Source organism: Actinoplanes sp. NPDC051475 (assembly GCF_040689425.1).
Lineage (GTDB): Bacteria > Actinomycetota > Actinomycetes > Mycobacteriales > Micromonosporaceae > Actinoplanes.
On the sequence record NZ_JBFAZZ010000006.1, the window covers coordinates 110,908 to 337,435 of the forward strand.

210 protein-coding genes and 5 pseudogenes (2 of these 215 running past the window's edge) are annotated in these 226,528 nt (G+C 72.2%); 99 read left to right on the plus strand and 116 right to left on the minus strand.

Annotated features, from left to right (window positions below; translation table 11 throughout):
- Both AB0368_RS14355 and AB0368_RS14360 read right to left on the minus strand, forming a co-directional pair.
- On the minus strand, positions 1-572 hold the 5' portion of the coding sequence (locus AB0368_RS14355; RefSeq protein WP_366154298.1) for a hypothetical protein. Its footprint begins 412 nt before the window's first position; 572 of the gene's 984 nt are visible here — the first part of the coding sequence; the start codon lies at positions 570-572; its stop codon lies beyond the left edge, outside the window.
- Positions 569-1,417 carry a hypothetical protein gene (locus AB0368_RS14360; protein ID WP_366154299.1) on the minus strand — a complete coding sequence of 283 codons (849 nt, stop codon included), beginning with the start codon at positions 1,415-1,417 and terminating at the stop codon, positions 569-571. Before AB0368_RS14360 ends, AB0368_RS14355 begins: the two co-directional genes overlap by 4 nt.
- A gap of 146 nt (positions 1,418-1,563) precedes the next feature.
- Between AB0368_RS14360 and AB0368_RS14365 the strand changes: the two genes are divergently transcribed.
- Complete coding sequence (locus AB0368_RS14365) at positions 1,564-2,103, plus strand: tetratricopeptide repeat protein (RefSeq protein WP_366154300.1); 540 nt, start codon at positions 1,564-1,566, stop codon at positions 2,101-2,103.
- 54 nt (positions 2,104-2,157) lie between these two features.
- Here the strand turns inward: AB0368_RS14365 and AB0368_RS14370 are convergent, their stop codons facing one another.
- The 6 genes from AB0368_RS14370 to AB0368_RS14395 form a co-directional block, all read right to left on the minus strand.
- Positions 2,158-2,661, minus strand: coding sequence for a GNAT family N-acetyltransferase (locus AB0368_RS14370; RefSeq protein ID WP_366154301.1), 504 nt, complete (start codon positions 2,659-2,661; stop codon positions 2,158-2,160).
- 63 nt (positions 2,662-2,724) lie between these two features.
- Entirely contained in the window at positions 2,725-3,546 is an 822-nt protein-coding gene (locus tag AB0368_RS14375) for a hypothetical protein (protein WP_366154302.1), read from the minus strand.
- A gap of 131 nt (positions 3,547-3,677) precedes the next feature.
- Entirely contained in the window at positions 3,678-5,084 is a 1,407-nt protein-coding gene (locus AB0368_RS14380) for a beta-N-acetylhexosaminidase (protein WP_366154303.1), read from the minus strand.
- On the minus strand, positions 5,081-5,902 hold the full coding sequence (locus AB0368_RS14385) for a carbohydrate ABC transporter permease (protein WP_366154304.1): 822 nt from the start codon (positions 5,900-5,902) through the stop codon (positions 5,081-5,083). Before AB0368_RS14385 ends, AB0368_RS14380 begins: the two co-directional genes overlap by 4 nt.
- Positions 5,899-6,837, minus strand: coding sequence for a sugar ABC transporter permease (locus AB0368_RS14390; RefSeq protein ID WP_366154305.1), 939 nt, complete (start codon positions 6,835-6,837; stop codon positions 5,899-5,901). Before AB0368_RS14390 ends, AB0368_RS14385 begins: the two co-directional genes overlap by 4 nt.
- Entirely contained in the window at positions 6,834-8,099 is a 1,266-nt protein-coding gene (locus tag AB0368_RS14395) for an extracellular solute-binding protein (RefSeq protein WP_366154306.1), read from the minus strand. Before AB0368_RS14395 ends, AB0368_RS14390 begins: the two co-directional genes overlap by 4 nt.
- Before the next feature lie 136 nt (positions 8,100-8,235).
- On the opposite strand from AB0368_RS14395, the gene AB0368_RS14400 reads away from it, so the two are divergent.
- A complete protein-coding gene (locus AB0368_RS14400; protein WP_366154307.1) occupies positions 8,236-9,927 on the plus strand; it encodes a DEAD/DEAH box helicase in 1,692 nt (563 codons plus the stop codon).
- 8 nt (positions 9,928-9,935) lie between these two features.
- Here the strand turns inward: AB0368_RS14400 and AB0368_RS14405 are convergent, their stop codons facing one another.
- Complete coding sequence (locus tag AB0368_RS14405; protein ID WP_366154308.1) at positions 9,936-11,102, minus strand: alanine racemase; 1,167 nt, start codon at positions 11,100-11,102, stop codon at positions 9,936-9,938.
- A 95-nt stretch (positions 11,103-11,197) separates the two neighbouring features.
- On the opposite strand from AB0368_RS14405, the gene AB0368_RS14410 reads away from it, so the two are divergent.
- The 4 genes from AB0368_RS14410 (at position 11,198) to AB0368_RS14425 (ending at position 14,661) form a co-directional block, all read left to right on the plus strand.
- A complete protein-coding gene (locus tag AB0368_RS14410) occupies positions 11,198-12,508 on the plus strand; it encodes a helix-turn-helix domain-containing protein (RefSeq protein WP_366154309.1) in 1,311 nt (436 codons plus the stop codon).
- Positions 12,505-13,728, plus strand: coding sequence for an amidohydrolase/deacetylase family metallohydrolase (locus tag AB0368_RS14415; protein ID WP_366154310.1), 1,224 nt, complete (start codon positions 12,505-12,507; stop codon positions 13,726-13,728). Before AB0368_RS14410 ends, AB0368_RS14415 begins: the two co-directional genes overlap by 4 nt.
- A 1-nt stretch (position 13,729) precedes the next feature.
- Positions 13,730-14,110, plus strand: coding sequence for a RidA family protein (locus tag AB0368_RS14420; protein ID WP_366154311.1), 381 nt, complete (start codon positions 13,730-13,732; stop codon positions 14,108-14,110).
- A gap of 125 nt (positions 14,111-14,235) precedes the next feature.
- Positions 14,236-14,661, plus strand: coding sequence for a hypothetical protein (locus AB0368_RS14425; protein ID WP_366154312.1), 426 nt, complete (start codon positions 14,236-14,238; stop codon positions 14,659-14,661).
- Here AB0368_RS14425 and AB0368_RS14430 read toward each other — a convergent pair.
- From AB0368_RS14430 to AB0368_RS14460, 7 genes and pseudogenes are all read right to left on the minus strand, one after another.
- On the minus strand, positions 14,633-15,409 hold the full coding sequence (locus AB0368_RS14430) for an urease accessory protein UreD (RefSeq protein WP_366154313.1): 777 nt from the start codon (positions 15,407-15,409) through the stop codon (positions 14,633-14,635). The genes AB0368_RS14425 and AB0368_RS14430 overlap by 29 nt on opposite strands.
- A gap of 4 nt (positions 15,410-15,413) precedes the next feature.
- Entirely contained in the window at positions 15,414-16,112 is a 699-nt protein-coding gene (gene ureG, locus AB0368_RS14435; protein WP_366154314.1) for an urease accessory protein UreG, read from the minus strand.
- Complete coding sequence (locus AB0368_RS14440; protein ID WP_366154315.1) at positions 16,078-16,722, minus strand: urease accessory UreF family protein; 645 nt, start codon at positions 16,720-16,722, stop codon at positions 16,078-16,080. The genes ureG and AB0368_RS14440 overlap by 35 nt, the downstream gene beginning before the upstream one ends.
- A pseudogene (locus AB0368_RS14445) lies at positions 16,722-18,439 on the minus strand (urease subunit alpha). The gene AB0368_RS14440 and the pseudogene AB0368_RS14445 overlap by 1 nt, the downstream one beginning before the upstream one ends.
- A complete protein-coding gene (locus AB0368_RS14450) occupies positions 18,436-18,816 on the minus strand; it encodes an urease subunit beta (RefSeq protein WP_366154316.1) in 381 nt (126 codons plus the stop codon). The pseudogene AB0368_RS14445 and the gene AB0368_RS14450 overlap by 4 nt, the downstream one beginning before the upstream one ends.
- Complete coding sequence (locus tag AB0368_RS14455; protein WP_366154317.1) at positions 18,813-19,115, minus strand: urease subunit gamma; 303 nt, start codon at positions 19,113-19,115, stop codon at positions 18,813-18,815. Before AB0368_RS14455 ends, AB0368_RS14450 begins: the two co-directional genes overlap by 4 nt.
- A gap of 40 nt (positions 19,116-19,155) precedes the next feature.
- Positions 19,156-19,674: a TetR family transcriptional regulator gene (locus AB0368_RS14460; protein ID WP_366154318.1), complete on the minus strand. Its 519-nt coding sequence runs from the start codon at positions 19,672-19,674 to the stop codon at positions 19,156-19,158.
- A 100-nt stretch (positions 19,675-19,774) separates the two neighbouring features.
- Between AB0368_RS14460 and AB0368_RS14465 the strand changes: the two genes are divergently transcribed.
- Positions 19,775-22,939, plus strand: coding sequence for a cytochrome P450 (locus tag AB0368_RS14465; RefSeq protein ID WP_366154319.1), 3,165 nt, complete (start codon positions 19,775-19,777; stop codon positions 22,937-22,939).
- Positions 22,940-22,987: 48 nt separating this feature from the next.
- Here AB0368_RS14465 and AB0368_RS14470 read toward each other — a convergent pair whose 3' ends face one another.
- The 7 genes and pseudogenes from AB0368_RS14470 to AB0368_RS14500 form a co-directional block, all read right to left on the minus strand.
- Positions 22,988-23,890, minus strand: coding sequence for a sigma-70 family RNA polymerase sigma factor (locus AB0368_RS14470; RefSeq protein WP_366154320.1), 903 nt, complete (start codon positions 23,888-23,890; stop codon positions 22,988-22,990).
- Positions 23,891-24,531: 641 nt separating this feature from the next.
- Positions 24,532-24,789, minus strand: coding sequence for a hypothetical protein (locus AB0368_RS14475; RefSeq protein WP_366154321.1), 258 nt, complete (start codon positions 24,787-24,789; stop codon positions 24,532-24,534).
- A gap of 381 nt (positions 24,790-25,170) precedes the next feature.
- Positions 25,171-25,974, minus strand: a complete 804-nt coding sequence (locus AB0368_RS14480) for a cellulose binding domain-containing protein (RefSeq protein WP_366154583.1) — start codon at positions 25,972-25,974, stop codon at positions 25,171-25,173.
- An 843-nt stretch (positions 25,975-26,817) separates the two neighbouring features.
- Positions 26,818-27,762 (minus strand): annotated as a pseudogene (locus AB0368_RS14485) (serine/threonine-protein kinase); the annotation flags it as partial.
- A gap of 563 nt (positions 27,763-28,325) precedes the next feature.
- A complete protein-coding gene (cphA, locus tag AB0368_RS14490; protein WP_366154322.1) occupies positions 28,326-31,064 on the minus strand; it encodes a cyanophycin synthetase in 2,739 nt (912 codons plus the stop codon).
- Positions 31,061-31,879 (minus strand): cyanophycinase, encoded by an 819-nt coding sequence (locus AB0368_RS14495; protein WP_366154323.1) that lies wholly within the window; start codon positions 31,877-31,879, stop codon positions 31,061-31,063. The genes cphA and AB0368_RS14495 overlap by 4 nt, the downstream gene beginning before the upstream one ends.
- A 218-nt stretch (positions 31,880-32,097) precedes the next feature.
- Positions 32,098-32,583 carry a helix-turn-helix domain-containing protein gene (locus AB0368_RS14500; protein ID WP_366154324.1) on the minus strand — a complete coding sequence of 162 codons (486 nt, stop codon included), beginning with the start codon at positions 32,581-32,583 and terminating at the stop codon, positions 32,098-32,100.
- Between the two features lie 57 nt (positions 32,584-32,640).
- Between AB0368_RS14500 and AB0368_RS14505 the strand changes: the two genes are divergently transcribed.
- Entirely contained in the window at positions 32,641-33,153 is a 513-nt protein-coding gene (locus AB0368_RS14505) for a PaaI family thioesterase (protein WP_366154325.1), read from the plus strand.
- A gap of 7 nt (positions 33,154-33,160) precedes the next feature.
- Here AB0368_RS14505 and hisS read toward each other — a convergent pair whose 3' ends face one another.
- Together hisS and AB0368_RS14515 are read right to left on the minus strand one after the other, a co-directional pair.
- A complete protein-coding gene (gene hisS / locus AB0368_RS14510; protein ID WP_366154326.1) occupies positions 33,161-34,495 on the minus strand; it encodes a histidine--tRNA ligase in 1,335 nt (444 codons plus the stop codon).
- 23 nt (positions 34,496-34,518) lie between these two features.
- Positions 34,519-35,217 carry an MBL fold metallo-hydrolase gene (locus AB0368_RS14515; RefSeq protein WP_366154327.1) on the minus strand — a complete coding sequence of 233 codons (699 nt, stop codon included), beginning with the start codon at positions 35,215-35,217 and terminating at the stop codon, positions 34,519-34,521.
- A gap of 164 nt (positions 35,218-35,381) precedes the next feature.
- On the opposite strand from AB0368_RS14515, the gene AB0368_RS14520 reads away from it, so the two are divergent.
- Both AB0368_RS14520 and AB0368_RS14525 read left to right on the plus strand, forming a co-directional pair.
- On the plus strand, positions 35,382-36,290 hold the full coding sequence (locus tag AB0368_RS14520; protein WP_366154328.1) for a peptidylprolyl isomerase: 909 nt from the start codon (positions 35,382-35,384) through the stop codon (positions 36,288-36,290).
- A 69-nt stretch (positions 36,291-36,359) separates the two neighbouring features.
- Positions 36,360-37,193, plus strand: coding sequence for a peptidylprolyl isomerase (locus tag AB0368_RS14525; RefSeq protein ID WP_366154329.1), 834 nt, complete (start codon positions 36,360-36,362; stop codon positions 37,191-37,193).
- A 57-nt stretch (positions 37,194-37,250) separates the two neighbouring features.
- Here AB0368_RS14525 and AB0368_RS14530 read toward each other — a convergent pair whose 3' ends face one another.
- The 8 genes from AB0368_RS14530 to ruvC all read right to left on the minus strand — a co-directional run bounded on the left by AB0368_RS14530 (position 37,251) and on the right by ruvC (position 46,631).
- Positions 37,251-39,818, minus strand: a complete 2,568-nt coding sequence (locus tag AB0368_RS14530; RefSeq protein ID WP_366154330.1) for a RelA/SpoT family protein — start codon at positions 39,816-39,818, stop codon at positions 37,251-37,253.
- A 117-nt stretch (positions 39,819-39,935) separates the two neighbouring features.
- The gene (locus tag AB0368_RS14535; protein ID WP_366154331.1) at positions 39,936-40,499 is read right to left on the minus strand and encodes an adenine phosphoribosyltransferase; all 564 of its coding nucleotides are present in this window, start codon (positions 40,497-40,499) and stop codon (positions 39,936-39,938) included.
- Between the two features lie 72 nt (positions 40,500-40,571).
- Positions 40,572-41,753, minus strand: coding sequence for a protein translocase subunit SecF (gene secF, locus AB0368_RS14540; protein WP_366154332.1), 1,182 nt, complete (start codon positions 41,751-41,753; stop codon positions 40,572-40,574).
- Position 41,754: 1 nt separating this feature from the next.
- Positions 41,755-43,662, minus strand: coding sequence for a protein translocase subunit SecD (gene secD / locus AB0368_RS14545; RefSeq protein ID WP_366154333.1), 1,908 nt, complete (start codon positions 43,660-43,662; stop codon positions 41,755-41,757).
- A gap of 213 nt (positions 43,663-43,875) precedes the next feature.
- A complete protein-coding gene (gene yajC / locus AB0368_RS14550) occupies positions 43,876-44,220 on the minus strand; it encodes a preprotein translocase subunit YajC (protein ID WP_366154334.1) in 345 nt (114 codons plus the stop codon).
- Between the two features lie 172 nt (positions 44,221-44,392).
- Entirely contained in the window at positions 44,393-45,451 is a 1,059-nt protein-coding gene (gene ruvB / locus AB0368_RS14555; RefSeq protein WP_366154335.1) for a Holliday junction branch migration DNA helicase RuvB, read from the minus strand.
- Positions 45,448-46,050, minus strand: coding sequence for a Holliday junction branch migration protein RuvA (gene ruvA / locus AB0368_RS14560; RefSeq protein WP_366154336.1), 603 nt, complete (start codon positions 46,048-46,050; stop codon positions 45,448-45,450). Before ruvA ends, ruvB begins: the two co-directional genes overlap by 4 nt.
- Positions 46,050-46,631 carry a crossover junction endodeoxyribonuclease RuvC gene (ruvC, locus tag AB0368_RS14565; protein WP_366154337.1) on the minus strand — a complete coding sequence of 194 codons (582 nt, stop codon included), beginning with the start codon at positions 46,629-46,631 and terminating at the stop codon, positions 46,050-46,052. The genes ruvA and ruvC overlap by 1 nt, the downstream gene beginning before the upstream one ends.
- Before the next feature lie 121 nt (positions 46,632-46,752).
- On the opposite strand from ruvC, the gene AB0368_RS14570 reads away from it, so the two are divergent.
- Positions 46,753-47,283 carry a hypothetical protein gene (locus AB0368_RS14570; protein ID WP_366154338.1) on the plus strand — a complete coding sequence of 177 codons (531 nt, stop codon included), beginning with the start codon at positions 46,753-46,755 and terminating at the stop codon, positions 47,281-47,283.
- 39 nt (positions 47,284-47,322) lie between these two features.
- Here the strand turns inward: AB0368_RS14570 and AB0368_RS14575 are convergent, their stop codons facing one another.
- The 7 genes from AB0368_RS14575 to pgsA all read right to left on the minus strand — a co-directional run bounded on the left by AB0368_RS14575 (position 47,323) and on the right by pgsA (position 53,033).
- Positions 47,323-48,075, minus strand: a complete 753-nt coding sequence (locus AB0368_RS14575) for a YebC/PmpR family DNA-binding transcriptional regulator (protein ID WP_366154339.1) — start codon at positions 48,073-48,075, stop codon at positions 47,323-47,325.
- Positions 48,076-48,094: 19 nt separating this feature from the next.
- Positions 48,095-48,700, minus strand: coding sequence for a pyridoxal 5'-phosphate synthase glutaminase subunit PdxT (pdxT, locus tag AB0368_RS14580; RefSeq protein WP_366154340.1), 606 nt, complete (start codon positions 48,698-48,700; stop codon positions 48,095-48,097).
- A gap of 58 nt (positions 48,701-48,758) precedes the next feature.
- Positions 48,759-49,667: a pyridoxal 5'-phosphate synthase lyase subunit PdxS gene (gene pdxS, locus AB0368_RS14585; RefSeq protein WP_366154342.1), complete on the minus strand. Its 909-nt coding sequence runs from the start codon at positions 49,665-49,667 to the stop codon at positions 48,759-48,761.
- Positions 49,668-49,771: 104 nt separating this feature from the next.
- Positions 49,772-50,302 carry a hypothetical protein gene (locus tag AB0368_RS14590; RefSeq protein ID WP_366154343.1) on the minus strand — a complete coding sequence of 177 codons (531 nt, stop codon included), beginning with the start codon at positions 50,300-50,302 and terminating at the stop codon, positions 49,772-49,774.
- A gap of 25 nt (positions 50,303-50,327) precedes the next feature.
- The gene (locus tag AB0368_RS14595; RefSeq protein WP_366154344.1) at positions 50,328-51,482 is read right to left on the minus strand and encodes a glycosyltransferase family 4 protein; all 1,155 of its coding nucleotides are present in this window, start codon (positions 51,480-51,482) and stop codon (positions 50,328-50,330) included.
- Between the two features lie 10 nt (positions 51,483-51,492).
- The gene (locus tag AB0368_RS14600) at positions 51,493-52,383 is read right to left on the minus strand and encodes a phosphatidylinositol mannoside acyltransferase (RefSeq protein WP_366154345.1); all 891 of its coding nucleotides are present in this window, start codon (positions 52,381-52,383) and stop codon (positions 51,493-51,495) included.
- Positions 52,380-53,033, minus strand: coding sequence for a phosphatidylinositol phosphate synthase (gene pgsA, locus AB0368_RS14605; RefSeq protein WP_366154346.1), 654 nt, complete (start codon positions 53,031-53,033; stop codon positions 52,380-52,382). Before pgsA ends, AB0368_RS14600 begins: the two co-directional genes overlap by 4 nt.
- Before the next feature lie 276 nt (positions 53,034-53,309).
- Between pgsA and AB0368_RS14610 the strand changes: the two genes are divergently transcribed.
- Positions 53,310-55,460 carry an elongation factor G-like protein EF-G2 gene (locus AB0368_RS14610; protein ID WP_366154347.1) on the plus strand — a complete coding sequence of 717 codons (2,151 nt, stop codon included), beginning with the start codon at positions 53,310-53,312 and terminating at the stop codon, positions 55,458-55,460.
- Between the two features lie 3 nt (positions 55,461-55,463).
- On the opposite strand, the gene AB0368_RS14615 is transcribed toward AB0368_RS14610, so the two are convergent.
- The gene (locus AB0368_RS14615; RefSeq protein WP_366154348.1) at positions 55,464-56,657 is read right to left on the minus strand and encodes an FAD-dependent monooxygenase; all 1,194 of its coding nucleotides are present in this window, start codon (positions 56,655-56,657) and stop codon (positions 55,464-55,466) included.
- Positions 56,658-56,710: 53 nt separating this feature from the next.
- Here AB0368_RS14615 and AB0368_RS14620 point away from each other — a divergent pair, with 53 nt between their 5' ends.
- Positions 56,711-57,283 (plus strand): TetR/AcrR family transcriptional regulator, encoded by a 573-nt coding sequence (locus AB0368_RS14620; protein ID WP_366154349.1) that lies wholly within the window; start codon positions 56,711-56,713, stop codon positions 57,281-57,283.
- On the opposite strand, the gene AB0368_RS14625 is transcribed toward AB0368_RS14620, so the two are convergent.
- Positions 57,280-57,762 carry an HIT domain-containing protein gene (locus tag AB0368_RS14625; RefSeq protein WP_366154584.1) on the minus strand — a complete coding sequence of 161 codons (483 nt, stop codon included), beginning with the start codon at positions 57,760-57,762 and terminating at the stop codon, positions 57,280-57,282. The two genes, AB0368_RS14620 and AB0368_RS14625, sit on opposite strands and share 4 nt — an antisense overlap.
- A gap of 135 nt (positions 57,763-57,897) precedes the next feature.
- On the opposite strand from AB0368_RS14625, the gene AB0368_RS14630 reads away from it, so the two are divergent.
- Together AB0368_RS14630 and AB0368_RS14635 are read left to right on the plus strand one after the other, a co-directional pair.
- Positions 57,898-58,521 carry a hypothetical protein gene (locus tag AB0368_RS14630; RefSeq protein ID WP_366154350.1) on the plus strand — a complete coding sequence of 208 codons (624 nt, stop codon included), beginning with the start codon at positions 57,898-57,900 and terminating at the stop codon, positions 58,519-58,521.
- Entirely contained in the window at positions 58,518-58,697 is a 180-nt protein-coding gene (locus tag AB0368_RS14635) for a hypothetical protein (protein WP_366154351.1), read from the plus strand. Before AB0368_RS14630 ends, AB0368_RS14635 begins: the two co-directional genes overlap by 4 nt.
- Here the strand turns inward: AB0368_RS14635 and thrS are convergent.
- Complete coding sequence (gene thrS / locus AB0368_RS14640) at positions 58,694-60,670, minus strand: threonine--tRNA ligase (RefSeq protein ID WP_366154352.1); 1,977 nt, start codon at positions 60,668-60,670, stop codon at positions 58,694-58,696. The genes AB0368_RS14635 and thrS overlap by 4 nt on opposite strands.
- A gap of 58 nt (positions 60,671-60,728) precedes the next feature.
- Entirely contained in the window at positions 60,729-61,628 is a 900-nt protein-coding gene (locus AB0368_RS14645) for an ADP-ribosylglycohydrolase family protein (protein ID WP_366154353.1), read from the minus strand.
- Positions 61,629-61,730: 102 nt separating this feature from the next.
- On the opposite strand from AB0368_RS14645, the gene AB0368_RS14650 reads away from it, so the two are divergent.
- The 4 genes from AB0368_RS14650 to AB0368_RS14665 all read left to right on the plus strand — a co-directional run bounded on the left by AB0368_RS14650 (position 61,731) and on the right by AB0368_RS14665 (position 66,592).
- Complete coding sequence (locus AB0368_RS14650; RefSeq protein ID WP_199513587.1) at positions 61,731-62,420, plus strand: response regulator transcription factor; 690 nt, start codon at positions 61,731-61,733, stop codon at positions 62,418-62,420.
- 104 nt (positions 62,421-62,524) lie between these two features.
- Positions 62,525-63,841 carry a HAMP domain-containing sensor histidine kinase gene (locus tag AB0368_RS14655; protein ID WP_366154585.1) on the plus strand — a complete coding sequence of 439 codons (1,317 nt, stop codon included), beginning with the start codon at positions 62,525-62,527 and terminating at the stop codon, positions 63,839-63,841.
- Between the two features lie 242 nt (positions 63,842-64,083).
- Positions 64,084-66,408: an RICIN domain-containing protein gene (locus AB0368_RS14660; RefSeq protein ID WP_366154354.1), complete on the plus strand. Its 2,325-nt coding sequence runs from the start codon at positions 64,084-64,086 to the stop codon at positions 66,406-66,408.
- A 22-nt stretch (positions 66,409-66,430) separates the two neighbouring features.
- Complete coding sequence (locus tag AB0368_RS14665) at positions 66,431-66,592, plus strand: hypothetical protein (protein ID WP_366154355.1); 162 nt, start codon at positions 66,431-66,433, stop codon at positions 66,590-66,592.
- On the opposite strand, the gene AB0368_RS14670 is transcribed toward AB0368_RS14665, so the two are convergent.
- On the minus strand, positions 66,589-67,605 hold the full coding sequence (locus tag AB0368_RS14670) for an adenosine deaminase (RefSeq protein ID WP_366154356.1): 1,017 nt from the start codon (positions 67,603-67,605) through the stop codon (positions 66,589-66,591). The two genes, AB0368_RS14665 and AB0368_RS14670, sit on opposite strands and share 4 nt — an antisense overlap.
- Complete coding sequence (locus AB0368_RS14675; RefSeq protein WP_366154357.1) at positions 67,602-68,378, minus strand: trans-aconitate 2-methyltransferase; 777 nt, start codon at positions 68,376-68,378, stop codon at positions 67,602-67,604. The genes AB0368_RS14670 and AB0368_RS14675 overlap by 4 nt, the downstream gene beginning before the upstream one ends.
- Before the next feature lie 54 nt (positions 68,379-68,432).
- Between AB0368_RS14675 and AB0368_RS14680 the strand changes: the two genes are divergently transcribed.
- Positions 68,433-69,410 (plus strand): aldo/keto reductase, encoded by a 978-nt coding sequence (locus AB0368_RS14680; RefSeq protein WP_366154358.1) that lies wholly within the window; start codon positions 68,433-68,435, stop codon positions 69,408-69,410.
- Complete coding sequence (locus AB0368_RS14685; protein WP_366154359.1) at positions 69,397-69,675, plus strand: hypothetical protein; 279 nt, start codon at positions 69,397-69,399, stop codon at positions 69,673-69,675. Before AB0368_RS14680 ends, AB0368_RS14685 begins: the two co-directional genes overlap by 14 nt.
- Positions 69,676-69,780: 105 nt before the next feature.
- Here AB0368_RS14685 and AB0368_RS14690 read toward each other — a convergent pair whose 3' ends face one another.
- The 8 genes and pseudogenes from AB0368_RS14690 to AB0368_RS14725 form a co-directional block, all read right to left on the minus strand.
- Positions 69,781-69,984 (minus strand): cold-shock protein, encoded by a 204-nt coding sequence (locus AB0368_RS14690; RefSeq protein ID WP_013732668.1) that lies wholly within the window; start codon positions 69,982-69,984, stop codon positions 69,781-69,783.
- Positions 69,985-70,270: 286 nt separating this feature from the next.
- Positions 70,271-70,543: a DUF4235 domain-containing protein gene (locus AB0368_RS14695; RefSeq protein WP_366154360.1), complete on the minus strand. Its 273-nt coding sequence runs from the start codon at positions 70,541-70,543 to the stop codon at positions 70,271-70,273.
- A 269-nt stretch (positions 70,544-70,812) separates the two neighbouring features.
- Positions 70,813-70,977: pseudogene (locus tag AB0368_RS14700) on the minus strand (DUF3618 domain-containing protein); the annotation flags it as partial.
- Positions 70,974-71,411, minus strand: coding sequence for a phage holin family protein (locus tag AB0368_RS14705; protein ID WP_366154361.1), 438 nt, complete (start codon positions 71,409-71,411; stop codon positions 70,974-70,976). The pseudogene AB0368_RS14700 and the gene AB0368_RS14705, both read right to left, overlap by 4 nt.
- 72 nt (positions 71,412-71,483) lie before the next feature.
- The gene (locus tag AB0368_RS14710) at positions 71,484-72,728 is read right to left on the minus strand and encodes a mechanosensitive ion channel domain-containing protein (protein WP_366154362.1); all 1,245 of its coding nucleotides are present in this window, start codon (positions 72,726-72,728) and stop codon (positions 71,484-71,486) included.
- 93 nt (positions 72,729-72,821) lie between these two features.
- Positions 72,822-73,643 (minus strand): DUF1206 domain-containing protein, encoded by an 822-nt coding sequence (locus AB0368_RS14715; protein WP_366154363.1) that lies wholly within the window; start codon positions 73,641-73,643, stop codon positions 72,822-72,824.
- A gap of 59 nt (positions 73,644-73,702) precedes the next feature.
- Positions 73,703-74,029: a hypothetical protein gene (locus AB0368_RS14720; protein WP_366154364.1), complete on the minus strand. Its 327-nt coding sequence runs from the start codon at positions 74,027-74,029 to the stop codon at positions 73,703-73,705.
- A gap of 45 nt (positions 74,030-74,074) precedes the next feature.
- A complete protein-coding gene (locus tag AB0368_RS14725; RefSeq protein WP_366154365.1) occupies positions 74,075-75,652 on the minus strand; it encodes a glycoside hydrolase family 3 N-terminal domain-containing protein in 1,578 nt (525 codons plus the stop codon).
- A gap of 174 nt (positions 75,653-75,826) precedes the next feature.
- Between AB0368_RS14725 and AB0368_RS14730 the strand changes: the two genes are divergently transcribed.
- From AB0368_RS14730 to AB0368_RS14755, 6 genes are read left to right on the plus strand one after another with little or no spacing between them, the layout of a single operon-like run.
- Positions 75,827-75,955 carry a hypothetical protein gene (locus AB0368_RS14730; RefSeq protein ID WP_366154366.1) on the plus strand — a complete coding sequence of 43 codons (129 nt, stop codon included), beginning with the start codon at positions 75,827-75,829 and terminating at the stop codon, positions 75,953-75,955.
- Between the two features lie 18 nt (positions 75,956-75,973).
- A complete protein-coding gene (locus AB0368_RS14735; protein WP_366154367.1) occupies positions 75,974-76,924 on the plus strand; it encodes a TIGR03557 family F420-dependent LLM class oxidoreductase in 951 nt (316 codons plus the stop codon).
- Positions 76,925-76,964: 40 nt separating this feature from the next.
- Positions 76,965-78,611 carry a RecQ family ATP-dependent DNA helicase gene (locus AB0368_RS14740; protein WP_366154368.1) on the plus strand — a complete coding sequence of 549 codons (1,647 nt, stop codon included), beginning with the start codon at positions 76,965-76,967 and terminating at the stop codon, positions 78,609-78,611.
- Positions 78,612-78,624: 13 nt separating this feature from the next.
- Entirely contained in the window at positions 78,625-79,128 is a 504-nt protein-coding gene (locus AB0368_RS14745; protein ID WP_366154369.1) for a hypothetical protein, read from the plus strand.
- A gap of 25 nt (positions 79,129-79,153) precedes the next feature.
- Positions 79,154-79,999: a helix-turn-helix domain-containing protein gene (locus tag AB0368_RS14750; RefSeq protein ID WP_366154370.1), complete on the plus strand. Its 846-nt coding sequence runs from the start codon at positions 79,154-79,156 to the stop codon at positions 79,997-79,999.
- A complete protein-coding gene (locus AB0368_RS14755) occupies positions 79,992-80,396 on the plus strand; it encodes a VOC family protein (RefSeq protein WP_366154371.1) in 405 nt (134 codons plus the stop codon). The genes AB0368_RS14750 and AB0368_RS14755 overlap by 8 nt, the downstream gene beginning before the upstream one ends.
- Here AB0368_RS14755 and AB0368_RS14760 read toward each other — a convergent pair.
- From AB0368_RS14760 to AB0368_RS14770, 3 genes are all read right to left on the minus strand, one after another.
- Entirely contained in the window at positions 80,393-81,019 is a 627-nt protein-coding gene (locus tag AB0368_RS14760) for a response regulator transcription factor (protein ID WP_366154372.1), read from the minus strand. The genes AB0368_RS14755 and AB0368_RS14760 overlap by 4 nt on opposite strands.
- Positions 81,016-82,104: a sensor histidine kinase gene (locus tag AB0368_RS14765; RefSeq protein WP_366154373.1), complete on the minus strand. Its 1,089-nt coding sequence runs from the start codon at positions 82,102-82,104 to the stop codon at positions 81,016-81,018. The genes AB0368_RS14760 and AB0368_RS14765 overlap by 4 nt, the downstream gene beginning before the upstream one ends.
- A 93-nt stretch (positions 82,105-82,197) precedes the next feature.
- A complete protein-coding gene (locus AB0368_RS14770) occupies positions 82,198-83,397 on the minus strand; it encodes a glycosyltransferase (RefSeq protein ID WP_366154374.1) in 1,200 nt (399 codons plus the stop codon).
- A gap of 121 nt (positions 83,398-83,518) precedes the next feature.
- Between AB0368_RS14770 and AB0368_RS14775 the strand changes: the two genes are divergently transcribed.
- Positions 83,519-83,965: an SRPBCC family protein gene (locus tag AB0368_RS14775; RefSeq protein ID WP_366154375.1), complete on the plus strand. Its 447-nt coding sequence runs from the start codon at positions 83,519-83,521 to the stop codon at positions 83,963-83,965.
- The gene (locus AB0368_RS14780; protein ID WP_366154376.1) at positions 83,962-84,975 is read left to right on the plus strand and encodes an SDR family oxidoreductase; all 1,014 of its coding nucleotides are present in this window, start codon (positions 83,962-83,964) and stop codon (positions 84,973-84,975) included. The genes AB0368_RS14775 and AB0368_RS14780 overlap by 4 nt, the downstream gene beginning before the upstream one ends.
- Here the strand turns inward: AB0368_RS14780 and AB0368_RS14785 are convergent.
- On the minus strand, positions 84,966-86,555 hold the full coding sequence (locus AB0368_RS14785) for an NAD(P)/FAD-dependent oxidoreductase (protein ID WP_366154377.1): 1,590 nt from the start codon (positions 86,553-86,555) through the stop codon (positions 84,966-84,968). The genes AB0368_RS14780 and AB0368_RS14785 overlap by 10 nt on opposite strands.
- Before the next feature lie 89 nt (positions 86,556-86,644).
- On the opposite strand from AB0368_RS14785, the gene AB0368_RS14790 reads away from it, so the two are divergent.
- The 3 genes from AB0368_RS14790 (at position 86,645) to AB0368_RS14800 (ending at position 88,498) form a co-directional block, all read left to right on the plus strand.
- Positions 86,645-87,628 carry a YihY/virulence factor BrkB family protein gene (locus tag AB0368_RS14790; protein ID WP_366154378.1) on the plus strand — a complete coding sequence of 328 codons (984 nt, stop codon included), beginning with the start codon at positions 86,645-86,647 and terminating at the stop codon, positions 87,626-87,628.
- A gap of 109 nt (positions 87,629-87,737) precedes the next feature.
- Entirely contained in the window at positions 87,738-88,202 is a 465-nt protein-coding gene (locus AB0368_RS14795) for an SRPBCC family protein (protein ID WP_366154379.1), read from the plus strand.
- 62 nt (positions 88,203-88,264) lie between these two features.
- Complete coding sequence (locus AB0368_RS14800; RefSeq protein ID WP_366154380.1) at positions 88,265-88,498, plus strand: hypothetical protein; 234 nt, start codon at positions 88,265-88,267, stop codon at positions 88,496-88,498.
- Positions 88,499-88,508: 10 nt separating this feature from the next.
- Here AB0368_RS14800 and AB0368_RS14805 read toward each other — a convergent pair whose 3' ends face one another.
- Positions 88,509-89,201: a hypothetical protein gene (locus AB0368_RS14805; RefSeq protein WP_366154381.1), complete on the minus strand. Its 693-nt coding sequence runs from the start codon at positions 89,199-89,201 to the stop codon at positions 88,509-88,511.
- A gap of 331 nt (positions 89,202-89,532) precedes the next feature.
- Here AB0368_RS14805 and AB0368_RS14810 point away from each other — a divergent pair, with 331 nt between their 5' ends.
- Positions 89,533-89,736, plus strand: coding sequence for a hypothetical protein (locus tag AB0368_RS14810; protein ID WP_366154382.1), 204 nt, complete (start codon positions 89,533-89,535; stop codon positions 89,734-89,736).
- A gap of 16 nt (positions 89,737-89,752) precedes the next feature.
- Here the strand turns inward: AB0368_RS14810 and AB0368_RS14815 are convergent, their stop codons facing one another.
- A complete protein-coding gene (locus AB0368_RS14815) occupies positions 89,753-90,181 on the minus strand; it encodes a hypothetical protein (protein ID WP_366154383.1) in 429 nt (142 codons plus the stop codon).
- A gap of 93 nt (positions 90,182-90,274) precedes the next feature.
- Between AB0368_RS14815 and AB0368_RS14820 the strand changes: the two genes are divergently transcribed.
- Complete coding sequence (locus tag AB0368_RS14820; RefSeq protein WP_366154384.1) at positions 90,275-90,631, plus strand: DUF6401 family natural product biosynthesis protein; 357 nt, start codon at positions 90,275-90,277, stop codon at positions 90,629-90,631.
- 900 nt (positions 90,632-91,531) lie between these two features.
- Here the strand turns inward: AB0368_RS14820 and AB0368_RS14825 are convergent.
- Both AB0368_RS14825 and AB0368_RS14830 read right to left on the minus strand, forming a co-directional pair.
- Positions 91,532-92,173: pseudogene (locus tag AB0368_RS14825) on the minus strand (hypothetical protein); the annotation flags it as partial.
- Positions 92,174-92,289: 116 nt separating this feature from the next.
- On the minus strand, positions 92,290-93,246 hold the full coding sequence (locus AB0368_RS14830) for a cellulose binding domain-containing protein (RefSeq protein WP_366154385.1): 957 nt from the start codon (positions 93,244-93,246) through the stop codon (positions 92,290-92,292).
- Positions 93,247-93,426: 180 nt separating this feature from the next.
- On the opposite strand from AB0368_RS14830, the gene AB0368_RS14835 reads away from it, so the two are divergent.
- Together AB0368_RS14835 and AB0368_RS14840 are read left to right on the plus strand one after the other, a co-directional pair.
- Positions 93,427-95,559, plus strand: a complete 2,133-nt coding sequence (locus AB0368_RS14835) for a SpoIIE family protein phosphatase (protein ID WP_366154386.1) — start codon at positions 93,427-93,429, stop codon at positions 95,557-95,559.
- A gap of 9 nt (positions 95,560-95,568) precedes the next feature.
- Positions 95,569-96,243, plus strand: a complete 675-nt coding sequence (locus AB0368_RS14840; protein ID WP_366154387.1) for an HAD family hydrolase — start codon at positions 95,569-95,571, stop codon at positions 96,241-96,243.
- Positions 96,244-96,246: 3 nt separating this feature from the next.
- Here the strand turns inward: AB0368_RS14840 and AB0368_RS14845 are convergent, their stop codons facing one another.
- Positions 96,247-97,044: an SDR family oxidoreductase gene (locus AB0368_RS14845; protein WP_366154388.1), complete on the minus strand. Its 798-nt coding sequence runs from the start codon at positions 97,042-97,044 to the stop codon at positions 96,247-96,249.
- An 80-nt stretch (positions 97,045-97,124) separates the two neighbouring features.
- Here AB0368_RS14845 and AB0368_RS14850 point away from each other — a divergent pair, with 80 nt between their 5' ends.
- From AB0368_RS14850 to AB0368_RS14895, 10 genes are all read left to right on the plus strand, one after another.
- Entirely contained in the window at positions 97,125-98,393 is a 1,269-nt protein-coding gene (locus AB0368_RS14850; protein ID WP_366154389.1) for a cation:proton antiporter, read from the plus strand.
- Between the two features lie 154 nt (positions 98,394-98,547).
- Complete coding sequence (locus AB0368_RS14855; RefSeq protein WP_366154390.1) at positions 98,548-99,330, plus strand: VOC family protein; 783 nt, start codon at positions 98,548-98,550, stop codon at positions 99,328-99,330.
- Positions 99,331-99,373: 43 nt separating this feature from the next.
- A complete protein-coding gene (locus tag AB0368_RS14860) occupies positions 99,374-99,583 on the plus strand; it encodes a DUF3072 domain-containing protein (protein ID WP_366154391.1) in 210 nt (69 codons plus the stop codon).
- Between the two features lie 106 nt (positions 99,584-99,689).
- Positions 99,690-99,926, plus strand: coding sequence for a helix-turn-helix domain-containing protein (locus AB0368_RS14865; protein WP_366154392.1), 237 nt, complete (start codon positions 99,690-99,692; stop codon positions 99,924-99,926).
- A gap of 1 nt (position 99,927) precedes the next feature.
- Complete coding sequence (locus tag AB0368_RS14870) at positions 99,928-100,545, plus strand: Clp protease N-terminal domain-containing protein (protein ID WP_366154393.1); 618 nt, start codon at positions 99,928-99,930, stop codon at positions 100,543-100,545.
- A gap of 30 nt (positions 100,546-100,575) precedes the next feature.
- Positions 100,576-100,998, plus strand: coding sequence for a hypothetical protein (locus tag AB0368_RS14875; protein WP_366154394.1), 423 nt, complete (start codon positions 100,576-100,578; stop codon positions 100,996-100,998).
- Positions 100,979-101,596 carry an HAD-IA family hydrolase gene (locus tag AB0368_RS14880; protein WP_366154395.1) on the plus strand — a complete coding sequence of 206 codons (618 nt, stop codon included), beginning with the start codon at positions 100,979-100,981 and terminating at the stop codon, positions 101,594-101,596. Before AB0368_RS14875 ends, AB0368_RS14880 begins: the two co-directional genes overlap by 20 nt.
- 63 nt (positions 101,597-101,659) lie before the next feature.
- Positions 101,660-102,118 (plus strand): MarR family transcriptional regulator, encoded by a 459-nt coding sequence (locus tag AB0368_RS14885; protein WP_366154396.1) that lies wholly within the window; start codon positions 101,660-101,662, stop codon positions 102,116-102,118.
- 10 nt (positions 102,119-102,128) lie between these two features.
- Positions 102,129-103,100 carry a pirin family protein gene (locus AB0368_RS14890; protein ID WP_366154397.1) on the plus strand — a complete coding sequence of 324 codons (972 nt, stop codon included), beginning with the start codon at positions 102,129-102,131 and terminating at the stop codon, positions 103,098-103,100.
- A 57-nt stretch (positions 103,101-103,157) separates the two neighbouring features.
- A complete protein-coding gene (locus AB0368_RS14895) occupies positions 103,158-103,946 on the plus strand; it encodes a DUF4241 domain-containing protein (RefSeq protein WP_366154398.1) in 789 nt (262 codons plus the stop codon).
- Between the two features lie 191 nt (positions 103,947-104,137).
- Here the strand turns inward: AB0368_RS14895 and AB0368_RS14900 are convergent, their stop codons facing one another.
- Both AB0368_RS14900 and AB0368_RS14905 read right to left on the minus strand, forming a co-directional pair.
- On the minus strand, positions 104,138-105,355 hold the full coding sequence (locus AB0368_RS14900) for a hypothetical protein (protein WP_366154399.1): 1,218 nt from the start codon (positions 105,353-105,355) through the stop codon (positions 104,138-104,140).
- A 543-nt stretch (positions 105,356-105,898) separates the two neighbouring features.
- Positions 105,899-106,027, minus strand: coding sequence for a hypothetical protein (locus AB0368_RS14905; RefSeq protein ID WP_366154400.1), 129 nt, complete (start codon positions 106,025-106,027; stop codon positions 105,899-105,901).
- Between the two features lie 96 nt (positions 106,028-106,123).
- Between AB0368_RS14905 and AB0368_RS14910 the strand changes: the two genes are divergently transcribed.
- On the plus strand, positions 106,124-107,701 hold the full coding sequence (locus AB0368_RS14910; protein ID WP_366154586.1) for a phospholipase D-like domain-containing protein: 1,578 nt from the start codon (positions 106,124-106,126) through the stop codon (positions 107,699-107,701).
- Positions 107,702-107,771: 70 nt separating this feature from the next.
- A complete protein-coding gene (locus AB0368_RS14915; RefSeq protein ID WP_366154401.1) occupies positions 107,772-108,425 on the plus strand; it encodes a sensor domain-containing protein in 654 nt (217 codons plus the stop codon).
- Here AB0368_RS14915 and AB0368_RS14920 read toward each other — a convergent pair.
- The 10 genes from AB0368_RS14920 to uraD all read right to left on the minus strand — a co-directional run bounded on the left by AB0368_RS14920 (position 108,413) and on the right by uraD (position 118,312).
- Positions 108,413-109,522: a methyltransferase domain-containing protein gene (locus AB0368_RS14920; RefSeq protein ID WP_366154402.1), complete on the minus strand. Its 1,110-nt coding sequence runs from the start codon at positions 109,520-109,522 to the stop codon at positions 108,413-108,415. The genes AB0368_RS14915 and AB0368_RS14920 overlap by 13 nt on opposite strands.
- Positions 109,523-109,550: 28 nt before the next feature.
- Positions 109,551-110,723 (minus strand): aminoglycoside phosphotransferase family protein, encoded by a 1,173-nt coding sequence (locus AB0368_RS14925; RefSeq protein WP_366154403.1) that lies wholly within the window; start codon positions 110,721-110,723, stop codon positions 109,551-109,553.
- Between the two features lie 24 nt (positions 110,724-110,747).
- Positions 110,748-111,338 (minus strand): dihydrofolate reductase family protein, encoded by a 591-nt coding sequence (locus AB0368_RS14930; RefSeq protein ID WP_366154404.1) that lies wholly within the window; start codon positions 111,336-111,338, stop codon positions 110,748-110,750.
- Between the two features lie 90 nt (positions 111,339-111,428).
- Positions 111,429-112,430 carry an allantoicase gene (gene alc, locus AB0368_RS14935; protein ID WP_366154405.1) on the minus strand — a complete coding sequence of 334 codons (1,002 nt, stop codon included), beginning with the start codon at positions 112,428-112,430 and terminating at the stop codon, positions 111,429-111,431.
- Entirely contained in the window at positions 112,430-113,746 is a 1,317-nt protein-coding gene (gene allB / locus AB0368_RS14940; protein ID WP_366154406.1) for an allantoinase AllB, read from the minus strand. The genes alc and allB overlap by 1 nt, the downstream gene beginning before the upstream one ends.
- A 62-nt stretch (positions 113,747-113,808) precedes the next feature.
- Positions 113,809-114,963 (minus strand): aldolase/citrate lyase family protein, encoded by a 1,155-nt coding sequence (locus AB0368_RS14945; protein WP_366154407.1) that lies wholly within the window; start codon positions 114,961-114,963, stop codon positions 113,809-113,811.
- Positions 114,964-114,965: 2 nt separating this feature from the next.
- The gene (aceB, locus tag AB0368_RS14950) at positions 114,966-116,513 is read right to left on the minus strand and encodes a malate synthase A (protein ID WP_366154408.1); all 1,548 of its coding nucleotides are present in this window, start codon (positions 116,511-116,513) and stop codon (positions 114,966-114,968) included.
- A 91-nt stretch (positions 116,514-116,604) separates the two neighbouring features.
- Entirely contained in the window at positions 116,605-117,465 is an 861-nt protein-coding gene (gene pucL / locus AB0368_RS14955) for a factor-independent urate hydroxylase (RefSeq protein WP_366154409.1), read from the minus strand.
- A 3-nt stretch (positions 117,466-117,468) separates the two neighbouring features.
- The gene (gene uraH, locus AB0368_RS14960; protein WP_366154410.1) at positions 117,469-117,825 is read right to left on the minus strand and encodes a hydroxyisourate hydrolase; all 357 of its coding nucleotides are present in this window, start codon (positions 117,823-117,825) and stop codon (positions 117,469-117,471) included.
- Positions 117,812-118,312 carry a 2-oxo-4-hydroxy-4-carboxy-5-ureidoimidazoline decarboxylase gene (gene uraD, locus AB0368_RS14965; protein WP_366154411.1) on the minus strand — a complete coding sequence of 167 codons (501 nt, stop codon included), beginning with the start codon at positions 118,310-118,312 and terminating at the stop codon, positions 117,812-117,814. Before uraD ends, uraH begins: the two co-directional genes overlap by 14 nt.
- A 77-nt stretch (positions 118,313-118,389) precedes the next feature.
- On the opposite strand from uraD, the gene hrpB reads away from it, so the two are divergent.
- Positions 118,390-120,858: an ATP-dependent helicase HrpB gene (hrpB, locus tag AB0368_RS14970; protein ID WP_366154587.1), complete on the plus strand. Its 2,469-nt coding sequence runs from the start codon at positions 118,390-118,392 to the stop codon at positions 120,856-120,858.
- Here hrpB and AB0368_RS14975 read toward each other — a convergent pair.
- The 5 genes from AB0368_RS14975 to yidD form a co-directional block, all read right to left on the minus strand.
- On the minus strand, positions 120,855-123,182 hold the full coding sequence (locus AB0368_RS14975) for an EAL domain-containing protein (RefSeq protein ID WP_366154588.1): 2,328 nt from the start codon (positions 123,180-123,182) through the stop codon (positions 120,855-120,857). The genes hrpB and AB0368_RS14975 overlap by 4 nt on opposite strands.
- A gap of 125 nt (positions 123,183-123,307) precedes the next feature.
- Entirely contained in the window at positions 123,308-124,030 is a 723-nt protein-coding gene (locus AB0368_RS14980) for a protein phosphatase 2C domain-containing protein (protein WP_366154412.1), read from the minus strand.
- A gap of 94 nt (positions 124,031-124,124) precedes the next feature.
- Positions 124,125-125,138, minus strand: coding sequence for a hypothetical protein (locus tag AB0368_RS14985; RefSeq protein WP_366154589.1), 1,014 nt, complete (start codon positions 125,136-125,138; stop codon positions 124,125-124,127).
- Between the two features lie 5 nt (positions 125,139-125,143).
- Positions 125,144-126,262 (minus strand): transporter substrate-binding domain-containing protein, encoded by a 1,119-nt coding sequence (locus AB0368_RS14990; RefSeq protein WP_366154413.1) that lies wholly within the window; start codon positions 126,260-126,262, stop codon positions 125,144-125,146.
- 54 nt (positions 126,263-126,316) lie between these two features.
- Positions 126,317-126,691, minus strand: coding sequence for a membrane protein insertion efficiency factor YidD (gene yidD, locus AB0368_RS14995; protein ID WP_366154414.1), 375 nt, complete (start codon positions 126,689-126,691; stop codon positions 126,317-126,319).
- Between the two features lie 50 nt (positions 126,692-126,741).
- On the opposite strand from yidD, the gene AB0368_RS15000 reads away from it, so the two are divergent.
- Complete coding sequence (locus tag AB0368_RS15000) at positions 126,742-127,491, plus strand: hypothetical protein (RefSeq protein WP_366154415.1); 750 nt, start codon at positions 126,742-126,744, stop codon at positions 127,489-127,491.
- Here AB0368_RS15000 and treZ read toward each other — a convergent pair whose 3' ends face one another.
- The 3 genes from treZ to glgX are packed head-to-tail and all read right to left on the minus strand — an operon-like array spanning position 127,492 to position 133,618.
- Complete coding sequence (gene treZ / locus AB0368_RS15005; RefSeq protein WP_366154417.1) at positions 127,492-129,225, minus strand: malto-oligosyltrehalose trehalohydrolase; 1,734 nt, start codon at positions 129,223-129,225, stop codon at positions 127,492-127,494.
- Positions 129,226-129,227: 2 nt separating this feature from the next.
- Complete coding sequence (treY, locus tag AB0368_RS15010) at positions 129,228-131,507, minus strand: malto-oligosyltrehalose synthase (RefSeq protein WP_366154418.1); 2,280 nt, start codon at positions 131,505-131,507, stop codon at positions 129,228-129,230.
- Positions 131,507-133,618 (minus strand): glycogen debranching protein GlgX, encoded by a 2,112-nt coding sequence (glgX, locus tag AB0368_RS15015; RefSeq protein ID WP_366154419.1) that lies wholly within the window; start codon positions 133,616-133,618, stop codon positions 131,507-131,509. The genes treY and glgX overlap by 1 nt, the downstream gene beginning before the upstream one ends.
- A 267-nt stretch (positions 133,619-133,885) precedes the next feature.
- Here glgX and AB0368_RS15020 point away from each other — a divergent pair, with 267 nt between their 5' ends.
- The 3 genes from AB0368_RS15020 to AB0368_RS15030 are packed head-to-tail and all read left to right on the plus strand — an operon-like array spanning position 133,886 to position 137,876.
- A complete protein-coding gene (locus AB0368_RS15020; protein WP_366154420.1) occupies positions 133,886-135,835 on the plus strand; it encodes an amylo-alpha-1,6-glucosidase in 1,950 nt (649 codons plus the stop codon).
- Positions 135,832-137,058, plus strand: a complete 1,227-nt coding sequence (locus AB0368_RS15025) for a glycosyltransferase family 4 protein (RefSeq protein WP_366154421.1) — start codon at positions 135,832-135,834, stop codon at positions 137,056-137,058. The genes AB0368_RS15020 and AB0368_RS15025 overlap by 4 nt, the downstream gene beginning before the upstream one ends.
- Positions 137,055-137,876 (plus strand): patatin-like phospholipase family protein, encoded by an 822-nt coding sequence (locus AB0368_RS15030; RefSeq protein ID WP_366154422.1) that lies wholly within the window; start codon positions 137,055-137,057, stop codon positions 137,874-137,876. Before AB0368_RS15025 ends, AB0368_RS15030 begins: the two co-directional genes overlap by 4 nt.
- Before the next feature lie 15 nt (positions 137,877-137,891).
- On the opposite strand, the gene AB0368_RS15035 is transcribed toward AB0368_RS15030, so the two are convergent.
- Complete coding sequence (locus AB0368_RS15035) at positions 137,892-139,037, minus strand: ISL3 family transposase (protein ID WP_366154423.1); 1,146 nt, start codon at positions 139,035-139,037, stop codon at positions 137,892-137,894.
- A gap of 221 nt (positions 139,038-139,258) precedes the next feature.
- On the opposite strand from AB0368_RS15035, the gene AB0368_RS15040 reads away from it, so the two are divergent.
- From AB0368_RS15040 to AB0368_RS15055, 4 genes are all read left to right on the plus strand, one after another.
- Positions 139,259-140,059, plus strand: coding sequence for a hypothetical protein (locus AB0368_RS15040; protein ID WP_366154424.1), 801 nt, complete (start codon positions 139,259-139,261; stop codon positions 140,057-140,059).
- A 314-nt stretch (positions 140,060-140,373) separates the two neighbouring features.
- Complete coding sequence (locus tag AB0368_RS15045; protein ID WP_366154425.1) at positions 140,374-141,339, plus strand: SDR family NAD(P)-dependent oxidoreductase; 966 nt, start codon at positions 140,374-140,376, stop codon at positions 141,337-141,339.
- Positions 141,336-141,905 (plus strand): TetR/AcrR family transcriptional regulator, encoded by a 570-nt coding sequence (locus AB0368_RS15050; protein ID WP_366154426.1) that lies wholly within the window; start codon positions 141,336-141,338, stop codon positions 141,903-141,905. The genes AB0368_RS15045 and AB0368_RS15050 overlap by 4 nt, the downstream gene beginning before the upstream one ends.
- 22 nt (positions 141,906-141,927) lie before the next feature.
- Complete coding sequence (locus tag AB0368_RS15055; protein ID WP_366154427.1) at positions 141,928-143,199, plus strand: M24 family peptidase; 1,272 nt, start codon at positions 141,928-141,930, stop codon at positions 143,197-143,199.
- On the opposite strand, the pseudogene AB0368_RS15060 reads toward AB0368_RS15055, so the two are convergent.
- Positions 143,196-143,321, minus strand: a pseudogene (locus tag AB0368_RS15060) (GNAT family N-acetyltransferase); the annotation flags it as partial. The gene AB0368_RS15055 and the pseudogene AB0368_RS15060 overlap by 4 nt on opposite strands.
- A gap of 371 nt (positions 143,322-143,692) precedes the next feature.
- Between AB0368_RS15060 and AB0368_RS15065 the strand changes: the two are divergent.
- Positions 143,693-143,962: a hypothetical protein gene (locus tag AB0368_RS15065; protein ID WP_366154428.1), complete on the plus strand. Its 270-nt coding sequence runs from the start codon at positions 143,693-143,695 to the stop codon at positions 143,960-143,962.
- 45 nt (positions 143,963-144,007) lie between these two features.
- On the opposite strand, the gene AB0368_RS15070 is transcribed toward AB0368_RS15065, so the two are convergent.
- Genes AB0368_RS15070 through AB0368_RS15080 form a run of 3 tightly spaced genes read right to left on the minus strand, consistent with a single transcriptional unit; the run spans position 144,008 to position 146,746 of the window.
- Positions 144,008-144,928, minus strand: a complete 921-nt coding sequence (locus AB0368_RS15070) for a ketopantoate reductase family protein (RefSeq protein ID WP_366154429.1) — start codon at positions 144,926-144,928, stop codon at positions 144,008-144,010.
- 1 nt (position 144,929) lies between these two features.
- A complete protein-coding gene (locus AB0368_RS15075) occupies positions 144,930-145,196 on the minus strand; it encodes a UBP-type zinc finger domain-containing protein (RefSeq protein WP_366154430.1) in 267 nt (88 codons plus the stop codon).
- Complete coding sequence (locus AB0368_RS15080) at positions 145,193-146,746, minus strand: Na+/H+ antiporter (protein WP_366154431.1); 1,554 nt, start codon at positions 146,744-146,746, stop codon at positions 145,193-145,195. The genes AB0368_RS15075 and AB0368_RS15080 overlap by 4 nt, the downstream gene beginning before the upstream one ends.
- 142 nt (positions 146,747-146,888) lie before the next feature.
- Between AB0368_RS15080 and AB0368_RS15085 the strand changes: the two genes are divergently transcribed.
- Genes AB0368_RS15085 through AB0368_RS15110 form a run of 6 tightly spaced genes read left to right on the plus strand, consistent with a single transcriptional unit; the run spans position 146,889 to position 152,718 of the window.
- On the plus strand, positions 146,889-147,902 hold the full coding sequence (locus AB0368_RS15085) for a 3-oxoacyl-[acyl-carrier-protein] synthase III C-terminal domain-containing protein (RefSeq protein WP_366154432.1): 1,014 nt from the start codon (positions 146,889-146,891) through the stop codon (positions 147,900-147,902).
- Positions 147,899-148,630, plus strand: coding sequence for a glycosyltransferase family A protein (locus AB0368_RS15090; protein WP_366154433.1), 732 nt, complete (start codon positions 147,899-147,901; stop codon positions 148,628-148,630). Before AB0368_RS15085 ends, AB0368_RS15090 begins: the two co-directional genes overlap by 4 nt.
- Positions 148,630-150,081, plus strand: coding sequence for a class I adenylate-forming enzyme family protein (locus AB0368_RS15095; RefSeq protein ID WP_366154434.1), 1,452 nt, complete (start codon positions 148,630-148,632; stop codon positions 150,079-150,081). The genes AB0368_RS15090 and AB0368_RS15095 overlap by 1 nt, the downstream gene beginning before the upstream one ends.
- The gene (locus tag AB0368_RS15100) at positions 150,078-150,812 is read left to right on the plus strand and encodes a glycosyltransferase family 2 protein (protein WP_366154435.1); all 735 of its coding nucleotides are present in this window, start codon (positions 150,078-150,080) and stop codon (positions 150,810-150,812) included. The genes AB0368_RS15095 and AB0368_RS15100 overlap by 4 nt, the downstream gene beginning before the upstream one ends.
- The gene (locus AB0368_RS15105) at positions 150,809-151,882 is read left to right on the plus strand and encodes a cytochrome P450 (RefSeq protein ID WP_366154436.1); all 1,074 of its coding nucleotides are present in this window, start codon (positions 150,809-150,811) and stop codon (positions 151,880-151,882) included. The genes AB0368_RS15100 and AB0368_RS15105 overlap by 4 nt, the downstream gene beginning before the upstream one ends.
- Positions 151,879-152,718: an NAD(P)-dependent oxidoreductase gene (locus AB0368_RS15110; protein WP_366154437.1), complete on the plus strand. Its 840-nt coding sequence runs from the start codon at positions 151,879-151,881 to the stop codon at positions 152,716-152,718. The genes AB0368_RS15105 and AB0368_RS15110 overlap by 4 nt, the downstream gene beginning before the upstream one ends.
- Here AB0368_RS15110 and AB0368_RS15115 read toward each other — a convergent pair.
- Both AB0368_RS15115 and AB0368_RS15120 read right to left on the minus strand, forming a co-directional pair.
- The gene (locus AB0368_RS15115) at positions 152,706-153,305 is read right to left on the minus strand and encodes a hypothetical protein (RefSeq protein ID WP_366154438.1); all 600 of its coding nucleotides are present in this window, start codon (positions 153,303-153,305) and stop codon (positions 152,706-152,708) included. The genes AB0368_RS15110 and AB0368_RS15115 overlap by 13 nt on opposite strands.
- Before the next feature lie 68 nt (positions 153,306-153,373).
- Positions 153,374-154,054, minus strand: coding sequence for an EcsC family protein (locus tag AB0368_RS15120; protein WP_366154439.1), 681 nt, complete (start codon positions 154,052-154,054; stop codon positions 153,374-153,376).
- Positions 154,055-154,253: 199 nt separating this feature from the next.
- Between AB0368_RS15120 and AB0368_RS15125 the strand changes: the two genes are divergently transcribed.
- The 4 genes from AB0368_RS15125 (at position 154,254) to AB0368_RS15140 (ending at position 160,988) form a co-directional block, all read left to right on the plus strand.
- Positions 154,254-156,599: an EAL domain-containing protein gene (locus AB0368_RS15125; protein ID WP_366154440.1), complete on the plus strand. Its 2,346-nt coding sequence runs from the start codon at positions 154,254-154,256 to the stop codon at positions 156,597-156,599.
- Positions 156,600-156,699: 100 nt separating this feature from the next.
- Entirely contained in the window at positions 156,700-158,322 is a 1,623-nt protein-coding gene (locus AB0368_RS15130; protein ID WP_366154441.1) for a methyl-accepting chemotaxis protein, read from the plus strand.
- A gap of 84 nt (positions 158,323-158,406) precedes the next feature.
- The gene (locus AB0368_RS15135) at positions 158,407-159,312 is read left to right on the plus strand and encodes a PAC2 family protein (RefSeq protein WP_366154442.1); all 906 of its coding nucleotides are present in this window, start codon (positions 158,407-158,409) and stop codon (positions 159,310-159,312) included.
- A gap of 134 nt (positions 159,313-159,446) precedes the next feature.
- A complete protein-coding gene (locus tag AB0368_RS15140) occupies positions 159,447-160,988 on the plus strand; it encodes a methyl-accepting chemotaxis protein (protein WP_366154443.1) in 1,542 nt (513 codons plus the stop codon).
- A 17-nt stretch (positions 160,989-161,005) separates the two neighbouring features.
- Here the strand turns inward: AB0368_RS15140 and AB0368_RS15145 are convergent, their stop codons facing one another.
- Both AB0368_RS15145 and AB0368_RS15150 read right to left on the minus strand, forming a co-directional pair.
- The gene (locus tag AB0368_RS15145; RefSeq protein WP_366154444.1) at positions 161,006-161,788 is read right to left on the minus strand and encodes an alpha/beta hydrolase family protein; all 783 of its coding nucleotides are present in this window, start codon (positions 161,786-161,788) and stop codon (positions 161,006-161,008) included.
- A 111-nt stretch (positions 161,789-161,899) separates the two neighbouring features.
- Positions 161,900-162,619, minus strand: a complete 720-nt coding sequence (locus AB0368_RS15150) for a DUF402 domain-containing protein (RefSeq protein WP_366154445.1) — start codon at positions 162,617-162,619, stop codon at positions 161,900-161,902.
- 100 nt (positions 162,620-162,719) lie between these two features.
- Between AB0368_RS15150 and AB0368_RS15155 the strand changes: the two genes are divergently transcribed.
- From AB0368_RS15155 to AB0368_RS15180, 6 genes are all read left to right on the plus strand, one after another.
- Positions 162,720-163,325, plus strand: a complete 606-nt coding sequence (locus AB0368_RS15155) for a hypothetical protein (RefSeq protein ID WP_366154590.1) — start codon at positions 162,720-162,722, stop codon at positions 163,323-163,325.
- Between the two features lie 459 nt (positions 163,326-163,784).
- Positions 163,785-164,729, plus strand: a complete 945-nt coding sequence (locus tag AB0368_RS15160; protein ID WP_366154446.1) for a hypothetical protein — start codon at positions 163,785-163,787, stop codon at positions 164,727-164,729.
- A 92-nt stretch (positions 164,730-164,821) separates the two neighbouring features.
- Positions 164,822-165,505, plus strand: coding sequence for a tRNA (guanosine(46)-N7)-methyltransferase TrmB (trmB, locus tag AB0368_RS15165; protein ID WP_366154447.1), 684 nt, complete (start codon positions 164,822-164,824; stop codon positions 165,503-165,505).
- Positions 165,506-165,707: 202 nt separating this feature from the next.
- Positions 165,708-167,792, plus strand: a complete 2,085-nt coding sequence (locus AB0368_RS15170) for an ATP-binding protein (RefSeq protein WP_366154448.1) — start codon at positions 165,708-165,710, stop codon at positions 167,790-167,792.
- 58 nt (positions 167,793-167,850) lie between these two features.
- Entirely contained in the window at positions 167,851-169,254 is a 1,404-nt protein-coding gene (locus tag AB0368_RS15175) for a selenium-binding protein SBP56-related protein (RefSeq protein WP_366154449.1), read from the plus strand.
- Positions 169,251-169,889, plus strand: coding sequence for a hypothetical protein (locus tag AB0368_RS15180; RefSeq protein WP_366154450.1), 639 nt, complete (start codon positions 169,251-169,253; stop codon positions 169,887-169,889). Before AB0368_RS15175 ends, AB0368_RS15180 begins: the two co-directional genes overlap by 4 nt.
- Before the next feature lie 11 nt (positions 169,890-169,900).
- On the opposite strand, the gene AB0368_RS15185 is transcribed toward AB0368_RS15180, so the two are convergent.
- Complete coding sequence (locus AB0368_RS15185; RefSeq protein WP_366154452.1) at positions 169,901-170,110, minus strand: hypothetical protein; 210 nt, start codon at positions 170,108-170,110, stop codon at positions 169,901-169,903.
- A gap of 75 nt (positions 170,111-170,185) precedes the next feature.
- On the opposite strand from AB0368_RS15185, the gene AB0368_RS15190 reads away from it, so the two are divergent.
- Positions 170,186-171,421 (plus strand): helix-turn-helix transcriptional regulator, encoded by a 1,236-nt coding sequence (locus AB0368_RS15190; protein ID WP_366154453.1) that lies wholly within the window; start codon positions 170,186-170,188, stop codon positions 171,419-171,421.
- Positions 171,422-171,467: 46 nt separating this feature from the next.
- On the opposite strand, the gene ggt is transcribed toward AB0368_RS15190, so the two are convergent.
- The 5 genes from ggt to AB0368_RS15215 all read right to left on the minus strand — a co-directional run bounded on the left by ggt (position 171,468) and on the right by AB0368_RS15215 (position 181,762).
- Positions 171,468-173,261 carry a gamma-glutamyltransferase gene (ggt, locus tag AB0368_RS15195; protein WP_366154454.1) on the minus strand — a complete coding sequence of 598 codons (1,794 nt, stop codon included), beginning with the start codon at positions 173,259-173,261 and terminating at the stop codon, positions 171,468-171,470.
- An 86-nt stretch (positions 173,262-173,347) separates the two neighbouring features.
- On the minus strand, positions 173,348-175,285 hold the full coding sequence (locus tag AB0368_RS15200; RefSeq protein WP_366154455.1) for an ABC transporter ATP-binding protein: 1,938 nt from the start codon (positions 175,283-175,285) through the stop codon (positions 173,348-173,350).
- Positions 175,282-177,054: an ABC transporter ATP-binding protein gene (locus AB0368_RS15205; protein WP_366154456.1), complete on the minus strand. Its 1,773-nt coding sequence runs from the start codon at positions 177,052-177,054 to the stop codon at positions 175,282-175,284. The genes AB0368_RS15200 and AB0368_RS15205 overlap by 4 nt, the downstream gene beginning before the upstream one ends.
- A 38-nt stretch (positions 177,055-177,092) precedes the next feature.
- The gene (locus tag AB0368_RS15210; RefSeq protein WP_366154457.1) at positions 177,093-178,601 is read right to left on the minus strand and encodes an alpha/beta hydrolase; all 1,509 of its coding nucleotides are present in this window, start codon (positions 178,599-178,601) and stop codon (positions 177,093-177,095) included.
- A gap of 101 nt (positions 178,602-178,702) precedes the next feature.
- Entirely contained in the window at positions 178,703-181,762 is a 3,060-nt protein-coding gene (locus AB0368_RS15215) for a M14 family zinc carboxypeptidase (protein ID WP_366154458.1), read from the minus strand.
- Between the two features lie 283 nt (positions 181,763-182,045).
- Between AB0368_RS15215 and AB0368_RS15220 the strand changes: the two genes are divergently transcribed.
- Positions 182,046-182,978, plus strand: coding sequence for a PQQ-dependent sugar dehydrogenase (locus AB0368_RS15220; protein ID WP_366154459.1), 933 nt, complete (start codon positions 182,046-182,048; stop codon positions 182,976-182,978).
- A gap of 27 nt (positions 182,979-183,005) precedes the next feature.
- Here the strand turns inward: AB0368_RS15220 and AB0368_RS15225 are convergent, their stop codons facing one another.
- The 3 genes from AB0368_RS15225 to AB0368_RS15235 form a co-directional block, all read right to left on the minus strand.
- A complete protein-coding gene (locus AB0368_RS15225) occupies positions 183,006-183,257 on the minus strand; it encodes a hypothetical protein (protein WP_366154460.1) in 252 nt (83 codons plus the stop codon).
- Positions 183,258-183,375: 118 nt separating this feature from the next.
- On the minus strand, positions 183,376-183,687 hold the full coding sequence (locus AB0368_RS15230) for a hypothetical protein (RefSeq protein ID WP_366154461.1): 312 nt from the start codon (positions 183,685-183,687) through the stop codon (positions 183,376-183,378).
- Positions 183,688-183,696: 9 nt separating this feature from the next.
- Positions 183,697-185,373, minus strand: coding sequence for a sodium:solute symporter family protein (locus AB0368_RS15235; protein ID WP_366154462.1), 1,677 nt, complete (start codon positions 185,371-185,373; stop codon positions 183,697-183,699).
- 85 nt (positions 185,374-185,458) lie between these two features.
- Between AB0368_RS15235 and AB0368_RS15240 the strand changes: the two genes are divergently transcribed.
- Both AB0368_RS15240 and AB0368_RS15245 read left to right on the plus strand, forming a co-directional pair.
- A complete protein-coding gene (locus tag AB0368_RS15240; RefSeq protein ID WP_366154463.1) occupies positions 185,459-187,324 on the plus strand; it encodes a Xaa-Pro dipeptidyl-peptidase in 1,866 nt (621 codons plus the stop codon).
- Positions 187,325-187,349: 25 nt separating this feature from the next.
- On the plus strand, positions 187,350-189,986 hold the full coding sequence (locus AB0368_RS15245; protein ID WP_366154465.1) for a glycoside hydrolase family 97 catalytic domain-containing protein: 2,637 nt from the start codon (positions 187,350-187,352) through the stop codon (positions 189,984-189,986).
- Here the strand turns inward: AB0368_RS15245 and AB0368_RS15250 are convergent.
- A complete protein-coding gene (locus AB0368_RS15250; protein ID WP_366154466.1) occupies positions 189,970-190,644 on the minus strand; it encodes a TetR/AcrR family transcriptional regulator in 675 nt (224 codons plus the stop codon). The genes AB0368_RS15245 and AB0368_RS15250 overlap by 17 nt on opposite strands.
- An 84-nt stretch (positions 190,645-190,728) precedes the next feature.
- Between AB0368_RS15250 and AB0368_RS15255 the strand changes: the two genes are divergently transcribed.
- On the plus strand, positions 190,729-191,913 hold the full coding sequence (locus AB0368_RS15255) for an FAD-dependent monooxygenase (protein WP_366154467.1): 1,185 nt from the start codon (positions 190,729-190,731) through the stop codon (positions 191,911-191,913).
- Here AB0368_RS15255 and AB0368_RS15260 read toward each other — a convergent pair.
- Together AB0368_RS15260 and AB0368_RS15265 are read right to left on the minus strand one after the other, a co-directional pair.
- Complete coding sequence (locus tag AB0368_RS15260) at positions 191,882-192,538, minus strand: HAD family phosphatase (protein ID WP_366154468.1); 657 nt, start codon at positions 192,536-192,538, stop codon at positions 191,882-191,884. The genes AB0368_RS15255 and AB0368_RS15260 overlap by 32 nt on opposite strands.
- Positions 192,535-193,407 carry an LLM class F420-dependent oxidoreductase gene (locus AB0368_RS15265; RefSeq protein ID WP_366154469.1) on the minus strand — a complete coding sequence of 291 codons (873 nt, stop codon included), beginning with the start codon at positions 193,405-193,407 and terminating at the stop codon, positions 192,535-192,537. The genes AB0368_RS15260 and AB0368_RS15265 overlap by 4 nt, the downstream gene beginning before the upstream one ends.
- 129 nt (positions 193,408-193,536) lie before the next feature.
- Between AB0368_RS15265 and AB0368_RS15270 the strand changes: the two genes are divergently transcribed.
- Positions 193,537-194,472, plus strand: a complete 936-nt coding sequence (locus AB0368_RS15270; RefSeq protein ID WP_366154470.1) for a glycosyltransferase family 2 protein — start codon at positions 193,537-193,539, stop codon at positions 194,470-194,472.
- Here the strand turns inward: AB0368_RS15270 and fgd are convergent.
- Together fgd and AB0368_RS15280 are read right to left on the minus strand one after the other, a co-directional pair.
- Positions 194,469-195,473 carry a glucose-6-phosphate dehydrogenase (coenzyme-F420) gene (gene fgd, locus AB0368_RS15275; RefSeq protein WP_366154471.1) on the minus strand — a complete coding sequence of 335 codons (1,005 nt, stop codon included), beginning with the start codon at positions 195,471-195,473 and terminating at the stop codon, positions 194,469-194,471. The two genes, AB0368_RS15270 and fgd, sit on opposite strands and share 4 nt — an antisense overlap.
- 9 nt (positions 195,474-195,482) lie before the next feature.
- Positions 195,483-197,300: a sigma-70 family RNA polymerase sigma factor gene (locus AB0368_RS15280; RefSeq protein WP_366154472.1), complete on the minus strand. Its 1,818-nt coding sequence runs from the start codon at positions 197,298-197,300 to the stop codon at positions 195,483-195,485.
- A gap of 232 nt (positions 197,301-197,532) precedes the next feature.
- Between AB0368_RS15280 and AB0368_RS15285 the strand changes: the two genes are divergently transcribed.
- The 4 genes from AB0368_RS15285 (at position 197,533) to AB0368_RS15300 (ending at position 200,630) form a co-directional block, all read left to right on the plus strand.
- Complete coding sequence (locus AB0368_RS15285) at positions 197,533-197,934, plus strand: ATP-binding protein (RefSeq protein ID WP_366154473.1); 402 nt, start codon at positions 197,533-197,535, stop codon at positions 197,932-197,934.
- A gap of 122 nt (positions 197,935-198,056) precedes the next feature.
- Entirely contained in the window at positions 198,057-199,196 is a 1,140-nt protein-coding gene (locus AB0368_RS15290) for a PP2C family protein-serine/threonine phosphatase (RefSeq protein WP_366154474.1), read from the plus strand.
- Positions 199,197-199,265: 69 nt separating this feature from the next.
- Complete coding sequence (locus AB0368_RS15295; protein ID WP_366154475.1) at positions 199,266-199,730, plus strand: MarR family transcriptional regulator; 465 nt, start codon at positions 199,266-199,268, stop codon at positions 199,728-199,730.
- Between the two features lie 24 nt (positions 199,731-199,754).
- The gene (locus AB0368_RS15300) at positions 199,755-200,630 is read left to right on the plus strand and encodes an LLM class flavin-dependent oxidoreductase (protein WP_366154476.1); all 876 of its coding nucleotides are present in this window, start codon (positions 199,755-199,757) and stop codon (positions 200,628-200,630) included.
- Between the two features lie 315 nt (positions 200,631-200,945).
- Here AB0368_RS15300 and AB0368_RS15305 read toward each other — a convergent pair whose 3' ends face one another.
- The gene (locus AB0368_RS15305; RefSeq protein WP_366154477.1) at positions 200,946-201,293 is read right to left on the minus strand and encodes an Lsr2 family protein; all 348 of its coding nucleotides are present in this window, start codon (positions 201,291-201,293) and stop codon (positions 200,946-200,948) included.
- A 240-nt stretch (positions 201,294-201,533) separates the two neighbouring features.
- On the opposite strand from AB0368_RS15305, the gene AB0368_RS15310 reads away from it, so the two are divergent.
- A complete protein-coding gene (locus AB0368_RS15310; protein WP_366154478.1) occupies positions 201,534-201,983 on the plus strand; it encodes a hypothetical protein in 450 nt (149 codons plus the stop codon).
- 80 nt (positions 201,984-202,063) lie between these two features.
- On the plus strand, positions 202,064-203,290 hold the full coding sequence (locus tag AB0368_RS15315) for a serine hydrolase (RefSeq protein WP_366154591.1): 1,227 nt from the start codon (positions 202,064-202,066) through the stop codon (positions 203,288-203,290).
- A gap of 12 nt (positions 203,291-203,302) precedes the next feature.
- Here the strand turns inward: AB0368_RS15315 and AB0368_RS15320 are convergent, their stop codons facing one another.
- Positions 203,303-203,800: a DUF456 domain-containing protein gene (locus AB0368_RS15320; protein WP_366154479.1), complete on the minus strand. Its 498-nt coding sequence runs from the start codon at positions 203,798-203,800 to the stop codon at positions 203,303-203,305.
- 114 nt (positions 203,801-203,914) lie between these two features.
- Here AB0368_RS15320 and AB0368_RS15325 point away from each other — a divergent pair, with 114 nt between their 5' ends.
- On the plus strand, positions 203,915-204,550 hold the full coding sequence (locus AB0368_RS15325; protein WP_366154480.1) for a PIG-L family deacetylase: 636 nt from the start codon (positions 203,915-203,917) through the stop codon (positions 204,548-204,550).
- Between the two features lie 133 nt (positions 204,551-204,683).
- The gene (locus tag AB0368_RS15330) at positions 204,684-205,592 is read left to right on the plus strand and encodes a FliA/WhiG family RNA polymerase sigma factor (RefSeq protein ID WP_366154481.1); all 909 of its coding nucleotides are present in this window, start codon (positions 204,684-204,686) and stop codon (positions 205,590-205,592) included.
- A gap of 52 nt (positions 205,593-205,644) precedes the next feature.
- Here the strand turns inward: AB0368_RS15330 and AB0368_RS15335 are convergent, their stop codons facing one another.
- On the minus strand, positions 205,645-207,984 hold the full coding sequence (locus AB0368_RS15335; RefSeq protein ID WP_366154482.1) for an ATP-binding domain-containing protein: 2,340 nt from the start codon (positions 207,982-207,984) through the stop codon (positions 205,645-205,647).
- A gap of 178 nt (positions 207,985-208,162) precedes the next feature.
- On the opposite strand from AB0368_RS15335, the gene AB0368_RS15340 reads away from it, so the two are divergent.
- Positions 208,163-208,681 carry a hypothetical protein gene (locus tag AB0368_RS15340; RefSeq protein WP_366154483.1) on the plus strand — a complete coding sequence of 173 codons (519 nt, stop codon included), beginning with the start codon at positions 208,163-208,165 and terminating at the stop codon, positions 208,679-208,681.
- Between the two features lie 67 nt (positions 208,682-208,748).
- Here the strand turns inward: AB0368_RS15340 and AB0368_RS15345 are convergent, their stop codons facing one another.
- A complete protein-coding gene (locus AB0368_RS15345) occupies positions 208,749-209,591 on the minus strand; it encodes a sigma-70 family RNA polymerase sigma factor (protein ID WP_366154484.1) in 843 nt (280 codons plus the stop codon).
- A 253-nt stretch (positions 209,592-209,844) separates the two neighbouring features.
- Here AB0368_RS15345 and AB0368_RS15350 point away from each other — a divergent pair, with 253 nt between their 5' ends.
- Complete coding sequence (locus tag AB0368_RS15350; RefSeq protein WP_366154485.1) at positions 209,845-211,338, plus strand: DEAD/DEAH box helicase; 1,494 nt, start codon at positions 209,845-209,847, stop codon at positions 211,336-211,338.
- Between the two features lie 65 nt (positions 211,339-211,403).
- Here the strand turns inward: AB0368_RS15350 and AB0368_RS15355 are convergent, their stop codons facing one another.
- The 3 genes from AB0368_RS15355 to AB0368_RS15365 are packed head-to-tail and all read right to left on the minus strand — an operon-like array spanning position 211,404 to position 215,302.
- On the minus strand, positions 211,404-211,928 hold the full coding sequence (locus AB0368_RS15355; RefSeq protein WP_366154486.1) for a YceI family protein: 525 nt from the start codon (positions 211,926-211,928) through the stop codon (positions 211,404-211,406).
- Between the two features lie 35 nt (positions 211,929-211,963).
- Positions 211,964-214,636: an AAA family ATPase gene (locus tag AB0368_RS15360; protein ID WP_366154487.1), complete on the minus strand. Its 2,673-nt coding sequence runs from the start codon at positions 214,634-214,636 to the stop codon at positions 211,964-211,966.
- 21 nt (positions 214,637-214,657) lie between these two features.
- Complete coding sequence (locus tag AB0368_RS15365) at positions 214,658-215,302, minus strand: hypothetical protein (protein WP_366154488.1); 645 nt, start codon at positions 215,300-215,302, stop codon at positions 214,658-214,660.
- A 17-nt stretch (positions 215,303-215,319) separates the two neighbouring features.
- On the opposite strand from AB0368_RS15365, the gene AB0368_RS15370 reads away from it, so the two are divergent.
- The gene (locus AB0368_RS15370; RefSeq protein ID WP_366154489.1) at positions 215,320-215,499 is read left to right on the plus strand and encodes a hypothetical protein; all 180 of its coding nucleotides are present in this window, start codon (positions 215,320-215,322) and stop codon (positions 215,497-215,499) included.
- A 3-nt stretch (positions 215,500-215,502) separates the two neighbouring features.
- Here the strand turns inward: AB0368_RS15370 and AB0368_RS15375 are convergent, their stop codons facing one another.
- The 3 genes from AB0368_RS15375 to AB0368_RS15385 form a co-directional block, all read right to left on the minus strand.
- Positions 215,503-216,543 (minus strand): phosphatase domain-containing protein, encoded by a 1,041-nt coding sequence (locus AB0368_RS15375; protein WP_366154490.1) that lies wholly within the window; start codon positions 216,541-216,543, stop codon positions 215,503-215,505.
- 105 nt (positions 216,544-216,648) lie between these two features.
- Positions 216,649-217,329 carry a hypothetical protein gene (locus tag AB0368_RS15380; protein WP_366154491.1) on the minus strand — a complete coding sequence of 227 codons (681 nt, stop codon included), beginning with the start codon at positions 217,327-217,329 and terminating at the stop codon, positions 216,649-216,651.
- Between the two features lie 184 nt (positions 217,330-217,513).
- Entirely contained in the window at positions 217,514-217,861 is a 348-nt protein-coding gene (locus AB0368_RS15385; RefSeq protein WP_366154493.1) for a hypothetical protein, read from the minus strand.
- Positions 217,862-217,961: 100 nt separating this feature from the next.
- Here AB0368_RS15385 and AB0368_RS15390 point away from each other — a divergent pair, with 100 nt between their 5' ends.
- The 8 genes from AB0368_RS15390 to AB0368_RS15425 all read left to right on the plus strand — a co-directional run.
- The gene (locus AB0368_RS15390; protein WP_366154494.1) at positions 217,962-218,798 is read left to right on the plus strand and encodes an NAD-dependent protein deacetylase; all 837 of its coding nucleotides are present in this window, start codon (positions 217,962-217,964) and stop codon (positions 218,796-218,798) included.
- Positions 218,799-218,992: 194 nt separating this feature from the next.
- Positions 218,993-220,009 (plus strand): LacI family DNA-binding transcriptional regulator, encoded by a 1,017-nt coding sequence (locus AB0368_RS15395; RefSeq protein WP_366154495.1) that lies wholly within the window; start codon positions 218,993-218,995, stop codon positions 220,007-220,009.
- 101 nt (positions 220,010-220,110) lie between these two features.
- Positions 220,111-221,793, plus strand: a complete 1,683-nt coding sequence (locus AB0368_RS15400) for an ABC transporter substrate-binding protein (protein ID WP_366154496.1) — start codon at positions 220,111-220,113, stop codon at positions 221,791-221,793.
- 76 nt (positions 221,794-221,869) lie between these two features.
- The gene (locus tag AB0368_RS15405; RefSeq protein WP_366154497.1) at positions 221,870-222,976 is read left to right on the plus strand and encodes an ABC transporter ATP-binding protein; all 1,107 of its coding nucleotides are present in this window, start codon (positions 221,870-221,872) and stop codon (positions 222,974-222,976) included.
- Positions 222,973-223,953 (plus strand): ABC transporter permease, encoded by a 981-nt coding sequence (locus AB0368_RS15410; RefSeq protein WP_366154498.1) that lies wholly within the window; start codon positions 222,973-222,975, stop codon positions 223,951-223,953. Before AB0368_RS15405 ends, AB0368_RS15410 begins: the two co-directional genes overlap by 4 nt.
- 3 nt (positions 223,954-223,956) lie before the next feature.
- Positions 223,957-225,048, plus strand: coding sequence for an ABC transporter permease (locus tag AB0368_RS15415; RefSeq protein ID WP_366154499.1), 1,092 nt, complete (start codon positions 223,957-223,959; stop codon positions 225,046-225,048).
- Positions 225,045-226,055: an ABC transporter ATP-binding protein gene (locus AB0368_RS15420; RefSeq protein WP_366154500.1), complete on the plus strand. Its 1,011-nt coding sequence runs from the start codon at positions 225,045-225,047 to the stop codon at positions 226,053-226,055. Before AB0368_RS15415 ends, AB0368_RS15420 begins: the two co-directional genes overlap by 4 nt.
- Before the next feature lie 70 nt (positions 226,056-226,125).
- A protein-coding gene (locus AB0368_RS15425; RefSeq protein ID WP_366154501.1) for a GH1 family beta-glucosidase crosses the window boundary here: on the plus strand, positions 226,126-226,528 show its beginning. Its footprint extends 1,001 nt past the window's final position; the window shows 403 of its 1,404 coding nt (coding positions 1-403); the start codon lies at positions 226,126-226,128; its stop codon lies off the right edge, out of view.

The window sequence follows — 226,528 nt, forward strand, 5'->3', positions numbered from 1 at the left end:
CGGTAGGTGGCCGCGGCCTTGCGGAAGTCCCGGCCGCCGACCTTCGCGCGAGCCAGGATCGCGCTGGCGTCGAGGGCGCGCGAACGGCTCTCCGCGGAGAGACGTCGCAGCTCCGCGTACGCGTCCAGCACGGCATGATGATCGTTGCGCGTACGGTCGTCGAGCATGCCGGACCGGATGTCCTCCGCCTCCCGCACCTCGGCGACCAACCCGGCCAGCTCGGGCGGCACGGCGTCGAGGTCGACCGGGCGTACGCCGTGCTCCAGCCGCAGCCGGCCCTCGATGAGCTGGATCTCCCCGGTGAGCCGCGCATTCGCCTGCCGCGCCGCCCGCAGCTCGATCTCGGTCTGCCGCCGCAGCTCGTCGTGCGCCCGGGCCAGGCCGGTGACCCGGTCACCGGTCTCGTCGAGACGCAGGGTCAGGTGCCGGCTGCGCTCCTCGGCGACCCGGGCGACCTCGCGAAGATCCTCACTGAGCTGCAGGCGGAGAGTGTTGATCTTGCGCCGGAACTCGGTACGCAGAGCCTCGGCGACGCGGGCGAGATCGGTGGGGATCTCGGTGCTGCTGCTCATGCGCCCGCCTCGGAGTCGTCCTGCCACGTCACGGTTCTTCGCGTCCTGGGTCGATCCGGGGCGACGAGCTCGCCCTGGAGGGGGGCCGGCGGAGGTCCGTCCGGGGTGGACGTTCCGGGGGGTACGGGGTCGGGCCGGGGGTTGCGGGGTGGGGCCGGCGGATCGAAGCGGTTGGCGGTGTCCGCGGAACGCGGGCGGGTCGCTGGGCGCGACGGGCTTGGGCGGGTTGCAGCGTCGGACGGGACCGGACGGGGCACGGCGTCGGACGGGCTCGGCCGGGGCACGGCGTCCGGCGGGCTCGGCCGGGGCACGGCGTCCCGGACATTCGAGCTGGCTTCGGCGCGGGACGGATGCAAACCGGGCTCCGCGCGGGCCGGATGCGTGCCGGGCTCGGCGCGGGGTGGATTCGGGGCGGGTTCGGCGCGGGGTGGATTCGGGGCGGGTTCGGCGTCCGCCGGGTCCGGGCGGGCTTCGGCGTTCGAAGTGGTCGGGCGGGCCGGGGCGTCAGGCGTGACGACGCGTGCCGTGAGCCACAGGATGAAGCCCGCGGCGAGCATCACGGCGGTGACGATCAGGCCGTGAGTGGGGAGGCGACCCGTGGCGACCAACGTGGCCGGGACCAGCGCAGCCGCCAGCAGGATGCCCGCCACCAGGAGGCGACGGCGGGCGGACCGGGCGCGCATTCTGTCGAGGTCGCGGACGAGGTCGTTGGTGGCGTCGAAGACACGCAGCAGCAGGTCCTCGTAGCGGCTGGGATCCCGCCCGGCGCGCCCGAGTACGTCGTGGCGGGTGGCCAGCTCCCGTTGCCGGGCGACGACCACGTCCCGAAGGTCAGCAGCACCCACGCGAACTCCTCAAAGCCACGCAGAGCAAAAGATGTATGGGGCAAAAGCTACTGAAAGCCTACGGGGTCCTCGAGTCCGGTCAATCCCACGGAAGTGTCCGGGCGCGAGACAGCAGCGGACTCGCCGGCTGTGGGAGGCTTCCGGACATGATCACGCCTGAGTGGGAGCAGCGGCTGGCCGAAGCATGGGCGTCGCTCGACGGCAGTCCCGAGGACGAGTTCCTCGGCCGCATCGAGCGCCTCGTTGCCGAGCTGCCGCCCGGGGATCCGGCCGGGCTCTTCGAGCGAGCCTGCTCCTTGGACTCGACCGGCCACAGTGACCTCGCCGTGCCTCTTTACGAGCGGGCGCTGCGGGCCGGCCTCACCGGGATCCGGCGCCGCCGGGCGGTGATCCAGATGGCGAGCTCGCTGCGGAACCTCGGCGACTCGCCGCGTAGCGTGCGACTGCTGACGGAGGAGTTGGCGGCACCTTCCGACGAGCTCGACGACGCGGTGAAGACGGTGCTCGCCCTGGCGCTGACCGATGTCGGCCGCGAACGGGAGGCGGTCTCGATCGCGATCGGCGCGCTGGCCGCGCACCTGCCCCGCTACCAGCGCTCGATGGCGGCCTACGCCCGCCTCCTCGTGGAACCGCGCCAGGACCGTCGCGAAGTCGTCGGCCCCGCTCCCGAGGCACCCCAGGCCTGAACCCGGGCACCAGCCGCCGCCCGATCACGTCGAGCCCGGGCACGACGAGCCCGGTCACGACGACCCGGCGCGCAGGTCGTAGCGCCAGTCGTTGCAGCGGATCGGGTTTCCCGGTGGGTATTCGAACGGTTCCTCCCCCAGCAGCACAAAGCCCGCCTTCCAGCACACCGCGTTCGACGCCGTATTGGTCACGTTCGGATAGGCATGCACCCATCGGTGCCGGCCCGTCGCCGCGGCCTCGGCGAGGGCGGCGGTCGTCGCCGCGGCGGCCAGGCCTCGGCCCTGGAAGCCCGGCAGGATCTGCCAGCCCATCTCCCAGACTGTCTCTCCCTGCCACTCGCGCTCCCAGAAGCCCACGCTGCCGGCCGGATCGGGCGCGTCGGGGACGATGACCAGGAAGTTGCGGCCCTGGCCGGAATTCCCGTACGCCAGGATGCGCTCGTGCCGGGACACCACCCGCTCGTCCGGCTCGACGCCGCCGAGGTGGCGTTTCATCTCCGGGATGTTGGCCCGGCGCTCCAGGTCGAGACCCCGCTCATCCCACGGTTCGAGGTGCATGCGGTCATGCTCCACCCGGGGTACGACAGTTTCCCCGAAGCGGGAAAGAGAAGCGGGAATCGCTCAGCAGGAGACCCGTACGGCGGAGCCACCCAGCCGCGCGCCGCGGATGTCCGACTCCCCGCGACTCATCAGCCGCACCGACAACCGCCCGCTCGTCGCCGGAAAACTTCCCGCCGCGACCCATCGACCCTGGTCCCGTACCTGATCGACGGTGAACCGGCCGATCCGCGACCCGCTCCCGTCTGTCGTGCCGTACACCTGATAGGTCGCCGGCTCCCCGGCAGCATCCCGGCCGTTCCCGGTCCGGGGTATGTACACCTCGACGCCGCACTTCGCGCGGGCCGGCATCCGGAACCACCACAGCATCACGTTCCGGAGGTCGTCGGATCTGCCGGACATCGGCATGGCGACCATGTGTCCCCGGCAGCCGTCGCCGGCCCAGCCGCCGCCGGTGACCAGGTACCACCCGTCGCTGCCGACGCGCTCGACGTATCCGCTGCTCGGGGTCTCCGGGCAGCGGAATCCCGCCAGCGCCGAGAAGGCCGCGGGTGCGGAGGTCGCCGGCTTCGACGTCGGAGGAACTTTCGTCCGCCGAGCCGGAGCGGCAGCCGTGACCGTGGCGGGCGCGGACGCACGTCGAGAGGGCGCCCGGCTCGACGCCACGAGCTCGGGACCGGTGTAGGCGATGGTCGGCGCCGGCTGGTAGTGCGCGAGCGGAGGTGTCGAGGCGCCGGGGCCCCACCGGGAGACAGCCCCGATCATCAGCACGGCGAGGGTGCCGACCCCGGCCACGATCATCGTGACCACCCGCGGCTTGGTGGACGCGGCCCGCGGCGGGAGGGCCGGGCGGCTGCCGTGCTCGACGTCTCCCTGGGGAAGCAATTCGGTCCAATGCGCCCGTCGTTCCGGCCTCGACTGTTCCATCCTTGCCCGCGACTGCCCTTCTGCGCATGATGTCCGGACCGGCGATCTCCGTACCGGCACTTGATCAAGCGCCGGCGTCGCTGTTTGCGTTACACCCTGCGCAGGTCGGCCGTCATCTCGTGCAGTTCGGCGAGCCGGTCCTCGAGATTTCGCGGATGGCCCGGGGCTCCCGGGCGCGCGTCGCCCGGCCGCGGTCCGGACAGCGGCCGGTAGTTCACGCCCAGGGCGTCGAGCCGCGCCAGGTGCGGCCTCAGGCGGTCGCTGAACTCCGCGAAGTCCCGGCGGCCCGCGCTCCACACCACCTCGGCGAACGCGCACAACCTCGGGTACGCCATGTAGTCGACTCGCCGGGCCGACTCCATGTGCTCCGTCCAGACGTTCGCCTGGGCACCCAGGAGGCGGTCGGCGGGTGGCGGCTCGAACGCGTACACGTCGGCGAGGGTGAGCAGCGTGCCCACCGGGGTCGGTTCGCCAGGGTCGTCCGACTGGCGGTAGTCGAGGTAGACCGAGGTGTCGGGGCAGGCCACCACGTCGTGCCCCGCGGCTGCCGCGACGGCGATCGGCGCGACGCCGCGCCAGGCGGCGATGACCGCGTCCGGCGGTGCGCCGCCCGCCAGAATCTCGTCCCAGCCGAGCACGCGGCGGCCGTGGGTGGCGAGGTGGGCGGCCATCTCGGCGGTGAAGCGCCGCTGGATCGTGTGCGGCTCGTCCGACCATGACGCCCACTCGCCGACCGGGCACTCGTCGCCGCCGATGCCGATCAGCGGGGATGGGAACAGCGCGCAGACGTGGTCCAGGACCTGGCGGCAGAAGTCGAGCGTCGCCGGCTGCATGTTGAGCACGTGCGGCGAGATGCCCCACGAGGTGCGGACCCCTCCGGTGAATCCGTTGCCGAGTTCCGGGTACGCGGCGATCGCCGCCTGCATGTGGCCCGGCATGTCGATCTCCGGCACCACGGTGACGTGCCGCTCGGCCGCGTACGCGACGATCCGGCGCAGGTCGTCGTCGGTGTAGTGGCCGCCGTGCGGGCGGTCGTCGAAGAGCCCGTGCTGCCGGGCGCCGAGCATCGTCCGCGGCCGCCGGGAGCCGATCGATGTCAGGCGCGGCCGGCCCGGGATCTCGATGCGCCAGCCCTGGTCGTCGGTCAGGTGCAGGTGCAGCACGTTGAGCTTGTGGAAGGCCGCGAGGTCGATGAAGCGCAGGACATCGGGTACAGGCATGAAGTGCCGGGCCACGTCCAGCAGCACCCCGCGCCAGCCGAAGCGGGGCGCGTCCTCGATGTGCACGCCCGGCACGGTTCCGGAGTCGCGCAGCTGCCGCAGCGTCTGGGTCCCGTAGAAGATGCCGGCGGGAGAGCCGCCGCGAACGGAGACACCGTCGGCGCCCACGTCCAGCACGTAACCCTCGGCCGGCAGCCCGGGGTCGAGCGACACCGCGGGCTCGGTCAGAACGAAGGATCCGCCGGTCTCGCGGACCAGGTTCGGACGGGGGATCAATCCTTCACCGCCCCGCCGAGTCCGGCCACGAGCCGCCGGCGTACGAGCAGGAAGAAGATCAGCACCGGGCTCGTCATCAGGGTGGACGCGGCCATGATGGCCCCCCAGTCGTTCTCGTCGGGCTTGAAGAAGACCAGCAGTGCCATCGGCAGGGTCTGCCGGTCGGTCGCGCTGATGATGAAGGTACGGGCGAAGAGGAAGTCGTTCCAGGCCGTGATGAACGAGAACACGCTGGTGGCGGCCAGCCCGGGCGCGACCAGCGGGAAGAGGATGCGCCACAGGACGGTGAGGCGGCCCGCGCCGTCGAGTTGCGCCGCCTCGTCCAGTTCGTCGGGGACCGCCGCCACGAACCCGCGCAGCATCCAGATCGCGAACGGCAGGGTGAAGGCCGTGTGCACCAGCATCAGCGAGCCGAGGGTGTTGAGCGCGCCGATGTCCCGTACGAGAAAGAAGAGCGGAATGGTCAACGCCTCGATCGGGACCATCTGGGCGACGAGGAACAGCACCAGGATCGTGGTCCGGAACCGGAACCGGAAGCGGGTCAGCGCGACCGCCGCGAGGAAGGCGATCAGCCCCGAGGCCACCACCACGACGAGCGCCACCAGCACGCTGTTGAGGAAGTAGCGCCCGAAGTCCTGGACGGCGATGACGCGCCGGAACGCGTCCATCGACGGTGCCAGGGTCCACGGCCGCTGGTGCAGCGACTGGATCTCCCCCGGTGGCTTCACCGCGGCGAGCACCATCCAGTAGATGGGGAAGACCGTCACGCCGGCGACGAGGACGGCCAAGGCGTCGAGCAGGCGGCGGGTGGTTCTCACAGCGGCTCCCCGGATCGGCGCAGGCTTCTGAGGTAGAGCAGCGTGACCAGGAGCAGGATCAGCATCATGACCACGCCGATCGCGGCGCCCAAGCCGTACTCGCTGGCGGCGAACGCCTGCTGGTACGCCCACACGTTGAGGGTCAGGTTCTGTCCCGCGATGCCGCCGCCGCGGGTCATCACGTAGATCTGGGTGAAGACCTTGAAGTCCCAGATGATCGACTGGATCACCACGATGGCCAGCAGCGGCCGCAGCATCGGCACCATGATCCGCCAGAAGGTGCGCCAGGTGCTCGAGCCGTCGATCGCGGCCGCCTCCAGGACGGACTTCGGGATCGCCTCGATGCCGGCGTACAGGGTGACCATGACGAACGGGAACGAGTGCCACACGACGACCGCGCCGACCAGGGCGAAGGCGGTGTAGCGGTCGTACGTCCAGTTGAAGCCGTCGAGGCCGAGGGTCTGGTTGACGAGGCCGAGATCGGTGTCGAACAGGAACATCCAGACCGTGGACCCGGACACTGCCGGCACCGCCCACGCCGCCATCGCCGCGAGGGACAGCAGCAGCCGCGGCACCCGGCTGATCCGCGTGAGCAGCACGGCGAGGCCGGCGCCGACCGCCAGGGTCACCGCGACGCACGCCGCCGCGAAGCCGACCGTCGCGTTCAGCACCGACCAGAACTGCGGGTCGCCGAGGAGCCGCGCGTAGTTCTCCGTACCGATGAATCGGGTCGGCTCTCCGCCGCTGACCTGCGCCTGCCGGAAGTCGAGCACGGAGAGCAACCCGAGTTGCCACATCGGATAGACGAACAGCGTGCCGAGCACGACGGTGGCCGGCAGCAGCAACCACAGTGGAGTGCGGCCGCGCCGCCGCCGGGGCGGCGCGGCCGTGTCGGCGGGCGGCGCGAGGGCCACCCCGGCGGGCGCGGCGGTCACTTGGTGAGGGCCGCGTCGATCTGCTTCGCCGCCTCCGCGGTGGCCTGGTCGACGCTCGCCTTGCCGGTCGCCACCTTCTCGATCATGGTGGGCAGCACGGCGGACGCGTCGATCTTGCCCCAGCCCGGGTCGAGCGGCACGAACCTCGTCCCGGCGGCGATGGTGGCGACGAACGGCTTGAGGAACGGGTCCTTCGCCGCCACCTCGGCGCTCGCGGACTTGAGCGTCGGAAGGTTGCCCATCGCCTCGTACATCCGGGTCTGGTACTTCTTGCTCGCCAGCAGGGTGAGGAAGTCCGCGGCCAGGGCGGGACGCTTGCTGTTCTTCATGATGCCGAGGTTGTTGCCGCCGGCGAACGCGGGCGCGACGGAGCCGGGCTTGCTGCCCGGCAGCGGCACGACGGCGTATTTGCCCTTGGCAACGCCCGCGTCGACGGCCGCGCGGTTGAAGTTGCCGAGAATGCCCATGGCCGCCTTGCCGCCGGCGAAGAGATCGACCGTCTTCCCGCCGGTCAGGTCCGCGCACTGCTGCGGCGGGCAGTTGTCCGGCGCGATGAGATTCGTGTACGCCGTGAGCCCCGCCCGCGACTGCGCGGAATCGATCGCCGCGATGTCCCCACCGGCGTCCCAGACGAACGGCATGGCCGCGTACGTGTACTTGCCGCCGACGGCGACACCGAACATGTCCGGCTTCCTGGCGCGGATGGTGCGCGCTGTGGTCGTGAGCTCCGCGATGCTCGTCGGCGCCTTGAGGCCGAGCTCCTGGAAGACGTCGGTGCGGTAGTACAGGGCGCGGACGCCGAGGTACCACGGCACGCCCAGCAGGGTGCCCTCGTAGGTGGCGCCGGCCTTCGCGTCGGGGCTGAGGTCGGCGCCCTCGGCCCAGCGGCTCACCGCCGGACCCAGGTCGGCCAGGCCGCCGGCCGCCGCGTACTCGGGCAGGTCGGTGTTGCCGTACTCGACCACGTCGGGCGCGCTGCCCGGATCGTTGAAGGCGCCCTTGAACCGCTCGCTACGGGTGTCCACGGCGATGTACGCCACGTCGACCTTCGTATCCGGGTGGGACCCGGTGAACTCGGCGACCGCGTCCTTGACGACGGCCTCCTTCGGGGCGCGATTGGGCTCGTCGAAGAGCCAGACCTTGACGGTGCCGGTCCGCGCGCCACCGTCCGACGGGGAGCCGGACGACGACGTGGACGGGGCACAAGCGGTCAGCGAGAGGGTCAGGGCAAGGGCAGGGACCACCACCGGGCGCAGGTTCATGGACACTCCTGACGAACCATGTTCGTAAATAGTTCGTTGATTGGGTGCCCCTCAGGGTGCGGCGCGCGACCCCGCCCGTCAACCCCTGTCCCCACCCCTTCCGGCCGGGGAACGGCCTCGTCATATCCTTGTCGCCATGGACGAGAACCCGTTGGCACCCGAGGCGGGTTTCGCCGGACTGGGGCTCCGGGCGGAGCTGCTCCGCGCGCTGACCAATCTGGGCTACGAAGAACCCACACCTATCCAGCAGGAGTCGATCCCGCCGCTGGTGGCCGGCAAGGACCTGGTCGGGCAGGCGGCGACCGGCACCGGCAAGACGGCCGCCTTCGCGTTGCCCGTGCTGCAGCGGATGGTCGCCCGCGAGCGGGATGCCGGGCCGGCGGCGCTCGTCCTCGTGCCGACTCGCGAGCTGGCCGAACAGGTGTCGCAGGCGGTCCACCGCTACGGCCGTGACCTGGGCGTCCGCGTCCTGCCCGTGTACGGCGGCCAGCCGATCGGCCGCCAGCTCCAGGCGTTGCAGCGCGGCGTGGACGTCGTCGTCGGTACGCCCGGGCGAGTGCTCGACCACATCGAGCGGGAGACGCTGCGGCTCGGTGACGTGCGTACCGTCGTGCTCGACGAGGCCGACGAGATGCTCGACATGGGCTTCGCGGAGGACATCGAGGCGATTCTCGACGAGACTCCCGAGGACCGGCAGACGGTGCTCTTCTCCGCGACGATGCCGCCCCGGATCGACAGCATCGCGCGCCGTCACCTGCGGGAACCGGTCCGGATCAAGATGGGCCGGGAGACCACTGCGCCGGGCGATCTTCCGCTGGTGCGGCAGAGTGCCTACGTCGTGGCCCGGGCGCACAAGGCGGCCGCTCTGGGGCGGATCCTCGACGTGGAGGCGCCCACGTCGGCGATCGTCTTCTGCCGTACCCGGCAGGAGGTCGACGAGGTCACCGAGACCTTGAACGGGCGCGGGTACCGCGCGGAGGCGTTGCACGGCGGGATGAGCCAGGACCAGCGAGACCGGGTCATGGGGCGCCTGCGCGGAGGGAGCACCGAGCTGCTCGTCGCGACGGACGTGGCGGCCCGTGGCCTCGACGTCGAGCAGTTGACGCACGTCATCAACTTCAACGTGCCGGCGGCGCCCGAGGCGTACGTGCACCGCATCGGCCGGGTGGGGCGGGCCGGGCGCGAGGGTTCCGCGATCACCTTGGCGGAGCCGCGCGAACAACGGATGCTCAAGGCCATCGAACGGCTGACCGGGCGGCGCGTCACCGTGGAGCAGCTTCCCACCGTGACCGATCTGCGGGCCCGGCGTCTCGAACTGACGCGCGCGTCACTGCAGGCCGCCCTGGAAGCCGGGGACCTGGACCGGTTCCGGGTCGTCGTCGACTCGCTCGCCGACGAGTTCGACGTCGAGAACGTCGCGCTCGCCGCGGTGAAGCTCCTGCACGAGGCGGCCGGCGGCGACACCGTCGAGGAGGAGATCCCCGCGGTGGCGCCGGAGCGCCGGAACCGTGATCCCCAGGATCACGACGCCCGGCGGGGCGGGAGCGGCCGCGACCGCCCCGCGCGCTCCCCCGCGCCGAACTCCGGGGTGACCCGGCTGTTCTTCGGCATCGGCAGGCGGGCGGGGTTGCGCCCGCAGGACCTGGTCGGTGCGATCGCCGGCGAGTCCGGCCTCGCCGCCCGCGACATCGGCGCGATCCAGATCACCGATCGGTTCTCGCTGGTGGAGGTTCCCGAGTCGGCCGCCGACGATGTCGTCGCGGCGATGCGGGGCAGCACCATCAGGGGCCGTCGGCCGACGGTTCGCCGCGAACGCTTCGTCCGGTAGCCGCACGCTCAGAAGTACGTGTGCAGCACGTCCACCACCACATCAGCATCGTCCGCGACCGGGATGAAGCGCCACTTGTCGAAGGCCGTGCAGGGGTGGGACAGGCCGAAACGGATCACGTCGCCCACCGCCGCCGTCGTGCCGTGGACGTACGTGTGGTGGTCGTTCATCCTGGTCACCTCGCCGGCCTCGGTGACCGGCAGGCCCTCGTCGAACGGTGCGTCGCGCTTGCCCATGCCCACGATCGCCAGTCCCGGCTCCGGGGTGGACAGCACCTGGGCGTACATCTCGAGGCCCGACGCCAGCGAGCCCTCGCCCGGTTCCCGGTTGAACGGCGTCCGCTCGCGGTAGAACCCGTCGTCGTGGGTGACCGAGGCGCCGCTGCGCAGGACCGCGCTGACGGTGTGCCCCTCGAGCCACTGGCCCTCGAGAGCCTTGATCACGCGGTCGAACCAGGCGCTGCCGCCGGCGGAGACGATGACCTCGGGCGGCAGCAGGTCGGCGATCGCGCGGACCGCGTCGACCTGCGCGGCCAGGAAGGCGTCGACCGCGGCCACGTCGGGCAGGGCGCCCTCGTAGGCGGTCACCCCGGCGAGGGTCACCCCGGGCGCGGCCGCTGCGGCCCGGGCGACCTCGACCACTTCGCCGACGGTACGGCAACCCGTGCGCCCACCCGCATGGCCGAGCTCGACCAGCACCGGCAGGCCACCGGCCGCCGCCACCGCGGCCACCCCCGCGACCGAGTCGACCTGGACGAGCACCTCCCAGCCGCGGGCCGACTGGTCCGCGAGCCACCGCAGCGCCGTGGGGTCCAGGACCTCGTTGGCGATGAGCACACGGGGCACGCCCAGGCGGCGCAGCACCAGGGCCTGGCTCGCGGTCGCCACGGTCAGCCCCCACGCCCCCGCCGCGAGCTGCGCCTCCAGCAGGGTCGGGGCCATCGTCGTCTTGGCGTGCGGGGCGAAGGAGAAGCCGTGCCGGTCCGCGTACCCGGCCATGGTGGCGATGTTGGCGCGTACCGCCGAATCCCGGACCACGAGCAGCGGCCAGGTGAAGGATCCGTCGAAGAGCGAGTGCCGGGCCGCGGCGAAGGCGCGGGCCGGGACCTCGCCCTCCGGCAGCCAGAACCCCTTGGCCCGCCAGTCGAGCTGCTCGTCGGGGACGTCGAGAATCATGGGGTCCTCCTTGACCGCCGGAGCGCCATCGCGCATTGTGTGGAAGCTACTACGGACTACTTACGAACCGACAGGTTCATAACAGGGGAGGCGGCGTGCCCGCGGCGATGGTGATCGGCCTGGTGCTGCACACCCATCATCGCCCCCGGTTCGAGCAGGCGACGCGCACGCTCGGCGGGGTCACGTTCGCCTGGGCCACCTACGAGCGCGAGGACCAGATCCGGGACCGGGTCGGCGACCTGCTGCGCGCCGGGCACCTCGACGGGCTGCTGCTGGGCCTGGTCCCGTACGCCCGCTGCCGCGACCTGCTCCCCGCCGGCCTGCCGGTGACGGTGACCCGGTCCGCGGCGCTGGACCTGGCGCTCGCCTGGTCACGAGCCCGGGGCAACGGCTGGCCCGCGACCCCGGTCAGCATCGACACCTTCGCGCAGGAGACCGTCGACGAGGTGGCGACGGCGCTCGACCTCGACCGGGACGCGATCGCCTGCCTGCCCTTCGACCCCGAGCAGCCGGTCGCCGACGTGGTCGCCTTCCACCGCGAGCGGATCGCCGCGACCGGCGCGCCGTACGTGATCAGCGTCCGCACCGGCGTGGCCGCGGCCCTGGACGGGCGGGTCGCCGTGCTGAACGCGCTGGCCACACCGGGCACGATCCGCGCCGACCTGCACGAGCTGGCGCTGCGCGTACGCAACAAGAAGGCCGACGGGCAGCGCTTCGCCGCCGGGGTCTTCCTCATCGCCCGACCGGACCGGATCGCCGACCTCGACCGCGCCCGCGTCGGGCTGCTGCACCTGCTGCTGAACACGCCCGAGTTCGCCGACGCGTGGATCGACAACCGCGGGCGGCGCGGCGTCGTCGTCTTCGCGCACGCCGCGCTCTTCGAGTCGGTCACCCACCACTGGGTCGGCCTGCCGGTGCTGGCCGAGGCCCGCGACACCCTGGGCGTACGGGCGGTGGCCGGGTTCGGCATCGGCGGGTCCGCCCGGCTGTGCGTGGCCCTGGCCGAGCGCGCCGCCGCCCGGGCCGAGCAGGACGCCGACCCGGGCGCGTACCTGATCTCCGACAACGGGATGATGATCGGCCCGATGGGCGCCTCCGGGGTGCCGCTGACGTACACCTACCGCGAGCACGGCAACATCGAGGCGCTCGCCGGCCGCGTGGGGCTGAGCCCGGCGACGCTGTCGCGCCTCGCCGCCATCGAGCGCACCCTCGCCGGCCGGCCGGTCTCCCCCAGCGACCTGGCCCGCACGCTCGGCATCACCGACCCGAGCGGGCGCCGGCTGATCCGCAAGCTCAGCGAATCCGACCTGGTCGTCGGCGACGGCAGCTCCCAGGTGCACCGCAAGGGGCGGCCGACCCGGCTGTACCGGCTGGCGATCACCGCGGCCCTGGAGGGCACCCCGTGACCCACGACCTGGTGCTGGCCGGCGGGCGGGTGCCCGGCCACGGGGTCGCCGACGTGGCCGTACGGGCGGGACGCGTCGCCGCGGTCGGTCCCGGGCTGACCGGCGCGGTCGTCCACGACGTCACCGGCCGCCTGGTCACGCCCGGACTGATCGACCTGCACACGCACGTCGGGCCCGGATACTGGGGCATCGACCCCGACCCGATTGCCTGGTACACCGGTGTCACCACCTGGGTCGACGCCGGGTCGGCCGGGGCGTACACGCTCGACGGGCTGCGCCGGACGGTGTCGGGGCTGGGCGTCCGCGTGCCGGCGCTGCTCAACGTCTCGGCGGTCGGGCTCGCCGGGCGCACCGGGGAGAGCCGCGACCTCGCCAACTGCGACGTGGGACTGGCCGTCGACACCGTGCTGGCCAACCGTGACCTGGTCCGCGGCATCAAGGTGCGCATCGACCACGAGACCGTCGGCGTGAACGGCGTCGAGCCCCTGCGGCGCGGCCTGGCGGTCGCCGCGACCTGCGGGATCCCGGTCATGGTCCACATCGGTACGACCCCACCCGCGCTCGACGACGTCCTCGATCTGCTGCGGCCGGGCGACATCGTGACGCACTGCGCCAGCGGGATCGCCGCGCCGCTGGGGCCGGCGGTGCGGGACGCGTACGGGCGCGGGGTGCTGATGGACATCGGCCACGGCTCCGGCGGGTTCGCGTTCGAGGTGGCCGAGGCGCAGCTGGGCGCGGGGCTCACGCCGTACACGATCTCGACGGACCTGCACGCGCGCTCGGTGCACGGCCCGGTCTTCGACCTGCCCACGACGATCGCCAAGCTCGTGGCCGTGGGGCTGCCGCTGGACGACGCCCTCGCCGCGGCCACCGTGCACCCGGCCAGGGCGCTGGGTCTGCCCGGCGGCACCCTCGACGTGGGCGCCCCCGCCGACATCGCAGTGTTCCGGGTCGAGGAGGGACGCTTCGAAATGGTCGACGCCCATCGGCAGGTCCGTCAGGCGCCGCTGCGGCTGGTCAACGAGGCCACGTACGTCGGCGGGCGGCTGCTGCCCCCGCGCCTGCCGGCACCCTCGCCGCCGTGGATCCCGCTCACCGACGCCCAGCGCGCCGCCCTCGCCCGCCGTGAGCACGACATCCGCACCCTGCTGGCCACGCCCCTGGTAGGCGCGGACGGCCTGGCCGAACAGTTCCCGAGACCCCCGACAAGGAGCACCTGACATGCCGAAGCGCGCGATCATGACCGACAAGGCGGCCCCGGTAGGCGGCCCGTACTCGCACGCGGTGGTCGCCGGCGACACGATCTACCTGGCCGGCGCGATCCCGGCCCTGCCGGACGGCACCCGGGTCACGGGCAGCTTCGCCGAGCAGGCGCACGCGGCGTTCCGCAACCTCGCGGCGACCGCCGAGGCCGCGGGCGCAAGCCTCGACCAGGCCGTCCGGCTCGGCGTCTACCTGCGCGACTTCGCCGACTTCGCCGAGCTGAACGAGATCTACCCGCAGTACGTCAAGGGCGAGCACCTTCCGGTACGCACCACGCTGCCGGTGCCGCTGGTCGGCTTCGACATCGAGATCGACGCCGTCCTCTACACCGGCCCCTGACGCAAGCCGCGCTGCCTGAGTTGACGGATGCCGCCAAGTGCAGCCGTTGACACCATCGTCCGATCACGACAGTCGACTGGGAGGCTGAACGAGCCCTACCCTTTCTCGAAGCGAAGGAGGCACCGATGAAGCCATTGGTGTCCACGGGCCTGGCCCTCCTGACGCTGGGTGCCGGCGCATTGGCGGCCGGCAGCTCCGCCACGCCTGGGGGTTCCCTGGCGCCCAGTGCCCTCGTGCAGCAGCACTCGTTCGGCACGATCGCCAACGGCAGTACGGTCTGCGTCGGTCCGCTCTCGCCCGGGACTGATCCCAACGGACAGCGGCCCGGCGTCCAGATCTTCGGATTCACGAACGGTCAGCCCAGTCTGACCTGGCAGGTGTTCTCGGTTTCGTCGCAGAGCGCCCCCACGCTGGTCTTCCAGACCACCGCGCGATCCGTGGACCACATCGTTCCGCCCTCGGGCAACCTTCTCTTCCACGCCTGCGTCGTGAAGCGTGCTCAGGCGGCGCAGGACTACGACCTCACGCTGAACTCATTCCCGGTCGAGTGACCGGGTCGCGGGCCGGGACGTGGGGCAGGGCGGTCAGCGGATCCAGCGCCGCCCGCACCTGGCGGATGTCCCGGCCCACCGCACTCGCCAGCATCCCCGCTCCGGCCAGCGGCATCAGCACCGCGGCACCGCCGAGCAGCGCCGCCGGGGGCAGGCCGGGACCGGCCAGGATCAACGCGCCGGCCGCCTGTCCACCCCCGAGCACGGCCGCTCCTTGCCAGCCCGGCGCGTTCGGGCCTACGGCGAGTTCGTGCCGGTAGAGCGTGCGGCCCGCGTAGCGGATCGTCACGTCGGCACGGACGTCGCCCGGCTGCTCCGCGTGCCGGCCGCACACCAGGTCGTCGCGCCATACCAGGGTGCCGCCCTCCTCGACCGTCACGTCGGTGACCGCGAGGTGGTGGCACCCGGCCGCCGCGATCAACGGCTCGGGCGCCCAGAGCAGCGATCCGCCCCGCGCGACCGTCGCGGAGACCATCAGCCGTGACGGCGGCCCGGGCCGTCCGGGCAGGGCGAGCTGGGCGGCAACGCTGTGCACCGACAACGTCGCTCCGGCACCGACGGAGATCGTCAGGCGCAGATCGTCGCCGCGCAACGGCCCGGCCGCCCCGCCGACGAGGTGAACGACCGCCCCGCGCCCGGTACGCGGACCGGTGCGGCGCAGGAGCAGCGGCGACTCACCGCGCAGGACGGCGAGCCGGGTGCCGCCGGTGCCGTCCGCTTCCGCGGCGATCGTCGCCTCGGCGCGCATCTCGTCAGCCGGCGCGGACCGCGACCAGCTCGCGGATCCACCGGGCGACCGGCGTGGCCGCCCGGTCCTCGGTCAGCGAGAGGAACACCGTCGGCAGGTCGCCCCGCCGTGCCCGCGCGTCGCGGTCCATCACCGACAGGTCGGCGCCGACCAGCGGCGCCAGGTCGGTCTTGTTGATGACCAGCAGGTCCGCCGTGGTCACGCCGGGGCCGCCCTTGCGCGGCACCTTGTCGCCGCCCGCCACGTCGACGACGAAGATCTGCCGGTCGACCAGGCCCCTGCTGAATGTGGCCGTCAGATTGTCGCCGCCGCTCTCCACCAGCACCAGGTCCAGCGGGCCCAGCGCCGACTCCAGGTCCTCGACCGCGTCCAGGTTGGCGGAGATGTCGTCGCGGATCGCCGTGTGCGGGCAGCAGCCGGTCTCCACCGCCCGGATCCGCTCGGCCGGCAGGACGCCGTTGCGCAGCAGGAAGTCGGCGTCCTCGGTGGTGTAGATGTCGTTGGTCACCACCGCCAGCCGCAGCTCGTCCCCGAGGGTCCGGCACAGGGCCGCGACCAGCGCCGTCTTGCCCGAGCCGACGGGACCGCCGATGCCGATCCGCAGGGCGCGGAGCCCGGCGGCGAGCGGCGTGTGCGGGTCCACCGAAGGGTCCGGGTGAGTGTGATCGTCAGGATGCAAAGAGACGCACCTCCCAGGTGGCATGGAGCTCGGCGCCGATGTCGAGCAGGGGCGCTCCCGCGGCCGGCAGGGCGTCGGCCGGGTCGTCGATCCGCGTCGCAGCGCCGGCGGCGATCCGGTCGCACTCGGGGGCGAGGCGGGCGATCAGGGCGTGCACCGCATACGGGTCCAGCCCCAGCAACCGGACCGCCGCGCTCGCCGGGCCGGTGACGGTGCCGTGCGCCGCGGCGACCGCGGCTTCGGTGGGGCCGAGACCGGCCGCGGCCGCTAGGACGCCGAGCGCGACGGGCTGGTGCGGGTCGCGGCCGATCGGCGGGAGTGTCCACATCGCCCGCCCGGCGCGCAGGAGCGCCCGGCCCTGGGCGCGCGAGGCCTTGCGGAGCGCCGGCGAAGGGTTGCGGGCGTCCAGTCCCTCGTTCAGCTCCGACCACCGCGGCGGGCGGGCGCACGCGGTGGCGGCGAAGGCGGCGGCGACCAGTCCCGTGGTCCACAACCGCCCGCGCAGGAAACCGTCCACGTCGGAGATGTCGCGGATCCGGCCGGCCGACACCGCGGCCTCCAGCCCGCCGGAGTGGGCGTGCCCGCCGGACGGCAGCCGCCCGTCGGCCAGCACGAGCAGCGTCGCCAGGCTCATCAGAACAGGTGGTAGCGCTGGGCCATGGGGAGCTCGTCCACCGGGTCGGGCTCGACGACCTCGCCGTCGATGCGGACGGTGAAGGTGTCCGGCTCGACCTCGATGCGGGGCGTCGCGTCGTTGAGCGGCAGGTCCGCCTTGCCGATCGAGCGGGTGTCCGCCACCGGTGCGAGGGCCCGCTTGACGCCGATCCGGTCGCCGAGCAGCGCGTCGATCGCCGCCGGGGCGACGAAGGCCAGCGACGTCACCGCCGGCACCACCCCGTACGCGCCGAACATCGGGCGGGGCAGCACCGGCTGGGGCGTGGGGATCGAGGCGTTGGCGTCGCCCATCTGCGCGTACGCGATCATGCCGCCCTTGATCACCAGCGCCGGGCGTACACCGAAGAACGCGGGGTCCCAGAGCACGAGGTCCGCGAGCTTGCCGGGCTCGACCGAGCCGATCTGCTCCGCCATGCCGTGCGCGATCGCGGGGTTGATCGTGTATTTGGCCACGTAGCGCCGGGCCCGCAGGTTGTCCGCGGCGCCGTCGCCGGGCAGCGCGCCGCGGCGGGCCTTCATGACGTGGGCGGTCTGCCAGGTGCGCATGACCACCTCGCCGGCGCGCCCCATGGCCTGCGAGTCCGAGCCGATCATCGAGATCGCGCCGAGGTCGTGCAGCAGGTCCTCGGCGGCCATGGTCGACGGCCGGATGCGGCTCTCGGCGAACGCCAGGTCCTCGGGCACCGCCGAGTTGAGGTGGTGGCAGACCATCAGCATGTCGAGGTGCTCGGCGAGGGTGTTGCGGGTGTACGGCCGGGTGGGGTTGGTCGACGACGGCAGCACGTTGGGGTGCGAGGCGACGGTGATGATGTCCGGCGCGTGCCCGCCGCCCGCCCCCTCGGTGTGGTACGCGTGGATCGACCGCCCGGCGATGGCCCGCAGGGTCTCCTCGACGAACCCGGCCTCGTTGAGCGTGTCGGTGTGGATGGCCACCTGGACGCCGGACGCGTCGGCCACCTTCAGCGCCGCATCGATGACGGCCGGGGTGGTGCCCCAGTCCTCGTGCAGCTTGAAGCCGCCGGCCCCGCCGCGCAGCTGTTCCCGCAGCGACTCCTCGCTCGTCGTGTTGCCCTTGCCGAGCAGCAGCACGTTGACCGGCCAGGTGTCGAGCGCCTCGAGCATCCGGGCCAGGTGCCACGCGTTGGGGGTGACCGTGGTGGCCTTGGTGCCCTCCGCCGGGCCTGTGCCGCCGCCGATGATCGAGGTGACGCCGCTGGCGAGCGCGGTGTCCAGGATCGTCGGGCTGATCAGGTGCACGTGGCTGTCCACGGCGCCGGCCGTGAGGATCTTCCCGTTGCCGGCGATGATCTCCGTGCCGGGACCGATCACGAGATCCGGTGGACGCCGTCCATGGTGTCCGGGTTGCCGGCCTTGCCGAGCGCCACGATCCGGCCGTCGCGGATGCCGATGTCGGCCTTGACGACGCCCCAGTGGTCCAGCACGACCGCGCCGGTGATCACCGTGTCCGGAGTGCCCTCCGCGCGGCTGGCCCGGGACTGACCCATGGACTCGCGGATGACCTTGCCGCCGCCGAAGACCACTTCGTCACCCGGGGCGGGTCCGGCGCTGCGGTCCTCCTCGACCTCGACGAGCAGGTTGGTGTCGGCGAGCCGGATCCGGTCGCCGGCGGTGGGCCCGTAGAGGGCGGCGTACCGGGCGCGGTCGAGCGACGTCACCGGGCACTCCCGTTCTCCGGCAGCTCCTCGTCGAGGGCGCCGGCGGGCTCGATGTCCTCGCGCGGCGACGGGTCCAGCGGCCCGGCGGCCAGGCCGCGCAGGCCGGGCACGATCCGGGCACCGGCGAGCGGTACGAGCGTGATGTCGCGCGGCATGCCGGGTTCGAAGCGTACGGAGGTGCCCGCCGGCACGGCCAGACGGTGACCCCAGGCGGCGTCGCGGTCGAACTCGAGGGCGGCGTTGGCCTCGGCGAAGTGATAGTGCGAACCGACCTGCACCGGGCGGTCGCCGGTGTTGCGTACGGTCAGCGCCAGCACCGGCCGGCCCGGGTTGATCTCGATGTCGCCCGCACCGGCGAGGATCTCCCCCGGGATCACGAGATCGGCCCGTGCACGGTGACCAGCTTGGTGCCGTCCGGAAACGTGGCCTCGACCTGCACCTCGGCGAGCATCTCGGGCACGCCCTCCATGACGTCGTCGCGGGTCAGCACCCGCCGGCCGGCGTCCATCAGCTCGGCCACCGTCCGCCCGTCCCGGGCACCCTCGAGCAGGAAGGCGGTGATGATCGCCGTCGCCTCGGGGTGGTTGAGGCGCAGCCCGCGCTCCCGCCGACGCCGGGCCACGTCCGCCGCGACGTGGATGAGCAGCCGTTCCTGCTCGTGCTGGCTGAGGAACAAAGCAACCCCCTGATCGCTGCAATCAAAACACGGGTACGGCTCAGACGCGGGCGGCCACGCCGTCGATGAGCAGCCACACGGCCAGGGCGAACCCGGTGTCCTCGGCGTCGTCGTCGCCGATCAGCCGGCGCATCGTCCCGTTGACCTCGGTGAGCAGCAGTCCGCCGATGAGCGCGGCGACGACCGCGCCGACCTTCGGCACCTCCGCCTCGGGCAGGCCGGCAGCACGCAACACGGCACAGAGGGAGTGCCACATCGGACCCTCGCGCTGGATGAACTCCTCGCTGGTGAACGCGTGCCGGACCAGATTGCGGTGCCGCAGGCTCAGCTCGCGGAACTCGTATGCGAGTTTGTAAAGGTTCTCCTGCCACGTGCCGGACCCGACCACGACGTCGCGTGCACCGTCCGTGACGAGCGCCGCGATACCGGCCAGCACGGCCGCCTTGTTCTCCACATGGTGATAAAGCGACATCGGATTGACGCCGAGCTCGGCCGCCAGCTTGCGCATGCTCAGCGCCTCGACACCCTGCGTATCGACGATGGCCAGGGCCGTGTTCATGATCAGTTCACGAGTGAGAGGGATGTCCCGGGGCCTTGTGCGCTCGCCCATACGCCGTACGGTAGCAGCCATACACCGTATGGCTGAGGAGGTACCGTCCGTGCCCGCTCCGATACCCGCACCGCGCGGGCTGCCGATCGTCGGCAATGGACTGCAGATCCCCGTCGAGGGCACCCACCGGTTCTTCGCCGACCTCGCCGCGCAGCATCCGGGCGGCATCTACCGGCTCAACTTCAACGGCCGGCACGTCCTCATGGTCTACGACCCCGACCTGGCCGCCGAGGTCTGCGACGAGAGCCGCTTCTACAAGCCGATCGACCCGCCCCTCATCCACGTACGCGACTTCGCCGGCGACGGGCTCTTCACCGCCCGCGAGGACGAGGAGAGCTGGGGGCAGGCGCACCGGATCCTGCTGCCCGCGTTCAGCCAGCGGTCCATGAAGGCGTACTACCCGCAGATGCTCGAGGTGGCCCGGGCCCTCGTCCGGCACTGGGAGAACCGCACCGAGGTCGACGTCACCGGCGACATGACCCGGCTGACCCTCGACACGATCGCGCTCACCGGCTTCGGACACGCGTTCCGTTCCTTCGAGCAGCCCGAGCTGCACCCGTTCCTGCAGGCCATGGGCCGGGCGCTGACCGAGGCCATGGACCGCACCCGGCAGCTGCCACTGGTCACCGGGCTCAAGAAGAAGGCCGACGCGGCGTTCCGGGCCGACATCGCCCTGATGCAGGAGCTGGTCGACGAGGTCATCCGCTCGCGCCGCGCGACCGGGACGAAGTCGCAGGACCTGCTTGGCCTGATGCTGGAGGCCGCCGACCCGGTCACCGGCGGCCGGCTGTCCGACGCGAACATCCGCAACCAGGTGCTGACGTTCCTCATCGCCGGCCACGAGACCACCAGCGGCACGCTCTCCTTCGCGCTGCACCTGCTGATGCGCAACCCGCACGTGCTGGCCCAGGCGTACGCGGAGGTGGACCGGATGCTGCCCGGCGACACCGTGCCGACGTACGACACGATCATGCGGCTGGACGTCATCCCGCGGATCCTCGAGGAGACGCTGCGGCTGCTCTCCCCCATCCCCGGCTTCGGGCTGAAGGCGCGCGAGGACACGGTCATCGGCGGCAGGTACCCCGTGGCCCGCAACCAGAAGGTGGGGCTTCTGCTCAAGCCCCTGCACACCGACCCGCAGGCGTGGCCCGACCCGCTGGCCTTCGACATCGACCGCTGGCTGCCCGAACGCAAGGCGGCGCACCATCCGCACGCGTACAAGCCGTTCGGCAACGGGGAACGGGCCTGCATCGGGCGCCAGTTCGCCCTCACCGAGGCGCGGCTCGCCCTCGCGATGATCCTCCAGCGCTTCGCGATCTCCGACCCGCAGGGCCACCAGCTGCGGATCAAGCAGACTCTGACCATCAAGCCGGACGGCCTCACCCTGCGGGTGCGGCCCCGGCACCAGCACGAGCGGCTCTCCGTCACGGCCGGCCCGGAGAGCGCGCCCCTGCCGTCGGCGGCCGAGGTCGCGGCCGCGGGCGTACGGATGCGCGTCGCGTACGGCTCGAACCTGGGGACCTCCGAGGACCTCGCCCAGCAGCTCGCCGACCGGGCCCGCCGCTCCGGCTTCGACGTCACCGTGCAGAGCCTCGACGAGCTGGCCGGCGACCTGCCCGCCGACGGCCTGCTGGCAGTCGTGACCTCCAGCTACAACGGCAAGGCGCCGGACAACGCCCAGCGGTTCGACGCCCTCGAGATCCCGGCCGGCGTGCTCACCGGCGTACGGTATGCGGTCCTGGGGAACGGCAACACGCAGTGGGCGACCTACCAGGCGTTCCCGAAACGGGTCGACGCGGCGCTCGCCGCGGGCGGCGCGACGGCGGTCGTGCCGCGCGGCGAGACGGACGCGGCCGGCGACTTCGACGGCATGGCCACCGCCTGGCTCGACCGGCTCTGGGCCGCCCTCGCGGAGGCCTACGGCGCCGGCACCGGCGACACCCCGGCGGGCGAGCGTTACGCCGTCGAGGTGCTCGGCGAGGACCAGGTGCGGCCCGCGGTCGTGTCGGCACAGGCGTACCCGATGACCGTGGTGTCGGTGGACGAGCTGGTCAGCGACCCGGCCGGGCTCTGGGACTTCCGCGTCGAGGCGCCGCGCCCGGGCGTCAAGGCCGTCACCGTGCGCCTGCCCGAGGGCATCGAATACCACGCGGGCGACCACCTCGCGGTCTACGCGAAGAACGATCCCGAGCTCGTCGCGTGGGCGCTGGACTGCCTGCGCATGCCCCGCGACCGGGTGATCCGGCTGCGCCAGGACGGCGACCGCCCGACCTCGCTGCCGATCGGCGTCCCGGTGACGACGGAACTGCTGCTCACCGAGTTCGTGGAACTCCAGGAGCCGGCCACCCGGCACCAGCTGGCCGTGCTCGCCGAGCACACCACGTGCCCCTGGACCACGGGGCAGCTGCGCCAGTGGACCGGGGACACCGACGAGGCCCGGCAGGCCTACGCCGACGAGATCCTCGCCAAGCGCGTCTCCGTGCTCGGCCTGCTCGAACGCTTCCCTGCGATCGAGCTGCCGTTCGGCGTCTTCCTGTCGCTGGCCGGCACGATCCGGCCCCGGTTCTACTCGATCTCGTCGTCGCCGGTCCTGGACCGGGGCCTGGTCACCCTGACGGTCGGGCTCGTGGACGGGCCCGCCCTGGCCGGCCGCGGCCGCTACCGCGGGATGTGCTCGCGGTACCTGGCCCGGCTGCGGCCCGGCGACACCTGCTACGGCCACGTCCGCGTACCGGCACCCGCGTTCCGGCCGCCGGCCGACCCGCGAACCCCGGTGATCCTCATCGGACCGGGTACGGGCTTCGCCCCGCTGCGCGCCTTCCTCCAGGAACGGGCACTGCAGCCGGACCGCGGCCCGGCGAAGCTGTTCTACGGCTGCCGTCATCCCCAGCACGACTGGCTGTACGCCGACGAGATGCGCGACTGGGCGGAGTCCGGCGTGGTCGACCTGCACCTGGCGTTCTCGGCGGTGCCCGGCCACCCGTACCGCTTCGTCCAGGACGCGCTGGCCGCCGCCGGCGACGAGGTGTGGGACCTGATCGAGGCCGACGGCCACGTCTATCTGTGCGGAGACGGCGCCCGGATGGCCCCCGCGGTCCGCGCGGAGCTGGCGGCCCTGCACCGGCGCCGGACCGGCGGAACAGCCGATCAGGCCGACGAGTGGCTGCGCGCGCTGGAGTCCGACGGCCGCTACCAGCAGGACGTGTTCGCCTGACGGACCGGCCGCATGGTCACTGCGGACCATGCGGCCGTCCGGGGCCGATCAGGCGGCGAACGCTATCGGTACGCCGTGCTCGTCGGTCAGCGCCAGCCGGGTGTGCAGGTTGCCCTGCTCCGCCACCCGGGCGAAATACTCGGTGCGGCGACGCTGAAGGCAGCCCTTGCGCGTACGCGGGCCCCCCGCGGCCACCGTCAGCAGCTCCGGCGCCAGCGAACTGTTCAGCCCCTCCCGCAGCAGCCGCAACGCCTCGGTGCGCAGCTGGGAGATCCGGGACTCGGTCACCCCCAGCTCGGCGGCCACCTCGCTGAGCGGCTGCTCCTGCAGGAACGACTGGGTGACGACCATGCGCAGCCGCTCCGGCAGCGCCTGGATCGCCTGATGCAGGTAGCCGAGGCGTTCCCGCTTGATCAGCAGGTCCTCGGGCCCCTCGGAGAGTTCCGGCACCATCTCCTCGGCCGCGCCCGTGGGGAACCCCTGGAGGCTGAGCAGGGCCGCCTTCTGCACGTCGTCCTCGACGGCGGCGAGTTCAGCCACCCCGATACCGAGCATCTCGGCGACCTCGGCCTCGGTCGGGGTACGCCCCAGCGCGGCCGTGAGCTCCTGACGGGCTTGCGAGGTCTTGCGGGCCCGGGCGCGTACGGAACGACTGGCCCAGTCCTGCCCCCGCAGCTCGTCGAGCAGCGCACCCCGGATCCGCACGGCGGCGAACCGGTGGAACGGAATCCCGCGGCTCGGATCGAAGGAGCGGGCGGCACCGAGGAGCGCGGCGAACCCGGCCGACGACAAATCGTCGGAGTGGACATGGCCGGGCACGCGGTTGAGCAGCTCCCGGACCAGATGGCCCACCATCGGCATGTGTTCGCGGACGAGGTCCTCGATGGCGCGCGCGGACGGCGCGTCGTGGGTCGTGCCGATGGCGGCGGGGAGTTCGGTCGTGGCGGTCACGTAGTCCTCCTCGCTCGTACAGGGCCGGTAGTTGAACCGGCCGATGAGGAAGACATTTGCGGCCGACGGGTGCAGTGGTGGCCGAACTCGGTTGCTTTTATGGAGTTTTTTCATGAAAAGGCTCAGGTGCATGGAGGCGTACCCGCCCCAAGACTCAGATTGGTCGACTCGGCCGGCTCGGCGGCTCGGCGGTCCGGCCGGCTCAGCGGCTCAGCCGGCTCAGCGGCCGGCTGGACGGTCCGGCGCCCGGCTGGACGGTCAGGCGGCGGGCTCGGCGGGCGGCGGTCTGGGCCGGCGTCGAGCAGCGGCGCTTCGAACCTCGACCGCCGGAGGCGTCCCGGCGGGCCCTTACGAGTCCCCGGGCGCCGGCCCCGGCGGTGCGAGCCGATTGCCGGGCAGTCCCGGCACAATACGGTCAAAGTGCCCGCGGTGTTGAGGGCGCAAACCTCGCCCGAGGCGATTTCATGACCGGTTCTCGCCCGCAGCGTTCATGCGCGCAGGCCTCGCCCACAGCGGTCGCGTCGTGCGGCTCGCCCACAGCGGTCGCGTCGTGCGGCCGGGCCAACGACGGCCTTGCCTGGCGCGGGCTCACTGCCGGCGCCGACGGCCCTCAAAGCGGGCCTGAAGCTTCCGGTTGTAGCTCAGCTGGCGAAGTGCGGCCTGCGCTGAGGCGCCATCACGTTACGGAGCTCCTGGCGGACCCAGTGCATCCGGCGGACCGCCACCTCCGGGTGGTCACCGAACTCCTCCGCCACGCCCGCCGCGCACCCGTCGCTGCCGTGGCGCAGGATCATGGCGGTGACCGCCTCTTCCACCGCCTTGCGGCTCGGGCACTCGGACGGCTGGAGATGGGAGACGAACAGTGCCTCCGCAGCCAGTTCCTGAACGGTGCTGATCATGTCGGACTCCCCGATGTACGACGACTTGCTCGAGATCCAGCTAACGCTCGCGGCGGTGCGGTCCAGGCCCGCCCAGGTTGCGGGCCGGTATCAACCATCTTCCTCGCGAGTGCCACGCCGGCCCGCAGGCACGCCGAGACGGTTTTCACCGTTTTCGGCTCCGCGCGTCTCCAGCGGCCGCCCCGTCCGTCCCGGGCAGCGCGTCCCGACCGGGAACGAATATGCCTGCCGGCATCCTTTTCGACTGTAACGCGCAGCCAGGCGGCCGACCGCTACTCCGGTCGACCGCCTGGCGGTTAAGCGCGTTCTATCCGATTTCTGACGGAGGATCGTCCTGATCCGCGGGATTCGGCGCCGGTTCAGTCCGTCGTTCTCGGATCCCTATCCGAATTCCCCGGGCGGATCGTCATGATCCACGGGGTCCGCCGGCTGCGACTCCATCGGCGGCGGCGACGTGGACTCCGAAGTCTCCACGGGCGCAGGCGACGACGAGGAGGACGCCGGTGTCGTCGGGGGCTCGGGGGCCGGGGCGTCGTCATCGTCCTGGTCGTCGGTGTCCGGCGGCGGGTCGATGATGGGCACCCCGGACGGCGGCGGGGAGCCGGGGGGCGGGCTGCCCGTACCCCCGGTGACCGGCACCGGCACGACCACGCCGCTCGGGTCGATGGAGATGCCGGGCACCGGGGTGTCCCGGGTCGGCACCGGGCCCAGGCGCAACGTGCCGTTGGTCAGGTGCTCGACCGGCCGCGACGGCTCGCCGGGCTTCGGCGACACGAAGGTCTCGCAGGTCTGCCCGTCGAGCTGGAACACCATCGGGGCGGCGTTGCTGGCCTTGTAGCGACCGGTGAACTGCATGGTCTCGGTCGCCTGCGGGTTCAGCGTCTTGCCGGTGTCCACGGTGACGGCGCGGGCCCGCTGGTCGAGCTTGAGCTTGCCGTTGCCGGAGACCACCTGGTCGCCCGGCATGAGGAACCAGAGCTTCCAGTTCCGGACCGCCTTGATGTCGCGATTGGCGATCGTGACGGCCGCCTTGAACCGGCCGCCGTCGTCGGACCAGACCGCGTAGCTGACCACGCACTTGTTGGCGCTCACCAGCTGGGTGGGCTGCGGACCCACGGCATTGGGCACGACCGTACGCGGGGAGCCGTCGCTCTGGGCGAGCGCCCAGGCGCCGCCGCCGACCACCAGCGCGGCCGAGCCGGCGGCGATGATCAGAGCGCGGCGCTTCGTCGTGCCCGGCCGGCCACTGGGCCGGGACGCACCGGCGGGCGGGGCACCCGGAGGACGCTGGGTGGGGGGTCCGCCGGCCGCGCGGGACGGCGGCGCACCGGCCTCGTCGGCCCGCGCCGGAGACCCGGCCGGACCGGCGCCGAACGCCGGGCGAAGTGCGAGGCCGTCGGCACCCGAGCCGGCCGCGTCGGCCGGGCCATGCCCGTCGACCCCGGCTCCCGGACCATGACCACCGGCGAAGGCACCCGGGCCATGGCCGCCGGCGAAGGCAGCCGGGCCATGACCAGCGGGAACGGCGTCCGGGCCGCGACCACCAGCGGGGCCGCGACCACCGGCGCCGGGCGCGGCGGGGCCGGAAGGCGCCGGCGCCGCGGGCGGAACCGGGCCGAAGCGGCTGTTCCGGCCACCGCGCTGCGGCGGCGCCAACGGGGTGACGGGAGCGCTGTTCGCGGCCGGCTGCCCCTGCGCACCGACCGCGGCTTCGACCTCGCCGACCGAGATCGGGTGGGCCGGGTTGCCGGGCGCAGGCGAGACCGGGGCATCGCCGTCCGGTGACAGCTCGGCCAGCCGGGCGACGCCACCGCCGGCAGCAGCCGCCGAAGCGTAGTCACCGGCGACCGCGTGGCCACCGGCAGCCGCGAGTCCGCCCGCCGCCGCGAGGCCACCGGCGGCCGCGTGGCCGGCTGCGACCGCGGGGCCGGCGGCCGGCGGGGTGGTAGCCGAGCCCGGGACGGACGCGACGCCGCGGCCGGGCGGCCCGGAGTCGGCGACCCGGGCGTGACCCGGGCGGAGCCGGCCGAGGCCGTCCGTGTACGACCGCGCCGTCGGCAGGATCGTGGTGTCCTCGCCGTTGTCCGCCCAGTCCGGCACGAAGGCGCGCGCCGCCGGCACCCCGGCCGACACGGTGCCCAGCACGTGGGCGAGTTCGGCGCTGGACGGGCGGTCGGCCGGCCGCTTCTCCAGGCACCGGGCGATCAGCGCCGAGACGGCGGCCGGCAGGCCCTCGACCGGCGGCATCGGCTCCGGCTCGGTGTACTGGTGGGCGCGCAGCAGCGCCGTCGTGGTGCCGACGTCCCACGGGAGCTGGCCGATGAGGGTGCGGTAGATCAGCAGGCCGACCGCGTACACGTCGGTGGCCGGGCTGACCTGGCCGCCCTCGAGGCGTTCCGGCGCGAGGTAGGCCGGGGTGCCGAGCAGGCTGCCGTCCGGGTCGATGTCGTTCTCGCCGATCAGGGCCGAGATGCCGAAGTCCACGACCTTGGCGCCCGCCGGCGTGAGCATGACGTTGGCCGGGGTCACGTCGCGGTGCACGATGCCGCGGGCATGCGCGGCGGCAAGAGCCGCAGAGACCTCGGAGCAGATGCGTACGGCCGCGGGCCAGGGCAGGCGCCGGGCGCGGGCCAGGACGGCGGCCAGCGACTCGCCGTCGACCAGCTCCATCACGACGTACGGGACCGGCTCGCCGTCGACGGTGGTGGCCTCGCCGTAGTCGTACACATTGGTGATGTGCGGGTGGCTCAGCCGCGCGGCCGCCTGGGCCTCCGCTCGCAGGCGCCGCCGGAAGGAGGGGTCGGCGCTCGTCGACGGTGGCAGCACCTTGACCGCCACCTGCCGTCCGAGGACCTCGTCGAAGCCTCTCCACACCACTGACATGCCGCCGGCGCCGAGCCGCTCGACCAGTCGGTAGCGACCGGCCAGCAGACTCGAACCGGGCAGGTCCGTCGTGCTCATGTGCCCCCACATGCGCGATCGGATGAAACACCGGGAGCACACCGCCATGTGTCCAGGCGCCGGGGCGGTTCCCGGTCCGCTGTCCGGACCGAGCGTTCCCCATCGACGGCGAGGATCGTAGCCGACATACGGCCTCCGCCTCGACTGATCGAGGGCGTGGATGACCTGCGGCTCGTCACCGTCCGTTTCGCACCATGCGCCAGCGGTGTGCATCGGCGCGCGGGCGCGAAATCCCTGGTCACGGGCGAATAGATGATCGTGGTGGGCGGTCGGCGCCGTTATTGACCGCTTTCGTCGGAACTTGCGGGTATCCCCCGATGGGGGCGCATCTACAAGGGAATCTGCACGTGCAGTGGCTCTTGCATGACGCTGCGGTGACATTGGACCGTTCGCGGGCCTTGCTCACGCACCGTGCTCGGGGTTCCTTGCCGAAAGGCAATGACCTGCGTCACCCTGCCCGATCGGATGAATATGGGCCAACGATCATGCTTTATTGGTCACGCTCACCGGAACGTGGGACAAACCGGGTCAGCTCGGTCAGGTCGCCGGCCGCCTTGCGGAGAACTCCCCGTCGATCACCCGGCCGCCGCATCGAGGACCCCGGGCCGCGTGATGCCGGACAGGGCGACCGGCGCGGGCCGCAGACCGCCGACCGGCGGCGTCCCGACCGCTACGGCGCCCAGCTCCTCGAGGTGACTCAGCATCGGGGCCAGCTTCTCGTAGAGGACGAGCACTACGTCGCCCGGCGCGGCGATGCGCAGCGCCTCGTCCACGGCCGTCCGGTAATTGTCCGCCCGTACCGCGCGCAGGTTCGGCCGACGGCCCCGCATCTCGCGCTCGACCAGGGCCGGCACCTCGCCGGGTTCGCGGTCGCGCAGGTCCTCGTCGTCGTAGAGCACCGCCCGGGTCACGCCGTCCGCGATCACCTGCGCCGACGCGGCGAGCAGATCGTCGCGCCGGTCGCCCGGCAGCGTCACCGCCGCGACGCAGCGGTCGCGTCCATAGAGGCGTTCGAGGGTACGCAGCACCGCGGCGAGCGCCGCCGGGTTGTGCGCGTAGTCGACGAAGAGCGTGACGTCGCCGAGGCGCAGTACGGTGCCCCGGCCGGGGTTGTGCACCCGCGGCTCGAAGTCCAGCAGGCGCTCGGTCACCGTGTCGGCCGGGGCGCCCAGCGCGCGGGCGGTGGCGATGGCGGCGAGGGCGTTGACGGCCGCGTACGGCGCCGCGCCCCCGAACGTCCCGGGCACCTCGGCGATCCGCAGCAACGGCGTACGCCGGGCCCCGGTCGCCTGCACCAGCCAGCCGTCCTGCAGCAGGTACGCCGCACCGCCGCGAGCCAGGTGATGCGCGAGCACCGGCTGGTGCGGGTCGGTGCCGACCCAGACGATGCGCTTGCGGTCCGCGCGTACCCGGGGTCGCTCGGCCAGGCTGCGCACCCATGGGTCGTCGGCGTTGAGCACGAGCGTGCCGCCGTCCCGGACGCGCTCGGCCACCAGCGCCTTGACGTGCGCGATGTCCTCGATCGACTCCAGCCCGTCCTGGCCGAGGTGGTCGGCGGTGATGTTGGTGACCACGCCCACGTCGCTCCAGTCGTACCCGAGTCCGCGACGCAGCGCGCCCCCGCGCGCGGTCTCCAGGACCGCCGCCTGAACCAGCGGGTCGCCGAGCACCATCTGGGCCGAGCGCGGTCCGGTGGCGTCGCCGCGGTAGACCGTCCGGCCGTCCAGCGAGACCCCGTCGGTGGTGGTCAGCCCGACCCGCAGGCCGCTGCCCGCGAGCAGGTACGCCGCCATCCGCGCCACCGACGTCTTGCCGTTGGTCCCGGTGACGGCCGCGACCGGGATGCGCCCGTCGGAACCCCCGGGGAACATGGCGCGCACGATCGCGTCGCCCACGTCGCGCGAGCGGCCCTGGACCGGCGCGAGATGCATCCGCAGCCCGGGCACGGCGTTCACCTCGATGACGCCGGCGGTGATCTCGTCGGGGTCGCCGGTGGGCGGTACCGGCGCCGCGATGTCCGGCAGCCGCAGGTCGATGCCGGCGACGTCGAGCCCGACCAGCGCGGCGACCCGCAGGCAGAGCCGCGCCACGTCGGGGTGCAGGCGGTCGGTGACGTCGCGGCCGGTGCCCCCGGAGGAGAGGTTCGCGTTGTCCCGCAGCCACACCGTGCTTCCGGCGGCCGGCACGGTGTCGAGGGTGCAGTCCTGGCGGGCCAGCACGGCGTCGGTGAGGTCGTCGAGGGTGATCCGGGTCAGCACCCGGGAGTGGCCCGCGCCGCGCCTCGGGTCCGCGTTCGTGCGGGCCACGAGTTCCGCGACCGTGCTCTCGCCGTCGCCGACGACGTGCGCCGGGATCCGCTCGGCGACGGCCACCACCTCACCCGCCACGACCAGGACCCGGTAGTCACGCCCGGGCAGCTGCCGTTCCACGACCACGTCGCCGCCGGCCGCCGCGCAGGCCGCCTCGACCTCCGCACGGGTACGCAGGTTCAGCGCCACGTGTTCGCCCTGGCGCCCGCACCGCGGCTTGACCACGACGGGCGCCCCCAGCTCGGCCAGCAGGCGTACGGCTTCCTCGGGTCCGCGCGCCGCGCCGCCGGGTGCGACCGGGATGCCGGCGTCGTTCAGCAGCCGGCGGGTGACCTGCTTGTCGGCGGCGATGTCGATGCCCACCCCGCCGGTCCGGTCGGTCATCGCCGCCCAGGCCAGCCGGCGGCGGGTGCCCCAGCCGAGACGCAACAGGCTCAGGTCGCCGTACCGTTCGACCGGGATGCCGCGGCGCCGGGCCGCCGTGATGATCGCCGTGGTGCTGGGGCCGGTGGCCTCCCGCTCGGCCAGCTCGGTCAGGACGGTCAGCCGTTCCCGCAGTTCGGCCGCGGTGACCGGCGCGTTGGCGACCACCCTGGTGACCAGCTCGACGGCCGCCTCCAGCAACCTGCCGGGCAGGGTCGACTCCGGCGACTCGTCCCGGGGGCACTCCACGATCAGGTCGTAGATCCCGGGCTCCCCGGCCGATACGGTACGCCCGAAGCTGACGTCCCGCCCGATCCGCTGCGACAACTCGATCATGACGTGCTCGGTCACGTGCCCGAAGTAGGTGCCGCCGCGCATCCGGCTCACGAAGCCGCCCGGGACGCCGGCCGCGCAGTGGTGCTCGGCGAGCCCCGGCAGCGCCCGCAGCAGCCGCTCGGGGAACCCCGCGATGTCGCTGGTCTCCCGCCCGGTGAGGTCGTCGAGGTGCAGCCGGGCGACCACCGCGGGCCGGGACAGGTGGACGTTGGGGCCGCGCAGGTGACGCAGGCTGAGAATCTTCATCGTGCGGGTCCCCGTTCCCCGGAGGCCCCGTCGGCGATCGAGGGGCGGCGACTGGACAGTTCGAAGGTGCTTCCCGCGGGAAGCACGTGGATGCGCGCGCCGGTGAGCGCGATGGGACCCTGGGCCGGCACCCGGATGTCGCTGGCACCACCGGCGTCGACGACCGTGACCGCGCCCGAGCCGAGCACCTCGAAGCGGTCGTCGGCGGCGAGGATCGCGGTGTCCTCGTCGATGCCGAGACCCAGCTCGTGCGGGTAGAGCGCGATGGCGGTGAGCAGCCGGTTGAGCCGGCCCCGCTCGGCGAAGTGCATGTCGATCACCACGCCGGGCAGGAACTCGAGGCCGGGACCGGTCCGCACCGCGGCCCGGGTCACGCCGGGGGCGGCGCCGCCGAGGATCATCGTCCCGGACATCATGGCGGCGCCGGCGCTGGTGCCGCCGAGCACGATGGCGCCGCCCTGCACGAGCCGCTGCAGGGCCGAGTCGGTCAGGGTGCCGCCGAGGACGGTGGTGAGCCGCGTCTGGTCGCCGCCGGTGAAGAACACCCCGGTGGCGGTCGCAAGGGCGGGCACGACGGCGGGGTCGTTGGCCTCGCCCCGGGTCGTGATCCGCAGCCCGCGGACCTTTCCGGCGCCCAGGCCGGTGAAGAGCCGCGCGTACTCGGCCTCCAGGACCTCCGGCTCCCCGCTGGCCGTCGCGATGACCGCGATGTCGGCCGCGGGTCCGCCGGCCATCTCGACGAAGCGGTGCAGGATGGCCGTCCCGCCGGTGCCATGGCGCTCGGCGCCACCGATGATCAGCAATCGGGCCGGCACGCTGCACCTCCTCCGGGCGCCGCTGCTACGGACCCGTCGCCGGCAGGATCGCCGGGGGCGTTGCGGCGGCCCGTCGCCGGCCGTGGACCGGGGAAGGCGCTGCGGGGAAGCGGCTCAGCTATGAGGTTAAACGGAACAAATCCGAAACATCTGGCTAATCCGGTGAGTCGGCTTCTCCGCGAACCCGGCCGGGAAGAAGGTGGCTGGCGGCCGGCGAATCAGCGGCGGCGGGCTCCGGGGCCGGGGCGTGGGACGACGTCGCGGTACTCCGCCACGGGGTGGCCGTCCGCGCAACGCAGCTCGATGTGGATCTCCGCGCCGCACTCCCGGTGGGTCATCATCAGCGGCGGGCCCTCCGGCTCGGCGAGGTAGCGGTCACCCCACTCCTTCAGCGCGACCAGCACCGGGTAGAGGTCGAAGCCCTTGCCGGTCAGGCGGTACTCGTGGCGTACCCGGGCGCCGGGCTCCTGGTACGGCTCGCGGCGCAGCACGCCGTGGGAGACGAGCGAGGCCAGCCGGTTGGTCAGCACCTGCCGGGGGATGCCGGTGCGCTCGCGCATGTCGGCGAAGCGCCGTACGCCGTTGAACACCTCCCGCAGCACGACGAAGGTCCATTTCTCGCCGAGCACCTCCATGGAACGGCCGATCGTGCAGGTCTCGATGGACCAGTCCAGGGCCTCGGGGCGCACTGTGGTGGGGGTCATAACCACAGAGGCTAGGTCTCATTGACAGACACAGCAAGCGGGTGAAAGCCTGCGTCCATGACGCAGACTCAGAGTCCGGCCCGATCGCGCACCATCGAGTGGACCGACCCGGCTCAGCACGCGAGTCAGCTCGGCCGCCGCTCCGGCCTCGAGCTGCTGAGCGCCATGGCCGCCGGCGAACTGCCCGCTCCCCCGGTCATGCACCTGATCGACATGGTCGGCATGGACGTGACCGAGGGCAGCGTCACGGTCTACCTCGAGCCGCAGGAGTTCCACTACAACCCGCTCGGCACCGTGCACGGCGGCGTGATCTCCACGCTGCTGGACACCGCCGCCGCCTGCTCCGTGCACTCGACGCTGCCTGCCGGGGTCGGCTACACCAGCCTCGACCTCACCGTGAAGTTCCTGCGCCCGGTGACGGTGGCGTCCGGCCGCCTCAAGACCACCGGCTCGGTGCTGCAGCGCGGCCGGCGTACGGCGCTGGCCGAGGCCCGGATGACGGACAGCGCCGGCCGGCTCGTCGCGCACGCCACCTCGAGCTGCATGATCTTCGAGGTGCCGGGCGCGTGAGGCGCGGCTAACCCGCGGCGATCATCGGGTGCAGGTCGTCCGCCGGCGGGGCCCAGGTCGCGGCGTCCGCCTCGACCTGCTCGCCCGAGCGGATGTCCTTGATGGTGTCCGGCTCGCCGTCCGCGCCGGGGAACCACACGTACGGGATCCCGCGCCGCTCGGCGAAGCGGATCTGCTTGCCGAACTTGGCCGCCGAGGGCGCGACCTCGGTGCTGATCCGGCGCGCCCGCAACGCCTGGGCGATCCGGTCACACCGGTCGCGCAGGTCCTCATTGGGCAGTGCGACCACCACGCACGTCGGCACACTGCGCGAGACGGTGAGCGCGTTGTGCCCGAACAGCAGGCCGAGCATCCGGGACACGCCGATCGAGATACCCACGCCGGGGAAGCGCTCGTTGCCCGCGGACGCCAGGTTCTCGTACCGGCCGCCGGAGCAGATCGAGCCGAAGCGCTCGTACCCGCGCAGCTGGGTCTCGTAGACGGTGCCGGTGTAGTAGTCGAGCCCGCGGGCGATCTTCAGCTCGGCCCGGATCAGCCCGGGGGCGTGCTCCGCGGCGGTGTCGACGACCCGGACCAACTCGTCCAGGCCCTCGTCGAGCAGCGGGTTGTCGACCCCCAGCGCGCGCACGGCGTCCACGAAGGACGCGTCCTCCGCCGAGATCTCCGCCAGCTTCAGGCATGCCGCGGCCTGGGCGTCGGTCGCGCCTGCCGTCTCCACCAGCAGGGCGGCGACCTTCTCCGGGCCGATCTTGTCGAGCCGGTCCACGGTACGCAGAACCTGGTCCGGATCCTCCAGGCCGAGCCCGCGGTAGAAGCCCTCGCACACCTTGCGGTTGTTGACCAGGATCGTGGCCGGCGGGATCGGCAGCGACCGGAACGCGTCCCCGATGACCAGGGGCATCTCGGTGTCGTAGTGGAACGGCAGCGTGTCCCGGTCGACCACGTCGATGTCGGCCTGCAGGAACTCCCGGTAGCGGCCCTCCTGCGGGCGTTCGCCGCGCCAGACCTTCTGGATCTGGTAGCGCCGGAACGGGAACTGGAGCTTGCCGCTGTTCTCCAGCACGAAGCGGGCGAACGGCACGGTCAGGTCGAAGTGCAGGCCGAGGGCGTCGTCGCCGCCCCCCGAGGCCGGGTCCTCCTGGAGGCGGCGCAGGACGTACACCTCCTTGGAGGTCTCACCCTTGCGCAGCAACTGGTCCATCGGCTCGACGGCGCGGGTCTCGAGCGGCGCGAAGCCGTACAGCTCGAAGGTGGCGCGGATCTTCTCGATGACGTTCTGCTCGATCATCCGCTGGGCGGGCAGCCACTCCGGGAAACCGGAGATGGGCGTGGGCTTGCTCATGGTGCTGGTTCTCCTAGCGAGGTCTAGAGGCCTCGGCTGGGCGCTCCGGTCAGCTCCCGCAGGTACGGGTTGACCGAGCGCTCGCGGCCGATCGTCGTCTCGGGTCCGTGGCCGGGCAGCACGACGGTGTCGTCGGCCAGCGGCAGGATCTTCTCCCGCAGGCTGGTCAGCATCGTCTCGGTGCTGCCGCCCGGCAGGTCGGTGCGTCCGATGGAGCCGGCGAAGAGAACGTCGCCGGAGAGGCAGATCTGGTCCGCCTCCCACGACGTGCCCGCGCCGGGCAGCCGGAACAGCACCGACCCGCCGGTATGGCCGGGCGCATGGTCGACGGTGATCTCCAGTCCGGCAAGGCTCAGCGTGGAACCGTCGGTGAGCTCCGCGACGTCCTCCGGCTCGGAGTAGGTGAACCGGCCGCCGAACAGCTCGTCCAGGCTCACCCCCAGGCCCTTGCCCGGGTCGGCGAGCAGCTCACGGTCCGCGGGGTGCACGTACGCGGTGATGCCGCGGGCGCCACAGACCGGCGCGACGGAGAACGTGTGGTCGAGGTGGCCGTGGGTCAGCAGCACCGCGGCCGGGTGCAGCCGGTGCTGCGCGAGCACTTCGTCGAGCCGGTTCAGCACGCCGACGCCCGGATCGACCACCACACACTGCTCCCCCGGGCCCGCGGCCACGACGTAGCAGTTGGTGCCGAAGGCATCGGCCGGAAAGCCGGTGACGAGCACTCCGCACCCCTCTCTAGCTGTCGCATCCCCCCGAAAGCCTAGCCGGACGCACCGTACACACCGGCACGCAACCTCGCACACCACTTTCTCAGGCGCTACCCGTACACTCTTGCGGGCGTGTGGCGTGGCGCACGGAGTGCGCAAGGTGAGGAAGGAAGCCCTAGGTGGTCTCCAGCAAGGATCGGGCGCGGAAACTGGCGCGGGAGAAGCTTGATCGCCAGTTGGCCCGGCGGGCCGTCAGGGAACGCAGGCGGAGGCAGATCCAGGCCGGTCTCGGCGCGGCCGTCGCCCTGATCCTCATCGTGGGCGGCATAGCCTGGCTCGGCGGCGCGTTCGACAGCGACGACACGAAGACGGACGCCGCGGACTCCGACGTCTGCGCGTGGACGACGCAGAACGCCGAGAGCAACAAGAGCCTCAAGGACGTCGGCGAGCCGCCCACCTCCGGCATCCCCACCGAGGGCACCCGGCCGATGACGATCACCACCGACAAGGGCGCGCCCATCGTGGTGGCCCTCGACCTGGTGAGCGCGCCGTGCAGCGCCGCCGACCTGTCCTACCTCGCGGGCAAGCAGTTCTACGACAACACCACCTGCCACGAGATCACGACCGAGGGCGCGATCCGCTGCGGCGACCCCAGCGGTACGGGGCAGGGCGGCCCGACGTACAGCGTCTACAACGAGAACGTGCCGCCGGCCCCGGAGCCGACGCCCAGTGCCTCGTCCGCGCCGGCCAAGGCGCCCACGGCCGCCCCGCTGTACCCGAAGGGCACGGTGGCCCTCATCGGCGACCCGCCCGGCACCAACGGCAGCCAGTTCCTCATCTTCTTCAAGGACTTCACGCCCAAGGGTGAGCCGGAGTACCCGATCGTCGGCAAGGTCACCGGCGGCATGGACACGGTGGCGGCGATCGGCAAGATCGCGACCGTGGCCAACGACGCGGGCGACAAGGTGAAGCCCAAGGACAAGATCACCGTCCGGAGCATCACCGTCGGCGCGCCCGGCACCGTCCCCACCACGACCCCGCCGGCCGCGGCATCGTCCGCCGCACCCTCGGCGTCCAGCCAGTCCTGAGCTTTCCTTCAGCAGCATCCCACCCGACCGCAGCCCCTCACCGCACGCAGGCATATCAGGAGGAACACCGTGTCGACGATCAAGGACCGGCAGCGCGCTGCGGCGCGGGCCCGCCTGGAGAAGGAGATGGCCGAGCGGGCCGCCGCCGCGAAGAAGCGCCGGCAGCGCCAGGCCATCATCGGCTCGGCCCTCGCAGTCGTGGTGATCGCCGGCGCGGCGGTCTGGATCGTGGCCGCCCTCGGCAACGACGACGACAAGGGCACCCCGGCCGCCGCCCCGCCGCCGGCCGGCACCGTGGCGTGCAACTGGATCCCGGAGGACGGCAGCAGCGGCGGCAAGATCAAGGACACCGGCGGCCTGCCCCCGAACAACGTGCCGAACACCGGCAAGAGCACGCTGACCATGGACACCAACCTGGGCGCCATCACGGCGACGGTGGACCTCTCGAAGGCCCCCTGCACCGGTGCGGCCTTCACCTACCTGGCCGGCAAGAAGTTCTGGGACAACACCAAGTGCCACCGGCTCACCACCGAGAGCATCAAGGTGCTGCAGTGCGGCGACCCCTCGGCGTCGGGCAAGGGCTACCGCGACACCGACGGTCAGGGCGGCCCGAACTTCAAGTACCCGGAGGAGAACCTCCCGACCAACGCGAAGCCGACCTACCCCAAGGGCACGATCGCGATGGCCAAGACGCAGGCTCCCAGCACCACGGGCAGCCAGTTCTTCATCGTGTACGCGGACACCGACCTCCCCGCGGACTACACGGTGCTGGGCACGATCACCAAGGGTCTGGACATCGTGGACGGTGTGGCCAAGGCGGGCAGTGACAACGCCAACGGCAAGGGCGACGGCCACCCGAAGAAGGAAGTCGACATCAAGACGCTGACGATGGCCGCGGCCTAGTCACCTGGAACAAGGAGAAGGGCGGGCCCTCGCGGGTCCGCCCTTCTTTTCGTCTCCTCAGGCGCCCGACGTCACCCGGTAGGCGTCGAAGACGCCGTCCACCTTGCGCACGGCGGCCACCAGGTGTCCCAGGTGCTTCGGGTCGGCCATCTCGAACGTGAAGCGGCTGACCGCGACCCGGTCCCGCGTCGTCGTGACCGTCGCCGACAGGATGTTGACCCGCTCCTCGGAGAGCACCCGGGTCACGTCCGCCAGCAGCTTGTGCCGGTCGAGCGCCTCCACCTGGATCGCCACCAGGAACGTCGACGCCGAGGTCGGCTTCCAGCTCACCTCCACCACGCGTTCGCTCTGCTCGCGCAGGTCCTCGGCGTTGGCGCAGTCCTCGCGGTGCACGCTCACCCCGCCGGAGCGGGTGACGAACCCGAACACCGCGTCGCCCGGCACCGGGGTGCAGCAGCGGGCGAGCTTCACCCACACGTCGCTGACGTCCTTGACGACGACACCGGGATCGTTGGCGGTGCTGCGGTTGCGCGGCGGGCGGGTCGCGACGGCGGTCTCGGCGATGTCCTCGACCGCGCCCTCCTCGCCGCCGAAGCCGGCGACGAGCTTCTGCACGACCGACTGCGCCGAGACGGTGCTCTCGCCGACGGCCGCGTACAGCGAGGAGACGTCGGCCAGGTGCAGGTCGCGGGCGATGGTCGTGAGGTTGTCGCTGGTCAGCATGCGCTGCAGGGGCAGGCCCTGCTTGCGCATCGCCTTGACGATCGCCTCCTTGCCGGCCTCGATCGCCTCCTCGCGGCGCTCCTTGTTGAAGTACTGGCGGATCTTCGTCCGCGCCCGCGGGCTCTTGACGAAGCCGAGCCAGTCCTGCGTCGGGCCGGCCGTCGCGGACTTCGACGTGAAGATCTCGATGACGTCGCCGTTGGACAGCGTCGACTCCAGCGGCACCAGTTTGCCGTTGACTCGTGCGCCGATCGTCTTGTGGCCCACCTCGGTGTGCACCGCGTACGCGAAGTCCACCGGCGTCGAACCGGTCGGCAGCGGGATGACGTCGCCCTTGGGCGTGAAGACGTACACCTCCTGGCTGGACAGGTCGAAGCGCAGCGCGTCCAGGAACTCGCTGGGGTCGCTCGCCTCACGCTGCCAGTCGAGCAGCTGGCGCAGCCACGTCATCTCGTCGATGTGCGCCGGCGGCCCCACGATCGTGGCGCCCTTCTGCTCCTTGTACTTCCAGTGCGCGGCGATGCCGAACTCCGCCGTGCGGTGCATGGCGAAGGTCCGGATCTGCATCTCGACCGGCTTGCCGGTCGGGCCGATGACCGTCGTGTGCAACGACTGGTACATGTTGAACTTCGGCATCGCGATGTAGTCCTTGAACCGGCCCGGCACAGGCTGCCAGTTGGCGTGGATCACCCCCAGCGCCGCGTAGCAGTCGCGGACCGTGTCGACCAGGATCCGCACGCCGACCAGGTCGTAGATGTCGTTGAAGTCGCGGCCCCGCACGATCATCTTCTGGTAGATCGAATACAGGTGCTTGGGCCGCCCGGTGGTCTCGGCCTTGATCTTCGCCGACTTGAGGTCGAGGCTCACCCGGTTGGTCACCTGCCGCAGCAGCGCCTCCCGCTGCGGCTGGTGCTCGCCGATCAGCCGGTTGATCTCCTCGAACCGCTTCGGGAACAGCGTGCCGAAGGCCAGGTCCTCGAGCTCCCACTTGATCGTGTTCATACCGAGGCGGTGGGCCAGCGGCGCGAGAATCTCCAGCGTCTCCTTGGCCTTCTGCTCCTGCTTGGGGCGGGGCAGGAAGGTCAGGGTGCGCATGTTGTGCAGCCGGTCCGCCAGCTTGATGACCAGCACCCGCGGGTCCTTGGCCATCGCGACGACCATCTTGCGGATCGTCTCGGCCTTGGCGGCGTCGCCGAGCTTGACCCGGTCGAGCTTCGTCACGCCGTCGACGAGGAGTGCGACCTCGCCGCCGAAGTCGGCGCGCATCTGGTCCAGGCCGTAGTCGGTGTCCTCGATGGTGTCGTGCAGCAGCGCGGCCACCAGCGTGGTGGTGTCCATCCCCAGGTTCGCCAGGATCGTCGCGACCGCGAGCGGATGGGTGATGTACGGGTCGCCGGACTTGCGGTACTGCCCCGAGTGCCAGCGCGCGGCCACGTCGAAGGCACGCTGCAACGCCCGCCCGTCGGCCTTGGGGTGGCTGGCCCGGTGCGTGGCGATCAGCGGCTCGAGCACCTCGCTGACCTGGGTGCTCTGCCACGGCGCGTTGAACCGCGCCAGGCGGGCCCGCACGCGGCGGCCGGTCGGGGCGCTGGCCAGGCCGAACCCGCCGGCGGTGTCGTCGCCGGGCGCCAGCGGTTGGGTCGCCTCGGCGTCGGCCGGGGGCGCCGCACCGTCGCCCTGCTCTTTCCCGCCGGCCGCCGGAGCGTCCTTCGGGCTCGCTGTCGGGGCACGGGACGGCTTCTCACCCGCGGCCACCCCGTCGGCAGGGGCCGCGCCGGGCTTGACCGGTGAAGCTGCGTCGGGCTTGGCCGCCGTCGCCGAGTCGCTCGGCGGCGTGGAAGCCCTGGTCGCGTCGGTCGGCTGCACCGTGCCCTCCGTCGGAGGGGCGACGTCGCTGGACACCGGCCTCCTCACGTCGCTACTGCTCACCTGACTGGAAACGCCATCCTACCCGCCTGGGGTTCCCCGATGGCCCGGCCCGAGAGTCCGAAAGACTTCCGCCAGGGCGGACGAAAGGTATCAAACGGTCAGCAGGGCATGCACCGTACGCGACATCAGGCGCTTCCGCCCCTCCAGGAACCCCAGCTCCATGACCACCGTGAAGCCGGAGATCGTGCCACCTGCCCGTTCGACGAGGTCCAAAGCCGCCCCGGCGGTCCCCCCGGTGGCGAGCACGTCATCGACCACCAGCACCCGCTGCCCGGCGCCGAACGCGTCGCGGTGCACCTCCAGGGTCGCCTCGCCGTACTCGAGCGCGTACGAGGCAGAGAACGTGTCCCGGGGCAGCTTGCCGGCCTTGCGGATCGGCACCACACCCGTGCCGGTCGCGTACGCGATGGCCGCGGCGAGCACGAACCCGCGCGCCTCGATGCCGGCCACGACGTCGAACGAGTCCGCGCCGTAGTGGGCCACGATCCCGTCGACGACCTCGCGGAACGCCCGCCCGTCGGCGAACAGCGGCGTCAGGTCCTTGAAGACGATGCCGGGCTTCGGGAAGTCGGGCACGTCCAGGACCTGAGCGGCGACCAGCGCGGCGACCTCGGGGCCGCTGTCCCCGCGTACCTGTGCAGCAGTATCCGTCACGCGGCACAGCCTAGGACAGGCCCCGGACACGGCGACGGCCCGCCACCGAGGTGGCGGGCCGTCCCACGATGCTCAGCGGCGCTTCTGGCCGCCGCTCGGGCGGTTGCCGGCGCCACCGCCACGGTTGCTGCCGCGCTTGCCCGCCGGGCGGGCACCCGGGCGCGGAGACGCGCCCGGCGTGGTGCCGGCCAGCGCCGGAACCTCGTCGGAGGCGGTCGCCTCGGGCGTCCGGGCCCGCTCGCCGCGGGCGACGTCGCCGGAGCGCCCCGTCCGGCGCGCCAGTACCCGGGCGGTGTGCGCCTTGATCCGCGGCTCCTGGTCCTTGAGCGCGGCCAGCATCGGCGACGCGAACACGATGGACGACAGCACGCCCAGGCCCATGCCGACGAAGAGGACCAGACCGAGGTCCTTGAGCGTGCCGGCGCCGAGCAGACCCGCGCCGATGAACAGCAGGCCGCCGACGGGCAGCAGCGCCACGAGACCGGTGTTGATCGAACGCATCAGGGTCTGGTTGACCGCGAGGTTCGTGGCCTCGCTGTACGTCCTCGTGCTGCCGGCCGTGATGCCGCGGGTGTTCTCCTGCACCTTGTCGAACACCACGACGACGTCGTACAGCGAGAAACCGAGGATGGTGAGGAAGCCGATGACCGTGGACGGGGTCACCTCGAAGCCGACCAGCGAATAGACGCCGGCCGTCAGCACGAGGTCGAGCAGCAGCGACGACACCGCCGCGACCGCCATCCGCCACTCGAACCGGATCACCAGATAGCCGAGCACCAGCACCAGGAAGATGCCGAGGCCGAGCAGCGCCTGCTGGGTGACCTGGCCGCCCCAGGCCGCGGACACCCGGTCGTCACTGATCTTCCCGGCGGGTACGCCCAGGTCCTTGACGAGGGCGGCCTTCACGTCGTTGGCCTCGTCCTGCTTCAGCGCCGCGGTCCGGACGCTGTAGGTCTCGGTGCCCCCGGAGCCGACCTTCTGCGCCGCGCCGACGTTCGCCTTGTCGGCGACGCCCGCGGTGGTCACCGCCTTCTCCACGGCGTCGTGCGCGCGCTCGGCGCTGCCCACGCTCGCCGGCAACACGAACTGCGTGCCGCCGGAGAACTCGATGCCGAGATGGAAGCCACGGATCAGGAAGCTGCCGATGGCCAGGACCACCAGCGCACCGGCGATGGCGAACCACATCTTGCGGCGGCCGACGATGTTGAGGTTCGCCTCGCCCATGTAGAGGCGTTCGGCAAGGCCCTTGGCCATGTCAGGCCTCCTTCTCGGTCGGGGTCCGCTTCAGGGCGCGGCCGAGGCCGCTGACCCGCGGCGACAGGAACGCCTTCGTGTTCGCGAACATCGTCATGATCGGGTGGCGGAACAGGAACACCACGAGGAGGTCCAGGACCGTGGAGAGGCCCAGCGCGAACGCGAAGCCCCGCACCGCGCCGATCGACACGATGTACAGCACCAAGGCCGCCATGATGGTGATGGTGTTGGCGGAGATGATGGTACGCCGCGCCCGGGCCCACGCCCTCGGTACGGCGCTACGCGCGCTGCGCCCCTCGTGGATCTCGTCCTTGAGACGTTCGAAGTAGATGACGAACGAGTCGGCTGCCACACCGAGGGACACGATGAAGCCGGCGATGCCCGCGAGCGTCAGCGTGAAGCCCGTGGTGCGGCCGAGCACGACCAGCGCGCCGAACGTCAGCAGGCCGGACAGCAGCAGGCTCAGGAAGATCACGGAGCCCAGCAGGCGGTAGTAGAAGAACGCGTAGATCGCCACCAGGCCCATGCCGATAGCGGCGGCGATGAGGCCCGCCTGCAGCTGCGCGATGCCCAGCGTCGCGGAGACGGTCTGGGTGGTGCTCGGCTCGAAGGTGACCGGCAGCGCGCCGTACTTGATCTGGTCGGCGAGCTCCCGGGCCGAGACGGCGGTGAACTGGCCGGTGATCTGCGACTGGCCGCTGAGCACGCCCTGGATCTCCGGCGCCGAGATGACCTCCTTGTCGAGGACCACGGCCACCAGGCAGTGCGTTGCACCCGTCGACAGCGCCTGGGCCGCGGTCAGACAGGTGTCGTTGGCGGCCGGCTGGAACGCCTCGCGCGTCAGCTCCGTCCACTTGCCCTGGCCGGTGCTGGAGAAGTCGAGGGAGACGACCCACTGCCCCTGCTGCTGGTCCAGCTGCGGCGACGCGGTGTCGATGTCCGTGCCGACGACCTTGGCGACGTCGAGGTACACCTTCGCGCCGCCCTGGCAGGCGACGACCTTGGACTTCTCGTCGTCGATCGCGCCGGCCGGCCGCTTGTCGAGCTGGTCGCAGCTGATCGTCGGGACGTTGAACTGCATCTCCGGGGTCAACGCGTTGACCTCGTCGCCGCTGAGCGTGCTGAACGCCTTGTACGGCAGCCCGGCCTTGATGTCGGTGGACAGGTCCACCGGCCCGGTGAGCTTCCCGGCGGCGGCCCACGCCGCGGCCCCGACCTTCTTCTCGATCGCGGCGCGCTGCTCCTTGACGTCCGCCGAGACCGGTGCGGACGGCGCCGGCGCCGGGGCGGTGGACGGTGCCGCGGCCGGGGCGGAGGCGCTGGCGCTCGGCGCGGGAGCCCGCTCGCCGCCGCCCTGGCCGCCGGACGAGGCCGACGGGGCGGCGCTGCCGGTGACGGCCGGCGCCTTGGCGCCGGCCGAGGCGCTCGGCTTCGGTGCCGCACTGCCGCTGGGGGCCGCGCTCGGCGTGGCCGCCGGCGGGTTGACCGCCACGGCCGCCGTGTCGCCGGTCGCCTTGAGGACCTTGCGGAAGCGCATCTGCGCGGCCTGGCCGACGTTCTTCAGCTGGTCGTTCGCCTCACCGGCGACGGACACCACGATGTTGCGGCTGCCCTCGATGACGACCTCGGCCTCGGCGACGCCCAGCGCGTTGACCCGCTGGTCGATGATCTTCCGAGACTCCTCCATGCTCTCCCGGTTCGGCGCCTGACCGTTGGCCAGCGAGGCGACGTACGTCGCCTGGGTGCCGCCGACCAGGTCGAGGCCGAGCTTCGGGTGGAGCCGGTCCTGGTATCCGAGCCCCTTGGTCCCGGGCCCCCAGAACACCAGCGCGTAGAGGATCGCGAAGAGGAGACCGAGCACGGCGAGTTGCCGCCCGGGATGCGGTTGTCCCTGTGGTGGTCGTGCCACGACTGTCGATCTCCTCGTGCTGAGAGCTGCCGCGGGAGCGCGGCCGCAGGTGGGGAAAGGGCGAGGCAAACGGCGCCGGACCGGAAGCGGGCTTCCGGCCGATTTGCCCGGCGACGATTATTCACAACAACGGGCCGTCCGGGTGCCCCGCCCCGCGGCCCGTTGCCATTCCGCGATGCCGCGGCCCGCCACCGGCGGGCCGCGGACGCGACGTCAGTCCTTGTTCTTGCGGGTCTCGACGACCGGGCTCTGCACCGGATCGTCGGCCACCGGCTCCGCCACGACGGGCTCCTCGGCGACGTCCAGCGGCTCTTGCTTGACCACGCGGGCGATCGCGGGGCGCGCGAAGCGGGCGTTGACGCCGGGCGCGAGCTCCACCGTGACGACATCGTCGCCGACCGCCACGACCGTGGCGTGCAGGCCGCCGATGGTCACGATCTCGTCGCCGGGACCCAGTGCCGACTGCATGGCCTGCGCCTCGCGGCGCCGCTTCTGCTGCGGGCGGATCATCATGAAGTACATGACGCCGAAAAGCAGGACGATCAGGAGCAACGGCATGAAACTGCCGCCCCCCGCCTGTGGAGCTGCGTACAACACGTGGAAGAACCTTCCGTGGGGCCACCGCCGCGGCTCAGGACGCGCGGTGTGGCGATATATACATCCCGCTGGACGGCGGCGAGTCTAATCCTTCTTACTGGGAAGTCGCGGGCAGCCACACGTCACGTTCACATTACGGGGAGGAATCCTCATCCCGTGCGAACAGGTCGGGCTGCTGCGGCATCCCGGCCCGGCCTTCCGGCGGCGTCCTGCCGAGATGCCGCCAGCCCGCATCCGTGGCCACCCGGCCGCGCGGCGTACGCGCCAGCAGACCCGCCCTGACCAGGAACGGCTCGCACATCTCCTCGACCGTGTCGGACTGCTCCCCCACCGCCACGGCCAACGTGGACAGGCCGACCGGACCACCCCGGAACGAGTCGACGAGCGCGCGCAGGACGGCGCGGTCGAGCCGGTCCAGGCCCAGCTGGTCAACGTCGTACACGGTGAGGGCGGCCTTGGCGGTCTGCTCGTCGACGACGCCCTCGCCGCGCACCTCGGCGTAGTCCCGCACCCGCCGCAGCAGCCGGTTCGCGATACGCGGAGTCCCCCGCGACCGTCCGGCGATCTCCGCGGCACCTTCAGGCGTGATCGGCACCCCGAGGATGCGCGCGGACCGGTGCAGCAACGAGTCGAGGTCGGCGGGCGAGTAGAAGTCCAGGTGCGCGACGAACCCGAACCGGTCACGCATCGGCCCGGACAGCAGCCCGGCCCGCGTGGTGGCGCCGACCAGGGTGAACGGCTCGACGTCGAGCGGGATCGCGGTGGCGCCCGGCCCCTTGCCCACCACGACGTCGACCCGGAAGTCCTCCATGGCGCTGTAGAGCAGCTCCTCGGCCGGCTTGGCGATCCGGTGGATCTCGTCGATGAAGAGCACGTCGCCCTCGCCGAGGCCGGTGAGGATCGCGGCGAGATCCCCGGACCGCTCGATCACCGGGCCGCTGGTCGTCCGGATTGCGGTGCCGAGCTCCGCAGCCACGATGTTCGCCAAAGTGGTCTTACCCAAGCCGGGCGGGCCTGAGAGGAGGATGTGGTCGGGTGGGGTCCCGCGGCCCATCGCTCCCTTGAGGAGGAGTTCGAGCTGGTCGCGCACCCGGTGCTGGGCGATGAAGTCGGCGAGGCGGCGGGGGCGGACGCTGGCCTCCGCGTCCAGGTCGGCGTCCTCCGCGTACGGGGAGACCAAGTCCTCGGTCATCGGGTCCGGCCCAGCAGGCGGATGGCCTGCCGCAACAGGACGGGCACCGGGGGTGTCTCGCCGTCGAGGGTCTCGGCGATCGCGGCGACCGACTGGTCGGCCTGCTGGGTGGACCAGCCGAGCGCGAGGACGCCCTGGCGCACCTGGTCCTGCCAGCCGCCGCTGAGCGCGCCCGCCACGCCGTCCGGGCCGGTCGAGACGGCGCCGATGCGGTCGCGCAGTTCCAGCACCATGCGTTCGGCGCCCTTCTTGCCGATGCCAGGGACCCGGGTCAGGGTGGCGATGTCGCCGGACGAGATGGCGCGGCGTACGGCCTCGGGCTGGTGCACGGCGAGCACGGCCTGGGCGAGGCGCGGGCCGACGCCGCTGGCGGTCTGGAGGAGTTCGAACAGGTGCTTCTCGTCGTCGTCGGCGAAGCCGTAGAGGGTCAGCGAGTCCTCGCGTACGACGAGGCTGGTGGCGAGCCGCGCCTCAGTGCCGGCTTTGAGCCCGGCGAGCGTGCCGGGGGCGCACTGCACGGCGAGCCCGACGCCGCCGACCTCGATGACGGCGCTGTCCGGGGCGATGGCGGCGACCACTCCGCGCACGCTGGCGATCATCAACGGGCTCCTGTCCTGCGGGCGGGCTTGGCCTTGACCGCGGCGGCCTTCACCGCGGCCGCTCTGACCGAGGCGGCCTTGACCGCGGCGGCCTGCAGCCGGGCGCGGGTGCCGCCGCGCCAGATGTGGCAGATGGCGATGGCGAGCGCGTCGGCCGCGTCGGCCGGGCGGGGCGGCCCGTCGAGGCCGAGCAGGCGGGTCACCATGCTGGTGACCTGGGCCTTGCCGGCGGTTCCGGAGCCGGTCACGGCCGCCTTGACCTCGCTGGGCGTGTACGTCTGCACGGGCAGCCCGGCCCGCGCACCGGCGAGGATGCCGACGCCGCTGGCTTGGGCCGTACCCGTGACGGTCTGGGTGTTGTGCTGGCTGAAGACGCGCTCGACCGCGACGCTGTCCGGCCGGTGTTCGGCCACGAGGTCGGCGAGCGAGCGGTCGAGGTGCAACAGGCGCAGGGCGATGTCCTCGTCCGGCTCGGTGTAGACGACGTAGTAGCCCACGAGCTTGCACTGGCGTCCGGGCTCACCCTCGACCACCCCGACGCCGCACCGGGTGAGGCCGGGGTCGATGCCGAGCACCCGCACGAGCGCCCCCTTCTCCTCGGACGTGTGTTCGACACCCTAGTACGCCTGGCCGGGGCGGCCGCGAGCGACACACGCACATCGAACCCTTGTGCGGTGAGCGGCGTCACTCGACGATGGGATCGTGGCGTACTTGTTCCCACCGATGGACGACGAGCCGCCGGCGGACTTCATCGCGTTCGTCGCCGCCCGCCTGGAGCTGCTGCGCCAGGAGGCGATGCGGCTCTGCGGCGGGGACCGGTCCGCGAGCTCGCTGGCGATGGACGTGCTGACCGACGTGGCCGGCCATTGGCGCCGCCTGCGCTGGGAGAGCCGGGTGCGGCACCGCGACGTGCGCGGCGACTATCTGGTCCACCGCCTGGCGAAGCGAACCCAGCAGTGGCGCGAAGAGCAGATCCACCCGGTGGAGGTCTCGTTCCTGCCCCCGCCGAAGGCGTATGCCCGGCCGGCACCGGCGACGGTCGCGCAGCGGCTCGCGCCGCTGGTGCCGACGACGGTACGCGACGGGACCGGCGTCGTGGCCGAGGCGGAGATCGCTTGGTTGCACGCCTATCGAAGGCACATCTGGCACCGCTACGCGCGCATCTGCGGCGGCGGCCTCCTGCTCGTCGGCAGCCTGATCCAAATCATGTCGCAGGCGTCCGGCTCCGGGTGAAAAGAAGGGCCGCCCCCGGCGGCCCTCCACAAGTGACTCTCAGGCGTCCAGCGCCGCCATGACCTCGTCGCTGACGTCGAAGTTGGCGAAGATGTTCTGCACGTCGTCGCAGTCCTCGAGCACGTCGATCAGCTTGAAGACCTTGCGCGCGGCCTCCTCGTCGACGGGCACCGTCATGGTCGGCACCAGCGACGACTCGGCCGAGTCGTAGTCGATCCCGGCGTCCTGCAGCGCGGTGCGGACCGCGACCAGGTCGCCGGGCTCGCTGACCACCTCGAACGAGTCGCCGAGGTCGTTGATCTCCTCGGCGCCCGCGTCCAGGACCGCGAGCATGACGTCGTCCTCGGAGAGCGAGCCCTTGGGGACGATCACCACGCCCTTGCGGTTGAAGAGGTACGACACCGAGCCGGCGTCGGCGAACGTGCCGCCGTTGCGGGTCAGCGCGGTGCGCACCTCGGTGGCCGCGCGGTTGCGGTTGTCGGTGAGGCACTCGATCAGCAGGGCGACGCCGTTGGGGCCGTAGCCCTCGTACATGATCGTCTGCCAGTCGGCGCCGCCGGCCTCCAGGCCGGAGCCACGCTTGACGGCATTGTTGATGTTGTCGTTGGGAACCGAGCTCTTCTTCGCCTTCTGGATGGCGTCGTAGAGCGTGGGGTTACCGGCCGGGTCACCGCCGCCGACGCGGGCCGCCACCTCGACGTTCTTGATCAGCTTGGCGAACATCTTGCCGCGCTTGGCGTCGATGACGGCCTTCTTGTGCTTGGTCGTCGCCCACTTGGAGTGGCCGGACATGCGTAACCTCCGTGTCGTACTACCGTGCGTCTACGGCGTGGCGGACCATCTCGACGAAGTACCGGTGGACGCGGAGGTCGCCGGTGAGCTCGGGGTGGAAAGCCGTGGCGAGCAGGTTCCCCTGCCGAACGGCGACAATCCTACCGGCGGCGGGCCCGTCCTCGACGCGACCCAGCACCCGCACGTCGGTGCCGACCTCCTCGACCCACGGTGCCCGGATGAAGACGGCGTGGAAATCGCCGCCCTCGACGTCGTCGATGCGGACCGCCGCCTCGAACGAGTCGGCCTGCCGGCCGAAGGCGTTGCGCCGCACGGTCATGTCGATGCCGGCGAAGGATTCCTGGTCGGGCCGCCCGTCCAGGACGGTCGTGGCCAGCATGATCATGCCGGCGCAGGAGCCGTAGACGGGCATGCCGTCGGCGATCCGCTTGCGGATCGGGTCGAGCAGGCCGAAGGTGACCGCCAGCTTGCTCATGGTCGTGGACTCGCCGCCGGGGATGACGAGGGCGTCGACGGCGTCGAGCTCCTCGGTCCGGCGGACCGGGCGCGCGAGCGCGTCGCTCTCGGCGAGGGCGCTCAGGTGCTCCCGGACGTCACCTTGGAGGGCGAGGACTCCGATGTTCATGCTTCCTCCGCACATGGCACCGCGCCGGTCACGGGGACCGGCGCGGCACAAGAATGGTTCACCAACCGCGCTCGGCGAGGCGGTGCGGCTGCGGGATCTCCTCGACGTTGATGCCGACCATGGCCTCGCCCAGGCCGCGGGAGACCTTGGCGATCACGTCGGGGTCGTCGTGGAACGTGGTGGCCTTGACGATGGCGGCCGCGCGCTGCGCCGGGTTGCCCGACTTGAAGATGCCGGAGCCGACGAACACGCCCTCGGCGCCGAGCTGCATCATCATCGCCGCGTCGGCCGGGGTGGCGATGCCGCCCGCGGTGAACATGACGACGGGCAGCTTGCCGGTGGCGGCGACCTCCTTGACCAGGTCGTACGGCGCCTGCAGCTCCTTGGCGGCGACGAACAGCTCGTCCTCCGGCAGCGAGGTGAGCCGGCGGATCTCGCCGCGGATGGTGCGCATGTGGGTGGTGGCGTTGGAGACGTCACCCGTGCCGGCCTCGCCCTTGGAGCGGATCATCGCCGCACCCTCGGTGATGCGGCGCAGGGCCTCGCCGAGGTTGGTCGCACCGCAGACGAAGGGGATGGTGAACGCCCACTTGTCGATGTGGTTGGCGTAGTCGGCCGGGGTCAGCACCTCGGACTCGTCGATGTAGTCGACGCCGAGCGACTGGAGCACCTGGGCCTCGACGAAGTGGCCGATGCGGGCCTTGGCCATGACCGGGATCGAGACGGCGTTGATGATGCCGTCGATCATGTCGGGGTCGCTCATCCGGGACACGCCGCCCTGGGCGCGGATGTCGGCGGGGACCCGCTCGAGGGCCATGACGGCGACCGCGCCGGCGTCTTCGGCGATCTTGGCCTGTTCCGGCGTGACCACGTCCATGATCACACCGCCCTTGAGCATCTCGGCCATACCGCGCTTGACGCGGGCGGTACCGGTGGTGGGCTGGCTGTCGGGCGCGGTCTCGGACACGGTTCCTGGGCTCCTCACGAGGTGGGGTTTCGTGAACGATTTTACGCCCGGACCAGGGGCCGGCCGATGGCCAATCGCCCCCTCGGTGGCCTGCTCGGCCCGGGTCAGGCCGTGGGGATGCGCAGGTCGGCGGCCTCGGCGGGGCGCGGCACCGGCAGCGGCAGGGTCGGGTCGACCATCTCGAAGTACCGCGGCCGCTCGTAGCGCCGGGCCATGCGCAGCAGCCGCACCAGCGGGCGGCCCCGGGCGGTGAGCGCGTCGCGGACCAGGTCGGTGTGCACCTGGCGGGCCAGCACGACCCGGCGGCTGGTGGCCACGAGGGTGACGGTGGCAGGGTCGGCGCCGCTCAGCGCCGCGGCCTTGAGCTGGCGGGTCAGGTCGTTCTCCGCCGCCTCGCGCTCCTCCGCCGCGGCGTCGAGGGCGAGCCGGGCGGCCGCGTACAGCTCCACGAAGTCGGTCCGCTCGGCGACCACGGCCGCGGCGGCGGCGCGCCGCAGGAGGTGCGCGTCGAGGGCCCGGGCGGCCGACTGGGCACGCACGTGGACGCGCTCGACGCGGTGCGCCGTCCAGGCGAGGTACGCCGCCAGCAGAGCGACGACCGCGAGTACAGCCAGGACCCACCACATGCGGGGCATCGTAGTGCCTGATCGTGTCGGAGAGTCACGTCCCGGACCGTGGTTCGGCCCACTCTTCGTCGAAAACCCGCCCGTCTGTCGCCTCGATCGCCGTGGCGTACACCTCCAGCACCCGTTGGGCGACGCTGGGCCAGTCGAACGCCTTGACTACTGTGCGTGCACATGTGGCCAGCTCTGTGCGACGACACGTGTCGTCAAGGAGTTCGCCGAGCAGGATCGTGAGGGCCGCGGCGTCGCCCGTCGGGAACAACGCCCCGGCCCGGCCGCCGTCAAGGACCCGGCGGAACGCGTCGAGGTCGCTGGCGGCGATCGCGGCGCCGGCCGCCATGGCCTCCGTGAGGATCATGCCGAACGACTCACCGCCCGTGTTCGGCGCCACGTAGACGTCCACGCTGCGCAACATCCGCGCCTTGTCCTGCTCGCTCACCAGGCCCAGGAACTCGACGCGGGGACGCAGGTCGGCGGGGATGTCGTCGTACAGATCATCGCGGTCACCCGGACCGGCCACCAGCAGGCGCAGGCCCGGGCGCTCGCGGGCCAGCGTCACGAACGCGGCCCGCAACAGCTCGAAGCCCTTGCGCGGCTCGGTGAAGCGGCCCAGGAAGCCGAGCGTGCCGCCCTCGCCGGGCCATCCCGGCAGCGGCTCGGCCGTGGCGAACTTCGCCACGACGACGCCGTTGGGGATCTCGACCGCGCCACCGCCGAGGTGCTCCACCTGCACCTTGCGGGCCAGCTCGCTGACCGCGATGCGCGCGGTGATCTTCTCGACCACGAGCTGCAGCAGACCCTGCGCGGCGGAGAGGGCCCGTGAGCGCGTCATGGCGGTGTGGAAGGTGGCGACGACGGGCCCGCGCGCGGAGAGCACCGCCAGCAGCGAGAGGCTCAGGGTCATCGGCTCGTGGACGTGCAGGACGTCGAACTTGCCGCGGGCCAGCCAGCGGCGCACGCGGGCGGTGGAGACCGGCCCGAAGGCGATCCGCGCGACCGAGCCGTTGTACGGAAGCGGCAACGCCCGCCCGGCCGGCACGACGTACGGCGGGAGCTCGGCGTCCTCGTCGGCGGGCGCCAACACGCTCACCTCGTGCCCGAGGCTGATCAGCGCCTCCGCGAGGTCCACGATGTGGTTCTGCACGCCGCCGGGTACGTCGAACGAGTAGGGCGAGACGATCCCGATCCGCACGCTGCCCGCCTCAGACCCGTGCGCCCGAATTGAACCAGAGTTTCTGGAGCATGTGCCAGTCCTGCGGGTGCTCCGCGATGCCGATCTGGAACGCGTCCGCGATTCGCTGCGTGGTCTGTTTGACCCGCATGTCCAGGGCGCCCTCGGTGGCGGGTTCGATCCGGCGGATCCGCGCCTCGGTCCGGCTCTCGGAGAACCACAGATCAGCGGCGTAGAGCGGTGCCCCCGTACGCAGGGCGAGCAGCGCCGGCCCGGGCGGCATCCGGGTGCGCCCGCCGAAGAACTCCACCTCCACGCCCCGCGCGGACAGGTCGCGGTCGGCGAGCAGCGCGACGGCATAGCCCTGGGTCGCCTTCTCGGCGAGCACGTCGAGCGGCGGCCGCTGCCCGCCGGTGAGGGGGACGACCTCCATGCCGAGCTTTTCCCGGTACGCGACGAAGCGCTCGAACAGCCCCTCGGGCTTGAGCCGCTCCGCAATGGTGATCATCTTGTGGCCGCTGGAGACGAGCCAGGCCGCGGCCGCGTCCCAGTTGCCGACGTGAGGCAGGGCGAGGATCACGCCCCGGCCCTCGGCCAGGACCGCGTGCAGCTCGTCCGCCTGTTCGAGGTGGAAGCCGGCGAGGAACTCCTCGCGGGACTGCGACGGCAGCCGGAAGGCCTCCAGCCAGTAGCGGGCGTACGAGCGCAGGCCGGCCCGTACCAGTTCCTCGAGCTCGCCCTCGCTCATGCCGGGACCGACCACCTGGCGCAGGTTGCGGCGCAGCCGCTGGGTGCCGGGACCGTTGGCGCGCGCGGCCCGGTCGGCGGCGGTGTCGAAGATCGCCCGGGCGGCCCGCAGCGGCAGCATCCGGACGACCCGCCATCCGGCGGCGTAGCCGAGCTCGGTGAGCCGGTCCTTCACAGGGCCTCCCCCGCCGGCGCGACGGGCGGGGGCGGCGTGGCATCGGGCCGGTCCGATCGGGCGGCGTGGATCAGCCGCTGGAAGGCGGTGATCGCGGACAGCACGGCGAGGAACCAGAGCACCACCGGCAGCCCCCAGTCCAGCCCGGCGGCGCCGAGCAGGCCGCCCACGCCGAGGATGAGCAGGCGTTCGAGGCGCTCGGCGATGCCGACGTCGGCGTTCAGGCCGAGGCTCTGCGCGCGCGCCTTGACGTAGGAGACGACCTGGCCGCCGATCAGGCAGAGCAGCGCCGCCCAGACACCGCCGTACGGGTTGCCCTCGGTCGCGAGGTAGTAGACGACGGCGGCGAAGACGGCGCCGTCGGCGATGCGGTCCATGGAGGAGTCCAGGAGCGCCCCGAACTGCCCGGACGGGCCGCGCATGCGCGCCATCGTGCCGTCGAGCGCGTCCGTCAGCGCGCAGGCGGTGACGATCACCGTGCCCCAGAAGAGCATCCCCTGGGCGCCGAACCAGGAGCCGACGAGTACGCCGACGGTGCCGGCGACGGTCACCGCGTTCGGCGAGACCCCGCGGCGCAGGAGGAAGCGGGCGAGCGGATTGACCCCGTACGCGACGACGGCACGGGCGGGCACGCTGACGATCTTTGCCATGGCCGTCCCACCATAACGGCGCCCGGCGACGGGCGGTACGGCGCCGGTCACGCGACGCCGAATCGTCACAGGGACCCCCGATCCCGCCATCGCGTGACTACAGGGGGTTGCGCCGCCCATAGCGGTGGGTGTCAGATCCAAGGACAGCGTCGTGACGGCCGGGAAATAATGATCGGCACCGCCGGGGGTACGGCGCGCCATCGCAGGCGGCCGCCTCCGCAGCGACCGGGTCGGGAAGAATGGCCGCCGACCGGCTGATGAGGAGGTGCGTCAGGAATGGCGCAGAAGACCCAGGACAACGCGGGCGGGCCGGTGGTGACCGAGCCCGGCAGAGTACGCAACGTGGTGCTGGTGGGCCACTCCGGAGCGGGAAAGACGACGCTGGTCGAGGCGCTGCTGGCGGCGACCGGCACCATCCCCCGCGCCGGAACGGTGACCGAGGGCACCACGGTCTGCGATCACGATCCCGCCGCCGTACGCCAGCAGCGCTCCGTCTCGCTCTCCTGCGCGTCGGTCGTGCACGAGGGCGTGAAGGTCAACCTGCTGGACACCCCCGGGTACGCCGACTTCGTCGGGGAGCTGCGCGCCGGCCTGCGGGCCGCGGACGCCGCGCTCTTCGTGGTGTCGGCGGTCGACGGGGTGGACGACGCGACGACGGCTCTCTGGCAGGAGTGCGCCGCGGTGGGAATGCCCCGCGCGGTCGCCATCACCCGGCTCGACCACCCCCGCGCCGACTACGACGAGACGCTGCAGGACTGCCAGGAGGCGTTCGGCGAGAACGTCATGCCGATCTACCATCCGATGCTGGGCGACGACGGCACGTCGGTCGCCGGCCTGATCGGCCTGGTCACCCTGCGGGTCCTCGACTACTCCGAGGGCTACCCGCCGCGCGCCTCCGAGGCGGAGCCCGAGCACCTCAACCCGATCCAGGACGACCGCAACCTGCTCATCGAGGGGATCATTGCCGAAAGCGAGGACGAGACCCTCATGGACCGGTACCTCGGCGGCGAGCTGATCAGCACCGACACCCTCGTGCCGGACCTGGAGAAGGCGGTGGCCCGGGGCAACTTCTATCCGGTCATCCCGGTCTGCGCGGGCACCGGCGTCGGCCTGGACGCGCTCCTCGACGGCCTGGTCGACGCCGGCCCCTCGCCGACCGAGCACGACCTGCCCGTGGTGACCGGCGTCGACGGCGGCCCGCGGCCGCCGCTCACCTGCGACCCGGCCGGCCCGCTGGTGGCCGAGGTGGTCAAGACGACGATCGACCGGCACGTCGGCCGGGTGTCGCTGGTCCGTGTCTTCTCCGGCACCCTGCGCCCGGAGCTCACCGTGCACGTCTCCGGCCACGGCCTGACCGAGCGCGGGCACCCCGACCACGACGCCGACGAGCGGATCGCGCACATCTACTCGCCGCTGGGCGCGCAGCTGCGCGAGGTGCCCGCCTGCATCGCGGGCGACATCTGCGCGATCACCAAGTCGGGCAGCGCCGAGACCGGCGACACCCTCTCGGCCAAGGACCAGCCGCTGCTCATGGAGCCGTGGTCGATGCCCGAGCCGCTGCTGCCGATCGCCGTGGTGGCCAAGACCCGCTCCGACGAGGACGCCCTGGCCAAGAACCTGGCCCGGCTGGTCGCGGGCGACCCGACGCTGCGCCTGGAACGCAACGCCGACACCCACCAGCTCGTGCTCTGGTGCATGGGCGAGGCCCACGCCGACGTCGTCCTGGACCGGCTCCGGGCCGGCGGCGTGGACCTGGACACCGAGCCGGTGAAGGTCTCGCTGCGGGAGACCTTCGGCGCCGCGTCGAAGGGCCACGGCCGGCACGTGAAGCAGTCCGGCGGCCACGGCCAGTACGCCGTCTGCGACATCGAGGTGGAGCCGCTGCCCCGCGGCGCCGGTTTCGAGTTCGTGGACAAGGTCGTCGGCGGGGCGGTGCCGCACAACTACATCCCGTCGGTGGAGAAGGGCGTCCGCGCCCAGCTCGAGCGCGGCATCGTCGCCGGCTACCCGGTGGTCGACCTGCGCGTGAAGCTCGTGGACGGCAAGGCGCACAGCGTCGACTCCTCCGACGCCGCGTTCCAGACGGCCGGGGCGCTGGCCCTGCGCGAGGCCGCCGAGCAGGGTCAGATGACGCTGCTCGAGCCGGTCGACGAGGTCGTAGTACGGGTGCCGGACGCGTACGTGGGCTCGGTCATGAGCGACCTCTCCGGCCGCCGCGGCCGCCCGATGGGTTCCGAGGCCGACACCGACGGCGAGCACAGCCTGGTCCGCGCCGAGGTGCCCGCGACCGAGCTGGTGCGCTACGCGGTCGAGCTGCGCGCCCTCACCTCCGGGGCGGGCACGTTCACCCGGTCGTACGCGAGGCACGAGCCCATGCCGGCCCACCTGGCCGACGCGGTCCGCAAGGAGCACGCCGCCGCTAAGTAGACGTCAGACGGCCGCCGCCATCGGATACGCGGGAAGCTCGATGGCGGTGGCCGCCTCGTACAGCGGCCGGGTGACCCGCTCGATGATCTGCCGCTTCCACGGGTTGTACTTCAGCGTGCGCATCCCGTGGTTGCGCAACGCGATCTGCCGGCGACCGCCCGGCACCATGTCGCCGGCCATCTTGCGGCCGAGGCTCAGGTTGCGCTCGACGTACGGCCGCATCACCGCCTCGTATCGGCGCAACGCCTCCTCGTGACCGCCCGCCGCGGCCAGCTCTCCCGCGAGCACGTACGCGCCGACCAGCGCGAGGCTGGTGCCCTGCCCGGACGAGGGTGCCGGGCAGTGCGCGGCGTCGCCGAGCAGGACCACCCGCCCGGCCGACCAGCGTGGCAGCTCGACCTGGCTCAGGGAGTCGAAGTAGAGGTCCGGGACGCCGTCGAGGGCGTCCAGGAACGCCGGCACCCGCCAGCCCATGTCCGCGAAGCGCTCCCGCAGGACCGCCCGCGGGTCCGGCTGCCGCGGCAGCACCGGCGAGGCGAAGACCAGCCCGGCCTTGGTGGCGGCGGCCCCGGTGCTGTAGGCGAACACCATGCGCCCGGGCGCGCAGAAGAAGACCTCCTCGTGGTCCAGGCCGAGGTCCTCCGGGACGTCGAAGATCGAGATGTACGCGCCCAGGTGCCGCAGCGGCACGTCGCCCATGACCAGGCGCCGGGTCGCCGAGTGCAGCCCGTCGGCGCCCACGACGAGGTCGAAGCGCCGGGTGGCGCCGCTCGCGAAGGTCACCGCCACGCCGTCGGCGCGCTCGTCGAGGGTGGCGATCGAGTCGCCGAAGACGTATTCGACGGCGGCGGCCGTGGCGTCGTACAGGATGCGGGTGAGGTCGGTCCGCATCACCTCCCGATCGTCGCCGCGGCGGCCCATCAGCAGGTTCGCGTCGAGCACGGCGATCGGGGAGCCGTCGGCCCGCACGTAGGTGACGGTCCGCATCGCGGTGTCGGCCGCCCGCACCGTTTCGAACAGCCCGAGGCGCTTGAGCACCTCGACCGCCGCGCCCCGGATGTCGACCTTGTAGCCGCCGTCGCGCAGGGCCGGGGCCCGCTCGACGACCGTGGCCCGCATGCCGTGCCGGTGCAGGGCCAGGGCGAGGGCGGGGCCGGCGAGGCCGGCGCCCGAGATCAGAACCTCTCGTCGTGTCATGCGGCTACTATACAAACGTCTTATACGTTTGTATAGAACCTAGGATGACGCCCATGGGACACCGGGAGGATCTGCTCGAGGGCGCGAAACGCTGCCTCTACGAGAAGGGCTATGCGAGCACGACCGCCCGCGACGTGGTGGCCGCCTCCGGCACCAACCTGGGCTCGATCGGCTACCACTACGGCTCCACCCGCGCGCTGATGAACGCCGCGATGCTCAGCGCGATCGAGGACTGGGGCGACGCCGTCGGCGCGGCCCTGGCCGCCGAGCCGGGCGACGAGCCGGAGGACCCGCTGGTGCGCTACTGGCGGCGGGTGATCGGCACCCTCGGCACCCATCGCGAGCTGTGGCTGGCGAGCGTCGAGGCGATGATCCAGGCCGAGCACTCCCCCGACCTGCGCGCCCAGCTCGCCGACGGCATGGAACAGGGCCGGCGCGGCCTCGCGGCGCTGCTCACCGGCCGGCCCGAGGAAAGCCTGGACGAGCAGTCCGTCCGCACCGTCGGCGCCGCCGCGCTGGCGCTGATGTCCGGCGTGATGACGCAGTGGCTCACCGATCCGGCCCGGGCGCCGTCCGCCGAGCAGCTCGCGGCCGGGCTGCGCGCCCTCTGCGGAGCGCCGCTCTAGCTCTCGGCCGACACCCAGGCCTTGGCCAGCAGCTCCCTGGTGTCGCCGAGCAGCTGCGGCAGCACCTTCGTCCGCCCGATCACCGGCATGAAGTTTCCGTCGCCGCCCCACCGCGGCACCACGTGCTGGTGCAGGTGGGCGGCGATGCCCGCACCCGCCACCGCGCCCTGGTTCATGCCGAGGTTGAACCCGTGCGGGCTGCTCGCCCGGCGGATGACGCGCATCGCCTGCTGGGTGAACTCCGCCAGCTCCGCGGTCTCCGGCCCGGTCAGGTCGGTGTAGTCGGCCACGTGCCGGTACGGGCACACCAGCAGGTGCCCCGGGTTGTACGGGTAGAGATTGAGCACGACGAACACCGATTCCCCGCGCGCCACCACCAGGCTGTCACCTTCCGGCAGCCCCGGTGCGACACAGAACGGGCAGCCGGACGGTTTCTCGTAACCGCCCTCGGGCCGGTCCGCACCGGAGATGTACGCCATCCGGTGCGGCGTCCAGAGCCGATCGAGTCCGTCCGGTTCCCCCACGTCGCTCACTCGCCCACCCTAATGCCGCGGGCCCACCCGTTTCTCCCCGGACAAGCGCCGGCGCCGCCGGGCGACGTGGATCATGACGTCATGGCCCGATCCGGAAGCGCCGAGAGATTCAGCTGGCTGCTGGCGCTGCAGCCCGCGGTCCTGATCGTCGAGCTCCACCACTTCTCCACCGGTCCGGTGCTGGCCGCGACGGTCTCCGCCTGGCTGGTGGGAGGAGCCGTGATGCTCGTGCTCGGCACGTGCCTGGGATTCTGCGACACACGCGCGCTGAAGCAGGCCGGGGTGCGGCTCAGCCCCGCCTGGGTGGTGGTGCCGGCGGCCTACTTCATCCTGCGGACCCTGCGCAATTCCGGCCGCGGCGTGCTGCAGCTCGTGCTGCACACCGTGCTCACGATCGCCGCCCTCGCGATGACGGCCGTCGCCGTGACGCCCACCGTCCTGAAGACCGCGAAATGGAGCGACCACGACGACAGCTGGATGGCCGAGCAGGTGACGGCGCAGCTCCGGGAGAAGGGCCGGCTACCGGCGGGAACGCGGGTCGATTGCAGCGCGCCGCCGGACATCGGCGGCAAGGCCTACTGCGGCATCGTGCCTGACGTGCCCGGCGACGAACCACCGTGGGTCGCGGTGGTCCCCGTGTACCGCAACGAGAAGCGCACCGCGACGGCAGACGTCGACGGGCTCCAGCCGGTAGGGCCGCGATGAGCGGCCACGGCCGCCGGCGGATCGCCGGCGCCGTCGCCTCCCTGCTGGTGGCCGCAGGCCTGCTCTGGTTCCTGCTGAATCCCGAGGACGTTCTCGGTACGTTGCTGCCCGAGGCCGTGGACCGGGTGCTGGCGCTCATCGATCACCTCACCGGGGTGAACGACGTGGGGCGTTAGGCGGCGGAGGGTCCGGTGTTGACCCGGGAGCTGACCACCTCGACGACGTGCGCCACGGCCTCGTCCAGCGCCATGCCGTTGCGCTGGGAGCCGTCGCGGTAGCGGAACGAGACCGTGCTGCCGTTGACGTCGTCGTCGCCCGCGATCGCCATGAACGGGATCTTCTGCTGCTGGGCGGTGCGGATCTTCTTCTGCATGCGGTCGGTGGAGTGGTCGACCTCGGCGCGGATGCCCTCCTTGCGCAGCCGCGCGGCGAAGTCCTCGAGGTAGGCCGCGTGGTCGTCGCGGATCGGGATGCCCACCACCTGCACCGGCGCGAGCCAGGCCGGGAAGGCGCCGGCGTAGTGCTCGACCAGCACGCCGAAGAAGCGCTCGATAGAGCCGAACTTCGCCGAGTGGATCATCACCGGCTCCTGGCGGGAGCCGTCGGCCGCCTGGTACTCCAGGCCGAAGCGGGCCGGCTGGTTGAAGTCGTACTGGATGGTCGACATCTGCCAGGTGCGCCCGATCGCGTCCTTCGCCTGCACGCTGATCTTCGGGCCGTAGAACGCCGCGCCGCCCGGGTCGAGCACCAGCTCGAGGCCCGACTCGACCGCGACGTCCTCGAGTACCTTGGTGGCGATGTCCCACTGCTCGTCCGAGCCGATGAACTTGTCGCTCTTGGGGTCCCGCGTGGACAGTTCCAGGTAGTAGTCGTCGAGGCCGAAGTCGCGCAGCAGGGACAGCACGAAGTTCAGCAGGTGCTTGATCTCGGCCGGGGCGTCCTCGGCGGTGACGTACGAGTGCGAGTCGTCCTGGGTCAGGCCGCGCACCCGGGTCAGGCCGTGCACCACACCGGACTTCTCGTAGCGGTAGACCGAGCCGAACTCGAACAGCCGCATCGGCAGCTCACGGTAGGACCGCCCGCGCGACCTGAAGATCAGGTTGTGCATCGGGCAGTTCATCGCCTTGAGGTAGTAGTCGGCGCCCTCCATGTGCATCGGAGGGAACATGGTGTCCGCGTAGTACGGCAGGTGGCCCGAGGTGTGGAACAGGCCTTCCTTGGTGATGTGCGGCGTGCCGACGTACTGGAAGCCCTCCTCGATGTGGCGGGCCCGGACGTAGTCCTCCATCTCGCGCTTGATCACGCCGCCCTTGGGGTGGAAGACCACCAGGCCGCTGCCGATCTCGTCGGGGAAGGAGAACAGGTCGAGCTCGGTGCCGAGCTTGCGGTGGTCGCGGCGCTCGGCCTCGGCGAGCCGGTTCAGGTACGCCTTGAGCTCGTCGCGGCTCGGCCACGCGGTGCCGTAGATGCGCTGGAGCTGCGGGTTCTTCTCACTGCCCCGCCAGTAGGCGGCGGCGGAGCGCATCAGTTTGAACGCGGGGATCATCCGCGTGGTGGGCAGGTGCGGGCCACGGCAGAGGTCGCCCCAGACCCGCTTGCCGTCGCGGTCGAGGTTGTCGTAGTGGGTCAGCTCGCCGCCGCCCACCTCCATGACCTCGGAATCATCCACGTCGCCCTTGATGTCGACGAGCTCCAGCTTGTACGGCTCGTGCGCCAGCTCCGCCTTGGCCTCGTCGAGCGAGCCGTACTCGCGGCGGCGGAAGGTCTGTCCCGCCTTGACGATCTCCTGCATCCGCTTCTCGAGCTTGGCCAGGTCGTCGGGCTGGAACGGCTTCTCGACGTCGAAGTCGTAGTAGAAGCCGTTCTCGATCGGCGGGCCGATGCCGAGCTTGGCCTCGGGGAAGACGTCCTGCACCGCCTGGGCGAGCACGTGCGCCGCCGAGTGGCGCAGCACGTTCAACCCGTCCGGCGAGTCGACGGACACCGCTTCGACCTCGGCGTCCTGCCCGGGAACCCAGTCGAGGTCACGCAGGCGCCCGCCCACTTCGCGGACCACGACGATCGCCTTCGGACCGGACTGCGGGAGGCCGGCGGCAGCCACCGCGTCGGCCGCCGTCGACCCCGCCGGTACGACCAGAGCTGCGGACACGGTGGTTCTCCTTCAGTCGACAAGCGGATTCGCACACGATGCTAGTAGGTCTGCCCGTTCACCTTTCGAGCGACGCGGCCGGCCAATCCGGCAGCGGCTCGCGGGCCCTGATCCACTCCTCCGGGATGCCGTCCGTCCCGGTGTGCGCGGCCACAACTCCTCCGGCCATCGCGGCTGTCGTGTCCACGTCGCCGCCCGCGCTGATGCAGGCCGTGATCGCGCGCGGGTAGTCGTCGAGGTGGTGCGCGGCGACCCACAGCGCGAACGGCACCGAGTCCTGTGCCATCGCCCGGGTGCCGGTGCCCAGCTCGTACGCGGCCTCGGCGGCGTCGCGGATGCGGGTGGCGGCCAGCAGGCCGTCGCGTACCCGGCTCTGCGGGGTGTGCGCGAGCACCGCGCCCAGGAGGTCCACCGGACGGCCGGCCAACCGCGCGGTGGCGGCCACGGCCGCGGCGACGGTCACCGCGATGCCGCCGGCGATGCCCTCGGGGTGGGCATGGGTGACCTCGGCGGCCCGGGCGCCCTGGACGGCGGCGTGGGCGAGCGAGTCGGCGTGCCAGGCGCCGAGCGGCGCGGCCCGCATGGCGGCGCCGTTGCCCGCCGAGCCCTGTCCGTCGAAGGCGGCCGCCGCCGCGATCGGCCACGGGACGCCCTCCCGGATCTGCCGCAGCAACACGACGGCTCCCGGGCCGTAGCCGCGGTACGGGTCGAAGTGCCGGCCGAGGAGCTCGGCGAAGCGGTCGCGGTCGAGGCCGGCGTCGTCACTGGCCGTCAGGGCGGCGAGCAGGCAGCAGGCTTCCTCGGTGTCGTCGGTCCAGGGCCACGGCGGGTCCGGCAGCGCGCCGGGCCGGATGCCGGGAACGAAGTACTGGGCGCCCAGAGCGTCGCCCACGGAGAGGCCGGTGAGGCTGTCGGCGGCGAGCGCCGCACGGGTGTCGGGAAAGAGTGTGAAAGACATCGGTGCTCGAATCCTACCGCCGATTTGGTGACTCTCCGTATCCGAGAGACGCCGCTGAATGACGGATTCGGTCTATCTTGCCAAGGGCAGTACCTTCTTCGCATGGCCACGGTGTTGCTCGTCGAGGACGACCACGTCGTGCGCGGTGCGATGCTCCGGTCGCTGGCCGACCGGGGGCACGCCGTGCACGCCGTCGGCACGGCCCTCGACGCCCTGCGCCGGGTCGCCGCTGAGACGCCCGACCTGGTGGTGCTCGACCTGGGACTGCCCGACCTCGACGGCTCGGACGCGTTGCGGATGCTGCGCGGCATCACCGACGTGCCGATCATCATCGCCACCGCGCGCGACGACGAGCAGACGGTCGTACGGCTGCTGCGCGCCGGAGCCGACGACTACATGGTCAAGCCGTTCACCGGCGCCCACCTCGACGCGCGGATCACCACGGTGCTGCGCCGCGTCGGCCGCGCCAGCCGGACCGCGCAGCCGGCCGTACACGAGGTGGGTGAACTGCGCGTCGACATCGGCGAGCGCAGCGCCAGCCTCGGGGACCAGCCGCTGGCACTGACCCGCAAGGAATTCGATCTGCTGGCATACCTGGCCGCACGCCCGGGCCGGGTCGTCTCGCGTCGTGAGCTGTTGGAGGAGGTATGGCGACAGCCATCAGTCGGCGAGGACCAGACGATCGACGTGCATCTGTACTGGCTCCGTCGGAAACTGGGCGAATCCGCAGCGAAGCCTCGCTACCTGCGCACCGTGCGGGGGGTCGGATTCCGGTTGGTGGCCCCGGACTGAGGGCCCGGCTGGCATACGTCAGCGCCGCCACCACCACCATCGCCGCCCTCGCCTTCCTCATCCCGTTGGGCTGGGAACTGCGGGCGGACCATCGCGACAGCGCCATGGCCGCTGCCGAGCAGCGCAGCGCCACGGTCGCCGGTGCGGTCGCCGCGAACGCCAACAAGAAGGGCGTCGACGCCGCCGTCAAGGCGGCCGGGGGTGACGTCGTCGTGCACGCCCCCGGCACGACCAAGGACAGCCGGGTGCCGGTCGAGAAACTGGTCGCGGCCGGCCGCGGCAGCGAGTCCGTCGAGGTGAACGTCGACGGCGGTGTCGTCCGCCTGCAGCCGGTGGAAGCGAGCGGCAAGACCTCCGTGGTCGAGGTGTTCGTTCCCGAGGCCGAGCTCGGCGCGGGCACCTCCCGGGACTGGTGGATCCTGCTGGGCATCATGGCCGGGCTGGTCATCGGTTCGGTGATCGTGGTGGACCGGCTGGCGCGCGGCGCGGTCGCCTCGGTCCGCAACCTCGTGCACGCGGCGATGGCGGTCGGCGGCGGCGACCTCGGCGTCCGCATCCAGCCCTCCGGTCCCCGCGAGCTCGCCGAGGCCGGGTACGCGTTCAACCGCATGGCCGACCGCCTCGTCACGTCCCGCACCAGCGAACGCGAGCTCGTGGCCGACCTGTCGCACCGGCTGCGAACCCCGCTGACCGTGCTGCGGCTCGACGCCGAGGCGCTCGACCCCGACGACACCCACATCGGCGAGTTCTCGGCGGCCGAGCTCGACCGGCGGCGCGGCATCCGGCGCATCCGGCAGGCGATCGTCACCCTCGAGGGCGAGGTCGACCAGCTCATCAACACCACCCGCGCCGCGGTCGCCGCCCAGGTGGCCGACGCCCCCGAGGAGGGGCTGTGCGACGCCGCCGAGGTCGTCCGCGACCGCATGGTCTTCTGGTCCGCCCTGGCCGGCGACCAGAACCGGCAGTACCGCGTGGTGGGCGCCCAGCTGCGCATCCCGGTGCCGGTGGCCCGTACGGAGCTCGCGGCGGCCCTGGACGCGGTGCTCGGCAACGTGTTCCGCTACACGCCCCAGGGCACGGCGTTCGAGGTGGGTATCTCCCGGCGGGACGGCTGGGTGGCGCTGCGCGTCGACGACGCCGGCCCGGGCATCGACGATCCGGAGAAGGCACTCCAGCGCGGGCAGAGCGAGCAGGGCTCGACCGGCCTCGGGCTGGACATCGCCCGGCGGGCCGCCCAGGCCGCGGGCGGCTCGGTCAGCCTGGCGCGGGCCGCCATGGGCGGTGCCAGCGTGGTGATGCTGCTCGCCGACGCGGAGGCCCCGCCGAAGCAGGCGAGCCGGTTCGGGCTGGTCGGCCGGCTGGCCCGGGAACGCGTCCCGGGGCCGCGCAAACGGCCGAACCAGCGCACGGACGAGTCGTGAACACCCCCAGGCGGCGGCAAGGCGCGCAATTCCCCCGGACGGTAGAAGGATTGCTTAGATCTGTATTAAGGGCGTTCCCCTGGCGCAGCCGGGCTGGCACGCTCTATTCCGATCCCATCCGGCTTCCCGGTCCGAAGCCCGCAGCACGTCCCCACACCCCGGACCGGCGAAGCCCTCGCGCGGTGGGAGGTGGTCACCCCATAACCCCCTCCCACCGCGCCCCCGCAGCAGGAGGAGACGGTTTGTCCGCGCACCGACGGCCTGCGCTTCGTGGGGAGGCACCGCAGCGGCAGCGCCCGGCCCCCGACCGCGGCCGGCGGCACGCGAACCCGCGTGCGCACCGGTTGCTGCCCGTCCTGCTCGGCGTCTTCTTGCTGGGCGTCGGTGGCGTGGTCGGCCCCAGCGTGGTCGGCGGTGGCTGGCACCCGGACGGCGGCGGCCAGGGCCGTGAGCGCATCACGTACGCGTCCCTGCCCGACGACGACCCCGGCCAGGGCCTCGTCTACGACGGGCTGGTCGCGGCGGGCAAGGACTCGCTGTGCGCGGGGACGTACGAGCTCGACGACGAGACCTGCACGCACGGCCCGGACCCGGCACCGGCCGGACTCCGGGTGAGCCGCGATGTCAGCCCGGTGACCGGCAAGGTTCCCGAGCCGGTGGAGCCGCGGCGCGAGGCGGCCGCCGTGCCCCAGGACGCGGAGATCGTCCGCGACGAGGGCGGCAGCTCGCTCACCCCGGGCGCCCCCGCGCTCATCCCCGACGCCGCCCCGGGCCAGGCCGACTTCATCATGGGCGGGCACGACGTGGCGTGCCAGGGCGACGGGCGTACGGGCAACCGCGTCCAGGTGCTCTACCTGCACGAGTTCGGCACACCGAGCCGCTACACCGGCTACCTCGGCTCGATCCGGACCTGGGCGGCTGGCGTCGACCAGATCTTCGACGCCAGCGCGGCCGAGACCGGCGGCTCCCGGCACGTCCGGTTCGTCACCACCCCGCAGTGCCGCGTCGACGTCGCCGAGGTGCAGATGCCCGAGGGCGCCCTCGCCTCCTTCACGCGCAACATCGCCGCGCTGCAGACGCTCGGCTACAACCGCAACGACCGCAAGTATCTGATCTTCGCGGACTCCAACGTCTACTGCGGCATCGGTACGTACGTCGCCGACAACCGCGCGGGGCTCGGCAACCGCAACAACGGCGGCCCGTCGTACGGGCGGGTCGACGCCGGCTGCTGGAGCTCGGCGGTCGCGACGATGGAGACCACACAGATGCTGGGCGCGCTGCTGCGGGACTCGCCCAACTCGACCGGCGCCGGCAGTTGCACCGACGACAGCGACCTGCTGTGCCGCCCCGACCGGTCCGGTTCCGCCCTGCGGCAGGTCTGCGCGAAGAAGCACGAGAACCGCCTCGACTGCGGCAACGACGACTACTTCAGCACCGATCCGAAGCCGGGCAGCTACCTCGCGGAGAACTGGAACGTCGCCCAGAGCGAGTTCCTGCTGCGCAGCGACGGCGGCGACGACGTGCCGGACGCGCCGAACGCACTCCCGGCCGAGCCCGACGCCACGCCGCGGGCCACGCCCTCGGCGAAGCAGACGGAGGTGCCCGCCTCCGAGGCCCCCGCCCCTCCGGCTCCAGGAGACGGCGACACCAGCGGCAACAACGCCGGCGGCAACAACGGTGCAGGCAACAACGGCGGCGGTGACGACGGCGCGGCCAACAACGGCGGCGGCAACGGCTCGGGCAACAACGGCGGCGATGCCTCCGACGGCGGCGGCGACGGTCCGGCCGGGCCGGCTGACCCGGGGGCCTCGGCGGAGCCCGCTCCCACCGGCGCCCCGGTGGCCGCCGATCCGATCGTGCACACCGGCGGAAAGCCCGGAACCGAACCGGTGGCGGCCGTGCAGGCGGTGCTCGAGGTCCGCGACCCGACCAGTACGTCGGTGCGGCTCACCTGGAGCGCGGCCGCGCCGGAGGCGGAGTACGAGGTCGACGTCGACGGGTCGACCATCGCGACCACGAAGGCGACCCGCGCCCGGCTGATCGGCCTGCGGCCGGACACGAAGTACCAGGTCACCATCCGCAGCGCCAAGTTCGGCTACACGGCGAAGGGCGTCGCACAGTCGGCACCCGCGGCCCGGCCGGCGGCGAACGCATGGTTCGTCCTGTCGAACTCGCTCACCGGCGGCGCGGCCGACCTGTACGCGGCCCGCACGGCGAACGGCACACCGATCACCCTGGGCGGCGCGGAGGGCGGCTCCCAGCAGCAGTGGAAGCTCGTCCCGGCCGGGGGCGACACCTTCTCCCTGCAGTCGCGGGCCACGGGCAAATGCGTGGTCCCGCTGGGCGGCAATCCGGTGGCCGGCGCACCGCTGGTGCAGGGCGACTGTGTCCAGAACGACAGCGGCCGGTGGAAGCTGTTCGCCACCGACCACGGTTTCAGCCTGCGGACCAACGTGGGCAACCTGGCCGCCGGGGTAGGTAGTCAGCGCTTCGGCCCGGCCCGCCTGCTCGTGCTGCAGAATCCCGAGCAGGCGCGGCACCAGAGTTGGACGGCGGTGCCCGGCTGACCCCGGGCGAGGGAGAGAGACGATGCTGGACACCGACGTACGCCCGAAGCCGGAAGTCGACGAGGACGACCGGGGCCCGTTCTTCAACCGGCGCCGCCTCGTCCGCGTGGTGGCGATCCTGACGATCGGCATCCTCGCCGTGCTGGCGATCTGGCAGGACCCGCTCTACGCGGACCGTTTCTAGCGCACGGCGTAGTCGTCGATCTCGGCCAGCAGGCGGTCCTTGCCCGCGGCCGGCAGGAACGACGCGCCGACCGTCGCCCGGGCGAGCTCGGCCACGCCCGCCTGGTCCAGGCCGAGCAGGTGCGCGGCGACCGCGTACTCCTCCTCGAGCGTGGTGCCGAACATGGGCGGGTCGTCCGAGTTGATCGTGACGGGCACGCCGGCCGCCACGAGCGTGGCGAGCGGGTGCTCCTCGATGGCGGCCACGGCCCGGGTCCGCACGTTCGACGTCGGGCACACCTCGAGCGGGATCCCCTGCTCCGCCAGGTACGCCATCAGCTGCGGGTCCTGCGCCGCGGAGATGCCGTGCCCGATCCGCTCGGCGCCCAGGTCGCGCAGGGCGTCCCAGATCGTCTCCGGGCCGGTGGTCTCCCCCGCGTGCGGGACGCTGTGCAGCCCGGCCGCCCGCGCCTTGTCGAAGTACGGCTTGAACTGCGGCCGCGGCACCCCGACCTCGGGCCCGCCGAGGCCGAAGCTGATCAGCCCGTCCGGCCGCTCCTCCAGCGCGATGCGCAGCGTCTCCTCCGCGGCGGGCAGCCCCGCCTCACCCGGGATGTCGAAGCACCAGCGCAGATCGACGCCGAAGTCGCGACCGGCGGCGGTACGGGCGTCCTCGATCGCCGCGCAGAACGCCGGCGCCGGAATGCCCCGCCGCACGTGCGAGTACGGCGTGACGGTCAGCTCGGCGTACCGGACCTGCTGGCGGGCGAGCTCGCGGGCGACCTCGTAGGTCAGCGTCCGGACGTCCTCGTCGTCGCGGATCAGGTCGACGACGCTCAGGTAGACCTCGATGAAGTGCCCGAAGTCGCGGAACGCGAAGTAGTCGGCGAGCGCGGCGGGGTCGGCCGGGACCGGGGAGGTCCCCTCGTGCCGGGCGGCCAGCTCGGCGACGATCCGGGGCGAGGCCGAGCCGACGTGGTGCACGTGCAGCTCGGCCTTCGGCAGGCCGGCGATGAACGAGGCCAGCTCGGTCACTTTTCCTCCAGGACGTGGGCCACGACGAAGATCCGGCGGAACGGGAACGCCACGTGTCCGCTCCGGGCAGGGTAGACCGCCGCCAGCTTCGCACCGAGCGTGGCCCGGAAGGCGAGCCACTGCGTGTCGTCCAGGGCCGCCTTGACCGGCCGCAGCGCCGTGCCCTCCATCCAGCGCAGCACCGGGTGCTCGTCGCCGGTGGCGGGCAGGTGGACGTACGTCGTCTCCCAGGCGTCCACGCTCGCGCCCGCGGCCAGCAGGCGCGCGGCGTACCCGGCGGCGTCGTCCACCGGGGCCTCCCGGACCAGGTCGCCGGCAGCGGCGGCGAACGGCTCGCTGCGCGCCACCTCCCGGAGCGCCCGGTGCGACGGCGCGTCGAAGTTGCCCGGCACCTGCATCGCGAACCAGGCGCCGGGCGGCAGCGACCGGGCCCACGCCGTCAGGAGTTCGTCGTGCCCGGGCACCCATTGCAGGGCCGCGTTGGTGACGACGACGTCCGTGCCGGGCTCCGGACGCCACTGCGCAAGGTCGCCCAGCCGGAACTCGGCGGGCGAGCCCAGCGCGGTGGCCTTGGCGATCATCTCGGGCGAGGAGTCGAGGCCGACCACGCGGGCGCCGGGCCATCGCTCGGCGAGCGTGGCGGTGAGCTCGCCGGGACCGCAGCCGAGATCGACGACCGTGCGGGGACGCTCGGCGCCGACCCGCGCCAGCAGGTCGAAGAAGGGACGCGACCGCTCGGAGCCGAAGCGGTGATAGACGGCGGGATCCCACATGGCACTCTCCAAACCGTACGTACGTCTTTTTAGAGCGTACGCTAATGTCATCGGGTGGAAAAGCGCAGGTTCGGCCGCCTCGGGCGGGACGTCGGAGCGATCGGACTGGGTGCCTGGCAGCTCGGCGCCGACTGGGGCGAGGTGAGCGAGGCGGACGCCCACGCCACGCTCGACGCCGCCGTCGACTCCGGAGTCACCTTCATCGACACCGCCGACGTGTACGGCGACGGCCGCAGCGAGCAGGTCATCGGCAGCTTCCTCAAGAGCCGGCCGGGCCTGACCGTCGCCACCAAGATGGGCCGCCGGGTGCCGCAGGAGCCCGGGAACTACACACTCGACAACTTCCGGGCGTGGACCGACCGCTCCCGCGCCAACCTCGGCGTCGAGACCCTCGACCTGGTGCAGCTGCACTGCCCGCCCACGCCGGTGTTCAGTACCGACGCGGTCTACGACGCCCTCGACACGCTGGTGCAGGAGAAGCGCATCGCGGCGTACGGCGTCAGCGTCGAGAAAGTGGACGAGGCACTCGCGGCGATCGCCCGGCCGGGCACCGCCGGCGTGCAGATCATTCTCAACGCGTTGCGCCTCAAGCCGCTCGAGCGAGTGCTGCCGGCGGCGGCCGAGGCGGGGGTCGGCATCATCGCCCGCGTCCCGCTCGCGTCCGGGCTGCTGTCCGGCCGCTACGACGAGAACACCAGCTTCGCCGCCGACGACCACCGGAACTACAACCGGCACGGCGAGGCCTTCGACGTGGGCGAGACGTTCTCGGGCGTCGACTTCCGTACGGGCCTCGAGGCGGTGCGGCGGCTGCGGGCGTACGTGCCCGAGGGCGCGACCATGGCCCAGTTCGCCCTCCGCTGGATTCTGGACCACCCGGCGGTGACCGTGGTGATCCCCGGCGCCCGCAATGCCGGCCAGGCCCAGGGCAATGCCGCGGCGGCCGGCCTTGCACCGCTGCCGCCCGAGGTCCACGAGGCAGTGCAGGCGGTCTACGACGAGCTGATCCGGCCGCAGGTCCATGAGCGCTGGTGAGCAGGGGCCGGCGGCCCCGGACGACGGCGTGCCCCTGAAGGGCTGGCTCTGGCTGACGGGCGGCATGCTCGCCCTGGTGATCGGCGTCCTGTGGACGGCCCAGGGGCTGGATCTCGTCCACGGCAGCATCATGAGCGGCGTGACGGCCTTCGCGGTGGTCGGGCCGGTGCTCGCGGTGGTGGGCCTGGGCCTGATCGTGACGGGGGTCCGGGTCCGGTCCCGCTACAAGCGACAGCAGGCCGCGCGGCAGGAGAACAAGCCGTAAAAGCAGACGGCCCCGCATCCTGCCGAAGCGGGATCCGGGGCCTTACTGCTGGAGCCGACCTCCGCCAGGCGGTCGACTGCCGGCATCACGGCCGGCCGGTTGGTCTCAGAGGGGGCGAACCTGCTCCGCCTGCGGGCCCTTCTGGCCCTGGGCGATCTCGAACTCGACCCGCTGGTTCTCTTCCAGAGTGCGGTAGCCGCTGCTCTGGATGGCCGAGAAGTGGACGAACACGTCAGCACCCCCGCCGTCGACGGTGATGAAGCCGAAGCCCTTGTCTGCGTTGAACCACTTCACGGTTCCCTGCGCCATGCTGAACTCTCCTTCTGAAAATGCCGGCCCGGTGATGCGGGGCCGATGGTCGTTTTCGAGCAGCGGCGCCGCGAACGGCCTTTCAGAAGGAACGGCCCCCTGCAGAAGGCCGGGCTTCCTCAAACCAATACGCCTGAACCACTCACACAAAAACTGGCCACACTGTACCCGAAGAACCACCCGGAAAGCTTCCCCTCAGCCGAATTCAGTGGACTCCGGTAGCGCCGGAAAAGGCCCTCAGCAGTGCTGAGGGCCTTGACGGTGGTCGATACAGCTATCTCAGATATCAGTCCGGCCACGTACCCGTAATCTTGCGGACACCCGTCGCCCCGCCCCGGTCGACGAGCGCCTTCACCGTGGCGAAGATGGCGCCCTGCAGGGCGGCCGCGGCGATGATCTCTCCCCAGCCGCGTTCCTCGTCGGTGGCGTTCGGGGCGTCGTCGTCGCCGGAGGCCAGTTTCCAGATCTCCTTGAAGATGAAGCCCGCGACGGCGCCGGCGCCGATGCCCAGGAGCAGGCCCACCGGCTTGTACGCCACCTTCTGGAGCTTCCCGCTCACTTACGCCTCCCCCGCACGATCAGGATGATGCCGACCAGCGCCACACCGGCCGCGAGCACCGCCGCGAACGGGACGGGATTGCGGCGTACCTGCTCGCGCGCCTCCTGCGCCTTGTCGAGCGCGCCGGTCTCCCGGACCTTGTCCAGCGCCGGGGAGACCTTGTCGCCGGCCTGGGAGGTCGCCGCACGCACCTTGTCGGACGCGACCGCTGCCGCGTTGGCAGCCACCCCGCGTACCTTCTCGGTCGCCTCGTGGACCTGGGCCTTGGCCTTCGCCTTGGTCAGTTCGACCTGCTCCTTGGCCCGGGCCTTCACATCCGTCTTGGCCGCGAGGGCCTGGACGGTCTCGCCCAGTTCCGCCCGGGTCTGCTTGATCTCCGCACGAAGTGCGTCCACGTCGGGCTTGGACCCCGACCCACCGTTCTTGTCGCTCATGCCCGGCTCCTGCCGCTCTTGATCGCGTGCTTGACCTCGTCGACGTCCGCCTTCGCACTCTCGATGGCGGACTTCGGCTCCGGCGGGACCGCCTGGGTCACCTGCTTCTTGCCGAGCAGCGCCAGCACTCCGGCCGCGGCGAACAGCACCACAGTAACGATCAGCGCGGCCAGCCACAGCGGCAGGAAGAGGTCCAGCACGATGATCAGCGTGGCGAGGAGCGCGCCGACGCCGTACAGGGCGAGCACGCCACCCCCGCCGAACAGACCCACACCGATGCCGGCGTGCTTGCCTTTCTCCGCGAGCTCCGCCTTGGCGAGTGCGATCTCGTCCCGGACGAGGCGGGTGATCTGCTCGCTCGCCTTCTGGACCAATTCCGAGGTGGACTGGTCGGTCCCCGGACGGGCCGGGCTACCGTTCAGGACATCGGCCATGGTGTCCTCCTTTCACTGCCCGGTGTATGCCCTGCGGGGCACCAAATCAATCCTGCCCGGGGAACACCGCCCTCACGTGCGGTTACCAGAAGTTGCGACCGGGATCGGCCGGACCGGTCCCACCGGCTCGCCGGGGTCGTCGGAGCCGCGGTGAACAGGGGCGTCGTCCGGACCGCCGAAGGCGACGGCGCGCTCGTCACCGTCTCCCGGGCCGCTGAAGACCCGGGCATCGTCAGACGCTTCGGCGGCGGCGCCGTCGCCGTCGAGCACGGACCGGCCGGGTCCCTGACGGTCGAGGCCGGCCACGTCGGCGCGGACCCGGGGCAGGGAGTCGCGCCGGTGCTCGAACACCCACGCGACGAGTCGCTCCCGCACCAGGCAGCGCAGATCCCACAGGGCTCCCGCGTCGTGGGCGCTCACCAGCGCCCGCAGCCGGATCATGCCCCCGACCGCGTCGGTCACCTGGAGTACGCAGACGCGGCCGTCCCACAATTCGGTGCCTTCGCAGACCTTGCGCAGCTCGGCCCGCATCGGCTCGACCGGCGCGGACCAGTCGACGTCGATCTCGGCGGTGCCCAGCACGGCGGATCCGGTGCGGGTCCAGTTCTGGAAGGGCTTTGTCGTGAAGTACGACGTGGGCAGGATCAGCCGCCGGTCGTCCCAGATCTGCACCGCGACGTACGTCAGGGTGAGGTCCTCGATGCGGCCCCACTCCCCCTCGACGACCACGACGTCGTCGATGCGCACCGCATCGCTGAACGCGAGCTGCAGGCCGGCGAAGACGTTGCCGAGCGTGCTCTGGGCCGCGAGCGCGGCGATCACCGAGACGATGCCGGCCGAGGCCAGGACGCTCGCCCCCAGCGCTCGTACGGCCGGGAAGGTCATCAGCACGACGCCCAGGGTGAGCACGACGATCGCCGCGACGGTGACCCGACGCAGCATCTGCACCTGGGTCTTGAGGCGGCGGGCCTTCATGTTGTCCGGGACGTCCACCCGCCACTTGGCGAGCGCGACGTCCTCGAGGACCAGCATCAGCGCCCCCACCAGCCACGCCACCGAGGCGATCACGAGGATCACCAGGGCGTGCAGGACGCCGTTGCGGGCCGGGAAGTCACCGCCGAAGCCGCGGACGGCCACCTGCACGGCGAAGACCGTGGCGGTGGCCAGGAACGGGTGGTGCGCGGTGGTCGCCAGATCGCGGAGCAGCGGGGAGCGGCGGCCGAGGCGCTGGGTTGTCCAGTGCACGGTCTCGACGATCACGATCGCTGCTCCGGCTGCGACCACGACCGCGAGCAGGACGGTCAGAAGGCTGGTCACGGTTCCCTCTCCTCACCGAGGTACGTTGCCAGCGATCCAGCATGCCCTGCCCGCGCCGGGGTTCCACCCGCACCGGGGAAGGTCGGACCTTCCTCACACCTTGCGGTAGCGCGCCTGGAAGAAGCAGTAGACGCCGAACGCCGCGATGCCGAGGGCGATCAGGCCGAGCAGCCAGGGGCCGTACTTCTGACCGGCCAGGGTCTTGAGGGCGGCGTCGAGGCCGCGCGCCTTCTTGGGGTCGTAGGTGACCGCGGCGGCGACGACCAGAGCACCGGCGATGCCGAACGCGACGCCCTTGCTGGAGTAGCCGACAACGCCGAGGTTGCGCGTCGTCTTCAGCACCGTGGGTTTCATCTGCTGCGTGTTCAGGCGCTTCTCAAACTTCTTCTTGAGCCCGTAGACCAGCAGCCCGATGCCGACGCCCACGACGACGACGCCGATGAGACCCACCAGGAAGCGGCCGCCGGTGTTGTCCATCAGGCTGGAAGCGCCCTTCTGCTGGCTGTCGCCCGTGGACGCGTTGGCGCCCTTGAGGACCTTGATGCCGGTCCAGGCGAACGACAGGTAGATGATCGTCCGGATACCGGAGATCACCCGGGTGGCGATCGCCTCCTTGTCCTGCTCACCGCTCTCCCCGATGGCGGCCTCGAAGGCCTGCCACAGGGCGAGGCCGATCATGCCGATGACCGTGATGACCACCAGGGTCTTGCCCATCGGCTGGCTCGCCAGGTTCTGGAAGGCCCCGGACTGGTCCCCCTCCGCGGAGGAGTTGCCGAAGGCGAGCTGCAGGGCGATCCAGGCGAAGATCAGGTGAATGACGCCGTACGCGATGAAGCCACCGCGGGCCAGATATTCGAGGGGTTTGCTATCGGCCGCGCGCGACGCCGTGCCGCGGACGTGTGAGGAGGCTGTCATGGCGCTAATGTGACCGGCCGCGGATTTCTCCAAACCTCCCCGGACCGGCCACGATCGTGCTAGCGCGACACCTGGAAGCTGACGCTGTCGCTGTCGATGCTGTTCAGGGAGACCTGTAGGCCGCCCACGTTGACCGCCTGCTGCCCCTTGGTCAGCTGGATCTGCTCCCCGGCCACGTCGAGCGTGACGGTGTTCTGGTCGGCGCTGACGAACTTGGCCTCCACACCGAGGACCTCGGCGCTCGCGTTCACGCTGCGGTCGATGGTCACCGTGCACTGGTCGAGGCCGCAGTCGACGTTGTCGCTGCTGCACCCGCTGAGCAGGGTGAGGCCGAGCGCGGCGGCGGCGATCAGGGCGGCGAGGCGGCGTGCTGCGGTGGTCGTCACGTGATCGAGGATACGGGGGCGCCGCGACCCCGGATCCCCGTCCGATCAGGCGGCGAGAGCCTGTTCGGTGCGGCCCGGGGCGAGGGCGCCGGCGATGAGCTCGGCGGCGGCCCGGCCACAGGCCCGCGTGGCGCCGTACGTGGCGACGTGCAGGCCGCCGCTCACCGAGACCGGCACGCCCATCTCCACCACGATCGTGTCGGGGCGAACGGCGAGCGTACGGGCGAGCGCGTCGCCCACCCAGGGGTGCCGGTGGGCGTCGCGGACCACGAGGACGAGCGGGCGGGCGCCGCTGCCGTCGAGGATCGGCGCGACCGGGTCGGTCACCCCGGCGAGGTCGTCGGCGCAGAGCCGGACCGAGGTCGTGCCCGGGAGCAGCTCGCTGAGCGGCGCGCCCACGCCCCAGGGTGTCTCGGCGCCGATCGCGATGTTGCGCGGCGGTGCGAACTCGACGACGTGCGGCGCGGTCGTCAGCGGGAGGTCGGGGGCGTCCGAGGTGGTGGTCACCTTGACCGCGCGCCGGGCGGCGGCCTGGCCCACGGCCGAGCCGCCGATCACGGCGACGTCGCGGGCAGCTGATCCGCCCGAATCCGCGATGGTGCGAGCACCGATCGCCGTCTGAGTCTCCAGCGTCCACGCGGCCAGCCTGCGGACCCGGGCCGCCGCATCCCGCAGGCGCTCCTCGGCGAGCTCGCCGCAGCGCACGGCCGCCACGATGGCGTCGACCAGCCGTTCGGCGGTGCGCTCGTCGGCGTGGTCCCCGCCCACGCAGATCGCGTCGGCGCCGGCGGCGAGGGCCCGGACGGTGGCGCCCTCGAGTCCGTACTTGCGGCGTACGCCCTGCATCTCGATGCCGTCGGTGACGATGAGCCCGTCGAAGCCGAGCTCCTCGCGCAGCAGCCCGGTGAGGATTCGCCGGCTGAGGGTGGCGGGCAGCTCGGGGTCGTACGCCGGCACCAGCAGGTGCCCGGTCATGATCGACTGGACGCCGGCCGCGATGGCGGCCCGGAACGGCACCAGCTCGCACTCCGCGAGGCGGGCCAGGTCGTGGTCGATGACGGGTACGTCGTGATGCGAGTCGACCGCGGTGTCCCCGTGGCCCGGGAAGTGCTTGGCACAGGCGGCCACGCCGGCCTCCTGCAGGCCCCGGATCCAGGCCGAGCCGTGGCGGGCCACGAGCGGTGCGTCCGCGCCGAACGCGCGTACCCCGATGATCGGGTTGTCGGGGTTGCAGTTGACGTCGGTGTCCGGCGCGTAGTCCAGGGTGATGCCGGCGTGGGCGAGGTCCAGGCCCAGGTCCCGGGCGACCGCCTCGGTCAGCGCGGGGTCGTCGACGGCACCGAGGCCCAGGTTGCCCGGGCGGGAGCTGCCGTGCCGCGACTCGAAGCGGGTGACGTCGCCGGCCTCCTCGTCGATCGCCACGATGACGTCGGGCCGCTCGGCGCGCAGCTGGGCCGTCAGGGCCGCGACCTGTCCGGGCGACTCGACGTTGCGGGCGAACAGGGCCACGCCGCCGAGTCCCTCCGCGAGCCGCCGGCGCACCCAGTCGGGCGCGGTCGTACCCACAAATCCGGGCTGCAGTACCGTCGCGGCGAGTTGGGGCAGTTCGCCAGAATTCGGCATGTGTCCGCGTACCTCCGGTGACGATCAATACGCGCTCCGCGAGCGCGTTCCCCTCAGTGATCGACCGACAACCGTCTTGGGCGCGGCGACGCCCTATGGTCGCCCACTTCGCCCGTTCAGTCAACAAACCTTTCTATTAAGCGTGGTCTAAGCCTTCGCCGGTAGGCTTCCCCCGTGCCCCCACATGTTCTGGCCGCCTCCGGCGTCGACTGGTCCGAGGTGCACGCCGTGCGCCTGCTGGGCGTGGCACTCGCCGCGCTGATTCTGCTGTGGGCCATCCGGCGAATGTTCGGCGGCAAGTAACCGGGGTATCCGCCGGGCATGCGAATCGGATATTTCCTTTCCAGCGAGGAGTACACCCCGGCCGAGCTGATCGAGCAGGCCAAGGGCGCGGAACGGGCCGGCTTCTCGGCACTCTGGATCTCCGACCACTACCACCCGTGGGTCGACGCCCAGGGCCAGAGCGCCTTCGTGTGGTCCACCATCGGCGCGCTCAGCCAGGCGTGCGGCCTGCCCGTCACGACGGCGGTCACCTGCCCGACCGTACGCATCCACCCGGCCGTCATCGCCCAGGCCGCCGCGACCAGCGCCGTGCTGACCGGCGGCAGGTTCCGGCTCGGCGTGGGCACCGGCGAGGCGCTCAACGAGCACATCTTCGGCGACGCCTGGCCCGAGGCGGACGTGCGGCTCGAGATGCTCGAGGAGGCCGTCGAGATCATGCGGGAGCTCTGGAAGGGCGGCGTCGTCTCGTACCGGGGCAAGCACTACACGGTCGAGAACGCGCGGATCTACACCCTGCCCGAGAAGCCGGTGGAGATCCTCGTGTCGGGCTTCGGCCCCAAGGCGATCGAGGTCGCCGCGCGCATCGGCGAGGGCTACATCAGCGTGAGCCCCGACGCGGACGCGGTCCGGCAGTTCCGCTCGTCCGGTGGCGGCGACCGCGTGTGCCAGGCCGGTTTCAAGGCGGCGTACGCCTCCAGCGAGGAGGAGGGCGCGCGGATCGCGTACGAGAAATGGCCGAACGCCGGCGTGCCCGGCGAGCTCTCCCAGGTCCTGCCCTCGCCGAAGCACTTCGAGCAGGCCTCCCAGCTGGTCACCCAGGACATGCTCAAGGAGGCGTTCGTGTGCGGCAACGACCCGCAGGCCCACCTCGAGATGATCGGCAAGTACGCCGAGGCCGGCTTCGACGAGGTCTACGTCGCCAACACCGGGCCGAACTACCAGGGCCTGCTCGACCTGTACGCCGAGCACATCCTCCCCAAGCACCGGTAGCGGTTTCGAGGTGGCCACGCCAGGGCACAATGGCCGCTCGATGAAGATCCCCGTCTACGGGCCGCGCCTGCGCAGGGTCGCCCGCAAGCAGTTCGGCTGGCCCTCCCTGCGCCCCGGCCAGTTCAAGCCCATGCGAGCCGTGCTGCGGCGCAAGGACGCCCTGGTCGTCCTGCCCACCGGGGCCGGCAAGTCGGCGATCTACCAGATCCCGGCGGTCCTGCTGCCGGGGCCGACGGTGGTGATCTCACCACTGCTGGCCCTGCAGCAGGACCAGATCGCCGCGCTCAACGCCTCCGGCGACCCGAAGACGCGTGCCGTGCGGGTCAGCTCCGCGGAGACCCCGACACAGCAACGCGAGGCCATCCGGGAGATCCGGGAGGGCCGCGCCGAGTTCCTCTTCATCACCCCGGAGCAGCTCAGCGACCCCGAGCGGATGGCGGAGGTACGAGCGCTGCGCCCGGGCCTGGTCGCCGTCGACGAGGCGCACTGCATCTCGGCCTGGGGCCACGACTTCCGCCCCGACTACCTGTCGCTGGGCCACCTGATCAAAGGCATCGGCCGGCCGCCGGTGCTCGCCCTGACCGCGACCGCGTCCCCGCCCGTGCGCGAGGACATCATCGAGCGGCTGCACCTGCGCAACCCGGAGATCCACGTGTCCGGGCTGGACCGGAGCAACCTGTTCCTCGAGGTCGCGTACTGCCCGGACGAGGACTACCGGTGGCGGCGGCTGACCGCCCTGCTCGACGAGGCGCCGCGGCCGGGCATCGTCTACGTCGCCACCCGCCGCGCGGCCGAGGAGCTCGCCGAGCGGCTCACCCAGGCCGGGTACGCCGCCGAGTTCTACCACGGCGGCATGGCGGGCGGCGCCCGCGAGCGGCGGCACGAGGACTTCACCGCCGACAAGATCGAGATCATGGTCGCCACCTCGGCGTTCGGCATGGGCATCGACAAGCCCAACATCCGCTGGGTGGCGCACGTCGCGCTGCCGGACTCGCCGGACAGCTACTTCCAGGAGATCGGCCGGATGGGCCGCGACGGCGAGCCGGGCCGGGCGCTGCTGCTGTGGCGCGCCGAGGACGAGGCGATCCAGCGGTTCTTCAGCGGCGGCTCCCCGGACGTGGCCGAGCTGCGCGAGCTGGCCGCTGCCCTGCGCGCCGGCCCGAGCACCAAGACCGCGCTCAAGGAGAAGACCGGCCTGGGCCCGCGCAAGCTCGGTCAGTTCCTGAGCCTGCTGGAGCAGGTCGGCGCCGCGACCGCGGGCCAGGGCAACAAGTGGACGGTCCCGGTCTTCGCCCCGCTTCCGGCCGCGGCGGCGGAGGCTGCGGTCGCCGCGTACGAGCGTCAGCAGGTCGTCCAGCGCTCCCGTACGGACATGATGCGCGGCTTCGCCGAGACCCGGGCCTGCCGCACCCAGACGCTGCTCGCGTACTTCGGCGAGGACGTGAAGAAGCAGTGCGGCCACTGCGACAACTGCGTCGAGGGCGTGGCCGACGAGGTCGAGGAAGCGACCGGCGACGAGCTGTTCCCCGTGCACAGCACCGTGCGACACCCCGAGTGGGGTCCCGGCATGGTGATGGGCTACGAGGAGGATCGGGTCACGGTGCTGTTCGAGGAGGTCGGCTACAAGACCCTCTCGGTACCCGTCGTCGAGGAAAATGCTCTCCTGGTCGCCGACAAGAAAAAGTGAAGTGAGGACATCCGTGACGGACGAACCGTTGTACGCCCAGTTCGGTTTCACCGACGCCGAGTGGGGGCTGCTCGTCGGCCTGCCGCAGTCGGTGCTGACCGCCGCGAGCGCGGCGACGCATGACAGCGCGCGCAAGACCCGCCAGGAGACCGCGGCGGGGCTCGACCAGATCTCGGACGCCCGGGCGTCGGCGAGCCCGTTGGTGACCGCGATCGCCAAGGCCGTGCTCGACGCGACCGGCGACCCGGACCGCGGCGAGGAGATGCCGGCCATCGAGCCCGCCGACCCGATCGGCTACGCCCAGGACGTCGTGACCCGGGCGGCGGAGGCATCGGCGCTGCTGGCGGCCAAGGCCGCGCCCTCGGACGCCGAGACCTACAAGCACTGGCTGGTGGAGATCGCGGAGAGCGTGGTCGGCGCCGCGTCGACCGGCGGCGTCCTCGGCATCGGCGGCGACCAGATCACCGAGAGTGAACGGGCGTTCCGGGACGAGCTGGCCAAGGCGCTCGCGGCCTGAGCCGCCCGGGTGTCAGGCTGGTCCCATGCCCGTCGACGAGTACCTGCAGGCCCGGCCCGCGCCGGCCCTGCGGCCGTACGTGGCCTGGTACTCCGGGTACCGGCAGGCCGGGGTCGCGCCGGGGACGCATCGGGGATTGCCGTCGCCCTACCTGACGCTGATCTTCACGATGGAGGACCCGCTCGTCGTGGCGGCCCATCCGGACCCGCGGCAGGCCCCGGGCCGCTACGCCGCGCTCGTCGGCGGCCTGCACCTGGCGCCGGCGATGATCATCCACGACGGCTTCCAGTCCGGCATCCAGGTCGCCCTGCACCCGCTAGGGTGCAGGGCGCTGCTCGGGCTGCCCGCCGGCGAGCTCGCGGCGCTCGACTTCGATGCGAGCGACGTGTTCGGTGAGGTGTTCGTCGAGCGGGTCCGCGAGCGCCTGCGCGGCGCACCGACCTGGCCGCAGCGGTTCGCCGCGGTGGACGCCGAGCTCGGCCGCCGGCTCCGGCCCGGCGTCGAGCCGCCGTCCGGGGTGGCCTGGGCGTTCCGCCGCCTCGTCGAGACCGGCGGCCGGACCGGGGTGGCCGCGCTGGCCCGCGAGACGGGGTGGAGCGCCCGGCACCTGACGAACCGCTTCCGCATCGAGACCGGCCTGGGGGTCAAGGAGGCCGCCCGGGTGGTTCGCTTCGACCGGGTCCGGCGCCGGCTGCGCCCAGGGGTGCGCCTCGCCGAGCTGGCCGCCGACGCCGGCTACTTCGACCAGGCGCACCTCGCCCGCGAGTTCCGCGCCCTCGCCGGCTGCCCGCCGTCGCGCTGGCTGGCGGACGAGATCGGTTTCGTCCAAGCCGCGCGGCCGGGCGGCGACCACGATGGGGCCCATGACTGACACGACCCCGCCACCCCAGGTGTGGCCCACGCTGCGGGCCCGCGACGCCCGCGCCCTGATCCGCTTCCTCGTCGAGGTCCTCGGCTTCGAGGAGACCGTCGTGCACGGCTCCGGCGACCGTGTCGACCACGCCCAGCTCAGCTGGCCCGAGGGAGGCGGCATCATGCTCGGCTCGCAGCGCGACGACCCGGACGACCAGTGGCCGCTGCGGCCCGGCACGTTCGGCGCGTACGTGGTGACCGCCGACGTCGACGCCGTCCACGAGCGGGCGGCCGCCGCGGGCGCGGAGATCGTGCGCAAGCCGTACGACACGGACTACGGCTCGCACGACTTCACCGTCCGCGATCCGGAGGGCAACCTCTGGCAGTTCGGCACCTACCGCGGAGAACCGCGTTAGGCGTTGCCGAGCAGGCCTCGTTCGAAGGCGGCGGCCACGGCGGCGGCACGGTCCCGGACACCCAGCTTCGCGTACGCGTGCAGCAGATGCGTCTTCACCGTCGCCTCGCCGATGAAGAGCCGTGCCGCCGCCTCCCGGTTGGTGCACCCGCGCGCGATCAGCCCGAGCACCTCCAGCTCGCGCGGGCTCAACGGCTCCTGGGCGGGCGACCGCAGGCTGCCGATGAGCCGGCCGGCCACCGTAGGCGACAGCACGGACTCGCCCCGGTGGGCCGCGACGACCGCCCGGTACAACTCCTCGCGCGGGGTGTCCTTGAGCAGGTAACCGGTCGCCCCGGCCTTGATCGCCGGCAGCACGTCGCTGTCGGTGTCGTACGTCGTGAGCACCAGCACCCGCGCCGCACACCCCTGCTCGCGCAGCTCCCGGATCGCGGTGACCCCGTCCATGCCGGGCATCCGCAGGTCCATCAGCACCACGTCCGGGCCGACGGCCCGGGCCACCGCGAGGGCCTCGCGCCCGTCGGCGGCCTCGCCGCGCACCTCGAACCGGTCGTCGCCGGCGAACATGCCGCGCAGCCCGTCGCGGACCACGGGATGGTCGTCGACGATCAGCAGCCCGATCATGCGGCGGCGCCCAGCGGGATCGCCGGCACGCAGACGGAGACGGCCGTGCCGGCGCCCCGCTCGGACTCGACCTCACACGTGCCCGCGATCCGCCGGACCCGCTCCCGCATGGCCGTGAGGCCGAAGCCGCCCTCGTCCTGCCCGGCCCGCGGGGCGGCCGGGTCGAAGCCGCAGCCGTCGTCGCGGACGTCCAGGGTCACCAGATCCTCCAGATAGGACAGGGTCAGGGCGACGCGACGGGCACCCGCGTGCCGGGCCACGTTCGCCAGCGCCTCCTGCGCCGTCCGCAGCAGCGTCGCCTCGATCTCGGGGAGCAGCGGCTGCACCGTACCCGTCATGATCATCTCCGCCGCGACCCCGTGCCGCGCCGACCAGCCGTCCACCACCTCGGCCAGCGCCTGCGGCAGCGACCCCGCGTCCAGCGGACGCGGCCGCAGCGCCCGGACCGACCGCCGGGCCTCGGCGAGGCCGTCGCGGGCGAGCTGCTTGGCGGTCGCCAGGTGCCGGTCCCGGTCGGCGGGCCGGCCGGCGGCCTGACCGGCGGCCTCGAGCTGGGTGACGATCCCGGTCAGCCCCTGCGCGAGCACGTCATGGATCTCGCCGGCCAGCCGTTGCCGCTCGTCGAGAACGCCGGCCTCCCGTGCCTGGACCAGCAGCCGGGCGTGCAGCGCGGCGTTCTCCTCCAGAGCGGCGGCCAGCTCCTGGACGAGCTCGGCACGGCGGGCATGGTGGCCCTGCGTGACGATGGCGAGGTACGTCATCGCGGTGCCGATCGCCACGTTGAGGACGACCACCACCGCGATCGTCCCCCACTGCGCCGGCACCCACGGGCCCCGCACCTGGGAGACCCCGGTGCAGACACCGACGCTCGCCGCGCCCAGCAGCCGCCAGCGGCCGTGCAGGGCATGCAGCACGAGCAGGAAGCCGGTCCAGGCGAAGAAGCCGTACAACGGGTCGGTCCAGACCAGCACCGCGATGAGGACGATCAGGCCGGCGAAGAAGACCGCCATGTGCCGCCCCCGGTTCTGCCATGCCAGCAGCCACGCCGTGGTGACATAGGGCAGTAACCGCGATCGCCGGTCCATCGATGTCCCCTCCCCGTATCTCAGGGGAAGAGCCTCACACGCTGCGCCTGCCGGCGGATCAACCAGTCGATGGATGCCAGGGGTCGTCGCGCCCTACGCCACGACCTCGGCCTCGTTGCTGCGCCGGCCGGAGACCGCCGAGTACACCGAGCCGATCTGCGAGGCGACGCGCTTCCACGAGTACGCCTGGCGGGCCCGGTCGAGCGCGGCCGTCGCGTATGCGAACCGGCGCACCTTGTCGTTGACCAGCCGCCGCAGGGCGCCGCCGAGCGCACGCGGGTCGCGGGCCGGCACCAGGTCGCCGGTGAGGCCGTCGACGACGGTCTCGTTGAGGCCGCCGACGGCGGTGCCGATCACCGGTACACCGCAGGCCATCGCCTCGAGCGGCGCCAGTTCGAACTGCTCCTGCCAGGGCGCGGCGACCAGGAGGTCGGCGGAGCGGTACCAGCGCGGCATGTCCCGGGCCGGAACCCCGCCGACGATCCGCACCCGGTCGGCGACCTGGCACTGCTCGGCGATCGCCCGCAGCTTCTTCGCCTCCGGATCGGCGGCCAGCTCCGCGGCGGGCGGACCGCCGACGACGACGCACTCGGCGCCGGGCACGTACCGCATGGCCTGGATGACGTCGCCGAAGCCCTTGCGCTCCACCAGCCGTCCCACGCTCAGGATGCGAGGCCGTTGGGGGTCGCGCTCGGCGGCCGGTCCGTCCGGGGTGAACCGTTCGCTGTCGACGCCGGCCGGCACGACGGTCAGCCGGGACCGCGGCACTCCGATGCGGATCAGCCCCTGCAGCTCGTCATGGGTTTGGGCGACGACCTTGTCGACGGCACGGCCGAGCGCGCGCTCGTAGCCCGTCCGCGACGTGCCCGTGCCGGCGGGCTCACCCGCGGCGATCTCGTGGAACGACTGGACGACCGGGATGCCGACCTGCCGGGCCGCCGTGACGGCCGCCAGGCCGCTGGTCCAGAAGTGGGCGTGCGCCACGTCGGGCAGCCAGTCGGTGTCGCGCCAGTCCGTACGCAGCCACTGCGCGAAGTCGCCCATGTGGCGCAGCAGGACGTCGTCGGGCAGCACCCGGGCCGGGCCGGCGGGCACGTGCACCACGCTGACGCCCTCCGCCAGCGGCACGATGGCCGGCAGGTCCGGGCTGTCCCGGCGGGTGTAGACGCGGACCTCGTGGCCGAGTTCGCCCAGCGCCGTGGAGAGCTCCGCGACGTGCCGCTGCTGGGCGCCCGTGGCGGCGTCGCCGGCGGGCAGCGGGCTCGCCTGCTCGGAGATCATCGCGATGCGCACTAGGTCCTCCTGGCGACAGCTTGGTTCCGGGAGAAGACCGGAGTCGAGGCTGGCGATACGCGGAGCGTCTTGCCCCTGGCCGGAAAGCGTAAACATCGCCCTGGGGGGTATGTCCCGCCCCGTGGCTATCGTGCAGCGTATCGTTCCCGCTCCCCCGGATCAGGTGTTCGCGGTCCTCGCGGACGGGTGGACTTACAGCGACTGGGTCGTCGGCACCGTCCACATCCGCGACGTGGACGCCTCCTGGCCACAGCCCGGCGCGAAACTTCATCACAAGGCCGGGCCGTGGCCCGTGTCGCTGAAGGAGAGTTCCACGGTCCTCAGCTGCGTGCCGGGGCGCGAGCTGACCATTCTCGCCGGCCTGTGGCCGCTGGGCGAGGCGACCGTGCAAATGGTGCTGGACCCGGTCGACGGTGGCCGTACCCGCGTGACGATGGAGGAGACCTTCCGCGCCGGACCGCTGCGCTGGATCCACACCAAGCTCAACGATCTGGTGCTGCACCGCCGCAACGTGGAGTCGCTCCGACGTTTGTCCGACATCGCGACGCGGGAAAAGAGCCGGCCATGAGTCAGAACGTCGTGATCACCGGAGCCAGCGCCGGCGTGGGCCGCGCGGTGGCCGTCGCCTATGCCCGCCGCGGTGCCCGGGTGGCGCTGCTCGCCCGCGGCCGGGCCGGCCTCGAGGGCGCCTCCCTGGAGACCCGCGCGGCCGGCGCCACGGAAGTGCGTACCTATCAGGTGGACGTGTCCGACGCGGACGCCGTCCAGGAGGCGGCCGACGACGTCGCCGCGGCCTGGGGCGGCATCGACGTCTGGGTCAACGACGCCATGACGTCGGTCTTCGCGCCCACCTGGGAGATCACCCCGGCCGAGTTCCGCCGCGTCACCGAGGTCAACTATCTGGGTACGGTGCACGGCACCCTGGCCGCCCTGCGCCACATGCGGCCGGCCGGGCACGGCGCGATCGTGCAGATCGGCTCGGCGTTGGCGTACCGGGGGATTCCGCTGCAGTCGGCGTACTGCGCGTCGAAGCACGCGATCCAGGGCTTCAACGACTCGCTGCGCGCGGAGCTGCTGCACGACGGCAACCGGGTCACGCTGTCGATGGTCCAGCTGCCGGCCGTGAACACCCCGCAGTTCTCGTGGGTCCGTACCCGCCTGCCCAACCACCCGCAGCCGGTTCCCCCGATCTACCAGCCCGAGGTCGTGGCGCAGGCCGCGCTCTGGGTGGCGGACAAGGGCAAGCGCGAGATCAACGTGGGCGGCCCGACGCTCAAGACCCGGCTCGGCAACATCGTGGCGCCGGCCTTCCTGGACCGGCTGCTGGCCAACGACAAGCGCGGCTATCAGGGACAGCAGACCGGCGAGAAGATCGACCTGTCGCAGTGGCACGACAACGTCGACAAGCCGGTGGACGAGGACCGTGACTTCGGCGTGCACGGCGTGTTCGACGACCAGAGCCGGACCAGCTCGTTCGCGTTGTGGGCGACCATGCACAAGCCGCTGGTGGCCGGGGTGCTCGGCGCCGGTCTCAGCCTCGCGGCGGCGGGCTTCCTCCGCCGCCGTCCCTACTTGTAGATCGCGCCGTGGGCCGCGTCGATCACCGCTTGGTAGGCGCGGCCGGTGAGGAAGCGGTTCCGGGCGAGCGCCGCCCGGGCCGCGTTCGCACCCGGCGCGCCGTGCACTCCGCCGCCCGGATGGGCTGAGGCACTCGCCAGGTACAGCCGGTCCACCGGCGTGTCCGGGCGGCCCAGGCCGGGCACCGGCCGCAGGAACAACTGCTGGAACGCCGCGGCCGTCCCGCCACCGAGGGCGCCGCCGACCAGCGAGGGGTTCTCGCGCTCCATGACGGCCGGGGAGAACACGTTGCGGCCCTCCACCATGCGCCCGAAGCCGGGGGCGTGCTCCTCCAGCACCGCCTCCATCCGGGCGACGTGCGCGTCGATCTCCTCGGCCTCCCAGTGGGCGCGGTGCGGCAGATGCGTGTACGCCCACACCGACTCGGTCCCCTCCGGCGAGTGCGACGCGTCGGCCGTGGTCATCTGTCCCAGCAGCAGGAACGGGTTCGGGGGCACCGAGTCCGTCGCGAGGTGGGCGGAGTAGCGGGTCAGCCCGTTCAGGTCGGCGCCCAGGTGCACGGTCCCCGATCCGGCCGCCGCCGGGTTCTTCCAGGGGATCTTGCCGTTGACCGCCCAGTCCACCTTCACCGTCGCGCCGTCCCAGCGGAAGAACTCGAGGTCCTCCGCGAACCGGGGCGGCAGCCAGCGTTCGCCGACCAGGTCCAGGAAAAGCGCCGGGGCGGGGACATCGGCCAGCACCGCCCGGCACGCGCGCCAGTTACGCCCGTCGGCGCTGCGTACGCCCATCGCCTTGCCCCCGGCGACCAGCACGCGCGACACCGGGGTCTCGTAGTCGATCCGCCCGCCGCGGTCGAGCAGCCGCTCGACCAGCGCCTGGGTGATCCGCTGGGCGCCGCCGACCGGCACCGGCCAGCCGTACTCCTGACCGAGCATGGCGAGCAGCCAGCCGTAGACGCCTCCCCCGGCCTCCTCCGGCGACAGGTCGGTGTGCAGCGCGCAGCCGGCGAGGGCCAGTTTCGCGCCCTCACCCTCGAACATCTCCGACCCGAGCTCCCGTACGGACAGCACCAGGCGCCGGGCGAGCCGCAGCGCGCCGCCGACCCGGAGCCGGCGCGCCAGCTGCAACCCGGAACGCACCGGTGGGAACGGCGTGAAGAGCACGTTCAGCATCTCGGCGGAGACGTCGCGCCAGTCGTCGTACGCGTGCTTCCACCGCTCGCCGTCCCCCGGCGCGAACTGCTCCATCGACGCCATGGACTTCTCGAGGTCGCGGTTGACCGTGGCAGCCCGGCCGTCGGGCAGCAGGTGGGTGAGGACGTCCGGGGCGTGGGTCCACTCCAGCCCGTACGCGTCGAGGCCGAGGTTCTTCAGCACCGGGGAGGCGAAGCCCAGCGGATAGAAGGAGCTGAAGAGGTCGCTGAGATAGCCGGGCGCGGTGACATAGCCGGACCGCACCGCGCCGCCGGGTTGCGGTGTCGCCTCCAGCACTTGGACGCTCCACCCCGCGTCGGCGAGCAGGTTCGCCGCTACCAGGCCGTTGTGTCCCGCACCGATGACGATCGCGTCCGCTCGTTCCACCCGCCGACCGTACCCCGCGCCGTTTGCCCCAAACCCACACCGGGTAGTGACGAATGCGCATGCCGTGACGGATGGGAGCCGGAGACCAGATGACAGCCGCCACGACGCGTCCGGACATGACCCCGACCCTGCCCAGCCGCTTCCGGCAACTGCGCTGGTCGACGTGGCGGGGCGTGCTGTGGCGCAGCATCAACGGCTTCATCGACGACGACTGCGGCGACCTGGCCGCGGCGCTGACGTACAACGCGGTGCTGGCGATCTTCCCGGTCGCGATCGTGGTGGTGGCGCTGGTCAACCTCGTCACCGACGGCCGCACCGCGGTCGAGACGATCCTCGGCATCCTCAAGGACCTCGGCGCCGGTTCGGTGGTGGGCAACGAGAACCTCACCTCCGTCCTGGACGCGGTCATCGTCCAGCAGAGTTCCGCGAAGGCCCTGCTCAGCTTCGGCCTGCTCGGCGCCCTGTGGTCGGCGTCCACCTATGTCGGCGTCTTCACCCGGGCGTCGAACCGCATCTACGGGGTCAAGGAGGGGCGGCCGTTCTGGAAGCTGCGGCCGCTGCAGCTCGGGCTCAGCGCCATCGCGCTGGTCCTCATGGCGGTGGTCGGCACCGGCCTGGTGATCAGCGGCCCGCTGGTCGACGCGGTCGGCAACGTCCTGCACGCCGGCGGCACCGCCAGGACGGCCTGGTCGATCGGCCGCTGGCCGGTACTGGTGATGATCCTGATGTTGCTGCTGTCGATGCTGTTCTGGATCGCCCCGAACGTCCGCCAGCCCCGCTTCCGCTGGCTCACCCTCGGCGGCGCGGTCGCCCTCTTCGTCTGGGCGCTGGCGTCGTTCGGGTTCGGCCTCTACGTCGCGAACTTCGGCTCGTACGACAAGACGTACGGCAGCCTCGGCGCGATCATCGCCTTCCTGGTCTGGCTCTACCTGGCCAACTCCGCGCTGATGCTGGGCGTGGAGATCAACGCCGAGCTGCAGCGCGGCCGCCAGCTGCAGGCGGGCGAGAAGGACACCGACCCGCCGCTGCCGCCCAAGGAGCCGGCCGACGACGAGAAGGATCGAGCGGTTTAGCTGCCGGACCGCCGGGCACCTTTCTTGTCATGGAGGCGGCCAGGGCACGGCGGCCGCACGACCAGAAGCACCACCGCAAGGCGGGGAAACCCACAAGGAGGGAAACACCGTGAGTACAGTCACCGAGTCCGTTGACGTCAGCGTGCCGGTACGCACCGCGTACAACCAGTGGACCCAGTTCGAGGACTTCCCCCGGTTCATGGGCGGCGTCGAGGAGATCCGCCAGCTCGACGCGACGACCACCCACTGGAAGACGAACATCGACGGCGTGAAGCGCGAGTTCGACGCCAAGATCACCGAGCAGCTCCCCGACGAGCGCGTGGCCTGGACCACGACCGAGGGCAGCAAGCAGGCCGGCGTCGTCACCTTCCACCGGCTCGACGAGACCCACACCCGGGTCACCTGCCAGATGGACTTCGAACCCGACGGCGTGCTCGAGCAGGCCGGCGACAAGCTCGGCTTCCTGGACCGCCAGGTCAAGGGCGACATGAAGCGATTCAAGGAGTTCATCGAGAACCGCGGCGGCGTCGAGACCGGCGCCTGGCGCGGCGAGGTGGACCGCCCGCAGCCGTAAGAACCCCACCATCGACGAGGCCGCCGGGATTCCGGCGGCCTTTTCGTGGGTACGCGAAGAGCATGACTGATCGCGAAGACGCCGGCGTATGGCGCGACGAGGACAAGCTCTCGGTGAAGGACCTCAGCGAGGCCATGGCGACCTGGGACACCGACGGCCAGGGCGACCCGACCGGCAACGACGCGGGCGAGGAACAGGCCTTCGGGCACGGCGCTCAGGTCACGACCGAGGCCGGCGAGACCGACCCGGACCGGGAGTACCGGCCGAGCACCACGGGACGCGGCGGCCCCCACTGATCGGCCCTTGTCAGCCCAGCACCGTCACCGTGCCCACCTCGGCGCCGGCGTCGAGCAGGTAGCGGTCTCTCGCCGTACCCCAGGACTCCGGAGCGACGACGGCACCCGGCGCGGCACGCACTCGGGCCGCCCACGGCACCGCGACCAACCCCGCACCCCCACGAAGCCGCAGCTTGACGGCGGTGTCGGCGGGCACGGTGACGGCCAGCTCGCCGACGGACCCGGACAGGGCGACCGGCACGGACCCGGCCGGCGCCGGAAGCCGCATGCTGACCAGCCCGGCCCCGGACCCGAGCGCCAGCCGCCGGACCCGCCCGGCAGCAAGATCGAGATGCTGCTCCCCCGCGCCGGCCGGCAGCCGGATGTCCCAGCGGACCCGCCGGTTCAGCTCGATCTCGACGGTGTCGGGCCCGTCGGCGCCGGTCGGCATCAGCCCCACCCGGACGCGGCCCGGCACGCCGGTGACCTGCGGGGACAGCCCGGAATCGGCGGGAGTGCTCACCCGGTAGAGCAAGCCGGGCAGGTCCGCCATCCGCACGTCGACGCGCGAGGCGGCATCACGGACGATCAAGAAGGCATCGGTACGTCCGTGCAAGGCGCCGGCCTGAACGTGAGGCTGCGGGCCGTCGTCGGGCGGCACCTGGCGGGCGCCGAGCGTGGTGGCGGGCGAGCAGGCCGCCAGGGCCAGAGCAGTCGTCGCCACCGCGGCTGCTCCGCCGAACCGACGGCTCTCCGAACGTGACCGCGGCGGGACGATCCGTACGCAAAGCGCCCACAACCGACTTCCGGTTCGAGCGTCGCAAGCTTCCACGAAAGGTATAAACGCCCGCCAAACCCCGGGAGCGTCTCTGACCTGCGATGCATCCTGGAACCGCCGGATGACCTTTCCGGCCGGCAACGCGATGACCTGCCGAAACGGCAGTCGCGTACCGCTCGTGGACCGGCGACGACGGAGCGCAGTGGGCACTATCGGACAACCCGAGATCGGCCGAAAGGGTGACGGCGAACCGCCCGAATCCGGCAACACTAGCCGGATGCGATCTGCCGGTTTCCTCTCCGAACGTCAACGCCGAGTTGCCTGGGTGGCCTTTCTTCTCGCCGCGTTCCAGGCGCCGTTGGCGGCGTCGCTGATCGATGACGCCTCCTGGTTCTTCGCCGTGGTCGTGTCCCTCCTCGTCGCTACCGTGATCATCGCCGACGACGCCCAGCGTCGCCGCCCGCGCACCGAGCTCGAGTAGAACCGAGCACCACCCGTCAGGGCAGTGCCTCGTGACCCTTGCGTCCGCGGGTACGGCGCTGCTCCTTGAGTTCCGCCTCGTAGAGGTGACGCTTACCCTGGGCGAGCTGGTCCCTGGCGTCCTTTTCGATGCCCTTGAACTCGGCGTAGTACCCGTCGTCGAACTCCTCGACGACCTGGAACGTCCACCGGCCCTCGAGGACGTTACGGCCGATCAGCTCCTGCTGGACCCGCTCGGCGAGCTGCTCGTGACCGGCCTTGCGCAGCAGGGCAACCGCGTCGTCGAGCTTGAAGTCGGCCTCGCCGACCAATTGGTGCATCGAGTACAGGTGGCCGCGGACGCGTTCGATCACTTCCAGGGCTTCGCTGAGCTTCCCGAGGGCCTCGACCGTGGTGTCGTCGAGACCTTCGGGTCGCCGGTGCTCGGTGTCGGGACCATCGCTCATGCCGGGACCATTTCCCCTCGGGCCCGCAGTTCAACCGAGCTGCACCGATCAGGCGAACCGTTGGCTACCTCGGCGACCCTAACGTTTCTTCCCATGAATGGCCTGTTCAGCGGCGCTGCCGCCCGCGCTGCCCTGCGTTCCGCCACCGCTTGCCTCGCCGAGCTGACGTCGTCCGTCGGTGTCACCGGCCTCGAGGCCGCCGCCCGGACGCCGGGCCTGCTCGCCGCCGTCGACCAGCACGTGGCGGCCATCCGGGACAGCCTCTCGACGGAGGTGCGCCCGCTCACCCCGGTGATCCTGGCCGCCTACGCCGAGGGCGTCCGCGACGCCGCGTTCAAGCACGGCTGGCGCGCGCCCGACGGCCCGATCGACTGGAGCGCGAACGACTGGGTTCTCAACCGCCTGCTGGCGGTGTGCTCGCTCGCGCACACCATGCCCCAGTCCCGCTGACGGTAAATCCGACCTGACAGGCCACCGACCGTTCTGGGCCGGCACCTCTACGAGGTGCCGGCCCTTTCTCTACCCCGCGCCCCGGTCGCCACCCGGCGGCTTGATGATCTGGGTCTGCTCGCCGTCGGCCGGATCGGGCAGGCGGGAGATCACCTGGGTCCGTTCGCCTTCGTCGCGGACCGCCTCCGACCGGGCCCCGCCGTCCCCCGTGGTTTCCGGGTCGTCGTCATCGTCGTCGAAGCCGGGTACCGGGTTGGAACTGCGCCGGGACCGCTGCACCGGAATCACCTGGGTCTGCTCACCGGCCGCCGCTTCCAGGAGCCGCTGCCGCGCCGCTTGGGCACGCTCTTCCTGCTCACGCCGCGCAGCTTCGGTGCGCCCCTCCGGCCCCGCCTCAGCAGCCGGACCCGCTTCTGCGCCCGCGGCCGGGCTCGCTTCGGCCGCCGGACCCGGTCCCGCGGCGTCCGTGGTCCTACTCGCCTGGGCAGTCCTACGCGCCCGCCTGGCTCTGCGCGTCCGGTCGGTCGGTGGCGCCTCCGCCGGTGATGGGGGTTCGGATGACGCCGCCGTCTCGGCTCGAGGTGCCGCCTCGGCCAAAGGCGCTTCCTCTGCACGGCGCGCCTCTTCGGCGACCCGCGCCTCCTCCTCCGCGCGGCGCGCATCCTCAGCCAGGCGATCCTCCTCAGCTTTCCGCGCCTCCTCGGCTTTCCGCGCCTCCTCGGCGACCCGCGACTCTTCGGCTTTCCGTGCCTCCCCGGCCTGGCGAGCCTCCTCGGCCTGGCGAGCCTCCTCGGCCTGGCGAGCCTCCTCCTCCGCGAGTCGGGCTTCCTCAGCGCGGCGAGCCTTCTCCTCCGTATAACTGCGAGCATGCGCCCGGATCACCGCCGACTCCGCGCCGGCGCGCTCGAGCCAGACCTCCCAGCGCTGCTGCATCGGCCGTATCAAGCCCCCGCCGACCCCGACGATCACCACCCCGGCCACCGTCGCGAGGACCGCGATAAGCAACGGCTGGGTCACCGCTGTGGCGATCTGGACCTGTTCGAGGGCCGCGATGATGCCGAGGGCGACGATCAGCCAGTACGCCGCCTGGGCCAAGATCCGCCCGTACGCCAAGCCGCCGAGTGCGCTGCCGATCAGGTCGCGCACCGCGCCGCCGATCGCCGCCGCGACCACGATGATGACGATGGCCACGAATGCCCGCGGCAGCCAGGCGACCAGCGCGGTGAGCAGGTCGCTGACCGCGTTGGGCCCCCAGATGCCGAACGCCAGCTGAAGAGCGAAGAGCAGCACGGCGTAGAACGCGATCTTGGCGCACAGGTCGCTGGGTTCGACCCGGCCGCCGAGGGCGCGCCCGACCGCGCCTCGTTCGACGGCCCGGTCGAAGCCGACGCGGTGCAGGGTCTTGCCGACCACGGTCCGGGCCAACCGGGCCAGCACGTAGCCGATGATCAGGATCGCGACGAACGCCAGGGCCGTCGGGACGAACAGCAGCACCGATCGCCACATGTCGCTGAGGGCGCCGCTCAGGTCGGAGCCGTTCATCGGGCCTCCTCGCCGGTCGGACCGGAGGTGGGCGGCGGGCGCCCACCTGAGACGAGGTTAGATCGGCGGCCGTCCGTCCGCACTGGCGTGGGAGCGACGGACTGAGACAGGAGGTCTCAGGAGCAGGCGAGGCCGTCGATCCGGCAGCCGCCCGGCAACGCCGGGAGCGTTCCGTCGACAGCGAACGTGAACGTCAGCGTCTCGCCTGCGGCGATCGGCTCGCCGGTGAACGTCACCGACTCCCCGTCCTGTGCCACCCGCGCCCCCGAGGCGGTCACCGCGTTCGCGCCCGGCACGGTCAGCGACACCGTCCAGCCCCGGTTCGGCACGCCGCTCGGATTCGTCACCCGTACCGTCGCGGTGTAACCCGTCACGCCGTCTTCGCCCTGCTCAGCGGCGTACGTGAGAATCGCGGTCGGCGGAAGGGGACGCGGCGGCAGCGCGACGGGATCGGTCGCCTCCGGCGGGTCGCTGGTCTCGGCCGGTTCCGGCTCGGTGGGCTGGGCGGTGGCTCCGGGCCGGTCCGGGGATCCGGGTACGGCCGGAGCCGACGTCCCCTCCGGCACGTGCACCGGCAGCGGCGCGACCCGGGCCGCCGTGGTGGGCGCCGCCGGGGGCGTGGTGGCGGGATCCGTGGCGGCGCCGGTGACGGGGTCGACGCCCGGCAGCGCGGGTGCCAGTTCGAGTCGGCCGTCCTCCGGCGCGGCCGAGCTCACGCCGCCGGGTGCCTGTGCGGACGGTGTCCCGCCCGTGGTGTCCCAGGCCGCATAGCCCATGCCGACCCCGGAGATGATCGCCAGGATCGCCGCGGACAGCACGACGGCCCGCATCCGTCGGCCCGCCGGCTCCGGCCGCACGTGCGACGCGATCGGCGCCGGCTCGACCTCGGGCGCCGAGAAGAAGGTGTCGGTCGCAGCGGAGTAGACCAGGTCCGGGGAGACAGGAGAAGGAGCGTGAGTGTCCGCGGGCGGGTCCAGCTCGTAGACCGACGGCGGGACAGGGTCGAATTGCTGCAGCTCAGCGACGTACCCCATGACGCCGCGGCTGGGCCGGGGCCGCCACGTTTCACTCACGCGCGGCACTATAGGCGAGCCAAGATCCAAGACCGAGACCCGTTTTCAGTACGGCCGAACTACCCACCGTCACATCACACGGGGACGCCTCACAACTGGCACCCGCGCGTACCGGACAGAACCGGACGTCCGTACAGTGGCGGCATCGTCCGAACGGCCGAGGCGGGCTAGGCTCAACGCATGGTCGGCATGGGGAGCCCTTCGGCGACGACGCTGCCCGCTCAGGAAGGCGGGTCGGCGCAGCGCACTCCGGACTGCGCCGAGCTCGTCGGCGCGCACCCTTGGGAAACCACCTCGCTGGGCTCGATAGAGGCCTGGGATCCGGTGGTGCGGGCCACCGTGGAGGTCGTCCTGTCGTCGCCGGTGCCGATGGCCCTGGCCTACGGCGACGACCACGTGCTGATCTACAACGACGCCTACGCGGAGGTCATCGGCGTCAAGCATCCGGCCGCGCTCGGGCGCCCGGCGGCCGACGTCTTCGGCGATCTCTGGCACACGCCCGGCGTCGGCGGGGTCATCAACGACGTCTACCGCAGCGGTCAGTCCTATCTGGAGGCCGAGACCCAGATGGCGGTCCCGCGCGGCGGGCAGGTCGAGCAGGCGTCGTTCACCCGCGGGCATTCCGTGGTACGCGACCGGCACGGTTCCGTCGTCGGCGTGCTGACCGTGGCGGCCGAGACGACCCAGGTCACCCGGCGGCTGCAGAGCCTCGGCGAGCTCACCGCACGGCTCGCGTCGGCGCTGACCATCGACGACGTGGCGCGGGTCGTGCTGTCGTACGCGATGGCCTCGTTCGACGTCGACCATTGCGTCTTCGCGGTCGACGACGGCGCGGAGTTCCGCTACGTGCGGCGGATCCGGGGCGAGATGGTCGACGAGGTCGACGAGCGGCTGCCTCCGTTGTGGAAGCGGGTCGGCAACGATTCGGCCTTCCCGCTGGTGATGGCGGCGCAGAGCGGACGGCCCGCGTTCCAGCCCGACGGCTCCCCGCTGGCCAACGTCGCGACCGACCGGCACGAGCGCCGGATCCGGGCGCTCGCCGCGATGCCGTTGCGCACCCCGTCGCTGCGCGGCGCCCTGACCATGGGCTACCGCGCCGCGCACACCTGGTTGCCGGCCGAGCGGGCCCTGCTGTACGCGGCGGCCGAGCTGGTCGCGCAGGCGGCCGAGCGCGCCCGGCGGTTCGAGGCCCAGCACGGCACCGCCCAGCTGTTGCAGCGCAGCATGCTTCCGGAGCACCTCCCGGAGCTGGACAGGTTCCGCATCGCCGCCCGCTACGACGTCGGCGTGGACGGCAACGCGGCCGGGGGCGACTTCTACGACGCGTTCGAGCTGGCCGACGGCCGGCTGGCGATGGTCCTCGGCGACGTCGCGGGACACGACGTGCGCGCGGCCGCGGTGATGGGGCAGGTTCGCGCGGCATTGCGTGCCCTCGCGTTGACCGACCCCGCGCCCGGGACGGTGCTGGCGGGCCTCGACCGGCTCGTCGGCTCGCTCGGGGCGGAGTCGCGCAACGAGGAGATCTTCGTGACGGTCGTCTACGGCGTGCTGGACCAGAGCGACGGGACGATCACCCTGGGCAGCGCCGGCCACCCCCCGCCCGTGCTGCGCCGGGCCGGCCGGGGCGGGGCGTCGGCCGAGCTGGTCACCCTGCCGCCGGGTGCGCCGCTGGGCCTGGGCGGTTCCTGGCGGACCAGCACGGTGCGCCTGGAGCCCGGCGACACGATCCTGATGTTCAGCGACGGCGTGGTGGAGCGCCGGGGCCGGACGCTCAGCGCCGGCCTGCAGGACCTGGTCCGGGCCACCGCGAGCGCGACCAGCGGCGACCCCCGCAACCTCTGCGCCCTGGCTACGGCTGCGGTCGCCGGGAGCACGGACGACGACGTGGCCGTCCTGGCCGTCGAGCGGGCCGTGGCGCAGAGCCGGTCCGCGACGATGCGGGTGCCGGCGGAGCCGACCGGGCCGAGCCGCGTACGGCAGTGGATGACGACCCGGCTGCGCGAGTGGTCGGTCCCCGAGCCGGTGATCGGCGCGGCGATCCTGTGCACCAGCGAGCTCACCACGAACGCCCTGCTCCACGCGGGCACCCCGGCCCAGGTCCGCATCGACCTCAGCGCGGAGCGCCTGCTGGTCTCGGTGGCCGACACCGGTACGCGCGGCAGCGTCACCCGCGCCCGCACGGACGCCATGAGCAGCCGGGGCCGCGGCCTCGGGCTGATCGAGGAACTGAGCGACACGTGGGGCACCGACCCCACTGTGCGCGGCTCCACGGTTTGGTTCGAGATGTTGATACCCCCCGCCGAAAAGGGGTAATCGCCGCACATGACAGCCAAGCGAGGAGTGCTCTTCGACGTCGACGGCACGCTGGTCGACACCACCTATCTGCACGCGGTCGCCTGGTGGGAGGCCCTGCGGCAGCATGACGAGGACGTACCGATGGCCGAGATCCACCGGGCGATCGGCATGGGCTCCGACAAGATCCTCGACCACCTGCTCGGCGCCGATCGCGACAAGAGCGACGACGAACAGATGGCCGCCGCCCATGACGTGCTCTACGGGGCATGGTGGGAGCGGCTGCGCCCGCTGCCCGGGGCCGCGGACCTGCTGCGGGCGTGCGCGGAGCGCGGCCTCGCCGTGGTGCTCGCATCCTCGGCGAAGGGCACCGAGCTGGGGAAGCTGCGGCGGGTCATCGGCGCCGACGACGTGATCACCGCGGCGACCTCGTCGGCGGACGCCGAGGAGAGCAAGCCGGCGCCCGACATCCTGGAGGCCGCCCTCGATCAGTCCGACGTGGATGCGAAGCACTGTGTCTTCGTCGGCGACGCGGTGTGGGACGTCAAGGCGGCCGGGAAGCTCGGCATCCCGTGCATCGGCTTGACCTGCGGCGGCACGAGTGCGGACGAGCTGATGGCGGCGGGTGCCGTCGAGACGTACGAGAATCCCGCCGCCCTGCTCGCCGCCCTGGACCGCTCGGCGATCAAGAAGCTGACCGGCTGACGGTCAGGGACGGCGCCAGTCGTCGCCGGTGATGTGGGAACCGGCCTGCGGTCCCATGGTCAGCATGCCGCCGTCGACGGGCCAGGAGGCACCGGTCACATAGGACGCCTGCGGGCTCGCGAGGAACGCCACCACGGCGGCCACCTCGCGGGCGTCGCCGGGCCGCCCCAGCGGAATACCGGGACGCCGCTCGGCGTGCGGGTCCTGGTCCTCCTGCCCGGTCATCGCGGTGGCGATCTCGCCGGGCGCCACCGCGTTGACGGTGATGCGGTGCTCGGCCAGTTCCTGCGCCATGACCTTGGTGAGCAGTCCGAGGCCGCCCTTGGCCGCGCAGTACGCGCCCGCCCCGACCCGCGGGGCCGTCTCGTGCACGCTGGTGATGTTGATGATCCGGCCGCCGCGGCGCGCCTCGACCATGCGGCGGGCGGCGCGCTGGGCGCAGAGGAACGGCCCGTCCAAGTCGACGGCGAGCACCTTGCGCCACTGCTCCCAGCCGGTGTCCAGCACCGGCGTCGAGATGCCCGTACCGGCGCAGTTGACCAGCACGCCGATGCCGCCCAGCGCGTCGGTGAGATCGTCCACGACGGCGGCCGCGGCCGGCAGGCGGGTCAGGTCCAGGGACCGGATCTCGGCACGCCGGCCCGCCTTGCGGACCTCGTCCGCGGTGCGCTGGGCGTGCTCGGTGTCGCGATGCCGGGTGATGCCTATGTCGTACCCGTCCTCGGCGAGGGCGACCGCGATCGCCCGTCCGATGCCCGACTCCGATCCGGTGACGACGGCGACGCGAGGGTACTCAATCATGCCGGGCGGTTACCCGGCTGTGCGGCAGACAACCGCTGCTGTCCGGCATGTTTTGCCCCGGCGCCGGGCAGTGAAGGCGGGTGCAACTGCCCGACCTGCTCTTCGCCATCTTCGGCGTCGGCGCTCTGCTCGCCGGCATCCTCCCCCGGCTCCTCGAGCGCCGTCCGCTGTCCATGCCGATCGTGTTCCTGGCGCTGGGGATGGTGCTCTTCGCCGTACCGTTGGGCCTTCCGGAGGCCGATCCCCTCGCCCACCCGCAGCTGACGCAGCACCTGACCGAGGTCTGTGTGATCGTCGCCCTGATGGGTGCGGGCCTGAAGATCGACCGCCCGCTCGGCCGGCGGCGCTGGGCCACCACGTGGCGGTTGCTGGCGGTCGCCATGCCGGCCACCATCGCGGCCGTCGCCCTGCTCGGCTGGTGGTGGGCGGGGCTGGTGCCGGCCACCGCGCTTCTGCTGGGTGCCGCCCTCGCCCCGACCGATCCGGTGCTGGCCTCCGACGTCCAGGTCGGCGAGCCGACCGACGAGGAGGACTCCGAGGACGAGGTCCGCTTCTCGCTGACGTCGGAGGCCGGTCTCAACGACGGTCTCTCCTTCCCTTTCGTGTACGCGGCGATCGCGATGGCCACGGCCGCCGTCACGCACGAGAGCTGGATCGGCGAGTGGCTGCTGGTGGACGTGCTCTACAAGGTCACCATCGGCGCGGTGGGCGGCCTGCTGGTCGGCAAGTTCCTCGGCCGGCTGTTCTTCCGCGCGCGGAACAAGAAGCTGCGCCTCGCCCACCATTCGGAGGGGTTCCTTGCCCTGGCGGCGACGTTCCTGGCGTACGGGCTGGTGGAGATCGCCGGCGGCTACGGCTTCCTCGCGGTGTTCATCGCCGCGCGCGGGATCCGGTCCGCGCAGCGGTCGCACGAGTACCACCAGGTGCTGCACGAGTTCGCCGAGCAGATCGAGCGGCTGCTCACGGTGCTGCTGCTCCTGCTGCTCGGTGGGGCGGTGGTGGGCGGGGTGCTCGGGCCGCTGACGGTGAGGGCGGCGCTGGTGGGATTGGTCCTGGTCTTCCTGGTCCGTCCCGTGTCAGGATTCCTGTCGCTGCGCGGCGCACCGGGCCACACGGCGGAGCACTGGGTCATCGCGGCCTTCGGCATCCGGGGGATCGGGACGTTCTATTACCTCGCGTACGCGATGAGCCACGCGACGTTCCCGAACGTGGATGTCGTATGGGCGACAGCGTCGTTCGTCGTTCTGGTGAGCGTGGTGTTGCACGGCGTTGCGGTGACGCCCGTGATGCGGCTTCTGGACCGATACAACGAGCGGACCCGTACCCCGGAAGAGAAACACGCTCAGTAATTGCCGCCACGCTCCGTAATCGCGCCTCCGCGAAATCGTGGTTTATTGAGGACATTGAACCCGGGCCTGGTGGCAGAGCGTATTCATGGCTGTAAAGTGAGCGGCACCTTCCCCAGGCCGGTAATCCACGATGGAGCGACGAAAGGTGCGGCCGATGCGTATACGGGGCTTTGCGCCGGGGACACCCTGCTGGGTGGAGCTGGCGAGCGCGGATCCCGCCCGGGCTGCGGACTTCTACGCCCGGCTGCTGGGCTGGGAACCGGCGGGCGACCGGTTCAAGCTCGACGGGCGCGCCGTCGCCGGCCTGACCCGCGTCCGCGACGACCGCCCCGCGGGCTGGCTGACCTACCTGACCGAGCACAACCTCGAGGCCTCCGTCATGCGGGTGCGCGAGGCCGGCGGACGCCTGGTCAGCGAGCCCGCCGAGGGGCACGGCGGCCGCTCCGCCGTCATCGCCGACCCCGCCGGCGCGGTCCTGGGCATCTGGGAGCCGGCCGGCTTCACGGGAGCGCAGGTCGGCGGCGAGCCGGGCACGATGACCTTTCCCGAGCTGCTCACCGACGACGCGGTCGCCGCCGCCAACTTCTACGGCCAGGCGTTCGGCTGGCTGCTGCGCGACGAGTACGGCAGCGACGGGACCCGCGGCGAGTGGATCACCACCGCGCACGACGCGATGGCGGGCCTCGCCCCCAGCCGCGGCGGGAGCTGGTGGCGCGCCGCGTTCCAGGTGGCCGACTGCGTCGAGACGCTCGAGGACGCCCGTGCGTACGGCGCCACCGTCGTCTCCGGCGCCCGGCCCATGGGCTTCGGCACGTACGCGGAGCTGTTGGATCCCTGGGGTGTGCCGTTCTCGATCGCGGCCCCGGCGGCGATCCCGATCGAGCTCACCATGTCGTTCACCCCGAACTCAGGCATGGAGCTGACGTTCGGCGGGTAGTGGTACGCCTGTTCGAATAAACGTCATTCGAGGAGGCGGCGCCATGGCGGCGAGGCAGCAGGATCCGGCATCGAACACGATCAAGGACCCGGCCGACTGGACCACCGGGGACGAGCCGGCCACGGGAGCGCAGCAGTCGTATCTGCACACGCTGGCTTCCGAGGCCCACGAAGAGGTGCCCGAGGATCTGACCAAGGCGGAGGCGTCCGAGCGGATCGACGACCTGCAGGAGAAGACCGGCCGCGGCCGGTAAAGACCATTCCACGAAGAAGGGGCCAGCCGTCCGGCTGGCCCCTTCTTCGTGGAATGGCTGTCAACCCGGGTTGACATGAAGCTCCTGTCAACATAGGTTGACAGCCATGACCGAAGCAACCGATCTGGCCGCCGCGGCGGGCAGCACCGATCCCCGGGTCGGCCTGCGCGCGGTCGTGGCGCTGCGCCGCCTCCTGGAGGGTCTCGAACATCTCCAGGTGGCCAACGCCCGCCGGAAGGGCTGGTCCTGGCAGGAAATCGCGGACGCCCTCGAGGTGACCCGCCAGGGCGTACACAAGAAGCACGCGAACCGCATGCCGATGCAGGATCCCCGGGAGGACTGAGATGTTCGAGCGATTCACCCACGCGGCCCGCGAGGTCGTCGTCCGCGCCAAGATCGAGGCCCGCGACCTCGGGCAGGCGCCGGTCGACACCGAACACGTCCTGCTGGCCCTGCTCGCCGACCCGGACGGGCCGATCGCCTCCGCCCCGGCACTGCGCGGCAAGGGCGTCGACGCCGGCTTCGTGCGGTCCGAGATCATCCGCCGGGCCGGCAGCGGCGCCACCGGAGCGGCCGCCGCCGCAGATCCCGACGACGCCGACCGGGAGGCGCTCAAGGCCATCGGCATCGACCTCGACGCCGTGCGCCGGGCGATCGAGGAGAACTTCGGGCCCGGCGCCCTCAACCTGCCCCGGCCCGCCTCGTCGAAGCGCAAGGGGCTGATGCGGCGCTTCTACGGCAGCGGGCACAGCCCGTTCTCCGACCGCAACAAGAAGATCCTGGAGCTGTCCCTGCGAGAGGCGATCCGGCTCAAGCACAACTTCATCGCCCCCGAGCACATGATGCTGGGCCTGCTGCGCGAGGGCCGCGGGCTCGGCGTCCAGATCCTGACCGAGCGCGGGGTCGACCTCGACAAGTTACGCGCGGACGTGACGCGGTCGCTCAAGTCCGCTGCGGCGTAGGACCAGGGCGGGCTGGGTAACCAGGGCGCCATGACGTACCGGGTCGAGTACAACGGCGAGGACCTCGAGCTCGCCACGCTGGACGCCGCCCTCGACAACGCCAAGCACGCGATCGCCGCCGACGTCGGCCCGATCAGCGGCTGGGCCGTCGAGCACGACGAGACGATCAACGACTGGTTCGTCCAGGGCGTACGGGACGGCGAGGCGGTGGGTGCGACCGCCGTGGTGACCGGCCCCGAGCCGACCATGACCGCCGAGGCCCTCCCCCGGCACGCACCCGCCGCCGGGGACACCGCCGCCCGCTGCATGACTTTCACCGGCGCGACCCCCGCGGAGACGCTGGACATGGCGGCGGCCTGGCTCGCCGGCCGGCCCCAGATCCTCGACGTCGACGACCTCGGCTGGCACCTCACCCGCACCGGGTATGAGGCACGTGTCTACTACCGCGCTTGAACTGATCGAGGCCGTGCTGTTCGACATGGACGGCACCCTGGTCGACTCCGACGCTGCCGTCGAACGCGCCTGGCTCACCTGGGCCGCTGAGTACGACGCCGACCCGGACGCCGTACTGGCGGTCGCGCACGGGGCTCCGGCCGAGCGTACGGTCCGGCTGACCCGCCCCGACCTCGACGACGCGGCGGTGGCGGTCGCGGCGGCCCGCCAGCTCGAGCTCCAGTACGACGACCTCGGCGACGTGGTGGCCACCCCCGGCAGCCTCGAACTGCTGGCCGGCCTGCGGTTGCCGTGGGCGGTCGTCACCAGCGCCGACGTGCGGCTGGCCAGGGCCCGGCTCGGCGCCGCGGGCATCGACGTCGCGGTGCTCGTCACGGTCGAGGACATCCGCGTCGGAAAGCCGGACCCCGAGGGGTATCTGTGGGGCGCGGCGCTGCTGGGCGTACCGCCCGGCCGCTGTCTCGTGGTGGAGGACGCCGAGGTGGGCGTCGCCGCCGGCCGTGCCGCCGGGGCGATCGTCGCCGCCCTGAAGGGCATCGCCGCCGACATCATGATCGGAGACCTGGCCGAGCTGACGCCGCTGCTCCCCCGCCGCTGACGGTGAGGCGCGTCATGCCCGTACCTCTGGTATTTCAGATTTGAAAGAGTTAGCGTTTCTGTCATGGCCGAACCACTCGACGCCGGGCAGCAGACGTGCTGGCGTGCGTACATCGAGAGCAGCTGGGCGCTGCAGACCCGTCTCGAGGACGAGTTGCGGGCGCAGACCGGGCTGACCATGGCCGACTACCACGTGCTCGTGGTGCTCTCCGAGGCACCGGGGCACCGGCTTCGCATGCGTGAGCTGGCCGGCTTCATGGTCTTCTCGCCCAGCCGGATCACGTACCAGATCACCTCCATGGTCAAACGGGGCCTCGTCCGCAAGCAGAGCTGCCCCGACGACGGCCGCGGCCAGGAGGCGGTGCTCACCGACGAGGGCATGGCGGCGCTGGTCGCCGCCGCCCCGCTGCACCTGGCCACCGTGCGTGACAGCTTCATCGACGACCTCGACGACGCCGAGATCGCCGTCCTCGCCCGCGTCTTCACCCGGCTCGGCGCGCGCCTGCGCCCGGTCACCATCTGAGGGGGACTCCATGCCCGCGATCACCGTCGACGACGTCCTGGTGCTGCCGCGCCTGCCGCGGCTCGACCCGGCCACCACCAGCTACCGGCCGGTCCGCCGGCTGACCACCGCGCCCACCGGCTACGAAGGTGAGGGCTTCCCCGTGCGGCGTGCCTTCGCGGGCGTGCCCCTGCAGGAACTCGACCCGTTCATCCACCTGGACCAGATGGGTGAGGTGGACTACGCGCCGGGTGAGCCGAAGGGGACGCCGTGGCACCCGCACCGTGGCTTCGAGACCGTGACGTACATGATCGACGGCACCATGGACCACCAGGACTCCCTGGGCGGCGGCGGCACGATCACCAACGGCGACACCCAGTGGATGACGGCGGGCGGCGGCATCCTGCACATCGAGGCGCCCCCGGAGAAGCTGGTCATGAGCGGCGGGCTCTTCCACGGCCTCCAGCTGTGGGTCAACCTGCCGCGGGCCGCCAAGATGATCGCGCCCAAGTACCAGGATATCCGCGGGCGGGAGTCCGCCCTGCTGACGACGCCGGACGGCGGCGGGCTCATCCGGGTCATCGCCGGGACGATCGCGGGCCACGCCGGTCCGGGCTCGACCCACACGCCGATCAACCTCGCGCACGTGACCCTGCAGCCGGGCGCCCGGCTGGAACTCCCCTGGCAGCCGGAGTACAACGCGCTGGTGTACGTCCTCGCGGGTCAAGGCACGGTCGGCACGGACCGGCGCCCGATCCGGATCGGCCAACTCGCCACCCACGCGGCGGGCGACGCCATCCGGGTGGACGCGGCACCGGAGCAGGACTCGAACATCCCGGCGATGGAGTTGTTCATCATGGGCGGCCAGCCGATCCGCGAGCCGGTGGCCCACTACGGGCCCTTCGTCATGAACACGCGCGAGGAGCTGATGCAGGCGTTCGAGGACTTCCAGAAGGGGCGGCTGGGCGTCATTCCGGCGGAGCGCCTTCCGCACCTGGACTGAGCGGATCCCTCCCGCGCATGCAGTGGTTTTGTCGGTGGTCGCCGATATCCTCCGGGCATGGCTGTGGACATCGGCGAGATGCTGGATCGGCTGCTGACCGAGGGCGCACACCACTTCGACGACACCCACGACTACCGCCTCACCATGATCCCGATCGGCGCGGTGACCCTGCCGACGGGGCACGTCGTCGCCTGTGACCCGCTGAGCGGGCCGGATGAGATGCCACCCTTCACCGTGACCGTGCCGCCCGGCCGCTACGGACTGCGGGCCTGGGTGGCGGTGGCTCAGCCCGCCCGGCGTTCCCCCGGCCGGCCACCGCCCGGTCCCGGCATCGAGCCCGCGACGCCCGTCCCGGCCCGCGGCGGGCAGCGCGCCGGCTCCATGCGGTCACCGGGTCATGGCGCAGGGACGCGACACCCGGGCGCCGACGATCGGCCCGTCCGGCACGGCCTCGAGGCGGACCGGCGGACGGCAGCCCTGGAGCTGGTGGTTCGCGACGAGCCGGTGGCCTCCTGGGAGCCGGCCGTACCCGCGCAGGCGGGTCCGTCCTTTTGCGACGAAGACGGCTTCTTCGCCTATCCGGCGGACTGCGGCGCCGCGACGCTGGCCGACCAGCGGGCGGTGACGGCCCTGCGGGCATGGCCCTACGAGCGGGTCGAGGAGACCTACCTGCCCGACCCGGGCCCGCCCGCGCCGGCCGCCCTCGGCGCGGTCACCGACCCCGCCACCGGCGCCAACGTCGTGGCCGTGGGCACGGGGTGGGACGACGGGGGTTATGCGACCTTCGTCGGGCGGACGGCCGGCGGGGAGGTCGCCGCGTTCGTCACGGACTTCCGCGTGCTCTGACTCCGGTCAGGACGCGCAATCGCGGCTCTGCCCCCGTCGTCCTCAGCCACGGCCGGTCCCGGTCCGGCGTGACGACGCGACCCCGCCGCCCGTGGCGTGGGCCGCTGCCGGGTGCGGTGTCCGGACGGTGACGGCCGCTGCCGGACCCGGGCAAGGGCCGGCAGCGGTCGGTGTCCTCCCGGCGACGCCGGTCAGTTGGGGAAGGAGTTCGGGTCGACGTCGCTGGTGGACGCGTTGCCGCCGACCATCGGGGTGAGGGTGATCGTCCAGATCGACGACGAGTACGACGTGGTCGTGAACTTGAACGTGTCGTCGAACTTGGTGAACGAGCAGTCCCGGGTGAAACCCTTCCCGCCGGCGTTCCAGTCCTTGCCCGAAGCCGTGTAGATCCGGTACGTACCGTCGCGGATGCCCTTGGCGGTGTACGTGCCGCCGCTGCGGACGTAGACCGTGAAGACCGGCTTGGGCTTCTTGCCCTTGCTGGGGACCAGCGACACCGTCGTGTCCGAGGCGCCGTTCTTGATCTTCAGGTGGCCCAGGCCGCCCGAGCCGGTGCGCTTGACGTACGTGCCGGTGCCGAGACGCCGGTTCTGTTCCTTCGGGGCGCCCGGGAGGAACGTGCCGAACTTGTAGTCGGCGTCCGCCGCCGCGAGCTTCTTGGCGTCCTCGCGGAGGCCGTCGGCCCAGCCGGACTGCAGGATCGTGGCGTACGGGGAGGCGGCCGGGCACTCCTGCTTGGCGCCGCCCGTCTGCTCGACCATGTCGCCGAGGTTCTCCAGCTCGAGGGCGAGCTGCACGTGGACGGCCTCGGCGCCCGCGGGCGGCTCGGTCGAGCGCAGCTTGCCGGCCTCGGCACGGATCGTGGTCGCCGCCGCCGGGGCCGCCTTCGCGAACGCGGCGCTGTCGCCCGTGTTCAGCTTGGCGAAGGGCGCCTTGATCGCGCTGTCGGACGCGGCCAGGAGCTGCGCATACTGCTCCGGGGTGACCGGGCCGGCGGCGGTCGGCGCGGTCGTCGCGGCGAGGCCGTTGCGCTTGCCGGCCTGCGGGGTCCCGTCGCCGCCGCCGCTGGAGAAGACGCGGATCACGCCGCAGCAGCCGAGCACCAGGGCGGCTGCGAGAACGGAACCGATGATCACATTGCGGCGGCCGGTGCGGGGCGCCGCCGTGGGGAGACCGGCGAAAGCCGGGCCGGGCTGGTAGCCGCCGGGCTGGTAGCCGGGCTGGTAGCCGGGCTGGTAGCCGGGCTGGTAGCCGCCGGGCGGCGGGTTGGTGCCGGGCGGGAATCCCCCGGGCGGGTTGGTGCCGGGCGGGAATCCCCCGGACGGGTGGGCGCCGGGCGGTGGATAGCCCGCGGCGGGCGGCGGGAAACCACCGGGAGCCGGAAAGCCCGGCGCGGCAGAACCCGGCACCGGAAAGCCCGACGCGGCAGAACCGGGCGCCTGGAAGCCAGGCGTGGGAAAGCCAGGAGCCGGGAAGCCAGGCGCGGGAAAGCCAGGCGCGGGAAAGCCGGGAGCCGGGCCGCCGGAAGCCGGCGGAGCGGAAGCGGGAGGACCCGAGGCCGGAGGGCCGGACGCGGGAGGGGCGGAAGCGCCGGGAAAGGGAGGCGGCGGCAGGAACGGCGTAGCCACCCGGATCGTCACCGAAACGATGCCGGCCGGCGTCTCCACCCACACGACGGCCCCGTCCACGGTGCCCGGAGGCACGGTCACGGTCAGCGGGCCGTGGGCCGGTGTCCACACGACCTTGGTGGCACCCGCGGCCGCTTCACCCGGCGGGACTTCGATCGTTGCGCTGCTGAAAGCCGGCTCCCCCGTCATGCCGACGAGTATGAATGAGCGGGGCGGATCCGCGCTGCCCGCTTTCCGTCACGAAACGGCCCCCAGTGAGGCGGCTCACCCTAAGATCATCGACACGAAACCGACCATGTCAGGCATGTCCGAGCAGGAAGCCGGTCAGGACATCAGAAGCATCGCGCCGACGCCCATGAGGACCATGATCAGCATGGCGATCAGCAGCCCGCGCTCGGACGAAGCGGCGGCGTCGGTCGGTACGGCGGTCGTGGTCAGAGGCTGGCTGCTCATGAGGAGTCCTTCGCGAGGGATGGCTACGGGCTCAGGGTGCGGGCAGACGTCAAGGGGCCTACCGTGAGGGCGTCGTCGACCTCGGAAGGGCTGCCCGTGTCACTGGAGGACTGGTTCCTGACCGCGGACGAGCGTGGCAACCCGGACTCAGAGATACCCACCTGGTCGCCGGGAAACACCGCCGAGCCGCTCTTTCACGGTGGAACCTATTTCGACCGGTTGGTGACCGAGGTGGAGACGCTCGGTGACGGTGACCACCTGTTCTTCACCGACTGGCGGGGCGATCCCGACGAGCGGCTGCGCGAGCACGGCCCCACCATCGCCGAGCTGTTCGCCGCGGCCGCCAAGCGGGGCGTCGTGGTCAAGGGCCTGCTCTGGCGCTCGCACCTCGACAAGCTGGCGTACAGCGAGGAGGAGAACCGGGACCTCGGCGAGGACGTCGAGGCCGCCGGCGGCGAGGTGCTGCTGGACCAGCGGGTCCGCCGCGGCGGCTCGCACCACCAGAAGGTCGTGATCCTGCGGCATCCCCACGCGCCCGAGAAGGACATCGCGTTCGCCGGCGGGATCGATCTGTGCCACAGCCGCCGCGACGACGCCGGGCATCTCGGCGATCCGCAGGCGGTGGCCATGGCCGAGGCGTACGGGAAGAATCCGCCCTGGCACGACGTGCAGGTGGCCATGCGGGGGCCGGTGGTCGGCGCACTGGATCTGTCGTTCCGGGAGCGGTGGAACGATCCGGCTCCGCTGGATCAGCACGGCCCGATCAGTACGCTCACCGACAAGCTCCGCCACTCCGACCTGCGCGCCGACCGGCTCCCGCCGCAGCCGCCCGATCCGCCCGAGTGCGGGCCGCACGACATCCAGGTGCTGCGGACCTATCCGGCGATGCGGCCGCGGTACGGGTTCGCGAAGATGGGCGAGCAGAGCATCGCGCGCGGGTACACGAAGGCGATCAAGCGAGCCCGCCGGCTGATCTACCTCGAGGACCAGTACCTGTGGTCCACGGAGGTCGCGCAGCTCTTCGCGGACGCGCTCAACGACAACTCGCAGCTGCACCTGATCGCGGTCGTGCCCCGCTTCCCGGATGTCGACGGCCGGTTCGCACTGCCACCGAACCAGGTCGGGCGGGCGGAGGCGATCTCGTTGTGCCGTAAGGCCGCGCCGGACCGGGTGCACGTGTTCGACGTCGAGAACCATGAGGGGACGCCGGTCTACGTGCACGCGAAGGTCTGCGTGGTGGACGACGTGTGGGCCAGCACGGGCAGCGACAACTTCAACCGCCGGTCGTGGACGCACGACAGCGAGCTGTCCTGCGCGGTGCTGGACCGGACCCGGGACGACCGGGCGCCCGCCGATCCGGCCGGGCTGGGTGACGGCGCCCGCGCCTACGCGCGGGGCCTGCGGCTCTCGCTGTTGCGGGAGCACCTGGACCGGGAACGCGACGAGGGCCTGCTCGACCCCGATGACACGGTACGGGCGGTGCGCGAGGCGGCCGACACCCTGCGTGACTGGCACCGGGACGGCGAGCAGGGCCCCCGTCCGCCGGGCCGCCTGGTGCCGCACGAGACCGAGCCGCTCCCGTGGCATCAGCGGCTCTGGGCCGTACCGGCGTATCGGCTGATCTACGACCCGGACGGCCGTCCGTGGCGCGCCCGCCGCTCGGGCACGTGGTAGTGGTGGGTATACCCCCGGAACTATTCCTGGACGGCTGGGACGGCCCGGCCCGCGCACCTAGCGTGACGGTGTGTCCATTCTTCTGAACCGCCGGTACCTGCTCTCGGCCGGACCCTGGCGGGCCTTGGTCTACGTCCTTACCACCCTGCCGATCGCGGCGCCGGTCGGCGCGGCGATGGTGGTGCTGGTCCTGCCCTGGATCGCCGCGCTGTCGCGGCTGACCGAGCACGCCGCGCCCACCGGCGACGCGCTCTTCTTCATGTTCGTGTCGCTGGTGCTGTTCGCCGGCTTCGGGCCGCTGGCCGCCATCCCGGTCGGGGCGGTCGAACGCGCCCGCCTCGGGTTGATATCCGAGCGCCCGGTGCCCTCGCCGCACCCGCCCGCCACCGCCGACCCTTCCTCCTGGGTGCGAGTCCGGTACGCCGAGACCGCCACCTGGCGCGAACTGCTCTACGGGGCGTTCCTCGGCCTGGTCGTGCCCGCCGTCTACTTCGGATACGGCCTGCTCGTGCTCCTCGACATCGCGTTACTGCTGAGCCCGGTCCTGGCGAGCACCGGCACCGCCGCCTGGACCTTCGGGGCGTTCACGGTCCACTCCTTCGCCGAAGGCGTGCCGCTCGCGATCCTGGGTGCGGTGCTGGCACCCGTACTCGTCTATCTGCTCGGTCTGATCGCGGCCGGGCAGGCTGCCACAGCGCGGGCGCTGCTGAGCTACCGCGCCTGAGGATGGTCGAGCTCCCAGGTGGCGGGGCACCAGATCGGGGCCTGCGGGTCGCCGGTGCGACTCAGGGTGATCCGCCAGGCCTGCATCGGCGGGTGGCGGGCCGCGTCCCAGCGGTCGAGCACCTCAACGGCCGCGGCGGCGTAGCGCGAAGCCTGACCACCGCCGGCCATGACCGAGCCGTCGGACAGGATCGCCGCTCCGCCCGTACCCGTCTCGTCGAGCAGGACGAGGGTGCTGCCGTCGCGTCCCGGGATCGCGGCGTGGGTGGCGCGGGTGTTCCACACGCCGGCGGCGTACCAGAGATCCCGGTACCCGTAGGCGTCGAGCGGTTCGGCCCAGCGGGCCGGGGCCGCCTCCGCGAAGGCGGTGAGGGCGTCGGACGGTACGGGGTGCGGGTGGGCGCGGGCGTGCCGTGCGGTCAGCGGGCCGGCCGCGGTCATGAAGCCGGAGGGGCAGATGACCGTGGCGGTGACCGGACCGTCCGCGGCGCCCCGGACGGCGAGGACGGGATGGGTGCCGGCGTGCTCGACCGGCGCCACGATCGGGCCCGGGCCGGCCTGCCGCAGCCAGTGCGGGGACACGCCCGCGACGCCGACGGTCACGATCGCCCGGTCGAACCGCTCCCCCGGCGCGCCCGCGTAGCCGTCGCCCGCGAGGACCCGTACCCCTTCGATCCTCGCCCGGGCCAGCGCCGCCCGCGCCCGGTCTGCGACGTCGGCCTGCACGTCGACGCTCGTCACCTCGGCGCCGAGCGCGGTGAGCAGGGCGGCGTTGTAGCCGGTGCCGGCGCCGATCTCGAGGACCCGGTGGCCGGCGCGCACCTCCAGCGCGGTCAGCATGACGGCCATCAGTGACGGCTGGCTGGAGGAGCTGACCGGCATCCCGTCATGGACCTTGGTGACGAGCACGTCGTCCTGGTAGACCGTCTCGAGGAACCCGGCGGCGCCCGGCTCCGCCCAGGTGCCGTCGCGCCGCTGGAAGCCCTCGGCCACGAAGACCTCCCGCGGCACGGCCCCGAAGGCCGCGGCGAGCTCCGGCGTCAACGGCGCACCGTGGCGCCGGATCTGCTCGACGAAACGGCGACGCAGGTCAGTCACCGCTCCACCGTAGGTCGTGGTGGGCGTTTCAGGGGAGGCCCGCCGCCGCGACGGCCGCCGCCAGTCGGTCCGGGACGTCGGCCTCGTGGTACGGCCGCTCCGAATCCTCGATGTGGTCGAGGAAGTCCTGGTAGGCGACGGCCGCGCGGAGCGCCGCCACCGGACGGATCAGCGCGACCGCGGTCTCCGGGTCGCTGTCCGGCGCGGTCTCGCGCCACCGGGCCGCCCACTCGGCGACGAGCGCGGCGGCGTCCGGCTCCGGCAGGCCGCCGGTCAGCCGCAGGATGTCGAACGCCGGATGCGCCACGGTCGCGTCGCCCCAGTCGACGATCACCCTGCGCGTCCGTGTCGCCCGGACGTTCCCGGGATGCAGGTCGCCGTGCACGAGCGTGTCGGGCAGCCCGCACGCGTCGACGGCGGCGAGCCGGGCCGGCAGTTCGCCCAGCAGATCCTCGAGACCGTCCACACTGTCCAGCCACGGCGCCGCCACCCGGGCGAACGGCTCGAAGCTCAGCCGCCGGTCCGGCACCCCGGCCGCGAGCAGGTCGGCGACCCGCGTCGCGAAATGCGCCTGTACGGGGTGGAAGGCGCGCGCGACCTCGGCACAGAACGACGCGCCGGCCTCGTACCGGTCCTCGCCCGGCACGTGGGCGAGCAGCGTACGGCCCGCGTCGCCGGCCCCCAGCACCGCCGGGACCAGGCCCGGCACGACCGCCCCGACCAGGCGCAGCACCGCCGCCTCGTGAGCGAAGAAGGCCGGCACCTGCTTGAGCCAGGCCACCGGCACCCCACCGGCGTCCAGGCGCCAGATCGCCGACAGGTTCCACGTGCGATGCTGCACGGCCACCACATCGTTGCGTCCCAGCGCCTCGGCGGCCCAGCGCAATGAGGCGGCCGGTCCGCCGGGCACCGCCCAGGGAGCGCGCCGCGGCACGGGATCCCCGTCGACCTCCCACGGCTTCAGTGCGGCGGCCACCGGCTCGAAGACCTGCGCCAGGTAGGTGACCGCTCCACCGGGCGGCGCCGCGTTCGCCGCCGACAGCAGCCGAAGAACAGTCACCTGTACGCCGTGACGAGCCCGTGCCGCCTCCACGACATCCGCCGACTCCTGCCACCACGGCAGCTCGAGGTCGAACGGCGGCAGCGCGCCGAGCACCTCACCATCGGCATCGACGAGTACGAGAGTCACAGTCCGGCCCACGCGAGGAACCGTAGCGCCGCCCGGCTAGCGCTTCACCGGATAGGTCAGGTGGGTGACACCCCGCCCCGCCACCACCGCCGGGTCGCCGAGGCGCACCGGCGTCTTCGCCAGGTCCGCGAAGAACGGTATGCCACTTCCGAGCAGCACCGGCACCAGCGATACCACGATCTCGTCCAGAACGCCGGCGTCGAGGTACTGCCGGGTCAGCGTCGGTGTGGACACCGCGACGATCCGGTCGCCGGCCACCTTCTTCGCGGCCTCCAGCGCGGCGATCGCGTCGGTGTGGAAGGTGGTGTCGGAGTCCGGCCGCGGCCAGCCGTCGGGCACCGAGTGGCTCACCACGAAGACCGGGACCCCGAGCGGGTGCCGCCCGCCCCACCCGCCGGTCTGATCGAAGATCCGCCGCCCGGCGAGCAGCGCCCCGACCCCGCCGGTCAGCGCGGGACGCAGATGTTCGGCGCTCGCCTCGGAGACCTTGAACGTCATGTGCGGATCGGCGGTCGGCACCTCGACGTCACCGTTGCCGTACCAGCCGAACAGCTCGTCGGTGCGGTCCTGGGGGTCCGCGATGAACCCGTCCAGCGACATCGACATCTCCGCGACGACCTTGGCCATGGTTCTCACTCCTTGACTCGGGTGGTTGTTTCCCCGGAGACGGAGCCACCGCCCGGTTCTCGACATCGCCGGGACGGTTTTTCAGGCGGATCAGGTGACGGCTTCGTAGCGGGCGCGCAGCGCCGCCCCGTCGGGCCGGCCGTACAGGTGCAGCCGCGCCATGCCACCGTCCGGGAAGATGTCCAACCGCACGTGGGTGGCGACCGGCACCACGGCGATCGGAAAGCGGTGCCGGGTGTCCGGGCTCAGCCGGACCTGCGGCAGCAGCTCGAACCAGTCGTCCGGGTCGTCGAGCAGGCCGGTGCGCGTGTCGATGCCGCGCAGGGTCGCGCTGCCGGGCGCGTTGCCCTTGAAGTGGCTGGTGTCCAGCTCGGCCAGCTCGACCACGGCCGGCGCGGCGAGCTGGACCAGCACCCAGTCGTTGCCGTCGTCGCGGCGGCGCGACGTCTCCCAGCCGTCGCCCATCGAGCGGGCGAGGCCCGGGTTGATCAGGTTCTGGGGGTGGCCGTAGAACATGTTGCTGCAGCTGGCGATGCGGGCGCCGTGCTCGGCGGCGGCCACGTCGAAGACGCTCGGCAGCAGGCGCGGGTCCGGCACCACCTCGCCGTGCACCCGCAGGCGCGCCACGCCGCCGTCCGGGTAGATGTTGAGGCGTACGTGGGTGAATCGCTGGCGGGAGTCGACGGCGAACAGGTTCTGGCTGTCCCCGGCGAGCGGCGACCGCCGCACCAGCGGCACCCACTCCGCCTCGGCGAGCTGGGCCGCGTCCGGATGGAAGTCGAACGAGCACCCCTCGACCGAGGCGTGCGGCGGGTAGTTGCCGGTGAAGAACGCGGTGTCGATGTCGATGCCGTGCACCACCCCGGGAGCGCCCAGCCGGATGATCGCCGTGTCGTGTCCGGGCTCGCGGCGGCGCCGGGTCTCCCAGCCGTCGTACACCTGGCCCTTCTGCCCGAACGTCTTCGGCGCGAAGACCGGCGTGGCCGGCTCGACGAGATGGTCGGCCGCGGCGAAGAACTCGTCGTTGGCGTGGACCACCCCGCCGCCGAACGTGCGCGACGCCAGGTCGGGCAGGAGCGTGAACTCTTCCATCAGGAGACCTCTCGGATGAGGAAGCGGCCGTGCGGTGCCGCGCCGGTCACCGTCCGGCCGCGGAGCCAGGTCGTGCGGACCACCCCGGTCAGGGTCTTTCCCGCGTACGGCGTGACGGGGTTTCGGTGGTGCAGGAGCCCGGGATCGACGACGAACGTCTCGTCCGGGTCGAAGGCGACGAGGTCGGCGTCGGCGCCGACGGCGATGCGGCCCTTGCCGGTGAGCCCGACGAGGTCGGCGGGTCGCCGCGCCATCCAGTCGACGACGTCGGCGAGGCCGTAACCCCGCTCGCGCGCCGCCGTCCAGATGACCGGCAGCCCGAGCTGGACGGAGGCGATGCCGCCCCACGCGGCCGCGAAGTCACCGGTGTCCCGGCGCTTGAGATCGGGCGTGCAGGGCGAGTGGTCGCTGACGACGCAGGTGATGAGCCCCTCGGCGAGCGCCGCCCACAGCCGGTCGCGGTTGGCGGAGTCGCGGATCGGCGGGCAGCACTTGAACTCGGTGGCGCCGGCCGGGATCTCCGCCGCGTCGAGGGTCAGGTAGTGCGGGCACGTCTCGGCGGTCACCCGAAGCCCGTCCGCCCGCGCGGCGGCGATGAGCGGCAGAGCGCTCGCCGCGGACAGGTGCAGGATGTGGACCCGGGCCCCGGCGGCCCGGGCCGCCTCGACGGCGGTGGCCACCGCGGCATGCTCGGCCTCGGGCGGCCGGGAGGCGAGGAAGTCCGCGTACGCCGGGGACGGCACGGCCGCGTGCAGATGATCGGGATCCTCGGCGTGGATCACGAACAGGGCGCCGTCGACGGCCGCGAGAGCCTCGGCCAGCTGCCCGGGGTTCAGCGGCGGGAATTCGGGCACGCCGGAGTCGGCGAGGAAGGCCTTGAAACCGAACACCCCGGCGGCGTGCAGCCCAGGCAGCTCGGCGGCGTTGCCGGGGATCGCCCCGCCCCAGAACCCCACGTCCACCTGGATCTGTCCGGCGGCGGCGGCCTGCTTGATCCGGAGTGCCTCGGCGGTCACGGTCGGCGGCAGGCTGTTCAGCGGCATGTCCACGATGGCGGTGACCCCGCCGGCCGCGGCGGCCCGGGTGGCGGTGGCGAAGCCCTCCCACTCCGTGCGGCCGGGCTCGTTGACGTGCACGTGCGTGTCGACCAGACCCGGCAGCAGCGCCAGGTCCCCGAGATCGACCTCCCCGGCGGCGCCGGCCGGCGCGTCGTAGCCGCCGACGGCCACGATCCGGCCGCCGCTGACCGAGACGGCGGCGGGCCGTTCACCGTCGGGGGTGACGGCGCGGCGGGATCGCAGCACGAGGTCGACCATGAAGCGAGCCTAACCGTCCAGCGTCGCCGGGCGGCTACGTCACGCTAAGCCGCCCCGGAACGTCACGCGATCGTCAGCAACTCCTCCCGCGTGAAGCCGACCGTCTCCGGCGGCAGGGCACCGCAGTCGAGGCCGCGCAGGAGGTAGCCGGCCAGGGCGCGGGCCGTCGCGGGCTCGTCGAGGATGCCGCCGGCCTGGCGGTCCAGGTAGCGGCGGAGGCGGGTCATCGCCGCGTCCATGCCGTCGGCGAAGAAGGCGTACGTGGCCGCGAAACGGGTCGGGAGCTGCGCGGGGTGCAGGTCCCAGCCCTGGTAGAAGCCGCGTTCCAGGGAGCGGCGAACGAGCCGGTGGTGCAGCGCCCACGCGTCGTGGACCGCCACGCCGGTGCCCACCGGCAGGATGTTGGTGGAGCCGTCGGAGAGGCGCACCCCGGTGCCGGCGGCCGCGGCCTGCATCACGGCCTTCGCGTAGTCGGCCACCGGGTGGTCCATCGCCTGGTACGCGGCGGCCACCCCGGCCGCGGCGCTGTAGTCGTACGTGCCGTAGTGCAGGCCCACGCAACGCCCCGCCGCGGCCGTGATGAGCCGGGCCACGGTGGCGGTGCCGTCCGCGCCGAGGACCGCCGACGGGAGCTCGATCTGGATCTCGAAGCGCAGGCTGCCGGCCGCCAGGCCGTACGCCGCCTCCAGCCGTTCGCAGAGCGCGACCGCCGCCTCGACCTGGTCCGGGCCGCTGACCTTCGGCACGGTGATGACGAACGGCTCCGGGAACAGCGACAGCCACAGATCGAGGGTGCGCAGCGCCCGGCGCCGGGTGGGCGCCTCCAGCGACTTGACCCGGATCCCCACGAACGGCGGGCGGGGGCCGTCGAGCAGCACCGCGGCGGCCTGTTTCACCGCGGCGTCCTCCACGTCGTCGCCGCGGACGCCGTACCCGTCCTCGAAGTCGATGCGCAGGTCCTCGATGGGCTCCGCAACGAGCTTGGCCCGGACCCGGTCGGCGAGCGCGGCCGGGAACGGCAGCGGCGGATGCTCGTCGAGCACGGCTAGCGCCTGCGCCCCCCACTCCCGGAATCCGGTGATCCGGTCGGCGGGGATGTAGACCGTGTGCACCGGCTGCCGCCCGGGACGCTCGCCGGGATAACGGGCGGCGAGGAACGCGTCGTGGACGGCGAGCCGGTCGTCGATCGCGGCGTAGTCGTCGTCGCGGAGCCGCACGGTCAGTCGATCGAGTCGTAGGCGGCCGTGGTGAGGAAGTCGGCGAAGTCGTCGGCGAGCGCCACCCGCTCGAACAGCTTGCGGGCGTCGTCGAAGCGGCTCGACGCCCACGCCTGGTCGCCGAGGGCCTCGCGGATCTTCGCCAGCTCCTCGTCCTCGATGCGGCCGACGAGGTCCGCCGTGATCGGGGTGCCGTCGTCGAGCCGGACGCCGTTGTGAATCCACTGCCACACCTGCGAGCGGGAGATCTCGGCGGTGGCCGCGTCCTCCATGAGGTTGAAGATGGCGACAGCGCCGTTGCCGCGCAGCCAGGCCTCCAGATACTGCAGGGCGACCGAGACGTTGGACCGCAGGCCCGCCTCGGTGACGGCGCCGCCGGTGGCGGCCACGTCGAGCAGCTGGGCCGCCTCGACGTCGACGTCGTCGCGCAGCTTGCCGAGCTGGTTGGGCCGGTCGCCCAGCACCCGGTCGAAGATCTCGCGGCACACCGGCACGAGGTCGGGGTGGGCCACCCACGAGCCGTCGAAGCCGTCGCCCGCCTCGCGCTCCTTGTCCTCGCGGACCTTGGCGAGGGCGACCTCGTTGACGGCCGGATCACGCCGGCTCGGGATGAAGGCGGCCATGCCGCCCATCGCGAACGCGCCCCGGTGGTGGCAGGTCGAGACCAGCAGCTCCGTGTACGCCCGCATGAACGGCGCGGTCATCGTCACCGAGGCGCGGTCGGGCAGCACCATGCCGGCGTTGTCGCGGAAATACTTGATGATGCTGAACAGGTAGTCCCAGCGGCCGGCGTTGAGGCCGGAGATGTGCGGGCGCAAGGCCCAGAGGATCTCGTCCATCTCGAAGGCGGCCGGGATGGTCTCGATCAGCACCGTCGCGCGGATGGTGCCCTCCGGGATGCCGAGGGCCTGCTGCGCGTGGGTGAAGACGTCGTTCCAGAGCGCCGCCTCGTGGTGCGACTCCATCTTGGGCAGATAGAAATACGGCCCGCTGCCGCGCGCGATGAGCTCGGCGGCGTTGTGGAAGAAGTACAGCCCGAAGTCGACGAGGGCGCCGACGGCCGGCTCGCCGTCGACCGGCAGGTGCCGCTCGTCGAGGTGCCAGCCGCGGGGGCGCATGACGATCGTCGGGTAGGGGCCCTCGCCCAGCTCGTATGTCTTCTTGTCGGTCTCGAGCCGGATCGTGCGGCGGATCGCGTCGTAGAGGTTCTCCTGGCCGGCGACGACGTTGGCCCAGTGCGGGGTGTTCGCGTCCTCCAGGTCGGCGAGCCAGACCTTGGCGCCGGAGTTGAGCGCGTTGATCGTCATCTTGCGCTCGGTCGGCCCGGTGATCTCGACCCGGCGGTCGGTCAGGTCGGCGGGCGCGGGCGGCACCGTCCAGTCACCGGCACGGATCTCGGCGGTCTCCGGCAGGAACCCGAGGCTGCCGCCGGCGGCGATCTCGGCACGACGCTCGGCACGCCGGGCCAGCAGCTCGTTGCGGCGCGGGCGGAACCGGCGGTTCAGGTCGGCGACGAACGCCACGGCCTCGTCGGAGAGGATCTCGGTCACGGGCGGCGACTCCCTTCACAGATGGCTCCCCGTACCGTATCGGTCCGGACCCGGCCGCGCCCCGGGCTGTGGACAACCTCGCATTTGCGCTTCAGAGGTACCACTCCGCGTCGGCCGCCGGCACGTCGTCGCGGGTCACCGTGCCCTCGATGAGCCCGTACGGCCGATCGCCGGCGATGAACACCTCACCCGGGTTCTCGAGGTCGAAGGGCGACAGGTCGACCAGGTAGTGATGCTTGTTGGGCAGCGCGAGGCGGATCTCGGCGATCTCGGGCCGGCTGTCCAGCACCCGGGAGCCCATGGAGAACAGGGTCTGCTGCAGCGAGTAGCTGTACGTGTTGACGAACGCGTTGACGAGCGCGTCCTTGGCCTTCTCGAACGACTCGCCCCACGCCGTGGTGTCCGAGAGATGCCGCCAGCGGGCGTCGACGGCGGTGGCGAGGATGCGGTCCGTGGTCTCCGGCAGCGTCGTGTAGCGGTCGCGCGGGAAGCCGTGGAACTCCGAAGCGGTGGAGTTGAGCACCACGAAATCCTTGAGCCCGGACACGACCTGCTGGAAGCCCTCCCCCACCGTCACCGTGCAGAGCCGCGTGAAGTCGCCCTTGCGCCGGAACGAGTGCGGGCCGAGGCGCTCCCAGCCGTACGACTCGATGCTCACCCGGGCGGTGACGATCTGTGCCTGCGTGGCAACAAAGTGCCGGCCCAGCCGCAGGGCGAACGCCTCGGGCTCGCCGACGCCGTGCTCGCGGGCGAACGCGTACACGGTGTTCTTCATCGTGTCGGTGGGCAGGACGCCGGCGTTGTCGCCGGTCAGATGGGTCGCCGACAGGTCACCGGAGAGCGCGACGCTCACGTTGAGGTCGGTCAGCCCGTGCGTGTCGCCGCCGCGCGTGAGGTGCACGAGCCGGGTCTCCGCCTTGCCGTATCGGTTCGGTCCCAGCACGATCGCCACGCGTCAGCTCCCTCGGTAGGTGGTGTAGCCGTATCGGCTCAGCAACAGCGGCACGTGGTAGTCCCGCTCGGGGTCGTGGATGTGGAAGGCGATGGTGATCTCCGGGAAGAACGCGTCCCCGCCCAGGTACGGCTCCACGGAGAACACCAGGCGGTAGCCGCCGGCCTGCCGGTCGTCCAGCGCATGCTTGAGCCGGCCGTCGTCGTCCGTACGCCCCTCGGTGATCAGCCGCCACCCGTCCGCGTCGCGGCGTTCCAGGCGTACGTACACGTCGCGGGCCGGCTCGCCGGTGACCGTGTCCAGGACGTGGGTGGAGATCCGCGTGGAGGACTCCGCCTCGAACCGCTCATTCGAGCCCATCGAGCACCCTCTCCAGCCGGAGCAGGGCGATCTTGCGCAGCTCCCCGGCGACGATCGTCCGTTCGGTCTCCTCGTCGTTGCCGAGGCGTTCGCGGGCCGCGGCCAGGATCTCCTCCTGGGTGCGGCCGCTGGCGAAGATGAGGAAGACGCGGCCGAACCTGTCCTCGTACGCCCGGTTGGCCTCGACCAGCTCGCTCCGGACCCGCTCGTCCGTGCCCCCGGCCGCCGTGGACTGCTCGCGGCGGGACCAGGCCGCCTCCCGGGAGTCGCCCTCCGCCCGGTCACCGATGCGCGGGTGCGCCGACAGCCCCTGACAGACCTGCTCCCAGCTCAACTCACGCGCGGCCGCATCCGCCGCGGAGAGCAGGGCCGCCCGCGACGGGTACGGCCGCCCGGCCGCGACGGCCTCGGCCCACGCCGGTACGGCACACGCCGCGAGCAGGGTCGCCCGCAGGTCGTCGGCGGGCAGCGAATTGAACGCCTTCACCCGATCAGTCAACCAGTCCCGAGGGTGCCGCGGGTGTGTTCAACACACCACATCGCGTACGCGAGACTGGGCCGGTGCTGATCTCCGCCGCCGCCCTCCCGGACCTGCCGATCCGGCCGGCCCTGCCGGACGTGACCGCCGCGCTGGCGGCGCACGGTGCGGCGGTGCTGGTGGCGCCGCCCGGGACCGGCAAGACCACCGTCGTGCCGCTCGCGCTCGCCCCGGAGGGTCACAGCCGGGTGGTCGTCGCGGAACCCCGCCGGGTGGCGGCGCGGGCGGCGGCCCGGCGGATGGCCGCGCTGCTCGGCGAGGAGGTGGGCGAGCGGGTCGGCTACACCGTGCGCGGCGACCGCCGGGTGTCCGCGCGTACGCGCATCGAGGTGGTTACCACCGGGGTCCTGGTCCGGCGGCTCCAGCGGGACCAGGAGCTGGCCGGCACGGCCGTGGTGGTCCTGGACGAGTGCCACGAGCGCCACCTGGACTCCGATCTCGCCCTGGCCTTCCTCGTCGAGGTGCGTGCCGCCCTGCGACCCGACCTGCACGTGCTGGCGACCTCCGCGACCGCCGAGGCCCAGCGCTTCGCGGACCTGCTCGGCGACGTGCCGGTGGTGACGGCCGGGGATGCGCTGCACCCGGTCGAGGTGCTCTGGTGCCCGCCTCCGCAGCCCGTCAAGCCGTCGCACGGGCTGCGCGTCGATCCGCGGCTGCTCGATCATGTCGCCGCGACGGTTCGCCGGGCGCTGGCCGACGGCGACGGCGACGTGCTCGTGTTCCTGCCGGGGGCCCGCGAGATCGAGACGGTGGCGGCTCGGCTGCGCGACGCCGCTGCCACGGTGGTGCCGCTGCACGGCCGGCAGCCGGGCTCCATTCAGGACGCCGCGCTGCGCCCGGCGGCGCAGCGGCGGGTGGTGCTGGCCACGGCGGTCGCGGAGAGCAGCCTCACGGTTCCGGGTGTACGGGCGGTGGTCGACGCCGGGCTGAGCCGGGTGCCCCGGATGGACCACGCCCGCGGGCTGGGCGCCCTGGTCACGGTGGCGGTGTCGCGGGCGGCGGCGGTGCAGCGCGCGGGCCGGGCGGGCCGGGAGGCGCCCGGGCGGGTGTACCGCTGCTGGTCCGAGGCCCAGCACGAGCGGCTGCCCGCCCAGCCCGAGCCCGAGGTGGCGGCGGCCGACCTGACCGGGTTCGCGCTCGACCTCGCGCTGTGGGGGCACCCGGACGCCACCGGCCTGGCGCTGCCGGACGCGCCGCCCCCAGGGGCACTGCAGGCGGCGATGAGCACCCTGCGGGCGCTGGGCGCCACCGGGGACGACGGCCGGGTGACCGCACGCGGGCGCAGTCTGGCCGACGCCGGGCTGCACCCGCGCCTGGCCCGGGCGCTGCTCGACGGCGCACCGCTGGCCGGGGCCCGGCGCACGGCCGAGATCGTCGCGCTGCTCGACGCCGGCCGGACCGGGGACGACGTGGTCGCGGCGTGGCGCCGGGCGCGGTCGGAGTCCGACGGGGCCTGGATCGCGGAGGTACGCCGGCTCACCGCGGCCCTCGACCGGCAACCGGCCCGGTCCGGCGGCGCGCGCCTCGGCGACGACCTGGCGGCGGGACTCGTCGTCGGGCTCGCGTACCCGGAACGGGTGGCCCGGGCGCGGGAACCCGGCTCCCCGGCGTACCTGATGGCCGGTGGGACCGCCGCGGAGCTGACCGGCGGCAGCGGCCTGGCCGGAACGACCTGGCTGGCCGTGGCCGACGCGGACCGCACGCCGGGCGCCCGGACCGCGCGCATCCGGAGCGCGGCCCCGCTGGACGAGACGACCGCCCGGGCGGCGGCGGAGACCCTCGTCGCGACCGCGACGGAGATCGGCTGGATCGACGGCGACGTGGTCGCCCGGCGGGTCGAGCGGCTGGGCGCGATCACCCTGGCGGAGCGCCGGATCGACGACCCGGATCCGGCGCTGGTGCACGCCGCCCTGCTCGAGGGCCTGCGCCGCGAAGGACTCGGCCTGCTCACCTGGTCCCCGGCGGCGACGGCGCTGCGGCAGCGGCTGACCTTCCTGCACGCGACGCTCGGCGGGCCGTGGCCCGACGTGTCGGACGCGGCGCTGGCCGGCCGCGACTGGATCGACCTGGGCCGGGCCCGCCGCCGCGCCGACCTGGCCCGGATCGACGTGTCGACGGCGCTGCGGCGGTTGCTGCCGTGGGAGGTCGCAGGCCGCCTGGACGAGATGGCGCCGGAGCGGCTGCCGGTGCCGAGCGGCTCGGCGATCCGCGTCGACTACACCGATCCGGCCGCCCCGGTGCTGGCGGTGAAGTTGCAGGAGACCTTCGGCTGGCACGACACCCCGCGACTGGCGGGCGGCCGGGTGCCGGTCGTGCTGCACCTGCTCTCCCCCGCCGGCCGCCCGCTCGCCGTCACCAGCGACCTGGCGTCCTTCTGGGTCAACGCCTACCCGCAGGTGCGCGCCGAGATGCGCGGCCGCTATCCCCGCCACCCGTGGCCCGAGGACCCGGCCGCCGCCGCGCCGACCCGGCACACCAACCGGCGCAGACCCTAGGGCGCGATCATCATTCCGGGGCCGGGCTGCGTGGGGATCGTGGTCAGGCTGCGGGCCGGCGCCGGCTGGCCGAACAGGTATCCCTGGCCGAGGTCGCAGCCCAGGTCCACCAGCGCCCGGGCCCGGGCCGGGGTCTCGACGCCCTCGGCCACCACGGCCACGCCGAGCTCGGCGCAGATGCGCAGCACCGAGCGGCACAGCGCGCCCGCCCGCTCGGGGGCGACGTCCACATCGGTCAGTGTCGAGTCCAGCTTCACGATGTCCACCGGCAGCGAGTGCAGCTGGGCCAGCGCGTTGTAGCCGCTGCCGAAGTCGTCGAGGGCCACCCGTACGCCGTGCTGCCGCAGCCGGTGCAGCACCTCGACGGCGGGCGGCAGCTCCGGGATCCGGCGGGTCTCGGTGATCTCCACGACGAGACGCGATGCGCGTACGGAGTGCCGCTCCAACGCCCGCAGCACCGCCTCCTCGAGCCCGTGCTGCCCGAGCCGCGCGGCCGACACGTTGACGTGCACGTCGATCGGGCGGCCGTACGCGTTGGCCAGCGCCGCCGCGTCCGCACAGGCCCGGTCGAGCACGAAGTCGTCGATGGCCGCGACCTGCCCGGTGCGCTCGGCGACCGTCACGAACACCTCGGGATCCACCGGCCCGGCGATCGGATCGGTCCACCGGGCCAGCGCCTCCACCGCCACGACGGCGCCGTCGGAGAAGCGGACGATCGGCTGGTAGTAGGTCTCGAAGCCGAACTCGGCCGGCGCCCCGATGGCCCGGGCCAGCAGGTGCGGCAGGTCGGCGTTGGGCCCGCCGTCGGCCCCCGCGGAGTAGCGCGCCATGGCGTTCTTGCCGCGGCGCTTGCTGACGTACATCGCCGCGTCCGCCCGGCGCAGCAGCACGTCCGCGGAGAGCTCCCGGTCCTCCGGCTCCGGCAGCACCAGGCCGAGGCTGGCGCTGACCGCGACCGTGTGGCCGTCGATCACGTACGGCTCGCGCAGCGCCGCCAGGATCCGGTGGCCGGTCTCCTCCGTCTCGGGTCCCCGCCGCTCCAGCAGGACCGCGAACTCGTCGCCGCCGAGCCGGGCCACCAGATCACCGGGGCCGACGGCGGCGCGCAGCCGGTCGCCGACGATGCGCAGCAGCCGGTCGCCCATGGCGTGGCCGAAGCCGTCGTTGATCAGCTTGAAGTCGTCGAGGTCGGCGAAGAGCAGGGCCACCGGCACCCGGCGATAACGGTACGCATCCAGCGCGAGCACCAGCCGCTCCTGGAACAGCGCGCGGTTGGCCAGCCCGGTCAGCGGATCGTGGTACGCGAGGTGGTGCAACTCCTGCTGGCCCTCGGAGACCCGCGCCAGCAGCACGGTGTTGTCCACGATGGTGAACATCTGCCGCGCCACCACCAGGCCGAGCACCAGCCAGCCGAGATACGCCTCGTACGCCGTCAGCTGCCCGCCGCTGCCGGTGCGCACCGCGATGAAGACGCCGGTGGCCACGACGGGCACGTACGGCAGCAGCAGGTGCAGCCAGTCCCGGTCCACCCGGTCCAGCGGCCGGGGGTCGCCCTGCCCCCGGTTGCTCACCGCGGCGAGCCCGAGCAGCGCCGGCCCGACCAGGTATCCGGCCGACACGAACGAGGCAAACACGCCGCCGTCCGGATGCAGCAGGCGCAGGGTGTCCGAGCAGCCGAGGGCGAGCATGGCGCACACCATGAGCCGCAGCGGCGTCAGGGCCGCCCGCGACGAGGGGCGGGTGATCAGCAGCAGGACGCCCATCACGACCAGCACCAGGTCGACGACCGGGTACGCGGCCGCCACCGCGACCGCCCACGGGTCGCGCCCGGCGTCGTAGAAGAGCCGGCCGGGCAGCGCCGACCACACCATCGCAAGCAGCGACCCGGTGATCAGTACGCTGTCGATGACCAGCACCGTGCGGTCGCGCCGCAGCGACGCCTGCACCGGCCGCGGCAGGGCCATGGAGCCGGCGACCAGCGCCACGAACGTCAGGAGCGGCAGGGTCAGCAGGGCCAGGCCGGCGACCGTGACAGCGGGGACCCCGGCGGGCCCGACGAGGTCGCGGATCATCCACCAGAGCCGCACCAGCGCCCACGTCGTCAGGGCGACGCCGAGCAGCACCCGCCACAGGACCCGGACGCCGGCGTGGCTCCGGGCCGCATGGAAGCAGGCAAATGCGGCGATCGCGCCGGCCGCGAACTGGGTGGTGTCGTCGTAGAGCCGCTGCCCGGCGCCCTCGGGGACGGCCCACGCGCCGACGGCCGTGACGACGGCGACGAGCACCAGCGTCACGGGCAACCGTGCCGACAGTCCCGTCGTCATCACCACCCGCAGCGCCCTGGAACGAACCGGTCACCGGCGGGAACCCACACCGCCGTACGACCGGAGTAAGGTACCGCAGCCGCGGCTACCTGCAAGAAGCGTGCGCCGCCGGACAACCCGGACGGTCAGTCCTCGACTGTCAGATCCGCGACAATCACGGTGACGTTGTCCGGGCCTCCGCCGCGCAGCGCGAGGTCGGTCAGGCGCTCGGCGCAGACCTGGGGCGCGTCACACGCGAGCAGCTCGGCCTCGATCTCGTCGGCGGGCACCACCGTGGTCAGGCCGTCGCTGCAGAGCAGCCAGCGGTCGCCCTGCTCGGGCTCGACGATCACGTACGACGGGCTGACCGGTTCACCCTGCAGCGCCTGGGTCACCACCGCACGCCGCGGGTGGCTGCCCGCCTCCTCGGGCCGGATCAGCCCCTGATCGACGAGCATCTGGACGTACGTGTCGTCCTTGGTGAGCTGGTTGAGCCGGCCGTCGCGCAGCAGATAGGCGCGGCTGTCGCCGACGTGCGCGAGGGCGGCCCGGTCGGCGGAGAAGATGACGGCGGTCAGCGTGGTGCCCATGCCCTGCAGGGCGGCGTCGCCCGCGACGGTCTCGGCGATCCGCCCGTTCGCCACCTCGAGCGCCTTGTGCAGCGCGTCCATCTGCTGCTCGTTGTCGATCGGTACGTCCAGCGACGCCATGGCCTCGACGGCGAGACGGCTGGCGACGTCTCCGGCGGCCATTCCACCCATGCCGTCGGCGACGACCAGCAACCGGTCACCGGCGTAGTAGCAGTCCTGATTGCTGCTTCGCACGTGGCCTTTATCGGTGACGGCCGCCCACCGCAGGTGCAAGGTCATGGCGTGCAGCCTGCCAGGTCGGGTCCAGCCTGTCTGCACGCGGTCGGCGGCGCGCCGGGACAATGGCTCGCGAACTGCGGAAAAGGGCAACCCGTCACGGATCGAGCGGCCGGCCGAGGCATCGCGGGTCGACCTCCGCCACCCGCCGGGTGGGTGCGACCCACTCCAGCGCGGACTCGTCGACCGCCCACCCGCGCACTGTGATCCGGCTGTGCTGGGTGCGTACCGGCTCGGCGCAGAGGGTCTTGGACAGCACCTGCCCGTTGGGGACGAACACGACCTCGCCGCCGCGCTGCAGGATCGTGGTGGCCGTGTCGTCGACGGTGATGAGCTGACCGCGGATCACCCGGATCGGCGCACTCCCGTCGCGCACCTCGACCGCACTGTCGGGCAGAACGGGCGCGCGCAGGAACACCACGCCGACGATGAAGGGTGCGATCAACGCCCCGGCGACCGCCGGCCAGTGCGTCGCCAGCCGGGCGGCGCGGGCCGGAACCGGGCCGGTGAGCAACCAGCCCAGCAGCGGCGGCGCCACCAGCAGCACCGCGGTGCCGGTCTCGCCGGCGGACCATGCGACGCGGATGCCGGGCCGGAGCCAGACCAGCTCGAGCAGGCCGAGCAGGACGGGGATCACCAGCGTGACCACGACGAGCATGCGGTGCTCGGTCGGATAGCGGTGCACCGCCGTGAGCCCGAGGATCGCGACCACGAGCATCAGCAACGTCGGCAGCATCCGCATCTGCCAGGTGAAGCCGGCCAGCGCGACCGCGAGCAGCACGACCCAGTCGGGCATGCGCAGCGCCGTGAGCGCGAGCAGCGAGCGGCGCGCCGCCTCGTCCCCGTCGGGGGTGCTCACCAGCAGGATGCCGCCGAGCGTCCGCAGCACCAGCACCACCGCGGGCACGGTCCAGATCAGGGTGATGATCAGGGCGCTGATCATGCCGAGCGGGCTGACGTACTGCACCAGCAGCAGCATCGTGGGCAGGTCCTGCCGGCTCAGGTACCAGAGCCGAAGCACGAGCAGCACCAGGGGAAAGGCGGGCAGCGCGGTGAGCAGCCAGTTCAGCTGGGCCCGCCGCAACCGCGGCCGGCGCTCGTAGGTCAGCATCGCGGTCACGAGGTGAGCTCCTCCCACGGCAGCTCACGCACGGGGGGCCGGCGGGCGAGCGGCTGCTGGGCACCGGCCAGCGGGACCGGAGTATTGCCGGGCTCGATGTTGGCGCGGACCTCCGGCGCGATGTTGTTCTGGTAGGCGAGCTCCCAGCGCGAGTCCTTGGGATCGGTGTACGAGCGGTAGAAGGTCAGGTCGACGAGGTCCCGCAACGCCTCGTTGTCGCCCACATTGACACCCCACGCCTCCGTCTGGTCATCTCCGAGGTCCCAGTGGTCATATCGATCCGGAAATTTCGCTTTATAGCCGGCTAGGATCGCCGCATCGGTGCTGACCGCCTGGACCAGATTGTGGTCCAACGCATCGAAACACTCGGACACCCGGTTGCGCCCGATCAATTTGGCGCCCGAAGCGGACGCGATCACCGCGCTGGTCGAGGCGGACAACGTGCAGACCTTCTTGTCCTTGAACTCCTCGAGGCTCGCCACCTTCTCATGCCCGCGCAGGGTGATGACGGACTGCTCGGTGTGCAGGTAGGAGGAGGAGAACATGACGTTGGGCATCTCCTCCCGCTTCTGGGTGATGCTGTAGCTCGCGATGACCATCTTCACCGGCACCGGGTTGCGGTTCTGGTCGGTGCCCTCCATACGGGCCCGGTCCTCGCTCTCGATGCTGTAGAAGCGCACGTCGTCGCGGCGGAAACCCAGATCCTCGGCGATCATGTACGCGATGTCGATGTCGAACCCGCTCCAACTGCCGCTTTCCTGATCGTGGTAGGCGATGCCCGGCTGGTCGTCCTTGACGCCGATCGGCAGCGTGCGCCACTCGTCGACACCGGCCGCCCGGCGCAGGTCCTCCACCGACGGTGGCCCGACGTGGAACAGCGACACCCAGGAGAAGGCCAGCACGACGATGAGCACCACGCCCAGGGCGGCGAGCCGCCACGGTGCCAGCGAGGCGCCCCAGGGCTTGACCATCTCGCTCGGGCGCGCGAAAGTGCGGCGGAGTCCCGCCATTGCGCGCTCGCCACGCCTCTCGCGGGCACCCGGCCGGGGCACCCCGCGCTGCCTCGGCGGCCGGCGCACCACCACCTTGCGGACCGGCGTCCGCTCCCCGTCCATCGTCGACACAACACTCCCGTTCCGTCGCGGCGCGACCATCGTGCCTGATCAAAGTCACGGAACGGGGTCGGCGGTCCCGTACGCGACACCCGGCCGGCAGCGGCGCAACCGCCCGGCCGTCATGATCAGCCCTCGGCGGGTGCCGTAGCGCTGCACCGCCTCCAACCCGTACGCGCTGCACGTCGGCGTGAAGCGGCAGCGGGTCGGCAGCCGGGGCGACACCCGGCGGTAGCCCCGGATCGCCGCCGTCACCGCCCGGGCGCTTCCGGAGCCGGCCGCCGCACCCCTGCCGCCGAACCGGGCGAAGGCCAGCAAAATCGTGCTGAGCAGGCCGAAGTCGCATGCCAGGATGTCACAGACATCGCAGTCACAGTCGCAGGCATCGCTCGCCCTACCCTTGCGCTTCCGCCGCTGTTTGCCGCCCCACATGCCGACCATGGTGAGGCATGAGCGCGACATCTCCCGGGTACCCCGCGGCAATGAGACTCGGACGTGCCCTTCTGGCGGCCGGCGTGATCGCCGCCGGGGTGCGGGTCGCACGCTCCCGCACCCGTCGTTTCCTGCATCCGGACGGCCGGTCATTCACCGGCGAGCTGGAGGTCTGGGGTCTGGGCACGCCGACCGGCGCGGCCCTGCTCGACCGCCCCGGCCGCCACCCGGTGACCCTCCGCATCTCCAAGGGCGCCGGCACCCCGCCCACCTACCCGGACGTGCTCGGGGTGGCGATACGGGTGCACGGGCCGGTCGCCGGTCACCGGACCGACCTGCTCTTCTCGACGGCCGGGCGAGGACGGTGGCTGCGGCACATACCCGTGCCCCGACGAAGCTTCGACAGCCTGTACGGGACGATATGCCCTTATCGCACGGGCGCCGACGCGAAGATCCACCTCTCCTTACTGCCGGACCTCGACGGCCGCGCTCTGGGCCGTACCCTCGAATCGGTCACCGCGGCCTCAGCCGACGACGGCGCGCGACTGATGCTCGGAGCCGCCGACGGTGCCGGCGGGACCAGGCTCGTCGGCCGGGTGCGCTTCGGCCGGGTGCTACCGGCGGCCGCGGACGCGGCGCTGGCGTTCGACCCGGTCCGCAACGTCCGGGCCGACCTGCACCCGACCGGGCTCATCCACGGCTCGCGGGCCTTCGCCTACCGGGTGGGTCAGCGCTGGCGTGGGGCGCGCCCCGCCGCACCGAACCCGGCGGCGGCGACGCGCACCAACACGCATCGCTGATCAACGCGCGAACATCACCACCGCGGTCTCCGCCGGCAGCTCCACCCGGTCGCGCTGCAGGACCACGCCGGGCTCGGTAGCGAGCAGCACCTTGCTGGGCACCGAGCGCAAGCTCACCGTCTGCGGCACCGAGGCCAGGTTGGCCGCCACCACGCACCGGCCGCGGCGCGTCACGACGAAGTGGTCGCCGTGCCATACCTCTACCCGGTCGAGGTGCGGGTCGGACAGGTCGGCGTGCTCGCGGCGCAGGGCGATCAACCGTTTGTGCAGGTCGAGCATCTCGGCGTGGCCCGGCTTCTCGCGCTCGGACCAGTCGAGCTTGGAGCGTTCGAAGGTCGCCGGGTCCTGCGGGTCGGGCACCTCGGCCTCGGCCCATCCGTGCGAGGCGAACTCGCGCCGCCGGCCGTCCTGCACCGCCGCCGCCAGCTCCGGTTCGGGGTGGCTGGTGAAGAACTGCCACGGGTTGCTGGCCGCCCATTCCTCACCCATGAACAGCATGGGGGTGAAGGGCGAGGTCAGCAGCAGCGTCGCGCCGACCTTCAGCAGGCCCGGCGACAGGGTCGCCGAGAGCCGGTCGCCGATCGCCCGGTTGCCGATCTGGTCATGGTTCTGCAGGTACGCGACGAAGCGGTGCCCCGGGACCCGGTTGCGGTCCACCGGCCGACCGTGGTGACGCCGGCGGAAGCTCGACCACGTGTTCGCGTGGAAGAAGGCGCCGGTCAGCACCGTCTCCAGGCATTCGAGCGAGCCGAAGTCGCCGTAGTAGCCCTGCCGTTCCCCGGTGAGCAGCGCGTGCAGGGCGTGGTGCACGTCGTCGTCCCACTGGGCGTGCAGCCCGCTCCCGCCGGCCTCCCGCGGGGTGATCAGGGTGGGGTCGTTGAGGTCGGACTCGGCGATCAGCGACAGCGGGCGGCCCAGGTGCGTCGACAGGCTCTCGACTTCGGTCGCCATCTGCTCGAGCAGGTGGATCGCGTTGTGGTCGACCAGGGCGTGCACGGCGTCCAGGCGCAGGCCGTCGACGTGGTAGTCGCGCAGCCAGCCCAGGACGCTGTCGATCACGTAGCGGCGTACCTCGTCGGAGAGCGGGCCGTCGAGGTTGACGGAGGCGCCCCACGGGTTGGCGCCGGCCGCGCTGAGGTACGGCGCGAACATGGGCGCGTAGGCGCCGCTGGGTCCGAAGTGGTTGTAGACCACGTCGAGCACCACGCCGAGCCCCTTGGCGTGGGCCGCGTCGACGAAGCGCTTGAGCCCGTCGGGGCCGCCGTACGCCTCGTGCGGCGCATACCAGCAGACGCCGTCGTAGCCCCAGTTGTGCTCGCCGTTGAAGGCGTTGACGGGCAGCAGCTCCACCAGGTCGACGCCGAGCTCCACGAGGTGGTCGAGGCGCTCGATGGCAGCGTCGAAGGTGCCTGCGGGGGTGAAGGTGCCGACGTGCAGCTCGTACAGGACGGAGCCCGGGAGCTGGCGCCCGGTCCAGGCGCCGTCCGTCCAGGAGAAGGCCGCGTGGTCGTACACCCGGCTGAGGCCGTGCACGCCCTCAGGCTGCCACCTCGACCGCGGGTCCGGAAGCGGGCTGTCGTGATCCGGCAAAACGTACGCATAGTCGGTGCCGGGTCCGGCCCCGGGCACGTCGAGGCGCCACCAGCCGTCGTCGTCGCGTTCCATGTCCCGGTCGGCCCCGTCGATCCGCAGCTTGACGGTCTTCTCGGGAACCCACACCTCGAACAGGGTCATGGTTACTCTTTCACCAGCAGAGCGACGGGGTACGTGTGCAGCAGATCGGCCACGGCCAGGCGGTTCCCGCCGTAGCTGGTGTTCGTGAAGGCTTCCGTCCAGGTGTGGCCGTCGAGTGTCAGCGTGGTGTCGTGCCAGCCGCCGTGGCGTGACAATCCCACCGGCAGGCGCGTCGCCACCGCGACCACCCCGCCGCGGTCGAAGGCGATCACGTGCTCGGCGACCCGGCCGTCGGCGAACACCGGCCGGTAGTCGCGGAACAGCTCCGGGCGCTGCCGGCGCAGGCGCAGGGTCCGGCTGGTGACCAGCAGCTTGGCCGCGCCGCTCTCGTCGACCGGCGGCTGCCAGCCGTCGTCGATGCGGGCCAGCAGCTCCCGGCGCAGGCCGAAGTCCACCGGTCGACGGTTGTCGGGGTCGACCAGCGAGTAGTCCCACAGCTCGGTGCCCTGGTAGACGTCCGGCACGCCGGGCATCGTGAGCTGCACCATCTTCTGCGACAGCGAGTTGGACCAGCCCGGCGCCGTGATCGAGCGAACGAAGTCGCCGACCTCGCTGTGCAGGGCGGGATCGTCGTAGATCTTGTCGACCATCGCCCGGAGCGCCGACTCGAACTTCTCGTTCGGCTGGGTCCAGGTGGTGCCGGCGCCGCTCTCGCGGGCCGCCTTCAACGCGTAGGCGTGCAGCCGCTCCCGCTCGATCGGCCAGGCACCGACCGCGGCCTGCCAGATGAGGTGGGCGAGCGCCGGATCGGGCAGCGGGGCGACGCGTACCCAGCGGCGCACCACCTCGGTCCAGTCGCCGGGCAGCTCGGACAGGACGGCGAGCCGGGCCCGGACGTCTTCGCTGCGCTTGGTGTCGTGGGTGGACAGCGACGTCATGCCCGCCGGCCACCGACGCTGGCGCTCCGCCGTGGTGTCGTGGAACTCGTCGAGGTTCACGCCGAACTTCGAGGGGTCGTTGCCGACCTCGTTGCGGGCGGTGAAGCGGGTCCACCGGTAGAACGCGGTGTCCTCCACGCCCTTGGCCATCACCGCGCCGGTGTACTGCTGGAAGCGCACAGCCAGTTCCTCGGCCGGGTTCCGCAGCCGCGCGGTGAGCTGGTCCAGGGCCGGGATCAGCCCGGGCCGGCGCCGGCCCGCCTCCGACCGCGCCTTGGCCAGGTGGCGGGACCCGAACGGCAGGTACGAGCGGTAGACCGGGAAGCAGGCGGCCAACTCGGCGAGGGCCTGGGCCGCGCCCTCGATGTCGGGGACCAGCCGGCTCATCCGGGCGAGCTCGGCGGCGAGCTGCGTGGTCGCGAGGTGGTACTTGGTCTCGTGAACCTGGTCCTGCCAGCTCTTCTCACCGCCGGTCAGGTGATGGTCCAGGGTGTCGAAGAACCGCTCGGTGGTGGTGTCGACGAAGACGCCGCAGACCTCGGCGAGCGCGTCGTAGCCGGTCGTGCCCGCGATCGGCCAGTCCGGCAATTCCTCGCCCGGCTCGAGGATCTTCTCCACGACGAGCCAGGCGTCCGGCGCCGCCTCGTGCAGCCGGCGCAGGTACTCTCCCGGGTCGTGCAGGCCGTCCGGGTGGTCAACGCGCAGGCCCTGGACCGCGCCCTCGGCGTACCAGCGCAGGATCTCGCGGTGGGTGGCCTCGAAGACCTCCGGGTCCTCGACGCGCAGCCCGGCCAGGTCGACGATGGCGAAGAACCGGCGGTAGGTGAGCTCCTTGTCGCCGCGCCTCCAGTTGACGAGCTCGTAGTGCTGCCGGTCGTGCACCTCACGGGCGGTGCCCTCGCCGGTGCCGTCGGCGATCGGGTAGCGCTTGTCGAAGTAGTGCAGCTCGCCGTCCTCGACGCGCAGGTCGTCGAGCGCATCCGGCTCGTCGGCCAGCACCGGGATCAGCAGCTTCCCGCGGGACCAGTCCACGTCGTAGAAGCTCGCGTACGCCGACTGCTCCCCGTTCTTCAGCACGTCCCACCACGTCGGATTGGCGGCGGGCACGGCCACCCCGGCGTGGTTGGGCACGATGTCGACGACCAGCCCCAGCCCGGCCGCGTCCAGGGCGGCCTTGAGCGCGAGCCGGCCCTCCTCGCCGCCGAGGGCCGGGCTGACCCGGGTGTGGTCCACGACGTCGTAGCCGTGCTCGGAGCCGGGGACGGCGGTGAGGATCGGCGCGGTGTAGAGGTGGCTGACACCGAGGTCGGCCAGATAGTCAGCGAGCTCGGCGGTGGGCTTGAAGCCGAAGTCCGGGCGGATCTGGACGCGATAGGTACCTGAAGGAACGCCTTTGGGGGGCATCAAACCGTCCTGTCCAACACGATGAGCGAGCGGTCCGGCACGATGATCTTGGAGCCTGCCTCCACCACGTCCGGGCGGTCGGGCGACCGTTCCGCCGTCTCGATGACCTTTTCCCACTTCTCGCCGTACTCGGGGGGCGGGGTGGCGAACTCGATCGGCGCGTCGTGGGCGTTGAAGAACAGCAGGAACGAGCTGTCGACGTGGCGCTGGCCGTACTGGCCCCGTTCGCGGATGCCCTCGCCGTTGACGAAGAGGGCGACCGCGCGGCCGAAGTCGTTGCCCCAGTCGTCGCCCGCCATCGGCCGGCCGTCCGGAGTGAACCACTCCAGGTCCGGCAGCGGGTCGCCGCCGCCGCGGGCGGTGACCGGCAGGCCGGTGAAGAACCGGCGCCGCTGGAACACCTGGTGGCGGTGACGGAACGCGGTCAGCTTCCGGGTGAACTCCATCAGCGTCTCGTCGGCGTTCTCCCAGTCGATCCAGCTGAGCTCGTTGTCCTGGCAGTACGCGTTGTTGTTGCCCTGCTGGGTGCGGCCGAGCTCGTCGCCGTGCGAGATCATCGGCACGCCCTGGCTGAGCATCAGCGTGGCGAGGAAGTTGCGCCGCTGCTTGGCGCGCAGGGCCAGGACGGCCTTGTCGTCGGTCGGGCCCTCGGTGCCGCAGTTCCACGAGCGGTTGTGGCTCTCGCCGTCGCGGTTCTCCTCGCCGTTGGCCTCGTTGTGCTTGTCGTTGTACGAGACCATGTCGTTGAGCGTGAAGCCGTCGTGCGCGGTGACGAAGTTGATCGAGTGGAACGGCTTGCGGCCGTCGTCCTGGTACAGGTCGGCCGAGCCGGTGATCCGGCTGGCGAACTCGGCGAGGGTGGCCGGCTCGCCGCGCCAGAAGTCGCGCACGGTGTCGCGGTACTTGCCGTTCCACTCCGTCCAGTTCGGCGGGAAGTTGCCGACCTGGTAGCCGCCGGGGCCGACGTCCCAGGGCTCGGCGATGAGCTTGACCTGCCCGACCACCGGGTCCTGCTGGACCACCTCGAAGAAGGTGGAGAGGCGGTCGACGTCGTAGAACTCCCGGGCCAGGGTGGACGCGAGGTCGAAACGGAAGCCGTCGACGTGCATCTCGGTGACCCAGTACCGCAGCGAGTCCATGATCAGCTGGAGGCTCTGCGGGCTGCGCACGTTGAGGCTGTTACCCGTACCCGTGTAGTCCATGTAGAAATTGGGCTGGTCGTCGACGAGCCGGTAGTAGGTCCGGTTGTCGATGCCCTTGAGGCTCATCGTCGGGCCGAGGTGGTTGCCCTCCGCCGTGTGGTTGTAGACGACGTCGAGGATGACCTCCATGCCGGCGGCGTGCAGCGCCTTGACCATGCCCCGGAACTCCTGGGTCTGCTGGCCGAGCGAGCCCATCGCCGAGTAGCCGTGGTACGGCGCGAAGAACCCCAGGGTGTTGTAGCCCCAGTAGTTCCGCAGCCCTAGGTCGGCGAGGCGGTTGTCATGCACGAACTGGTGCACCGGCATCAGCTCGATCGCGGTCACCCCGAGCTTCGCGAGGTGCTCGATGATCGCCGGGTGGCCGATCGCCGCGTACGTGCCCCGCATGTCCTTGGGCACTTCGGGGTGGCGCTCGGTCAGGCCCTTCACGTGCGACTCGTAGATCACCGAGTGGTGGTACGGGATGTCCGGGCGCCGGTCGTTGCCCCAGTCGAAGTACGGGTTGACGACCACGCCCTTGGCCATGTGCGACGCCGAGTCCAGATCGGACATCTGATCGGGGTTGTCGAAGTCGTACGCGTACAGGCTCGGGTGCCAGTCGATGTCCGAGTCCACCGCCCGGGCGTAGGGGTCCAGCAGCAGCTTGTGCGGGTTGCACCGCAGACCGCGCGACGGGTCGTAGGGCCCGTACACCCGATAGCCGTACCGCTGGCCCGGCTCCACTCCCGGCAGGTACGCGTGCCAGACGAAAGCGTCCTGCTCGTGCAGCTGCACCTTGCGCTCGTTGCCCGACGCGTCGAAGAGACACAGCTCCACGGCCTCGGCGACCTCCGAGAAGATCGCGAAGTTGGTGCCCGTGCCGTCGTACGTCGCGCCCAGTGGATACCGGTGTCCCGGCCACACCTGCATGTGCTGCTCCCCCTCGACCGTCGATGCCCGCGGTCACGAGGAGTGACCCCGCGGGCGGGGCTCGTGTGCCCATCCGAGCGGGGGTTCAATCCTGTGCGCCGCGTCAGCGGTCATTCTCACCGACGCGGCAGGCCACGTCTGCGCGACTGTCCGGTTACATGCGGATACTTCGCCCTCGGTTGTGCGGCCGGTCACCGGACAGGGTGGTTTGAGGCAGGAGAAATCGAGCATAGAGGGCAGCGTGCCGCTGACTGAGTCGTCCACGCCATGACCCTGCCGTTCATCGCCGGTCCTCAGACCTGCGGCTCGCTCTCTCCCGACGGCGGCGCCACCCTCGAATGGCTCGTGACCGACGGCCTCGGCGGCTACGCCACCGGCACCGCCTCCGGCCTGCGCACACGCCGCTACCACGCCCTGCTCGCCGTGGCCGACCCCGGCACCGCGGTCCGGCACGTCGCGCTGGCCGCCCTCGACCTCACCCTCACGCTGCCCTCCGGCGCACACGTCCCGCTGTACACCCACCAGTGGGAGTCCGGCGCCGTGTCGCCCGAGGGGCACCGCTACCTCGAGACGTTCACGCTGGCCGACGGCCTGCCACGGTGGCGCTGGCGGGTCGGCGACATCGTCGTCGAGCGGGAGCTGGCGATGATGCACGGCCGCAGCGCCCTCGGCGTCGTGCACCGGGTGCTCGCGGCACCCGGTCCCGTCGGCCTCGCCGTCGCGGCCATGTGCACCTGGCGCGACGCGCACGGACAGCGGCGTGCCGGCGCCGGCGAGCCGCGTGCCGAGCACCTCGCCGACGGGGTGGTCGTCGAGGACGCCTACCGGCTCTCCGGGCCGGGGTGGCAACCCGGGGGCGGCTGGCACCTGGGGGCGTACCAGCGCGAGGAGGCCGCGCGGGGGCTGCCCGCCACCGAGGACCTCTGGCTCGCCGGCACCTTCGTCGACCGCCTCGACGCCGGCGACACGATGGAGATCTCCGCATGGGCCGGTGCCCTGGGCGATCGCCCGCCGGCCGCCGCCACCGTCGTCGCGGCCGCCCGCGAACGCGCCCATGCGCTCGTGACCTCGGCCAAGGCCGACGGATCCGCGGCGGGCCTGGTGCTGGCCGCGGATCATTTCGTGGTCGCCGGGACGGACGGTCCCGACGTCGTCGCGGGCTACCCGTGGTTCGGCAGCTACCTCGGCGACACCATGACGGCGTACGAGGGTCTGTTCCTCGAGACCGGCCGCGCCGAGGAGGGCCGCGAGCTCCTGCTGGCCCGGACCAGGGCGGCCACCCGCGCCGTACGGGACGAGACCGGGCCGTGGGGCCCGCACGGCTCGCTCGACGCCCCGCTGTGGCTGGTGCACGCCGTCGACCGGCACGTCCGGCGGACCGGGGACAGCGACCTGGCGGCCGAACTGGTCGGCTCGCTCAGCCGGCTCTTGCGCGGGCACCTCGGCGGCCGCGGGACGCTCGCCGTCGACCCCGCCGACGAGCTCGTCCGGCTGGACGCCGACGCGGGCAGCTGGATGAACGCGTACACCGAGGACGGGCCGGTCACCCCACGCATCGGCAAGCCGGTCGAGATCAACGCGCTCTGGGTCAACGCCCTGGCCGCGATGGCCGACCTGCTGGACGAGGCCGGCAAGGACGGCGCGGACCTGCGAGCCCGGCACGCCCGGGCGCGGGAGTCCTTCGCCGCCCGGTTCCGCGCCCCGGAGGGCTGGCTCTACGACGTCATCGACGGGCCCGCCTCCACGTACCCGCTGGGTGCCGGCGCCTTCGACGACGATCCGTCGCTGCGCCCCAACCAGCTCTTCGCCTGGTCGTTGCCGCACGCCCCGCTGGCCGGTCCGGACGGGCGCGATCTCGACCGCGCCGCGGTGCGCGCCGTCGGCGGCGCGCTGCTCACCCCGCTGGGCCTGCGCACGCTGGCGACCAGCGAGTACGGCTACCAGGGCACCCACCGCGGCGGCCGGGACGAGCGGGACATCGCCTACCACCAGGGCACGGTGTGGCCCTGGCTGATCGGCCCGTACGCGGATGCCTGCGCCGCCACGGGACTGCCCACCGAAGGGCTGCTGACCGGACTGGAGGCGCACATGCGAGAGGCGGGGGTGGGATCGTTGAGCGAGACGGCCGACGGCGACGCGCCGCACCGGGCCACGGGAAGTCCGTTCTCGGCCCGGTCGGTCGCCGAGACACTGCGGGTACGGGGGTACGCCTCATGAGCCGGATCCTGATGCTGAGCTGGGAATACCCGCCGCTGCTGGTCGGCGGCCTGGGCCGGCACGTGCACGCGCTGGCCACATCGCTGGTGGCGGCCGGCCACGAGGTCACCGTCGTCACCCGGCACATCCCCGGGGCGCTGCGCGAGGAGTACGCCGAGGGCGTGCACGTCGTACGGGCACCCGACGACCCGCCCGCCTTCCCGGTCGAGAACGGCAACATGGCCGGCTGGGCCACGGCGTTCAACCACACGCTGACCCGGGCGGCTCTGCGCGCCGCCCGCACGGCGAATTACGACGTCGTGCACGCCCATGACTGGCTCGTCGCGCACGCCGCCGTGACCCTGCGCGAGCACCTCGACGTGCCGCTGGTGGCCACGATCCACGCCACCGAGGCCGGCCGGCACCAGGGCTACCTTCCGCACCCGCACAACCGCACGATCGACGACGTCGAGCGCTGGCTTGCCGCCGAGGCCGCCCGCGTCATCGTCTGCTCGGAGTACATGCGCGACGAGGTGGTGCGGCAGTTCGGCGTACAGGTGGCGAAGACCGACGTGGTGCACAACGGCGTCGACGTCCTGCGCTGGTACGCCCGCCCACGCGCGATCGCAGCCGCCCGCCGCCGCTTCGCCGGTGACGCCCCGCTGGTGTCCTTCGCCGGCCGGCTCGTCTACGAGAAGGGCGTCCAGCACCTGATCGCTGCGGTCCCCCGGCTGCTCGAGACCAGCCCCGGGCTGCGGGTGGTGATCGCCGGCGACGGCCCGTACCGGTCGGAGCTGGAGGCCATGGCCTCCCCCGCCGTGAGCTTCGCCGGCTTCCTGACCGGGCACCACCTGACCGCGCTAATGGGTGCGTCCGACTGCTACGTGGTGCCGAGCATCTACGAGCCGTTCGGCATGGTGGCCCTGGAGGCCGCGGCGGCCGGCACCCCGGTGGCCGTGTCGTCGACCGGCGGCCTCGCGGAGATCATCGAGAACGGGGTCACCGGCGTGACGTTCCCGCCGCAAGATCCGGAAGCGCTGGCTTCTTCGGTGGGCTCGGTGCTCACCGACCGCGAGTTCGCCCGCGGCCTGGCCCGCCGCGGCCGGCGCCGGGTGCGCGAGGACTTCGCCTGGCCGGAGATCGCGGCCCGCACCCACGCCGTGTACGAGGCGGCGCAGGCCAGCGGCCGGATGACCCGGGAGGCCGAACGGGTGCTGGCGGACGACCGGCTGCTCACCGCATGAGGGCGCTGGTCCTCGGCGGGGGCGGCATCACCGGCATCGCCTGGGAACTGGGCCTGCTCACCGGCCTGCGCCGGGCCGGCACCGACCTCGGCAAGGCGGACCTGATCATCGGCACCTCAGCGGGCGCGTACGTCGGCGCGCTGCTCGCCACCGGCGTGGAGCTCGACGAGGCCGTCGAGACAACGGCCGGGATCGAGATCGAGCTGTCCCCGCGCATCGACCCCACCCTGCTCGCCCAGGGCTTCGCGGTGCTCAGCGACCGCTCGATGGAGCCGCGAGAGGTCCGGTCCCGGCTGGGCGCGCTGGCCCGCCAGGCCCCGGTGGGCGAGGACGGCCCGCACGTGGCCCGCTTCGCCGGCCAGCTGCCGGTGCACGAGTGGCCGCGCACGCCACGCCTGATCGTCACGGCGGTCGACACCGCAACCGGCGACCTGGCCGCTTGGGACGCGGACGCCGGGATCCCGCTGCCCGCCGCGGTCGCGGCCAGCTGCGCGCTGCCGGGCGTCTTCCCACCGGTACGGGCGGGCGACGGCTGGTTCATGGACGGCGGGGTGCGCTCGGTGACCAACGCCGACCTGGCCGCAGGGGCAGACACAGTCGTGGTGGTGGCACCCACAGGAGGCATGTTCCGGGCGTCCCCGGCTTCGGAGGTGGCGGCTCTGGGAGTGTCCCGAAGCCTGCTGATCGCGCCGGACGACGCCGCACGGGCCGCAATCGGCGGCAACATCCTCGATCCTGGCCGCCGGGGCGCGGCCCTCGCGGCGGGCACCGCCCAGGCGGAGAGCGTCGCGGCCGCCGTGGCCGAGACCTGGGGCTAGGAAGGGCGCGACTACTCAGGTTTCTGTGGGTAGATCGAGGGTGACTCCGCCGAGGCAGAGGTAGATGGCTGCGGTGAGGGCGTCGAGGTTGCGGTAGCCGTAACCGCGTCGTTGGATGAGTCGGATTTTGGCGTTGATGCCTTCGAGGCGGGAGTTGGACAGGCCGAGTTCGACGGCGGCGACGATGGCGTCGGCGTGTTTCTCGATCCGGCGGACGAGGTTGCGGAAGGCGGGGATCCGGCTGCGTTTCGCGGCGGTGCACCAGCGCTTGAGGTAGGCGCGTGCGTCGGCGGGATCGGTAGTGCGGTAGAGGTCGCGTAGTCGTTCCTTGAGTTCCCAGGTACGCCAGAGCCGGTAGCGGTGCCGCCGTAGCAGGTTCAGGATCTGGTGGTGCTGGTCGTCGAGGTTCTCCCGGCCGGCGCGGACGGCGAAGCGGGCGCGGCGCCAGTCTCGCCGTTCGGGCATGCCGGGGCCAGACGTCATGGTGGGTGCTTCGGCTCGGTAGACCGAGTCGACGACTTCGTTGGTCCATTTGATGACGTGGAACGGGTCGAGGCAGATCCGTGCTTGCGGGATCTGCTCTCGGGTGACCGGTAGGTAGACGCTGCTGCCGTCGAGGCTGATCGCCTCGACCGCGGCTGATCGTTCGGGGCCGAGGGCGGCGAAGAAGTCCTCGAAGGCGGCCTTGGAGCGTTCCTTGCCGACCCAGACGACGTTTCCGGTGTCGTGGTCGGCGACGATGGTCAGGAACTTGTGGCCGCGCTTGTAGGAGATTTCGTCCACGCCGATGCGGTAGAGCTGGTCGAGTCGGGCGTCGTCGATGTGGTCGGCCACGACTCGGGTGACGATCGCGTCGACCGCTTCCCATGAGCAGCGCAGCAGCCGGGCGATGCTTGCCTTGTCCATGCGCTGCGCCAGCCATGCGGCGACGTTCTCGAAGTCGGCGGTGTGCCGCGCATTTGGCCGTGCCCACGGGACCTGCTCGGTGCGGACTCGCCCGCAGTATCGGCAGTCGACGCGGTGGATGTCGGCCTCGAGCCAGACCTGGCAGGCACCGAAGTCCAGATGCCGCCATCGGCGCCGCGACGTGTCGTAGCGGGCCGTGGTCGACGCCCCGCACGGGCAGATCAAACGCCGCCGGCGTCGGCGAAGCCCGATCACGAGTCCTCGGTCGGTAAAAGTGGCCGACTGCACCGTCGCACCGGACAGCCGAAGGATTCGGTTGAATGCCGTGGTTAGCCGCATAAGTTGATCAACGAGCGTGGCAGGCCTGACCTAACCCGAGGGTGGTCCGCATGGGTTGCCGGATCTTGGCCGGGCGGCACTCATGATCGGCCGAGAAGGGTGATCTCCGGCGCTTTCGTGTTCTCTAGGCTGCCCCGATGTCTACCCGGGTCGCCGTGCTGTTCGCCGCACCGTTCGTGGTGCTGGCCTTCGTGCTGCGCCTCGGCGAAAGGCTCTGGCTGGAACCGTTCACCTGGAACACCCCTTCGGCCCTCTTGGGCCTGCTTGTTTTTCTCGGCCTTGTCGTCGGCAGTGCAGCCGTGCCCGTCGGCGGGTACTGGCTGCTCACCCAATCAGCCCGCAGACGCCCCAAGACGTGGCACCTCGATGCCGGCAAGCGGCGTTTCACAGCGCCAGTCTCGCCGTACGGCCCAGGGCCGTGGGCGATCGTGGCCGGATGGCTAGCCGGGGGGACCGTTCCCACCGAGCGGGTGCCCAACCAAGACCACATGCGCATCGCCCGGCTTGACGTGACGACCTCGATCCTCATCGTCACCGCCGCCGCTATCATCATCATCACCCTGCTGTGTTTGATCCTGCTCGCGGCGCCCAGTGCGCCGGTCCTGAGCCTGGACTCCGACGGGATGACGCTACGCGGCCTCTGGCGCCGAACCCGGCTGCGGTGGGACGAACTGGCCCCCGGAGGCCCACCGCGACCCAGCAAGGACAACCCTGCGGTTCTCGTCCTGTATCAGCAAACGCCCCTACCGGCAGGGAGGCCGCCGCGTCGACGCCGGCTGGACGCGCGTCGGCTGCACATCGATACTGCGTTCCTGGCCGACACGATCCGCTGCTACGTCGACAATCCCGACCGCCGTGCCGGCATCGGCACTGCCGAGGAGTTGACGGCATTGCAACTGAGCTCAGAACAGAGACCACCATCGGTCCACCACCGTTGACCGGCGTGGTCCGACGTCGGCGACCAGCCGCCAGCGCGGTGGGAACCGACGCTGCGCAACGAGCAGGACGTGATAGATCAAGGGGCTTTGGCCTACCGTCTAACCAGCGAGTCCCGTTCGGATCACTGTTCTCGCCCTCAGTCTCGGACCCCAGCGAGCCGCCCGACGCCCACACAAACCTGAGCAGTCGCACGCTTGTTCGTGGGAATACTCAGGGATCCTCCGGCCCGCAACGGCCCCACCCGGCGGGCCAGTGGTTGACAATGTCAACCTGGTGGCCTAGGTTGACATTGTCAACCTGAAAGGACGTGAAGATGTCCACGGTTCTGATCACCGGTGGCCATTCCGGCATCGGCCTTGCTGCGGTCCGCGTGCTCGCTGCCAAGAAGATCGACCTCGTTCTGGCGGGCCGCAGTCCGGATCGGATGGGCGAGGTCGCCGATGAACTGCGTGCGGCGCACGGGCTACGCGTGACCACGCTGGCGCTCGATGTGTCTTCCCTCGCGTCGGTCCGGGTGGCCGCTGTGCAGCTGCGCCAGCTGCTCGGCTCCGGCGAGGTCACCTCGCTCGACGCGATCGCCTGCAACGCGGGAGGCCGCTTCGACGGCGCCGTCTCCTTCAGCCCCGAGGGGTACGAGACGACTTTCGCGACGAACTGCCTCGGGCACTTCCTACTCGTGGAGCTTCTGCTGCCGTACCTGTCCGAGAACGGCCGGGTGGTGTATACCGCCAGCAGTACCCACGATCCGGATTCCCTGGACGGGCGACTGGTCGGCGCCGTCGTCGAGCCGGACGCCGTCGCGCTGGCCACCACCGGCAAGGGCGGCGCGAAGGCGCTGCCAGCGGGAAAGCGCTACTCGACCTCGAAGCTGTGCACGGTGATGTACGCCTACGAGCTGGACCGCCGGCTCCGCACGGCCGGCAGCTCCATATCCTCGATCGCCTTCGATCCGGGGTCCGTCCCCGACACCGGATTTCTGCGCGGCATGCCCAAGCCGGTCCAGTGGCTTTCCGCCAGCGCCGCCATGAAGTGGGTCACGAAGCGCATAGGCGCCGTCACCTCCGATGCCCAATTCTCGGGTGCCTCCCTGGCGGCGCTGGTCGCCGACCCGGACTACGCCGACGTCTCCGGCAAATACCTCCAAGCGAACGACGGGACCCTGTCGGCGGTGCGATCGGCGCGCCTTTCCTACGACGAGCAACGCGCGGCAAAGCTGTGGGACGACACCAAGCACCTCGTCGGCCTAACCGCCGACGAAGAGCCGGTGCTGCTGCGATGAACACCGCCGAGCGACTTGTCGCGGCCGCGGCCGAACTGCTCGACGAGGGTGGGGAAGCCGCCGTCACCCTCCGCGGGGTCGGCGCCGCGACGGGCGTCTCCCACAACGCCCCCTACAAGCACTTCGCCAGCCGCGACGACCTGCTGGCGGCCGTCGCGACCACGGACTTCCGGGCCCTTGCCGAGGCTTGGCAGCGAATCCGGACGTCGGAGAAGGAGCCGAACCAGCGCCTGCTCGGCGCGCTCGACACCGTGATCCGCTTCAGCCAGGACCATCCCGCGCGCTACCGGCTGCTCTTCAACAGTCCCGCCATCGCCGTGCGAGGCGGCCCACTGACAACCGCCGCGGACGAGGCGCTCGGCGTCTTCGCCGCCATCGTCGAGGACAGCCAGGCGGCCGGCGCTCTCCCCGCCGCCTCCAGCGACAACCTCGCCATTCTTATCTTCGCGACCGCACACGGCCTGATCGACGCCGATGCCAGCGGCCGGCTGCGGTCCAAGACTGGCTGGGCAGAGGTCGGCACGGGCCTGCAGATCCTGGTCCGTCTGCTGTCGAACAGTCGATAGAGCTTAAGGAGCACCTCAGCACATGACCGACCCAGAGATACCAGTTTTCTCGATAGCCGAGCGCGACCGTCGGTGGGACCTGGCGAGGACCTTCATGACCCGCGAGGGCCTCGACGCGCTGCTAGTCTTCGGCGAGCACGAAGATGCGGGCCCCGCCCCGGTCGCCTACGACACCTGGTTCACCAACGGCCGGGCCGGCGCGACGGTCGTCTTGCCCCGCACCGGCGAACCGATCTCACTGCTGCCGGGCCCTATGTACATCATGGACCACCTGGAGTCCTCCCGCCGGGGCGAAGCCATGTGGATTGCCCCGGAGAACCTGCGCGGCGCCCGCAGCTCCGGCACGATCATCGAGGCGCTGCACGAGTCCGGGCTGGACGAGGCGGTCATCGGCGTCGTCGGCCTGGGAGCTCACATGCCGTGGCACCCCGAGGGCATCATCCCCTACAGGCTCTGGAACACCGTCCTGACCCGCCTGCCCCGGGCCGAGTTCCGTTCCGTGGACCTCGCCTTCGGCCGGCTCGTCCTGCAGCTCGGTCAGGAAGAACTCGCCGCGCTGCGGCAGTCGGCGAGAATCGGTGACGCCATGGTCGAGGCCATGGTGGCGACGGCCGCTCCCGGCGTGCCGGAAAGCCAGGTGTACGCGGCGGGCATGGCCGAAGGCTACGGCCACGGAACGCTGCCCGCGGCCATGCACCTGTGGTCGGGACCCGACGTGGTCGCGGCGGGACCGCCGGCCTGGGGCCACCGCCCCCAAGCTCCCCGCGTTCTCGCCGACGGCGACGTCATCTACGCCGAGGTGTTCGCCAACTTCGGCGGACGCCACACCCAGAACCAGGTCACCATCGCCGTCGGCGATATCCACGAGGACTTCCACCGGGCTGCGCAGGTCGCCCGGGCGGCCTACGACGCGGGCCTTGCAGCGCTGCGCCCGGGCCGGGCCTTCGGCGACCTCGTCGACGCGATGCACGAGCCGATCGATGCCGCCGACGGCTGGCCGTTCCTGATCGCGGTCCACTCGCTCAACCCCGGCCTGTCCGTGGGCAAGGGACGTGGATTGTTCAGCCGCATCCCCGGCACCGAGGGCTACCCGCGCGTGCCCGACCACCCCACCTTCCTGCCCGACCTGGAACTGGTGCCGGGAATGAGCTTCGCGTTCGAGCCGAACTACGCGTTCGGGCGTCACCTGGTCCACCTCGGCGGCACGGTCGTCGTCGGCGAGGACGCGCCGATCGAGCTCAACCCGTACACGGCACAACTCCTGCACGCGGCGGGAACCACGCATGTCTCCTAATCGGAGCCGCAGCGCCGAAGCAGGCGAATCGACACCGTGTTGCTCACATCGGTGTCCGCGTAGAGCGGACGGAACCGATCCCGCTCGAGGAACTGCCGCAGCGCCTCGGTGCCGATCGCACGGCCCCTGAACTCAAGTCACCTTGACATCCATGCGCCTCACTATGAGCGGCCGGCGGTGTGTCCGCGGGATGCGAGCCGCCAGGCCAATCAAGCGCCGAAGTGAACATGCGCCCACAGAAACCCGAGAAGTCGCGGAAGGGCTCTCGGATCAGCCGACCTGATCTCGCCGACACGATTCGCGTGCTGCAATAACGATCGCGGCGGCGACCCCTTTTCGCCACCTTCGCCAGGTTGATCCCGCACCGGCAGAGCGCTGATCGCGTTCATTCCGCTGACAGGGTGGACCGACAACGAAAGAGGCGAACAAAGTGCCTAGGACGGATGAAGGTTCCGCCGGCGGCCGCCTTGCCCGTATACCGCTGGTGGTGCGGGTGATCATCGCGGTCATCCTGATGGTGGTTGGCGAGTTCCTCGCCACTGCCTGCAGCGTCGAAGCGTCGTGGCAGTACGACGGCGGCATCTTCTCTGATCGTCCGTGGGAATTCTGGTTCGCGCTGGCCTGCGCCGGCGTCGTAGCGAGCCTCGCCGTACCGAGCGTCACCTGGTGGCTCCTGCTCCCCCGGGTCCGCTGGTTCGGACCCGCCGCACTGGTGGCCCTCCAGGGCGCCTGGATCTTGTTTCTCGTCTACGAACGCATATAGCCGCCGAGTTGATTCAAAGCCGCGACACAACGGTGCCGGCACACTTCAAGCCGCACGGTTGTCGCTGTAGATCGACAGGTTGGTCCAGGCCGCGGAGATCAGCGGCACCGCGACGCCGTGCCGCTCCGCGAACGCGACCAGGTCGCCGACGATGGCGTCGGCCTCGACCGGGGCTCCGGCGACCATGTCCCGGTACATCGACGACGTCATAGGGACGTCGCGCGCGGTGATCGACGTGCGCAGGAATGCCTGGGCCGACTCCCGCGGCGGGTGACCGGCGGCCGACGCGACGGCGATGGCCTCCTCGGCCACGGCACCGGCGAAGGTGACTCCGCCCGGCGCCGCGGTGATGTCGGCGACCGTGGCCCGCATCAGCGTCGTCACGACGCCGAGGCTTGCCAGGAAGACCCACTTCTCCCACATCTCGTGGACGATCTGCGCCGACGGCTGCGACTCGAACCCGGCCCCGGACAGCGCCTCGGTCACCGCCGCGAGCCGGTCGCCGCCGCCGCCGTCCAGCGGGCCGTAGGCGAGTCGCTGCAGCCCGGTCAGCCGGACGACGTCGCCCTCCTCGGTCAGCGTGCCGGCGATCATGCAGACGCCGCCGTAGACCCGTTCGGCGCCGAACGTGTCCACCAGTGTGTCGATGTGGCGCATGCCGTTGAGCAGCGGCACGATCACCGTCTCTGGGCCGGCAGCGGGCCCGATGTCGGCGACGGCCTGCTCGAGCCCGTAGCTCTTCACGGCGAGGACGATGAGGTCGTACGGCCCGTCGAGCGCATCGGCGGTGACCGTGCGGACCGGGATCACCCGCTCGTCGCCGGGTGACAGGATCCGCAGGCCACGCTCGGCGAGCGTGGCGCCGCGCCGGGGCCTGACCAGGAACGTGACGTCCCGGCCGGCCTCGGCGAGCAGGCCGCCGAAGTAGCCGCCGGTCGCCCCGGCGCCCACGAACAGCGTGCGCACGTCAGGCCCCGAGCAGCTCGTCGACGTAGCACCACTTCCACGTCTCACCCGGCTCGTACGAGCGCATCACCGGGTGCCCGGTCTCCTCGTGGTGCCGGGACATGTGCCGCCGGGGCGAGGAGTCGCAGCAGCCCACGTACCCGCACTCCAGGCAGAGCCGGACGTGGACCCAGTCCTGGTGGCCGTCGTGCTCGCATTCCGGGCAGCCCGCCTCGTACGGCGACAGCGGGGTGGGCTCGGCAGCGTCCTTGAGGTGCTGGCAGGTCAATCGTCACTCCGGTTCAGCTGGGACTCTTCGAGGTCGAGCTCCCGCTGGGCGCGGTTGAGCACCTCTTCGGAGATGCGCCCCTCGTTCCGGGCGATCTTGAAGACGTGCCGCTCGGCGGTAATCATCTCGCGCCGCAGCCGGCCGTACGCGGCGGAGGGGGTCTCCTGCACCTGGCTGCCCAGCCGTTCCCAGGCGTTGTTGGAGCGGCTGTCGGTGAGGGCACGCAGCCGGTCCACCACCGAGGGGGGCGCGCCGTCCGCCGCCGCCTCCAGCCGCTCCAGGGCCGCCCGGCTCGCCGCATGCTGCACGCTCGCCTCGGCCAGCGCGTCCTCGGCGCTGGTGTCCTCGCCCACTCCGAGCCGGCGGGCCAGCATCGGCAGCGTGGTGCCATGGATCAGCAGGGTGAGCACGATGACCGCGAAGGCGACGAATACGAACAGGTCCCGCGTCTTCGCCGTGGGCGGCAGGGTGAGCGCCGCGGCGAGCGTCACCACGCCCCGCATACCCGCCCACGCGATGACGGCCGGCACCGCGGGGGGTGGGCGCTCCTCGCGGGCCCGGATCCGGGGCAGGAGCCGGGCCAGGTAGGTCGCCGGGTACATCCACACGAACCGGACCGCCACAAGGGTGAGGAAGACCAGCACGGTGACCCGGACGGTGGTCGCCACGTCGGTCTCCAGGTGGCTGACCAGGTCCCGCAGCTGCAGGCCGACCAGCAGGAACACGACGCCCTCGAGCAAGAAGATGATGAGCCGCCAGACGGCGTCCATCTGCAGCCGCGAGGTGGGCGAGAGCAGGTACGGGATCCGGTGGCCGAGGTAGAGACCGGCCACCACGACCGCGACCACGCTGGAGGACTGCAGCTTCTCGGCGACGATCACCACGACGAACGGCGTGAGCAGCGAGACGGCGTCGTCGAGCAGCGGGTCGAGGATCCGCTTGTGCAGCCAGGCGGCCCCGACGGCGAACGCCAGGCCGAGCAGCACGCCGACGCCCGCTTTCAGCGCGATCTGCCCGGTGATGGTCCAGAAGCTGACCGCCGCGCCCAGCGCACCGGCCGCGATCCGCACCATGACCAGGGCGGTGGCGTCGTTGAGGAGGCTCTCGCCCTCGAGGATGACCACCACCCGCCGGGGCAGGCCGATGCGGCGGGCGATCGCCGTTGCCGACACCGCGTCGGGCGGCGCGACGACCGCGCCGAAAGCGATGCAGGCGGCCAGGGGTACATCGGGCAGCAGGGCGTGCACGACGAATCCGACGATGAACGCGGTGAACATGACCAGGCCGACGGCGAGCAGCAGGATGGGCCGCAGCGCCCGGCGGAAGGCGACGAGGTTGGTCTGCAGCGCGGCCACGTAGAGCAGCGGCGGCAGGATGCCGATCAGCACCAGCTCGGGCTCGATGTGCACCTCGGGGATGCCGGGCACGAAGGACAGACCGAGACCGGCCACCAGCAGCACGAGCGGCGCGATGAAGCCGAGCCGCCGGGCCAGGGCCGCGCCGAGCACGCAGATCGCCACGATCACGACCGTGTCGACGATGGGTTCCATGGCGGGAAGCTTAGAGAAGTCCGCGCGCCGCGGCCTGTGGCGCCACCCACTGCGCGCAGGGCTGTCCGCAGCCGCCGGGCCTAGGAAGAATGAGCCGTTCTACTCACGCCGCGCACCCCCGTACTGCTGAAGGCTGGCGCTCATGACCTTGACCGTTCCCCGCGTGGGCATCACCGCGGTGGCCAGCGTGCTGCCCGAGCGGGAGGTGACCACCGCCGATCTGCAGGATCAGGTCGCCGCCGCGAGCGGGCTGCCGCTGCCGGCCGGCATGTTCGCGCAGACGACCGGGATCGACCGGCGCCGGGTCGCCGCCGACGACGAGTACGCGTCCGACCTGGCCGTACGCGCCGGCCGGGCGGTGCTCGACCGCGCCGGCCTCGACGCCCTCGACATCGACCTGCTGTTGTTCGCGTCGGCGACCCGCGACATGGTCGAGCCGGCCACCGCCCACGTCGTGCAGGCGGCGCTGGGCAGCCGGGCGCACGCGCTCGACGTGACGAACGCCTGCAACAGCTTCCTCAACGGCATCGACCTGGCCCGCTCGATGATCATGGCGGGCCGGGCCCGGCGGGCCCTGGTGGTCACCGGGGAGACGCCGACCCGGTCGATGCGGCCGCGGCTGGAGGACATGGCGCAGGCCCGCAAGGCCTTCGCCGGGTTCACCTTCGGCGACGCCGGGGCGGCGGTGCTGGTGGAGCCGGTCCGCACGGGCGGGATCCTGGACGTGGACAGCGAGACGCACTCGGAGCACTGGCCAGTCGGCGGCATCTTCGGCGGCGGCTCCCGGCACCCGCGCGGCGACGAGCACACGTACTTCACCGGCGACGGGCACAAGCTGCGCGGCGTCTTCGAGAAGATCGGTCTCGGCCTGCTCGAGCGGGTCGCGTACCGCACCGGGCTCGGCTGGGACGACTACGCCAGGGTGCTCGTGCACCAGGTGACGATGCCGTACCTGGAAAGGTTCGTCGAGGTGGCCGGGGTGCCCGCGGGCAAACTCGAGATCACCGTGCCGGAGCTGGGCAACCTCGCCAGCGCCACGCTGGGCGTGCAGCTCGCCCGGGTCCGCGACCGGCTCGCCCCCGGAGACCGGGTGCTCTTCGTCGGGCTGGGCGGCGGGGTCAGCCTGATGACCATGGTCTGGGAGGTCTCCGCATGACCGAGTTGTGGGTGATCGTGCCGGCTTTCAACGAGGCAGCGCGGATCCGGCAGACCCTCGAGGCGCTGGCGGCGCAGACGGACACCGCCTTCGAGCTGCTCGTGGTGGACAACGGCTCCACGGACGGCACCGCCGACATCGCCCGGTCGTTCACCGCCGTGTTCCCGGTGCACGTGCTGGTCGAGCCGGAGAAGGGGGTCGGCTGCGCGGTCGACACCGGGTTCCGGCACGCCGTCGCGCAGGGGGCCACGCTGCTGGCGCGTACGGACGCCGACTGCCTGCCCCGACCGGGCTGGGTGGCGGCGGCGCGGGCCGGGCTGCGCGGCGGCGCCGGGCTGATGTGCGGCCGGATCACCGCCCGCCGCGACGAGCACGGCCCGGCCGGAAGGGCGCTCTTCCGCACGCTGGTCGGTGTCGCGGCGACGTTCGGGCGGCTGCGGCCGGCGCACCGCGAGTCCGGCTACCGGGCGCCCTACCGGATGCACGCGGGCAACAACATGGCGATCACGGCGGAGCTCTACCTGGCGTGCGGCGGGATGCCCCGGCGCCCCTCCCCCACAGACCGGACCTTTCTCAACCGGGTACGCCGGACCACCCCGGCCATCCGGCACAGCCGGGCCATGGTCGTGGAGAACTCGACCCGGCGGCTGAGCGCGTACGGGATCGTCGGCACCGCGAAGTGGTACCTCGACCGCGGCAGCGGCGAACTGACGGCGGATCCGCGCTGATGCTCGGCGACCTCATCGCGAGCCTGCGCGACGACGACCCGCGGCCCGCCGTCCTCGGTGCCCGGCGCGGCGGCCGTGTCGTCATCCGGGCCACCCGTGGCGACCTGCACCGGCTCGTCACCGGCTACGCCGCGGCCCTGCACGCCCGTGGGCTGGTCGCCGGCGACACGGTCGGGGTGGCCGTACGCCCCGGGCCGCGATCGCTGGCCGTCCTGCTGGCGGCGTACCACTTGGGCCTGCGCGTCGCGGTGCTGGACCCGACCGCCGGCCCGGACGTGCTGCTCGCCCGGCTGGCCCTGGCCCGGCCGCGGCTGGTCCTGGCGGATGCGGCCGCGCAGGCGGTCGCCGGCTGGGCCGCCCCGCTCGCCCGCCGCGCCCACCTGGCCCTGCCCGACCTCGCCGCCCTCGCACCGACGGTGACCATCGGCCGGCGACTGCCGGGCAGCGCCCCCACCCTGCCGCCCGCCGCCGGCCCCCGTCCCCGCGGGCACGACGGCGAGGGCGACGCGGTCGTGGTCTTCACCTCCGGTACGACCAGCATGCCGAGGGCGGTGGTGCACACCCGGGCGAGCGTCACCGCGGGCATGCGCCTGGTCCACGACCTGGTCCGCCCCGCCCCCGACCGCCCGGTGCTGGGCGGCACGTTCTTCGTCCTCGTCCCGTCCCTGGCCGGCGGCGCCGCGGTGGCCCTGCCCGCGAGCCGGCCGGCGCGTCTGGCCCGGCAGGCCGCCCGGCTCGCGCCGCAGGCGACGTATCTGACCCCGCCGCAGCTGCGCGCCGCGCTCGCCGCGGGCATCCGCTTCACCGGCCGGGTCTACAGTGGCTCCGCCCCGGTCAGCGCGGAGCTGCTGGCCCGGGTCCGGCGCGCCGGCGCGGACGAGGCCTGGGGCGTGTACGCCCTCACCGAGGTCTTCCCCGCGGCCGCCGTCGAGGCTACCGGCAAGGCTGGTCACGAGGGCGACGGCGACCTGGTGGGCGAGCTCCTGCCGGGCGTCCGGGCGCGTACGGACGCCCACGGTCAGCTGCTGCTCGCCGGCCCGAACGCCGCCGACCGCTACCTGGGCGAGGAGCCGCAGGAGTGGATCGCCACCGGTGACGTCGGCCGGGCGCGCGACGGCCGGGTGGTGCTCGGCGGCCGGTGCAAGGACATGATCCTGCGCGGCGCCGAGAACATCTATCCCGGCCTGTACGAGCCCGCGCTGCACGTACCGGGCGTCGAACTGGCGGTGCTCGTGGGCGTGCCGGCCGGCGACGGCGACGAGCGCGTGGTCGCCGTCGTGCAGCCGGCCGCCGGGTCCTCCCCCGATGCGGTCCGGGCCGCCCTGCGCGCCCCGCTGATGAGGATGGGCGCCGCACGGCCGGACGCGGTGATCCTCGCCGACGTACCGCTCGCCGGGCGGTCCCGCAAGCCCGATCGTGCCGCGGCGGCCCGGCTGGCGGCGGCCTCGTGAGGGACCTGGCCGTAGTGGTTCCCGCCTACAACGAGTCCCGGCTGCTGCCCGGCACGCTCGCCGCGCTGGCCGCCCAGTCCGATCAGGACTTCACCCTGGTCGTCGTGGACAACGCGTCCACCGACGACACCGCGGCGGTCGCGGCCGGTTTCCCCGGCGAGGTCGAGGTCGTCACCGAACCCACCCCGGGCGCGGGCACGGCGGCCGACACCGGATTCCGGCATGCGATCCGGTACGGCGCGACGAAGCTGTTGCGTACGGACGCCGACTGCCTGCCGGCCCCGGACTGGGTCGCTACCGGCCGATCCCTGCTGGACCGCGCCGATCTGGTGTGCGGCCGCAGCATCCCGCGCCGCGACGAGAACCCGACCTGGGCCCAGCGCCGGATCTATCCGGCCGTGGTACGCCTGGCCGCGCGTGCCGGCCGGTGGCAGCACCGCTCGCCGTCCGCCCGGGCCCCGTTCGTGCTGGTCCACGGCCACAACCTCGCCATCACCGCGGAGCTGTACGAGCGGTGCGGTGGCACGCCCCGGGAAGCGCTGGAGGACGGCGCCGAGGACGTGACCCTGCTGAACCGGGCCCGCCGGCACAGCGAGCGGATCGTCCGGGCCGAGGAGCTGGTGGTCGAGACCAGCCTGCGCCGGTTGCGCGGCTGGGGTGCGCGCCGCACGTTCCTGTGGCACTGGGACCGCCGCTACCGGCCCCAGGCGGAGGCGGTGCACGTCCGATGAGGGCCCGCACCCGCGACCGCCGCGTCTACCTGCTCAGCCATCCCCTGCTCTTCGCCCTGCTCGCCGCCACCCGCCGGCGCCCGGCCGTACGGCTGGGCCGCACCGTGCTCGTGCACGACCGCGAGGCCTTCGTCGCGGGCCTGACCCGGATCCCGCTCGACCGCACCGCGGCCGGGACCACCGGCGGGGCGGCCGGCCGGCTCACCGGCGGGGACCTGCTGTTCGACCAGAACGGCGACGACCACCGCCGGGCCCGCCGGGACACCGCGGAGGCCCTCGGCGCGACCGGGGTGTCCCGGCTCCGCCCGACGTGGACCGGGCTGCTGAACCGGTGCCTCAAGCCGCTGGCCGACGGCGCCACCGTCGATCTGGTCCCGGTGGCGGCCGAGATGGCAGGCCTGACGGCCGCCGCGTTGCTGGAGGTCGACGTGGACGGCGTCACGCTCGCCACGGCGGCCCGCGCCGCGGCCGCGGCGGCCGCCCGCGCCCACCTGCCGGGCGTCCGCCGTCCCGGCACGGCCCGCGCGGCCCGGCAGGCCACGGAGCGGCTGTCCGCCCTGCTCGCACCGGACGGCGGCGACCACGCGGCGCTGGCGACCATGCTGGCGGTGGCCGCGGTCACCACGACCGTCGCCGCCGTGCCCCGGGCGGCGGCCTGGGCGTGCGACGCCCAGTTGTGGGCGTACGCGGACCGCCCGGCGCTCGCCGACGAGCTGCTGCGGGTCACCGCCCCCACCCCGCTGCTGCCCCGGGTGGCGGCCGAGGCGGGCGAGCTGCCGGTGCCCGGCGGGTGCCCGGTGCGCGCCGGCGACCGGATGCTGCTCGTCGCCCGGCACGCCCTGGACGCGCACCGGCTCGATCCCGACCCCGCCCGGCCTGTGCCCGCCCGGATCGCCCAGCTGGCGTTCGGCGCCGGCACGCACGCCTGCCCCGGCGCCCGGCTGGCCCGGACCCAGCTCGCCGACGTCCTGCGGATGCTGGCGCCGTACCGGCCGGTCGTCGTCCGGGCCCGGGTGGACCGCGGCGCCGCGCTGCCCTCGTGGCGCTCGCTGGTGGTGCGGGCGTCGTGAGGCTCGCGGTGACCGGGGCGTCCGGCTTCTGCGGTGCGGCCGTCGCCCGGCTGGCCGCCGCGGCCGGGCACGACGTGGTGTGCCTGGGCCGGCGTCCGGGACCGGTGGGCGGGTACGTCCGGTGGGACGCCGCCGGCGAGGTTCCCGACCTGGCGGGCGCCGACGCCGTCGTGCACCTGGCCGCGGCAGTCGGCGATCCGGGACGCCGGGCCGAGGCGGCGTACCGGGCGGTGAACGTCGGCGGCACGGCCCGGCTGCTCGAAGCCGCCCGTGGCCGGCCCGTCGTGTGGGTGAGCAGCGCCAGCGTCTACCGCCCGGGCCCGTATCCGGGGCCCGTGGACGAGGAGCATGCGGTCGGGGGCCAGCGCAGCGCGTACGGCCGGACCAAGGCCGCCGGGGAACGACTCGCGCTCGCGGCCGGCGCGGTGGCGCTGCGGCCCCGGGCGGTGTACGGCGACGGCGACCGGCACTTGCTGCCCCGCCTGCGCCGAGTGGTCCGAGGCGGCCGGGCATGGCTGCCGGGACCGGACGTCGTGATGAGCCTGACCGCGGTGGAGAACCTGGCGGCGGCCTGCCTCGCGGCGCTGAGCTGGCCGGGCGGGGCGTACAACATCGCCGACTCCCGGCCGTACCGGCGCGACGAGGTGCTGGCCCGTATCCTGGGCGTGCCGGTCCGGCACGTTCCGGCGGGTCTGGTCCGCGGCCTGGCCTCGGTCACGCCGTCGCTGACCCGCTACGCGGTCGACCAGCTCACCGACGGCATGGTCCTGGACCTCGGCCGGGCCCGCGCGCGGGGCTACCGGCCGGAGCGGGAGCTGGCGGACTACCTGGTGTAGATGACCGGCGAGCGCATGAGCGTGCCGGCGTGGGTGCCCGCACCGCTGCTCCGGCTCACGACCGCGTCCAGCGAGAAGATGTAGCCGGTCTTGGGGTCGAGCTTGGTGAGCGTGGCGCTCATCGGGCCGCACTGCTGCTTGGGCCTGATCGACACCCAGCCGATGTCCCGCTGCTTGCCCGTCCGGAGGTCCTGGCTGATCGCGGTGAGCCGGTACTCCACCAGGTTGTATCCGCCGACGTTGTACCAGGTCGCCGTGGCGCTCGTGGTGCCCGGCGCGACGGTCAGCGCACCGATCCGGGAGAAGTGCACGGTGTCCGGCGCGCAGGTCGGGGTCGCCGAGCCCGTGGGGGTGGGCGCGGTCGCCAGGAAACCGGTCGAGGTGGGGATCGGGTACGGCGGGATGCCGCTGCTGGGCCTCGGCGTGGGCGTGGGGCTGCCCTGGGCGACCACCAGCCAGGAGCCGCTGCCGTTGCCCGTACTTGCCGCGGGCGTCGGGATGCCCGTGGTGGAGGAGCCGCCGAGTCCGCCGCAGCCGGCCAGCAGGAGGGGCGCGAAGAGCAGCAGCCAGCGTCGGTTGTGGTTCATGCGTTCCTCCCCTCGTGCTGTCGGACCTGGTCGTCTCCCGGGACACATCGACAGCGGGGAGGGCCACTTTAGGAGCGGCCGTACAGCTCACGGGTGCGGTGGGCGAGGTCTTTGGTAGCGGCCGAGTTGACCCAGGTGCCGAGAACCACCGCGGCGCCGGGGACGATCTTGGCGAACATGTGCTTCGCCGCGCGTACGCCGGCCATCTGCGCCAGCTTCACGCCCAGCTTGAGCATCACGCCGCTGAGCGGCCGGTCGGCGGCGCCGGCGAAGAGCCGGCTGGCCCGCTCGCGGCCGGCGGCGACGCCCAGCGCGACCCGGGCGCTCTCGGCGACCTTGTGCACCTTCTGCAGCACCAGGAGATCGGTGGCGCGATCGGGGCTGGTGGGGTCGGCGCCGTACGCCGCAGCGATGTGCAGCACCATGCGGGACTGCGTCCAGGCAAGCACGCCGACGTCGACCACGGCACCGGGCAGACCGGTGGCCCCGGAGACCGCGCCGGAGAGCCGGGCGTGGTTCATGAAGCGCTTGACGGCCTGGTCGGCGAGGGCGTCGGCGGCGATCCCGGGCTGGTCCTCGCGGGCGCGGTCGGCCCAGCGCCGCGCCTCCGGGCCGAGCCTGCGCACCGCCTCGAGGGCCAGGTGCTCGGGGGCGTACTGCGGGTCGGCCTTCATCCGGGCCCAGAGGGACCCGGGCGGTCCGGCGTCGTCGGGCGTGGGTGGTGACGGGGGTACGGCGGGATCGCTCACCAAATCGCTCCGAGGGGGAGGAAAGAAGACCTGCTTCATTGTGCCTTGCATATGCACGTGCACGACAAGTTCGCGCACATGTAACACGCTGCGCAGCCGTCCGGTGACGGGACCCGGCCTCGCGTTCTGCTCATGCCGCACGCGGTGCGACCGATCAGTCACCCAGGAGCACCCGGACCCGGCAGGAAGGCAGTGCCGCATGACGGTCGACGAACGGCAGGTGGATCGGCTGCGGCCGACTCCGATGCTGCTGACGGCGGCCGCGGCCCTTCTGGTCTCTATCGTCCTGTTCGCCGTCAACTACGCCGAGCAGCGCACCCAGGTGATCTGGGGTTGGTTGCCCGCGGTGCTCGGCACCGCCATCCCGAGCTGGGCGTGCTGGCGCACCGCATCCGCTCCCGGACTCGACCGGGTCGCCGCGCGCGTCTGGCGCTCCCTCGCCATCGTCTGCGCTTTCGTTGTGCTCGGTGTCATCGGCGACGCCCGGCACTTCGTGCTCGACCACGAGGCGGTCGACCCGGAGCGCGACCTGCCCACCTCGATCGCGTACGGCGTCGCGCTCCTGGTACTGCTCTGGACCTTGCTGCGGCTGCCGATCGGGGCCCGCCAGCGCCGGGACCGGGTGATGGTCCGGTTCGTCCTGGACGCCGCCACGGTCACCGTGACGCTCGGTGTCTTCTCCTGGTACTTCACCATCCGGGTGCTCGGCACGCCGGAGGCCGGCAGCGCCACGGTCGCACCGATGCTCATGCTGACCGCCCTGGGGCTGATCGCCTCCCTCGCCTTCGTCAAGGTCACGGTCACCGGCTTCGGCGGCCTCGACCGGGGGGCGTTGCGGCTGCTGACCGGGTCCGCAGTGGTCGGCGGGACGACCTCCGGCCTCTCCCAGTACATCTTCGACCTGCACGCGGGCCTGAGCGCCGTGACGATCTTCATCCCGGGCACGCTGCTCTTCGTCGCTTTCGCCGCGGACCGGCAGCGCCGGGCCGCCCACGTGCAAGTCCCGCCGCGGCGCCCGCGGTCGTTCAGCATGGTGCCCTACCTGGCGGTCGCCGCCACGGACGGCTTGCTGCTGGCCGTAGGCAGCGCGGCCGGCACCGTGGTGCTGACCGTCGCCCTCGCCGCCGTCCTGCTCACGGCCCTCGTGGTGGCCCGCCAGATCAACGCCCTCGCGGAGAACGGGCGCCTGCTGCGCCGGGTCGACGCCAACCTGCTGGAGCTCAACCGCTACCAGACCCAGCTGACCCACCGCGCCAACCACGACGCCCTGACCGACCTCGCCAACCGCTCGCTCTTCGAGCAGAAGACCCAGGAGGCGCTGGACCGGACCGGCGAGGGCGCCGAGACGCTGAGCCTCGCGCTCATCGACCTCGACGACTTCAAGGCGATCAACGACCGGCTGGGCCACGCGGTGGGCGACGCCATGCTGGTGGTCGTCGCCGACCGGCTGCGTGAAGCGGTCCGCACCGACGACGTCGTGGCCCGCCTCGGCGGCGACGAGTTCGGCCTGCTGCTGCGCGACCTGCACAGCGACGAGGCGACCGAGGTCCTCGACCGCATCGCCGAGTCGCTGACCCGCCCGGTCCACGCGCTCGGGTACGACCTGCTGGTCAAGGCCAGCATCGGCCTGGCCGAGATGTGGCCCGAGGCCAGCCCGCAGGAGCTCCTGCGCCGCGCCGACCTCGCCATGTACGCCGCCAAGGAGCGCGGCAAGGGCCGGCACGCCGTCTACGATTCCCGGCTCGAGCAGGACAAGGCGGCCGACGCGCAGCTCGGCGCCGACCTGCGCCGGGCCCTGGACGACGGCGACTTCACCCTGGTCTACCAGCCCATCGTGGCGCTGCCCGGCGGCGAGTGGACGTCGCTGGAGACGCTGATCCGCTGGAAGCACCCGGAGCGCGGCTTCATCGGCCCGGACGTGTTCATCCCGATCGCCGAGCGCACCGGGCTGATCGTGCCGCTCGGTGACTGGATCCTGCGGACCGCGCTGCGCCAGGCCGCCGACTGGCAGGAGCGCTTCGGCGCGGCCGCGCCCGGCGAGATCGGCGTCAACGTGTCGGCCCGCCAGCTGCGTGAGCCCGGCTTCGCCGCGGACGTACGGGCGGCGCTGGCCGACACCGGCTTCGACCCCGAGAAGCTGGTCGTCGAGGTCACCGAGACCGCGGTCTTCGACGGTGGCGTCGCCCTGGACACGCTGCAGAACCTGGTCACGCTCGGGGTCCGGATCGCGCTGGACGACTTCGGCACCGGCCACTCCTCGCTGGGCCTGCTGCGTACCTGCCCGGCGGACACGCTGAAGGTCGACAAGTCGTTCGTCGACGGGATCGGCGGCCGCTCCGAGGAGGCCGTCATCGCCACCGCGATGATCCAGATCACCAACGGCCTGCACCTGCAGGCGATCGCGGAGGGTGTGGAGACCGCGGAGCAGGCGGAGACGCTCTTCCGGCTCGGCTACCGCTTCGCGCAGGGTTACCACTTCTCCCGGCCGCTCTCCCCCGACCAGGTCAGCGAGCATCTGGCCACATACCGGCCGCTGCCGGTCTGAGGGCGAAGTCCGGGATATCACCTCGGCGGACCCGGCGGCAGCCGATAGTGAGAAAGGGGACGACTGCGTCCCCATTCGAGCTACCACGAGGTCGTCACGAATGTCTGCCGCCAGAAGAGCGCCGTCCTTCCGCCTGCCCACCTTCCGGAGCCCGCTCGGGAACTGGCTCGGCAACCGGTCGCTGAACACGAAGATCCTGATCATCGTGGCGGCCATGACGATCGTCGCGGCCGCAGTGGGACTCGTCGCCCTCGCGCGCCTGGCCGAGATGGCGTCGGTGGGCGAGAACCTGTTCAAACAGAGCTTCACCGCCTCGAAGCAGCTCAACAAGATCAGCTCGGACACCGGCACGGTCCACGCCTACGTGCTCACGTACGGCCAGTCCCCGTCGCCGGACATCGCGGCGGCGATCAAGAAGATGGACGCCCAGATCGTCCAGGACGGCGCCGCCTACCGGGCCACCACGATCAACCCGAAGCTGATGGATCAGACGCTGTTCCTGTGGACCAAATACGTCGAAGCGCGTGACGCCTACCTCAAGGCCGCCGACGCCGGGAACGCCCAGGCCACGCTGCAGGTACGCGACACCCAGGTGCAGCCCGCCATCCTCCGGGCGAAGTACAACCTCGAGCAGCTCGCGATGCAGGAGGAGGCGGCGGCCCGGGCTCGCGCCGCGGAGGCTGCGTCGACGTACAACTCGGCCCGGACCTTTGTGATCATCACCCTGCTCGTGGGCCTGACGCTGGCCACCCTGCTGGGCCTGGCGATCGCCCGCAGCATCGTGGCGCGGGTGCGCAGCGTCTCCCAGGTCATCGACAGCATCGCCGCCGGCGACCTCACGCGTACAGCCAGGATGGAGTCGAAGGACGAGGTGGGCCGCATGGCGGATCAGCTCGACCGGGCGACGGCCACCCTGCGCAGCACGATCTCCAGCATCACCGGCAGCAGCCACACGCTGGCCGGCTCCGCGCAGGAGATGGCCGAGGTGAGCAGCCGCATCGCCGTCAACGCGGAACAGACCAGCTCCCGCGCCGACCTGGTGTCGACCGCCGCCGGGACGGTGAGCAGCAACGTCGACACGGTCGCCGCCGCCAGCGAGGAGATGACCGCCTCGATCAAGGAGATTGCCAGCAGCGCCGCCGACGCCGCGGCCGTGGCCCGCGGCGCTGTCGAGGTCGCCCAGTCGGCGAACACCACCGTCGCCAAGCTCGGCGTCTCGTCGGCCGAGGTCGGCAACATCGTCAAGGTGATCACCTCGATCGCCGAGCAGACCAACCTGCTGGCCCTGAACGCCACCATCGAGGCGGCCCGTGCGGGCGAGGCCGGCAAGGGCTTCGCCGTGGTCGCCAGCGAGGTCAAGGACCTGGCGCAGGAGACCGCGAAGGCGACGGAGGAGATCTCCAACCGGATCCAGGCCATCCAGACCGACACGTCGGCGGCCGTGGACGCCATCGGGGAGATCGCCGCGGTCATCGAGCGGATCAACGCGTACTCGGACACCATCGCGTCGGCGGTGGAGGAGCAGACCGCCACCACCAGCGAGATCGGGCGCAGCGTCGCCGAGGCGGCCGGCGGCTCGACCGAGATCGCCCGGACGATCTCCGGCGTGGCGGAGGCCGCCCAGAACACCAACGACGGCGTGACCGAGTCCCGGCGCACCGCCGACGAGCTCGCCCGGCTCGCCGAGGAGCTGCAGTCGCTGGTGTCACAGTTCCGCGTCTGACGACCGGAATGAATGGTCGCGGTCGGGTGTTGCTCCTCTGTCGCCCGTGGGTCCACGGGCGACGTACATGAGGAGGTCCGCAGCGTGCTCGACCCACACGGGCTCTACGAGTTGGCCGACGACCTGCCTGAGCTGGACGGTGTGGTACTCGTCCAGGCACTCACGGGGTTCGTCGACGCGGGAAGAGCCATCCAGCTCGCCCGCGAACACCTGATGGAGCAGTTCGAGGGGCGCGTCCTGGCGACGTTCGACCTCGACCAGCTCCTCGACTACCGGTCGCGCCGTCCTCCGATGATCTTCGTCGAGGACCACTGGGAGAGCTACGAGCAGCCCAGCCTGGCGCTCCACCTGCTGAAGGACCTGACCGGCACCCCGTTCCTGCTGCTCGCCGGCCCCGAGCCGGACCTGCACTGGGAACGGTTCATCGAGGCCGTCCGCGCCCTGATCGACCGCTTCGGCGTCAGCCTGACCGTCGGCCTCAACGCCATCCCGATGGCCGTACCGCACACCCGTCCGGTGAGCGTCACCGCGCACGCCACGGATCAGCGCCTGCTCGGCGAGCGGGAGTCGTGGCTGCAGCGGGTGCAGGTCCCGGCCAGCGTCGGCAACCTGCTCGAGTTCCGCCTCGGCCAGGCCGGCCACGACGCCATGGGCTACGCCGCGCACGTACCGCACTACCTCGCCCAGACCACCTACCCGGCGGCCGCCGAACTGCTCGTCGAGTCGGTGGCCAACACCACCGGCCTGGTGCTGCCCACCGCGGCCCTGCACGAGGCGGCCACCGAGGTCCGCGACGAGATCGACAAGCAGGTCGCCGACGACGAGCAGGCCGGCCGCCTGGTCACGTCCCTGGAGGCGCAGTACGACGCCTTCCTGCGCGGCCGGGCGGGCAACCTGCTCGCCGAGCAGAGCGGCGCACTACCCAGCGCCGACGAACTCGGCGCCGAGCTGGAACGCTTCCTCGCCGAGCAGGCCCGCGACAGCGAATGACCTCGCGGGCCTGGCCGATCGCCCGCACGGCGATCGGCCGGCCCGGCGGCTCCTGTTCCGGCAATCCCCCACACCCGGCCCCGAACTGCCTCATGATTGGGGAGACCTGGCGTGACGAGTGACGGGAGTGTCGGGTGGTCTCGTTCCGATCGCGGGCGGTGCAAGCCCCGTCGCTGCGCCCGGTCCCGCGCGACGTCGAGAGCCTCGAGAAGCTGATCCTCGACCTCGAGAGCGTCACCGACGAGGCAACCGCCTGGCGCGTCACCGTGGACAGCACGGTGAGCTCGCACAACTTCAGCTACGGCGCTGTGTGGCGGCCCACCGGCACCGGTCAGGTCGAGGTCGCGTACCAGATCGGGGCCATCACGCCCGACCTGGAGGCAGTGATCGCCGGCAAGCCGGTCCCCATGGACGTCGGCCTGGTCGGCCGGGCGGTCCGCACCAGGCAACCGGTCTACGTCGGCGCCATGGCCGAATGCGAGGACTGCCTGCGGTGTCAGGCAGCCGCGAACGCCGGCATGGAGGCCGCGGTCGTCATGCCTGTGCTGCGCGACGGCGAGATCGTCGCGGTGCTCGAGTACTACTCGGCCGAGCCCATGTACATCGACGGGCCCCGCACCGAGAAGTGGGCGTCCATCGCCCGCATCGCCGAGCGCGCCCGGTATTCCGCGATCGCCGCGGCCGAGCTGCGCCAGGTGGCCGCCGACCGCCTCGCCGTGACCAGTGTGGTCACCGCGCTGGGCGAGGCGAAGGACGTACCGTCCACGCTGCGGATCGCCCTGGACTCGGTGCGCACCGCCTTCGACTGGGCGTACGGGTCGTACTGGGAGATCGACGACTCCGACAGCGTGCTCCGCTTCAAGGTGGAGTCCGGCTCGGCGGGCGACGAGTTCCGCAAGGTCACCCTGGCGGCCACCTTCGCCGAGGGCGTGGGACTGTCCGGGCGCGCCTGGCGTACCCGGGATCTGGTGTTCGTCCGTGACATCGGCGAGCTGACCGACTGCGTCCGCGCGCCGGCGGCGCAGCGGGCCGGCGTCCGCTCCGGCGTCTGCTTCCCGGTCATCAGCCACGGCCGGATCATCGGCACCATGGACTTCTTCACGGCCGAGTTCATCGAGCTGTCGGAGTCCCGGGCATCCGCGCTGCGCAACGTGGCCCAGCTGGTCTCCCAGCGCCTCGACATCGTCCGCGGCAACGCGACGGCCGAGGAGAACGCGCGTTCGCTGCTGGACACGGTGTCACGGCTGCGCGCGGCCAGCGACGACGCCACCCGGGTCGCCCAGGACGCGGTGTCCCGCGCCTCCGAGATGACGCACGAGGTGGAGGCGCTGGGCCAGGCGTCGACCGCCATCGGCGACGTCATCAAAATCATCTCGTCCATCGCCGATCAGACCAATCTGCTCGCCCTCAACGCGACCATCGAGGCCGCCCGGGCCGGCGAGGTCGGCCGCGGCTTCGCGGTGGTCGCCGGGGAGGTCAAGGACCTGGCCCGGGAGACCGCGGAGGCCACGCAGCGGGTGTCCGAGCAGATCACGGGGATCCAGAACAGCGCGCGTACGGTCTCCTCGGGCATCCACACGACGAGCGAGACGATCGGGCAGATGGACGCGGTGCAGGCCCGCATGAACGAGGTGCTCGAGGAGCAGGCCCGCATGGCGTCCGCGCTCCAGTCCTGACCGACTGGTTCTTCAGGTCAGTTCTTGAGCGGCAGCCAGTCCAGCACCGCCTGGATCTGGGTGTCCCAGTAGCCCCACTCGTGCTCGCCCGGACCGAACTCGGCGTCGATGTCGACCCCGTACCGTCGGCAGGCCGCGACGAAACGCTCGTTGTGCCCCACGAGGTGGTCCTCGGTGCCGCACCGGAGCATGAGCCGGGGCACCTCACGGTCTTTCGGGTCTTTCGTCTCGAGCAGGTGCACGAGATCGTCATCGGTGCCGGCGACCGGGCGGTCCCCGAAGACCCGGCCGATCAGCTCGGCGATGTGCGGCCGGTCGTCCTTTTCCGCCATGTGGACCAGATCCAGCGCCCCGGAGAGGCTGGCCGCGGCGGCGAAGCGCTCCGGCTGCCGCAACGCCCACTTGAAGGCGCCGTAGCCGCCCATCGACAGGCCCGCGACGAAGGTGTCCTCGCGGCGGGTCGAGACGCGGAAGAACGACGAGACCACGGACGGCAGCTCCTCGGAGAGGAACGTCCAGAACTTGCCGCCGTACCGCTCGTCGGCGTAGAAGCTGCGGTGCACCTGGGGCATGACCACGGCGATGCCCTTGGCGGCCGCGTAGCGCTCGATCGATGTGTAGCGAGTCCAGGCGGTGTCGTCGTCGGTCAACCCGTGCAGGAGATAAAGAACCGGCGGGGCCGCGTCGTTGGCGCGGCCCTCGAGACCGATCTGCGTGCTCGCCTGCTGCGGGAGCAGGACGGTCATCGAGGTGGACAGCGCCAGTGCCTCGGAAGAGAAGTCACAGCGGATCAATGCCATCGGTCCAGTATCGCTCGCTCTCGATCGCGCATGTCCCCCCCGGTGCGCACTCAGGTCTGGTTCCAGGCTGCGGATGATCGCAGCGCTGGAGGGGCTGGGGCGCCTCGCGGGCTACTTGTTTAGGTGCTCCCACTGCGGGGTGAGCGGAAGATCGGCCAGGGCGGCGATGGCGCGGGGAGGAAAGTCGGGCCAGATGTCACGCCGAGTGTCGTGTCGACGGTTGAGGTGCCGGTCGAGAAACATCTGCGTGCGGCGCAGGCCGTCGATGCCGGTGGCAGCGTCGAGGTCACCGGCGGCGATCGCGTCGGCGTACTCGTCGAGGTCGAGCACCCGGTATGGATGGTCGGGCGGCCCGACTATGACGTCGATCCAATGGTCATCGACGTGCACGGTGTGACCATCGTCGATGACTCGGACGAGGTCGCAGTACCACCAGCCGCGTTGTTGCTCGGGGAAGATCACCGGCTGGTTGATCTGGAATCCGGTGTCGAGCAGTACGAAGCTGCGCTGCTCGTGGTCAACCCCCTGCAAGGTGAAGCCCCAGTCGTAGACGATGGCATCACCGTCGCGATAACCGCGCGCGGACGCCGCCGTCGCGGATGACGGACACTGTGGTTGGCATCCGCCGATGATGTCATCCGGTTTCCGCGACCACCCCGTCCGGCCGCCGGTCCCCAGGAGCGAACTCGCGGCGCACTCCGGACGGCTCGCATGACCACTCGCAGGGTTCCGCCTGACCTGGCACCTACTCGCGCTGGAAATGTCGTACCCGTCGATTAGTATGTATGTACGAAAACGGTGCCTGAGCTGCGGGGAGATCATCGTGACCATGCCTGTTTTGTCCACTGGGCCTGTTTTGTCAACCGGACCTGTTTCGACTGCCGGGCCTGTTTTGTCCGGTCCGGTGCCTACCGTCCCGCCGTATGCGACCATGCTGGGCTTCACGCGCTACGTCGCGCGCACGGGCCCGGCGAAAGCGACGTTCGTGGGCGGCCTGCGCCGCCAGCGCGAACGCCGCACCGGCTTCAACCCGCACAGTCAACTCGTCAAGGCCCTCAAGGCGGACATCGCGTTCCGCACCGGCGGCACATACCTGACCGGCGTCGTCGACCTGGTGAAGGACCGCTGGAAGCCGCTCTACGAGTCGGTGAGCGCCGGCGCCCTGACCTACCTGCACTCCCTGGGCGACCCCGAGGACGTGAGCCTCGCCCAGACCCGCGAGGCCCTCGCCTCGGTCGGCCCGCTCGCCGTGAAGATCAACCCCCACTTCGGACTCCGGTACGCGGACAACCGCCGCGAAGCCGTCCGCCTCCACTTCGACGAGGACCCCCCGACCCCCGAGGCGCTGACCGCGACCCTGCACCTGATGGCCCGCCACATGGACCAGATCCTCCCGAACGCCGAACCGGTCCTGGTCGACCTGCGCCGCGGCACGACCCACCGCCTCGACCCGGCGGCAAAAACGGGCGACGTGGAACGCTGGCTCGCCGGCGAGGCGGCGGCGTTCACGGCCATGTGGGCCGCGACGGCCGCCTGACCTCACGGGTCCCGCCCCGGACGCCCGGGGCGGGACCCCGCCGGAGGCGCCGGGCACGCGGGCCGGGGCTCGCCTTGCCCGCCGGGCAAGCAGGCAGGCGGTGAGGTTGCCGCACCGCCCTGCCCGGCGGGCACGCATGTGTCGCCCCGGTGCCAGGCCCGCCGAAGCAAGCGCCGACCTCGTTCCTCGTCTCCGCCGTCCGATCCCGCCCAGCCGGCCGATGCCGCCCGGACACACGGGATGCTCCGGACCTTCCAGGGGCGTTTCTCCGCGCCGGTGGCGACCCGTGGACCGATCGCGCGGAGCGGGTCGTCCGAACGGTCCGGAAATCTTCTGGTTTCGGTGTGGGAACTTCTTAGGTGCAGCCCGGTTGCGACGATGTCTCCGGTGTAAGCGGGGGCAACACGTCGGGGGGCGTAGGTCATGTCGGTGGTCGGGCGGGTTTCGGGAAATCTTCTGGTGGCGGCTGCGGGAGTCGCCGGGGTCGTTCTGGCGGCGCCGGCGCCCGCCTCCGCCGCTGCGGTGCCCACCACGGCGACTCTGGTCGCGTACGTGCGCAGCGGGGATGTGTACGTGAGCAAGGGCACCGCGGAGACCCGGCTGACCACCGGCGGCGGATGGTCGCGGCCGCGGTGGGCGCCGGACGGCAGGTCGATCGCGCTGCTCAAGGGTGGTCAGCTGTGGACCATGAAGGCCGACGGCAGCGCCAAGCGGCGGCTCACGACGCGGGCCGCCGCCGGGCCTTCGTGGTCCGCCGACGGGAAGTCGATCGCTTTCGCCTCGCTGTCCTGCTCGGGTGGGCCCGGGGTCTACACGATCTCCGCGACGGTCGCCGGTGCCGTTCCCGCGGTGGTGTTCCCCGCGTACTGCCGGGAGGAGGAGCTGCCCGCCGAGCCCGCCGCGCGGGCCGCCGAGACCGGGTCGCTCAACGAGCGGCTGCGTACCGATGACGCTGTCGCCTGGTCGCCCGATGGCACGAAGGTCGCTTTCCGTGGCGGCGACTGCGAGTCGATCTACGACGCCTGCCTGACCGTGGGGACGCTGGCCACCGGCGGGGAGAAGACCGTCGACGCGTACGGCGGCGGGAGCCGGCAGAACTCCGGCTTCGCCGTGGTGCCGGCCTGGCGCCGCGACGGGGCGAAGCTGGCGTGGACCGCGTACCAGAAGGGTGAGACCGCGGCCGACGACCTGCCGGTGCACGTGGTCGAGTACGACGTCGCGACCGGCGCGAAGCGGACCGTCGGTGCCGGTCAGGACCGGGAACTGGCCTATGTCGACAACGCCCGCGGGGTGGCGACCAGCACGTACAAGGGCGGGTCCTGGGTGATGGTCGTCAACCTGGCCACCGGCGCGCGGACGCCGTTCCACCAGGGTTCGCAGCCGAGCGTTCAGCCCACCCGCTGAAACTCGGGCAAGCAGGGCCGGACGCCTCGGGGCGGCCGGCCCTTCCGTCGGTCCGGGGCCGGGCGGGCGGGGTGCGTATCGTGGAGCGCCTGATGAGCGACACGACCGAACGGGCCATCCGGACCTTTCACCCCCGGCGGGGGCGGATGAGCAACCGGCACGCCGACGCCTTCGCCGAGCTGTGGCCGCGCCTCGGGCTCACCGTCGTCGACGGGGATCGGACCCCGCTCGACCTGCGGGAGCTGTTCGGGCGGGATGCTCCGCGCGTACTGGAGATCGGGTTCGGGATGGGCGAGGCGACCGCGGCCATGGCCGCGGCGGATCCGGGCCGCGATTATCTCGGGGTCGAGGTGCACACGCCGGGCATCGGCAACCTGCTGGCGCTCGCCGGTGAGCGGGGGCTGACGAACGTCCGGGTTGCGCACGGCGACGCGATGGAGCTGGTGCGGCGCCTGCCCGCGGGGAGCCTCGACGCCGTGCACTCCTTCTTCCCCGATCCGTGGCCGAAGGCTCGGCATCACAAGCGGCGGCTCGTCCAGCCGGCGCACGTCGCCCTCTTGCGCGAACGGCTTCGCCCCGGGGGCACGCTGCACTGCGCCACCGATTGGGCCCACTATGCGGAGGCGATGGCGGCGGCGCTGCGGGCCGATTCCGGCCTGGAGGATGTGTACGGCGGGTACGCGCCCCGCCCCGAGCATCGTCCGGTGACGAAGTTCGAGCAGCGGGGCGTACGGGACGGGCGGGAGATCTTCGACCTGGTGTACCGGCGACGCTGAGCTGATTTGCCGGTTTTATCGCTTTCGCGCCCGTAGGCTGGAACGCGGAGGGCGGAGCATGCCACGAAGCGATCTTGGCCTCGACCGCCCGGCGGGCCAGGACTCCCCCGGGCATCCGGGCTCGGGGCCTGATGCTGCTGCCGGAGGACCTCCGACGATCGGAAGCGCGACGGCGGCCGGCGCCGGGATGCAGGCGCCATGGATGGCCGGCGCGTCCGGGTCCGGCGCCGGTGTGGGGCCCGCGGTGCCGGCTCGCTGTGTCCTGACCAGCGGTGCCGCCGACCACGTCGCCGCGCTGGTCGCCCGCGCCGCGCACTCGACCTGCGCCCTGGTGCACTTCCGCGACGGTGACCGGCTGCTGCTCTACGGCGGGTACGGCCTCCCGGCGCCGCGGGACGACTTCATCGACATCCCGATCGGGGACACGCTGGGCGGCATCGTCGTCGAGACCGGCGAGGAGTTGGCCGTCGACGATCTGACCACCGATGAGCGGGTGCCGGCCGGCTCGCCCCTCCGGCTGCACGGGCTGCCCGGCGCGTACCTGGGCCGGCCCATCCGCGACGAGCACGGGGCGATCCTCGGCGTGTGCTGTGCGCTCGACTCGAAGCCCCGGAAGTGGAGCGACGACGACCGGGCCGTCGTCGCCGACGCCGCGCAGGTGGGTAAGTCGCTCATCACCGAGCAGCTGGCCCGCCACGAGGTGGACCGGCAGCGGCGCTTCCTCGACGCCGTGCTCGACAGCCTGCACGACGGGGTCACGGCGTGCGACGAGGACGGGCGGATCGTGCTGGTCAACGCCCGGATGCAGCAGCTCTGGGAGGCCGCCCGGATCCCGGACGAGCTCGACGACGACCGGGCCGTCGCCGGGCTCACCGACCGCGACGGCAAGCCGGTCGAGCCCCGCGACATCTCGCTGTACCGGGCCCTGCGCGGCGAACACCTGCGCGATCACGAGCTCGTGCTGTCGGGGCGGGGACGCCGGACCCACCACTACGTCATCGACGCGCAGCCGATCATCGGGCCGGACGGGCGTACGGTCGGGGCGGTCCAGGCCGTGCAGGACGTCACCCGGCGCAAACGGGCCGAGCGGTTCCGCACGTGCGAGCTGAACGTCATCACGGCGCTGGCCGACGCGCCGAGCGTGGAGGCCGCCGGTCCGCGGGTGCTGGAGGCGATCGTCCGCACGCTGGGCTGGACGCACGCCGAGCTCTGGCTGGTCGACGACGCCGCCGGGGTGGTCCGGTCGGCCGCCGAGTGGCATGCGCCCGGATGGACCGCGGAGATCGCGGTGCCGGCCGAGCTGCCGTACGGGACGGGGCTCGCCGGCCGCGCGTGGCAGGCCGGCAAGCCGCTGTGGATCCGCGACGTCGAGCGGCCGCAGAGCCTGATCTCCCCCGAGACGGCGCGGGAGTCGCAGCTGCACGCCGCGCTGGCGATCCCCGTACGGCACGGGCTGGAGCCGCTGGGCGTGCTGACCGTCTTCGCCGACTCCGCGGAAAGCCCGGACGACGAGCTCGTCGCCCTGATGTCAGGCATCGCCGCGCACATCGGCCAGTTCGTCGAGCGGCGGATGGTCGAGGATCTGCAGCGGCAGCTGGCCCGGACCAGGGACGAGTACCTCGCGCTGATCGGGCACGAGCTGCGCACGCCGCTGACCTCGATCGGCGCGTACACCGAGCTGCTGCGCGAGGCCGACGCCAAGATGCTGGTCGAGGACGGGCCGGCGATGCTGGAGGTCATCGACCGCAACACCACCAGGCTGCGGCACATCATCGGCGAGCTGCTCGAACTGTCCGCCCTGGACACCGGCCACGCGGCCGTGCAGCTCGCGCCGCTCGACCTCGCCGAGTTGGTCCGCGAGTCGGTGGCCGCCACCCGCGAGGCGGTCGAGGGCGAGCCGCTCGTGATCGAGGAGGATCTCCCGGACCGGCTGGTGGCGCCCGGGGACCGGCGGCGGCTGCGCCAGGTGGTCGACAACCTCCTGGGCAACGCCGTCAAGTACAGCCCGGACGGCGGGCGGGTCACGGTCGCCCTCCGGACCGACGGAGGAATCGCGGAGCTGTCCGTCTCGGACACCGGGATCGGCGTCGCCCCGGAGGAACGGGAGAAGATGTTCACCGGCCTGTACCGCACGAGCCGCGCCCGCGACCGCGCGATCCCCGGCTCCGGGCTGGGCCTGACGCTGAGCCGCGCGGTGGTGCAGCGGCACCACGGCACCATCCAGCTCACCGAACACGACGGTCCGGGCACGACGGTGCTCGTCCGGCTGCCGCTGGAGACCCGTTGACCGGCTGTTGACACTTGTGACCCTGTTCACAGCCACTCCGCGCGGCGAGGATGGCGGCATGACGCGCTGGACTCCCGACCCCACTTTCTACGCCTCGCCGCGGGACGCGCTGGCCGCGCCCGCCGAGCAGCTCGCGTACGTCGCGGCCTTCGACCGCTCCGCCACCCGGCCCGACGCCATCGTCGTGCTGGACACCGATCCCGCTTCCGACGCGTACGGGAAGGTGGTGGGTTGGACCGATCTTCCGCACACCGGCGACGAGCTCCATCATTTCGGCTGGAACGCGTGCAGCAGCGCACTGTGCCCGACCGCGCCGCATCCGCACGTGGAACGGCGCTACCTGGTCGTCCCGGGTCTGCGGTCGTCGCGGCTCTACGTGCTCGACACCAAGGACGACCCGCGCAATCCGACCCTGGTCAAGGAGATCCCGGCCGGGGAACTCGCGGCCAAGGCGGGCTACTCGCGCCCGCACACGATCCACTGCGGACCCGACGGGATCTACGTGTCCGCGCTCGGCGGCGGCTCCTCCGAGGGTCCCGGCGGCATCGCGGTCCTCGACCACACCACCTTCGAGGTACGCGGACCGTGGGAGCAGGACCGCGGCGACCAGTACTTCGCGTACGACTTCTGGTGGCACCTGACCCGCGACGTGCTGGTGTCGTCCGAGTGGGGCACCCCGTCGATGATCGAGGACGGGATCAACCCGGAGCTGCTGGTCGGCCGCAAGTACGGCCACCGCATCCACTTCTGGGATCTCGCCAAGCGCACCCTCGTGCAGAGCGTCGACCTCGGCGACCAGTACCAGATGCCGCTCGAGCTGCGTCCCGCCCACGACCCCCGCAAGGAGTACGGCTTCGTCGGCGTGGTCACCAGCGTCGAGGACCTGTCGGCATCGGTCTGGGTGTGGCACCGCGACGGCGGAGATTTCGCCGTCACCAAGGTCATCGACATCCCTGCCGAACCCGCGGACGCCGTCGACCTGCCACCGGCCCTGCAGCCCTTCGGCGCGGTGCCCCCGCTGATCACCGACATCGACCTGTCCGTCGACGACCGCTTCCTCTACGTCTCCTGCTGGGCTACGGGCGAGCTCAAACAGTTCGACGTCTCCGACCCGTTCCACCCGCGAGAGACCGGCTCCATCCGCCTCGGTGGCATCGTGGGCCGGGTGGCACACCCCGCCTCCCCCACCGAACGGCTCGCCGGCGGCCCGCAGATGGTGGAGATCTCCCGCGACGGCAAGCGGGTGTACGTGACCAACTCGCTCTACGGCTCCTGGGACGACCAGTTCTACCCCGACGGCGTCGGCGCCTGGATGGCGAAGATCGACGTGGACACCGAGGCGGGCGGGATGACGCTGGACGAGCGCTTCTTCCCGCACGGCGACGACTTCCGCGGACTCCGGGTGCACCAGACCCGCCTGCAGGGTGGCGACGCTTCGTCCGACTCGTACTGTTTCCCGTGACCGTCGGCCAGCTGGCCGCCCTGGCCGCACTGGGCGCCTTCCACGGCCTCAACCCCGCGATGGGCTGGCTCTTCGCGGTGGCGCGAGGCATGCAGGAAGGCAGCCGTACGGTGCTGCTCAGGTCCCTGCCCGCGATCGCCGCCGGCCACCTGGCATCGGTGGCGATCGTGGCAGCCGTGGTCTCCGCAACGGAGTCCGTGGTCGCCGGCAACATGGTGGCGATCGTGGGCGGTGTGGTGCTGGTCGGCTTCGGCCTGTGGCGGCTGCTGTCGCAGCGGCATTTCCGGTGGGCGGGGATGCGGCTGTCGCAGGGGCAGCTCGCGGGCTGGTCGTTCCTGATGTCGTCCGCGCACGGGGCCGGGTTGATGCTGCTCCCGGTCCTCGCGACGACGCCGGTTCCCGCAGGCGCGCACATGGCGCACGCCATGACCGCGGCGCCGTCCGGTGCCTTGACCGGGTTGCTGGCGGCCGGGGTGCACACGGGCGCCATGTTCGCGGTGATGGGGATGTGCGCGGTGGCGGTCTACGAGTTCGTGGGGTTGAGCGTCCTGCGGCGGGCCTGGTTCAACGTGGACAAGCTGTGGGCGGCGGTGATGGTCGCGGCCGGCGCACTGACGATCGCGCTGACCCCGTAAGCGCGGCGGCATCAAAGTTCGGTCCAGAGCATCAGCACATGCCGGGTGCCTGCGATGAGCGCAAAGGCCGCCACGGCGTCGTCAACCGTTGCGTGTCTGGTTCGCACGTCTGCGTGGGGGATGAACAGCGACCGGGCGGCGACCCGTTCGACGGAAGCGGCGGCGGCGAGATCGGTGGCGCAGTGGCGCCCAGTCCAGCCAAGCCAGGTCGGCCAGCGCATGGTCTACCCCATTGTGATGAGTTGCGGTCGCGGACCGTGTCTCGTAGGTCCCACCTTCGGCCGGTACGGTGGCGGGTGGAAGCGGTTGCGGGTTGCCTCGGCGGCATCGGCAACTCCCGCAACAGGTGGTCCGGGGAGGTCGCCGTGGCGGCATTCGGGCAACGCGTCCGCGCGCTGCGGACGGAACGCGGACGGTCGCTGGCGGATCTGGCCGCCGCGGTTCCTTGCGACAAGGGGCACCTGTCGCGGATCGAGAACGGCGCGCGCCGGCCGACGTCGGAATTGGCGCGCCGGCTGGACGACGTGCTGGGCGCGCGGGGTGACATCGTGGCTGCTGCTCACCTGGACTCGGTGGCCGCGGATGATGCACGCCCGTGGGAGACGGCCGAGTTGCTGCGCCGGGTACAGGCGGATGACGCGGCACCGGCGACGCTGGAGTCTCTGCACGCCATGGTGTTCGAGCTGTGCTGCCAGTACGCGAGGCAACCGGCAGCCGGCCTTCGGGTGGAGGCTCACGGGTGGATGCGCGAGGTGGCGCGGTTGCTGCACCGGCCGACCGGACTTGCTGCGCACCGGGAACTGCTGGTGGCGGCCGGATGGTTGGCACTGGTGGTCGGCTGTGTCGAGTACGACATGGGTATGCGGGCCGGGGCGGAGGCCAGGCGGGTGGCGGCCCGGCAACTGGGTGACGAGGCCGGGCATTCGGAGATCGTGGCGTGGTCGCACGAGATGGCGGCGTGGTTCGCGCTCACCCAGTCGCGCTGTCGGGGCGTCCTGACGGCAGCGGAGGCCGGCCGGTCTGCGGCTCCCGGCGGGTCGGCGGCTGTGCAGCTCGCCGGGCAGGAGGCGAAAGCCTTCGCCCGGCTGGGTGACGTGGCAGCGGTACGGGATGCGCTGGCGCGGGGGCGTACCTTGCTGGACCGGATGGCGGCACCGGACCGGCCGGATCACCACTTCGTCGTGGACCCCGACAAGTGGGACTTCTACGCGATGGACGCGTACCGGTTGGCCGGGGACGACGAGCTGGCCGCCCACCATGCCCGGACGGTCCTGGCCCTGGGTGCCGGACCGGACGGCGAGAAGGCACCGATGCGGATGGCGGAGGCCCGGTTGACGCTGGCCGCGGTGGCCGCGCGAGCGGGTGATCTGGAGCAGGCGGTGGCGACCGGGATCGGCGCGTTGGGGGCGGGCCGCAAGTCGTTGCCGTCGCTTCTGATGGTCGCCGGGGAGCTGGACGTGGAGCTGCACCGGCGGTTTCCCGGCGAGTCGTCCGCCGACGAGATCCGGGACGCCCTGCGTTCGATCGGCTGACGCAAAGGGGGACGGGCCCTGCGGCCCGTCCCTCCCTGTTCGCTGATCAGCGACGCGGCCGGACGACCGCGGCCGAGCCGCCGCCGCGGCGGGCGGGTTCGGCGGTGGCGATCAGGCCGCCGTGGCGGGTGAACTCGATCGCCGTGGCCGCCCCCAGCTCCGGCACGTCGGCGCTGAACGTGTGGCCGAGCGCCGTCAGGCCCGGGCCGTACTGCTGGTGGAATGCCGGTTCGGCTTGGATGCCCGCGGTGTTGCGCTGCGATGCCCGGGGTGCGGCCATCGCCTCCGGGAGGGTCATGCCGAGGTCGATCCGGTTGATGAGCACCTGCAGCACCGTGGTGATGATCGTCGCGCCGCCCGGGGAGCCCAGGGCCAGGAACGGCTTGTCGTTCTTGAGGACGATCGTCGGGGACATCGAGCTGCGGGGGCGCTTGTCCGGGCCCGGCAGGTTGGGGTCCGGCGCCGTGCCCTGCGTCGGGGCGAAGTTGAAGTCCGTCATCTCGTTGTTGAGCAGGAACCCGCGGCCCGGTACGACCATGGCGTTGCCGCCGGTCTGTTCGATCGTCAGGGTGTATTCGACGATGTTGCCCCACCGGTCGGCCACGGTCAGGTTGGTGGTGCTCTGGCCCTGTTCGACCGGGCCGCCCACCCGGGCCGGCGTGCAGCCGGTCGCGGTGATGTCGCCCGGCGGCACCGGCTTGGTCAGGGCGTGGCCGGGGTCGATCTGGCAGGCACGCTGGGTGGCCCAGCTGTCGCTGATGAGCTTGTCCAGCACCGGCTGCGGGGTGTACGCCCCCACGTACCGGTTGCGGTCCGCGAAGGTCAGTGCCGTCGACTCCGCGTACTGGTGGAGGGCCTGGGTGGTCGAGACCTTCGACAGGTCGGTCTTCTCGAGGATGTTGAGGGCCTCGCCCACGGCTGTGCCGCCGCTGGACGGGGTGGACATGCCGTAGACCGTCAGGCCGCGGTAGCCGGAGCGGGTCGGTGCCGGGTAGCGCACCTGGTAGCCGGCCAGGTCCGAGCGGGTCAGGCCGCCGGGACGGATCGGGTACGCCCACGTGCCCGTCGGGTCGTCCGCGACGGGCGGGTGCTGGACGGTACGGACCACGTCGGCGCCGACCGAGCCGTGGTAGAAGACGCCGGTGCCGCGCTTGGCGATCAGCCTGTATGTGTCCGCGAGGTCGGGATTGCGCTGGACGGCGCCGACCGCGGGCGGGGCTCCGCCGGGCAGGTAGAGCTCCCGGGTCGAGTCGAACTGGCCGAAGGCGGCGGCGTTGTCGGCGATCTGCTGGTGGAACGTGGCGTCGACGGTGAAGCCGTTGTCGGCGACCCGGGCAGCCGGCAGCAGCAGGCTGCTCAGCGAGCGGGTGCCCCATTTCCTGGCCGCGGCCTCCCAGGTTGCCAGCGTGCCGGGGGTGCCGACCGACAGGCCGCTGACCCGGGCCTCCTGGAAGTCGTACGGCTTGCCGTCGGCCGGGTCGATGAAGATGTCCTCGGTCATCGTGGCCGGTCCGGACTCGCGGCCGTCGATGGTGCTGACGGTGCCGCGTTCCGCGTCGTAGTAGACGAAGAAGCCGCCGCCGCCGATGCCCGCCGAGAACGGTTCGGTGACTCCGAGGGTGGCCGCCGCTGCCACGGCGGCGTCGACGGCGTTGCCGCCGCGGCGCAGGACGTCCAGGCCGACGGCGGTGGCGGTGGCGTCGACGGTGGAGACCGCTCCGCCGAAGCCCACCGCGGTGGGTCCGCCGTTGTGGGTGTGGGCGTTCGCGGCAGTGGGCGCCAGGGTGACCGATGTCAGGGCGAGAGTGGCGGTGGTGGCGAGCGCGAGAGTGAACCGCATCGTGCCTCCGGCGCGATCGAGAGAGTGTGGACAGTCCCCCTCTGCCTACCTGCACCGGCGACCATGCACAACCCGGGACACGCTTCTCACGTTGTGTGATCGGCGACGCCGTGGCTCGCCCAGGTCCGGTACATGACGGCGTACCGGCCCCCGGCCGCCACCAGCTCGTCGTGTGAGCCCGACTCCACGATGCCGTGGTCGTCCACGACGATGATCCGGTCGGCGCGGCGGGCGGTCGACAGACGGTGCGCGACGAGGATCGCGGTGCGGCCCTGCAGCAGCCGGTCCAGGGCCGCCTCGACCCGCAGCTCGCTGCGCAGGTCCAGGCTGGAGGTGGCCTCGTCCAGCACGACCACCCGCGGTTCGGCGAGGAACGCCCGGGCCAGGGCGAGCAGCTGCCGCTCCCCCGAGGACACCGACTGGCCGCGCTCGTGCAGCGAGGTCTCGAGGCCCTCCGGCGAGCGGTCCACGAGGTCGGTCAGGCCGACCGCGTCCACCGCCGCCCGGACCTCGGCGTCGGTGGCGTCCGGGCGGGCGAAGGCGATGTTGTCGCGCAGCGTCCCGGCGAAGAGGAACGGTTCCTGCGGTACCACGCCGATCTGCCGGCGCAGCGAGGCGAGCGTGACGTCGCGCAGGTCGTGGCCGTCGATGAGGATGCGTCCGGCGGTGGGGTCGTACAGGCGCGTGACGAGCTTCGCGAGGGTCGACTTGCCGGCGCCGGTCGGCCCCACGCAGGCGACGGTCTCCCCCGGGCGGATGGTCAGGTCGACGTGCTCCAGCACCGGGCGGTCCGGGAGGTAGCCGAAGCTGACGCCGGCGAAGACGATCTCGCCCCGGACCGGCGGGAGCGGCCGCGCGTCCCGGGCCTCCCGGACCGACGACTCGGTGGCGAGCAGGCCGTTGATCTTGCTCACCGCCGCCCGTCCCTGCTGGTACTGCGTGTAGAGCTGGACCAGCTGCTGCACCGGCTGGAAGAAGGAGTTGAGGTAGAGCACGAAGGCGGTCAGCTCGCCGATGCTCAGCGTGCCGCGCAGCACCATGCGGCCGCCGACGAGCAGTAGCGCGGCCATCCCGATCAGGCCGATCACCGAGGTGCCGGGGCCGTAGACCGCGTTGATCCGGCCGGTGAAGTCGTTCGCGTCGCGATAGTCGCCGACGACCTCGCGGTGCGCGACGATGTTGCGCTCCTGGCGGTTGTGCGCGGTGACCACGCGGGCGCCGTTCAGGCTCTCGGCGAGGTCGGCGAACATGGCCGCGATGGTGTCGCGCTGCCGGTTGTACCCGCGGTCGGCCGCCCGCCGGAACCACAGCGAGGCGGCGGTCAGCGGCGGTACGACCAGCAGCAGCGTGATGAGGGCCAGCCCGGCGTTGTAGTGGAACAGCAGGCCGGTGACGACGACCATGGTCAGCGCCTGGATGCCGAACTGGGCGAAGCCGTCGGCGAGCAGGCTCTGCAGCGCCTCGACGTCCGAGGTCATCCGGGTCATGGTGACCCCGGCCTTCTCGCGCGTGTAGTAGTCCAGCGACATGCGCTGCAGGTGCGCGAAGAGCCGGATCCGCAGGTCGCGGGTGGCGTACGCGGCCATCCGGCCGGTCTGGCGCATCCGGGCCGCGGTGGCCACCCCGGTCAGCAGCACCGCCGCGACGAAGGCGGCGGTCGCTCCGATCAGGACGTGCAGGTCGCGGTCGGCGATCCCGTGGTCGATGCCGACCTGGACCAGGTACGGGCCGGCCTGCAGCAGGAGCGTCTCCACCAGCACGGCGGCCGTGGCGGCGGCGAGCAGAGCCGGGCGCCCGGTGAGGAGGCGGCCGAGCGTGACCCGCCTACCGCGGTCGGCCACCGGGTCGTAGGACGCCTGCGGGTCGCCGTGGTCGGGTTCGCGGCCTTCCAGCGTGGCGACCCCGTCGGCGAGGTCGTCGGGGATGCCGGCGAAGGGCAGGCCGTTGCCCTTGCGCCCGGCGGCCCCGACCGAGGGCCGCCCACCCGTGTTGAACCCACCGAACCCGCCGCCGAACATGCTCATACGGCCACCTCCGGCAGATCTTGCGACGAAGCGAGGACCCGGGCGTAGCGCGGCTCGGTGGCCAGCAGGGCGGTGTGGGTGCCGTCGGCCACGACCCGGCCGGCCTCGAGGAGGATCACCCGGTCGGCCAGGCCGATCGTGGAGAGCCGGTGGGCGACGATCAGGGTGGTGCGGCCGCGCATCCGATCGCGCAGGGACTCGTGGATGCGCTTCTCGACCGTGACGTCGATCGCGCTGGTGGCGTCGTCGAGGACCAGCACCGGCGGGTTCACCAGCAGGGCGCGGGCGATCGCGATGCGCTGGCGCTGCCCGCCCGACAGCGTGTAGCCGCGCTCACCCACCACCGTGTCGTAGCCGTCGGGCAGGGCCCGGACGAACTCGTCCGCGCCGGCCGCCCGGGCCGCCCGTTCGACCTCGGCCCGGCTCGCCTCCGGCCGGCCGTACGCGATGTTGTCGTGCAGGGAGAGCGAGAAGAGGAACGGCTCGTCGGGCACGATGCCGACCTGGTCGCGCAGGCCGGACAGGCGCAGTGCGCGGACGTCGTGGCCGTCGATCGTCACGCGGCCGCCGGTCACGTCGTAGAAGCGGGCGATCAGCCGGCCCAGCGTCGACTTGCCGCTGCCGGTCGCGCCGACGACCGCGACCGTCTCACCCGGCCGGATGCGCAGGTTCAGGCCGTCGAGGGCGACGGTGCCGTTCGGGTACGAGAACCGTACGTCCTCGAAGCGCACGTCGCCGTGCAGCGAGGCGTCGACGGGGTCGGGGGCCTCCACCACCTCGCTGGGGGTGTCCAGGATCTCGTAGATGCGCCGGGCCGAGGCCGACGCCCGCTGACCCAGCATGATCATCATGCCGAGCAGGCGGAACGGCGGCTGGAGCATGAGGACGTACGAGTTGAACGCGACGATGGTGCCCACGGTCGTCCGGCCGTCGATCACCATCAGCCCGCCGACCAGCAGCACCAGGGCGAGACCGAGCCGGGGCAGGTTGTCCAGCACCGGCGTCCACCGGCTGCGGATCCGGGCGTCCTGCAGGTACGCCCACCGCACCCGATCGGCGGCCTCGGCGAGCGTCCGCAGCTGGCGTCCCTCGGCGGCGAACGCCTTGACGATGCGTACGCCCTGGATGTTCTCGTCGACCACGGTGGCGAGCCGGGCCAGCCGGGCCTGGATCAGCCACGACACCGGGAAGATCGCCTTGCGCATGCCCACGCCCAGGAACCCGATGACCGGCATGGTGGCCATGGCGACGACGGCGAGCGGCACGTTGATCGAGAGCATCAGGCCGAAGGCGACCACCGCGATCAGGCACTGGACGAGGATCGACGGGCCGAACGAGAGGTACATCTGCACCGCGCGGATGTCGGAGCCCGAGCGTGACATCAGCTCGCCGGACTGCACCCGGTCGTAGAAGCCGAACGGCATCCGGGCCAGGTGCGCGTAGAGGACGTTGCGCAGGTCGTACTCGAGCTCGTAGGCGGTGCGCAGCAGGTAGAGCCGGGCCAGGTAGTTGACGACGCCCTGGACGAGGGCCAGGGCGACGATCCACCAGACGTAGGTGGCGAGCTGCGCGCTGCGTTCGACGATCGCGTCGTCGATGCCGATCCGGACGAGATTGGGGATCTGCACCTGCACGACGAGGCCGGCGAAGGAGAGCACCAGCGAGGTGATCAGGAGTGCCTTGTGCGCCTTGACCAGCGGCAAGGCGCGGCGGAGCCACGACTTGCCGGTGTCCGGGTCGATGGACGCCCTGGGCGCGCGACGGCTCAAGGAGCGCCCTCCTCCCGGGGGTGGGGTAGTTAGCCAGGCTAACGATACCCCGCGGCGCGCCGGTCCCGCCGCCCGGCGGGGCGCCTGCCCACGCCGCCGGCAGCGGGCTCGACGCCCGGACAGGAGGTGCCGGCCGCGGGCGGCCGTACGGTCAGCAGGTAGCGATCCACCGCCGTGGTGACACAGTCGCTCCGGCCGTAGACGGTGTGCCCCCACCCGTCGTACGTCACCAGCGTCGCCCGCGGTCCGAGCTGGGCGGCCACCGTGCGGGCCCAGGCGTACGGCGTCGCGGGATCGTGCCGGGCGTTGATCAGCAGCACTGGTCCGGTCCGGGCGGGGGCGAGCACCCGCTGCGCGTTGTCCGGCGGCAGCGGCCAGCCGAGGCACCCGGTGACCGACTCCAGCGCCAGCGGGGACACCGGCATCTGCGGGTTCTCCCGGGCCAGCGCGGCGAGGCGGTCCCGCAGGCCGGTCCAGCCGCCCACCGGCAGGGCCCAGTCGTCGCAGAAGACGGCCGGGAAACTGTGCTCCACCTCGGCGACGGGCCCCCGGGCGCGGCGCCCGGACGGCGTCGCCGCCTCCCGCAGGTAGCTGGCCAGCGAGTGCCACTGCGGGTCGTAGAAGGAGCCGAACGCCACGCCGAGCAGGTCGTAGACCGTCATCCGGTAGGACGGGTCGAACGGGTCCCGCAGCGTGCCGCGCCGCGCCCGGGTGAGCAGGGCGGCCCAGACCTTGCGGACGTCCCGGCCGTGCAGGGCGCAGTCGGAGCTGCGGGCGCACCAGGCCACGAACTGGTCGAACGAGTCCTGCGCCGTGCTCGTCTCCGCGCCGAGGAAGGCGTCCGTGCCGCCACTGTGGTCCATGATGCTGTCCAGGACCAGGGCGCGGACGTGCTGGGGGTAGCGCTCGGCGTACTGGGCGCCGAGGAGGGTGCCGTAGGAGGCGCCGTAGAAGCTGATCTTCTCCTCGCCGAGGGCCGCGCGGAGGCTGTCCATGTCCTGCACCACGCTCATCGTGTCCGCGTGGCCGAAGACGGGGCCGGAGCGCCGGGCGCAGTCGGCGGCGAGCCTGCGGTTGTAGGCGACCGTCGCGGCGTACGCGCGGGCGCTGTCGACGAGCACGGACGGCCCGGCGGCGAGCAGCGACGCCGAGCAGACGACGGGGTTGCTGCGGGACACGCCGCGCGGATCGAAGCCGACGATGTCGAAGCGGCGCCGAAGCTGCTCGCTGAAGAAATAGGCGCTGTCCAGCGCGAAGTCCACGCCGGAGCCGCCGGGGCCCCCGGGGTTGATCACCAGCGTGCCGATCCGGTGCTTCGGGTCGGCGGCCGGGCGGCGGGCGACGGCGATGCTCAGCGTGGGCCCGTACGGATCGGTCCGGTCGGCCGGCACCCGCAGCGTCGTGCACTGCGCGGTCCGGTCATCGGCGCAGGCCTTCCACACCATGCCCCGGTCGCGGGCGGCCTGGGCGGGGATCGCGGCGGCCGGTGTCACCACCGTCAGGACAGCCAGGAACGCGGCCAGGATCGGCCGGGTCGTTGCTCGCACCGCGTCGTATCTCCGCCCTGCACGGCAGCGCGCCGCGCGCCTCATGTCTAAACGAAGCGCGCGGCGCAATCCACCAATCGGGGACATTCGCCCCGAAAGGACTAAATTCCGAGGTGCTTGAGCGCCCGCTTCATGAGCGCGTCACGCTCCGCCGAGGTCAGCGTCTCCAGGCCGAAGCCGACGTACACGCTGTCGTCGGTGGTCACGGCCGCCCCCGAATCGAAAGCGAGCCGGCTGCGCGACCAGTCGCTGCTGTTGACCCCCGAGCCGGGCGGCGGGCCGGCCACCGTCCAGCCGCCGAGGTCGCTCTCGAACGACGTCCGCTGGGCCACGGTGCCGCCGATCTCGACCCGGGCGTCGTCCAGGAAGACACCGAGGCCCTGGGTGCTCCAGTCCGACATGTAGCTGATCGAGACCTCGACCTGCTTGCCCGCGTACGCCGCCAGGTCCGCGTCGAACTCCTTCCACCCGCCGCTGGAGCCGGTGGCGGCGTTCCACGTGCCGGTCGTCCCAGCCGGGGTGCAGTCCGCGCCCTGGTAATGGGCGAGGAACGGGTGCAGCCCGGCGATCTCGGACTTGCAGCTCTCCCCGGTGCCGGTGGTGGTCAGCCCGTTGGCGTCCGGCAGGGTCGTCCAGTCGTCGGTGCCCACCACGTGCGCCTCGACGAACATGAAGTCCCAGTCGGCCTCGACGTCGAACGACGTGCGGAACTTCAGGCGCGCGGCCTGGGCCCCGGTGAGGTCGATCGTCTTCGTGAGCCGCTTGTACGAGCTGTCCGCCCGGCCGCTCCACAGGTACCAGTCGCCGTCGTACGGGTCGTACGGCGCGGCGCCGGGCAGCTTCCAGTCGAGCGGCGCGGCCGAGTCGGCGAACTGCGGGAACTGCGCCGGCGGCAGGAAGCTCGAGGTGGCCAGGAACGCGGCGGTGTGACCGGCCCCCGGGGTGGCCGTGTAGCCGTCGAACTTGCCGGCCGTGCCGGCCACCGGGTACGGCTTGCCGTCGGCCCCGGTGCCGCCCTCGTCGACGTACGAGTACGCCCCCAGCCAGTACTGCTGGAAGTCGTTGAAGAGCTGCAGGCAAGCGGGGTTCTGCGGGTCGGTGCACTCCCCCGGCCCGTCCGGCAGGTAGCGGTACGAGCCGTTGGCGGCCTGGGCGTAGCCCGCGTTCTTGCCGGCCAGCAGCAGCTTGCCACCCTCGTTGAGGTAGTCACGCACCGCGAGTTCGGTCTCGAGCGCCGAGCGGGCCACCGTGCCGGCCGGCTGGCCGGGCGCCCGCGGGATGACGTCGTCGCCGGTCTCCCACACCACCGCGTCGTAGTGCGAGAGCACCCCCAGCGGGTGTGGCGCCTTGCGGCCGTGGGTGTCGATGTCATAGACGTCGGCCGAGTAGCCCGCCTTCTTCAGTGAGGCCACGTGCTCATCGGCATACCGGGCGCTGGTCGCGCCGTCGGTGGTCGCGGGCGAGACGCCGGTGACGTCCTCGGCGGCGAGGACCAGCACGTCCCCGCCGATCTTGTCGGCGACGGTGTAGGTGAAGTTCGCCGAGGTAATCCGGGCCGCGCCCTTGCGGGCGGTGAACCAGACCTTGACCTTGTCACCGGGACGGGCCCGGGGCACGGTGCCGCGGCGCTCGGCGAAGTACTTGTCGAGGACGTCGCCGTAGCGCTCGCCGCCCCGCCACTCGGCGGTGGGAACCGTACGCCCGCGGCCGCCGTTGATCGAGTAGTGCAGGGTGACGGCGCGCAGGCTGCGCTTGGCGGTCACGGCGACCTGCTGGCGGGAGCCGTACGAGGTGTCGAACGCGTCGACGGCCAGGTCGGGCGTGCTGCGGCCGACGGAGGACACCGGGTTGGCCGGATCCTTCGCGGACCGGGCCACCGACAGCGCGAACGGCAGGTTCTTGGCGAACTCGTCCTGGATCAACTTCTCGTCGTCCGGGAAGTTGAAGCCGCTCTCGCAGTCGGCCGGGTCCCACTGGTCGTCCGGGTCCAACCCCGAGATGGTCTCGCAGGTGCTCATCTCCGGAGTGAAGCCGATCGTGCCGGTGCGCACCTGGGCGTGGTAGTCGGTGTCGCCGTTGGTGGTGTACAGCTCGGCGGAGATGTCCGGGTCGTAGCCGGGCACCGCCGGGTGGGCGTCGTCACCGGCCATCGCGACCGCGATCTGGTCGTCCGGGCTCGGCGTGCTCACCTGCCACCCGACGCCGTAGAGCAGCAGCTCGGCGGCGGAGTGGTAGTTGACCAGGAACTCGAAGCCGACCCGCCGGAAGAGCGCGTCCAGGGCCTTCGTCTCCGGCTCGGAGTTGGGGCCGGTGCCGCGGTAGGTCTCGCTGGCCGGGTCGGCCGACGAGCCCTCGTTGTCGTAGCCCCACTTCTCCGCGAAGTTGCGGTTGAGGTCCACGCCGTCGCCCACGGCGATCTCGCCGTCGCCGTTGTTGTCGCGCAGGTTCTTGCGCCACAGGCGGTGACCCTCGGTGAAGGTGAAGTCGTAGCCGTCGGGGTTGGCGACCGGCACGAACCACAGCTCGGTGGTGTCCAGCGTCCTGGTGATAGTGGCGTCGGTGCCGTACCCGTCGAGGACGTGGTGCAGCAGCCGGCGGGTCATCTCGGGGGTGATCCACTCCCGGGCGTGCTGGCCACCGATGTAGACCACCGCGGGCCGGCGCCCGTCCCGCACGACACGCGCGTCGCGGGTCACCTTCACGGCCTGGATGGGTACGCCCTTGAGCGACTTGCCGATCGTGACGAGCTTGGCCAGCCGCGGATGACTCGCGGCCGTGGCGGCCAGTTCGTCCCGGATGCCGCCCGGCGCCGCATACGGCCGGAAGACCGTGGGCGCCTGGGCTGCCTCGGCCCGCATCCGGGCGGTGGCGCGCTTCGGGGTCAGGGGTACGCCGGCCGCGACGAGCCGATCGGCCTGGCGCCGGCCGAGGATCGTCTCAACGGCGATCTTGCCGTTCGTGGCGGCGGTCACCGCGCTCTCGTCGTGGTCGATGCCGACGGAGCGCAGTCGTTCGAGCTGCGCGGCGTCGAGAGTGCCGACGTACACCCCGAGGGTGTCGCCGGAGGGAGCCGCGGCGGCCGGCGCGATCCCGGGCAGGGCCGCAGCGGCCGCGGTTGCCAGGGAGAGTGCGCAGGCGGTCGCCCAGCGGGCAGGTGTCATGGTGAAGGGCCTCCATGGATGGGAAGGTCGTGAGTGGACCTTCGCCGCAGGCCAGGACGGTGTCAAGCACCGCGTTCAGTTTTCTCACAGGCGCCGCGGGCAGATTGAGAGCATGACTTCCGCCCTACGCTGGGGAATTGCAGCCGCAACGGTCAGTGTCGCCCTACTTACCGCATGCTCGGAGAAGGAGCGTTCTGGCGGTGTTTCCACCATTCCGCGGTCTTCGGCCTCGGTTGCACCGTCCCCGACCGGGGGCACGCCCGGCCTGGGCGCTCCGGAGACGGTGGCGACCGGCATCGAGACGCCGTGGGGCCTCGCCTTCCTGCCCGACGGCAGCGCGCTGGTCGCCGAGCGGGACAGCGCCCGCGTCCTGCAGATCTCTCCGGGCGGCGGGGCGCCGCGTGAGGCCTACCGGGTGCCCGGGGTCTCCGCGGCCGGCGAGGGCGGCCTGCTCGGACTGGCGGTGGGGAAGGACTTCGCGAAGACCGATTACGTGTACGCGTACCACACCGCGGAGCACGACAACCGGATCGTACGGTTCAAGCTCGGCAGCCGGGCCGCCCCGGAGGTGATCTTCGACGGGATCGACAAGGCCGGGATCCACAACGGCGGCCGGATCGCGTTCGGCCCCGACGGCATGCTGTACGCCGGCACGGGCGACGCCGGCGACCGCTCCGCCGCGCAGAACCCGGACGACACGAACGGCAAGATCCTCCGCCTCACCCCGGACGGCGAGCCGGCGCCGGGCAACCCGCGCAAGGGCTCGCCGGTCTGGAGCATGGGCCACCGCAACGTGCAGGGCCTCGCGTGGGCGCCCGACAGGACGATGTACGCGGTCGAGTTCGGTCAGAACCGCTTCGACGAGGTCAACAAGATCGAGCCGGGCCGCAACTACGGCTGGCCGGACGTCGAGGGCACGGGGAACGACAGCAGGTACGTGAACCCGCTGGTGACCTGGACGACCGACGAGGCCTCGCCGTCCGGGGCGGCGATCGCCGGCGACACGCTCTACGTGGCGGCGCTGCGCGGCGAGCGGCTGTGGACCGTACCGCTGGGCGGCGGCGACCCGGAGGCGGAGCTGTCCGGGCGCTACGGGCGGCTACGGACCGTGGCGGTCGCGCCGGACGGCGCGCTGTGGCTCACCACGTCGAACACCGACGGACGCGGGGACGTGCGCGACGGCGACGACCGGATCCTGCGGTTCCCCGCCCGGTGAGGGGGACGGACGGGGAACCGCAGGCCGTCAATGATTGTTCGGCGGCAGCATCGGCAGGCTGCTGATCACCTGGGCGTACTGGGCGATCTGCCGCCCGTTCGGCACCACGCCGAAACTGCGGAGCTGATCGTTGATGGCCTGCGCAACCGCATCCTCGGACTGGCCGCGATGCGTCTGCATGACCCTGTTGACCACGTAGTCAACGCGAAGCTGCATCTGCCAGCCACCGGGGCGTGGTAGCGCTCCGGTAGCCAGGCTCACTGAGGCGACGGGTTCCATGCCCTGAGTATCGGAAGCACGGTGCCACCATCGGAAGGTTCGGGGGCAGCGTGCAACCCACCTGCACCCGTGTCGCACCGGTTTCTCTCTCAGCACACCTATCACGGTTGCCGTTCAGTCACTCTCCGTGCCTCTTCGGGTTGTCGGTGGCCGGCACCTGTGTCGGGCGCCACCACTGCCAGAGCAGGAACAAACCGCCCAGCACCAGCATGGACAACCCCATCCAGAGGTTGATCCGTACGCCCTGGGCCTTCTCGATGTCGGTGTCCGAGTCGAAGATCCCGAGCAGGGTCACGATCACGCCGTACACCACGAACAGGCCACCGATCACCCGGCGGACGTCGAACAGGCGCGCGGCGGCGGACCGCTTCTCCAGGTCCTCGCCCTGGGTGAGCAGCTCGTCGTCGGGACGGTTCTTTTCCTCAGCCATCGCTCCCCCTCACCAGACCGGGATGTAGAACAGGAAGGCCAGGACGACGGCGATGCCGCCGAGCAGGGCCGGGTTGCGCCACCAGACCTTGTCGGCGGCGAGCACCGCCTCGCCGGAGGTGGAGCTGCCGGCCAGGCCGTAGACGAGGCCGCGCAGGTCGTTCTCGGGCTTCGGCCGGGTGACCAGCGTGACCACGACCGCGACCAGCACGGCAGTGCCAAAGGCCAGGCCGGCACCCCAGAAGCTCTCCTCGAGGTCGGAGTTGAACGTCACGACGTCGGCCAGGTAGAGCAGGTACAGCGTCAGCGATGCGCACGTGCCCAGCAGCAGGGACCAGAAGCCGGCCCAGGCCGACATCCGCTTCCAGAACATGCCGACGATGAAGGTGGCGAACAGCGGGGCGTTGATCAGGGAGAACAGCGCCTGGATGTAGTTCATGATGTTGTCGTAGCCGGCCGCGATGAAGGCGGTGCCGATGCTGATGATGATGCCGGCGATCGTCGCGATCCGGCCCACCCGCAGGTAGTAGTCGTCCGACTCGTGCTTGCGCACGTACGACTGCCAGAGGTCGTACGTGAAGACGGTGTTGAAGCCGCTGACATTCGCCGCCATGCCCGCCATGAACGAGGCCACGAGGCCGGTCACCGCGACGCCCAGCACCCCGTTGGGCAGCAGGTCGCGCATCAGCAGCGGGATCGAGTTGTTGTACGTCAGGTCCCCTGTCTTCGCCCCGAGCCCCTTGACGGTGACGATGGCGATCAGGCCGGGGATCACCGTGATGATCGGGATGACCAGCTTCGGGAACGCGCCGATGATCGGCGTACGCCGGGCCGCGCTCATGTCCTTGGCCGAGAGCGCGCGCTGCACCTCGGCGAAGTTCGTCGTCCAGTAGCCGAAGGACAGCACGAAGCCCAGGCCGAAGACGATGCCGATCCAGTTGGCGCCGAGCGGGTTGTCCGACCCGGCCGTGCCCTGCCAGGCGTGCAGGGCGGCGTCGCCGAGCTCGCTGGTGCGGACCGCGTCGAAGAGCCCGTCGATGCCGCCGACCTTCACCAGGCCGACGATGGTGATCGGGAGCAGGCCCGCGATGATCACGAAGAACTGAAGCACCTCGTTGTAGATCGCCGAGGAGAGGCCGCCGATCGTGATGTAGGTCAGCACGATCGCGGCGCCGACGACGATCGAGGCCCAGAGCGGCCAGCCGAGCAGCGCGTCCAGGATGAGCGCGAGGGCGTACAGGTTGACGCCGGCGATGAGCACCTGGGCGACGGCGAAGATCACCGCGTTGAGCAGGTGGGTGGGGCGGTTGAACCGCAGCCTCAGGAACTCGGGGACGCTGCGCACCTTGGAGCCGTAGTAGAAGGGCATCATCACGATGCCGAGGAAGACCATCGCCGGGACGGCGCCGATCCAGTAGTAGTGCAGGGTCATCAGGCCGTACTGCGCGCCGTTGGCCGCCATGCCGATGATCTCGAGGGCGCCCAGGTTGGCGGAGACGAACGCCAGGCCGGTGACCCAGGCCGGCATCGAACGGCCGGAGAGGAAGAAGTCGGCGCTGGTGTTGATCGCTCTTCGCGCGGCGAAACCGATGCCCAGGACGGTCGCGAAGTAGATCACGAGGATGAGGTAGTCGAATACGTCGAGATCGAGCCTGAGCCCGGGCCCCTCGGCCGCGAACACGCCCATGGGCACCTCCTGTGCTTTTCCCGGACGCGTCGTACCCGAGCCGAGGATCTTTCACACCTGGGCCCGATGCGATCGAATGTCATGTATGCCTACTGCCCTACCGCGAGCCCTGCTCGCCGCCCTCGTCGCCGTGCTGGCGGCGCCCGCGCCGGCCCACGCCGCACCCACCGCCCGGCCGTACGTGCGCGGCGGCGAGACCGTCCCCGTCTACGACTACGCCACCGCGATCCGGGAGAGCGTGTGGGTGCAGACCCCCGACGACGCCGACGAGGACGGCGTGCCCGACCGGGTGGCCGTCGACCTCGTGCGCCCGCGTACCGGGCCCGGCGTCAAGGTACCGGTCGTCATGGACGCCTCGCCCTACTACTCCTGCTGCGGCCGCGGCAACGAAAGCGAGCTGAAGGAGTACGACGCGAACGGCGTGATCAGCAAGGAACCGCTCTTCTACGACAACTACTTCGTGCCGCGCGGGTACGCCTTCGCTGCGGTGGATCTGACCGGCACCAACCGCTCCACCGGCTGCGAGGATGTCGGCGGCCGGCACGAGGTGGCCGGCGCGAAGGCCGCGATCGACTGGCTCAACGGCCGGGCACCCGGCTTCACGGCCGACGGCACCCCGGTGTCGGCCACGGCGTGGAGCACCGGCAAGGTCGGAATGATCGGCAAGTCGTGGGACGGCTCGATCGCCAACGGCGTGGCCGCCACGGGCGTCGAGGGCCTGGAGACCGTCGTGCCGATCTCGGCGATCTCGAGCTGGTACGACTACATGCGCTTCAACGGCACCCTGCGCGCCTCCGGCTACCCGCCGTACCTGCAGGCCGTGGTGAGCGACCGGATCGCGCAGTGCGCGGCGGTCACCGAGTCGCTGGCGACAGACAGCGAGGACGGGACCGGCGACTACAACGCCTTCTGGCGCGAGCGCGACTACCGCCCGTCGGCGCCCCGGGTGCACGCCAGCGTCTTCGTCGTGCACGGCGTCAACGACCTGAACGTCACCACGCCGCAGTTCGCGAAGTGGTGGGACGAGCTCGCGAAGCGCGGCGTGCCGCGCAAGATCTGGCTGCACCGGACCGGCCACGTCGACCCGTTCGACGTGCGGCGCGACGCCTGGGTGGACACCCTGCACCAGTGGTTCGACCGCTGGCTCCAGGGCCTGCACAACGGCGTCGACCGGGCGCCTCGCGCCACGATCGAGACCGCGCCGGGCGTCTTCACCGACGCCCGCGACTGGCCGTTGCCCGGCACCCGGCCGGTCGCGGCACGCCTCGGCACCGGGGTCGCCTCGTACACCGACGCCGGGCTGCCCGAGGACCAGGCGGTGGCCGATCCGGGTGCGCAGATGCCGGGCCGGCTCGCTTTCCTGTACGGGCCGCTCACCGCTCCCCTGCGCATCTCCGGCTCGCCGTCGGTGCACCTGCGCGTCCGCGTGGACCGCCCGACGACGCAGCTCACCGCGCGGCTGGTCGACTACGGCACGGCGAACCGGGTGCAGTACGACCAGGGCGAGGGCGTACGGACGCTGACGACCGAGTCGTGCTGGGGCGAGTCGACCGCCGCCGATGACGCCTGCTACTTCGACGTCGCCGAGCGGGTGGCCACGACGGACCACGCCGTGCTGACCCGCGGCTGGCAGGACGCCGCCCACCACGTGTCGCTGCGGTTCACCACGCCGCTGCGCCCAGGGCGGTGGTATCCGATCACGGTGCCGGTCAGCGCCTATGACGCCACCGTCCCGGCGGGCCACACCCTGGGACTGGTCCTGACCCAGAGCGACCCCGAGTACACCGAGGCCGCGAACACGGGCGCGACCGTCGAGGTCGACCTGGCCCGCAGCACGCTGGTCCTGCCCGTCGCCGGCCCCGCCACGCTGACGCCCACGTCCGCGGCGCCGCGTACCCGTAACGGCGTGACGGCCGAGAACCGCCCGGAGCGGCTCCTCCCCCAGAAATAGATGAAGTTGGATATAGTCTGAACTCATGCGGACGTTGTCCTTTGTGTTCGGTCTTGTGCTTACCGCGACCCCGCCGGCCGTGCCCGCCCCGGCACAGGCCGCGACCGATTGGACCGTGAGCGGGCCGGGCGGCGACGTGTCCGCCCGGCTCACCCTCGACGACACCGGCCGGCTCGGCTTCGGCGTCGACCGGCGGGGCGCCACCGTGCTGGCCCCCGCACCGGTCGGCCTCGCCACGGCCGAGGCCGACCTGACCACCGGCCTGAGCTTCGCCTCGCGCTCCGACCGGAGGGTGCGCGAGCGCTATACGCGCACCACCGGCAAGCAGCTCGTCCGGGACGTGACCCTGAGCGAGTCCACCTTCGCCTTCACCGGCAGCGGCGGGGCGCGACTGGACGTGGTGGTGCGGGTCTCGGCGGAGGGTGCGGCGTACCGCTATGTGCTGCCGAACGGCGGGACGGTGACCGGGGAGGCGTCGTCGTGGACGCTGCCCGCCGACGCGCCCGCGTGGCTGCTGCCGTACACGCCGAACTATGAGGACGTCCGCGTCCAGACGACTGCCGCGGCCGCCGCCACGGGTGACTACGGGTTTCCGTCGCTGTTCCGGGTGGGCTCGGACTACACCCTGCTCACCGAGTCCGACGTGGACGGGCGGTACGCCGGTGCGCGGCTGACCCATGACGCCGGCTCCGGGGCGTACCGTATCGAACTGGCCGACCCGCGCATCAGCGCGACCGGACGGCTGGCGACGCCGTGGCGGGTCGCGATCGTCGGCGACCTGGCGACGGTGACCGGGTCGATGCTCATGGACGACCTGGCCCCGCCGTCGAAACTCGCCGACACCTCCTGGGTCCGCCCCGGCATGGTCGCCTGGTCCTGGCTCTCGGAGCACAGCAGCCCGGCCGATCCCGTACGCCAGAAGCAGTACGTCGACTTCGCGGCGCGCAACGGCTGGCCCTACGTGCTCATCGACGAGGGCTGGAGCGCCGAATGGGTGCCCGAGGTGGTGCGCTACGCCCGAGCCCGCGGCGTCGACGTGCTGCTCTGGCTGCATTGGACCGACCTGGACACCGAGCAGGAACGGGACGCACGCCTGCCGCAGTTCCGCTCCTGGGGCGTCGCCGGCATCAAGGTCGACTTCATGGATTCCGACAGCCGGGCCCGCTTCCAGTGGTACGACGACATCCTCACCGCCACCGCGGCGCAGCACTTGATGATCAACTTTCACGGCGCCACGATCCCGCGGGGCATCCAGCGCACGTGGCCGCACGTGATGACGCTCGAGGCGATCCGCGGTGCCGAGCAGTTCCGCACCCGCGCGGCGACGAACACGATGTTCCCGTACACCCGCAACGTGGTCGGCGGCATGGACTACACGCCGGTGACGTGGGCTGTCACCGACCGCGACACCACGGACGCCCACGAGGTGGCGCTGGCGCTGGTGTACGAGTCCGGCTGGACCCACCTCGCCGACAAGCCGGAGACGTACGAGGCCCACCCCGAGGCACTACGGACGCTCAGCCAATTGCCGACCGCGTGGGACGAGACCCGCCTGCTGTCCGGTGCGCCCGCGCGCGAGACCGTGGTCGCCCGGCGCAGCGACGACCGCTGGTACGTCGGCGGCATCTCCGCCATCCCCGCGCACACCGTCTCCGCACCGCTCGACTTCCTCGGCGGCGGACGCTACCTCGCGGAGACCCTGCGCGACGGCGACCACGGCCTCGTACGCGAGAGCCGGATCGTGCGGCGGGGCGACACCCTGGCCGTGCCCGAGGCGGCGAACGGCGGGTTCGTCACGGTGCTGTGTGCGTACACCGGCGCGGCGACCTGCGACCGGCCGGTCCGCCGGGTCCCGGCGACGACACTCTCCCTCGATCCGGCGTCCACCGACGTCCATCCTGGAGGGTCGGTGACGGTCGAGGCGGTGTTCTCGCTTCCGGTCGGCGGCCCGATCACCGGCGTGAAGCTGGCGCCGCGGGCGCCGGAGGGCTGGACGGTGACCGGAGGCGCGGTGACCGACGGCAGCATGCGCGGCGGCGACTCGCTGCGCGGCTCATGGACGCTCACCGCGGGACCCGGCGTCGCCACCGGCCGGGTCGACCTCCCGGTGGCCGCGGACTTCACGTTCGCCGGCGACCCCGGTTCGCCCGGCAGCCCGGGCAAGCGGCCGGTCCACGTCGAGGAGGCGGTCCGGGCGCTCGTCCCGCCGGCCGATCCGGCCGGCACCCCGGCGGTCAGCGACCTGCCGTTCCTGAGCGAGAGCAACGGGTACGGCCCGGTCGAGCGGGACCGCTCCAACGGCGAGGCCGCGGGCGGCGACGGCAACCCGCTGACCATCCGCGGCACGGTCTATGCCAAGGGCCTCGGCATGCACGCCCCGGGTGAGGTCTCGGTCTGGCTGGGCGGGGCGTGCACCGGCTTCGCCGCCCAGGTCGGCATCGACGACGAGGTGGGCCAGTCCGGCTCGGTGGACTTCCAGGTGCTCGGTGACGGCCGCGCCCTGGCCGCCAGCGGCGTGCGGAGGAGCTCCGATCCGGCGGCGCCGCTTTCCGCCGACGTGACCGGCGTACGGATCCTGACGCTGCGCGCGACCGACGGCGGCGACGGGAAGAACTTCGACCACGCCGACTGGGCCGAGGCCCGGCTCAGCTGCGGCTCCTGATCAGCACCTCCACCCCGTCCAGGATGCGGGCCAGGCCGTATTCGAAGGCCTGGTCCGTGCCACCGCCGGCGGCACCGGCCAGCGCCGCGGTCAGCTGGGGGAAGCGCTCGCCGTGCTCTCGCAGGACCGCGGCGATGGCCGCGCTCATCTCCGCCTCGCCCACCATGGCGGCGGCCTGCTGGGCGAGCATGCGGCCGTGCCCGGCGAGCACGGCGATCGTGTCCAGCCGCTCGGCGCCGGTGAGTGGGAGCTCCGCGATCCGGGCCAATGCGCATTCCATCCAGCCCATCTCGTACGGCCCCAGCGGCCGCCGTCCCACCGTGGCCTCGATCGTCCACGGGTGCGCGAGGTAGCGGCCGAGCAACAGCCGGGACCACTCCTCCAGGGCCGGGCGCCAGCCGGACGCGGTCAGCGTGGGCGGCGCGCCGACGGCTCGCTCGACCATGACCGCGACGAGCTCCGCCTTGCCGGGCAGATAGCGGTACAGCGACATCTTCGTGTAGCCGAGATCGGCGGCCACGCGCTGCATCGACACGGCGGCGAGCCCCTCCGCATCCGCCACGGCGAGGCCGGCGTCGGCGATGCCCTCCAGCGTCAGAGCCGGCTTCGGCCCGCGGGTGGGCCGGGCCCGGCCACCCCACAGGAACTCGACCGTCATCGGTTTCCCCTTGCGCTCGGGCCAGAACTGTCTCTACCGTACACAGAAATAACTGATTCCATCGGACACAGTTCGGAGCCAACCGTGACCAGGACCGTTCTCATCTCCGGGGCGAGCATCGCCGGACCCGCCCTCGCCTACTGGCTGGGCCACCACGGCTTCCGGCCGACCGTCGTGGAGATCGCGCCGGCGCTTCGCACCGGCGGCAACGCCGTCGACTACCGCGGGCCCGTGCATCTCGGCCTGCTGGAGCGCATGGGCGTGCTCGACCGGCTGCGCGAAGTGCAGACCGGCGGCACCGTGATGCGTTTCGTCGACGAGCACGGCCGCACATTGATGGAGATGCCGGCCGGCTTCGCCGGCGGGGACCTCGAGGTGCTGCGGGGAGACCTGTCCCGGATCCTCTGCGAGGCGAGCGGCGACCGCACGGAGTGGATCTTCGGCGACACGATCACCGCCCTCGCCGAGACCGCCGCCGGGGTCGACGTGACGTTCCGCAGCGGGACCCGGCGCACGTTCGACCTCGTCGTCGGCGCTGACGGCGTGCACTCCACCGTGCGGCGCCTCGCCTTCGGCCCCGAGCGCGACTACGTCCGCCACCTCGGCTACTACGTCGCCGGCTGGGAGTTGCCCGACGAACTCGGCCCGGGCCGCGACACCCTCCACTACAACGTGCCCGGGCGGCTCGCGGCCATCGGCGGCGACAAGGCGTTCGTGGCGTTCTCGTCACCGGAGGAGATCGTCTACGACCGGCGCGACCAGGCCGCGCAGAAGCGGATCCTGCGCGACCGGTTCGCCGGGCTGGGCTGGGAGGTGCCGCGCATGCTCGCGGCCCTCGACGACGCGACCGACCTGTACTTCGACCAGATCTGCCGGGTCGACGTCCGGCCGTGGTCCCGGGGCCGGATCGCCCTGGTCGGCGATGCGGCGAGCGGCGCGACGATCGGCGGCATGGGCAACGGGACGGCCGTGGTCGCCGCATATGCGCTGGCCGGCGAGCTCGCGGCGGCAGGCGGGGACCACACCGTGGCGTTCCCCCGATACGAGGCCCTGGTGGGCGACTTCGCCCGGCGGGCACAGCGGGGCGGCGAGACCACCGGCCGGTTCCTCGCGCCGCGCACCGCACGCGGCATCCGGATGCGCAACTGGCTGCACAACCGGTCCTGGTTCATGGGCCTGACCATGAAGGTGGCCGGCGACCGCAGCTCGAAGATCGACCTGCCCGCCTGCACCGGGCTCAGCGCAGCTTCTCGACTGCCTCCACGGTGAGGTCGTCCAGGCCCTCGATGACGAGGCTCGCCAGCGCCAGCGCGTCGGCGGCGGGCGGATAGACGCCGTGCGGCACCGCGATGACCGCGAGTCCCGCCGCGCCCGCCGCCCGCAGTCCGTTGCTCGAGTCCTCGACCGCGGCGCACACGCCGGGGTCCAGCCCCAGACGCTCGACCGCGGCCAGATAGACGTCCGGCGCCGGCTTGCCGCGGGCGACCTCCTCGGTGGACAGCGTGGTCCGGAACGCGTCGCTCAGCCCGGCCGACTCCAGCACCTGATCGATGAGGATCCGCGCCGACGAGCTGGCGAGCGCGAGGGGGAACCGGTCCGCGAGCCGGCGGACCGCCGCCACCGATCCGGGGATCAGCGGCAGGGCCTCGCGGTAGCGCCCGGCCATCCGGCCCAGGACGTCGGCGGCGACCTCCTCGGGCGTACGCGGCACGCCGACGTCCTCGCTGAGGTGCCGGGACCACTCCCCGGTGCTCATGCCCATCATCCGGCTCTGGCTGTCGGGCAGGAACTCCCGGCCGTGCTCGGCGACGTAGCCGCGGCGGACCTCCTCCCAGACCTCCTCGGTGTCGATGATGACGCCGTCCAGGTCGAAGACCACCGCCTCGATCGTCACAGCGCCTCGATCGCGGGGATGACCTGCGTCTTCAGGGTCTCGATCCGGCCGAGGTCGGAGACGCCGGCGACCATGCCGTGCCCGACGGTGATCCCGAGCCCGGCGAGGCGGGTGAGGGAGGCGACGATCGCGTCCACGTGCTCCCCCTTCTCCCCCGGGTCGAGCCGGACCAGCGCCGTCTTCTCGATGTCGTCGTAGTTCCGGCCCTCGTTCTCGCAATGCCGCCGGAGCACGTCGAGTTTGTGCTCGAGCTCCGGGCTGTCGAAGAGGTTGCACGAGTCCGCGTACTTGGCCACGAAGCGCAGCGTCTTCTTCTCGCCACCGCCGCCGACGAGGATGGGCGGGTGCGGCCGGGACAGCGGCGCCGGGGAGTTGAGCAGCCGGCCGAGCCGGTAGTGCCGGCCCTCGTAGGGCTGCTCCTCGCCGTGGAACATGCGGTGGCAGATCTGCAGGGTCTCCTCCAGCCGCTCGAAGCGCTCGGCGGTCGGCGGGAAGAACAGGCCGAGCCCGCGCGACTCCTCCTCGTTCCACGCGGCGCCGATCCCGAGCATCGCCCGGCCGCCGGACAACACGTCCAGAGTGGTCACCGCCTTGGCGAGCAGCCCGGGGTCGCGATACGTCACGCCGGTGACCAGCGTCAGCAGCTTCGCCCGCCGGGTGTGCGCGGCGATGAAACCGAGCGCGGTGTACGCCTCGAGCATCTCGTGCTCGGGCGGCCCGACGACGCCGATCTGCCACAGGTGGTCCATGACGCTGATCCGGTCGAAACCGGCCTCGTCGGCGGCGGCGGCGATGTCCGCCAGCTGGGGGCCCAGCCGTGCCGCGCCGCCGGGCCAGGTGAAGTCGGCGATGTGCAGACCCAGTTTCACGTCAGGATTCCTTCCGTGGACGATTCCCCCCACGAACCCTACTGCCGCATCCGGTCCGGTTGACCGTACGTAACCAGTTGGTAAGTTGTGATCCGCCCCCGCAAGCCCCGCCGTCGAGGAGCCACCGCCATGCCTCCCTCGCCGCCACGCCCGGCGCCGTCCCACGCCGCGTCGTCACCCGTCGTGACCGTCGTCATCCCCGCCCTCAACGAGGAGCACAACCTCCCCCTGGTGCTCGAGAACCTGCCGCCCGTGGACGAGGTCGTCGTGGTGGACGGCCGATCCGACGACGACACCGTGGCCGTGGCGCGGGAGGTCCGCCCCGACGTCGTCGTGGTGCGCCAGACCCGATCCGGCAAGGGCAACGCCCTCGCGTGCGGCTTCGCGGCGGCCACCGGTGACATCGTCGTCACCCTCAACGCCGACGGCTCCGCCGACCCGGGCGAGATCCCCCGATTCGTCGACGCGCTGCTCTCCGGCGCCGAGGCCGCACACGGTTCGCGCTTCCGCTACGGCGGCGACCACCGCGACGCCCTGCCGGCCGAGCGCCTCGGGCACGCGGTCCTGAGCCGGATCGTCAACGTGCTGTTCCGGACCCGGTTCACCGACCTCAGCTGCGGTTACAACGCGTACTGGCGCGAGCTGCTACCGGTGCTCGACCTGCCCGGGCCGGACGTGCCCGGGCTCAAGCGCGGGCGGCTCGCCTGGGGCGACGGCCCGGAGGCCGAAACCCTGATCCCGATCCGGATGGCGACCCGCGGGCTGCGAGTGGTGGAGGTGGCGACGGTCGGCTACCCGCGGATCCACGGCGACCGGCCGCGGCGCCTGCTGCCGTCGGCGCTGCGGGTGCTGCGCACGGTCGTGACCGAGTACGTCCGCCGCTGGCGCCGCGTCCCGGCGGAGGCCACCCACCGCCCGGCGCCGCATCCGCGCTCCCTGACGCCCGAGCCGGGCGCCGAGCGGCCGACCGGCCGGCACGCCGCCCGTCCCATGCCCCCGCCGTCGCGGGTCCGGCGCCGCTCGGACCTGCGCGTCATCCGCGGCGAGGGCCGGGACAGGTCCTAACCCTTGACGCGGTCGCGAAGCCGGGGCAGGACTTCGTCGCCGTAGACGCGCAGGAAGCGGTCCTGGTCCGGGCCGGGCGCGTGGAACACCAGGTGCTTGAAACCCATGTCCAGATACTCGGCGACCTTCGCGGCGTGCTCGTCGGGGTCCGACGAGACGATCCAGCGGGTCACCGTGCGGTCGACCGGCAGGGCGTCCGCCCGGCGCTGCATCTCGATCGGGTCCTCCACACCGGTCTTCTCCTCCGGCGACAGGGCGAGCGCACCCCAGTAGTGGGTGTCGTTGCGCGCCTTCTCGAGGTCGGGATCGAAGGACACCTTCACCTCGATCATGAGATCGATGTCGTCCAGCGAGCGGCTCGCCTTCTCCGCCCCTTCCCGTACGGCCGGGAGCAGGGTGTCGGTGTAGAGCTCGTGGCCCTTGCCGCTGGTGGTGATGAAGCCGTCGGCGACGCGGCCGGCGAGACGGGTCGCGGCCGGGCCGGAGGCGCCGATGTAGATCGGTACCGGCTGCTCGGGCTTGTCGTAGATGGTCGCCAGCTCGGTACGGTAGTACGTGCCCTCGAACGTCACCCGGTCCTCGGTCCAGAGCTGCCGGATGAGCGCCACGGCCTCCTTGAGCCGGGCGAAGCGCTCCTTGCCGTCCGGCCAGGCGAGGCCCAGCGGCACTTCGTTGAGCGACTCGCCGGAGCCGACGCCGAGGATGACCCGCCCCGGGGCGAGGCAGCCGAGCGTCGCGAACGCCTGGGCCACGACCGCCGGGTGGTAGCGGAACGTCGGGGTCAGCACGCTCGTGCCGAGCAGCACCCGCTCGGTGCCGGCGGCCAGGGCGCCGAGCCAGGGCAGGGCGGCCGGGGCGTGGCCGCCGTCGTGCCGCCACGGCTGCAGGTGGTCGCTGACGAACACGCTGTCGAACCCGTGCTGTTCCGCGTCGATGCCGTAGCGGAGCAGCTCGCGCGGGGCGAACTGCTCAGCCGATGCCTTGTAGCCGAACCGAATCATGGTTCGACCCTATCCCGCGGCCCGGTACGCCTTCCCCGCCTCGGTCGGGGTGTCCGCGTCCTTGTAGAGGCCGAAATCGACGCTGTCGCCGACGGCGGGCAGGCCGAACCAGGCGTAGCGCTCGACGTAAGAGCGGGACTCCATGCCCTTGGTGCTGCCCTTGATGAAGGCCACCTCCCGGGCGGCGGCGGGGTACTTCGGGCTGCCACCGAAGTTCATCAGGCCGTACTCGGTGACCCAGATCGGCTTGCCGTACTTCTTGTGCACCGCGTCGACGTAGCCGAGGAACTGCCCGACCGCCGCGTCGCTGAAGTCCGAGCCGTACCAGTGCAGGGTGATGAAGTCGACGCGGAGGTTCTTCTGTCCGGCGCCCTTCATGAACCGGTCCAGCCAGCCGCCGTCCGTGTCGGCGCCGTACGCGACCGCCGGGCTGCCCAGCCGCATCCCGGTCGCCTGCAGCCTCGGCCACGCGGCAAGGGCGTCCTCGACCGACATGTTGGCCTGGCCCGCCATGTCCGGCTCGTTGTAGCCGAGCAGCACGTCGCCCTCGCGCTTCGCCTTCGCCAGCGTCGCGTCCGTGACGTTCGCCTTGCCCCAGATCATCGGCACGAATTCGACGTCGGCGGGACCCGGCATGGTGTCGTCGTCCGCCGACCAGTTGTAGTACCAGCCCGCGTTCACGTCGTCGAGCGCGCCCTTGATGCCGCCGAACTGCCAGGTGCCGACGCCCTTCTTCGCGGACGTCCCAGCCCGCGGGACCGGGGCGGGCGCCTTGGTCTTCTTCTTCGTCGGCGAAGGCTTGGCACTCGGCTTCGGCGACGGAGGCAGCGACAGTCCGGGAGCCGGCGCCCTCGTGGACACCACTGCGGCGTGGGCGGCCGGCTTGTCGTCGTGCACGTACACGACCGCGGCCGTGCCGCCGCCGGCCACGGCCCCGGTCGCCAGCATCGCCGTCAGCACCCGGCGGCCGGCTCCGACCGTACCCTTGACTGCGATCTTGGTCGCCAAGGCCTTGCCTGAGCCGCCCACGGCGTGCCCCCCGGCCGCCCCGATGCCGGCCAGGCCGCTGCCGAGGGCGTGCGGCAGGGGAACAAGCGCCATGCCGACCAGCAACTTCTCCGCCGCCACCAGGCCGGACCAGGCCGGGGAGCACTGCCGGCAGTCCCGGGAGTGGCGGGCGATGCGCTTGCGCCAGAGCGGGCCCGGCCGCCCGTCCCAGCCGGCGGTCAGCACGGCGAGCTCCGGGCAGGGCGGGGTGGCGGCGAGCGCCCGCACCACCACCCGGGCCGTCTCGAGCTGGCCCTTCATGCGCTGGATCCGTACGGCCGCGTGTTGCCGGGTGACCTCGGTGGCCTCGACGATCTCGTCGCGGGTCAGCTCGCCGGACGCCTCCAGCCACCACAGCGAGAGCAGCTCCCGGTTGTCCTCGTCGAGCCACCGGGTCGCCTCGGCGGTCTCCCGGCGCTGGCCGGCGAGCTCGAGCCGGGTGATCGCCAGGTCGGTGAAGTCGGCGCCGGGGTCGCGGACGTCGTCGGGCAGCAGCGCGTCCGGCGCGGCCCGGCGGGCCCGGTAGCGCTCGCGCACCTGACGCACGGTGATCGCCACGAGCCAGGCCCGGAACGCCTCGGGATCGCGCAGGTCGCCGAGGTTGCGCAGCACCCGGAGCATGGTGTCCTGCACGACGTCGTCGACGTCGGCGTGACCGTCCAGCGCCCGGCCGACGATCGTGTAGACGAGCGGCAGGTATCCGGCGACGAGGCGGTCGACCGCGGCCGGGTCGCCGGCGCGCGCGGCGACCACTGTCGCGGTGTCCGGTTGAAACGCCATGCGTGTGAGGACCCTCTCCTTGGAGCACCGATCATCGCTCGCGGCCGCGGATTCGACGACCACGGGAGAGGAGACCGGCCGAACGGACGGCGATAACAGGAAGTTCGGCCGGGCGTTCCCGGGACGCCGGAAGGGGGATGCGGGCGTAAGCGTGATTAGTCCGGCCGAACCCCGGGAACATTCGGTGTGGGCGCCGGGGGGTCGTACCGGCAGCGGAAGGGAGGCGGGTCGTATGCGGATCTCGGTGCACCTGAACCTGCCGCGCGAGGTCGGCAGCGTCCCGGCCGTACGGCGGCTGCTGCGCTGCGCCCTCGCCGTCTTCCACGTGGACCGCGAGGCGGGGCACGACCTCGAACTCGCGCTGACCGAGGCCTGCGCCAACGTGGTGCACCACGCCTCCGGGGCCGACTCCATCCAGGTGAGCCTCGACCTCGCCGAGGACCGCTGTGCCATCGACGTGTGCGACAACGGCGCGGGTTTCGACGCCGACGCGGTGGGCAGGCCCGACGCACGCAGCGACCGGGGCCGGGGCCTGTTCCTGATCGAGGCGCTGAGCGAGAACGTCCGGATGCAGTCGACCCCGCGGCGCGGCAGCTTGATCCACTTCGAGAAGTCTTTCGCCGGGGCGAGCTGACGGCATCCCCACACTCCGTCCGGGCGCATCATGCGGCCCGGCGCGGCATCGCTGTGGGCGCTTTCCTATCATTCTTGCTCTACAGCAAATATTGCCGTCGTCCCGCCGGAAAGAGGGGTCCCTTGTCCGACCGTCCGACGCCCGTGGGCGCGTTGCTGCGTGCGGCACCACCGGACCGGCTGCCCGAGGTGGTGGCCGAGCACCTGCGCCGGCACCACGGCGCGGGCCGGGTCGAGATCCTCCTCGGAGACCTCACCCTGACCGGCCTCCGGCCGCTGCTCGACGTGGAGGGCCCGGCCGGCGACGCCCTCGCCCAGCGCTGCTTCGGCAGCCAGCGCCCGGTCGTCGACGTCGCACCGGACGCCCACCGGACGTACTTGCCGCTCAGCGTCTGGGGGGAACGGCTGGGCGTCCTGGTCGTGGAGACCTCCCCGGCCAACGGCACCGGGCTCACCGAGCATCTGACGGCCGCGGCGGACGAGCTGGCGGTGGCGTTGCGGGCCGCCGACGCGATTACCGACCGCTACCGCCGGGCCGGCCGCCGGGAACGCCTCACCATGGCCGCCGAACTCCAGTGGGAGCTGCTCCCGGGCCGCTCGCTCGGCGACGAGAGGTTCCTCATCGCCGGCCAGCTCCAGCCGGCGTACGCGGTGTTCGGCGATCACTTCGACTGGTCGCTGACCGGCGACCGGCTCACCGTCACGGTGCTCAACGGCAACGGCGACGGCCTCGAGGCGGCCGTGCTCACCACCGTCGCGGTCAACGCGATGCGCAACGCCCGCCGATCCGGGGCCAACATCGTCGAACAGGCGGAGCTCGCCTCCGACGCGCTCTACGCCCGCTACGGCGGCGACGCGCACGCCGCCACGCTGCTGCTGGAGATCGACCTCATCAGCGGCCGGGTGGAGGCGGTCGACGCCGGGTCGCCGCGGGCCATCGTCGCCCGGGAGCACAAGAGCCGTACCGTCACCCTCGAGCAGCAGCTCCCCCTCGGCATGTTCGGCGACACCCGGTACGAGACCCAGCGCTTCGTCCTCGAACCGGCCGACCGCCTGCTGGTCGTCAGCGACGGGGTGCACGCCGCCACGCCCGCCGGACGCCCCCCGTACGGTGAATCCGCGCTGCTGACCGCGTTGCGGAGGACGCGGCTGCAGCCGGCGACCGAGGCAGTGGGTACGGTGATGCGCGGGCTGCGCGAATACCACGGGGATACGGAGCCGGAAGACGATGCGGTCACCGTCTGCCTCGACTGGCGGCGGTGAGGCTTCGGACCGGCGGAGAACGGGTACGGGCGGGCTGCAACGTTTCGTCCCTGCGTACAGAGGACCGGCATGGAGCGCCTCACGGACGTCGCCGCGGCGGTGGAATCGACGGTGGAACCGCTGCTGGGCGTCTTCGAGAGCGCCCGGCTGGCCCGCTCACCGGCGGTGCCGCCCGCCCAGCTACGAGTACTGACGATCATCACCCGCAACGAGCACACCAACATGAACCGGCTCGCCGAGGCCCTCGACGTGGTGCCGTCGTCGGCGAGCCGCCTCTGCGACCGGCTGGAGGCGACCGGACTGCTGCGCCGGGTGCCCGATCCCCGGGACCGCCGGGAGGTGCGCCTGCTGCCCACGCCGGCCGCCCGCCGGCTGCTCGAGGAACTGCGCGAGCGCCGCCGGAGCGCGATCGCCGAGGTGATGGAGCGGATGAGCCCGGCCCGCCGGGCCGAGCTGGTCCGAGCGCTCGCCGCCTTCGACGACGCGGCCACCGCCGCGTCGGAGGGCGACAGCGACGGCCTGCGGACCGCCTAGCAACCCCTGGGGTACGGTCCCTCGGTGCGCATCGGCATCGTGATCCTTCCGGAAGAACGCTGGTCCTCGGCGCGCCACCGCTGGCGCCGCGCGGAGGAGTACGGGTTCGACCACGCCTGGACCTACGACCACCTCGGCTGGCGGGACCTCGTCGACGGCCCGTGGTTCGACGCCGTGGCGACGCTCACGGCGGCGGCGACGGTGACCGGGCACATCCGCCTCGGCACCTTCGTGGCCTCCCCGAACTTCCGCAACCCGGTGCACTTCGCGCGCGAGGTGCTGGCCGTGGACGACGTCTCCGGCGGGCGGCTGCTGCTGGGCGTGGGCGCCGGCGGCACCGGCTTCGACGCCGAGGTGCTGGGCGCCGCGCCGCTCACCCCGCGCGAGCGCGTCGACCGCTTCACCGAGTTCGTCGAGCTGCTCGGCCGCCTCCTGACCGAGGATCACGTCTCGTACGCGGGCGCCTACTACCGTGCCGTGGACGCTCGTACGCTGCCCGGGCCGGTCCAGCAGCCCCGCCCGCCGCTGATCGTCGCGGCGAACGGCCCCCGCTCGCTTTCCCTGGCGGCCCGCCACGGCGACGGCTGGGTCACCACGGGCGCCCAGAGCGTGGAGGACGAGGACGCGTGGTGGCGGTCCGTACGCGAGGCCGCCGAACGATTCGGAGATGCGCTGGAGCGGGCGGGGCGTACCCACTCCGACCGTTATCTGAATCTGGACTCGTCCCCGGTCTACTCGCTGAGCAGCCCGCAGGCATTCGAGGACGCGGTCGGCCGGGCACGGGAGCTCGGATTCACCGACGTGATGGCGCACTGGCCACGCGCGGCGAGCTGGTACGCCGGCGACGAGAAGGTGCTGGAAACGGTGGCGCAGATGCTGCCGCGCCTGCGCGAGGGCTGAAGCCGCGAACCGGTAAAGGGTCCTATCCTTGCGGGAGGTGCAGGCCTTTCTGCGTAGGACCCGGCCGCTTTACCGCCGCGGCGGCCGGCGCCTTAACACGAACCTGTCCGTCACCGGCCGCATTCACCACCGTTGCCGGCGCCGATCCCGGTCACGTTGCGCGCCGATGGGCGGGTCCGGTCGCGGTGGTCCTTTCCGCCGCACGCCGGTACCCGCCTTTCCAGCCCGGCTGATACCGCTCACACCGTCGCGGCGGTCATCGGCTTGCGCCGGCCGGCCCCGGCCCCGGAACGACTTCCCGGGGCCGGGATCGGGTCAGCGCCCGTTCGCCGCCCGGTACGCACTGCTGACGCTCTGCGGGATGCGGCCGCGCTCCGAGATCTGGTGCCCGTGCTTGGCCGCCCACTCGCGGATGAGCCTGTTCTCGTCGCGGCTGCCCGCAGTGCGAGCCGGTGCCGTCCGGCCCCCACCACGCCCCGTCGAGGAACGGCCGATTCGCGTGCCCGCGGCGATGAACGGATCCAGCGCCTTGCGGAGCTTGCCGGCATTGGCCTCGGACAGATCGATGGTGTACGCCGTGCCGTCGAGGCTGAACTCCACCGTGCGGTCGGCCGGCTTTCCGTCGATGTCGTCGATGAGGGTGGTGATTACCTGCCGCGCCATAACGACTCCTGAGAAGAAATCCGAAGAACCGGGCTCAGTGTGGCGTGCGATGCACTCCGCGCGCAACAGTTCTCCCGGAGTTCACAGAATATCGCCGACGCCGGGCAATTATCGAGGCATGGACCGAGTAAATGCGGCACCGTTATTTGCGCCCAATCAGCGGCGGGTGCGCGGATGAGTCACGGCACGATCACAACCCGCGCTGGGCCCGGCCCGGTGATCGGCGTTAGGGTCGTCGCCATGGACGCCGACGACGACCGTGCCGCCTCGCACGCCCCGCGCCGGCCCCCCGCTCCGACGCCGGCCGCCGGGCACGCGGCCGCCCTCGAGGCGGGCCGTGCGGCCGAGGCACAGGAGGCGGGCGTGCTGCTCGCCGACTTCGTGCGCCGGGCCGCCGGGCGGGGCCTGACGCCGGGACCGCTGCGGGCGACGTCGTACGACGGGCACTCGACCTACCGCACGACGCTGCACGGCTGGTATCTGAAGAAGAACCGGTCGGTGGCCGTCGGTGCGGACGGCCGGTACTACGTCCTGACCGTGCCCTCGTCGCTGCGCGCCCGGTTCTCGGGTGCCGACGTGCCACCCAGCACCCCCCGGCTGGTCGTCGGTGCGGGCGGCGGCGACGGCGAGACCATCCCCCTGGCGCTTCTGCTGGAGCGCCGCCTCGAAGCAGGAGCCGTCTGGCCGTGAGCCCTGGCGACACCCCGTTCCCGACCCCACGCCGTCTCGTGGCGTCCCTTGCCGCCGCGTCCACGCTGGCCGCGGCCGCCCTGGCCGGCACCGCGCCCGCTGCCGCAGCGACACCAGCGGCACACGCGGCGGCACCGGCCGTACCGTGCCCCCGCCCGGACGTGAAGCCGCCGCCGGGCCGGCCGCCGCGTCCCACACCGCCCAAGGACGACCCCGTGCTGCGCGCGGTCGGCGGTGACGCCCTGGCCACCGACGGGCTCGTGATCCCGGCCGGGGCGAAGCAGCCGCCGGCGCTCACCGCGACCAGCTGGCTGGTCGCCGACCTGGACACCGGCGAGGTGCTCGGCAGCTGCGGCCCGCACGTGTACGGGACCCCGGCGAGCGTGCAGAAGCTGCTGCTCGCCGCGACGGTCATGGACCGGCTGGACCCGGACAAGACGATCACGGTCACCGAGGGCGACCTCGCCATCGAGCCCGGCAGCTCCGCCGTGGGGCTGCTCAAGGGCGGGCGGTACCCGATCTCCACGCTGTGGCTCGGACTCCTGCTCAACTCGGGCAACGAGGCGGCGAACGCCCTGGCCCGGCTGGGTGGCGGCGAGGGCGGGGTCCCGGCCACCGTGGCCGCCATGAATGCCGAGGCGAAGCGGCTGGGTGCGTACCAGACGCACGCGGTGACGCCGTCAGGGCTGGACGGGTCCGGGCAGTTCACCAGCGCGTACGACCTGGCGCTGATCGCGCGCAAGTGCTTCGCCGACGCGGACTTCCGCAAGTACGCGCTGACGAAGACCGCCCAGATCCCCGCGCAGAAGCAGCTCAAGAAGGGCGGCTTCCAGATCCAGAACGAGAACAAGCTCATCTTCAACTATCCGGGCGCGCTCGGCGGCAAGACCGGCTTCACCCAGCTCGCCCGGCACAGCTACGTGGGCGGCGCCGAGCGCGGCGGGCGCCGGCTGGTCGCGACCCTGCTGGGCGCCGAGGCCCGGCCGTTGCGCGGCTGGCAGCAGGGCGCCGCCCTGTTGGACTGGGGTTTCTCGCTGCCCCGGGACGCCTCGGTGGGCAAGCTCGTGGCTCCCGACGGCCCGGACGCCCCCGGTACGGCCACCGACGCGAGCGTGACCTCGGCGGTCCCCAAGGTCGCGAACGGCCCTGTCCCGGCCGCCGCCCGCGCCGCCGCACGCCCGGGACTGCCCCTGGCAGCGGCCGCGGCCATCGCCGTCATCCTGGCTGCCACCCCGCTGCTGCTCCTGCTCACCCAGCGGCGGCGACGACGGGTCCGGCGCCGCATCCGGCGCCCGCAGGCGTTGTAGCGATCCCGGCCGTCAGGTCGCGAGGAGGCCGAAGACCCAGATGACCGCGACGGCGAGGGCCGCGGTGAACTCGACGAGCAGGGACAGCCCGACCGCCTGGAGGGCCTGCCGGGTGGACGGCCAGGCCTGACCCGGGCCCAGCCGCAGGTGCTCGGCGAGGAAGACGCCGAGCACGAAACCCAGCACCAGGCCCACCACCGGCACCACGAAGAAGCCGACCACCCCGAGCACTCCCCCGGCCACCAGCGACGACGTCGGCACCCCGGTGCTCTTCAGGCGGCGGCCGGGCCACAGGTACTTCACCACCGTGCCGGCGAGGGCCACCACGGTGGCCAGCGCCAGGACCACCCACCGGCCGCCGGACGCGTCGCCGAGCAGCGCCCACAGCAGCACCGCGGCCCAGCAGAGCAGCAGCCCGGGCAGCACCGGGATCACCACGCCGAGGACGCCCGCGAGCATGGCGACGCCGGCGATGAGGGTGACGGTCGTACCGGTGTCGCCGAGGTCCATGGGACCAGCGTGCCGCAGTCGCGCCACAACCCTCAACCCGCGGGGGCGGCGGCCGATGGACACTCAGCGCCGACCGACCCCCGGCCCGGCGCGTGAGCAGGCGAGGAGGGCCCGGTGGCACGCAGCGTCCTCGCCGTCGGCGCCCGGCCGGGCGACCTGGAGCCCGGCTGCGCGGGCACGCTCGCCGCGCACCGGGCGGCCGGCGACTCGGTGACCATGCTCGTGCTCTCCTGCGACGGCCCCGACCATCCGCTGACCCGGCGGACCGAGGCGTCCGCCCGCGCGCTCGACTGCCTGCTGGTCTGGGGTCCCGAGGCGGCCGAGCGCCGGCGCACCGTCGATCGGCGCACCCGGGTGCGCGGCAACGACCGCCGTTTCCGGGACCAGGCGGTCTGGGACGGCGCCGCGGTCGCCGCCATCGAGAACGTGCTCACCGGCGTCGACGCCGACGTGATCTACGCACCTGCGGCGGAGGACGCCGACCCGGGCCGGCGGGCGGCTGCCGCCGCCACGGTGGCGGCGGCGCGGCACAGCCGCCGGATCCTGCACTACCCGGGCGAGTCGACGAGGCGGTTCGCGCCGGCCTTCTACGTCGACGTCACCGCGCACCTCGAGCAGAAGCTCGCGGTGGTGGAGGACCCGGAGCTTGCCACCGCCACGGCGCGGCACTACGGCGCTCAGGCCCGGGTGCGCTACGCCGAGGCGTTCGTGCCGGAGCGCTTCCTGTGGGACCTCCTTCCGGCCGCTTGAGGAAAAGAGACGAAGCAACCAGGCGGCAACTCTCCGCCACCGGAACCTGTACCCGCCGTCACCCAGAGTTTCTCCCTGTTAGCCGGTGCCGCCCACCAGCCGCGGGCCACCGACGAGAACCGGGGGAAACGACATGACCAGCACCATGATTGCCGCTGCCGACTTCACCGCCGACACCGCGACCGCCGTGCCGGCCCTGTCCGCCGCCGAGCAGGAAGAGCTGATCCGTACGCACATGCCGCTCGTCGGCCACCTGGTGCGCGACATGCTCACCCGCATCCCCAACCACATCCACCGCGACGACCTCACCAGCGCCGGCCTGCACGCGCTCGTGACCGCCGCCCGCGGCTGGGACCCGACCCGCGGCATCCCGTTCCACCGGTTCGCGACCACCCGCATCCGGGGTGCGATCCTCGACGAGCTGCGCTCGCTCGACTGGGCCACCCGCTCGGTGCGCACCAAGGCCCGCGCCACCGACACCACCCGCCAGAACCTGACGACGACGCTCGGCCGGACCCCCACGGCCGAGGAGCTCGCGCAGGCGCTCGGCACCACCACGACCGACCTGAACCAGACGAGCAACGACGTGCAGCGCGCCACCGTCCTGTCGCTGCAGGGCTTCACCACGAGCAGCGCCGACGACCTCGTCACCGAGCGGACCCCCGGGCCGGAGGACATGTTGCTGCGCCGTGAGCAGATCGGCTACCTGCACCACGCGATCGACTCGCTGCCCGAGCGGCTGCAGTACGTCATCAGCGAGTACTTCCTCAAGGAGCGCCCGATGGCGGAGATCGCCGACGACCTGGGCGTCACCGAGAGCCGCATCTCGCAGCTGCGCGCCGAGGCGCTGGCGCTGCTCAAGGACGGCATCAACACCCACCTCGACCCGCACCTGGCGCCGGTGCCGGAGAACCCGGACAGCATCACCGCCCGCCGCCGCGCCGGCTACTACGCGGCGATCGCCGGCAACACCACGATGCACTCGCGCCTGGCGATGACCAACAACTACGGCCACACGCCGTACGCCGCCGGCGCGGCGTGACAGTTCGTCCGTAGCAAGAGGGCCGGCGCCGCGCGCCGGCCCTTCTGCCGTCTCAGACCAGGGCGTTGAGCACCTTGGGCAGGTCCGCCGTGTGCAGGACGCCCAGCCGCCGCGTCGCCCGGGTCACCGCAACGTAAAGGTCGCTGAGCCCCCGCGGGCTCTCCGCGATGATCTCGTCCGGCTGGACCACCAGCACGCTGTCGAACTCCAGGCCCTTCGCCTCCCGTACGGTCATCAGCACGACGTGGTTGCGCAGGTCGGGCTGCTCCCCCACGGCCGCGCCGGGGATCGCCGCGGTCAGCGCGTCGCCCAGCGGCCCCTCGAGGGCGGTCGGCACCAGCACACCGACCCGGCCGTCCGGCACCGTGGCCACCTCCTGACGCACCGCCGCGACCAGGTCGGCGGCGAGCTCGTCCGGGCCCGCCCGGGTCGCCCACGGCAGGCAGCCGGACTCCCGCACCGACCGCGGCGGCTGCAGCGACGGGTCGACGGCGGCCAGGACGTCCGCGGCGACGGTCATGACCTCGGCGGGCGTGCGGTAGTTCACCGTCAGCTCGGCGAGCCGCCAGCGCTGCCCCACGTACGGCTCGAAGACCTGGTCCCAGGTCGTCGTCCCGGACAGCTCACCGGTCTGCGCCACGTCACCGACCACGGTCATCGACCGGCTGGGGCAGCGCCGCATCAGCAGCCGCCACGCCATCGGCGACAGCTCCTGCGCCTCGTCGACGATCACGTGGCCGAAGACCCAGGCGCGGTCGGCGGCGGCCCGCTCGGCGGTGCTCCGCGTGTCGACCACCTCGTGCCGTTCCGCGAAGGCGCTCGCGTCCACCACGTCGACCGCGGAGAGGATCTCCTCCTCCTCGTCCTCGAAGTCGAGCGAGCGGGAACCCGCGACGATCTCGAGCACGCCCTCCGCGTACTCGACCGCCTGCCGGCGCTCACGCTCCGCGGCCCGCATCTTGAGGGTGTCGTCCACACCGAGCAGCTCGGCGAGCTCGTCGAGCAGCGGGACGTCGGCCGGGGTCCAGCGCGCGGACCGGTCCCGCAGCAGCAGGGCCCGCTCGTCGATGCTCAGCTCGGGCGTCGCCGACTCCAGCCGGTCGGCATCGCTGAGCAGGTCGCGCAGCACCTGCCGCGGGGTCAGCACCGGCCACAGCTCGAACAGCGCCCGCTGCACGTCCTCGTCCTCGCGCAGCTCCCGGCGGGTCTCCGCCAGGTCGGCCTCCTCCAGCAGGTTGTCGCCGCCCAGCGGGTCGGCGCCGATCCGCTCGGCGATCTGCAGCGAGAGCGCGTGGATGGCCTCGGTGACGAACAACTGGCGGGCCACGTTGTGCGGCCTGCCGGACGCTCGGGCGGCGGCCCGGGCGTCCTCGCAGACGGCCCGCTCGATGCGCAGCGGATAGCCCTCGTGATCCACCACGACATGGTCGAGCGGCACGGTCTGCCGGTCGGCCACCGCGCGCTCCAGCACGTCCAGCATGGCGAGCCGGCCCTTCAGCGCCGCGGTCGCGGGGGGCTCGCTCGCGCGTGCGGTCACCCCCGGAAACATGTCGCCCAGGGTGGCGAGCAGCACGCCCGTCTCCGCCAGCGACGGCAGGACCTGGGAGATGTAGCGCAGGAAGGTCGCGTTAGGACCCAGGATCAGCACGCCCTGCCGGGTGAGCTGGGCGCGGTGGGTGTAGAGGAGGTACGCCGCCCGGTGCAGCGCGACGGCCGTCTTACCCGTACCCGGGCCGCCCTGGACCACCATGACGCCGGCCAGGCCGGACCGGATGACCTCGTCCTGCTCCGCCTGGATGGTCTCGACGATGTCGCGCATCCGGCCGGTGCGGCCGGCGGTGAGCGCCGACAGCAGGGCCGCCTCGCCGGTGACGTCCTCGCGCCCGCCCGCGGCAGCGGCGCCGAGGTCGAGCACCTCGTCGTCGATCCCGGTGAGGCCGCGGCCCTTGGTCCGCAGATGGCGGCGGCGGGTGACCCCTTCGGGGGACACCGCAGTGGCGAGATAGAACGGCCGTGCGGCGGGTGCGCGCCAGTCGATCAGCAGCGGGTCGCGGTCGCGGTCCTCGGCGAAGATTCCCAGGCGGCCGATGTAGCGCGGATTGCCGGCCGCGAAGTCGAGCCGGCCGAAACACAACCCGTTCTCGACGGCATTCATCTGGGCGACCTGCTCGGCCCAGTGGCTGCGGGTGGCCTCCCGTTGCGAGCGCCCCTGCGGCGTGCCGCCGGCCTCGAGCAGGATGGCACGCAACCGCTCTGCTGCCTGGTCACGCAGCTCGTCGAGGCGTGCATAGAGGGCGGTCAGATAGGCCTGTTCGGACTCGATGTCATCGTTCCGCAAGGTGTCCGTACCGTCGGCGGAGCTTGACAAAACCACTCCCTGTCGTGGTAGCATTCCGAAATCGGCGACCATTATGGTCGCTTTTTTGTTGCGTGAAACGCTCAGAATAGCCGATGGTTGTTTCGCAGGCGACCGCATGACCGCCGGTTACGGCCGAATCCGGCACTGTCAGGAATCCGTCATCATCGGTCCTTGCCGTTACGTGCGAGCCGGTGCCGGGTTGAACCGGGTCATGAACCACAACCACCCGTTCCGGCGTGCCGGCGCCCTGATCCTCGTCGCCGTCGCCGCCCTCGCCTTCACCTCCGCCTGCTCCGACGACGAGGGCGACGCCCCGGCCGGCAACGCCGCCGCGGCCGCGGCCGGCGGCCCCCAGCCGAAGACCCTCGAGGGCGCCAAGATCGCCGCCCAGACCGTGTTCGACCGCTTCAGCGGCGGCGACTTCGGCGGCGCGTGGGACATGTACACCGCCGCGGGCAAGGCCGCCATCAGCAAAGCCGACTACGTCAAGCTCAACGAGGCCTGCTCGCGCAAGGGCCTCGCCATCCAGCTGACCAGCGCCCGCATGGAGGGCACGGACAAGGCCGTCGTCATCGCCAAGCAGCTCGTCGCCGCGCAGTCGTACACGATGGTGTACGAGAAGGACGCGTGGCGGCTCGAGCCGGCCAAGGAGGGCCTGGCGCTCTACGCCAAGGGCGCCGACAAGGCCATCGCCCTCCAGAAGAAGGCCGGTACCTGCGCCAACGCCTGATCCCCGCAAGACGCCGCGAGGCCCGGTCACCGCACGCAGGAGCGGTGACCGGGCCTTGCGCGCATGCTCAGGCCGCGACCGGGAGGCCGTCGGGTCCGGTGACCGCCAGCCGGTCGCGCAGCGTGCCGCGGGTCCCGATCTGGTCGTAGTACGCCGCTCGCCGACGGGCCACGCACCCGTCCTTGTCCGCCCCCGCCAGGCTCGGTTCCAGGTGGGTGTTCAGGCCGTCCTTCAGCAGCGACAGCGCCTCGGCCCGCAGCTGCGAGACGCGCGACTCGGTGACGCCGAGATCGGTGGCGATCTGCGCCATCGGCCGCTCCTCGAAGAAGTAGCCGACGATCACCGCGCGGAGCCGGTCCGGCAGCACGTCGACGGCGTGCCGCAGGTAGCCGAGGCGCTCCCGGCGGATCAGCATCTCCTCCGGCCCGGCGCTCGGCTCGGTCACCATGTCGTCGGCGGCCGCCGTCGCGAAGCCCTGGAGGCTGAACACCACCGCGCGCTGGACGTCGTCGTCCGCCGCGGCGATGTCCTCGGCGGAGCAGCCGAGCCGCTCCGCGACCTCGGCGACGGTCGGGGTCCGGCCCAGCTCGGCGGTCAGCTCCTGGCGCGCCGAGTCGGTACGGCGGGCACGCTGCCGCACCGAACGGCTGGCCCAGTCCAGCCCGCGGAGCTCGTCGAGCAGGGCGCCCCGGACCCGGGCCGCCGCGAACCGGGCGAACGGCACACCACGGGAGTCGTCGAAGCCGCGGGCCGCCGCGACCAGCGCCGCGTACCCGGCCGAGAGCAGGTCGTCCCGGTTCACGTGGGCCGGCACCCGGGCGAGCATCTCGCGCACCAGGTGCCCGACGAGCGGCATGTGCGCCCGTACGGTGTCCTCGCGACGGCGGTCGACCTCAACAGCACCGCTCATGGGGGTCTCCTCTGGTACCTGGCCGGGTCGGGGGGAGACACCGGCACTGAGGAGAAACGGTGCGTTCCGCCAGGTGCAGGACGGGTCACAGTCGGGTGCAGCGGGGTTGCGGTCGGCGAGCGCGTACACTTGATCTCGCGGTCACGACCAGTTCTGCCTCGGGCCGCGTTATGGATCGACCACCACGCGCCGCGACCCGTGAGGTCTGCGCCGGGCAGGACGACCCCTTCAGACGTACGGAGCCCTCATCTCAATGTCCTCGTTCACCGACCTCGGCGTGCCCACTGAGCTCACCGCGGTACTCGCCGACCTCGGCATCACCACCCCCTTCCCGATCCAGGGCGCGACGCTGCCGGACTCCCTGGCGGGCCGCGACGTGCTCGGCCGCGGCCGCACCGGTTCGGGCAAGACGTACGCGTTCGTCCTGCCGGTCATCGCCCGCCTCGCCGCGTCCCGCACGCCGCGCCGGCCCGGCCGGCCGCGGGCGCTGATCCTCGCGCCGACCCGCGAGCTCGCCAGCCAGATCGAAGCCACCCTGGCCCCGCTCGCGGCCGCGATGGGTCTGCGCACGCTGACCGTCTTCGGCGGGGTCGGCCCCAACCCGCAGATCAAGGGCCTGCGGGCGGGCGTCGACGTGCTGGTCGCCTGCCCGGGCCGGCTCGCCGACCACATGCAGAGCGGGTACGCGAGCCTCGACGCGGTCGAGATCACCGTGCTGGACGAGGCCGACCACATGGCCGACCTCGGCTTCCTCCCGGTGGTCCGGCGGCTGATGGACGCCACCCCGCGCGGCGGCCAGCGGATGCTCTTCTCCGCCACCCTCGACGGCGGCGTCGACGTGCTCGTCAAGCGATTCATGACCAAGCCGGTCACCCACCACGTGGACTCGGCCGCCGAGGCTCCGATCGAGATGGCGCACCACGTCCTGCACGTACGCCACGACGACCGGTTCCCGGTGCTGGTCGACCTGGTCGCCGCCCCGGGCCGGACGGTGGTGTTCACGCGTACGAAGCGCCGCGCTAAGACACTGACCCGTCAGCTCGTCGCCGCCGGAGTGCCCGCGGTCGAGCTGCACGGCAACCTCGCGCAGAACGCCCGTAACCGCAACCTCTCCGCGTTCTCGGACGGCAGCGCCGAGACGCTGGTCGCCACGGACATCGCCGCGCGCGGCATTCACGTGGACGACGTCGCGCTGGTGATCCACGCCGACCCGCCGGTGGAGCACAAGGCCTACCTGCACCGCTCGGGGCGTACGGCCCGGGCCGGCGCGCAGGGCACGGTGATCACGCTGATGACCGACGACCAGCAGGTCGACGTGCGCGACCTGACCCGTAAGGCGGGCATCAAGCCGACGACCACGAAAGCGCGGCCGGGCGACGCCCTGCTCGCCAGGCTCGCACCGGGTGAGCGCACCTTCACCGCTCCCTCGGCGCCGGTCGCCGACGAGCCCGCGGCACGCGCGGGTGGTGGTGCGCGCACGAGCCGTCCGAGCCGGGGCCGGAGCCGCGGGGCGAGCCGTCCCGCGGGTGTGACCCACGACCAGGCCGCACCCGCCACCGGCGGTGGCCGTGGCCAGTCCGGCGGCGGACGCCCCCAGTCCGGCGGCCAGCCGGCCCGGGGCCAGGGCGGGCAGTCGCGGGGCCGGCGGTCCGGCGGCACGGGCTCGTCGCCCGTGCACACCAGCCAGTCCGGCGGCGCCGCCGCGTTCTCGGCCGGCACCCGCGCCGGCGCGCGCCGCGGGCGCTAGCCCGGCGGCCCTTCACCAGGCAGAACTCGTTTGCCCGGCGAGGACGGTGAACCCCTCCTCGCCGGTCAGGCCCGGGTCACACAGCATTCCACGACGACGGCCAGGCGCCGCCCGATGATGCCGCGCCCGGCTTTGACGCCGGCGGCGACCCGGTCGACCGTGGCGGTCGCGCGGAACCGGTAGCCGTCGACGGTCGGGGTGACCTGCTCCACGGTCAGGCTCATCGGTGCCGAACCGCCCCGCACGCCGAGCACGCCGTCGATGCGCGCGCCGAGCGAGGTCCGGACGATGCCGGTGCTGCGGAACCCGATCGTCGGAAACGCCTCCGCTGCCAGGAACCGCCGGCCCCGGATGTCGCGGTCCCGGCGCGGGTCGTCGGTCGTGAAGCTGCCCGCGTCCAGCTCGGCCGAGACCGTCGACCGGTCCGGGTCGGCGGCCACGACCACCGTTCCGGAGCATACGGTGAACGTCCCGCCGACCGGTTTGAGGCCGAACGCGTGGGTGGCGGTGAAGCGGACCGTCGAGCGGCCGGAGTCGATGCGGTAGGTGCCGGGCGTGATCGCGCCCTCGCGGCGCACGGTGTCAGTCATGCCTCAGAGCCTCGTCACCGCGGGCCGCACGGGCCTCAGTGCCAGTGCTGAGAAACGGTACGTATCCAGGCCGCCACCTGAGTGCGGTTGGTCAGGCCGAGCTTGGCCAGCAGGTTGCGCACGTGCGTCTCCACGGTCCGCTCCGACAGCACGAGACGATCGGCGATCGCCCGGTTGGCGAGCCCCTCGGCGACGAGGTGGGCGATCTCACTCTCCCGGGCGGTCAGTGCCCCGGCCCCCGCGCGTACCCCGGCTGTCTCGTCCACCAGCGTCTGCGCGTGGGCCGCGACCCGCGCCATGCCGAGCCGGCGCGCGATGGCGACCGCCTGCCCGGCGGCGTCACGGGCCCGCGGCCGGTCCCCCGCCGCCCCGCGCGCCGCCAGCGCCCGGGCCAGGCCGAGCCGGGCATGGGCGAGGAACGGCGGCGATCCGGCCTCCATGGCCACCGCGGCCTCGAGGTGCGCGACTGCCGTGTCGTGCTCGCCGAGCCGGGACGCGATCGAGCCCAGCGGCCGTGCCACCGCCCCGTAGCAACTGGTCGTGGTGTTCAGATAGAAGTGCGCGTACCGCGACGTCCGTTCGTAGCATTCTCGCGCCGCCTCGTGGTCGCCGAGGGAGGCCGCGAGCTCCCCGGCGGTGACCAGGATGTAGGTGCGCTTGCCGTCCGCGGGCAGCCCGGCCAGCGCCGGGCGCAGGCATTGCCAGCTCTCCGCCACGATCTCCACGGCGCCGGCGTCCACCGCGACCCGGCCGAACTGCGCGGCCGCGATCGGCACCTCGTGCATCACCGCGCGCAGCGCGAGTGCCTCGTCGAGGAACCGCGCACTGTGTCCGGTGTGGAGTGCCAGATCCGCGGTGAAGGCGTGGAAGACGCCGGCGGCGGCCCGGTCCTGCATGCGGACGGCGAGCTCGCGGCCCTCCAGCGCGAGCCGCTCCGCCTCGGTGAAGAGCCCGGCGAGCAGGGCCCGCGTCGCCCGGGCCCGCAGCAGATGCCAGCGGGCGAGCGGCCAGCCGAGCCGGTCGGTGAGCGCCGACAGCCGGGTCGTCTCGGCGTCCGCGGCCGCCTGATCGCCGGCCATCAGGTGCAGGTCGATGCGCCAGGTGCGGGCCCACAGCTCGGCGTCCGGCAGGCCGAGCGCGCAGCCGCGGTCGGCGAGGGCGTACGCCTCCGCGGGCGTCTCGAACGGGTCGACGACCTGGTGCCGGGCGTGCACGGCGGCCGCCAGGTCCTGCGGGTCGCCGGAGCGCTCGGCCAGCGCCATCGCCTCCGCGCTGATGGCGTGCGCCCGCCGCAGGTCGCCCGCCTCGGCAAGCTGGAAGGCGTACTGGGCCAGGACGCGCGGATGGCGGCCGGCCAGGGCGAGGGCCCGCTCGCAGAGCACCAGCACGGCGGGGGTGGCGACGCCGCGGACCACCAGGGCGGCCTCGACCGCCAGCCCTGGGTCACCGGCGTCGAGCACCGCGGCGCAGTCCTCGGCCGCGGCCTCCAGGCGGCCGTCGGCGTACGCGGCCCTGGCCCGGGCGAGCCGGTCGGTGGGGTCGGCGCCCAGCTCGGCGGCGTGGCCGTACCAGCGCACCGCCTCGGCGAAGTCGAGCCCCCGGGCCGCCGCGCCCGCCGCGGCCCGGCACGCGCCGACCGCCGCCGCAACGGATGCCGGGTCGACCGCCGCGCGCACGCGGTGGCGGGCCACCTCGGCCGGCTCGGCGCCCTCGCCCAGCGCGTCGGCCAGGCGGCGGTGCCAGGCGATCCGCTCGCCCCGCGCAAGACCGGCGTAGCGGGCCTGGCGGACCAGCTCGTGCGCGAATCGCAGCCGCGCCGGTCGCCACGGGTCCTCGGTCAGCACGTGCGCGTCGAGGGCCTCGGCGAGCAGGTCGTCGACATCACCGGGCGCCGGGGCGGCGGCGCGCAGCACCGCCACGTCGATCTCGGCGCCCAGGGCCGCCGCGCCGCCGAGCAGATCGCGGCACTCCGGGCTGAGGTCCGCCATCCGCCGCTCCACGAGCCGGCGCAGTTCGGCGGGCACGTCGAGGGGTCCGGCCGGGCGGCTCAGGCGGCCCTCGCGCACGAGCCGGCGGGTGAGCTCCCGGACGTACAGCGGGTTGCCGCCGCTCAGCCGATGCACGGCGGCGGCCCACGACGGGTGCACCGGCCCGTCGGCGAGGCCGGTGAGCCAGACTCCCACGGCCGCGGGCGCGAGCGGTTCCAGCCGCAGCACCTCGGCGCCGGGCAGGTCGGGGGCCTCCCGGGCGGTGCCGACGACGAGCAGCCGCGACGAGGAGATGTCCGCGCAGAGCAGCTTGAGCAGCGCCATGGAGGCGGCGTCGGCCCAGTGCAGATCCTCCAGGACGAGTACGAGGTGGCCGGCGTCGCGCAGGGCCCGTACCGTCCGCTCGGCGGCCCGGAACCGGGTCGCGGCCGGCACCTCCCCCTCGGCGGGCGTCGCGGTGAGCAGGTCCGGCGGGACGGGCGCGCCCTCGAGCAGGCGCAGCCAGGGCCACCAGGCGGGGGCACCCTCGTCGGGCACGGCACGTCCGGTGAGCACCTGGGCACCGGCCGCCGCGGCCCGCGCGACCGCCTCCTCCACCACGGCGGTCTTGCCGATCCCGGCCTCCCCCGTGACCAGCACGGCAGCGCCCGCCCCGGCGGCTGCGGCGGCGCGCAGCCGGTCGAGGGCGACGACCTCGGGCACCCGGGCGACCAGACCCACGCCGACAGCGTAGGCCTCACCTCAGGGGGTGCGGACCGCTACCTCGTCGCCCAGCCGGTGGCCGTCGCACAACTCCAGGTCGTCGCCGCTCCAGAAGCGGCCCGGGTCGTACCAGTTGGGCTGCTTGCCCCGCGGCAGCAGCCCCATGTCCTCGTAGGTCACCGCGACCACCTCGGCGCAGTACGCCGTCTCGAGGTCGCTGTCGGTCTTCTCGCCCCGCTGCCAGGGCAGGCTCAGGTGCGGCACCCGGCCGCGTGCCCAGCGCCACGCGAGCTGGGCGGTCGACGGGAACGGAGTGCCGTCCAGGCGGGCCACCGTCTTGAGCGCCTTGTCCTCCATGGCCGGGGTCGCCGGCTGGTCCAGCTGGCGCAGCCAGCCGCGCTGGCCGTAGCGGTGGGCCCAGACCGTCACCGCGTCGCGCAGGTCGTGCAGCTGTACGCCGCGCTGGAAGGTGCCCGACCACAGGTCAGGCAGCGACTTGCCCAGCTCCGCGTGCCACATCAGCGGCGGCATGTCCTCGATCACGATGGACATGCCGACGTGGTTGACCGGGCTGTTGGTCATGGCCTGGATCGCGCGGTCCGGTCCGGAGCGGCCGCGAAACAGCCAGATGTCACCCGTACGCGTCAGATCGATGGCCTCTTCGAGACTGATGTCGGCAACCACGTGTCTATCCTCGGCAGATGCGTTGGTGGAAAGTAGCGGGAATGGCCGGGCTGGCAGGGGTCGCCGCCACGGGTGTGGTGCTGGCACGGCAGGAGCGCAGGCGGCGGGCGTACACGCCGGACGAGATCCGCGAGCGGTTGCACGCCCGGGTCGCGGAGGCCGGGCAGAGTCCTGCCGCAACGGTGGACGAGAGCTGACGGTCAGACAACGTCGGCGTCCCGCAGCAGCGACCACAGGCCCGCGCCGTCCGGTGCGGAGAACCAGGTCTTGCCGCCGGAGCCGACCGCCTCCGCCTGCTCCGACGGCCCGGGGATGGCGCCGGCCAGCACGGCCTGCGTCGGCGACAGCCGGCGGATCGCGACCGCCGCGACGTTCTCCGGGTGCGCCCGGGCGAACTCGGAGTAGATCTCCTGGTCGTGCTGGCCGTCGTCGCCGATGAGCAGCCATCGGGTGTCCGGGAACTCGCTGGAGAGCCGGGCCAGGGTGTTGCGCTTGTGCTCCTGCCCGCTGCGGAACCAGCGGTCCGGGGTGGGCCCCCAGTCGGTCAGCAGCAGCGGTCCCGCCGGGTAGAGGTGGCGGGACAGGAACCTGGTGAGCGCGGGGGCCACGTTCCAGGCGCCGGTCGACAGGTAGAAGACGGGCGCGCCCGGGTTGGCCGTGACGAGCCGCTCGTAGAGCACCGCCATACCCGGCACCGCCGTACGCGCGTGCTCGTCGAGGACGAACGTGTTCCACGCTGCGAGCAGCGGGCGCGGCAGGGCGGTCACCATCACCGTGTCGTCGATGTCGCTGATGACGCCGAACTTGCTGGCCGGATCGACCACCCGGATCGGCGCCTCGACCGGCTCCGCCCCCTCGGTGACCAGGCGGACGCAGCCCCAGCCCGGCTTCAGGTCGCCGGTGACCCTGGTGTCGACGTACCCGCTGCGGTCGGTACGCGTCTCGTGGACCTGGTCGCCGATCTGGATCTGCACGGCCGCGTTGTTCACCGGCGACGTGGTGAAGCTGCGCCAGCCGCGCACCTTCTCGAGCTTCTTGCGCGCCTGCATACGCCGGGTCAGCACGACCCGGGCCATGACCCGCGCCCAGCCCGGAGCGCCGTACCCGGTGTACGCCGTGATCACCGGCTGCCAGCCGCGCTGCCGCAGCCGGCGCTCCACCACCTCGTGCACGGCGTCCTCGATCCGTGCGGCGCGGTGCAGCCGCAGGGCGGGCGGCCCGCCCGCCGGGGTCCCAGACACGTCGGCCTCCTGCCGTCTTCCGTCAACGCCCCTGTGACGGTACCTGGCCTGCCTGAATGCCGCGCCCCAACGGGTGAACGACGGGTGGCGGTCCACTCTGGAGAGTCAGTGCACGGCCAGGGTGGCGGCGGGGCGGGCGACGGGCTCGGCGGGGCTCCACTGCCCGGCGCGCCGGGGCGTGTCCTCGGACCGCACGTCGCGCCCGGCGCGCAGGCGTGCGGCCATCGCCTCCGCACGGAGGCTGCGCAGGGCCCCGGCGGCCTTCTCGGCCGCCGTCCATGCGGCCCGCTCCCGTTCGGTCGCCGCCTGGTACGCGGCGAAGCGGTGTTCGCGGACGGCGGCGCGCAGCGCGGTCTCCTGGGCCACCGGGTGCTTGCGGGGATTCCAGCCGTCGCGGTGGGCGAGCACCTCGTTGAGCTGGCCGATCGACAATTCCTTGCGGCGGCAGGAGGCCAGCGCTGAGCGGTGCAGGAAACGCTCCCGATCGGCGATCTCGGCCCGGGTGCGCCGCTGCCTCAGGACCGGGAAGGCGGCAGCGGCGGTGCACCGGCGGGCCACCCGGTCGGCCCGGTCGAACGCGGCCCACGCCTCGTCGACCTCCTCCTGGGTGCGTTCCCACGCCAGGCGCCGGCGCAGGGCGGTCTCGGCGGCGAGCTCCGCCGCCGCGGCGACCTGGTCGGCGTAGCGGTCCTCGTCCGGCGACGGCGCGAGCTCACGGCCTCTCGACATGCGGCGCGGGACGGCGAAAGCGGCCGTCGCGGCGGCGACGGCGAGCAACAGGATCATCCAAAGGACGGCAGCGGTTTCCACGGTTGACACCGGTTTCTCTCGTGCGTCGGGGGGATCGCTTTCGGTGGTGGGAAGGACTTCGCCGGCACGCGTACGGCGTCCGGCACGGGCCGCGGTGGCCGCCGGCGGGTGCGGGCACACGCGGCGGTCCCGTGAGCGGCACGGGCATGGGCGGGGTGGCTCAGGCGAGCGGCGGGCCGCGACCGGCGAAGGGCCGCTGGACCACGCCGGCGGGACGCGGCGCGTGGCGGTCGCAGAGCGGCGTGGGCTCGGCCCGGTCGGCGGAGAGGACGACCGGGGCGCGGTCGACGGCGGGCGCGGCCGGGGCCGGCTCGGCGATCCGCTCGGTCACGGCACCGCGGGCCGGCGCGTCGACGGTGGTGACGACCACGGCGGGGGCGGGCGGCGGGGGCGCGGCGGCCAGGCCCGGGGCCGCGAAGGCCAGGGCGATCAGCGCCAGGCCGGTGAGGAACTGCAGCAGGCGACGCCCGTCCCAGAGACGGGGAAGCAGGCGCGCGACGACAGCCACCCGATCAACTTACCGTGATCCGCAGGTCCGTGCACAGATCGCATCGACTGGGTACTTCGTCCCACTCCGGCGGGTGACGTCGGTGAGGGACGATGGAGCGGTGGAACGAGTGGACGAGCTGGCCGGATGGGTCGGCGACGGCGGCGTGGTCGTGCTCAGCGGTGCGGGGCTCTCGACCGAATCCGGGATCCCCGACTATCGCGGCCCCTCCGGTGCCGCCCGGCGCGCGACCCCGATGACCTTCCAGGCGTTCACCCGGGATCCGGTGGCCCGGCGCCGGTACTGGGCCCGCAGCCACCTCGGCTGGCGCACGATCGGGGACGCCCGCCCCAACGCCGGGCACCGGGCGGTCGCGCGCCTGCAGGAGCTCGGCCGGCTCGACGGCCTCGTCACCCAGAACGTCGACGGGCTGCACCAGGCCGGCGGCGCGCACGGCGTCGTGGAGCTGCACGGCAACCTGGCCCGGGTGATCTGCCTGGACTGCGGCCACCGTACGGGCCGGGCGGAGCTGGAGGACCGGCTCGACGCCGCCAATCCCGGCTTCGCGGCCGCCGTGTCGCAGGTGAACCCGGACGGCGACGTGGAGATCGACGACGCCGAGCTGGAGGGCTTCACGGTGGTGGGCTGCGGGGCGTGCGGCGGCATGCTGAAGCCGGACGTCGTCTATTTCGGCGAGACCGTCCCGCCGGAGCGGGTCAGCCGCAGCTTCGAGCTCGTCGCCGGGGCGCGGACCCTGCTCGTGCTGGGCTCCTCGCTGACCGTCATGTCCGGCCGCCGGTTCGTGCTGCGCGCCGCCAAGCAAGGGACCCGGGTGGCGATCGTCAACCAGGGCGTGACGCGCGGCGAGCCCTACGCCCAGCTCACCGTCGACGCCCCCCTGGGCCGCGTGCTGCCGGAGATCGTCCGGCGCGTCGAGGGCGTGCCCGTACCCTCCTGACCCCTCAGCCAGACTGAGGCTGGTCGATATGCGCGTTTTAACGAGAGCGCTCTCTCGTGGTTACCGTCTCGAAACCTAAATAAAGATGCGACGCGTTGACGTGACCGGGCTCACCGGAGTTTACTGCCCGGAACCGCTCCCGAAACCGGTTCCGAACCAGCGGAGTTACCGCGCAGACACTGTCGGAGGACACGTTGCCGATCACCATCGCCGATGTCGCGGCCCGGGCCAAGGTCAGCAAGACCACCGTGTCCCGCGTCCTCAACGGCAAGGGTGAGCTGGACGAGTCCACCGCCGCCCGGGTCCGCGCCGTGATCGAGGAAATGGGCTACGTGCCCAGCTCCCGTGCCGTCGGACTGGCCCGGGGCCGGACCCGGGTCGTCGGCATGCTGGTCCCCTCGCTCACCTGGCCGTGGATCGGCGAGGTGCTCCAGGGCGCCGTCGACGTGCTCGAGACCGAGCGGTACGGGCTGCTCCTGTTCACCTGCAACCGCGGCGAGGAGTCGATGCGCCAGTTCGGCGCGCAGGTCTCCGCCAAGAGCTTCGACGGACTGCTGGTGATCGAGCCCGAGGGCACCCTCGACTACATCGCCATGCTGCACGCCCGCGGCCTGCCGGTGGTGCTCATCGACGACCGCGACGTGCAGCCCGGCCAGATCCCGAGCGTGGGCACCACCAACTTCACCGGAGCCGGCGCCGCCGCCCGGCACCTGCTCGAGATCGGCCGCCACAAGCCGCTGGTGATCGCCGGTCCGGAACGCTTCGGCTGCACCGTCCAGCGCCTCGAGGGCTTCGCCACCGAGTACGCGGAGGCCGGCCACCCGATCCCCGCGAGCCACGTACTGCCCGGCGACTTCACCATCGCCTGCGGCTTCGAGGGGGTCAATGCCGCGATCGAGGGGGGACTCGACTTCGACGCCGTGTTCGCCCACAACGACCTCTCCGCCACCGGCGCCATGCAGGCCGTGCTCGACAGCGGCCGGCGGATCCCGCAGGACGTCGCGGTGGTGGGCTTCGATGACATCCCGATGGCGGCGCACACCCAGCCGCCGCTCACCACCGTGCACCAACCGTTGCGCGAGATGGGCGAGGCCGCGGCACGCACGCTGCTCGCCCACTTCGAGGGCTCACCGCTGCCCAACCGCCCGACCGTCATTCCCGCCACTTTCATGGCCCGCGGCTCCACCGGAGCCGGCCCGGCCCCGGCCTGACCCTTCACCTCACCCGCCGGTCGCCTCGGCGCCCGGCCGTACCGCCGCCCTTCCTCGGGCACCCCTCTCACCCGAATCGCATTACCTGAGGAGATCTAGAGATGCAGAGAAGGAAACTGTTCGCGGTCGCCCTGGCGGGCGTGCTCGCCTCGGGCGGGCTCGCCGCCTGCAGCGACTCGCCGAACGCGGGCAACAAGAACTCGTCGGGCGGCAGCACCTTCCTCACCGTCGGCATGCCGAACGGTCCGCAGACGGAGAACCACAACCCGTTCCTGAGCACGTCCGCGGGCGCCTCGCTGGGCTACCGCTGGATGATCTACGAGCCCCTCATGATGTGGAACCCGGTGAAGCCGGCCGACCCGTCGAAGCCGTGGCTGGCCACCGGCGCCGAGTGGTCGCCCGACTTCAAGAAGGTCACGATCACCGTCCGGGACAACGCGACCTGGTCGGACGGGCAGAAGGTCACCGGTGACGACGTCGCCTTCACCTTCAACCTGATCAAGAAGAACGAGGCGCTCAACACCGGCGCCACCCCGTACGGCGAGGTCACCGCCAGCGGCAACACGGTCACCGTGACGTTCACCAGCTCGATGTTCGTCTACAAGGACAAGTGGCTGGGTCAGACCCCGATCGTGCCCAAGCACGTCTGGGAGAAGATCAGCGACCCGAGCAAGGACGCCAACAAGAGCCCGATCGGCTCGGGCCCGTACACGCTGAAGTCCTTCACCCCGCAGACCACCACGCTGTCGGTGCGCACCGAGGGCTACTGGCAGGACCTGCCGCAGGTCAAGGAGCTGCGCTACACGTCGTACACCGACAACAACGCGCAGACCACCGCCCTGTCGGACGGCTCCAACGAGTGGAGCTTCGTCTTCATCCCGAACTACAAGACGGTCTTCCTCGACAAGGACCCGGCGCACTACAAGGTCTGGGCGCCGCCGGTGCTGGGCATCCACGGCCTCTACATCAACACCACCAAGAAGCCGTTCGACGACCCGAAGCTGCGCCAGGCGATGAACCTGGTCGTCAACCGCGAGGACATCTTCAACCAGGCCGAGGCCGGCTACTTCCACCCGCTGGTCACCAGCGTGACCGGCCTGCCGACGCCGGCCGGTGACGCATTCATTGCGCCGGAGTACAAGGGCAAGACCCACGCCGTCGACGTGGCGGGCGCGAAGGCCCTGCTCGAGCAGGCCGGCTACAAGCTCAACGGCACCACGCTGACCGACCCGAGCGGCAAGCCGGTCAAGATCACCCTGACCGACCCGAGCGGCTGGTCCGACTACCAGACCTCGCTCGAGATCGTGAAGAGCAACCTCGCCGAGATCGGCATCGCGGCCACCGTCGACAAGGCCAACCAGGACGCCTGGTTCCGCAACGTCGAGGAGGGCAACTTCGACGCCACCTTCCGCTGGACCAACGGCGGCTCGACGCCGTGGGACATCTACCAGACGGTGATGGACGGCAAGCTTCTCAAGCCGGTCGGCACCGCGTCCCCGGCGGGCAACTTCGGCCGCTTCAAGAACGACGACGCGACCAAGGCGATCCAGGACTACGCGACCGCCTCGGACGACGCCGCGCGTACCACCGCCATCAACACGCTCCAGAAGGTCTTCGTCGAGCAGGCCCCGATGATCCCGGTCGGCGCGGACAACGTCGGCATGGCGTACAGCACGAAGAACTGGGTCGGCTGGCCCGACGACACCAACCCCTACGGCGCCGGTCAGCCCACGCAGGCCAACGCCCTGGACGTCGTCCTGCACCTCAAGCCCGCCAATTCCTGACCGCTGTGCCGCCCCCGGGACCCGCGTCCCGGGGGCGGCCCGCGGCAGTGACCCCCCTTTCCCGAAGGAACTCGGCATGACGTTGAGCCCCGACGCGAAAGCGCCGGCCAGCGAGGTGGTGCTAGAGGCGATCGGCCTGACCAAGCACTTCCCCGTCCGCCGGAAGCTGCGCGACCTGTTCAAGCGCGAGCACGACGCCGTGCACGCGGTCGACGACGTGAACCTGACGCTGCGACGTGGTCGGGTGGTCGCGCTCGTCGGCGAGTCCGGCTCCGGCAAGTCCACGGTGGCGCGCCTGCTGGCGCAGCTGTACCCGCGCACCGGCGGCGACATCCAGCTGCACGGGAGGTCGACGCGGGTCAGGGGCGGGCGGCAGTTCCGGTCGTACGTCCGGCGGGTCCAGATGATCTTCCAGGACCCGTTCGCCTCGCTGAACCCGGTGCACACCATCCGGTATCACCTGACCCGGTCGCTGAAGATCCACGGCAACGCCGGCAGCTCCGCCGCGGACCTCGAGAACGCCCTGGCCGACCTGCTCGAGCGGGTCAGCCTGACCCCGCCCGAGCGCTACCTCGACAAGTTCCCGCACGAGCTCTCCGGCGGCCAGCGGCAGCGCGTCGCGATCGCCCGGGCCCTCGGCGCGAACCCCGAGGCCCTGCTCGCCGACGAACCGGTGTCCATGCTGGACGTGTCGATCCGTCTCGGCGTGCTCAACCTGCTGCGGGACCTCAAGGAACGGCTCAACCTCGCGATCCTCTACATCACCCACGACATCGCGTCGGCCCGCTACTTCGCCGACGAGACCCTGGTCATGTACGCGGGCCGGATGGTCGAGGGCGGCGACAGCGAGAGCGTCACCCAGTCGCCGGCCCACCCGTACACCCGGCTCCTGATCGAATCGGCACCGGACCCGGACCGCATCCACAACATGCTCGAGGACGCCGGGGACCGCGGCAACGGCGAACCGCCCAGCCTGATCCGCCCGCCCGCCGGCTGCCGCTTCCACCCGCGCTGCCCGATGGCCATGCCGCGCTGCACCACGGACCTGCCGGTCCGCCTCGAGATCGGCGACGCCGCCGGCCACTGGGCCGCCTGCTGGCTCTACGACGAGGCCACCGTCGCCGCGCAGCAGCCCGGGTCGGCCGCGGCCGCGGGCATCGTGAAGGTGGAGGGCGCCCGATGAGGTACCTGCTCCAGCGGATCCTGTTCTACGTCTTCACGGCGTGGGCCGCGATCACCATCAACTTCTTCATCCCGCGGATGATCCCGGGCGACCCGGTCAAGTCGCTGCTCGCCCGCTTCCAGGGGCAGATGAGCACAGAGGCGATCGACTCGCTCTACGTGCTGTTCGGGCTCGACAAGGACGCCAGCGTCTGGAGCCAGTACGTGGACTACTGGCAGCAGCTCTTCCACGGCGACCTCGGCCTGTCGTTCACCGCGTTCCCGGCCCCGGTCTCCGAGGTCATCGCCGACGCGCTGCCCTGGACCGTGGCGCTGGTCGGCATCACCACCATCATCAGCTTCTTCATCGGCACCGGCCTCGGCGTGCTCGCCGGGTGGCGGCGCGGCTCGTGGATCGACGGCCTGCTGCCGACCACGACGTTCCTGTCCTCGGTGCCGTACTTCTGGCTCGGCCTGCTGGCGATCTACCTGCTCGCCGGCCCGGACAGCTTCTTCCCGTCCTCGGGCGGCTACGAACCCGGCCTGGTGCCGGCCTGGGACCAGTACTTCATCCCCAGTGCCATCCAGCACAGCCTGCTGCCCGCGCTGACGATCCTCATCTCGTCGGTCAGCGGCTGGATCCTGAGCATGCGCAACATGATGGTGACCGTCGCGGCGGAGGACTACATCACGGTCGCGCACGCCAAGGGCCTCTCCGACCGCCGGGTGTCACTGAGCTACGCGGCCCGCAACGCCCTGCTGCCCAACGTGTCCGGCTTCGCTCTGTCGCTGGGCTTCATCGTCGGCGGCACGCTGCTGGTGGAGATCGTCTTCTCGTACCCGGGGCTCGGCTTCCTGCTCTTTCGGGCGGTCGGCGCCAAGGACTACCCGCTGATGCAGGGCATCTTCCTGGTCATCACCATCTCGGTGCTGGTGGCGAACCTCATCGCCGACGTCGTCTACCTGATGCTCGACCCGCGTACCCGCAAGGAGGGCTGACCGGTGACCATCCCCACCTCCAGCGTCGAGCAGGTCATCCCCGGACAGGGGGCGATGGCCCAGCCCGAGTCGGCGAAGCCGGTCAAGGGCAAGCGCAAGCGGTTCCGCTTCGTCTCCAACGCGAAGGCCATGACCGGCCTGATCGTGCTCGGTCTCTACCTGCTCTTCGCGATCATCGGTCCCTGGGTCGCGCCGTACGACCCGGACGCCCGCGGCCCGGCCCTGACCGCGCCGCCCTCCGCCGACCACTGGTTCGGCACCACCCACCTCGGCCAGGACGTGTTCAGCCAGGTGCTGGTCGGCACCCGCGGCGTCATGCTCGTCGGCCTCTCGGCCGGTGTCATCGCCACGATCCTGTCCGTCCTCATCGGTGTCACCGCCGGATACCTCGGCGGCGGCTGGGACGACGGGCTCTCGGCGCTGTCCAACGTCTTCCTGGTCATCCCCGCCCTGCCGCTGATCATCATCGTGACGGCGGCGGCACCCGGCGGCGGTGACGCCCTGGTCGCCCTGATCATCGGCTTCACGTCCTGGGCCTGGGGCGCCCGCATCCTCCGGGCCCAGACGCTGTCGCTGCGCCGGCGCGAATACGTCGAGGCCTCCCGGGCCAACGGCGAGTCGACCTGGCGGGTCATCCTGTTCGAGATCCTGCCCAACCTGACCGCCATCATCGCCTCCGGCTTCGTCGGCACGGTCATCTTCGCGGTGACCTCCGAGATCACCCTGGCCTTCATCGGCATCGGGTCGGTCTCGACGTGGAACTGGGGCACCATCCTCTTCTGGGCGCAGAGCCAGCAGGCGCTGGCCCAGGGCGCCTGGTGGTGGTTCGTCCCGGCCGGTCTGGCGATCGCCTTCCTCGGCACCGCCCTGGCGCTGATCAACTTCGGGATCGACGAGTTCGTCAGCCCCCGCCTGCGCAGTGCCGGCAAGACCAAGGTCAAGACCGCCTCCGGCCATACGGTACGGATGAGAGTCGGCTTCACCCCGGTGCTGAGCAACACGTCGGCGCCGCACACCCACGCGCGGCCGATCCCCACGATCACCACAGCGGCGGCGACGCCGGTGAACCGCGGCAACAAGGAGGCCACCCAGTGAGCGGCCAGCCCGTCCTCGAGATCAAGAACCTCAACGTGGACTACGGCCTGGGCGACCAGGCGGTGCACGCGGTACGCGACGTGAACCTGACCCTGCACCGCGGTGAGGTCCTCGGCCTGGCCGGCGAGTCCGGCTCCGGCAAGTCGACCCTCGCGTACGGCCTCACCCGGCTGCTCGCCCCGCCGGGCGTGATCAGCGGTGGCGAGGTGATCTACCACCCGGAGAACGCCGAGCCGTACGACGTGCTGGGCCTGGACGACGAGGGACTCCGCAAGTTCCGGTGGGCGGAGACGGCGATCGTGTTCCAGGGGGCGATGAACTCGCTCAACCCCGTACACAAAATCTCCACGCAGTTGACCGACGTCCTCCAGGCGCACGAGCCGAAGATGACGGCGCACAGCCGCAACGCCCGCGCCCGCGAGATGCTCAAGCTGGTCGGCATCTCGCCCGACCGGATGGACGCCTACCCGCACCAGCTCTCCGGCGGCATGCGCCAGCGCGTGATGATCGGCATGGCGCTGATCCTGCAGCCGCAGGTGGTCATCATGGACGAGCCGACCACAGCCCTGGACGTGGTGATGCAGCGGCAGATCCTCGGCCAGCTCATCGAGCTGCGGGAACGGCTGGGCTTCTCGGTCATCTTCATCACCCACGACCTGTCCCTGCTGGTCGAGTTCTCCAACCGGATCGCGATCATGTACGGCGGCCGGATCGTCGAGGAGGCGCATGCCCCCACGCTGTACCGGGACTCGCTGCACCCGTACAGCGCAGGCCTGCTCGGCTCGTTCCCCGCCCTGCGCGGACCGCGCCGGGAACTCAGCGGCATCCCCGGCTCGCCGCCGGACCTCAAGGGCATGCCGACCGGCTGCTCGTTCCACCCGCGCTGCCCCAAGGTGTTCGACCCGTGCGCCGACAACATCCCGGTGCTCGGCAACCCGGACACCCCGGACGGGTCCACCCGTACCGTGGCCTGCTGGCTCCACCCGGTGAAGCAGCCGGTCGGCTGACCACGGAGATTCGACGGCCCCGGCCCCTCTCAGCCGGGGCCGTCTCCTATCCATCCCCACCAGGAGAAGCATGAATCCCACCGCCAGCTCCGCCCCCGGGCTGCTGCTCCCCGCAGCCGACTTCCCCCCGTCGTTCAAGTGGGGCGTCGCCACCTCGTCGTACCAGATCGAGGGAGCCGTCGCCGAGGACGGGCGGACACCGTCCATCTGGGACACCTTCTGCCGGGTGCCCGGCGCCGTCGTGGGCGGCGACAACGGCGACGTCGCGTGCGACCACTACCACCGGATGCCCCAGGACGTGGCCCTGATCAAGAGCCTGGGCGTGGACACGTACCGGTTCTCGGTGGCCTGGCCGCGGGTCCAGCCGCGCGGCCGCGGTCCGGTGAACCCGGCCGGCCTCGCCTTCTACGACCGGCTCACCGACGAGCTGCTCGCGTCCGGCATCGACCCCTGGGTCACGCTCTACCACTGGG

Bases quoted from the DNA above. Each gene is read 5' to 3' on its own strand.
- AB0368_RS14685 (WP_366154359.1), top strand. From the start codon at position 69,397: ATGAGCGCTGGTGAGCAGGGGCCGGCGGCCCCGGACGACGGCGTGCCC.
- AB0368_RS15370 (WP_366154489.1), top strand. From the start codon at position 215,320: ATGCGTTGGTGGAAAGTAGCGGGAATGGCCGGGCTGGCAGGGGTCGCC.
- AB0368_RS14625 (WP_366154584.1), bottom strand. From the start codon at position 57,762: ATGGCGTACATCTCCGGTGCGGACCGGCCCGAGGGCGGTTACGAGAAA.
- AB0368_RS15115 (WP_366154438.1), bottom strand. From the start codon at position 153,305: ATGAACCACAACCGACGCTGGCTGCTGCTCTTCGCGCCCCTCCTGCTG.
- AB0368_RS15280 (WP_366154472.1), bottom strand. From the start codon at position 197,300: ATGGCGTTTCAACCGGACACCGCGACAGTGGTCGCCGCGCGCGCCGGC.
- AB0368_RS14650 (WP_199513587.1), top strand. From the start codon at position 61,731: ATGGCCACGGTGTTGCTCGTCGAGGACGACCACGTCGTGCGCGGTGCG.
- trmB (WP_366154447.1), top strand. From the start codon at position 164,822: ATGAGCGACACGACCGAACGGGCCATCCGGACCTTTCACCCCCGGCGG.
- AB0368_RS14440 (WP_366154315.1), bottom strand. From the start codon at position 16,722: ATGAGCCTGGCGACGCTGCTCGTGCTGGCCGACGGGCGGCTGCCGTCC.
- fgd (WP_366154471.1), bottom strand. From the start codon at position 195,473: ATGATTCGGTTCGGCTACAAGGCATCGGCTGAGCAGTTCGCCCCGCGC.
- pgsA (WP_366154346.1), bottom strand. From the start codon at position 53,033: ATGGCAAAGATCGTCAGCGTGCCCGCCCGTGCCGTCGTCGCGTACGGG.
- AB0368_RS15055 (WP_366154427.1), top strand. From the start codon at position 141,928: ATGACCGACCCAGAGATACCAGTTTTCTCGATAGCCGAGCGCGACCGT.
- AB0368_RS15320 (WP_366154479.1), bottom strand. From the start codon at position 203,800: ATGGACCTCGGCGACACCGGTACGACCGTCACCCTCATCGCCGGCGTC.
- AB0368_RS14790 (WP_366154378.1), top strand. From the start codon at position 86,645: ATGACAGCCGCCACGACGCGTCCGGACATGACCCCGACCCTGCCCAGC.
- AB0368_RS14615 (WP_366154348.1), bottom strand. From the start codon at position 56,657: ATGACACGACGAGAGGTTCTGATCTCGGGCGCCGGCCTCGCCGGCCCC.
- AB0368_RS14505 (WP_366154325.1), top strand. From the start codon at position 32,641: ATGACGCAGACTCAGAGTCCGGCCCGATCGCGCACCATCGAGTGGACC.
- AB0368_RS15230 (WP_366154461.1), bottom strand. From the start codon at position 183,687: ATGGCTGAGGAAAAGAACCGTCCCGACGACGAGCTGCTCACCCAGGGC.
- AB0368_RS15240 (WP_366154463.1), top strand. From the start codon at position 185,459: ATGCCTACTGCCCTACCGCGAGCCCTGCTCGCCGCCCTCGTCGCCGTG.
- AB0368_RS15170 (WP_366154448.1), top strand. From the start codon at position 165,708: ATGGCCGGCGCGTCCGGGTCCGGCGCCGGTGTGGGGCCCGCGGTGCCG.
- AB0368_RS15095 (WP_366154434.1), top strand. From the start codon at position 148,630: ATGCTCGGCGACCTCATCGCGAGCCTGCGCGACGACGACCCGCGGCCC.
- AB0368_RS14975 (WP_366154588.1), bottom strand. From the start codon at position 123,182: ATGACGACGGGACTGTCGGCACGGTTGCCCGTGACGCTGGTGCTCGTC.
- secF (WP_366154332.1), bottom strand. From the start codon at position 41,753: ATGGCCAAGGGCCTTGCCGAACGCCTCTACATGGGCGAGGCGAACCTC.
- glgX (WP_366154419.1), bottom strand. From the start codon at position 133,618: ATGCAGGTGTGGCCGGGACACCGGTATCCACTGGGCGCGACGTACGAC.
- AB0368_RS15340 (WP_366154483.1), top strand. From the start codon at position 208,163: ATGAACCACAACCACCCGTTCCGGCGTGCCGGCGCCCTGATCCTCGTC.
- AB0368_RS14610 (WP_366154347.1), top strand. From the start codon at position 53,310: ATGGCGCAGAAGACCCAGGACAACGCGGGCGGGCCGGTGGTGACCGAG.
- AB0368_RS15295 (WP_366154475.1), top strand. From the start codon at position 199,266: ATGGAGCGCCTCACGGACGTCGCCGCGGCGGTGGAATCGACGGTGGAA.
- AB0368_RS14735 (WP_366154367.1), top strand. From the start codon at position 75,974: ATGCGAATCGGATATTTCCTTTCCAGCGAGGAGTACACCCCGGCCGAG.
- AB0368_RS15080 (WP_366154431.1), bottom strand. From the start codon at position 146,746: ATGGAACCCATCGTCGACACGGTCGTGATCGTGGCGATCTGCGTGCTC.
- treZ (WP_366154417.1), bottom strand. From the start codon at position 129,225: ATGACCCTGTTCGAGGTGTGGGTTCCCGAGAAGACCGTCAAGCTGCGG.
- AB0368_RS15150 (WP_366154445.1), bottom strand. From the start codon at position 162,619: ATGGTCACGATGATCTCCCCGCAGCTCAGGCACCGTTTTCGTACATAC.
- AB0368_RS15405 (WP_366154497.1), top strand. From the start codon at position 221,870: ATGACGTTGAGCCCCGACGCGAAAGCGCCGGCCAGCGAGGTGGTGCTA.
- AB0368_RS14750 (WP_366154370.1), top strand. From the start codon at position 79,154: ATGCCCGTCGACGAGTACCTGCAGGCCCGGCCCGCGCCGGCCCTGCGG.
- AB0368_RS14835 (WP_366154386.1), top strand. From the start codon at position 93,427: ATGGTCGGCATGGGGAGCCCTTCGGCGACGACGCTGCCCGCTCAGGAA.
- AB0368_RS14590 (WP_366154343.1), bottom strand. From the start codon at position 50,302: ATGCCCCGCATGTGGTGGGTCCTGGCTGTACTCGCGGTCGTCGCTCTG.
- AB0368_RS14425 (WP_366154312.1), top strand. From the start codon at position 14,236: ATGAAGCCATTGGTGTCCACGGGCCTGGCCCTCCTGACGCTGGGTGCC.
- AB0368_RS14420 (WP_366154311.1), top strand. From the start codon at position 13,730: ATGCCGAAGCGCGCGATCATGACCGACAAGGCGGCCCCGGTAGGCGGC.
- AB0368_RS15410 (WP_366154498.1), top strand. From the start codon at position 222,973: ATGAGGTACCTGCTCCAGCGGATCCTGTTCTACGTCTTCACGGCGTGG.
- AB0368_RS15045 (WP_366154425.1), top strand. From the start codon at position 140,374: ATGTCCACGGTTCTGATCACCGGTGGCCATTCCGGCATCGGCCTTGCT.
- AB0368_RS15245 (WP_366154465.1), top strand. From the start codon at position 187,350: ATGCGGACGTTGTCCTTTGTGTTCGGTCTTGTGCTTACCGCGACCCCG.
- AB0368_RS14460 (WP_366154318.1), bottom strand. From the start codon at position 19,674: ATGAACACGGCCCTGGCCATCGTCGATACGCAGGGTGTCGAGGCGCTG.
- AB0368_RS14875 (WP_366154394.1), top strand. From the start codon at position 100,576: ATGACGTACCGGGTCGAGTACAACGGCGAGGACCTCGAGCTCGCCACG.
- AB0368_RS14810 (WP_366154382.1), top strand. From the start codon at position 89,533: ATGCGATCTGCCGGTTTCCTCTCCGAACGTCAACGCCGAGTTGCCTGG.
- AB0368_RS15355 (WP_366154486.1), bottom strand. From the start codon at position 211,928: ATGACTGACACCGTGCGCCGCGAGGGCGCGATCACGCCCGGCACCTAC.
- AB0368_RS14905 (WP_366154400.1), bottom strand. From the start codon at position 106,027: ATGAGCAGCCAGCCTCTGACCACGACCGCCGTACCGACCGACGCCGCC.
- AB0368_RS14865 (WP_366154392.1), top strand. From the start codon at position 99,690: ATGACCGAAGCAACCGATCTGGCCGCCGCGGCGGGCAGCACCGATCCC.
- AB0368_RS14725 (WP_366154365.1), bottom strand. From the start codon at position 75,652: ATGCCGAATTCTGGCGAACTGCCCCAACTCGCCGCGACGGTACTGCAG.
- AB0368_RS15235 (WP_366154462.1), bottom strand. From the start codon at position 185,373: ATGGGCGTGTTCGCGGCCGAGGGGCCCGGGCTCAGGCTCGATCTCGAC.
- AB0368_RS15345 (WP_366154484.1), bottom strand. From the start codon at position 209,591: ATGAGCGGTGCTGTTGAGGTCGACCGCCGTCGCGAGGACACCGTACGG.
- AB0368_RS14400 (WP_366154307.1), top strand. From the start codon at position 8,236: ATGGACGAGAACCCGTTGGCACCCGAGGCGGGTTTCGCCGGACTGGGG.
- treY (WP_366154418.1), bottom strand. From the start codon at position 131,507: ATGCCCCCCAAAGGCGTTCCTTCAGGTACCTATCGCGTCCAGATCCGC.
- AB0368_RS14395 (WP_366154306.1), bottom strand. From the start codon at position 8,099: ATGAACCTGCGCCCGGTGGTGGTCCCTGCCCTTGCCCTGACCCTCTCG.
- AB0368_RS14845 (WP_366154388.1), bottom strand. From the start codon at position 97,044: ATGATTGAGTACCCTCGCGTCGCCGTCGTCACCGGATCGGAGTCGGGC.
- AB0368_RS15335 (WP_366154482.1), bottom strand. From the start codon at position 207,984: ATGCTACCACGACAGGGAGTGGTTTTGTCAAGCTCCGCCGACGGTACG.
- AB0368_RS14675 (WP_366154357.1), bottom strand. From the start codon at position 68,378: ATGTGGGATCCCGCCGTCTATCACCGCTTCGGCTCCGAGCGGTCGCGT.
- AB0368_RS15145 (WP_366154444.1), bottom strand. From the start codon at position 161,788: ATGGCATTGATCCGCTGTGACTTCTCTTCCGAGGCACTGGCGCTGTCC.
- AB0368_RS15130 (WP_366154441.1), top strand. From the start codon at position 156,700: ATGTCTGCCGCCAGAAGAGCGCCGTCCTTCCGCCTGCCCACCTTCCGG.
- AB0368_RS14575 (WP_366154339.1), bottom strand. From the start codon at position 48,075: ATGTCCGGCCACTCCAAGTGGGCGACGACCAAGCACAAGAAGGCCGTC.
- AB0368_RS15305 (WP_366154477.1), bottom strand. From the start codon at position 201,293: ATGGCGCGGCAGGTAATCACCACCCTCATCGACGACATCGACGGAAAG.
- AB0368_RS14370 (WP_366154301.1), bottom strand. From the start codon at position 2,661: ATGCACCTCGAACCGTGGGATGAGCGGGGTCTCGACCTGGAGCGCCGG.
- AB0368_RS15215 (WP_366154458.1), bottom strand. From the start codon at position 181,762: ATGACACCTGCCCGCTGGGCGACCGCCTGCGCACTCTCCCTGGCAACC.
- AB0368_RS14840 (WP_366154387.1), top strand. From the start codon at position 95,569: ATGACAGCCAAGCGAGGAGTGCTCTTCGACGTCGACGGCACGCTGGTC.
- AB0368_RS15330 (WP_366154481.1), top strand. From the start codon at position 204,684: ATGACCAGCACCATGATTGCCGCTGCCGACTTCACCGCCGACACCGCG.
- cphA (WP_366154322.1), bottom strand. From the start codon at position 31,064: ATGAAGATTCTCAGCCTGCGTCACCTGCGCGGCCCCAACGTCCACCTG.
- AB0368_RS15185 (WP_366154452.1), bottom strand. From the start codon at position 170,110: ATGCGCTGGCCGACCTGGCTTGGCTGGACTGGGCGCCACTGCGCCACC.
- AB0368_RS15155 (WP_366154590.1), top strand. From the start codon at position 162,720: ATGCTGGGCTTCACGCGCTACGTCGCGCGCACGGGCCCGGCGAAAGCG.
- AB0368_RS14985 (WP_366154589.1), bottom strand. From the start codon at position 125,138: ATGCTGACCTACGAGCGCCGGCCGCGGTTGCGGCGGGCCCAGCTGAAC.
- AB0368_RS14500 (WP_366154324.1), bottom strand. From the start codon at position 32,583: ATGACCCCCACCACAGTGCGCCCCGAGGCCCTGGACTGGTCCATCGAG.
- AB0368_RS14690 (WP_013732668.1), bottom strand. From the start codon at position 69,984: ATGGCGCAGGGAACCGTGAAGTGGTTCAACGCAGACAAGGGCTTCGGC.
- AB0368_RS15350 (WP_366154485.1), top strand. From the start codon at position 209,845: ATGTCCTCGTTCACCGACCTCGGCGTGCCCACTGAGCTCACCGCGGTA.
- AB0368_RS15025 (WP_366154421.1), top strand. From the start codon at position 135,832: ATGAGCCGGATCCTGATGCTGAGCTGGGAATACCCGCCGCTGCTGGTC.
- AB0368_RS15175 (WP_366154449.1), top strand. From the start codon at position 167,851: ATGACGCGCTGGACTCCCGACCCCACTTTCTACGCCTCGCCGCGGGAC.
- AB0368_RS14800 (WP_366154380.1), top strand. From the start codon at position 88,265: ATGACTGATCGCGAAGACGCCGGCGTATGGCGCGACGAGGACAAGCTC.
- yajC (WP_366154334.1), bottom strand. From the start codon at position 44,220: ATGCCGTTGCTCCTGATCGTCCTGCTTTTCGGCGTCATGTACTTCATG.
- AB0368_RS15250 (WP_366154466.1), bottom strand. From the start codon at position 190,644: ATGACGGTCGAGTTCCTGTGGGGTGGCCGGGCCCGGCCCACCCGCGGG.
- AB0368_RS14895 (WP_366154398.1), top strand. From the start codon at position 103,158: ATGGCTGTGGACATCGGCGAGATGCTGGATCGGCTGCTGACCGAGGGC.
- AB0368_RS15270 (WP_366154470.1), top strand. From the start codon at position 193,537: ATGCCTCCCTCGCCGCCACGCCCGGCGCCGTCCCACGCCGCGTCGTCA.
- AB0368_RS15050 (WP_366154426.1), top strand. From the start codon at position 141,336: ATGAACACCGCCGAGCGACTTGTCGCGGCCGCGGCCGAACTGCTCGAC.
- AB0368_RS14620 (WP_366154349.1), top strand. From the start codon at position 56,711: ATGGGACACCGGGAGGATCTGCTCGAGGGCGCGAAACGCTGCCTCTAC.
- AB0368_RS14885 (WP_366154396.1), top strand. From the start codon at position 101,660: ATGGCCGAACCACTCGACGCCGGGCAGCAGACGTGCTGGCGTGCGTAC.
- AB0368_RS15225 (WP_366154460.1), bottom strand. From the start codon at position 183,257: ATGGAACCCGTCGCCTCAGTGAGCCTGGCTACCGGAGCGCTACCACGC.
- AB0368_RS14365 (WP_366154300.1), top strand. From the start codon at position 1,564: ATGATCACGCCTGAGTGGGAGCAGCGGCTGGCCGAAGCATGGGCGTCG.
- AB0368_RS15400 (WP_366154496.1), top strand. From the start codon at position 220,111: ATGCAGAGAAGGAAACTGTTCGCGGTCGCCCTGGCGGGCGTGCTCGCC.
- AB0368_RS14980 (WP_366154412.1), bottom strand. From the start codon at position 124,030: ATGACCTTGCACCTGCGGTGGGCGGCCGTCACCGATAAAGGCCACGTG.
- AB0368_RS15000 (WP_366154415.1), top strand. From the start codon at position 126,742: ATGAGACTCGGACGTGCCCTTCTGGCGGCCGGCGTGATCGCCGCCGGG.
- AB0368_RS14405 (WP_366154308.1), bottom strand. From the start codon at position 11,102: ATGATTCTCGACGTCCCCGACGAGCAGCTCGACTGGCGGGCCAAGGGG.
- AB0368_RS14765 (WP_366154373.1), bottom strand. From the start codon at position 82,104: ATGGACCGGCGATCGCGGTTACTGCCCTATGTCACCACGGCGTGGCTG.
- AB0368_RS14655 (WP_366154585.1), top strand. From the start codon at position 62,525: ATGGCCGCTGCCGAGCAGCGCAGCGCCACGGTCGCCGGTGCGGTCGCC.
- AB0368_RS14990 (WP_366154413.1), bottom strand. From the start codon at position 126,262: ATGGACGGGGAGCGGACGCCGGTCCGCAAGGTGGTGGTGCGCCGGCCG.
- ggt (WP_366154454.1), bottom strand. From the start codon at position 173,261: ATGCGGTTCACTCTCGCGCTCGCCACCACCGCCACTCTCGCCCTGACA.
- AB0368_RS14715 (WP_366154363.1), bottom strand. From the start codon at position 73,643: ATGACAGCCTCCTCACACGTCCGCGGCACGGCGTCGCGCGCGGCCGAT.
- AB0368_RS15090 (WP_366154433.1), top strand. From the start codon at position 147,899: ATGACCGAGTTGTGGGTGATCGTGCCGGCTTTCAACGAGGCAGCGCGG.
- AB0368_RS15105 (WP_366154436.1), top strand. From the start codon at position 150,809: ATGAGGGCCCGCACCCGCGACCGCCGCGTCTACCTGCTCAGCCATCCC.
- AB0368_RS14705 (WP_366154361.1), bottom strand. From the start codon at position 71,411: ATGGCCGATGTCCTGAACGGTAGCCCGGCCCGTCCGGGGACCGACCAG.
- AB0368_RS14890 (WP_366154397.1), top strand. From the start codon at position 102,129: ATGCCCGCGATCACCGTCGACGACGTCCTGGTGCTGCCGCGCCTGCCG.
- AB0368_RS14430 (WP_366154313.1), bottom strand. From the start codon at position 15,409: ATGCGCGCCGAGGCGACGATCGCCGCGGAAGCGGACGGCACCGGCGGC.
- AB0368_RS15310 (WP_366154478.1), top strand. From the start codon at position 201,534: ATGGACGCCGACGACGACCGTGCCGCCTCGCACGCCCCGCGCCGGCCC.
- AB0368_RS14820 (WP_366154384.1), top strand. From the start codon at position 90,275: ATGAATGGCCTGTTCAGCGGCGCTGCCGCCCGCGCTGCCCTGCGTTCC.
- AB0368_RS15380 (WP_366154491.1), bottom strand. From the start codon at position 217,329: ATGATCCTGTTGCTCGCCGTCGCCGCCGCGACGGCCGCTTTCGCCGTC.
- AB0368_RS14645 (WP_366154353.1), bottom strand. From the start codon at position 61,628: ATGTCTTTCACACTCTTTCCCGACACCCGTGCGGCGCTCGCCGCCGAC.
- ruvA (WP_366154336.1), bottom strand. From the start codon at position 46,050: ATGATCGCCAGCGTGCGCGGAGTGGTCGCCGCCATCGCCCCGGACAGC.
- AB0368_RS14855 (WP_366154390.1), top strand. From the start codon at position 98,548: ATGCGTATACGGGGCTTTGCGCCGGGGACACCCTGCTGGGTGGAGCTG.
- AB0368_RS15020 (WP_366154420.1), top strand. From the start codon at position 133,886: ATGACCCTGCCGTTCATCGCCGGTCCTCAGACCTGCGGCTCGCTCTCT.
- hisS (WP_366154326.1), bottom strand. From the start codon at position 34,495: ATGAGCAAGCCCACGCCCATCTCCGGTTTCCCGGAGTGGCTGCCCGCC.
- AB0368_RS15085 (WP_366154432.1), top strand. From the start codon at position 146,889: ATGACCTTGACCGTTCCCCGCGTGGGCATCACCGCGGTGGCCAGCGTG.
- yidD (WP_366154414.1), bottom strand. From the start codon at position 126,691: ATGTGGGGCGGCAAACAGCGGCGGAAGCGCAAGGGTAGGGCGAGCGAT.
- AB0368_RS15040 (WP_366154424.1), top strand. From the start codon at position 139,259: ATGTCTACCCGGGTCGCCGTGCTGTTCGCCGCACCGTTCGTGGTGCTG.
- AB0368_RS15200 (WP_366154455.1), bottom strand. From the start codon at position 175,285: ATGAGCATGTTCGGCGGCGGGTTCGGTGGGTTCAACACGGGTGGGCGG.
- AB0368_RS14870 (WP_366154393.1), top strand. From the start codon at position 99,928: ATGTTCGAGCGATTCACCCACGCGGCCCGCGAGGTCGTCGTCCGCGCC.
- AB0368_RS14740 (WP_366154368.1), top strand. From the start codon at position 76,965: ATGAAGATCCCCGTCTACGGGCCGCGCCTGCGCAGGGTCGCCCGCAAG.
- AB0368_RS15030 (WP_366154422.1), top strand. From the start codon at position 137,055: ATGAGGGCGCTGGTCCTCGGCGGGGGCGGCATCACCGGCATCGCCTGG.
- AB0368_RS14760 (WP_366154372.1), bottom strand. From the start codon at position 81,019: ATGATCGGGCTGCTGATCGTCGACGACCATCCCGTGGTCCGCGACGGG.
- AB0368_RS14860 (WP_366154391.1), top strand. From the start codon at position 99,374: ATGGCGGCGAGGCAGCAGGATCCGGCATCGAACACGATCAAGGACCCG.
- AB0368_RS14630 (WP_366154350.1), top strand. From the start codon at position 57,898: ATGGCCCGATCCGGAAGCGCCGAGAGATTCAGCTGGCTGCTGGCGCTG.
- pdxT (WP_366154340.1), bottom strand. From the start codon at position 48,700: ATGAACATCGGAGTCCTCGCCCTCCAAGGTGACGTCCGGGAGCACCTG.
- AB0368_RS14755 (WP_366154371.1), top strand. From the start codon at position 79,992: ATGACTGACACGACCCCGCCACCCCAGGTGTGGCCCACGCTGCGGGCC.
- AB0368_RS14635 (WP_366154351.1), top strand. From the start codon at position 58,518: ATGAGCGGCCACGGCCGCCGGCGGATCGCCGGCGCCGTCGCCTCCCTG.
- AB0368_RS14665 (WP_366154355.1), top strand. From the start codon at position 66,431: ATGCTGGACACCGACGTACGCCCGAAGCCGGAAGTCGACGAGGACGAC.
- ruvB (WP_366154335.1), bottom strand. From the start codon at position 45,451: ATGACCGAGGACTTGGTCTCCCCGTACGCGGAGGACGCCGACCTGGAC.
- allB (WP_366154406.1), bottom strand. From the start codon at position 113,746: ATGGTCGACCTCGTGCTGCGATCCCGCCGCGCCGTCACCCCCGACGGT.
- AB0368_RS14475 (WP_366154321.1), bottom strand. From the start codon at position 24,789: ATGATCAGCACCGTTCAGGAACTGGCTGCGGAGGCACTGTTCGTCTCC.
- AB0368_RS14930 (WP_366154404.1), bottom strand. From the start codon at position 111,338: ATGGCCAAGGTCGTCGCGGAGATGTCGATGTCGCTGGACGGGTTCATC.
- AB0368_RS15285 (WP_366154473.1), top strand. From the start codon at position 197,533: ATGCGGATCTCGGTGCACCTGAACCTGCCGCGCGAGGTCGGCAGCGTC.
- uraH (WP_366154410.1), bottom strand. From the start codon at position 117,825: ATGGGCTCGAATGAGCGGTTCGAGGCGGAGTCCTCCACGCGGATCTCC.
- AB0368_RS14815 (WP_366154383.1), bottom strand. From the start codon at position 90,181: ATGAGCGATGGTCCCGACACCGAGCACCGGCGACCCGAAGGTCTCGAC.
- ureG (WP_366154314.1), bottom strand. From the start codon at position 16,112: ATGCCACCTGGGAGGTGCGTCTCTTTGCATCCTGACGATCACACTCAC.
- alc (WP_366154405.1), bottom strand. From the start codon at position 112,430: ATGGAAGAGTTCACGCTCCTGCCCGACCTGGCGTCGCGCACGTTCGGC.
- AB0368_RS15125 (WP_366154440.1), top strand. From the start codon at position 154,254: ATGACGGTCGACGAACGGCAGGTGGATCGGCTGCGGCCGACTCCGATG.
- AB0368_RS14780 (WP_366154376.1), top strand. From the start codon at position 83,962: ATGAGTCAGAACGTCGTGATCACCGGAGCCAGCGCCGGCGTGGGCCGC.